Source organism: Providencia sp. wls1914, from assembly GCF_009706645.1.
GTDB lineage: Bacteria > Pseudomonadota > Gammaproteobacteria > Enterobacterales > Enterobacteriaceae > Providencia > Providencia zhijiangensis.
Window position 1 is genome coordinate 1 of the sequence record NZ_WLUN01000003.1, and the last position, 230,686, is coordinate 230,686.

Below are 230,686 nucleotides of genomic sequence, written 5' to 3' on the forward strand. Positions count from 1 at the left end.
CCCGCACGCCGGAAGACCAAGGGTTCCTGTCCAACGTTAATCGGGGCAGGGTGAGTCGACCCCTAAGGCGAGGCAGAAATGCGTAGTCGATGGGAAACGGGTTAATATTCCCGTACTGGTGATAATTGCGATGGGGGGACGGAGAAGGTTAGGCTGGCCGGGCGACGGTTGTCCCGGTTTAAGGATGTAGGCAGGTGAATTAGGCAAATCCGGTTCACTATATGCTGAGGTCTGATGACGAGTCACTACGGTGGCGAAGTAGCTTATACCCCGCTTCCAGGAAAAGCCTCTAAGCTCTAGATTATCATTAATCGTACCCCAAACCGACACAGGTGGTCAGGTAGAGAATACTCAGGCGCTTGAGAGAACTCGGGTGAAGGAACTAGGCAAAATGGTGCCGTAACTTCGGGAGAAGGCACGCTGGCATTAGGTGAAGTGGTTTACCCATGGAGCTGAAGCCAGTCGCAGATACCAGCTGGCTGCAACTGTTTATTAAAAACACAGCACTGTGCAAACACGAAAGTGGACGTATACGGTGTGACGCCTGCCCGGTGCTGGAAGGTTAATTGATGGGGTTATCCGTAAGGAGAAGCTCTTGATCGAAGCCCCAGTAAACGGCGGCCGTAACTATAACGGTCCTAAGGTAGCGAAATTCCTTGTCGGGTAAGTTCCGACCTGCACGAATGGCGTAATGATGGCCAGGCTGTCTCCACCCGAGACTCAGTGAAATTGAACTCGCTGTGAAGATGCAGTGTACCCGCGGCAAGACGGAAAGACCCCGTGAACCTTTACTATAGCTTGACACTGAACATTGAGCCTTGATGTGTAGGATAGGTGGGAGGCTTTGAAGCGTGGACGCCAGTCTGCGTGGAGCCAACCTTGAAATACCACCCTTTAATGTTTGATGTTCTAACGTAGCCCCATTATCTGGGGTGCGGACAGTGTCTGGTGGGTAGTTTGACTGGGGCGGTCTCCTCCCAAAGAGTAACGGAGGAGCACGAAGGTTGGCTAAGCATGGTCGGACATCATGCGGTTAGTGCAAAGGCATAAGCCAGCTTGACTGCGAGAGTGACGGCTCGAGCAGGTACGAAAGTAGGTCTTAGTGATCCGGTGGTTCTGTATGGAAGGGCCATCGCTCAACGGATAAAAGGTACTCCGGGGATAACAGGCTGATACCGCCCAAGAGTTCATATCGACGGCGGTGTTTGGCACCTCGATGTCGGCTCATCACATCCTGGGGCTGAAGTAGGTCCCAAGGGTACGGCTGTTCGCCGTTTAAAGTGGTACGCGAGCTGGGTTTAGAACGTCGTGAGACAGTTCGGTCCCTATCTGCCGTGGGCGTTGGAAGATTGAAAGGGGCTGCTCCTAGTACGAGAGGACCGGAGTGGACGCACCACTGGTGTTCGGGTTGTCATGCCAATGGCATTGCCCGGTAGCTAAGTGCGGAAGAGATAACCGCTGAAAGCATCTAAGCGGGAAACTTGCCTTGAGATGAGTCTTCCCTGACTCTTTAAGGGTCCTAAAGGAACGTTTAAGACTAAGACGTTGATAGGTTGGGTGTGTAAGCGTAGCGATACGTTGAGCTAACCAATACTAATGAACCGTGAGGCTTAACCTGACAACACCGAAGGTGTTTTCGAGATGAGAGATTAAAGTTGATTCAATAACGTGGGAAGCCGAAAGGTGGACACAACAGCTTGTTCAGGATTGATATTCTGGTTTAGTGATTAAAGGCTAAACGGGAATAAACAGAATTTGTCTGGCGGCAATAGCGCGGTGGTCCCACCTGACCCCATGCCGAACTCAGTAGTGAAACGCCGTAGCGCCGATGGTAGTGTGGGGTCTCCCCATGTGAGAGTAGGGAACTGCCAGACATTAAATTAGCCGAGAAGCCACCCATTGGGTGGCTTTTTTGCGTTTGGGGTACTGGAAATTGCAGGAAGTCCCTATACTGGGTTATTCTTACTCAAAGAATACCTCCATCTGATGATCAGCGTTGCAGTGATCCAACGAAAAGTCGTTATCCTAGCTATAAAAAACCAGCCATAAAAACCACCATTCTCATGATTGATTAAAATTAATAATCTCTCATAGAAATTAATTGATTATCATTTAAGCATCTAACACATTATTCCTTCTCTAGTTTTTATTCGATAGCCTCCTATAGTTGGCCTAATGTAAAATATAATAGGTAAATATTGTTAAATTGATGTTTAATTCCATTATTCATATACTATTAAAAATGGTTATTTTTAATCAATTAAGATGTTGAATTGTTAAATTTAGCTGAAAGAAGATGAGCATTCATCAAATAGGTGGGTTATATGAATAAAATGAAAAGTCACAATAGCCAGATTTTTGAGCAGATTATTTCTGTGAATAAACAGCAAGAGAATGAATTTAATAATGGGCAAGATGGCGCCATTATCCTTTCACTGCTAGTCGTGTTTTTTGTACCTTTCTCTTTACTCGTGATGGTGAAAAATCATCTTGGGTTAGAGAATAACGCCATGGCGATTGCCTCAGTGGTTGTTCTTAGTATTGGAATTGCGGCTGGTTTATATAAAAGCTTTAGAATCGGGACGAAGTTTGTTGATAAACGCCCTATGTTGGAACAGCTACTTTCACGTTATACCCCTAAAGATAAAGCGGAGTATCAAAAGTTACTCGCTGAAAAGCAAAGTAACCCTCAAGCTTTTTACACTTCAGTAGAAGATTGGCTAGCAATAGAAAAACGATCTTACGTCAATTAATTCTAAGCATTAAAAAAAGCGACTCATTTGGGTCGCTTTTTTGTTTCTATCGATGAATTTAGTGAGATTTGCCTTGCTCAATCCCTAAGCCAATTTGTGAGCGTACAAACTGCTCTTTAAAGCGAGCTCTTTCCATTTTGCCTCTCTCTGAATTATCGGTTACTGAGAATAGCCATGATGCAGTAAATGCGACAATCAATGAGAAGAATGCAGGGTATTCATAAGGGTAGATTGGTTTTTCATGATGCAGAATAGTCACCCAGATTGTTGGACCTAAGATCATGAGTACGACAGCGGTTATCAAGCCTAACCAACCACCTGCAAGCGCTCCCCGAGTGGTTAACTTGCTCCAATACATTGATAGCAAGATAATTGGGAAGTTACAGCTTGCCGCGATAGAGAAGGCCAAGCCCACCATGAAGGCAATATTTTGTTTCTCGAACAAAATCCCTAACCCAATCGCTACAAAACCGAGGATCACCACGGTAATTTTTGATACGCGCAATTCATCGCGCTCATCGGCTTTACCATTTTTAATCGCCATCGCATACAGGTCGTGGGAAACTGCAGACGCACCCGCCAACGTTAAACCAGCAACAACCGCGAGGATAGTGGCGAAAGCAACCGCAGAGATAAACCCAAGGAAGAAGTTTCCACCGACGGCATCAGCGAGGTGTACCGCTGCCATGTTGGTTCCACCGATTAAAGCGCCAGCGGCATCTTTAAAGTCAGGATTTGAGCTAACCAGAACGATAGCCCCGAAACCGATGATAAATGTCAGAATGTAGAAGTAACCGATGAACCCAGTCGCGTAAAACACGCTCTTACGGGCTTCTTTCGCGTCACTAACGGTGAAGAAGCGCATAATGATGTGAGGTAAACCTGCCGTACCGAACATTAAGGCTAACCCAAGAGACAAGGCGGATATTGGGTCAGAAACCAGTCCTCCTGGGCTCATAATGGCGATACCATTTTTATGTACTTCAACGGCTTCTTTAAATAACGTATTGAAGTTGAAGCCGACATGTTTCATGACCATAACAGCCATGAAGGTTGCCCCTGCGAGTAACAAAATGGCTTTGATGATCTGTACCCATGTCGTTGCTAGCATCCCGCCGAATAGCACATACAGAACCATCAATATCCCAACAATCACGACGGCAATGTGGTAGTTAAGCCCAAATAATAGCTCAATCAGCTTTCCTGCTCCAACCATCTGAGCGATTAGGTACAGTGCCACAACCACCAATGAACCCATTGCAGACAGAATGCGGATAGGTCTTTGTTGTAATCGATATGACGCAACATCCGCGAAAGTATAGCGACCTAAATTTCGTAAGCGCTCGGCAATTAAGAACAGAATAATTGGCCAGCCAATTAAGAAACCGATGGAGTAGATAAGCCCATCGTATCCCGAGGTATAAACCAGTGCGGAGATCCCTAAGAATGAAGCTGCGGACATAAAGTCACCCGCAATCGCCATTCCGTTTTGGAAACCTGTAATTTTTCCGCCGGCAGTATAGTAGTCAGAGCGAGATCGCGTTCTCTTTGAAGCCCAGTAAGTGATATAGAGTGTAAAGCCCACAAACAGCAAGAACATCACTATGGCTTGAACATTGACAGGTTGACGTTCAACATTGCCTGTCAGGGCATCAGCGAGCGCCATTGACGAGGTAAAAAACAGAATAAGTGAGAGCAAGACTTTCATTTTTCTACCTCTTTTAAGATTTCGGCGGTTAAGCGGTCAAATTCGCTGTTAGCTCGGATGACATATAAACCCGTTAAGATAAACGAGATCACAATCAGCCCAACGCCCACAGGAATACCGCGGGTGATGTAGGAACCTTCAGTGATTGGGGTACCTAACCAGCTTGGATCAAACGCGATAAGAAAGATAAAACCAACATACAGAACTAACGTTATTGCAGATAACAACCATGAAAAGCGACTACGTTTTCTCACTAATTCTTGAAAGAGAGGGTTCGCCTCGACCTTTTCGTAAGCAGTAGCATTCATCAGAGTTCTCCTCTGTTATTGTATTATTGGCATACTCTGATAGCTCAAAAGGCGGATTTTAGGGCGACACATGGCTACCCAAGGAATTAACTGGGTATTCGGTCAGACTCTACTTTCTGCTGATTGAGTGATGCTGAGTATTGATTTTAGGTCGCCCGAAGGCGACCTGTAGTGCCATGAGCTATCTACACAACTATTTAAATAGCTACGAGATACTCATTGACTGTTTTTCTTCTAGCAGTTTTTCGACAACACCTGGATCTGCCAGTGTGGAAGTATCTCCAAAATTACTGGTATCACCTGATGCAATTTTTCGTAGGATACGGCGCATGATCTTACCGGAACGCGTTTTCGGTAAAGAATCAGTCCAATGTAAAACGTCTGGCGTGGCAATCGGGCCAATTTCTTTACGAACCCAATTGCGCACTTCAGTGTACAACTCTGGGGATGGCTCCTCGCCAGAAATTAAGGTGACATAGGCGTAGATTGCCTGTCCTTTGATGCTATGAGGAATACCCACGACTGCAGCTTCAGCCACTTTCGGATGTGAAACGAGGGCGGATTCAATTTCTGCTGTCCCTAAACGGTGACCTGAAATATTCAGCACGTCATCAACACGACCGGTGATCCAGTAATAGCCATCTTCATCACGACGCGCCCCATCACCACTAAAGTACATGCCTTTAAAGGTGGAGAAATAGGTTTGTTCGAAGCGTTCATGGTCACCAAACAGGGTACGAGCTTGACCCGGCCAAGAATCCACAATAACTAAGTTACCTTCTGTTGCGCCATCGATAGGCTCGCCAAGGTTATCAACCAATGCAGGGCGAACGCCAAAGAATGGTAGTGTTGCCGAACCTGGTTTTAACATTGTCGCACCCGGTAGTGGCGTGATCATGAAGCCACCAGTTTCCGTTTGCCACCATGTATCAACCACTGGGCAGCGGCTGTTCCCCATTTTCTTGTAGAACCATTCCCACGCTTCTGGGTTGATTGGCTCACCGACCGATCCCAAAATACGTAAAGAATCGCGCTGGGTGCCTTCAATCGCTTTATCACCTTCCGCCATCAGTGCACGAATAGCGGTTGGTGCGGTATACAGGATATTGACTTGGTGCTTATCAACGACTTGAGCCATACGGTTAACCGCTGGGTAGTTTGGCACACCTTCGAACATTAAGGTTTTTGCACCATTAGATAACGGCCCATAAAGCAGGTAGCTATGACCTGTTACCCAGCCCACATCCGCCGTACACCAGTAGACTTCATTTTCATGATAATCAAAGGTGTATTTGAATGTCAGCGTTGCATAGACCAGATAACCGCCTGTGGTGTGGAGAACCCCTTTAGGTTTACCTGTGGAGCCGGAAGTGTAGAGAATAAACAGTGGATCTTCCGCATTAATCTCTTCCGGTGGGCAATCCGCGCTTACGCCTTGGATAACGTCGTGCCACCAAAGGTCACGGCCTTCAATCCAGCTTGGTGCATTACCTGTACGGCGGTAAACAATCACATTTGCGACGGTAGTGACTTGTGGATTTTGCAGTGCATCGTCCACGTTCTTTTTCAGTGGGATAGCGCGACCTGCACGCAAGCCTTCATCAGAGGTGATGATAAGCTTGGCTTTACAGTCAATAACGCGTCCAGAGACTGCCTCAGGGGAGAATCCGGCAAAGATGACAGTATGGATAGCGCCGATACGCGCACATGCCAGCATAGCCACAGCGGCTTCAACCACCATTGGCATATAGATAGCGACGACATCCCCTTTGCGGATGCCTTGTTTTTTCAGGACGTTTGCGAACTGGCACACATCATGGTGCAGCTCACGGTATGTAATATTTTTTGATTGGGTTGGGTCATCACCTTCCCAGATGATAGCGGTTTGGTCGCCACGAGTGGCTAGGTGACGGTCTAAACAGTTAGCGCTCAGGTTTAAAGTGCCATCTTCGTACCAGCGGATATTAACGTGTCCAGGGTCGAATGAGGTGTTCTTAACGCGAGTGTAAGGTTTAATCCAATCAACGATTTTCCCTTTTTCGCCCCAAAATCCTTCGGGGTCTTGAATCGAGCGTTGGTACTCATCGTTATACTGTTGTTCGTTTATCAGGGCATTTTTAGCAATATTAGCAGGAACGGGATGTTTAGTTATTTGTGTCATATTATTATCTCCTTGCAGATGTTAATAGTATGTCAAAAAACAGTTAACTGAAGTATGGATGGTTATTTTGTTTTTCTTTTGAGCGGAAGATCACGTATTAATAGTAATGGGATTTGCAGTATGATCATTTGATGCTAAATCCATGATTGAAATAAAAATTCAAAAATATAACTAACATTAGAATTAAAGAAAAACAAAGGCGAACTATAGTGGTATTAGTTACTGAATAATCTATTGATGATAGTTGTTGGAAAAATCCACAGAATTCACATGGATATGATAATGATTTTCATTAACACTAAAATAACTATAATGGGTGCGTGGTTAAAAACACGCAGTTACTGAAATCCTAATTCAGTCTGTGAGGTAGAAAGATAAGTCACTGGAGACAAACAATATGAGTTACACATTACCTGCTTTACCTTATGCTTACGATGCGCTGGAACCTCATTTTGATAAACAAACCATGGAAATCCATCACACCAAGCACCACCAAACCTACGTGAATAACACCAATACTGCCTTAGAAAAACTGCCTGAACTGGCGGGGTTAGATATTGATGTGTTAATCCAAAAATTAGACCAAATCCCAGCAGATCAACGTACTTTTGTACGTAACAACGCGGGTGGCCACTCAAACCATAGCCTGTTCTGGAAAGGGTTAAAATTAGGTACCGAACTGCAAGGCGAACTGAAAGCGGCCATTGAGCGTGATTTTGGTAGCATTGATGCCTTTAAAGATCTGTTCGAAAAAGCCGCAGCTTCCCGTTTTGGTTCTGGTTGGGCATGGTTGGTATTAAAAGCCGATGGCAAACTGGCAGTGGTCTCTACTGCAAACCAAGACAGCCCATTAATGGGTGAAGCGATTTCTGGCGCTTCAGGTTACCCAATCCTTGGTTTAGATGTTTGGGAGCACGCTTACTACCTGAAATATCAAAACCGTCGCCCTGACTACATCAAAGCCTTCTGGTCAGTTGTGAACTGGGATGAAGCAGCAAAACGCTTCGCAGAAAAAACCAAGTAATTTTTTTGCTAACTGACTTTTTTGATAAGCGCGGTTCTTCGGAGCCGCGTTTTTTGTTTTTACCGTCGGTATAACGTTGTTATCTCTATGGCCATTCTTTATGATGAAAACTCTTTCTGGCGGGGTTATCGGGAGCAAAACGGTGAAAATACATCCTCAAGTTTTTATTGGTACCATTCAAAGCACAGCCCATTGTGGCGTGAGTGCGATTCATAAGCGAGCGGTGGATGGGGTATTAACCTTAAACAGCTTAGGAATTGAAGGGGATGAACAAGCAGAAAAGCGTTTTCACGGTGGGCCAGATAGGGCGCTATGCCATTACCCGCAAGAACATTATGAATTTTGGCGACAACGATACCCGCAATTAGAGGATTTATTCCTTCCCTCCGCTTTTGGTGAAAACCTGTCAACTCAAGGAATGACCGAAGAAAACGTTTTTATCGGTGATATTTATGCTTGGGGTGATGCGCGCATTCAAGTCACCCAACCGCGTTCACCTTGCTATAAACTCAATGGGTTAACGGGCGTAGAAAACTTTGCTCAAATCATGCAGGACGAAGGTCGCTGTGGCTGGTTATATAGAGTCATTAAAGGTGGCACTGTCGGTGCGGATACCTCGCTAAAACTACTGAGCCGTAATAGTGATGTCTCGATGCAAGAAGCGATTATGATAGCCTTCCATGCGCCCTATGATGAGGAGTTGTACCGTCGATTATTGTCTGCGGCAGGGCTATCTGCGAGTTGGAGCCTGACGATGCAAAATCGGTTAGAGCATCATAAAATTGAAGAATTTAGCCACCGCTTATTTGGTCGACGCGGCTGATGGTTTATCACTGTCATTAGGATTGAGGAAAACAACATGCAGTACGATTTAAATGACCTTTATTATTTCGTTAAAGTCGTTGAACATGGTGGTTTTTCTCAAGCTGGTGCGGCGCTTGGGATCCCAAAATCAAAACTCAGTCGTCGTATTGCCGACTTAGAGCAAAAGCTGAATGTTTCATTGATTTATCGCTCTACAAGGCAATTTCATGTTACGGAGATCGGACAGGTTTTTTATCAGCAATGTAAGAATGTCGTGGAAGAAGCGGATATTGCCCATGAACTGATTTGCTCAGTACAAACACACCCCAAAGGTACCATTAAGCTCTCTTGCCCCGTTACTTTATTGCAAGTCTATTTGCAGGATTTACTGATTGATTTTATGGAGAATTACCCTGATATCGATGTGCAAATTCTGGCCGTCAATCGCCCCGTCGATGTGATCAGTGAAGGATTGGATTTGGCATTACGAGTGCGTTCATTACCCCTTGATGATTCAGGGATGATGATGAAAGTGCTAGGGTATTCTCAGCGGATCTTAGTCGCAAATCCAAGTGTATTTCGTGAAAAAGGAGCACCATCAACTCCAGAGCAGCTGGTGGATTACCCTGTTCTTGCCAATACGGAGCATTCACAGCGTTATTCGCTATCTTTAAAAAATAGTGATGATCTCAGTGTGACAGTGCATGTCACGCCCAAGCTAGCCACCACCGATATTTTAACGTTATACCGTGCTGCGGTGAGAGGATTGGGGATCGCTCGTATACCCCGAGGTGTGGTTGAAAATGAGCTAAAAAGTGGCGAATTGGTGGAAGTGTTGCCAGACTGGCAATTTCCAGAAGATATCATTCATGCCGTGTACCCTTCCCGTAAGGGGTTGTTACCCGCAGTTCAGTTATTTCTAACTTATTTGGCAGAGAATATGACGGCTGGGAAAAAATAAAGCCCCCTGAAAAAATTCAGAGGACTTTATAGTTAGCTGGCATTCGGGATCCGACCAAATTTACCGCTATTAAAATCATTCACGGCTTCGTTGATTTCTTGGCTCGTATTCATCACAAATGGGCCATATCCCACAACAGGCTCATCGATAGGATCACCGCTGAGCAGCAGCACTAAAGCCTCATCGGTGATGGCTTCTAACAGCACATTGCTATCAGTAGCATCAAGGATCATCAACTCGCCTTCATTCAATGCGGTATGACCATCCACAAATAGGCTGCCTTTCAACATCACTAGCCCAACATTGCGACCGGCCTTAGTTGGCAATCCCACGACTTTTCCTTTATTCAGACGCAGATCCCAAACATCAAGGGCGGTAAATGTGCGTGCGGCGCCTGTGTTGCCTAGATAGTCCCCCGCAATGACCCGCAGTGTTCCCGCTTCATTCGGCAAGCTAATGGTCGGGATCGTATCGCGAGTTAGCAATTGGTAACCCGGCGCTGCCAGCTTATCTTTAGCGGGCAAGTTGACCCACAACTGCACCATATCCAAAGTACCGCCATTTTTCATAAAGTTATCAGACTGATATTCTTGATGAAGTATTCCTGATGCCGCTGTCATCCATTGCACATCACCGGGTCCGATCACGCCGCCTTCTCCGGTAGAGTCGTGGTGAGCCACTTCGCCGTCATACACGATGGTGACGGTTTCAAAGCCTTTATGTGGATGTTCGCCAACACCACGATTATCCCCTTCAGATGCTGGGAATGGGTGTGGCCCCGCTCTGTCCAACAGTAAGAATGGGTTCAGGTATTTCCCGTGGTTGCTATAACTAAACATGGAGCGAACAGGGAAACCATCACCAACCCAGTGACTGCGTGGGGATTGATAAATACCAATAATCTTTTTCATGGTGTGACTCCAAACTGGTTTTATAAACTGATCAGTTTTATGAACTAATCATTTCGATGAACCAATAATAGAAGAGCCAAAGCTGGGTGAGTAGAGGCAAAAATAGGTTTGATTGTTCTGAAAATAGAACGATGAAATCATTGTGGCGTGAGTTAAATGTCGATCTCTAGTATGCTTCGGATTAACCAAAATCGGAGCGTTCCTCTTCATTTATTCATCTTAAACATGAACGATCAGGAATACTAAATAGGTATGATGCCTTCGAATGAACCCATGATTCCGTTAAAAGGATTGTTATGAAAACTATTAATATTGCTATGGCATTTTCTGTTGCCTTCATGTTGTCTGGGTGCCTTTCTCAACCCGCACCTCAGTATGATAACAATGGTATCCAGTTAGAAGAGTTCAAAGAGCTAGAAAGCTTGAGAATGCCAGAGCTGAACATTCCTGAAGGGGCGCCGGATGGGGAATATATCGAACGTTATGGAAATGGTGCCATTCAGTTTAAATCGTGGGTGAAAAACAACTGCTTAGATAAGAGCATCACGGTTTATTATAAAAATGGTCAGCCAAAAATGTTTATTCCTATAAAAAATTGCAAAGTGGATGGCGTCATTAAGTCTTACCATCCTAATGGGAATTTAGATACTGAGATGGGATACAGTAATGACCGACTCAACGGCGATTATAAATCCTATTACGACACGCCAAAGAATAATCTGCATCTTAAAACGAGTTTTGTGAATGGAGTCGCGGAAGGTGTTCTTGAAGAGCGTGGACAAGATGGCGAGCTATTAAAGCAGGGGCTGATTAAAGACGGTAAGTTGTACACCGCGAAGTAAGTGGGCTACAAATAAAATAAAAGCCAATTAACCGTGAGAGTTAATTGGCTTTTTGCTATTAAATAGCGACTTAAGATTACAGTTGTGGACGTTTTACAAAGCCGATTGCATCGTAAACCTTGTCTAAGGTTTCTTGTGCGCGTGCAGCAGCTTTGGTTGCGCCTTCATCCATAATTTGGTTCAGTAGCGCTTCATTGTTGCGGAACTCATGGTAACGAGCTTGTAAGTTAGTCAGCATGTCAGAAACAGCTTCAGCGACCGCACCTTTCAGATGACCATACATTTGGCCTTCAAACTCCGCTTCCAGCGTTTTCACACTTTTGCCTGTCACGCCAGCAAGGATATCTAACAGGTTAGAAACCCCTGCTTTATTTTCAACATCGTAGCAAATACGTGGTGGCTCTTCAGAGTCGGTCATTGCGCGTTTGATTTTCTTCACAACGGATTTCGGATCTTCCAACAGCGCAATCACGTTATTGCGGTTGTCATCAGACTTAGACATTTTCTTGGTTGGCTCTTGTAATGCCATCACACGTGCGCCGCCATCGGTTGGGATAAATGGCTCTGGTACGGTGAAAATATCCCCGTAAATGGCATTGAAGCGCTGAGCAATATCACGGCTCAGTTCAAGGTGCTGTTTCTGGTCAATTCCAACAGGAACTTGGTTAGTTTGGTAAACTAGAATATCGGCAGCCATCAGAACTGGGTAGTCAAACAGACCGGCGTTGATGTTTTCTGAATGGCGAGCAGATTTATCTTTGAACTGGGTCATGCGGCTCAGTTCGCCAAAATAAGTGTAGCAGTTTAGCGCCCAGCTCAGTTGTGCATGTTGTGGTACATGTGACTGAACAAAAATGGTGCTTTTCTTTGGATCAATACCGCACGCTAAGTAGAGCGCTAATGTATCGAGGGTTCTTTTACGCAGTTCAACAGGGTCTTGGCGAACGGTGATCGCGTGTTGGTCAACGATACAGTAGATGCAATCATAATCATCTTGCATCTTAACCCACTGACGTAACGCACCCATGTAGTTACCGATGGTTAATTCACCGGAAGGCTGTGCGCCGCTGAATACAATAGGTTTCTGGGTTTGTTTAGATTTCTCAGTGGGTGTGCTCATTTCTTTGTATGTCCTTGTAGTATTTTTATACCCTGTTAAGTTTCGAGTCACACCGTTGGCGACTCGAATTATTGGGGATTTTATTTTGATAAATCAATAACGGAGAGTAGCTCAGAAAAGTGGCTTAACACGTAGTCGGGCTCGGTAATTGCGATTGATTCACCATAGTTGTAGCCGTAGGTTAACCCTACACTTGGGCAGCCTGCATTGTGGGCTGCGATAATATCATTACGGGAATCGCCGACAAAAAGCAATTCTTCTTTGCGTAAACCGAACTGGCCCATTGTTAAATAGAGTGGCGCTGGGTGCGGTTTGGTTTTTACCACATCATCGCCACCAAGTACTAATGAAAAGTAGCTATCGATGCCCAGCTTTTCGAGTAATGGCGCCACAAATGGGGTTGGTTTGTTGGTCACAATCGCCATTGGTAAGTTGTGTTTTGCAATCGTTTCGAGGGTCTCTTTGACCTCAGGGAACAGCTGGCTACCGGTATTAACGGTCGTCGCATAATGTTCATCGAAGCGGATACGAGCTTGCTTTTTCAGCTCTGGCGTGACCGTCATGCCCGCCCATTCTAGCGCTCGCTGCACAAGCATATCTGCGCCGTTGCCTACCCAGATGGAGACACGCTCTTTGCCTGCTGGTGGTAAGTTTAGCTCTTCGAGGGTTTTGTCTATGGCGTCGGCTAAACCGCCAGCGCTGTCAACAAGGGTTCCATCTAAATCAAACGCAATCGCTTTAATACTCTCTAAAACCGCATGTGTCATTGAGATACCTTTTTCAATTCTTGGCGCATTTCATCGATGACTTTTTTGTAATCAGGCTGAGCAAAAATCGCGGAGCCAGCAACGAAGGTATCTGCACCTGCTACGGCAATTTCTGCAATGTTATTGACCTTCACGCCACCATCGACTTCTAAACGAATATCATAACCACTTTCGTCAATCAATCTACGAACTTGGCGCAATTTTTTCAGGGTTTCAGGGATAAAAGATTGACCGCCGAATCCTGGGTTAACGGACATCAGTAGGATCATATCAACTTTATCCATCACATAATCGAGATAGCTAAGTGGGGTCGCAGGGTTAAATACCAGACCCGCGGTACAACCATTCTCTTTGATAAGTTGTAAGGTTCTATCGATGTGCTCGCTGGCTTCTGGGTGGAAGCTAATGTGAGTCGCACCCGCTTTAGCGAAATCCGGAATAATGCGATCGACCGGTTTAACCATTAAGTGAACATCAATCGGGGCGGTGATACCGTAATCGCGCAGGGCTTTACAGATTGGTGCACCGAACGTGAGGTTCGGTACATAGTGGTTGTCCATCACATCGAAATGGACAATGTCTGCGCCTGCAGCAAGAACTTTGGCGGTATCTTCGCCTAAACGTGCAAAGTCAGCAGATAAAATAGATGGGGCAATGAGAAAATCTTTCATAATTGTCTCCGATTATTCGTCGTTATCTGACAGCACCTATAGTTTTTTAGATGCTCCCGCTCCCGCATATAAAGCCAAAAGCTCATTGACTTTGGCACGGTTCAAAATATTTCTACTAATGGTGCGACGCACTTTTACGATATGTAACTGTGCCTGATAATACCACTCTCGGGTCACTGGGGTCTCATGATTTGAGATAAGAACTGGGATCTTACGCTCAGATGACAACTTATGTGCCAAAAAAGCCAGATTCTGTTGTTCTTGCGCACTAAAGGCGTTGGTGTGATAGGCCGTAAAGTTAGCGGTCTCAGACAGCGGTGCATAAGGTGGATCGCAGTAGATGACTGAGCCATCCTGCGCATCGAGTAATGTTTTGCTGTAAGACTGCGTCACAAAGGTCGCTTTCTGGGCTTTTTCAGCAAACCACAGTAATTCGTCTTTCGGAAAATAGGGTTTCTTATAGCGTCCGAAAGGCACATTGAATTCACCGCTTAGGTTATAGCGGCATAACCCGTTATAACAGTGGCGGTTAAGATACAAAAAGAGAATGCTACGTTTAGCAGGGTCATCTGATTGGTTAAATGCTTGGCGCATTAAATAATACTGTTCAGAGGTATTAAATTCAGGTGTGAACAGTTGCTGAGCTTCTTCGATAAAAGCATCAGAGCGATATTTAACCGTGTTGTAGAGGTTGATGAGATCGCTGTTAATATCCGCAAGTACGTACGAATCGTAGTTGGTATTTAAAAACACCGATCCTGCACCAACAAAAGGTTCTATTAAGCAATCTCCTTGTGGAAGATGTTTTTTGATCTCGTCCACAAGCGGGTATTTACCCCCAGCCCATTTTAAAAAAGCGCGTTTTTTTTTCATGCCGTCTTATTATTACAATCGTTTAAGAGCCGCCACTTGGCGGCTCTTTCAGGACAACATTATGCGCCCGGGGAAAAACGTTGTTATTTTTGATCCTGTTTAACTTGTTTCATATTACGCACCCACGGTTTTTTCGCTTGCACTGCGGCTGGTAAGGACGCAATTGCACTTTTTGCTTCGCTCACTGAGCTGTAATTTCCGTGGATCAATACATACCAAGTCTGACCATTACGAATGGTTTTATACACTTGATAGTTAGCAAGTTTATTCTCTTTTGCGAAAGCTTCCAGTGTATCTGAACGACTTGCGCTACTTAATTGCAATGTATAGCTTCCAGAGGGTGCTGCAACGGTACTACCACTTTGGCTTGTGCTGGTTGCAGGCTTAGTGGTTGTTTTTGGCTGAGCGGGTTGTTTTTGTTCAACTGGCTTAGTCGCTTTTGGTTGCGTTTTCTCTGGTGTGACTGGTTTTACTGTTGGCTGTTTTTCCACAGGTTTAACTTGCGGAGGCGTCAACGGTGTCACATTTTGTGGTGGCGTCGTGGTACTTTCAGACGGCAGGTTTTGACCTTGGTTGAGAGCATCGGCAACATCACCAGGAATTTCAATGCGTTCACCAAGACCATTTTGTTGTGTCTGAGTGTCTGCTTGAGTTGGCATTGGGTTAATTTGCTGACCATTTAACTCTTGCGCTTGACCTGTTTGAGGTTGCGTTGTGGATTGAGTCTCTGAGTTGGTCAGTGATGAAGAACCTGATAAATCGATATTACGCTGATTAGCGCTATCATTTTGTAATTTCTCATGTTCTGTTGGTGCTTTTAATGCGGAACTGATTGCAATGATCAGCAGCAACAGCACTAAAACGCCGACACCGATCATGATGTGTTGACGTGATAACGCAATTTTTGGCTTAGCTGCCGCAGCAGGACGCGCACGTCCGGTTGGTCTATCTGATGTATCAGGCCTTAAATCATTCTGCACTTGAGGCTGATTGTCTGGTTTAAATTCGTCCATTTTCCTCTCCCGAAATTAGTTCGCCTGTGTAGAGATAAAATGTCTCTTATCATTACGACCTGTTCACGACTAAGCAATTGCTTCTGCTCACTTTTAAAGAATAGATTGTTTAGCAATTTCATTCCAATTTCAATGAGATTGCGACCACCTTACTTCGTTACTCGTTATAGGTGCTAGGCGTGCGTATAATTTAACGGCTTTAGTTGATATCTGCCAGTAACATTTTAAAACCCCTGAAAATATTCAGGGGCCAATTAATGCTTTTTACTTAGTTCGGTAATGATTTATGGCATGCAAGCCGAAATAGCGGCAATGACTGTTGAGGCATCCACATCGGAACGCATTTCTGAATTACCAATAGTGGTTGGAAGGATAAGATGCAATTTGCCTCCCATGACTTTTTTATCTCGCATCATGTGAGGTAAATAGTCATCAGGTTGCATTTTTGCAGGACCAGTAACAGGTAGCTCGGCACGTTTTAAAAGGGCGATGATGCGTTCTGTTTGTTCCGGGGTAAATTGGCCAATCAGCTCAGAGGTTTTTGCAGCCATAACCATACCAGCAGCAACAGCTTCTCCATGGAGCCATACGCCGTAGCCCATTTCGGCTTCGATAGCATGACCAAAGGTATGCCCTAAATTTAATAGTGCACGTAGCCCGCTGGTTTCTTTTTCATCGGCGGCGACCACTTGCGCTTTCAGCTCGCAACAACGGCGAATGCAGTACGCCATGGCTTGGTTATCTAATGCCATTAACGCATCGATATTTTTTTCTAACCAGCTAAAAAATTCACCATCAAGAATGATGCCGTATTTAATGACTTCGGCCAGACCAGAAGAGAGTTCGCGCTTAGGTAAGGTTTTTAAACAATCAAGGTCAATCACGACAGATGCCGGTTGATAAAATGCCCCGATCATATTTTTACCCAAAGGGTGGTTAACAGCGGTTTTTCCACCAACCGAAGAGTCCACTTGGGAGAGTAACGTAGTAGGAACTTGAATGAAGCGTACGCCGCGTTGATAGCTGGCTGCCGCGAATCCAGTTAAGTCACCGATTACTCCCCCACCAAGGGCGATGAGGGTCGTGTCACGGTTATGGTGCTTTTCGAGTAATGCCGTAAAAACATCATTCATGATGAATAAAGATTTGTACTGTTCGCCATCAGGTAAGACGATGGAATCGACTTTGACACCTGAGGCTTCAAGAACGGTTTGGATCTTATGTAGGTAAAGCGGAGCGAGAGTTTCGTTAGTCACTATCATTGCTCGCTGACCCGCAGTTAGTGGCCAAAATGCATCCTTTCCTTGGTACAAACCAGGTGCAATATTGATTGGATAACTGCGTTCATCCAGAGTAACAGTGACTTTTTCCATCTTGCTTTACCTTGAATTCATGACTTCTGATGTATAAAAATTAGTTTTTTTCTAACATTTCAATGATTTGGTTGGCAACAACTTTTGCGCTTTGCTCATCAGTATGAATTGTTATATCCGCTATCTCTTCATACATAGGATTGCGTTCATCGGCTAACTTTTCTAAAACTTCGCGAGCGGGCTCATCCACTTGTAAAAGAGGACGTTTTTTATCGCGTTGTGTGCGGGATAGTTGCTTCTCAATGGTGGTTTCGAGATACACGACAACCCCACGAGCGGACAAGCGGTTACGCGTCTCTTTGGATTTAACAGAGCCACCACCTGTTGCTAAGACAATGCCTTGCTTTTCAGTGAGTTCATTGATGACTTTCTCTTCGCGATCGCGAAAGCCTTCTTCACCTTCTAGGTCGAATACCCAACCTACATCTGCGCCAGTGCGTTTTTCAATCTCGTGATCGGAGTCAAAGAACTCCATATTAAGCTGTTGAGCTAACTGACGACCAATAGTGCTTTTTCCGGCTCCCATTGGTCCAACCAGAAAGATATTGCGTTTCTCTGCCATGTTTTTTGGTATTACTACGATTATTCGTTAATGATCACCCGCCCCGCCAATCGAATTAGCGGCGGGACCTAAACTGAAACCTCATAAGTGATGATGTGAGATCAGATAAGAAAATTATCTCAATACATCAACCTGAATTGCAACTATATAAATATGGCACTTAGAAAACAAAGTGCCATATTCTTCGTTGCGGGTTTCTATATATTTGAGCCGTCTACATTACATAATGCATTGTTTAGCGAGCTTATTAGCAGGTTGTTTATTCCACTAAATGAATGGAACCTGTTAATTATAAAGCAAAATTTCTGTAGCTATTTTATAAGCGGCTGATAGTTTGTTCTTTCATCTACCGATAGTTAGAACACTCAATGGATAACCTTGTATGCTAAAACGACCTCAGCGTCAAATTTATCCGGTATGTTTATGGCACAAAAAGTAATAATTTCACGGTACTTTGAGGAATTAAACATTCAACTAATTGAATGTATAGGCGTTATTTTTTACGCTAAATCTTAATAAGTTTTGGTGTAATAAATACCAGTAAAACACGCTTATCAACGTGTTGTGTCTTATTGATAAATAAACTCCCTAATAGTGGAATTTGAGAGAGAAATGGGATGCCTGAATCCGTTTTTTCTTGCTTCTGTTGAAAAATACCGCCAAGTATTAACGTATTATTATTTTTAATGGTGACAGAGGTTGCTATCTCTTGTTTATTAATGGCCAGATGTTGGCTGGGATTGATAGTGAGAGCGGCATCTGGGGAGTTATGACTGATTTTTAATACCATTTCCACTCTGTCATCTCGGGCAATGGTTGGTGTGACTTCCATACCTAATACCGCATCTTTAAACTGGACATGGCTTTTTTTATCGGAGGTGGTGACATAGGGAATTTCGCTGCCTTGTTGGATACTGGCGGGCTGTTTGTGGGATGCCATCAAGCGTGGGCTCGCAATAATCGACAGTAAATTTTCTTTTTCTAGTGCGTTCAGCTTCATTTCAAGTAAGCCTTCTCCGAGTCGTAATACATTCAACGCCATTTGGCCGGATTGGCTGCTATATCGATTATAGCGGCTGAGATGACCGTCAGTCGCTGATTCACCAGACATTCCCCATTCTAAACCTAGGGCCTGCAAGGCGGTGCGCGAACTGCTGATGATGTGGGCGGTGATTTGCACTTGCTGCTGAGGAATATCTTTTTGAACAAGCCATGTTTCAATTAATGCCAAGCGTTCTTTGGTGTCCGTAATGATCACACTGTTGGTGGTGACATCAAAGTGGGCGATGCCTTTATCGGATAGTAGACGAATGTCAGGCTCCGTGAGCTGTTGATGAACGGTTTGAGCATCGATAGATACTAATGGAAAAATTTTTTCGGTGAGAATTATTTCCGGCGCTTTAGGTGGAATGATGGTGTCTAAGAGTTGGGTATCTTCTTCTGTTGGGGATATGGGTTCAAAAGGGTCTCGGGGTGTTTCGGCATACCCGAAGAAAGAGCTGCATAGCATTAACATTAATATGGGAACGCAAAAATTAGTGTTGCTCATTAGGTTGTTCATCCTTGATAAATGAGAGCGATAAATTGGCAGTTAGTTGCTGATTTTTAGCCGTCAAAATAACGTCAGAAAATTGCCAATGTTGCTGGAGTAGCGTATGGGTGAGTGATTGCATAAATTCGAGGAGATCCTTAAATTTTCCTTGGATCTCAAGTTGGTACTGAGAATTCAACGGATCCGATGACTGAAGCTGATTTAAGACAACATTGTTATTTGCAATGAGCTGCTGTAAGTGCAGAACAAAGAACTGAGGATCTAAGGTAATTTCTTCATTCGAAGGGAATGAAGCGAGTTCCTGTGCTAGCCAAACCCGAGTCGGATTTTGGGCGAAAAACTGGCTACTTACTTGATTTTGTCGGTGCAAGACAGAACCGTTTTGTTGTAAATCTACCCATTGATTTTGCTTGTCTTGCAAAATGAAGGTATAGCCAGCGGCAATGCTTACCACCAAAATCAACGGTATCGTTAAATATTGTTGCCAAAGGGGGCGGTACCAAAAAGCGGCAAAGTGGTTATTCATCAACGACACCTCGATAATCGGCAATAAGGTGCAGTTGGTTAATGGCAGCAACCCGCCGTAACGTACGCAGTTGCACGTTACCAACTTGGGGTGCTTGGCCAAATTGGGTTAACAGTAAGTTCAGGTCTTGAAAGCGATAACTGAGTGCTTTAATTTCTAAACGCCCTTCACGCAGCTGAAAGGTGGATAGCCAACTTTTAGGTGGCGTGAGATTGGATAGCGACTTTAATAGGCTGAGTAAGGCATGGTTATGTTGCGCATAGGATTGACGCTGATTTTGCAGAAGCGTGAATTTGTCTAGCTGTTGTTGCTGCGTTTGTAATTGTGTTTTTAGCTGTTCAATGTGTTGTTGATGTTTCTGTTGAGCTGCAAGGTATAAGTGGGCTTGAGATATATCCTCTAGAAGCAAACTGATTAAATAACCAAAGATAGCGATCACAGAAATACAGCTGATCCCCGTCACCATTAAAAAATAGCGTCGCTGGCGAGTGAGCTTATCGGTTCGCCAAGGTAGGAAGTTAACCTGATACATATTAAAGATCCCCATGACGCAGAGCCAGCCCTGCGGCAATCACAAAATCCCCCAACTGGCGGGGTAATTTGATGGGGTATTGATGAAAAGCTTGCAGTAAATCCCATCGAGATTCTACGCCTTGAATATCGTGGTCACTAATACAGTAAATCGGTAATTTTAAGGCTTCAGGATCGTCAGTTAATAAGGATTGTATTTGGTTAATATGCACTGATTGATTATCTTGAGTCGGGTTATCGTTTTGAATATGACTATAACTTGCAGGTTGGCTGATAGGCCCTGACCAGAACCATTCATTTTGGCGATAATAAACAATCCAACATTCATTAGGTAACTGAGCATGCCGAGCAAGGTAGCGCAGTGCGATGGGGGCAATATCGACAGCTAGCAAGTGGTAGCCGCTCTCCAGTAATAAATCTTGCCAAAAGGTAATATCAGATTGGCGTGCGGCATTGAAGTAAACTTGTTGCCCAATGATCCGATAATCTACAGCAAGCTCTTGAGCTTGCATGGGGAAAAGTTGGTCAACTTGCGCCTGTAAATACCAGCTTAGTTCTGGTTGCTGTAGGCTCATTTGGTTGGGAAGTGAGACCTGTTTTTGGAGCGATCTTAATGAGGGTAACGCAATAGAAACTGAACAGTTTTTAGGTAATTTCTGACGCCATTGTCGCAGAATATTGCGTAAAATTACGCGGTGTTCATCAAGGGCATGTAATGCACTGTCAAAAGGTAGTGCTTGTTGCCAGCATTCACATAACGACCAGAATTTGCGATGTTTTTTTACTGCAACTAACTGAATGTGGTGCTGTGATAGCTCAATTCCGATGTGCCATTTTGGTGAATACATACATAATATCCTTATCATTAACAATTAAATTACGTTTTCTATTGTGCTGTATAAGCTTTATACTATGCAGTAGTGATATCTAAACCCGCCTGTCAGTTGCATATGGGAATTCTTCGGTGAAGTTCGTAAAATATTTTTTAATTCTGGTTTTCTGTTGCATTTTTTTGGGAAGCGCCTCGATTTATGGCATGTACAAATATGTCGAAGGTGAGCTGCCTGATGTCGCAACAATGAAAGACATTCGTCTGCAAACACCAATGCAGGTATTCAGTGCAGACAATGAACTGATCGCCCAATATGGTGAAAAACGCCGTATTCCATTGCCATTAGCTGACATTCCTCCGATGTTAGTGCATGCCTTTATTGCAACAGAAGATAGCCGCTTCTATGAACACCACGGTATTGATCCAATTGGTATTTTCCGTGCGGTGACTGTGATGGCTTCATCGGGTCATGCATCGCAAGGGGCGAGTACCATTACTCAGCAACTGGCGAGAAACTTCTATTTAAGCCCAGAAAAAACCTTGATGCGTAAAGCAAAAGAGGCATTTTTGGCAATTCGTATCGAACAGTTATTTACCAAAGATGAAATTATGGAGCTGTACCTGAATAAAATTTATTTAGGTAACCGTGCTTATGGTGTGGGGGCAGCCGCTTATGTTTATTTTGGTAAAACAGTCAATGAGTTGACGTTGAGTGAAATGGCGATGATTGCTGGTCTACCGAAAGCGCCGTCAACATTCAACCCGCTTTACTCTTATGACCGTGCGGTTAACCGCCGTAACGTAGTACTAATGCGGATGTTAGAAGAAAAATACATCACGCAAGACCAGTACGAGCAAGCGAAAAGCGAAAAAATTGTTGCCTCTTATCACGCACCAAAAGTGGATTTTTCCGCGCCTTATTTAGCGGAAATGGCACGCCAAACGATGTATGAAAAATACGGTGAAGATGCTTATACCGATGGTTATAAGGTGTACACCACGGTTGTGCGCAAAGACCAGTTAGCGGCGACCGAAGCCGTACGTAATAATTTGATAGATTACGATATTCGCCATGGTTATCGCGGTCCTGCGGAAGTGTTATGGAGTGGAAGCCAAGCCGCATGGGATAAAGAGAAAATCCTGGAGAAACTGAAAAAATTACCGAACTACGGCTCATTGGTTCCGGCTGTTGTTCTTTCGGCAAGTAGCAGCGATGCGAAAGTGATGCTGGCGGATGGCTCGGACATCCAAATTACGATGGCGGGTGTGCGCTGGGCGCGTAAGTTTATTTCGGATACTCAGCAAGGTGGCTCGCCATCTGCGGTGAACAAAGTTGTGCAGCCGGGTGAGCAAATTTGGGTTCGTCAGGTTAAAGATAGCTGGTGGTTAGCACAAGTCCCTGATGTGAACGCGGCATTTGTTGCATTGAATCCGAATGATGGTGCAGTGATAGCCCTTGTGGGTGGTTTTGATTTTAATATGAGTGAATTTAACCGCGTGACGCAATCATTGCGCCAAGTGGGCTCAAATATTAAGCCATTCTTGTATACCGCAGCGATGGATAAAGGCTTAACGTTATCGTCATTACTCAATGACGTGCCGATTAGCCGTTGGGATGCGGGTGCCGGTTCAGACTGGCGTCCGAAGAACTCACCACCGCGCTATGCAGGTCCTATTCGTCTACGCCAAGGCTTAGGTGAATCGAAAAACGTGGTGATGGTACGTGCGATGCGCGCCATGGGTGTGGATTATGCCGCGGATTATTTAACGCGTTTTGGTTTCCCGAAAGAGAATATTAACCGCACAGAAGCGTTGGCGCTGGGCGCTCCATCATTTACCCCAATGCAAATGGTGCGTGGTTACGCCGTGATGGTGAACGGGGGATACCTTGTTGATCCTTACTATATTTTGAAGATTGAGAATCACAGCGATGAAGTGATTTTCGAAGCGAAACCAAAAATTGCATGCCCAGAGTGTACAAATATTCCGGTCATTTATGGGGATACGGCACGTACGATTGCGTTGAGTGATTCTGAAGGCGAAGATGCAACAGAGGAAGTAACTCAGTCGAATAATAATGTGGTGGAACAAGAGCCAACCATGGCACTGTCTACGGCTGCAGAACAGCAGAGCCCTGAAGACCAATATGCCCCGCATGTTATTAGTACACCGCTAGCGTTCTTAATTCGCGATGCGATGGTAACAAATATTTATGGCGAGCCAGGTTGGTCAGGTACTGGTTGGCGTGCGGGTCGTGATCTGGGTGGTCGTCGAGACATTGGCGGGAAAACAGGTACCACGAATAGCTCGAAAGATGCGTGGTTCTCCGGCTATGGCCCCGATATTGTCGCTTCTGCATGGATTGGCTTCGATGATAACAAGCGCACATTAGGCCGTACTGGAATAAGCGGCGGTGAAGCGGGTGCGAAGAGTGCTCAGCCGATTTGGGATGACTTCATGAAAGCTGCCCTTGACGGTGTTCCGGTGAAAACCATGCAACCGCCAAAAGGGATTATTTCAGTCACTATTGATACTCGTACAGGTAAACTCTCATCCGGCGGGCCTTCTCGTAGTGAGTACTTTATCGAAGGAACTGAGCCGAAAGAGCGCGCGGTACAAGAGGTTGGAACGACCATTTCAACGGAAAATGGAGCCAGCCAAGAGCTATTCTAATGAGCTGTTTTGAGTGTAAATAAACTGCACCCCATCGCCGTTTGGCATGGGGTGTAATTATTTAGGGTATTGAATAAATTGAATATCGATGTGGCGTTATTTCGCGTTATTTTTTAAGTAACGTTCCACATAAAACAACGCACTAACATTGCGGGCTTCATTGAAGTCTGGGTGGTCGAGGAGTTCCATCATACGTGCAATCGGCCATTTGACTTGTTGCAGTGGTTCTGGCTCATCCCCCTCAAGTTTTTCGCTAAATAGGTCGTTAGCTATAAGTATGTTCATCTTGCTGGAAAAGTAAGATGGGGACATGGTGAGTTTTGCTAAAGGGGTAATTTGGCGAGCCCCATAACCGATTTCTTCTTTGAGTTCACGCTGAGCAGCCTCAAGAGGGGCTTCTCCTGGGTCTACAGCTCCTTTAGGGAAGCCTAGCTCATAGTTTTCGATACCCACGGCGTATTCTCGGATCAGAATCAGGTGATCATCAATGATGGGGACGATAAGAACCGCTTCACGCTTTGCGGGGCGCATTCTTTCATAAACACGTTTTTCACCATTACTAAATTCGAGGTCAACAGATTGGATACTGAATAATTTTGATTGAGCAACATCTTGAATATTCAGGATTTTTGGTTTTTTTAACTCTGTCATAACGATTTCCGAATCAGGTGAATGGGATCCATGAGGGCAAGCATACATTGTCTTTAACTATGACGCATATCAAAAAAAAATGATAGAGATTATAGGGTGGAGAAAATGCTGTTAGTATAATCTACTTATGAAAATCGCACTGATTAATAAGTAAAACATTTTATTTACAACATATTGTAAAATAAAACAAAAACTGGAAGAGAATAGGAATTGGCTTATATAGTGAAAAGCATTACGTTGCTATGCTTTTTAGGTAGACAATTCTGTTGAGAAAAAAATGCTAAACACCGTCATTATACTGGCTCTGATCATAGCTAGCCTAATTATAATGGTTTCCGTTCTGTTTTTCCGGCGGGGACGGCGTTCTAGTGTCTATCAAATACCCTCTCTAGCGACACCCGCGTTTAAAAAAATGATTGAGTCTGATTTCCAGACTATCACCCAGTATCTTAATCACAGTGCATCTAAAAACCTTCATTCGCCTTCCCAAACTGCATGGCAAATACGAAAAAATGCCACTGTTGCCACCATCTGCAATGCCATTACGCGATTTAATTTGCGTCAAGAGCAAGGGCAGGGTTGGCGCTATTTTATTGATACGATTGAAGTTCAGTTGCCTTCTCAACTAGAACCGTTTTTACAACGACAAAATGTCATGGAAATTGTGGAAACGGATCATTTGCCTTTAATTGTTGCTCTCAATAGCCACTCATTGAAAGAATTTAGCTATGAATGGGAAGTTCCTTCAGAGGAGTCTAGGTCTCAACCTGAGGCTGATATCCATGAAGGGGAACCGAACACCATTCAATTGTTGAAGATGCGTAAGGAAAGTAAAGAGGAGCATCGACTCCATAATTCTTCTGGGTGGTTAGGGGCGATCGTGGTAAGCCTCAGTTTTTTTATCGGCTATCTGACGATTGTTTCTATTCCCATTTTTCAAGGATGGGGGCTGACACTAGCGGCAGTGGTGTTTATCCTCGGGATGTTTTTATTATTTCGTTTGCGCCTTTTTCCTAAACCCTATCAGGATGTGCAATGTATTTATGGGCAAGCCAAACGCTGGGAGCTGTACGGAGAGTTAGATAAAAAGTACTCTTCCACCATTTCGATAGGGGGCGTGGACTTACACTATCCTAGCTATTGGCTTCCCTACTTAAAATATGAATTAGGCCACCCTACCAATATTGATCTCTATTCGACGGGAGAGGTATTACGGTACGGTCGTTGTCTCTCTATTCATGAAGAGGAACGCTATTACCCCTATAAACGATTTAAAAAGAATGTGCTGATGTTTTTCAGTGCATTGTTCGTTTTGGCGATGGTGTTTTCTTATCAATCGATTAGCTTGCCAGTGAAATTAGGGTTTGCGTGGATTGAAGGGGCGAAAAAAGTCAGTGTTGTTGACCCTTCAGATTTAACAGCGCGTAAAATTAGAGTTGGAGATACATTATCGGCGAAGGGAATGGGGATGTGTTATCGCCCACCTAATTTGAATGATGCCAACCAAGCGTTGTTTGTGCCTTTTGATTGTTCGGGTGTGTATTGGAATAATATTAACCTGATTACTGAGCCACAATCTGAGATTGTGAATCGAGCCATCGATTTATTGAATAGCGTAAAAAATCAATTACATCCAGATAAAGATGCCCCGGGAATTAACCCAAGATTACAGCGTGAAATTATGAAATCGGGGATGAATATTATTTTCGATTTTTCAGAAATCGTATTAAAAACTAACGCATTGTGTGATCAACAAGATCATTGCATTAAACTCAAAAGCGCATTGTCTAATTTGGGTGGAAGTGTCGATGATTGGCCAGGGTTAGTGAATAAAGCGTCCTCAGGAAAATTAAGTGGTGCGCATGTTTTATTACGTGCAGGAAGTGCTGATGCCTTGGAAAACTTAGTTGAAGACACCACATATGATTTCATCAAGCAAGAACTTGAGAAGGAAGTTCGTAAACTCAATAGTCCACCACCGGGTGGGGTATTGTTGATCAGCGATGAAAACCGCCCGCTGGTAGACATAATGCCAGTCAGTTCACTGAGCGAAATGAACCAAGTTCAGCGATGGTATGAGTTAAAGCGCTTATCCAGCATTCTGATTAATACCCCGTTTGATGTTGAAGGGGTTATCACGAACATTTCGACAGATGCCAATGGCACATTGCAAGTGGTGGTTCATGAGCGCTTGGATGAAGATGTGTTATCAGAATATGTCTGCCGTTCAATGTTGGTTTTCTTCTTGATCATTTGTACCTTGATAAATGGAACATTAATTATTATTCGAGTTTTGAATAACAAACGGCGTTTGCGTAAAATCACTGAATATTACGATAAATGCTATGAGGCAGATAATCCTTCCGAGTCTAGATAGTATTATCCTTCCCTGACCATGGAGCCTCATTTTGGTTTGGCATTCAAACTAAGTGTGAGGAGGCACCATGAAGCCGTTATCGACAAATCAATCTTCAACAAAGCCATCATCCGCTGAGCCAGTTCGCCTTGATAAATGGCTATGGGTTGCACGTTTTTACAAAACACGTTCAATTGCTCGTGAGATGATTGATGGCGGAAAAGTTCATTATAATGGGCAAAGAAGTAAGCCGGGCAAAATTGTTGAATTGGGTGCGATGATAAAAGTGCGTCAAGGAAATGATGAGCGGATTGTCGAAGTACTAGGGATCAGCAATCAACGTAAAGGCGCACCAGAAGCTCAGCTACTCTACCGTGAAACCGTAGAAAGCCTTGAACAACGCGAAAAGATGGCGATGGCACGTAAGATGAATGCACTCACGATGCCACATCCTGACAGACGTCCCGATAAAAAAGAGCGTCGGACTCTGCTAAAATTTAAACACACGAATTCCCATGAATCGTCTTAATAGACTGCCTGAGTAATAGAGAGAAATTATGGCTAAACAAGACCAACTCCACCGTTTCCTGTTTGAACAGCACGCGGTACGTGGAGAAATGATTACTGTCGATGAGACTTTTCATCATATTCTAGAAAATCATGATTACCCAGAAGCCGTCAAAATGCTGCTGGGCGAACTGCTGGTTGCGACCAGCTTACTGACTGCTACTTTAAAATTTGATGGTGATATTACCGTTCAAATCCAAGGTGATGGCCCAGTTAAGTTAGCCGTGATTAACGGTAATAATTTACAACAAATGCGCGGTGTTGCACGTGTTGATGGCCCTGTTGTTGCGGGAAGTACGTTACAGCAAATGATTGGTAACGGGTTTATTGTCATCACGATTACACCAAAACAAGGTGAGCGTTATCAAGGGATTGTGGCGATTGAAGGCAACAGCATTGAAGAGAGTATTGATGCTTATTTCCGCCAATCTGAACAGTTACCAACCCGTCTGTTTATCCGTGTTAGTGAACAAGATGGAAAAGCGATTGCTGGCGGGATGTTGCTGCAAGTTTTACCGGCAGCAGGAGAGACTAGCCACGAGTTTTTTGATCACTTAGTGCAACTGACCGCGACTATCAAAGGCAAAGAGCTCAGCGAATTAGACGTGAAAGAGGTACTTCATCGTCTGTATCATGAAGAAGATGTCACGCTGTATGACCCACAATCTGTTGAGTTCCGTTGCACTTGTTCACGTGAACGTTGTGAAGCGTCTTTAGCGACATTAACCCATGAAGATGTTATGGATATTTTGCACAAAGATGGGAAAATTGATATGGAGTGTGAATATTGTGGCTCGCACTATGTATTTATTGAATCCGATATCATCGGGTTAAATAATGAGCGAAATCAGCAACTTCACTGATACGATTTAGCAACCTAATTATGTGACGAGGGTGCAATTTTGCACCCTTTTTTTATAATTTTAAAGGATTATAACGTGCTCTAAGTCTCATTATGAATTAAAAAAAATTATACATTTTCAATTCTTTGATAACTATCGCTGTTAATTAGTCGTAAAGATTTATGATCGTCGGCAGAATAGCTATGTTTACCAGGAGCAATATAATGAGCGCTAAAAGCATTACCCTGAAGGATCTCGAAAAGTACGGCATTCATGACGTCGCTGAAGTTGTTTATAACCCAAGTTATGAGCTGTTATTTCAGGAAGAAACCAAGCCAGGTCTTGAAGGTTATGAACGCGGTACCGTCACTACATTAGGTGCTGTTGCTGTTGATACCGGTATTTTTACAGGACGTTCCCCAAAAGATAAATATATCGTTCGCGATGATGTCACCCGTGATACCGTTTGGTGGGCTGACCAAGGTAAAGGTAAAAACGATAACAAACCAATGAGCCAAGAGGTTTGGAGCAGCCTGAAACACTTAGTGACCGAGCAGTTATCAGGCAAACGTTTGTTTGTTGTGGATGCATTCTGTGGTGCGAACGCAGATACTCGTCTGAAAGTCCGTTTTATCACTGAGGTTGCATGGCAAGCTCACTTCGTGAAAAACATGTTCATTCGTCCATCCGATGAAGAGTTAGTGGGTTTTGAACCAGACTTTATCGTGATGAACGGTGCAAAATGCACTAATCCGAATTGGAAAGAACAAGGTCTGAACTCAGAAAACTTTGTTGCTTTCAACTTAACTGAGCGTATGCAGTTAATCGGTGGTTCTTGGTACGGCGGCGAAATGAAGAAAGGGATGTTCTCTATGATGAACTACCTGCTGCCATTAAAAGGCATCGCATCAATGCACTGCTCTGCAAACGTCGGTGAAGAAGGCGACGTTGCGATTTTCTTCGGCCTGTCTGGTACTGGTAAAACCACACTGTCTACCGATCCAAAACGTAAGTTAATTGGTGATGATGAGCACGGTTGGGATGATGACGGCGTATTTAACTTCGAAGGCGGTTGCTACGCGAAGACTATCAACCTGTCTAAAGAAGCTGAGCCAGACATCTATGGCGCAATCAAACGTGATGCGTTATTGGAAAACGTCATGGTATTGGCTGATGGCTCAGTTGATTTCAATGACGGTTCTAAAACTGAGAACACCCGTGTTTCTTACCCTATCTACCACATCGAAAATATCGTAAAACCAGTTTCTAAAGCGGGTCATGCGACAAAAGTTATCTTCCTGACGGCAGATGCATTCGGTGTGTTACCTCCAGTTTCTCGCTTAACGCCAGAACAAACTCAGTACCACTTCTTGTCTGGTTTCACAGCGAAGTTAGCAGGTACAGAGCGTGGCGTAACTGAACCAACTCCAACATTCTCTGCATGTTTCGGTGCGGCGTTCTTATCTCTGCACCCAACGCAATACGCGGAAGTGTTAGTGAAGCGTATGGAAGCGGCTGGCGCGAAAGCATACTTAGTCAATACAGGCTGGAACGGTACGGGCAAACGTATCTCTATTAAAGATACTCGCGCAATCATCGATGCTATCTTAAGTGGCGATATCGAAAAAGCCGATACTATCAAGCTGCCAGTATTTGATTTAGAAGTGCCAACAGCATTACCGGGTGTGGATACCAATATCCTTGACCCACGTAATACTTACGCTGATAAATCTCAGTGGGATGAAAAATCTAAAGACTTAGCGGATCGCTTCGTGAAGAACTTCGATAAGTACACGGATACCCCTGCAGGTGCAGCACTGGTTAAAGCTGGTCCTAAACTGTAATTTCGGGTAGCTCATATAAAAAAAGGCTCTACAACCATTGAAGATAACTTCATGGTGTAGAGCCTTTCCCATTGGTGTTAGCGTTTACTTACCTGAAAAATTATTCCGCAGCAGGCAAGTCAAAAACTAAAATTTCACTGTCTTCATCAGCTTTAATGGTTAACTGATTTTCTTGCCAAATGGCTAAGCCATCGCTAGCCGTCGCTTTCTGCCCGTTAACTTCAATATTGCCTTTAACGACTTGGATCCAAACAACGCGTTTCTCTGCGATGTCGTAGGTGCTTTGCTCATTAGCTGGCAATGCCCAGCGCCATAAGGTCATGTCTTGGTTAACTTTCAGCGAGCCATCGCGTGCATCTGGCGATAACACCAATTGCTTACCACTTGTTGAATCAAAGCGTTTTTGCTCGTAACGTGGTTCTATGCCATTTTTATCTGGAATGATCCAAATTTGGTATAAACGCAGCTCTTTTTCATTACTTGGGTTGTATTCAGAGTGACGAACACCTGTTCCCGCGCTCATGATTTGGAATTCACCTGCTGGTATTTGTTCCATATTGCCCATGCTATCTTTGTGCTCAACGGCACCATCCAGTACGTAGGTCAATATTTCCATGTCTTTATGAGGGTGAGTACCGAACCCTTGTCCCGCAGCGATGTAGTCTTCATTGATGACTCTTAACGCTGAGAAACCCATAAATTTCTCATCATAATAGTTAGCGAACGAGAAAGTGTGCCAACTGTCCAGCCAACCGTGGTTTGCGTGTCCGCGTTCATTTGCTTGGCGTAAATAGATCATTGAGTCATCTCCTTAAAAGCGGATATCCAATTTTCATTGGGCTCTTGCTTAACTTGTTGATGACAGTTTAGCCAAATTGCAGAAAGAGAAAAGTAGGCGGTATTAACCATAGGATCCAAAAAATTTGAATAAGATTCCGAGGTATCACCAAGATGATTTGTGGTATGAAATAGCAAGTTTTAGCAGGGGGGAGATACAGTGTATCAATGGCAAGGCACAGATAAAAAAATAGCCAGCATAAGCTGGCTAAAGTAAACACTGGAAGCAATGTGAGCAATGTCGTACCTCCTACAAGAGACTGACTAAGTTAAGTCGCCTGCGGAAGATGTGATAATGATAATAGTTATCACTATCGTTTGTAAAGGGTTATTTTTAACCAATTTTAGATTTATTTAAACCCAGTGCTCAACTGCCTGATTTGGTTGGAATTAAATAATATCCATTATTTTTCAATGGATTAAATAATTTCATAAAAGGGTGAGCGATTAAGCTTGATGGGGTAAGTTTTCCGCACACGCAGAAGCGGAACTCCACGCCCATTGGAAATTGTATCCCCCTAACCAACCTGTCACGTCCATCACTTCTCCAATAAAATAGAGGCCGGAAGACTTGAGCGATTCCATGGTTTTGGATGAAATTTCATGAGTATCGACGCCGCCAAGAGTCACTTCCGCAGTACGATAACCTTCTGTGCCGTTAGGTTGTACTTGCCAGTTATGTAATACGTCATCGAGAGCATCAATCTGTGCGTGGGTGAGTTGCTTGAGTGGGCAATCTGGAATCTGTCCAAGTTGTTGTAAAACCTCAATTAAGCGTTTAGGCAGCAGTGTCGCTAAGGTATTTTTGAGTGATTGATTAGGGCGCTGTTGTTTCTCATTGGTCAGAAATTCCCCCAATGAAAGCTCTGGAAGTAAGTTAATACTCACATACTCGCCGGGTTGCCAGTAATTCGAAATTTGTAAAATTGCAGGGCCTGATAGTCCCCTGTGGGTGAACAGGATATTTTCTTTAAATAGGACGCCGCTTGCGGATGTGACCGTTGCCGCTACGGAAACCCCAGAGAGGGCTTGCAGCGCTTCAAGTAGAGGCTTGTGTAAGGTAAAGGGAACGAGTGCAGCACGGGTAGGGATGATGCTGTGCCCAAATTGTTCGGCAAGGCGATAGCCAAACGGAGTTGCACCTAAACCCGGCATTGAAAGCCCCCCAGTCGCGACCACCAGTAAGCGAGTACTTACTTGATCCCCATTTACCGTGACAACATATCCGTCATCCGTTTTGTCGACTTGGGTGACTTCACTGCGTAGCTTGATAGTGACATTGGGCTGATCGCACTCACTTTTCAGCATATCGACGATATCTTGCGCACTATTGTCGCAAAATAGCTGTCCTAAGGTCTTTTCGTGATAAGGGATCTGATATTTACCAACAAGCTCAATAAAATCCCATTGTGTATAGCGAGCAAGTGCTGACTTACAAAAATGAGGGTTAGTTGAGAGATAGTTATTGTGATCGGCGTACATATTAGTGAAATTACAGCGTCCACCACCGGACATCAAAATTTTACGCCCTAATTTTTTACCGTTATCCAGCACAAGGGTATTTAAACCACGCTTACCCGCGAGTGAAGCGCAAAATAACCCGGCCGCGCCTGCACCTAAAATAATAACGTCAATATTTCTCACAATTAGAGCTCTCTATATGTATATGATTTTTATCGCAATTACGATTATTTGCGCCGCTATTTTACGCGATTTAACGTAGGTTGTAATGCAGCGGATCATCGAAGAATTAATGAAAAGTATGGTAGACGTATTATAATTAGGAAAAATCGCGAAAAAAGACTATTTCCCCCAGATATTCATAAATTATCATAAAAAAAGTTTCAAAAATTCAGAATAACTTTAATTATGGTAACTAGATGATATTAAAAGGATAGTTTGTATTTGATGATTTTTTGATTGGTATTTAAATCAAAAAAAGGTCAGATTTCGCTTCCACCGCTAGCGTTTGTCACTGATAATGCGCCGCGTTCATGTCCAACCAATAATGGCTTAACGTCTATGCTACATCTTTTTACAGGTTTAGAATTTTACACAGGTCTATTGTTAGTTCTAGCACTGTTATTTGTGCTGTTCTATGAGGCGATTAACGGATTCCATGATACTGCTAACGCGGTCGCAACGGTGATTTACACCCGAGCAATGCGCGCTCAGTTCGCGGTTGTCATGGCCGGGGTATTTAACTTTTTCGGTGTCTTGCTGGGAGGGCTGAGCGTGGCGTATGCCATCGTTCATCTTTTACCAACAGACCTTCTCCTTAACGTGAGCTCTGCTCACGGCCTTGCAATGGTCTTTTCATTGCTACTGGCTGCTATCATCTGGAACCTTGGAACCTGGTATTTAGGTATTCCGGCATCAAGTTCTCATACGTTGATCGGTGCAATTATCGGTGTTGGTTTGACCAATGCGATAGTGACTGATACATCGGTGGTTGATGCGCTGAATATTCCTAAAATGATCAGCATTTTCATGTCCTTAATTCTTTCTCCGGCTATCGGCTTTGTGATTGCTGGGCTGATGATTTTCATGTTACGCCGTTATTGGAGTGGAACGAAAAAACGTCGCCGTATTCACTTAACGCCAGCTGAGCGTGAGAAGAAAGATGGTAAACGTAAACCACCATTTTGGACGCGTACTGCATTGATCCTGTCTGCTGTCGGCGTGAGTTTCTCTCACGGCGCGAACGATGGGCAAAAAGGTATCGGTCTGATTATGCTGGTGTTAATCGGTGTTGCGCCAGCAGGTTTCGTCGTTAACATGAATTCAAACGGTTATGATATCGCGAGAACACATGATGCGGTGGTTCATCTGCAACAATACTATGAAACACATAAACCAGCCTTAAACCACGCAATTGAAAATACGCCTATGATGGCGGAGAACAAGCCAGAAGAAGGCGAGTTCCATTGCGACAGTTCACGTACGCCAATTATCTTAAATCAAGCTCAGAAGATGCTCAGCGGCATTCAGAGCTATGATGAGTTAACACCTGACCAGCGCAACCAAACTCGTCGCCTGTTAATGTGTATCTCCGATACTGCGAATGCCGTGGCGAAGTTACCAGAAACTAGCGCGAAAGATGCGAGCTTACTGAAAAAACTGAGTAATGACCTGCTGTATACTGTTGAGTATGCACCGTTATGGATTATCGTTGCTGTTGCGTTAGCACTGGCACTGGGTACCATGTTCGGTTGGCAGCGTGTTGCGGTGACTATCGGTGAGAAAATCGGTAAGAAAGGTATGACTTACGCACAAGGTGTATCGGCTCAGGTCACTGCGGCGGTCTCTATCGGTGTGGCAAGTTATACAGGTATGCCTGTTTCAACAACCCAAGTTCTCTCTTCTGCGGTAGCGGGTACGATGGTCGTTGATGGCGGTGGTGTTCAGAGCAAGACGATTAAGAGCATTGCGCTTGCATGGCTACTGACGCTTCCTGTTTCCATCATTCTGTCTGGTGTACTGTACTGGATTGCGCTGAAGATTATCTAATTAGCGTTAGATAAGACAAAAGCATTCTAAAATAGTGATGATCGGTTTCCGGTCATCACTATTTTTTTGCCTTGAATAAAGGGAATAACAAATGCGAGGTTAATTGGCTATCACCATATAGACCAAACTCACAACGACTAAAATGCTTAACCGGCTGATCAACATAAACTGCTTGCGAATACGTTCACAACGGAATATCACATCAGGATCGTAGTGCTCAAGGTACTGTTTGGTATTGATATAGCGGACAAGGCGTAATTGCTTGTTAAGCTGGCCGTGAGTCGTGAAAAAGCCATTACCATCAACGGATTGATAAAGTAGAGGATCAGAATCCCTCAGAATAGATAATAAAACGCGAATAGAAGAAAAATAGCGCATCATATTTAAGATGCACAAAATGCAGAGTGCCCAAAATAATGCAATTACACTGAACATAATCCCCTCCTTAGAACGAACCTAAATTGCCCCGTTGTCACTAAAGGAAATACCGCCAAAATATTGCACTAACATCATTTATTTTCATTGTAGGGCATGTCGTTACTTAAACACAATTCATTGCTTAAAAAAAGTGCAGATGGTTCAAATTTTGATTTCAAAAAAGCGGCCATCATGAGCTGTTAATTTACAGATTGTTGATTACACTTACTGGCATTGCGGTAATTCGAATTTTGAACCGATATATATTAATATTGAATGAATGATGTTATTGTTTTATCAAATGTTCTGTCTTTTAATCCTTAAAAATTAATCTGCTAGATGTGATCAAAACGACACTTAGTTATCGCGATTAGCAGGTATAGTATATTCATAAGATATTGGTGAACGTCGTTAACCACCAGTTAAATCAGCATTTGGAAGGAGTTTACTTATGGCTTATAAACATATTCTTGTCGCGGTTGATTTATCACCTGAAAGTAAAGTTTTACTGGATAAAGCAGTTTCTATGGCAAAACCGTACGGAGCCAAAGTCTCTATGATCCATGTTGATGTTAATTACTCGGATCTGTACACCGGCCTTATCGATGTGAATTTAGGTGATATGCAACAACGCATCACTGACGAAACTCGTAATTCACTAAGAGACCTTTCCGCGGGTGCGGGTTATGACATCCAAGAAACCCTTAGCGGTAGCGGTGACTTAGGTCAGGTGTTAGTAGATGCTATCAAAAAATACGACATGGACTTAGTTGTTTGCGGACATCACCAAGATTTCTGGAGCAAGCTGATGTCTTCGGCTCGCCAGTTAATCAATACCGTTCATGTGGATATGCTGATTGTTCCACTGAATGACGAAGAAGAATAATTCTTCATAGATAGATTGAAATATTATTCACTGAAAACGCCTGCTTATGCAGGCGTTTTTTTTGCAGCAAAATAATCGTCTGAAGGGAGTGATTGGCAGGTCAAGCAATTTTTTTTTCAAATGAGTAAAAAAAAACCTTGAATTGAGAATATAAACTAATGATATATTCAATAGGCAAACACAAATCGACCTCACATTTCCTAAAAAAAAAGATAAGAAATAGTGAGGCACCTCACAACAATATCCACATTGAAAAAGGAAGACAAAGATGGCGCAAACACTATCTTCATTCTTGGAGTCTGTCCAAAAAAGAGACCCTTCACAGCCTGAATTCCTACAAGCAGTGCGTGAAGTATTCACTTCTCTTTGGCCTTTCATTGAACAAAATTCAAAATATCGCGATCAAGCACTTCTCGAACGCTTCGTTGAGCCAGAAAGAGTGATCCAGTTCCGCGTGTGTTGGATGGACGATCAAGGCAAGGTACAAGTTAACCGCGCATGGCGTGTTCAATTTAGCTCTGCGATTGGTCCATTCAAAGGCGGCATGCGTTTCCACCCATCCGTTAACTTATCCATCCTGAAATTCTTAGGTTTCGAACAAACCCTCAAAAATGCACTCACAACCTTACCAATGGGCGGTGCAAAAGGCGGTTCTGACTTTGATCCTAAAGGAAAAAGCCATGGTGAAGTGATGCGTTTTTGCCAAGCATTAATGACAGAACTTTATCGCCACTTAGGGGCTGATACTGACGTTCCTGCAGGTGACATCGGGGTGGGCGGTCGTGAAGTTGGCTTTATGACTGGGATGATGAAAAAACTGTCTAATGACACCTCTTGCGTTTTCACCGGTAAAGGTCTGTCATTTGGTGGTAGCTTAATTCGTCCAGAAGCAACCGGTTACGGCCTTGTTTACTTCACTGATGCGATGCTCAAACGCCATGGTTTAGGCTTTGAAGGCATGCGAGTGGCGGTTTCAGGTTCGGGTAACGTTGCTCAGTACACCATTGAAAAATGTATGGAATTAGGTGCAAAAGTCATTACTGCATCCGACTCTAGCGGTACTGTCGTGGATGAAGCCGGTTTCACCCCTGAAAAACTTGCACGCTTAGAAGCTATTAAAAACAACTATGGTCGCGTTGAAGAATACGCGAAAGAGTTTGGTTTAACTTACTTAGCGGGTAAACAACCTTGGGGCGTTCCAGTGGATATCGCACTGCCATGTGCAACACAGAACGAACTGGATGTAGACGCGGCTAAAGTGCTGATCCAAAACGGTGTTAAAGCTGTCGCGGAAGGCGCAAACATGCCAACCACTATTCCTGCAACTGAGCTGTTCCTTGAAGCGGGTGTTCTATTTGCTCCAGGTAAAGCAGCTAATGCTGGCGGTGTTGCAACTTCCGGTCTGGAAATGGCGCAGAACGCAGCGCGCTTAAGCTGGAAAGCAGAAAAAGTGGATACGCGTTTACACCACATCATGTTGGATATTCACCACCACTGTGTTGAATTCGGTGGCGAAGCCAAACAAACCAACTACGTCCAAGGCGCGAACATTGCTGGCTTTGTAAAAGTCGCTGACGCTATGTTTGCACAAGGCGTTGTGTAAGGTTTAACTCAAAACGTAAGCGAAAGGGCGGTCGTGCAAGTTTGTCTGTAATAATCCGTACAAACGCCCTTCGCCGTTACGTTTTAATCGCTGTGTTTAATACAGGGATAGATATCGAATCGATGGCTTTTGGTTGTGACTGCAGAAGGTGCTTTTTGCCCCGCAAGCGGTTCGGCGTAATCAGGTCGCTTAACTACAACACGGCGTTTTGCCAGTGCAATGGCTGGTGCCAGTAAAGAATCTGCATCATCATCAGCCCCGACCAATGACTGAAACACCCGCATCTCTTTCTTCACTAATGCACTTTTTTGCCGATGTGGGTACATCGGGTCGAGGTAAATCACGTCCGGCGCTTCAGTAATTTCGGCTAATGCGGTAATACTTGATGCGTGGATCAGTGACATTCGTGATTGTAGCCACTCCCCAATTTCAGGGTCTTGATAACCACGTTGTAAACCATCATCAAGCAGTGCGGCCACCACCGGATGACGCTCTAACATCCGTACTTTACAGCCCAAAGCCGCCAGTACAAAAGCATCTCGCCCTAAGCCTGCAGTCGCATCAATTACATCGGGCAGATACTCTTTTTTGATCCCCACCGCTTTAGCAACCGCCTCACCGCGTCCACCACCAAATTTACGGCGATGCGCCATCGCTCCTGAGACAAAATCCACAAAGATGCCGCCTAATTTTGGCTCATCCATTTTGCGTAATTGCAGGTTTTCGGGGGTTAACACCAACGCCATCAAGGCGTCAGGTGTATGCGTGAGTTGCCATTTTTCAGCAAGTTGATTGAGAGTGCCGATATCGGCACCCTCTTCACAGATCAATTGGATAGCAATCTTCTCAGCCATGAATACCGTAGCTCTTCAACATCGCATCTAATTCTGGTTTACGACCACGGAAACGCTCAAACAGTACCATTGGCGCTTCAGAACCCCCGCGACTTAAAATATTGTCGAGGAAGGATTGGCCAGTTTGGCGATTAAAAATGCCTTCTTCAGAGAAGCGAGAGAATGCATCGGCAGCCAACACATCCGCCCATAAATAGCTGTAATAACCCGCCGCGTAACCGCCAGCAAAAATATGGCTAAACGCGTGTGGGAAACGTCCCCATTTTGGTGATGGCACCACAGCAACTTTTTCTTTGATGGCATACAGCGTTGGCATCACTTGCGCACCTTTCGCTGGGTCATACTCTGCGTGTAAGGTAAAATCAAACAGACCAAACTCAAGCTGGCGCAGTACAAACATCGCAGACTGGTAATTTTTCGCGGCTAACATGCTTTGTAGCATGTCGGCTGGTAGTGGTTCGCCAGTTTCATAGTGACCGGAGATAAACTCAAGGGCTTCAGGTTCCCAGCACCAGTTCTCCATAAATTGGCTTGGTAATTCAACGGCATCCCATGGAACCCCATTGATACCCGCTACATCGGCAACATCAATCTGGGTCAGCATATGATGCAGGCCATGACCAAATTCGTGGAACAGGGTGATGACTTCATCGTGGGTAAATAAAGCAGGTTTATCCCCTAGCGGCTTATTAAAGTTGCAGGTTAAATAGGCTACAGGATTTTGCAGGGCACCATCTTTATGGACCATGCGACCCACGCAATCATCCATCCATGCACCGCCGCGTTTATGTTCGCGAGCATATAAATCGAGATAGAAGCTACCGCGCAGGGTGTTGGTATCATCATACAGTTCGAAGAAACGGACATCATCGTGCCAAGTTTCAACATCATGGCGCTCTTTCGCCGTTAAACCATAAATACGGTGAACCACTTCAAACAGCCCATTTAATACGCGCTGTTCTGGGAAATAAGGGCGTAATTGCTCATCATTAAGTGAGAATTTATGCTGTTTTTGTTTTTCGCTGTAATAGGCTAAATCCCAAGATTCGAGGGTTTCAACACCATAATTTTCTTTTGCGAATGCGGTCAGTTCCGCGAGTTCTTCTTTACCTTGCTGATGAGCGCGGTTAGCCAAATCATTCAGGAAACCTAAAACTTGCTCAGGGGACTCTGCCATTTTGGTGGCGAGAGATTTTTCGGCAAAGTTTTTAAAACCAAGCAGTTGCGCGAGTTCATGGCGCAGCGCCATTAACTCATCGATAAGTTCGCTGTTATCCCATTTACCTGCGTTTGGACCTTGGTCTGAGGCGCGAGTGCTATAGGCATAGCTCATTTCGCGGCGCAGCTCTGCATTATCGGCATAGGTCATGACTGGCAGGTAGCTTGGCATATCTAAAGTCAGTAAATAGCCTTCTTCACCTTTAGATTCCGCCATCGCTTTTGCTGCGGCGATAGCGCTTTCTGGCATGCCTGCCAGTTCGCTTTCATCTTTAATGAGTTTTGACCAACCCATTGTGGAATCTAGGACGTTATTACCAAACTTAGAGGCAATCTCCGATAAACGTGCGACGATTTCACCATAACGTTGCTGTTTTTCAGCAGGTAAACCAATACCGGACAGCTCAAAATCACGCAGGGTATTTTCGATAGATTTACGTTGAGCTTGGCTTAATTGATTAAATCCAGTGTCTTCTTTGAGGGATTTATAAGCTTGATACAGTGGCTCATGTTGTCCCATCCATGTACTGAATTCGGACAGTAATGGCAGGCATTGTTCATAAGCTTCACGCAGTTCAGGGCTATTTTTAACAGAATGTAGATGGCTCACTGGGGACCAAACGCGGGAGAGTTTATCGCTCGCTTCTTCTAATGGTTGGCATAGGTTGTCCCAAGTGTAGTGGCTGTTGGCCGCCAGAATATTTTCAACGGTTTGGCGATATTCGCCTAAAACATGTTCAACTGCTGGAAAAATATGTGCAGGTTCAATATGTTCAAAACGGGGTAATGCGGAATTGGCTAATAATGAGTTTGTCATAAAAAACATCCTTGAATGCAGGCTTGCGCTCGGGAGCCAAGGCTTACTGTGCTGACAATGAAAGTGTTGGCGGGGTGACTATTTGCGAAATCAGCGCGCCGTATGTAGACATGAATAAGTATATGGGGGCAATTGTGCAAACCTCAATATCACATTTGTGCTTTTTGTTATCAGTTTTTGAGAATGGCGCGACATTATTGGCGTGCATCAATAATTTGAATGGTTGTTCTTACAATACCTTGGAAAATAAATAATTCAGTTTATAATCGAACACCTACCAAATAGAGGAAGATCGTCGTCTCCGGTGAGGCGGCTGGATTTCAAATCCAGTTGGGGCTGCCAGCAGTCCCGGGCAGGTTCGACTCCTGTGATCTTCCGCCACTTTTTCTCCCTCTATCTTTGTACCAATACCATTTTTGTAGTTTGTCTTAATCTATAAAGGTTGGTAGGCATTCACTACCCTTTTGGGCTCGGGGTTTAGCGATATAGACATTCAGCTCTAAAATGGTGCTTGCTAACCATCTTATCTTTGTGTGCAACATAGTATATTGTTGGCCTTGGACCTTTCTCAGACGATTCAAACGGAGACAACTTGATGAGTGATAATCTTCCTGACGCGCCACTGGGTGAATTTGTTTTATTCCGAAGTGAAGATGGTCAGACTCATGTCGAATGCCGTTTTGAATCTGATACGCTGTGGTTGTCTCAAGCTTCCATTGCAGAGTTGTACGGTAAAGATGTTCGTACAATCAATGAGCATCTTGTTAATATTTTTTCTGAAGGGGAGCTTGCTCAAAACGCAACCATCCGGAAATTCCGGATAGTTCGATTAGAAGGAAATCGCCGGGTTTCCAGAGAGATCGATCACTATAGTTTACCTGCCATTCTTGCTGTCGGTTACCGCGTCCGTTCTGTCCGCGGCACACAATTTCGTCAGTGGGCAACCCAAACGCTGGAACAGTATTTGATTAAAGGATTTGTGATGAACGATGAGCGGCTGAAGAACCCGCCTATCGGTCAGTCTGTCGTGCCTGATTACTTTGATGAGATGCTCGAACGCATCCGTGATATTCGTGCCAGTGAGCGGCGAGTATATTTGCGAGTCAAAGAGATTTTCACTATGGCAGCTGACTACGAACCGTCCAATAAAGAAACCAATCGTTTCTTCCAAACCATCCAAAACAAACTGCATTTTGCTTGTACTGGCATGACTGCCACTGAACTGATTGCCAGCCGTGCAGATGCCAGTCAGCCAGATATGGGGCTAACCAACTATAAATCAGATGAAGTACGTAAAACGGATGTGACGATTGCGAAGAATTATCTGCATGAAAATGAGCTCAAAGAATTAAACCGTATCGTCAATATGTGGCTCGATTTTGCCGAAGACCAAGCACTGCGTCGTAAGCAAGTTTTTTTACAGGATTGGGACACCAAGCTGGATCAGTTTTTAAGTTTCAATGACCGTGAAGTTTTGCAAGGTGCTGGTGGGATTAGTAAGAAGGTCGCGGATGAAAAAGCCAAAGAAGAATTTGATGTTTTTGCTCAAAAGCGTCGGCAATTAAAAGAAGCAGAAGGAGCAAGGGCGAATATTGCAGCGCTGAAAGAGCTACTGAAAAAAGGAAAGTAGAAAAAGAGCAGAGTCACTATTCTTAATTTTAGCTGGCTTGTTAAAGCCAGCCTTGTATCAGAAGCAAACGAATACTGGCTAACAGCTCATAATAATGAACAGTATATTAGGAGCCTTCCAGTATCGGGGGGTTATTCCAGATTTTAGTTGGGTAGTTTCCAACTAAAAATCAGTCTTAGAAAAACCCGTCATCGCATCCAGCTCCATTTCGCGACCTAATGCTGTCATTGGGTGGACAATAACGAGGCCTCGTACGGATTTCTTCAGTTTGCCCATATCTGCTTGCTCTTTCTTAGTGATAGGGCGCTTGAATGGCATATCCATCAATTTTTGCGCTTCTTTGCTTAGCTTTTTGTTACGCGTTTCTTTCAGACGAGCGATTTCAATTTCCAGTGTCGCTTTTTCTTTCTCAAGTTCGGCGTATTTTTCTGCTTGAGTCGACAGCTGCATACTTGCCATTTGGTGACGAATAAGGTCTAAGCGGTCACTAAGCGTTTTAATTTGTGTTTTTTCAGTTTCTTTCATCATTAATTAACCGTGAATAAATTTCCTGCCGGCAAGTATACATCATTCTAGATTAGAGGGGGAAAAGGGATACTATTTGCTGATTATCTTATCTTTGAGTTCAACATAGTACTTGAGTTCAACATAGTATATGGTGAGTTTTGAACTTTTCTCAGACAGTTCAAACAAAGGCAAGTTGGCGATAGCGAAAATAATCATCATGAATACGAATAGACAGTTTACCGACAAAGACCTCTGTGCCGCTTTATCGGACATATTTGTGGATAACCTGACGGATTATCAACATATTGTCTCTGTCGCAAAACACTTTCCGATTGAACATGTTGAACGGATGTTGATGCGATATGTTGCGCCCGTCTGTTACACGAATATGCTAACGCCAGTGCCGCCCGTTTGGCTCTATTTTGATGAAGATGAACTGTGGAATGATATCTGCGAATTAAAAGCAAAAGAACGCAGTTTTTTTGGCAAATTTAAAAGAGGCCTTTGCACGTTATATTTTAAAAATAATCTTAAACACGAATGGCGGGAGTTAGTACAGCTTTTGCAAAATCAGCCTGTTTAGGGATAACCCAATGAAATATAAAATTATCAACAAAGACCAAATTATTGGGACGAGTGAACTTGAAAGAAGCGACCCGCCAATGGGATTTGTTTTTGGTGAACTAGAACCAACACCATTTTATAAACCCAACATCAGCACTATGGGCTGTAAACTATATTGTTTTGAAACAGATAATTGCTGTGAAACAGATGATCGCAGTGAAACTCATGAAGAGATCCTTTGCGAATCCATCACTATTGACGATCACTCAGATGAATTTGGCGAGCAGTGTATCGAGGTAACGGTTTTAGTTGAGTCAGCAGAAGAGTTTGAGAAATTTTTTAAGCATCATCTAGACGCTTATGAAAAACAATTTATCTCAGAAGAATAGTGGAGAATGGCTGTAACCATCTCTTTAGATACAATTTAAAGAGATGGTTAATTTTTAAAGGGAAGGAAAATAATTTAAATGATGACCAGCCGCTTTAGTTATTATTTAGAATAATCACTGTTTGACCAGAAAACTCACCTGGGTTATTCCCAGTCAATGGTGACGGTGGCGGTGGCAGACGCGGCGCCAGATTTAAAGCCTTCTCCAAGCGCACAGAGGCTAAAACGGTAAGGCACTTGATGTGAGCCTGCAGTGAGCCCGCCTAAATCCACAACATTTGCTGGTTCAGGTTTTGTACTATGACTAAAAGATATTCCTCCATAAGAGGTGCATGCTGAATAAATTGATTTAATCGATGCCCGTACGCTTGCAGGAGCAATCTCACCGGTAGCATCCATCGTCATTTTTAAGTCATTTGAAAAAATATGAGTGTCTCCCTTAAGTGTCAGTTTCGCCGGTGTAGCGGCGTTATTACTACCAGTACAATTTATGGAAAAATTCCCATCCACACTCCTTAAAACATCCTTACGATCTCCCCCTGGTGTACCGGAGGTATTGCCTTCCCAATCCCAAATATTGACCTTACCAAAATCAATCTTAGGTGGAGTGTTAATGGTACACATCATTGGTTTCTCAATAGTAATAGTGCTATTACTAATAGTAAAAATTTTTGAGGCAGTAGAGCCCGACTCTTTACGCCAATAATAGTCTGGGATCACATAAGTACCAGATGATGCTGATGGTGAAATATACAAAGAGTAACGTACATTGACACTGCTTGCCCCTGTATATTGATTATCTGCCGGTGGTGCAACCCCTGAGGAACATAATCCGGTACTCAGGAGATTCAGAGTATTAGTCACATTATATGGAACACCACTACTTCCATTAAGATTAATAGTAAAGTTTTTTGTTGCTGTTGAATCAGTCGTTGCCTTAGTGGTACCTGTAACGGCACCATCAATTATCAATAATATTCCCTCTGCAATTTTTAACCCACTATATCCATCAATCGTAGTAAATGTAGGATAGTTTTCCGGATACGAACAACTACCACTATTACTGATTGTTGATATAGATATTGCGGTAGGGAAAACGTAACTATAAGGCGACCAACTACCACCCCCTACTTCAAGCTTTTCGCTTTGCACTCCGACATCAGGTATCAAAGTACTTTTGCCTGATATGGCGGACCAAGTTTCTGCTGCGATAGCTATATTACAGTGGCTACTGAAAATATAAAAAATAGCTAATATGTAAGACCTTAATATCATTAACTTACTTTTCTCACACAACCATTTCCAAGCCGTGCCCAAATAAGTGTTACTACGAGAATACGATTCATTCTTATGCATAATAGCGCTCTCCCGCTGGTGTCCGTCGCCAGCATTTTTGATGATCTAATTGCATTATTTTTCTCCTACTGGTGACTATAACTAACGCGTTTTTGGTGGTGTTTGAGCTAAGTGTTCGCTATTTTCCATCGGCATGGCCATCTGCTAAGGTATTTCTGGTGTATTCGTTGTTACAGGCTGAGCTTGCGGTTGCCCGCTGACACAGTGATAAGAAACTTGGCGGATTGGCATATCGGCTGAAACGTCCACATGGCGTAAATCGAACTTCACCTGACATTGCTGTGCGGCAGTCTCTCCCCACTTCACCAATAATTCCCCTGTTTCAGGTAAACCTGTGAGGTAGACTTGCCCCCCATCCCCAACAATGCTGCCAATGTTGTCAGCGCTGTTATCGGAAATTAAGGTGGCAATCGCGCCAAATGGCGCATATTTTGTACCTTGCTTTAAGGTCATTAACACCTGATACCCAACACGAGTACGGAAGTTAGCTTTCACGACTGCGCCTTTTGTTGGGTAAACATTGGTATTGGATTGCGGCAAATCGACGTTTTCAGGCAGCGTGCTTGGGTCTAAGCCAATGCTGTTTTTGTTATAGTCGGAGAGATAAGGCGCCACGGCATAGCCTCGCCAATCGGTCACGGCGGTTCCGCCATTAACACTAACGCCCTCGGCACCCGGCGCACTGATCAGCGCGACAGAATCCCCCATGGATCGGCTTAAGGTTAGCCCTTCGGAATGGAGTAATGCGCCCCCGCTGGCGTTCATATTGATTGACTGGGAATTATTGCTATAGCTATAACCGGTGCTGATACTGCCTTTATCGCCTTGATAGCCCGCATTCAGGTTAGTGTTCGCAATTTGCCCTTTATTTCCCCAGCTTTGTGATGCGCCATAAGACAGCTTGCCATCCATAAAACTGCCACTTAGACCGCTACTATTTTGAGTCCGCCCGTTTTGGTCATGACTCATGGTGTAGGTGGCATAAATCGACTGAAAATCACGGTGTTGGGTAAATAGACTAAACGGCACGCTTAAGTTGAAGGAGATCTGGCGGTTTTCCGGCCAGTTATTGCGGCTGTCTTTTACGCGGCTGATGTTATAGTTCACACTGTAGCTGATGCCTTTAAAACTGTTGCTGTAGCCCATGGATAAGCCCGTGAGTGTTCGGTTGCTACCCCAGTAATCATCGCGATTAGCGCGAAAATACAGTGAACCATACTGTTGCATTTGCTGGCTGATCTGGGTTTGGAAGCTGCTACGACGACGCTGTAAAGTCCACGGACTAAGGCCATCCTCAAGGCGATAACCTTGGCTGTTAAATTCACTGAAATTATAGAAATGCTCGGTGGAGTAACGTAATGCGGTTAAATCCACTGAGGTTCCTGTTGCCATTAAGCTTTTTGAATAACGGACCCGGTAAGATTGCCCCGTTTTTCGCTCGCTGGAACTGGCGACTTGGTTAGCGTTCGTAAACTTTGAAGTCGAATGGGTAACGTCTGTGGAAATGGCACCAAAGTCACCTAAAGAGACCCCAGTTCCCGCACTCAGTGATTGATAATCTTTCGCCAGCAAGGCGCCGGCATACACCGTGACATCATTGTATAAACCATAAACAGCGGTACCGAGAATAAAGTCAGAACGGCGTGAAATAGTGGTTAAGCTGCCATTGTAACGCCCTGACGCGATTTCATACTTCCAGCCCCCAGGGCGGAGCATGATCGGTAAGGATGAGTAAGGCACCACAAATTGACGCTCAGCACCATTGGCTTCTGTCACGGTGACGTCATAATCCCCTGATAACCCTGCTTGTTGGATATCTTGGATATAAAAGGGCCCCGGAGCCACATAAGTTTCATATACTATGTTGCCATTTTGGCGAATAGTGACGCGGGCATTACTGTCGGCAACGCCACTGATCGCCGGTGCATAGCCGCGTAATTGGCTTGGCAGCATCTGCTCGTTAGAGGTCAGCTGCACGCCTTTAAAGGGCACTCCATCAAACACATCGCTGCCCGTGCTGCTTTCACCCACTAACAATGTCGAGCGCAATGCACGAATATCCCGTGATAGGGTGGTATTCGAGAAGTAGGTTTGGGTATTGGTCGTCGCTGATTGGTTCTCGCTCCCGCTGTACTCAAAGCGAGAATGGGTGAGGTTACTGCGCAAGCGCCACGGCCCCGCATTAGCGCCCAATCGTGCAGACGCAAATACGTTGGTATTTTGGTTTTTTTTGCCGTGGTCATAGCGGCTGGTGGTGCGACCCGCACTGACGTTATAGTTCGCCATAAGCGCAGGAATGCCATCATCCCATAATGACGGATCTGCATTGCGGCTAACGAGAGATTGCATCGCCACTTGCGGTACGCTGATATTTAATCGTAAGCGTGACAAATCTAATTGGGTTGTCGCTTGTGGGATCAGTGCGCCTAAATCGGAGATAAATTCGCCTTTAGGTAAGTCTTTCAGGACAGGAATTTGCGGCACATTGACCCCAAACGTGTCGAGCTGTGCAGGGGTTAATTCCGGAGCAATGTCACCTTGGGCATTTTTGATAAAATTAAGCGTAAATTGCCCCACATCTTGTTGGTTAACAAATACGGATACGGTGTATTCCCCTTCGGCAACGCCACCGGCTTGTGAGAAGGCGGATAAATCCACGTCTGTGTTTTCACCTGCTACCCCTAAAAAACTGGGGTCAAAGTAATCTTCGGCCTGTGTTGGGGCGACCGCCAATAGCAATACACACGCCAGCGGGTGATAACGGAAAAAAGGAATTTTTGGCTGATTTTCAGCAATTTTATGGTTTTTTTTCATGGTCTTCCTTTATCTTGCGAATGCAAGAATCCCCCCGTTGCCAATGCGCATCGGGTGAATGGGTTTATCTGTCGGGTGTGGTTACATTGCTGAGAGTTGGCGTGTTCTCATTGTGTCGGTTCCGCCATCATCTTCCATGAGCTGCCAATGAATGCCGTTTGCGACATGGCTGGCATCAAGGGGCCACTGCACTTCCCCAAAAGGGGGGATCATTCGTGAGGAACTTAAATTCAGGGCGTTCTTCCCCACGGACAGTGACGCTAACGTGACATAAAAAGGCGTCGGGTTTTTCAGGGTTAGCGTGTTTTTCGTGCGCTGAAATTGCAGTTGTTCGGCGATGTTATCGAGATTATGTTCTGGTAATCCCGCGGGGCGATAAAACAGCTTCAAGTTATTTTGTACCGCCAGGATCATTTGCGCGCCTTCAGCCGCCTCTTTTGATTGCGAGGGGATCGCAGTCAGTGATAACTGTGCAATCGACTCTTTATCTTGCGCGAGTAAATTATGCTTTTGAAGGATGCGCAATGTGAGTGTTTCTCCCGGTTCGAAGCGCTGTAACGGAGGTAAAGCAATAAATGCCGTCAAATTTTCATCGGCTGCTTCGGTATTATCGCTCGCCGTTTTGCTTGATGAATTTCCTTCCCACGGTAATAGGCGCGCCTGCAATAAATACGGCATTGCCGTATTATTGGTGAGGGTGTACGTCACCCCGTTTTTCGCATCATGGGGGTAAATCACACGAGTTGAATGCAGTGTGAGCCCATTGATTGGATCTTGGATGTTATTTGCCCATGCAGGCTGGGTAAAAAGTGCCACCCATAGGGCGACACCGCTAACCAAGCGAGATAACACAGGCTTTTTAATCTTCAATAAATTAATGTTTTTCATCGCGGATAGCTCCTGATTGAATCTTCCCCTGATAAGCGGTACTCATATCCCCATAATCGGTAATGACTCTCCACTCTGCTCGTGTAGCATCGCCTTTGATGGGGTAAATTTGGCTGGAGAAGGGCGCAATCATAGGGCCCAGTTCTCGTACATCAACGGGGTGCTGATCCACACTCAATTGCGCCAATGTGATGTAATACGGCGTTGGGTTATTGACTTCGAGCTGCTGACCTTGCTGGCGAAATGTCAGTTGGTTTGAGGCGGTTTCGACGCTCATGGGTAACCCTTTTGGGCGATAAAACAGCTTGATAACGTTGCGGATCCCCACCGAAATTTGCGCACTGGTCATCTCACCTTCGGGGGCACTAGCTTTTGTGGTGGAAGGGATCGCTAATAAGCTTAAATAAAATACGGATTCTCGGTCCGCAGGCAGCTCCGAAGTACCATTACGCACAATGAGCAGTGTGCTTTGGCTCTCTTTTTCTAAGCGAGACATCGGCGGTGTGGCAATAAACGGGGGCGCGGGTTTGTGTGCATTTCCCTCGGGCGTATTGATGACATCGGCTTTGATTAAGTAAACCTGCGGGCTGCTGTTTTTAATGGCAATTTTGGCATTTGGGTTCGCTGCATCGAACACGACACGAGTCTGGGCCAAGCGTAAACCGCCTTCAGTAGCGGAAGCCAAGGCTGAAAAAACACCCCATATCAATACAATAATAAGCGTGTGAAAGTAAGAAAAACGATTCGAAAACATACTGATTACCCAATTAGTCATATAAGAAGCTAAACGTGACGGTTGCGGTGAGTTCACCGTTTTGCAAATTGTCACTGGCGGTGCAGGTACCACAGGCCAGCTCGGCAGTAAAATCAAGCGAGCTATTTAATCTCGCCACATCGCTGGTTCCACCTGATGGCCATGTCTTGATGGTAATCACCTCATTGCCGGATTTCGCAGTATTGTCATTGGCATTAAAAAGCGTATTCCCCGGGGTGGATAGCCTGACGCCATAGCCTTTTGTGGTGCTGGATGCATCGGCATAAAGCCGCTCATTGTTATCCGCGGTGAATGTGTTCCCTTTGACTGCAATTCTGGGTGTTAAAAAATAGCCCTGACACCCTGAGAGAGTTAACGTGAATTGGCTACGTTGCTGATTGTTTGGAATTTCATCGTAGGGCAGTGGCGCACCATTGTTATATGTGATGGTACTTGGCACTGTCACATCGCAGCTACCGCCATAAAAAAAAGCGGAAAATGAGAGGATGGTTGAGGCACTGCCTGCCTGTAATTCACTGGCTGGTAATAGCAACCCTACAATCACGCTAAAGAAAGAAAGTTTTCGTATCATTGTTATTAACAGCCTTGAAAATCAGTTATAGAAAAAATTAAATGTTAATGAGGCGGTTAACTCGCCACCTTGTAAGTCTTTGGCGGTACAGGTTCCGCAACTGACGGTTGCTTTCAGTGGGATGGTTCCATTCAATGTACTGGCAAAGGTTTTATTCCATTCTTTGGTGGTGAGAGCCGTGATTTTTTTATCCGTTGCTAGGTTGTCACTACCTTCGAAGCTAGTATTGCCAGCCGTCGACAATAAAATGCCATAGCCTGTACTGGTGCTGCCGGTACTCACAAACAGATCTTCACCGGAGGCTCTATCGGTGTCCCCTTCGATGGTTATCGAAGGGGTTAATCCGTAACCTTTACAGCCGAGAATGGTGAGATCAAAGGTTTCGCTGATATCGCTGGTTGTGGTGATATCTTCAGCGGGAATAAGATCCCCGTTACGAATCGCAACGCTCGAGGGCGCGGTGATTTGGCAGCCACCACCGACAATGCTGGCACTGATTTTGGTGGTGGCTGTAGTTGCCGCTATCGCGGATTGCCCTAGACTTGCCGCATACAATGCGGTGGGGATGAGCAGTGAATAGAGTGACTGTTTAGTCAGTGTCATGATGATTTCCTATTTTTAGGTCTTACTGAAAAATAAGGTTAAACGTCAATGAGGCTGAAAATTCACCGGGGATAGCCTCCCCATCCACGGGCCCCACTAAACCCACAAGAAAAGTCTCTTCGGTTTGGTGATAGTTCTCTTTGGTCAGTGGGGTTAAGGCAATTTGCTCACCGCGTTTAAAGGCTTTGCTTGTGTCATAAAAATCACTCAGGGAAAGTGGCGTGCCATCACTGAGGCGTAACATAAACCCTGTGCTGTTTGGGGTTCCATCCAAGAAAATCGTACTTTCGTTATAGGGGGTATTTCCCTGTAACGTAATTTTGGGGGTCAAATTTCCTGTTTTATCCACACAGATAAATTGTGCTTTCAAGGGTTTAATTTGATGCGTGGTTATTGCGCCTTGAAAATCAGATGTACGCATCGGGGTAAATTGCAATGAATTGGGAATACGAATTTCACACCCGACATCATCGGTAATGATGGCTCTAATCTTGGTATTTTCGGCCTGTGCTACATGCCATCCGTTAAGTAACACGGCGGAAAAAACTACGAGACATTTATTGAATTTGCGCATGAAATTCGACCTTTCCGCCATAGTCATTAATGGCTTTCCATTCAACCGCGCCTTGTTGTTGAACATGGGAATAGGTGATGCTACTAAACGGAGCAATCATGTTATTTTCCTTTGTTGCACTCAACGGAACGGGTTTATTGGCAATTTTTACGCTGTCTAAGGTGATGTAGTACGGGGACGGATTGGATACTTGAACCCCATTATTCACGCTCGAAAATTTCAGCGATTTCATCGCTTGTGGCTGGGTCATACCCAAATGATTCGGGCGATAAAACAGCTTGATGACATTTCCCGTCGATACTTGTACTGCACCATCAATATTATGTTGTGGGGTATTCAGCCCTTTTTCGCTGGTTGGCATCGCGACAGTACGAAAATAAAAAATAGATTCTTTATCTTGCGGGAGCGCTATGTTTTTTTTCATGATGCGCACTTGATTCGTGGAACCAGACTCTAATCGGAATAACGAAGGAGTCACTACAAAGGGCGTTTCACCATTGTCGCCATAGGGGGTTCTCAAAATCTGTGCTTTGACTAAATAAGGCGTAAGTGATTGGCTAGAGCTGGATATGCCCACGCTTTTTCCGGTGGTGTTATCACTTTCTGAAAAGATAATTCGAGTGGTGTCGATAGCGATCCCTGCTATCGATGAACCTGATAGCAATAGCAAGCCACCGCAGATCCCTTGCATAAATTGGTTATTTCGCATTTATCTATCCTCATAGTCTTCGTGGTTGAATGGAAGTAAGGCGGTGCCCGCCTTACTTCCATTGACTGAGTTAATTAAATCGAATTAGTCAGCGATATAAGAAACTAAGATTGGTGCACTGTAGGAACCCGCATCAGGTGTATCTGTTGTCGTAGCCATACCGACTTTGAAGGTATATTGAGCATCAGTATTTTCTGGCTCAATGTTAAAGGCGATTTTTTCGCCATTAGTCACAGTTTTGTTATCTTTGTCTTCAATGATGAACCCAACGGTTTGTGAGTCGTCAGAGACAAAGACATTATGTTCATTGTTACCTACTGATGTGATACCTTGAATAATCAGATTTCCAGTTTCACCTTTGGTGCAACCAACTAAAGTAACAGGCATACCAACGGTTTTGGCGGACATTGTATTAACTGCTGAAAAGTCTGAATCTGGTTGGCTAACAGAGGTTTTTAAAACACCGACGTTTAAGACTGATTTACCACCATTAATGGTGACATTACAGGTTGTGTTAGTCAGGGTCCCTTGCAGAGTGACTTCCGCAGAAGGTGCTGCCATTGCATTTAAACTGACACAGGAAACGCCAGCGAATAATGTTGTTAACGCTAATTTTTTAAAAGACATATTGAAATTCCTTTATATATAAAAAATAAAAAACGAAATAAAACGTACTTCAAGAAACCTGTGAAAGTGGTGATACCTTTACCCATATTCACAGCAAAACAGTCGCGCTCATTGTGCTAGGGGCAAGCGTGACTACAATGATTTTTCATTGATTTAATTTCCTTAATTAAAAAAATAGATAGTTTTAAATAAGGCTATGTTTTAATTTTTATTAAAACAAATAGAAAACATCCATGATTAATGGTTTTTTAATTTAATAGTTTTTTATGAATTAATAGTATGAATATTAATTTATAAATCCGTTTGATTTAAATGGAATTAAGTTTAACACTGATTTAATTTTATTAACTCACTGTGATTTATTTTGAAATTAGACCGCCATGCTGTTCAAATAATAAATTAAACTCACTATAAAGCTCAGGTTTCTTAGCCTCTATGCGTTCAGAAACAAAGAAGAAGAACGACTCTAAAGATACATCTAAGTAATGAAGTAAAAGACACAAGGTAGATAACGTTATTTCACAAATACCATTTTCATAGCGTGAGATTTGTTGTTGTGAAACTCCAATGAGTGAACCTAATTGCCTACCTGATAATAATCTTTTCCTTCTTAAGCTTGCAATTTCATCTGCGATAGCTTGAGAAAATGATTCTGTAATTCCCTCTGTTTTTTTTACACTCATCTATAAACCTTAAATAAGAATCAATTTCAAATAATATTAAACAAAATAAATGCATAAGCACGAATCTGTTTTTATTTTTAAACAAATTAGGAGTAAAAAACAATAGGGTGAAATTTGGCAATATTTTCAACCAAAGCATGATTTACACATTACCAAAATAATGATTTTGTTAAACCGAATGAATTACAATAGGTTGCGATATCCCTACTCGTAATACGGCTTAAATTCCCAGTTATAAATTCTGTATTTACTCTTTATTATTGTCAATTTTAGACTTATATGTTGATATAAATATATTCTCATAGTTACATTTTGAAAATATAAAAATATGAATATACAACAATAAAATATATAAAAATAACAATGTAATTCATATAGATAGGTTTAACTCCATTAATACACATCTAGTAACAGTTATGAAATCAATAAATTGAAATATACAAAGTGTGTATAAATATTATTTTAACGGCAATTAATTTGACTTAAGTTGGAATTAATTGTGACTCAGATCAAATTAAGTTGTATTTAAAATGATACATACATTTAAGATGCTGGTTCCATTTATGGAGTTGAAACAAATTCAGATTGTTTTGGAACTCGCCGATTTTTTTAAGGGAAATGGATGACATGATGTTTCTATCGCTATACCAAACAAGAATCGCAAAAGTAACCGAAAAGAAATCTAATTTGCAGGTATAATCCCTCCAATTTCATTCAACAGGCTTAGATACCAACATGGCAAAACTCACCTTACAAGAGCAAATGCTCCAAGCGGGACTCGTCACCAGTAAAAAAATGGCGAAAGTACAGCGCACAGCGAAGAAATCACGAGTACAGGCTAGAGAAGCCAGAGAAGCGGTAGGAGAGAATAAAAAAGCGCAGCTTGAGCGTGATAAACAACTGAGCGATCAACAAAAGCAAGCGGCACTGACGAAAGAGTATAAAGCTCAGGTGAAGCAGCTGATTGAGATGAACAAAATTGATGTAGCGAAAGGCGATATCAGCTTTAACTTCACAGATAATAACCTCATCAAGCAAGTGGTCGTCGATAAAACAACGCAAACCCAACTTATTAGCGGCCGTCTCGCCATCGCGCGTTTAGCGACTGACAATCCTGAAATGAGTACCTACGCGATTATTCCCGCGAGTGTAGCGGATAAAATTGCTCAGCGTGATGAAAGCAGCATCGTATTAAATAACGCCTTGAGTCAGGAAGAGCAGGATGAAGACGATCCGTACGCAGACTTTAAAATTCCAGATGATTTAATGTGGTAGTCATTTAGAACGGGCTTTTGCTGTGAGCGTGAATGGGTTCCCCAGTTATCGGATGAATAAAATCTAATTCACTGGCATGCAGCATCAGCCTCGGCGCAGGTTCTATATCTGCAGGCAGTAAGCCTCCATACAGATCACACCCCAAAATAGGATGACCGAAAAGTTGGCTGTGAATGCGCAGCTGATGGGTTCGTCCTGTTTCTGGGATAAATTTTACCCGCGTCAGTGGCAACCTACGCCCATCTTCTAGCTCACGATAAAACCGCTCAATTACCTGATAATAGGAACGTGCCGGTTTACCATGAGTTGCGCAAATCGACATTCGGGGAAACAGCGCTGGGTCTTTGGCAATCGGTGCGTCTATCACTCCATCATCATTTTTCACATGGCCACATAGTAGTGCGCTGTAGGCTTTCGTCACGGTTCGCTGGCTAAACTGTCGGCATAATTCTGCATTTATGGCTTTATTACGAGCCACGACCATGACACCTGAAGTACCAAAATCAAGGCGATGTACGAGAGTGCATTCAGGGAACAGTTGAACGAGCCGGTAATGTACTGAGTCGAGATTTTGTGGATTCTTCCCAGAGAGGCTCAGTAGCCCCGAAGGTTTATTGATAAGAATAAGGTGCTCATCCTGCTCAATGATTTCAATGTCATCATGGCAAGGAGGCGCAATAAAGGTATCAATAATCGTCGACATCAGGCTATCCAGATAAAAAGTGGTTATGAATAATACCCAATTTTGTGCTTTCTGACGATGATGCTATTGGCTGATGTTATCGATAAATAAGCTAGACTAAAACTAAAGGCGTGGTCTGGGCAGGTATTGTGTTTTATACTGCGCGCTGTGAAATTGAGTCAACAAAGAAGGTGGTATGGCAATGAACGGAACAATCACAACGTGGTTTGAAGATAAAGGTTTTGGGTTTCTCAAAGATGAAAACGGGGATAACCGTTATTTTCATGTGATTAAAGTTGCCAACCCAGAACTGATTAAAAAAGGGGCGGCGGTTACGTTTGAGCCGACCACAAATAATAAAGGTTTATCCGCCTTTGCGGTTAAAGTGATCCCTGAAAGCAAATATATCTATATTGCTGGTGAGCGCATTAAGCTGACGGCTATTAAATCATTTCGTATCTATTATGAAGATGTTCCGGCAGATACACGTATTGATAAAGAAAATACCGTATTATCGATTGGTGCGCTGATGAACAGTATTAAACCTAAAACGAATATTAAGCCGGGAGCTACTCGAGCGCTGAAAAAGCTGATTATCGAAACCCAGCATGGAACAACATTGACGTTCTCTGAAGATGAGATTGACGTGGATGAAACCATGAAACAACTTAAAGGTGTTAAATAGCTTTCGACTGAATTAAAAAATCTCCCCATTCCATTGCCTCTAATATAGAGGCAATGCTTTTCCAGCACTATCTACGATATCCTTTCCTAAATTTGAATAAAAAATCAACAAACGTTTTAAAAAGAGAATATTTTTAATAAGCCATCGCTACATATTAAGCAAGATGTATTAATATATGCGCGAACTGCATTCTGATACGTCCAATTTATAGCGCCTTTATGGCATACAATCTGGATTGTAAATACTATGATGCGGATTAGTTGTTGTTAAGTTGGTAATCTAAATGAAAATTATTGCGGAATAACGAATTAAGCTGTAGAAATATATTTTTATATTGGTATATTACTCATCCAATGAGTTTTTTATTTTGCAAAAAACAATTTAGCTGTTTCAAATTGTAATTTGTTGTAATAAATGATGTATTTTATCTCGTTTTTATAGGCTTTTACTCCTCCCACGTAAATTTTATTTTAAAAAAATAAAAAATATATTAAATAAATTGAACAAAGCTTTATTTAATATATATCAGTTAGTTAATTCTACTTATCATATTAAGTGTACTCGCACTCGTTGTATCTTAATAAAGACCGGCGATCAATAAATTGCTATTTGATAGGTGGTACCTATCAAAATAATCTTGTTCGATCGGTATAAACGTTTTTACTCTTATTTTAATGTATTTATTATTAATGGAAATTAAATAAATTGTTTCTTTATATTGGAGTGTGGTTAATGAAATCTAATATAATTAGTGGTCAGGTGGGAGCTTTTTTAAGAAAATCACGTAAAGAAAAGAACATGACGGGAAAGCAGCTGGCGAAATTAATAGGAATCAGCCAGCAACAGATATCAAGATATGAAATGGGAATCACTGCGATTACTTTAGATCAGCTTGATATTTTTTTAAGTATTCTAGATAAACGATGGGTCGATGTCATTAAATATGTCGAAAAAGATACTGACTCTGAAAAAAGAATGGGTAATAAAGGAAGTGCGAGTAAATATACTTCCTGGGGAAATCACTCAACAAAAACCATCATAAATAACTGCTAAATTTTCCTCTTAAATTAGAAATAAAATAATCAGTTAATTCTGGTTATTTTATTAAGCATATTCTCTGGGAAATTCGATTGTTTTTTATAAAACACACAATGAATGTGTTTTTTATGCTATGCAATTAAATTTTTTCTTCATGGATATTAAATAGAGAGAACAACATGTTAAATAAAAAAATGGCATCTGTTTTGCTATCAACAATTATTGCTGCTTCCTTTGCTACAGTTGCTAATGCTGACACTCGTACTGCTCAAGCGACAGCAACATGGCAAGCGACCGCAATTAAAGATACGACAAGTATGCTGGTTGTTACGCCATTAAAAAGCTTAACATTTAACTATGCAGAAGGTCAGAAAAGCTTTAACCAACAAAATGGCGCATTTGATATCGCTATTCAAGGTCAATCAGGTGCAACAGATTTTAAATTAGCATCAAAAATCATTTCTAACACTTTAGCGAGAACAACAGATGATTCTAAATTAACTGTTGGCGTTAAATGGAATGGTGAAGATCTGAATAAAACGACTGACACTGTGTTAATCGATACTTCAAAAGGCTTAACATCAGGTTTAGATAACTTAGCTGCGGATGGTATCTACAATGGTTCAGAGCGTGCAACTGACCGTGGTGAGTTCACCTTCGTTATCGCTAGCGCGGAAGCGGCTGGCGCAGCGACAGACTTCAAAGCACTGACCGATGGTTCATGGGATGGTGATGTTAAAGTTCAGTTCACTGCTACTTGGGATGGTACTTTCACACCAGCTCCTTAATTGATTATTTACGCTTAGTGAATAACTAATTTTCACGATAAAGATACTATAGGGAAATATTATCTTTATCGTTATCTTTTTTAAAATTAATAATTATGAAAAAAATAACATTAGCATTAGCTTTATTATCTATTCTCCCACTAAAAATGAGCTTTGCGGTTAATGTAGGCAATATCACTGAAATCATATCGCCGGATGAAGACTCATTAGCAAAAGAAATTGAAAATACGGTTAATACGGCAAGGCTCGTTAATTTAACTATCGAGAAAATAGACTCGCCACTTGAGAATGGAAAAGTTATTCCAGTAACGGATCCCAATGAAATATTATCAACCCCTGCTAATTTGATTTTGCCGGGGCAAGCAAAAGATGTTTTTAAAATTATCTATCAAGGTCCTAAAGACGATAAAGAACGTTATTACCGATTAAATTGGAAAGATGACCCTATTGGTGAAAGCGGTGTTACAAAAAGTGCAAAATCTGCCTCAGCAACAACTTCGGCAACCATTAGCACTATCTTGGTTGTTGCACCAAGAATTGAAAAATTTAATTACCAATATGCAAACTCCCAAGTTTCCAATATAGGGAATAGTTCATTTCGTGTGGTGGCATCAGGGCCATGTTTACCTGAAAAACAAAAATACAGTGTGGACGGTATTTGTCGTGAGCGTTATTACCTCATGCCACATTTAGCTGTGAAATTACAATTTGTCGATCTTAATAATAAAAAATCTAGCGTAGGTATTTGGCACAAAGGAGATTTCATTGTCGTCAAATAATTAATAACGGACTTTAATCATGCGTAAGAGTGTTATTGCTTTATCAATATTAAGCATTTTTTTTTCAAACACCATTCATGCCAGTGAGATGAAGAGTATTAAAATTGGTGGCTACATTATTCCTCCGGCATTTGTGAGTGCATTGGAAGAAGGAATGTCTGTGCCTGTTTTTCTACGATTAAGTGATGATGCTAAAAAAAACCAAAGCGAAGATAAAATCGCGGATGCAGTTATTGTCATTGACCAAGGTAAAATTAAGTTATCGAGTATTCACCTCATTGACAGTACGCAAGGTCCTCAACTGAATAGTTTGCTGGTTGATAAAATTGAAAATAAACAAGATGCCATTTTTGATGATAACAACGGTATTGTTATCGACAATAATGCGGCGCTGAAATTAAATATTTCGTCATTTAATTTATCATTAGATGTTGATAAAGCCGCTTTTGCACCGAAAACCCACGCAAGGCATTCTGTATTAGGGGATTCATCCGTTAATTCACTTTCGGCAGTGGCAAACTATGATTTAGGTGTATTCCAAAGTCAGGTAAAAAATGCACAAAATAGCTCCAGTAGTTATTTTAATTTAGACGCGTTATTTGCTGCAGCAGAACACCATTTTAATATTAATGCGTCGGCTTATAGCATCGGTAAATCCAATGCAAGTGTTGAATTATACCGAGCGATGTATGAGCGTGACTTTAATGGGCTGCGTGTCGCATTGGGTTTAATGAGTACGTGGAATTTACAATCCATTGCCAGCTTAACCGCGTTGAGCAGTAGTAAAATTTATGCGGTCACTATCGGAAATAACTCCGAGAGTGTCGTCAACAATAAACAGCAGTCACTGACCCCTATTTATGCCTTCTTAAATAGCCCTGGTGAAGTTCGTATTTATCGCCAAGGTAAGCTTCTTAACATCCAAAACTTCCCAATGGGTAACTTTGAAGTCGATACCAGTATGCTGCCTTTTGGTATCTATGATGTCACTATCGAAACGGTTGTCGATGGGAAAGTGGTCACCACTCAAAACCAGACAATTAATAAATCCTTAGGGGCAATCGGAGGAAACTTCGACAAACTGAATTGGGAAATGTACGGGGGCTATGTTGATTTCGATAAAAGAAATTATGCTCGTGGAGAAGGTCGTCATAGCCAAGCCCCTGAGAAAAGCTATTTAGCAGGAGCTTCATTTGCCTATAACTTCCCAGTGCTGTCAGGTATACGCTTTCAGATGTCAAACTATGGTTTTGATAAATTCCTAGTTCAAGAAACGAGCATCAACGCGTCGATTAATAACTATATCTCGATTTCTTGGCAGGGCATGCTGGAGAATCACGGCAGCCATCGCAACATTGGTACGATTTCTGTCAGTATTCCTGACGGTTATGGCTCTTTTTGGGCATCACGAGAACGAACAGTGATTGAAGGGGATTTACCGCTTTACGATGCGGATAACTATTCCTATGGCGCGACAGTTAACTTCGACAAGATTATTGATAGAACGGGTTCATTCACGATCAGTAATACCAAAGACCGTCGCGTAGGCAGTGATTCAATTAACTACGAATATGCGAATACGCTGTTTTCTGGGCGCTATGGAACGGTTGGGCTCAGAGCCGGTGTACAGCGTTATCACTATGATAATCAAAACAGTACTAACGAAAAATATGTGAATTTAGATTTCTCATTACCGCTGTCTACGTGGTTAAGCACGGGCGTATCTTCCACGAATGGCAATATGAAAGCCAATATTTACGCCAACAAAAGTTTTGAAAACTCGCCGATCACCAATGCGGGAATTTCGGTCTCTAAGTTAGTGCGTGATAAAGATAATGGCGCTTCGGATTTTTCGACGCTGGCCTACGCCTCTTATGACATGAAATATAACTCGGGCACCGTCACGATTAACCGACCGGATAGCGACCGACTGAACGGTAACTTAACTTCTCGCGGATCGGTGGCTTACAGCAATGGCATGATCACACCAAGCGGCAACCAAGGAAAATCAGGGGTAATTATTAATTCTGAGATTCAAGGTGCCGGTAGCATGGTGGCGAAGGTGAATGGGCAAAATTACCCAATCAGCGGAAAAAATACCTTTATTCCATTGTCACCATATTCAGATTACGACATCCAGTTAATGAACGACGGGAAGTCAAAAGACAGTTTTGACATTGTCTCTGGACGCAATAAATCCGTCACGCTGTATCCGGGCAATATCGCGTTTTATCAACCCGAAGTTCGTCAGTTGGTCACGGTGTTTGGACGGCTTAAATCACCAGATGGTGAATACATAAAATATGCCTCGATTCGTAACCATATTGGGCGAACAAAAACCGATAAAAATGGGGAATTCTCCATGGACGTTGATGTGCGGTATCCGGTGATCTCGTTATTGCAAGAAGATGAGAAAACGATCTGCGAAGCCGATTTAAACCTACAAGGAGCACGCGGTGCTTTATGGGTAGGTGAGGTGACTTGTGAGCCGCAATCTAGTTATGCGAAAAGATAATGAGAATTTAACGATGAAGAGAAATAGATTTCTTATATTCATAATTGCCCCTGTTATTTTGAATTTTTTATTCAGCGCAGCAACGCACGCTGTCACTGTAACTAACAGCTATGTTTTTATTGAAAATAACGTTGATGACGAATATTTCATTACACCGAGAACAACCGACCCGCGTTTTTCGGGGGCTAACAAATATACGCGTTACTCAAAATCGCTACAGCTTAGTTTGGGCTATATGGGGTATGTGAATACGTCTATTCAAGCAAACCAATTTGTTGATATTTGGTTAGAAAATTCTCAGATAGATAGACCATTTACTGGGAATCGGTGTATGCGAGGATATTGCAATGACGACAGTGGTTATTGGCCTGCGCAATACATTGGGAAAGATGGCGCTTACAAGATAGTGCAAAGTAATATTAATGGGGAATCTTACTATGCGAGGGGGATCTTCAGCGACTCTGCCTACCAATATTTCCTTAAGTTACCTGTGGGAACCGTCGAAAGTTATAGCTATAGATCTTGTATGACAAAAACGGACTATAACCCAAGCAAAGGTGAGTCTTGCCAAAGTGTCGGTGGGCAGATTATCGCATCCCATGAATTTAATATTACTAAATCTGGGCATATAAAGCTGACTTCAACGGGAGCGTTGCAAGAGATATTTATAGATAGTAATGGAAATCCAACCTTGGGATTAGGCTCTCAATTTTGCAGAATCGGTATCGTATTAAGTCAAAATGGGATTATCTGCCAAGTTGTTGACCATGAGACAAAGGGGGAGATTTTCGCCAATATTATGTTGAGTTTAAAAGTTAATAATACATTGATTCCGTTTGTACCCGCGGCTAACACGATATTGATTGGCCCTGATGACGGGAGTAATAGCTGGTATTATTACAATACAACGTATCCAGCGAGCTATTATTTTAAAGGCAACAATAAGAATGTATCGATATTTCTATCCAATACGTTTTTGAAGCGGTTGGTGTCGTCGAATGTTGATTTTAAAAATAGCCAAGAGTTTTTTACATTCTCATTTACCAACTCAGCGGTACCTCAATCGGGTTATTACGAATTTACACCGTCCAATACTATTATTCTTAAACCGCGGGATTATGGGATCAGTATTATCCCTGCCGACTTTAACCCGAACCAATCTAAAACCGGGAAAGTGGGAAATGAAGAGCCGCCAATTGAATTTAATTATATTGTGACGACCAGTGGACCAAGGCAGGCAGACTCTATCACCGCCAAAGTAGAAGGCCCAAGTACCACGCTAAAAGGGCAATCGTACTGCTTGTTTAGTTCCAATGATGACAAATTCAAAGTGCCGTTTTCAGCGTATTTATCATTTAAAAATTACACGGGAAGCTTAGAGTCTTACCGAGCTAGCTGCGATAGCAATGAAATCTCCCTCAAAAATGCGTTATGGGAAGAGACGCCGTGGGCAAAACCGAATGAAGATTTAGGTTCGTTTTATCGCACAAATTTAGACTTATCATTTCCAATGAATGAAGCGAATTCATTCTTTACGCTAGATGGAATTGACTGGCTAGGGACAGTTTCGGCAAGTGGTACCGTGACGGTAAAAGCCATCTGGACAGGCCCCGATATTCATTAAATATGACCCATTTTTTGAGGCGATTTATTTAATCTTAAGTCGCCTTTTTCTTCAGCATTAACAGGTTAAACATGAAATTAAATTCTTTGCTGAAATTCTTACTTTTTTTTGTGATGATTTCCTTCAATCATAGTGCTAACGCGCTATACATTAGCTCGGATATTTCTTCGATGGATTCCGAGAAAGAATTTTTTTCTAAGCCCTATATTAACGATACGAAAAAGACCAATTTATACAGCTTTAGTGCGTATCAAATTGATAAACCAGGCAGCCATGAACAAGGGCGAGCTATTCATAATGGGGAAATTATCTTTACCCCACTGAAGAAAATTTTATTACCAGGAGAGCAGGAATTCTTTAAAATTTTTTATCGCGGAACCGTGGATAACCAAGAGCGCTATTACAAAATCATCATTAGTGAAACGCCACTTGAAATGCAAAATGATCATGAGCAACGCAAACAGCCGCTATTTTACCCAACGGTCAGTTTAGAAACGTACTTCGTCGTGAGACCCAAACAGCCTGATTTTAAATATACGCTCGACCAAAATGCAGGTGTGTTAAAAAATACAGGGAATACCTATTTTAGAGTGCTGCTGCATAACAATTGCAATGCAGAGGATGATACCGAGCCTTACGTCCTTTACTTGCTACCTAATCAAACGTATCAAGATGCGCGTTTAACCAAGAAAAGCCGCAAGTACATTGTGATTTTTGATAAATATTATGCCGTGGGTAACTGTGAGTAATCGTTATTACTTGTAGAGCGCACTAATAATAACACTGCTTTTCATAATACCTTTTTCGACACTTGGTGATTGAGCATATGGCTTGGCAAAAAAGCTAATATCAAATTGGTTATTACCATTAGCACTGAATCGTTTGTTTTTTCCAGATAAATCAATAGGACTCTTGTCCATCCAGGATAAATAAATTCCAACACCAGATAAATTGGTTTTCAACTCACCACCAACACCATTATTCAGAGCCCCTTGAGCCCCGGGATGAACCTTAATATCTATATTATTAGGCTTAAAGCCACTTTTATTGCAATCCACAATAAATTGCGTTTTTACAGCGGGTTGCTTTCCTGCAAGTAAATCGGTTTCATTGATCACATCGAAATCGACAATTTTATTGAAGCCTTTCCCATCATTAATATCGCAAGTGATGTTGACGATATCTAGCGAGATGGTCAGAACCGTGTCGGGTAAAATTTCATCGGCAACGGTATGTAAAGGGTAGCTACTCATCAGCATGAAAAGAAAGCAGAAGGGAAGTGTTTTATTCATCAATTCGCTCACATTAAAGGTATTTTATTTTGATTGTAATGTGGGTGCTCCCACTGCCTAGAGTCACACTATTGCTACCAATGGGTAATGCAATAGGTTTTACTTTCAGTTTCACTTTCATTAATGAGGCTGTGGGCTTTTTAAGTAAAAGCTCTTTTCCCATCGGCACACCTGCGTCAATGTCTCCAACTTGGCTATCTTCCCATGCGACTACATAACCAAGCGTGTTGTTAACGGAACCAATATAGCCAGATGCCCCCATGGTTAAATGAGGGGTAGCGGGTTCAAATAATAGTGAAACACGTTGTGGAACTATGGTTCCTGAGCAATCTAATGATAGCGTGGTATGTCCCTCTATTTCGCCAGATAAAACAGTTGCGCTATCCAATGCACCAAAAGCAATATTATCGATCGTTGCTGGCAGGCAAGTGGCAATTTTCACACTCATCCTAATTTGCGATGCCAGTTCTTGACCAACCATGGATGATTGTTTGGTGAGTGCTCCATAGCTATTGATATGCGTAAAAATCAATACGCTGATGAGCAAAATAGATTTGCGCATAGTCACCTCAACTAGTTGAATGTTAAATTAATATTTAATGCTGTACTGGCGGCTCCTGGTGAACCCGTCGTACCAAGTAAAACGGGTTTTACGTTAATAGGAATGGATACGTTAGGTGTTGTGGGTTTCGTGACAGGGGCTTTGGCAACGCCATCAACCAAAACAGGAGTATTGATCGGAGCCATTTCAGCGGTCTTCCATGTCAACTGATAACCTACAGTGGTATTTTGTTTGGTCTTCAAAATACTTTTTGTGGCATCAACGCCATCAGCCGAGGTTAATGCCATCGTATAAGATGCTAAAGTTGCATCACAAGTGATTGCAATAGTCATCGGTTTTTCAACCACTTTGCCATTTTTAATGTCACTGACAGATTGCTCGCCAAAGTCGATATCTGCTACTGAAGCGGCACAAGAAGCCTTGACCGTCATATTAATATTCGAGGTTACTGTCCCACCCGTTACGTTGGTCGCAAAGCTTGTTGCATTAGCATAAATAGAAAATAACGATGCAGCACAAAGGAATAGAGATCTCTTGATCATAAAAATCCTGTTAGTTTAGTTTTACATTAATGGTCAAGGCGGTATTAGCTGCCCCCACTGCCGTTTGAGTCGTTAACGGAACGGGTTTGACGGTAATTGGAATGGTGAAGTTTGCTGTTGTTGGCTTAGTGTTTGGCGCAATAGCGGCGCCATTGATAACGACGGCACTATTTACAGGTTTAAATGCACTATTGCCCCATGTGAATTGATAACCAACGGATGGATTACTTTTCACATTGATAATTCCATTTGCAGCATTGTTGACGCCATCCTTCCCTGAAAAACTTAAGGTATAGGCGGGTAGCACCGCATTACAGGTAAATGCGACGTTGATAGTTTTACCGGCAACAGATTTTGCGTTAACTGAACTTGCCGTTTGGTTACCAAAATCCACATCGTTGACTGAAACAGCACAGGATGCGTTATTGACGAGGGTCATCGATGTTGGCGCACTGAAAGCGACACTCTCTGACATCAACGTACGGCTGTTATTACCAATTCGTGAATAGAATTTTTTGGTTAACATGTAAGTAGGGTTAACAACCGTTTTCCCGACAGGGGGGATTTTCTGTAAGTAAACGGTGCCGGAGTCTGTTCCTCCGCCAGCATTGGCTAAATTGGTATAGCCCGTTCCACTAGTTTTGTAGTCTAAAACCAGTATCCAAGCACTATTACTACAGCTTCCTGTTGATCGAAATCTTAAAATTCCATCAGATGAGTTTTTATCGACGGTTCCACCATTTGGGCAATCATTTGGTGATGCGCCATATTTATCAACAATATAAATAAAGTTTCCGGTTGTATTTCCCGCGCCACTTGAAGCTCGTAAGCATTGCCCTGCTAAAGTTAATGGGACACCAGGGGCGCCAAAAGTATAGAGTTGATCACCAACTTTTTTGTTCGTCACGTCGATTTGTGCTGGAAATGAATATTTAATAGAGATGTTTTGGCATCTAGCGGCACTAGCATCTAGCGCGAAGAAGAACATCAATATTCCAAGGTAAACCCCTTTTTTTGCCATGATGATGTCCTTATTGAAGTTCGATCACACGTCGAGCACCGTAGTCATCAATGGCTTCAACGGTGACTTTACCGGATAACGGGCGCTGTAAATCCATCTCGCTGAAAGGCGGGAATAAGCTAATTGAGCGTTCAACATCCGCGGATAAAGACAGCGGTTTGTTGTTGATGGAAACTTGTGTGAGTGCAAAGTAATAAGGTGTTGGGTTCTTCAGAGTTGAGCCGCTATACGTGATATTTTTTTCTGCATCTTCACGGTTTTCTGCAAGGATTTTAGGGCGATAAATTAGCTTAACTTGCGTATTTAATGCCACAGCAAGGACATTGCCCTCTTCCGCAGATGCAACCGGCGGGATTTCTTGAACATTAAGCCAAAACAGTGACTCTCTATCCTTTGGCAGTATGTCATTAATATAAATTAAGCGAACAAGCTGTTTTTCATTGGCTGCGACTTTAAATAAGTTAGGCGCGGGAACAAAGAAAACATCATCCCCTTTGAGGTTATCGATCCAGACCTGCCCACCATAGGCTTTTTCGCTATTATTCTTAATTTCAACCGCAATATTTTTACGACCTTCATCATAGATAAATCGAGTGCCATTCAGTGTGAATGCGGAATAGGCATTAAAACAGGTTAACAAAAATGGCAAGATAGCGAGTTTGGATATGAGCTTAATCATTGCATTCGATCTCCATGATTTGGTTTTCATTGGGTTTTACCCCATTCATATTTAAGGTGCATACCTCATCATTTGAGGAGGTAATGAAAATGGCATTAGGCTGACTTAATAAATTCAACAGCAAAACACCGCCATTGGAGACAAATCCCACATAGTCGTTATTTTCTGTTCGAGCAGTGCTACCCGCAGACACAAACTCACCGTTTTTCTTTTTCAGTCTCAAAATGTATCGATGTATGGTTGAGTATTTGAACTCGCGATAAACAATGGCTTTATCTGTTGGAACAACACGTTGTACCGAATCGAGTAACTCAACGTTGTTCGGAACTTCCTCAGTATTGATTTTTAAATTATTTTCAATATAAGGAGATACACCAATGACGGTATTTCCATGTCTATCCGTAGGCGGTGAATCATTAAAAACAATATTTCCGATATTCTTAATGTTGGCGATGGCGACAGTATCTTGTCGCACATTGGTTAAAAATAAGCCGGTTTGTTGCGTGGCAAGCAAGCTACCGGAGGCATTGATAGAGCCTGTGGTTTGATGCTGGTTTTGGGCAATCGCCACACCTGTATTAATCCAATCTTGGTTAAATCCAAAGTAAGCAGAGTTTGACCAACTATCACGATCTTTGCTGGTATTCACGCTGTAGTTCACTTTTTCATTAATGTTTCCTGCGATACCGGAGTTAAAATTAGCTTTATTATCACGGTCATAACTCACTGAGTTCGTCCAAAAATGGTTTTTATCAAACACACTAAACGGAATATTCACACCGACGGAGATGGCATAATTATCTCGGTCATGGTCATTTAATTTCTGATAATCAGCGGATACCGAAAAGTCGATACCTTTGAAGGCAGTGTTATAAGTCACGTTAGCGCCGACTTCATTGCAGATACGATTACGGTAGGTTTGTACCCATCCCGACAGGCTGATAAAGCTGTTATCAAAATTTTGAGAAATAATGGTTTCATAGCGCTCTTTACGATTACTTCTTTGGTACAGCGCATTTTGGTTAAACTCATTAAAATCAACGTACTCTTTGCCTGTATAACGGTAAGTTAAAAGCTGTAAGTTAGTCGTATTCGACAGTGAATTAGCATACTTCAGCATATAACTTATCCCTGATTGCTTGGCATCAGGTGATGTGGGAGTCTGTTTTTGAAAATTGCTGTTGGCAGCATTCACGTTAAAAGAGACGGCACCAAATTGACCAAACTCTTTACTCAGACCAATTCCAGCACTTTGATAATCACTGTGTAAAATTCCCGCTGTTTGCAACGTAAAATACGTAAACCCATAATCAAGAGCACCCAAAAGGAATGGATGGCTTTCACGCTTTCCAGTTAGCTCCCGCTCACCAATGACGAGGTTGTAATCCATCTCATTGGCTCGTAATAATGATGGGAGCGTGGCAACTGGCACATATCTTACGGTTTTGGTTCCGTTATCTTCTTCAACAGTAATGGTCAAATCACCATTACTGACGGGTGAAATATCATTTAATTGATATGCACCTGCAGGAACGACTTGAGAGCTAAGAACGTATCCATTTTGTGAAATGGTAATTTTTGCATTCGAACTGACCACACCTGAAATGACGGGGGCATAACCTCGCATTTCCCATGGGCGCATATTTTTTTCTGAACGTAACGCCATTCCGTAAAACACAAAGTTAGGCAACATCGTCATTGATGTTATTGTTTTACCAGCGATAAAACTTCCCTGTATAGACTTCATGGCAGTTGAAATGGTTGCTTCCGAAGTCTCGGTTCCTGAATTTTTAAGATAACTACTGCGGACGTAACCTACCCATCGACCAAAATTAGAATATAAGTCGAAATCCCCATAAATTTGGGTATTAGCGGATGTTGTTTTAGAGACATACCCGGAATAGTTAACTTTGATCCCTGGTATTCCATAATCCCATTCTTGTTGGTTTTTTGAATTATCTAAGGCGACTTGTGGAATATTAAAAGTCAAAACTTGTTTTGCATTATCAAAGTCAATTTGAACACCAGGATAATGACCTAAGTTGTAGCAGTTTCTTTCTGCATCGAAGTCATTTTCAAATAAAGCTAAATTAATAGGTAATGAAAGTTCATTTATCCATGAGGTATTTAAACAAAGGTTTTCTCTATCTTTGGTTAATATAATTAATTCTTTTCTTCCCATTGGATGGCGATTAAAAATCACCTCTACAATATAGTGACCTTCTGGGTATTTAACACTATCATCAAAAATACTTGCTGCCTGAGATTGAACTCCTCCATGCAAGAAATCCATATTCAAGTTTGCATATACAAAAAATGGACTTACCAACAGGGATAATATAAAAGCATTGACCGATTTTAAACGCATATATCCATCACTATTTGTAAGCGGTAATAAGGGTCAAAGACCCTTAATTTAAAAATATAAAACTAATTATTTATATGCCACTGCATAAGTCGCAGTAGAAATGATGGTACCTTCGGTAACTGTTTGACCTGTTGTTGCCAGCATTCTTGCTTTGAAATTCATATTTCCAATAGCATCTGTTCCATTACCAAAATCAACTGTTTGGCTGTTATAAGTTACATCTTGATTTGGTGTGGTTGAGTTCATTGCGGTTAATTGAATAGAAACACCATTTGCTGTTCCTTTCATATTTGCAAGACCTGAATTAGTAAATCCAGCGCTTTGCCAACCTACTTGACCATTAGTTTTTTTCAAACATTCGTCAGTACGTGGAACTAAACTAAATTCAACGTAGTCACCATTGGTATCTGCTGTTGTCATTTTGCCTAAATCAATTGTAGATTTAACTAATCCACCGACTTCGGTATCAATATCACAAGTTGCAGAAGTTACCGCTCCAATAAATTGTACTTCCCCTGTATTTGCAAATGCAGCACCACTAAGTAATACGCTGCTACAAATTAAAGGTAATAACATCTTTTTCATTTAATCATCCTCATAAGAGTATTTATATTTAATAATGTGCATTAAAAATCTCTGGATATGTATATCCAAAAATTCAAATTTAAATTTCTCCATTTTTAATGCAAGGAACTGTTGTGCTGGCGAAATGATAGATAATAGAAATCATTTTCATCATTAAGAGATGAATGTTTTGGAGCCTTCTCGTTCTGGGATGCAGAATACCCTCACTCTTCAGCTGGATAAACTAAATAAACTACTTAAGTATTTTTATTTATATGGAATTCTAAAAATATTCATTATTAACAATGTGTTGTGATTTATCGATGCTGAAAAACTCAATAAAACCTTCAAATTTATTTTAGATTTTTATGATTTATTTCAATTTTCGGTTCACTCGTATGGGTAGTATAGTGTGGCGATGTTTTACTATATTAATAAAGAATGAAATTATGAAATCGAGTATAAAATATATAATTAATGACAAGTTTGAGTTTGACTACACCAATAAGAAAATCACATACATACTTAATGGAGATAAACGTAAAGTCCTAACGCCAGCTGCGAATATTCTTTTATTTTTAATAAAAAATAAGGTAGATGGAGATAATGAAGTTATTTCACAAGATGAGCTATTTAGTGCGGGTTGGGGTGAAAAAAAGAAGTTTGTGACAATCAATACGTTTTATCAAAACATTTTGTTGTTACGAAAAGCATTTAGTGAACTGGAAAATAATTTTGAGATAATAAAGAATATTCCTAAAAGAGGGTATAGGCTTGTTGATGATATACATATTCTTAACTCGTCGATAAATAATGTAAATAGTAGTAGGTTTAGAAATAAGCACAAAATTGATAGAAAATATGATGGGAAAATAGAAAAAATCCATATTCCTAAAGTGGAAAAAGTAGAGAACCATAAAAAAATTAGCATAAATACTCCTCCGAAATATCCCTCTGGGTATATTAAAAAAAAGAATGTGTGGCTCAGTTTCTCAAGTCGTGAAGTGAAAAGAACAATCATTATGCTAGTTCTAATTGTATTGATGACAACAATTTTTTTTAGCTATATCGATTTTCAAAAAAAAAGTAGTAGCTTATCAAACTATACTCATTGTGGAGAAATTAAAAGTAAAATAATACTCTGTAATAAGCAGATGGATTTAAATCCGAACTTATCTAAATTTCTCTCAGATGAAATTATTTCAAAGTCATTTGATGATTATCAATATATGTATGTGATAAGACGAAATTTCACTAATAAATTGTCAATCATTTATTGCATCAGAGAGTTAGATTCATTTTCGTTAAAAGATAATGAATGTGTTTCGTATTACATCATGGATTGGGCTGGATAATAAAAATGAAAAAAAGTATTTTGAAAGCTGTTGTTTATACATTAGCAATTATTTTTTCTTCTATTGCGGTATACCAGGTTAATAAGTCAGATGACATTATTTGTCGTTCATCATTTAGGACTATTTCTATTGAAGACAATATGAAACTTTCTTTGAGCATTTCTTATACCTTAGGCGATCATGAAGGGTGGGTGAATTTAAAGGGTAAGTTTAGCCAAAATGGTATTGAGAGTGAGGTAGCAAGAAAGGTTTATATCGATATTATAAAGATCGGCGATAGCCTTAAAATCAAATCCAAGAAAAATATTCTATTGAATTCGGATAATACAGATTCTTCGGAGTTAGAAAAATATTTATCTCAGTCTTATTTGGACCCTAACCTAGATATGGATATCTTTCTCTATCCTCAGAAGAGTGGTGGGTATATCTTTTTCACCAATGATATGTATGCTTTTTATTGCAAATGATTAAATATGAGCGTGATAGATAATCTGTCCAATAAAGAGATTATCTATCACTACCTCTTTAATCCTGTGTATGTAGTCGTTTAACGATCATGACAAGGTCGTTGAGGAATGTCTCAATATCCATGTCAAGTTTGCTAATAATTAAAAATAATCTCGGTAATGTGATATTGCTGATCCCTACCTCATACCGTGAAAACTGTTGCTGACTGACACCAACACGGCTAGCGATTTGGCTTCCAGTCAAACCCAGTTCTTTTCTTTTTTTTCTTATATAGTGCCCGATTAAATTGTTTATTTGAGCTTCATTCTCTCCGGCAAAGTAAAAGCTAATATCTTGAATGGGTAATTTATAGGCTTGCGTGCTTTCAAAGGAAAGGTGTTCACTCATCATATGTCCTCTTACGTGATGGAATTATAATTGTTGTATTTCCATCGAGGGGTGTAAACCAAATTAAAAATCAAATAGTTTTTAGTCTTTTAATCTAGGTTTTTTATGTGGTTAGGGGGTTTCTTTATTAAAAAATTAAGTTTTTATATTTCCTTAATTAAAAGCAAAATGAGTATTTTGAATGAGAAATAGCCTTAGATAATAACGAAAACCAATCTCATTTGCATTATTGTCTGTCGTTAGCGATATCACAATAATTTGTACAATATGATGTTTTTTAAACCGTGGATCTCCTCGCTAGAATATCGATAAAAAATAATCAGAAAATAATAAAGCTTTGAGAGTGTTATTTTTGGATAATCATTTGAATATAGACAGTTATATATTATAAATCTCTTTTTTATGTATTTAATTATATAACGAATAGGTGAAATAAACCGCGAATGAAGCGGCATAAACACATTGATGATGTTGATTATCAATGTGTTTATTGATGTAAGACAATCTCTCAAATTCCCCGATTGATATTATTAACTCAATCAAAAATTCTAATTACCTCTAATTATGTGGCTGGTGGTTTTATCGCTAATGGCACACAAACTACGTTTTTTAATTCCATTGTTTTAACGAAAAAAATTTTAGCGAAAAAACTTCTTATTATTTTAAGCAATTGCAATTTAAGTGAGCGAGTTATATATGGCCAATATAAAAGAGAAAGCTGCTGTTTTTGCTCCTCTTAGCCGTCGCGGCTTTGTGAAAGCGGGCGCCGTGACAGGTTTAGCCGCCGCAGCGGGAGGATTTTCTCTTCCGTTTAGCGCTTCAGCGGAAACAGAGCAAAAAACATCGACACCATCAGGGAATGAAAAAGTTGTTTGGAGTGCGTGTACAGTTAACTGTGGAAGCCGTTGCCCACTGCGTATGCATGTTGTAGATGGCGAAATCAAATACGTCGAAACCGATAATACGGGTAATGACGTGTATGAAGAACTGCATCAAGTCCGTGCATGTTTACGTGGCCGCTCTATGCGCCGCCGCGTCTATAACCCAGACCGTCTGCGCTACCCAATGATGCGTGTAGGCAAACGCGGTGAAGGTAAATTTAAGCGCATTAGTTGGGAAGAAGCTTTCGACGCTATTGCCGACAACATGAAGCGCTTAATTAAAGATTATGGTAATGAGTCCATCTACCTGAACTATGGTACAGGTACCCTTGGCGGCACTATGACAAAATCATGGCCACCGGGTGCGACTTTAATTGCGCGTCTCATGAACTGCTGTGGTGGTTATTTAAATCATTATGGCGACTACAGTACCGCACAAATTGCGGCAGGCCTGAATTACACCTTTGGTGGCTGGGCAGACGGTAATAGCCCATCAGATATCGAAAACGCTAAATTAGTCGTGATGTTTGGTAACAACCCTGGCGAAACGCGTATGAGCGGCGGTGGGGTCACTTACTATGTTGAACAAGCTCGCGAAAAATCTAACGCAAAAATGATCATCATCGATCCACGCTACACCGATACAGGTGCAGGACGTGAAGATGAATGGATCCCAATTCGTCCGGGTACTGATGCGGCGCTGGTTAACGCCATTGCGTATGTGATGATCAAAGAAGACTTAGTGGATAAGCCATTCTTAGATAAATATTGCGTGGGTTATGATGAAACCACCATGCCAGCTGGCGCGCCCAAAAATGCGCACTACAAAGCTTATATTCTGGGTGATGGTCCTGACGGTCAAGCGAAAACGCCAGAATGGGCGGCATCCATCACCGGTATTCCGGCAGATCGCATTGTGAAATTAGCCCGTGAAATCGGTACCGCAAAACCGGCGTATATTGTGCAAGGTTGGGGCCCTCAGCGTCGTTCGAATGGTGAGTTGACCTCTCGCGCTATCTCAATGCTGGCGATTTTAACCGGTAACATCGGTATTCATGGCGGTAACACGGGGGCTCGTGAAGGTTCTTACAGCATTCCATTCGTGCGTATGCCGACTTTGACTAACCCAGTGCAAACCAGCATTTCCATGTTTATGTGGACTGACGCCATTTTACGTGGCCCTGAAATGACCGCTACTCGTGATGGTGTTCGTGGTAAAGACAAATTGGATGTGCCAATTAAAATGGTATGGAACTACGCAGGTAACTGTTTAGTTAACCAACATTCAGAAATCAACCGTACCCACGATATCCTGCAAGACGAATCGAAGTGCGAAATGATTGTGGTGATTGATAACCACATGACCGCCTCGGCAAAATATGCCGATATCTTACTGCCAGACTGCACTGCATCTGAGCAAATGGATTTCTGTATGGATGCTTCTGCGGGGAATATGTCCTACGTTATTTTTGCTGACCAAGCTATCAAACCGCGTTTTGAAAGCCGCAATATCTATGAAATGACCAGCGAAATTGCCAAACGCATGGGTGTCGGTGAGCAGTTCACTGAAAATCGTACCCAAGAAGAGTGGCTGCGCCATTTATACGAACAATCTCGCGCTGCATTACCTGAGCTGCCAACGTTCGAAGAATTCCGTGAGCAAGGTATCTTCAAAAAACGTGATCCTAAAGGTCACCATGTGGCTTATCAAAGTTTCCGTGAAGACCCAATTGCGAACCCATTGACCACGCCATCAGGAAAAATCGAGATCTATTCTGCGCAATTAGCGGAGCTGCAAAATTCATGGGAGCTGGAAGAAGGTGATGTTATCCATCCATTGCCAGTCTATTCCGTTGGGTTTGAGCAGTATGGCGATCCATTAATGGAGAAATTCCCATTACAGTTGACGGGCTTCCACTATAAATCACGTACCCACTCAACCTATGGCAACGTGGATGTATTGAAAGCGGCTTGTCCTCAAGAGTTATGGATCAACCCACAAGATGCGGCGAAACGCTCCCTGAAACATGGGGATTTAGTCCGCGTATACAATGACCGAGGCGAAGTGCGTGTCAAAGTCAAAGTCACCCCACGAATTTTACCGGGTGTGGTTGGTTTGGGTGAGGGTGCATGGTATGACCCTGATGGTAACCGTATTGACCATGCGGGCAGCATTAACGTGTTGACCACGCAGCGTCCATCGCCATTGGCGAAAGGGAACCCATCACACTCTAATCTTGTTGAAGTTGTGAAAGCTTAAGGATGCCAGATATGTCAACGCAATATGGTTTTTATATCGATTCAAGTCGTTGCACTGGCTGCAAAACCTGTGAGTTAGCCTGCAAAGACTTTAAAAATTTATCTCCAGAAGTGAATTTCCGCCGTATTTATGAATACGCGGGGGGTGATTGGACTGAGCAAGATGGCGTTTATGGGCAGAATGTTTTCGCCTATTACCTGTCTATTTCGTGTAACCACTGTGATGACCCAGCATGTGCCAAAGTGTGTCCAAGTGGTGCGATGCACAAACGCGAAGATGGGTTTGTGGTGGTGGATGAAGAAGTCTGTATTGGTTGCCGCTATTGCAGCATGGCATGCCCTTACGGTGCGCCTCAGTTTGACCAAGTCAAAGGTCATATGACCAAGTGCGATGGTTGCTATGAGCGTGTTGCAGGAGGCAAAAAACCAATCTGTGTGGAATCTTGCCCATTACGCGCATTGGATATGGCGCCGATAGAAGAGCTACGCGCCAAATATGGTGATTTAGCGGAAATCGCACCATTACCATCGGCTGAATATACTCATCCAAATATCGTTTTAAAATTGAATGCCAATAGCAAACCTGTCGGTGATACCACGGGTCATCTGGCTAACCCGGAGGAAGTTTAATATGGGCGCGGGAATTCATGAATGGCCATTGATGTTTTTCACGGTTATTGGTCAAAGTGTTGCGGGTGCATTTATTGTGATGGCAGCGGTTTTGTTAAGTGGGAAACTATCCCCTGAACTTAACCGCAAAGTGCATTACAGCATGTTCGGTCTGTGGGGGTTAATGGGAATTGGTTTCTTATTATCCACGATGCACATGGGTACCCCATTGCGTGCATTTAATGCCTTCAACCGCTTAGGGGCTTCTTCACTGAGTAATGAAATTGCCAGTGGTGCAATCTTCTTTGCCTTTGGTGGCTTATATTGGTTGTTGGCAGTGTTAAATAAAATGCCGGCTGCGCTAGGTAAATTATGGTTAGTGGTGGTGGCTGTTCTGGCGGCTATCTTTGTGGTGGCAACTTCCCGTGTGTACCAAATCCCAACGGTACCAACATGGAATAACAGCTACACCATGATCAACTTCGTGCTAACGGCATTCTTGGGTGGGCCTATCTTAGCCGCGCTGTTATTGCGTGTGGCTGGGTTTGACCTGCAATGTATCCGTCGTCTCCCGGCATTGAGTGCGATAGCATTATTAGTGAGTGCAGCTGCGGCAATTTCCCAAGGGTTTGACTTGGCGAGCATTGAAACCGCAGTACAAAAAGCAACGGATTTAGTGCCTGATTACGGCTTCTTAATGGATATTAAGATTGTTGCCGTAGCGATGGGGCTGGGTTGCTGGGTCATGCCGTTAATCGCGAAACGTAATCCATCCGTTATTAACTTGGGCATCGGTACCCTGTTAGTGTTGGCGGGCGAGATTGTTGGACGAGGTGTGTTCTATGGTCTGCATATGACCGTGGGCATGGCCGTTAACTAATCATCACTACAAAGGCTTAGCAACCTTCTGCTAAGCCTTTCGTTCCCAAGAATTTTTATCAATAATAAGCAAAACAACAAATAACACATGAACAGTGGATTACACACCATGAACGAACTCGCTTTAAATGATGTTTCTGTGACAGCTCGGATCCTTGGTGCGGCATTCTATTATTCCCCTGACCAAGTGCCCGACATTATCGAATTATTGGTATCCGGTGAGTGGGTAGCAGACTGGCATTATGGCTCTGAAGAGCAAAAACAAGGGATCGCCGCAGAGATGGCGACAATGCAACGTGATGATGAAACCCTTGATGAAGCCTACCAACGCCTCTTTATTGGCCCTTATGCGCTTCCTTCTCCACCGTGGGGTTCAGTCTGGCTTGATAAAGAAAATGTGCTGTTTGGCGAGTCTACTTTGCAACTTCGTGAGTGGATGCAAGTCAACCAAATTGATATTCACTTAACGCAAAATGAACCCGAAGACCATTTTGGTTTATTGATGATGATGGTGGCTTGGGTAGCGGAACATCAACCTGAAAATCTTTCTGAATTATTAGGGAAACATATTTTGCCATGGGGCTTGCTGTATTTAGACAAAATGCAGGAAAAAGGCGATTCTCCATTTTATGTGGGGCTGAGTAAGCTGGCGCATTTAACGCTGGTGGCTTGGCAGGATTCGATGAATATTGAAGCGGATAAAAAACTGATTTTTTATCGCTGATTAATAAATTGGCGATCTTGGGGATCGCCAATTTATTCTAAAGTTTGATCGGCTGTTTTTGTTGGCTCCAAACACGATAAGCAAAAGCAGCGCCCACTAACACTAAGTAAATAATTGGCTCAGGCGTTAGAGTTTTTAATGACAAAGCATAGTGGCAAAGCGCGAGTAATAGCGTTGGGTAAAGCAGCATGTGAATTCTTTTCCACCATACGCCTAGGCTGATTCGTATGCGGTTGAATGAACTCACCGCCATCAAAAATAAGCATAGCCAAGCCGTGGCGCCAATCACTAAGTAGACCCGCGAAAAAACCTCCTCGAAAAAGAGTGATAAATTATTGACGCCAATCTCCAGTAATAAATAGCTACTCAAGTGCAGTACAGCCCAGAAAAAACACCATAATCCCAGTAATTTTCGTGTCTGAAACAACGTGGTAAATCGCAATAATTTAGCAATAACGGGGATCAATGCGATAACGACGAGCAAGCGCAAAGTGGCTATTCCCGTAAAATGTTGGATGTCTTTAGCGGGATCAGCGCCAAGTCGCTGAGTATCAATTAAAAAAACCAGCCATACCAAAGGAAGCAGAGCAATAAGATGAAAGCCTCCTTTGGTTAATCTCACTAATAGCCTGTTTTCTTGGGGCATTAAAAGTATCTCCGTAAGTCCATCCCCTGATACAAGTTTGCGACTTGGTCACCATATCCATTAAACAGCAAAGTAGGCTGTCGGGTCACTTGACCTAAACCCCCTGCGCCAATAAAACGCTCGGTCGCTTGTGACCAACGAGGATGATCAACTTGCGGGTTCACATTGGCAAAAAAACCATATTCACTGGGCGCGGATAGGTTCCATGTGGTGTCTGGCATCTGCTCAGTTAGGCGAATTTTGACGATAGACTTAATTCCTTTAAAGCCATATTTCCAAGGAACAACCAAGCGGATCGGGGCGCCATTTTGATTGGGTAATGTTTTTCCATATACGCCAGTGGCAAGTAAGGTTAGCGGATTCATGGCCTCATCCAAACGCAGTCCTTCAACATAGGGATAGGGCAAGCCACCACCGATATAACGGCTTTTTTGTCCCGGCATTTGTTCGGGAGCATAACGAGTTTCAAAGGCGACATATTTGGCTTTGCTGGTGGGTTCCACCAATGCCAATAATTTGGCTAGCGGAAAACCGACCCAAGGAATAACCATCGACCAAGCTTCGACGCAGCGCATACGATAAATACGCTCCTCTAGGGGAAACTTGGCGTTGATATCATCTAAATTCAGGGTCAAAGGACGATTCACTTCCCCATCGATGGTGACCGTCCATTCGTCGGTAATGAGGGTATGCGCGTTTTCAGCTGGGTCTGATTTTCCTAGCCCAAACTCATAAAAGTTATTATAGCCAGTCACTTTATCTTCGGGCGTCAGGGTTAACGATGGCTGAAATTCTTCAGGTTGAATAAATGTGAGGGCTTTTCTTGGCGTCACGGGCGTCTCTGGTGCATCGTCACTTAGCCAAGAAAATAAGCCCGCATTTGCTGTCGCTGCAACGGTTAAACCTGCCGCTCCCACACCTAAGGCTTTGAGTAGCTGCCGGCGCTTCATAAAGAAAATGGATTCATCCGTGATTTGAGAATCGGGGATTTTAGGTAACTTTTTCATTGTGCGCTCCATAGCAAAAAGAAGAATGAAATCAGTTATACCGAATGCGTGATAAAAGTGGCTGACAGTAAGATGACAAATTTGTCATCTTACTTAATTGTAGAAAATTTTAGATTGTAGGAAACGTTAGCGTAATGGTGCTGGTACCTGCTTCGTGTTCAAAACTAACCGAACCGCCATGCAGTTCAACAATCGCTTTGACAATTGCCAGCCCCAACCCAGTTCCCTCCGAGGTTCTGGCATTATCTCCGCGCCAAAAACGAGTGAAAATTTCCTCGCTATTTTGTAGGGGGTTCCCTTGGTTAGTGATGCGGATTTCTCGTTGCTGGGGAAGCTCAATGATTTGGGTGACCACGCGAGTATTTGGGTGAGAGTATTTAATCGCATTAGCGATAACATTCATGAATACACGGCTGAGTAATACCGGATCAGCATCAAGTGTGAGGGTTGAAGGCTCACAATAAAGCGTAATCTGCTTCTCTTCTGCATAAGCCGAAAATAGTTCATAAATCTCATTCACTAATCCCGAGATTGAGAGATTTTCTCGATTTAACGTAATGTTTTTATTTTCAGCGCGAGCAATAAATAATGTGCTTTGGATCATCTGTGCCAGCTTATCGAGCTCTTCAATATTGCTAATGATGACCTCTTCATATTCGCTCACATTGCGGGAACGCTGGAGCGTAATTTCATTTTGCACTCGAATGGCATTAATGGGCGTTCTTAGCTCATGCGCTAAGTCATCGGCGAACTGGGTTAGTTTAACAAAGTCATGTTTTAGCCGTTGGCGCATGGTATTCATTGATTCGCCCAGCTCTTTTAACTCTTGTGGAAGCTGATCAATATCGATCGGATCATTCAGTGCATGAACGTCTGTTTTGATCGTGATCTGGCTCAGTGATTGAATATCGGAGAGCCCTTTTTTCAGTAACCATAAACTCAGTAATCCCATCAACAATATTGAGAGAGCAGACACCAGCATGCTTTGGGTTAAATATCGGGTTAATACCCCGCTGCGGTCGACGGAAACTTTACCGAGTACCACATGGAGCTGCCCTAATGGTGAGTTCATGGCGAAATAGACCGCGGAGATAGGAATGCTTTGTGCGGTTTGCCAATGGTTGATTGCATGGATATTGAGCTGCTCAAGGTTCACTAACCGCAGCGGTTGGGTATCCAGAAGTTCGCTGTTAGTCGCGACGAGTATGTGCCCACTCGCATCAGAAATTTGGATCAAATCTTGGCGCATGTCCATCATACTTTGGAAATACATCGGCAGCGTTTTGATATCAATGCCACCCGAAATTAACTTAGCGAGTTGCTCTGCGCGATTTACTAGCAAATTATTGTCTTGTTCTGACAGCTCATTTTTTAGCGAGTGATACAAAACCCATGTCACGATGCCAGCATTAGCGACCATCAGAATGATAAACAGGGAAATAAGTTTAAAGCGTAGCGACTTTTTTTTCATTCTATTGGCCTATTTAAGCGGTATCCCATCCCTCGAATGGTTTCGATAAGCTTAACTTCAAACTCATCATCAATTTTCTTTCTCAATCGACGGATGGCGACATCGATGATATTGGTATCACTGTCAAAATCGATGCCCCAAACTTCGCTGGCAATTAAGGTTCTAGGTAAAATTTCATCGCTATGCAGCACGAAAAACAGCAACAGAGAAAATTCTTGGCGGGTTAAGATGATTTTCTTTCCTCCGCGCTCAACATCATGACGGGTTAGATCTATCTTTAAATCCGCAATTGTCATGGTTGTCGAGGTTGGCTGATTCACTTTGAGTTGGTTTTTAACGCGTGCTAATAATTCAGAAAATGAAAATGGCTTCACAAGGTAGTCATTGGCACCGAGCTCTAAGCCTTTAATACGATCATCTACGGCATCCCGTGCGGTGAGGCAAATAACGGGAATGCTTTTGGCGGTGCGTAAGATTTTTAAAATATCCCAGCCACTCATACCCGGCAGCATGATATCGAGAATTACCAATTGATAATTGTTTTCTAAAGCAAAGTAGAGACCATCACGACCATCATTCGCCACATCCACTAGAAAACCCGCTTCTTCTAAGCCATTTTTAACCCAGCCTTGGGTTTTAAGGTGATCTTCAATTAATAGTATTCTCATGGAAACCCAGCAATCGTTTTATTTGACTTAATTCATCTTAAAGAAACTTTTACTGTAAAGAAACAGTCTGGGGTTTAGCAATAAAAATGAGGCAAATGAAGATATTTCAGAGGAGAGAAACACGGGGTACTCATTGATTGCAGGCTCAACAAGCCCCATGCTGGGGTAAAACTTAGTTCTCGCTATGTGGCTGATAACCGTAACGAATCGTCTCGACATCGTCGAGTTGAATTTGAGTCACAGTTGGTTGCGTAGTGGCAATCACGCGACCATCACGGATGGAATAGCGTACTGGCACTTGGCGGCGTACTGCATCAAAACCGTTTTCAGCAGGCAGGATCAGCAGGCTTGCGCGTTTCCCTTCATTGATACCGTAGTTTTGCAAATTCAACGTTTTCGCGCTGTGCTCAGTGATAAGCTTAAGGCCATCATTAATCTGACCATAGCCCATCAGTTGGCAAACATGCAGACCCATATGCAGCACTTGCAGCATATTGGCGGTGCCCAGTGGATACCACGGGTCGAACACATCGTCGTGACCGAAGCAGACATTGATGTTTGCTGCGAGCATCTCTTTCACGCGGGTTATTCCGCGGCGCTTTGGATAGGTATCGAAACGACCTTGTAAGTGAATGTTCACTAACGGGTTGGCGACGAAGTTAATCCCTGACATTTTCAGCAGACGGAATAAACGTGAAGCATAAGCACCGTTGTAAGAATGCATCGCCGTGGTATGGCTGGCGGTAACGCGTGCGCCCATACTTTCACGATGAGCAAGGGCGGCAACGGTTTCGACAAAGCGTGACTGTTCATCATCAATTTCATCACAGTGAACATCGATTAAACGGTCATATTTTTGTGCCAATGCAAAAGTTTTGTGCAGTGATTCCACACCATATTCACGGGTAAATTCAAAGTGCGGGATGGCCCCGACCACATCCGCCCCTATACGTAGCGCTTCTTCTAATAGCTCTTCGCCGTTTGGATAGGACATGATCCCCTCTTGTGGGAAAGCAACGATCTGCATATCCACCCAAGGTGCCACTTCTTTTTTCACTTCCAGCATCGCTTTCAGTGCCGTTAAAGTGGCATCGGAAACGTCAACGTGGGTACGAACATGTTGGATACCGTTAGCAATCTGCCATTTTAGAGTTTGCCATGCGCGCTGTTTCACATCGTCATGGGTTAGCATTGCTTTGCGTTCGGCCCAGCGTTCAATCCCTTCAAACAGGGTGCCAGACTGGTTCCAATTTGGCTGCCCAGCGGTTTGGGTTGTATCCAAATGGATATGTGGCTCAACAAACGGTGGAATGGCTAAACCACCTTCACCATCAAGGCTGTTAGGGAGTACTTCACCTGCGGGCTGCGGAACGATAGCTTTAATTTGTTGATTTTCAATATCGATTCGCCACAGGCCTTCACGCTCAGGCAAACGGACATTGTGGATATGTTGAATATGTTGATTAAGCACGGGTCATCTCCGAATTAGTGGCGCGTACGCGATTCAATAGTGGATTCAGGATGGCGTAGCAGATAGCGCCGCCAAGCACTGCGTTAACTGGGACAATTCCCGGTAGCCAATGTCCTGCGGCAACACCCGCAGCCACGGCTATCAACGCACTGATATTCACATCGCGCATTTTGCTCATGTCAAAAGTGGCATAGCGATGACGATACATTAAGTAATCCGCGATGATAATGCCACCAATCGGTGGAATGGCTGCGGATAAGAAGGTCAGCCAGCTAACAAAGTTGTTGTACAGCCACAGTGCGCAGAGTGTACCCACTAAGCCGTTGATAATGGATAACGTCTTGCTGGATAAGCCCGTAATGTTGGCGAACCCTAAGCCGGAAGCGTACAGCGCGTTGTCGTTGGTTGTCCAAATGTTCAAACCAAGCACGATAATTGCGGGTAAGAGTAATCCTTGCGCGATCATCACGTCGGAGATATCCGCCATGCCTAAGGAAGCTGCGCCCGCCGCACCGAAGATAAACATCAGTGAGTTGCCCAAGAAGAACGCCACAATCGCCACCAGTACCGCGATTTTCGGCTTACGCCCGAAGCGTACGAAGTCAGCGGTTAACGTTCCCGCACTGACAAATGAGCCGACCACCATCGCCAGTGCGAGGTTGAAATCGATAGGTTGTGCAGGTTTCACCATTTGCAATGCGCTTAAACCACCGGCATCAGTGACAGCAAGATACACGGAGTAGCTTCCTAAGATGGCGATGGCAGGAACAGCAACAATAGATAGCACGGTTAACGCGGAGATACCAAAGAACACAGTAACGGTCATCAATATACCGGAGATACCAATCAGTAAGTTGATATCCCAGCCTGTCGCTTTACCGACGGGAATGGCGAACATGGCAACGCCGACACCGAACCAGCCGACCTGTGTACCGCCAAGTAAGAAAGAAGGGAGCCAAGAGCCGCGAATACCGAAAGAATAACGAGCAAGAAGGTGGGTTGTTAAGCCTGTTTTAGAACCGATAAAACCAAGGAAGGCGGTGTAGACACCAAGAATAAGATTACCAATGAGAACTGCGAGGAAGAAATCGTTGAAACTAAGACCGGTACCGAGAGCGCCTCCGGTCCACATGCTGGCGGAAAAGAACGTTAAACCCAGCATTACAAAGGTTAATGCGAGTCCGCCTTTTCTTGCGGATATGGGTACTGGCTCATGACTATAATTTTTATCACCGGACACAATTGCCTCCTGTAGCTTTCCTCTGGCCAAAAAAATCTGACGAATTCTATAGCCGTAAAAATAAAAAGCAAACGGTTTCGCACATGCTTAAAAAGAATTAATGAATTGTGTTTTTGCTCATTTTTTATTCTAGTCTGTCGCGTCACTGGAAAGGGCGTGAGACGGTAAAAGGTCTGATGGGGTGAGATAAAATCACGATGAAAACCAGCGGTCAAAACAGCTAATGATACAAACGAAAAACGTGAAATAAAGATAAAAGACTTCCGAATGTGTGGGTATCGATGGTTCGTTTTTTTTATTTATATTTATTCAATAAAATATAATGTTAAAACAATTTTTAATATTTTATTTATTATTACGCATTTAAATTGTTGGTTGGGATTTATTACTCATTTTTTTGAGTAAAACATGATTTCAATCTAAATGATAATCTATATTTATAAATCTAATTATTTATTGAATTTAATATTTAATCATTTAATAAGTAAAGAGTAAAAAAAGAGTTTCAATATTACCAAAATGATAACAACGTTAATTTTATAGTCATTTCGACGGGATTTAATGTTTCTTGATGGTTGATCATGATTATGTTTTTAAAGGATATTTTTTAATTTTGAATGATTTTTTTATAGTAAACATCGCGCTGATCACAAAATGGCGGTTAATTTCCAGATAGGGAATTAAAATTGATATCCCTCAATTAAATAAAACAATTAAAGTTCACAATGAATTACCAATTAAAAAATTCATTCTTTTCTTTATTTGTTCTATCTATTTCTCCAGGGAATAAAAGAGGTCAGTCATGATAATACAAATTATCGCGGCATTAGTTATCGTTGCTACAATTTATCTTTTAATTAAAAAATATGAAACTCGGATGGTATTAATTGCTGCGGGGCTAGTACTTTGTATTATTAGCCTTGTGCCAATGGATGCCTTAAATGCATTTAGCGAGCGCATGGTTTCGGCTCCGCTGATCCAAGCTATTTGTTCCAGTATGGGTTTTGCCTATGTGATGAAATACACCAAGTGCGATAAACACTTAGTACTGGTGTTATCTCGTGTTCTGACTCGACTGGGTTTTTTCCTGATCCCCGCGGCAGTCGTATTGACTTTCTTTATTAATATCGCGATCCCTTCCGCGGCTGGGTGTGCTGCTGCGGTGGGTGCGACATTGATTCCGTTACTGATTGCTGCGCGTATTCACCCAGCTATTGCTGGTGGTGCCGTGCTGTGCGGTACGATAGGTTCTATGCTGAGTCCTGGGTTGTCACATAACCCATTTGTGGCGCAGATGTCGAACATGAGCATTGTTGACTTAATTGCTCGCCACGGGCCATACAGCTTAGCCGTTGGGGGCATTGCCGCCGTTTCCTTAGCGGTAGTGGCTTTAGTGAAAAAAGAGTACAACATGAAAGCGGTTGTTGAAGTGAATGGCACCGCAGGTACAGAACAAAACGCAGCGGCAGAGCAACCAAATTATCTTTACGCGACAGCGCCATTTATTCCATTGATTCTATTAATTTTGCCATTTATGGATGCACTGAAAGCGTATCAAATCAGTGTGCCAGCAGCGATGGTCATCGGGGCAATTTATGCGTTAGTTATCACGCGTACTAACCCTTCAACCATCACTAAAGAGTTTTTTAAAGGAATGGGGAATGCTTATGGGGATGTTCTTGGGATCATCATCGCTGCCGCCGTTTTCTCTGCGGGTCTCAAAGCATCTGGCTTAATTGATTCCTTTATTGGTTTTCTGATCCACTCTCCTGAATTTGCACGTTGGGGAGGGACATTGGGCCCATTCTTAATGGGAATTATCACGGGTTCAGGTGATGCAGCCGCGTTTGCTTTCAACGAAACGGTAACACCATTTGCCCAGCAATTTGGTTATGAAATTCCTGATTTGGGGATGGCTTCTGCAATTTCAGGCGCATTGGGTAGAACCATGTCACCGTTAGCAGGTGCAGCTATCGTCTGTGCAGGTTTAGCCAATGTGAACCCGATGGAAATTGTGAAGCGTACTGCGCCCGGCATGATTGTTGGGGTGATCTTCATTGCGCTCATCATGCTTTAATTTTAAGGAGATAACATGTCAAACATTACATTAGAACAACTGACTCAATGGCGTCGTGAATTTCATCAATACCCGGAAATTGGTTGGTCTGAGTTTTTAACCACAGCAAAAATCGTTGAAGAACTGCGTCGTTTAAATTTGGACGTCAAAGTGGGCCCGCAAGTGATCAACCCTGAATATGCCTTTGGACGCCAACAAAAAGTGGTTGATAAAGGTTTAGCGGTGGCGAGAAAGCACCAAGTTGATGAAAATCTGCTGGCTGAAATGCAGGAGCTGACAGGGTGTGTTGCCATTTTCGATAGCGGCAAAGCAGGGCCGACAGTCGCACTACGTTTTGACATTGACTGTGTCGGCGTGACAGAAAGTACCGATGAGACCCATCGGCCAAAAAATGATAATTTTAGTTCTTGTCATCCTGGCGAAATGCACGCGTGTGGTCATGATGGACATATCGCGATTGGTTTAGCGGTTGCGCATTGGTTAGTGGCAAATAAAGAGAGCTTATCTGGCAAAGTAAAACTGTTATTCCAACCTGCGGAAGAAGGCGTTCGCGGTGCGAGAGCGATGGCAGAAAGTGGCATTGTGGATGATGTGGATTATTTTTTAGGGGCGCACTTAGGATTCATTGCCAATAGCGGTGAAATTGTGATTAACCCAACTCATTTCCTCTGCACAACAAAACTGGATTTTCGCTTCAAAGGTGCACCATCCCACGCGGGAGCGGAGCCTGAATTGGGACGCAATGCGCTAGCCGGCGCTTGTCATGCCACAACGCAAATGTTGGGAATTTCAAGACACGGTAAAGGAATGTCGCGCATTAACGTTGGGGTACTGAATGCCGGTGAAGGGCGAAACGTAACGCCATCCTATGCGCAAATGCAGATAGAAGTCCGTGGCGAGAATGAAGAGATTAACCGCTTTATGAGCGAAAATGCGATTCGCATGGCAGAAGGTTCCGCGCACAGCTTCCAGTTAGAAATGGAAAGTGAAGTGATGGGAGAAGCGGTTGATTTAACCAATGACCAAGAGCTGATTGATACCTTAGCAAGAGTGGTAGGGCAACATGAGGAATTAACGGCAGTGGCGACTCGCCCGTTTGGCGGCAGCGAAGATGCCACTATTTTGGCAAAACGCGTCCAGCGTCATGGGGGGAAATCTCTGTATTTTGTTGTCGGTGCCGACAGAACCGCAGGGCATCACCAAGCTAATTTTGATTTCGATGAAAAACAGATGTTAACAGCCTATCAGCTGTATACCGGATGTTTGGTGTCATTAATGTAATTTTTGGGTAATAGGAAAAAGCCGCTGCGAGAGCATTCTCCCAGCGGCTTTTTATTTCACTAAAGCTTTATTTTGCTAATGAATGCAGGGTATCTTTCAATAGATTGGCGGCAATAATGATGTCGTCGAAATCAGTGAATTCATCAGGGTGATGGCTAATCCCATTTTTTGATGGTGTGAAAATCATGGCGGTTGGGAATTTTTGGGCGAGATTCATAGAGTCATGACCCGCACCGCTCAACATGGTCATATAACCGATGTTTTGCTCAAGGCAATGTTGTTCAATACACTGACAAATCTCGTTATTTAATTTCACCGGAGCTTCAGCTGAAATTTCACGAAGTTGAATCGAAACATCGTTGTCTTGTTCAGATTTTCTAATGGAATTTTTCAAGTGAGTGGCAACGCGGGCAATACTTTCTGGCTCAATACCGCGAATATCGACCAAGAAATTCACTTCACCGGGAATCACGTTCATGGAATTTGGATATACATTGAGTTTCCCAATGGTACCGACGGTTCCCCATACCGCTTCACGGCAAGCCGCTCGATTCACATCGCTGATAATGGCGGCGCTGGCCACTAATGCATCGTGACGTTGGTACATTGGGGTTGCGCCAGAGTGATCTGCATGCCCTGTGACCTGAACTTGGAAGCGGGTTGGCGCGGCAATGCCGTTCACAATTCCCACTGATTTTTCTTCAAGTTCAAGGCGCCGACCTTGTTCGATATGCATTTCGATAAAAGCTGAATAATGGTTATCCGCCAATTGGCACTGTTCAATTTCGTGGCTTGGGTAACCAAGACTGTCGAGGACATCGAAAAAACTGCGTCCATCATCATCTCGGTTGAGTGCCCACTTTTCACGATCAACTTTTCCAAGTAACACTTTGCTGCCAATACAGGAAAAACCAAATCGGCTGGATTCTTCCGCCCTGAAAATGACGAGCTCAAGGGAACGGGACAATTGCTGTGGTTCAAATTGCATCAGAGCATAAAACCCTGCCACGACACCAAGCGTACCATCATAAGCACCGCCATTAGGAACCGTGTCCAAATGAGAGCCAGTGCCAACAGCAGGTAAATCAGGATTTTTTCCCGGTAATCGGCAGAAAATATTCCCTATTGCATCTTGGCGAACAGTAAACCCAGCTTTTTGCATGGTTTCTATCATGTATTGGTGTGCCAATTGGTCTGTGGGTGTATAAGCCAAACGTGTTACACCTTTATTTTCAGGATAAACAGTAAAGGATGCTAATTTTTCAAATAATAATTTCATTTCATTAGTAGAAAATAATTCCCTAGTCATGAAAACCTCTTTCATAAGTTGTAATCAGATATATTTAAGTTTATTGGAATAAGAAGGATTGAAAATAAAAAGCAGAAAAGTATAAAAATTATTATGGGTACCATAATGCAAATAGAAATTGGGTAAGTCAAACAGAAGGATGAAAAAAAGAAGGTTGCATGATATTTATCAAATTACTGATATTAAACGAAAATATAACAAATTTTACGTTTGAGATAGATTCCATTTGTCGAGGGCTAATTTAAAAAATTTTTAAATAAACCCTCGATTTTTTCATTATTTATTGATGATGCTTTGGGGTTCTAGAATTTAAATAAGAGATTTATTTTTTATAATCAATTTAGATCGGTAATTTATTTTATTTTTTTCAATCTCTCGTTAATTGTTATTTTTTATATTCAATTGTTAGTGTCTAAATAATGCAAGTAGAGGTGAACATCATTATACAATTGACGTAATTCAGCACTATTTTTCTGCCTACGTAATAGTGCCTGTAGCAGGCGGTGAATTTTTTCAACATCAGTTTGTGGGTGCTGCAAACGTAAAACGAGTCCTTTTAGGGCGCGATTGTGTGATTCAGAGGCAGAAAATTGTTTATAAATTTGCATCAGATTGAGCCAAATAGCGTGGCGGACAGCAAAAAATTGTATTGTTCTATCAAATGGATAATCACTCTTACGCGCCAATATTAACCCGCTAAATAGGCGATGGCTCATCTGTGATGTTGATGGTTTTTGTCCTGAAATAATCTTATGAAGACCCAGCTTAAATTGTTGTTCGCTGAGTAAAATAAGGTTTTGGTAACGTTTCTTCGGATTTGTTGGGTAAATCCAATAAAAAGCTCCCATCGCGACCAACGGTCCACAAATAATGGCGATGGCATTACCGAGGCTTTCTGGAAAGCTTAATGTAAAAGGGTAGTTTGGTTGCAGTAAGATCAAAGAGACCATAATGTAATCAAAGGCGATTAAAATTAGTTTCTTGTGGGCGAAAACTAAAATTCCACTGATGATAACGGGCACAATAAATAAGGTCATTTGCCATGATGATGATGCGAATGGCCATAGACACCAAGTACAAATCAACGCGGAAAGTGCCCCGAAAGATTGTCCCGTGAAGATATTTTTCATAAACCTAGCAGGGTAATCAAGGGATGCGAATAATGCGATCATCACGGATAAACCTAGCGTTAAATAGGCGAGAGCTTGCCATTGAGTCGCTAACCAGAGTAAGCCAACGGTGGCAATGGCAACAAACGAGCGAGCAAAAGTTTGCCAAGCGGCAATGCGGTCATGGTGGAGTTTTAGCTTATCTACACGGTGTTGTGCCTTGATGGATAACCCTTTTGACACATAAAACAGCGGGATTAAGAGATTTTTCAATATGCCATTCGGGCACAGAGACAGGATATGTTTCCATTGTGATTCAGTCGGTTGTGTTGCTGGAAATGGAAATGCCGCTACCTCTTTAAATTTATCAAGTTGTAGCAAAATTTGGCTTTGAGCGAGTAGTTGTTGGCGAGCTTTTACGACTTGTTTACGGTGATAACGCCACCCAATACGGTTGGCCTCTAACTGTTCATCATAGGTGGCCATTTGCTGCCATAAAGTGTCAATGTCCTGTTGTTTAATCGACTCTTTTCTATATAAAGAACGATGCAAAATAGTGTAAAACTGCTGATCAATTTGTTGCTTTAACGCGATGATGGATGCTTGTTCACGCTTGGGAGTAAATAAGAAATTAAACAAAACCGCACATAATACACCCACTAAAATAGTCCAAAATCGATCCCATGCTACGGCAAAAATATTGTCGGTGGCATGAACGCTAAGCATGCTTACCATTACCGCTGAGTAACCTGCCAAAAAAGTACCGTAGGCTACAAAGCCTTTTTGTAGCTGTCCAATACCGCTACATGCACCTAACCATCCGGCTAAACCGATCACAAATAATAATGGACTGATTAGGTGAATTTGAATGAGTACAATGCCAGCAACGACACCAATAACTGTACCTGCAAACCGCCACCAACTTTTTTCTAACAAGTTTTCACGCCAAGGTTGCGCGGAAGCCCATACAGTCATTGCCGCCCATTGGGGGTGAGTGAGTCCTGCATATTCAGCAATAAATAGCGCAAGAATGGATGCGCAGGCGGTGATCATTGCAAAGCGCAAACGGTCAGAATCAAATCCGAATCGCTGTATTGATGTGATGAGTCGTGGCATGGTTTTTCGCAGATGGGTGAATAAAACAGCATATAGGGTAGTGCTTGTGAGGGAAAAGAGCAAACAGAGGTGGAAAACTTCTATATTGGTAAAATAGAGATCGAAGTAAAATAAAAAGTAAAAGCCTTACAATGAAATAGGCTTTTACTTTTTATACAGGAGCATCATATATAGACTGTTTTAAATCAAAAAATAGTTGAAGTTAAGACTGAATACAAATTACGCACTTCATGCGTAAGATTCAACTGATTCTTGGGATTTATTCTCGTACTTAATATCTTGATTGTCTTGAAATACATCACAAAATATATCACTGATATTAACATCTAATATTTTTGTTACTCTAGCTAAGCAATCAATATCAATACGATTAACACCTCGTTCATAACGGAATAGTTGTTGTTCACTGATATTACATTCTCGTGCTAATTGAAACACAGTATAACCTTGAGATTTTCTTAATGACTTGATTTTTTGTCCGACGGCATAAGCGACAGGAAATTTTCTATTCATAAATATTCTCTATTAAATTATATTGTTGAGATAACAATCAATGTGAATTTTTCAGATTTTATACAAGTGATTTAATATAATCTGTGTATTTTAATTTTTGGTTAAATATATAGTGACCCTCAAGTGCCACTCACTGAATGATATACTATCCTTATAATTATTTTCAATTAGTCCCAAAATGACGCATTAAATATCAGTATGTTCACGATTATTGATTCTAAATATTTAATGTGAAAATTATTTTTTCATTTTAAATAGGTTAAATTTGAATTCATGCAATGTCATAACAAATGTAAATTTTAGTGTATTGTTTTTGATCAATATAATTGGCTATTAATTTTGTTTAATTGAATATATAAAACCAAAAAAACAGAAAATAAAACATTAACAATATTAAGTTTTTATATTTAAACTCTGTGATTTGGCTTAATGGTTTTTGGTTTTTGGTTTATTTCATAAAGACATCAATCTAGGAAGATCGTTATTTGATCAATTTTTTTATGATTTAGTGAAATATGTAGATTTAAGGCATCTTAATAGAAATCAAAATATTCTTATTTTTGATTTTCTTTTTTTTGTTTCTAAAGTGATAGTTATTTTAGTATCAAAGATTTGGTGGCTTAGTGGGTGTTTTGTATGATGATTAAAGTTAAAACTTAGTATCAATTATTTTAAGTCAAATTGTACTAAATGGTCTGCTACTTTAGTAGTAAAGGATTTCCTATTTTAAACTTTGTAGTTTAAATATTCATTATATGGCTATCAATAAAGTAATAAAATTCATATTGTGACTTATGCATATTTTCAAAAATCTCTAAAATCCCATGATAATTTACTTAGGTATTATTATTTGTTGATTGAATGGTAGGGTCATATGTTGATAAGTCGTAGTCGTTATCATATTCACCTCGAAGAATGCTATGTTTTACAGAAATAGGGTTAATAAATTATTACTTTGCAGGTCGATTTGATTCGATGGCTTAATCTCAAAGTCGACGGTATGATCTGTCCGATAGTAAGCATCGGTGGTTTGTTTTCTCTAAAATATTTGGAAGTGAGCTGCTTTTTTCGTCAGTCACGGTAATGGAAATAGTATTTTCCAAGTTATTGTTCGCGGGGATACTTGGCTGGATACTTCAATATTATTAGAGTGCACCATAGCCGTTGTGGTATCAGGTAAGAAATCTACTTTCACTTCTTGTGGTTGAGCATTCGGCGTCGTAGCTGTAATGATGATATCCCCTGCCGTACTGGTAATCGTGGGGGGTTGCTAGACCATTCGCATCTTTCAGTTGTGTCTTGACTTCAATAGGTGACTTTCTGTTAGCTAATTAAGGCGTTTGTGTATTGGGCATGGGCTTTGTAGCTTGGACCGCTGTCGTATCCGCAACGACAGTGACTTTGATTTCAGGGAAGACTGCATTATGGGCTTTGGGAACCAATATAAATCTTTCAGGTTTAGTGCCTGCCGTTAATGTCGCTTCATATTGCCCGGCCGCTAAGCGGGTAAATGGGCTGATTCTGGTGTATGTTGCGGTAGGAGTGGCTTGTGACCCCTTCGCGAGCATCGCATTCTTTACTTTTTGTGTCGTGACTCGCTCTAGAGTGATCTCTTTGGCTGAGAGGTCAATGACATAACCCGCTTTATCCTTAATGGATAACGACAGTTTTTTGCTATTTTTGCCGTCCGCGATTAAATCAATGTTACTGGATAAAATTGTGCTTTTTAGGGTGTGAATAGCAGGTTGAGTAACCGAAACACGAATAATGGCTTTGGAAGATGTATTCCCTTTTTTGTCGATAGCAATGGCGGTGATGGCGTAATTATTCGCATTTTTGGTATTTTTATATGAAGGCAACACAAGGCTATATTGGCCATTTTCATTGAGAATATGTCCCCCAGCTGCAACCAGCGCTTCAGCATCCCATTTTATGTAACTTAAGCCATATTTACTGGTTACTGTGAAATTTAAAGGGATTTTTTCCCCTGTGTAGCCTGTGACAGAGTCAGTTATGTTTAAATGGATTACATCATTCTTTTTATAATCCAGAATGATATGGTTGTTACGACTGACAAAATCGTAACGATTACCCATGAGTGAGCGAAATGCATTGACGGATTCTGGATCCAAATGTTGCTTCAAGCTTTTGCCAAATTGGTAGTTCAGTTGCAAACCAATCCGCGAATCTTTTTTGCTGGCTTTCCCTTGGCGATGTTCCGCATTGAATGTGATTAATGGAATCGGCGTATAGTTGAGACCGACATTGATGGAGTATGGGTCGCGTTGTAAATTTTTGGTGCCGAATAGAGCGACATCATCACCATAATATTGTTCGTAAGTGAGTTTTCCTCCTATATGCGGATAGATAGGTAGCCAACCCTCTGCACGGAGATCCCATCCACTAGATGGTCTAGCTGAATGGTCGACTAATTCTCGCGCATTGCGCCAGCTGCTAAGACGATGGTAGCTGTTGCCTGACAGTTTTAAGAAGTCACGGCGATATTCGACACCTAATCCTAAACGAGAATGGCCACGGGATATATCGTAGTCAAAGAAGGTATTCCCACCGAACATTTGATTGTCACCATACCAGCGCGCACCAAAGCCGAGGTTGGTTTCTATGCGCTGCTCTTGACGATGAAAACTACCTTGAGTAAAAAATAAACTCTCTTCGTTTTCATAAATAGGTAGCAGTAAATCAATTTGTGAATTTTTTAACGAAAATTTATTGTCTGCAACCAGCTTTATTTGTGAGCTACCGAAATGATTAAACCAATCTTGTAGATAACTGCTTGCTGCTGTTGTGACGAGTTCTTTGGCAAATGCTTTGGTTTTTTCATGATTAGGCTGTGTTGTAAAAAATTGGCCTGCTTTAGTAGCAAATTGTGCCAGCTTGATTTCCTCTTCACTCGGCGCTGTGGGAGGAATATAAACCGGTTTTTCGTTTTCCCACTCTAAAGTTGGTAACGGAGCCATAGGAATTTCCAGTTCATCACCTGCTTTAAGGGCCTCAAAACCGTGTGAAAATGTTCTAAATTGATTAAGCTTACGTAATTGCTCCAAACTTATATTATATTTTTTGGCAATACTCTGAGTTGTTTCACCGGCTTGTAGTGTATATGGTTTAGTTTCTCTTAGAATAAGCGTATTTTTTTTCGGTAATAAAAATGTACGTTGTTGTTGATTTTGTTCTGTAAATGCATTGGCTGCGACAGGTGAAAAAATTGATGCCAAAGGAAAACTAATCTGTATTGCAATATTTATCCACGCGATAGATGCAACATAATAAGGATGAAAATCCTTAGACTTGCGATTCATTAAGGAACTCCGAAAATATAGGGTTAATTAAAATTTTATGATGAGTATTTTAAAAATCCCTGCCTTACTAACTATCCTTAAGATTCGCGCAATCATTAAAATTAGCAGCCAATACTCAACGTATATTTGAATGAAGTATATTTACTTTTATGATATTTATTTTTGAATAATTTGGAATTTTAATTAATAAAAAAGAAATTCCTATAAATTCTGGTTATTACTGATTTTCTTTTGCATCGATTTATGCATTTAATAATTTGTCATTAAGTACTAAACTATTTAAATGTTGTGAATGATAAGGTTTTTAAGTCTAATAAATTAAATAGAGTTTACTTTTAAAGATAATCTTGTCGGTGTAGATTGACTTAACGGCGTAACTTGATTACTCATCATCAGTAATTCACCTTTTTTTTCAACTCTCACGCTCAATCCAAAATAGTGACCTTGGGTTAACAGCGATTCCGGTAAATTAATGGAAAAATTAACCGTTCTCGCTGATTTTCTGGTTGTTAGGGTATAGTCATAATGGCTTTTTTCTGAGTAACTGTTTTCGTTTATCGGTGTGAGAGATAAAGTAATTAATGCATCTGCAGGAATGTCATGAGATGAGTTATAGATATCACCTTTAATATTAAATGTATTATTTGTCTTATTAATTGGGTTTTTACACGCAAATAAAAATAAACAGCAAGCTAATATAAAAATAGAGTGTAAAATATTTTTTGATATAGCAAATTTAGGCATAGTTTTTCTTCTATTATATAAATAAGTTATTGAAATGAACGATTAAATACTTTCTGAAAAAAACAGCGAACATATGCATACATGTTTTTTTGTTCGTTAAACCTTGATAAAATTGGCATTTCTGACTTTTCACCAGTGTACAAGATTCCAATTCTAGGCAGTGTCATGATGAGATTTTCATCTAACTCTACTTTCTTAAATGATTGTCGTAATTGCCTGACTAACTTGTAGTAACTGCTTTCAGTTACGATAGTTCCGCGCTTTTCCCAAATTTCATGCATCACTTCTCTCTTGCTATTTGTTTTTAATAACAACAGCTTTAAGAGACAGGATTCATTTTCAGATAAATTCACGGTTCTTTTTCCGCGAGATAGCGTTCTCTTCAGTGGGTCATAAACGACTTGACCACATAAAAGCACCATTGGCTCTATTTGATTGTATTCCATGTTATTCATAATATTTCCCACAGATATAGTTCAACATAAAATTAATTATCAACATCGTGATCATCAGTAAAATCGTGTTCAATATAAAAAAAGTAGGGTAATGAATGGATGAAAAACCAAGACGTTTTTTAAATTTGAACAATGTGTTTTAGTGATGTAAATTTAAACTACTATCTGTGAGTGTATATATCAATTTCAAATTTATTTTTTTTATATTTTTTAAAAAGGAGAGAGTTAAATAGCTTAGATTATAAAAAATGCACTCTAAGCTTATAAATATTCGTCGGTGATAAGTTAAGCAATGAATTAATTTAATAGTACAAAGTTATTCAATCGTTGGAGTTATATAACAAATGGATCTTCATCATCATCGCCATCAAGATTGAAGCTAGTCATATTTTTATTCAATTGTTCAGAAAATGGTGTATTCATTAAACTTATCGACATATAACGTTGAATAGCTTTAGTGAAATCTTTATATAAAGCAGGGTCAGATTCAGATGAGGACTTTAATGTTTGAACGATTTGAGTAATGAATGACTCTTTATCATTGCGGTTCAAATTTACTATGGTTTTAAACACCAGTGCGAATCGTGTTTTATCGCTATCCTGATGTTTAAATTCAGTAATAAAGCTTTGTATTTTAGCGTTTTTATCCTCTGAAATATGGGGGATATTTTTTGCTTGATAGTTTTGTATATCTTTCATGTTATTACGGGATTTCCAAAGGGCACTCATTTTAGTGTGTAGATCGGATGTACTCGATGGTGTATTGCCATGAGTACGTGTAGCTGAAAAAGTATTCAGCAAATTAGGGTCAACTTTCATGTTTTTCTCTCCTTGTTTCTTCTTGTTGAAAAGCGGTTTCCTGCTGGAGAGCGTGCTTTTGTTGAATTAATCGTGCATAAGCTTGTTTATGTTGTTGCAAGGTTAAACAACGGGTCGAAATTGGAAAAATATGCGGTAATATTTTCTCTGCTGCCAGTTTTGGCGTGAATTGTGTAATTTCATTATTCACTTCTAATGTGATCGAATTATCGGGGCTAGTACATATTTTGACGCCGTTAGCTCGAGAGCTTATCTTGGCTTGCAATGAGGCTGGTATGTGTAATTGAACATGGCGAGTTTCAGATTGTAATTGAGCGAAATGTTCTACCACAATTTCCTGTAGGCGTAAGTCAGTAAATAAACCGATGAGTAATTGAGTTAATTGGTTCTCTGTTTGGCTCACCTTAATTTGGTATTGGGCTTCGCTGTCATTGAGAACACCAATAAAATCATTCAAAAGCTGTGTTAATCCATCTTGGTAGCCTTGTTGATAGGCGATAGCATGAATGCTTTTCTCAGACTGTTGAGCTTGTTGGACATGGGCTTTGGCTTTTTGATGAGCCTGTTTAACAATCGACTGAGCATATCTATTGGTGTCTAAAACTGGATGTTTAATCAGCACATTTTCAATTAAGGTCTGCTGGATATTAGGTTGTGTGTTCTCTGACATAGCGGCAAGTTTCTTCAATAATATTCCAAGGTAGCAAAGTGGAAACCGTGTGAGGGATCATCTGCTGTGTGCTGCGGCTAAACATATACTTTGCGCGGGTAGCATAGCCGTGACTAAAGGTGTTTAAACACATCAAAAGCTGCTCAGCACCCAGGGCAAGTAAATGCTGAGGTGTGTTGATGGAATGTGTTGGGCTTTGCCATAAAGGATGGCTAAATTTCTGATGCAATTGTCGATATTGAGATAGCTCTCCCCACCAAGGCAGAGGGGAAGGGTGCTGAATAACCCCTAAACCCCATGCTACAGAAGGTAATAATGACCAATTTTCGGCAAGCATTTCGGGTAATATCAACGTTTTCTCATCGGGTAAATCTAATTGATATTGTTCAATAAGCTGCAAATTTTGCAGCTGTTGTAGCGGAACGGGTAGCTGATGATAATGTTCATCAACAAACTCCGAGTGAAAATAATCCCCCGGTGCTAAGAAAATGTTTTTTTGGTCAATCAGCAGCTTACTCAATTGGGGCATGGCTTGATTTCTCCACCTCTTCTTCATCGCTTTGTTTATTGTTGCGATGGTATAAATACAATCCAAGTGCAATTAACATACCGATTAATGCAGTGATTAAGGCCGAGGCAATCACGGGATTAAATGTGGGTGTTGGGCCCTTTTTTGTCTGATAGAGCAAAGGAGGACGGCTAACTATTACCACAGAAACATTGTCATAAGTCGTTTCAGCAAAGCTATTATTCAGAAATAACTTGATCTTATTCATCATGACTTTTGGGTCTTCATTGCCAGCATAAGTGACGAGACTTGAGACTTTTTGAGCCTGTTTCACGGGACCATTACCAGAAATCGGGTAACTCACATGGACACGTGCATTCACCACGTTTGGAATGGTCAGTAAAGACTGCTCAAGACGTTGTTCAATCAGTGATAGTAATCGAGTTCGCTCCGCTTGCGGTGAGGCAACCAGTGAATCTCCAGGGAAAGCATCAATAATTTCCACCGGATCTTTTGATGGCAAATTATATTGGCGTAGCAAGTCGACAGCGATGACAAAATCTTGAGGATCAACGCGAATTGAGTCTCCGTTTTTGGCATCTTGCTTACGCTTGGCTTCCACTCCATGCTCTTGCAAAACGGCAAGAACCTCATTACTTTGGCGTTGACTTAACTTGCTTAGTAACAGTTGATTGTCACAGCCTAGTAGTAAGCCAATAAACCCGATTAATAGGAATTTCTTTAATATATTCATGGTTTATTGTGCTTTTAATACTGTGTCGATGGCAGAAACACTTTTATGCGTGAGTGTGCTGACCATATTCAAGATGAGGCTGTAATTACCCACTTGGTTTTGTAATTCCAATAATTTAGCGGGATCGCTTGGATCAACGGTATTCATTTTCTCCAGAATATCCGCTTTTTCTTGGTTTACAGAGGTCGTGTACTCAGCAAATAACTGCTTCACTTTATCTTCCAGTGGGATAGCCGCGGGTATAGCCGGAGCCATGTCCGCGATATCTGATAGTGTGGAGATTGGATTAATTGGTAACATAAATATTCTCTATAAAGAGAGCATCAGATGAGTGATGCTCTGATTTAAATAACACGTTACAAGCTTACACGTTACGAATAATGGCTTGTGCTGCATCTTTAATGGCCTTCATTACGTTACTTTGTAATTGGCGCGCCATATTATAGTTACCGCTTAAAGCGGTGATTTTACCCAGAACCAGCGGGTTATCGACTTCCAGACTTGGGTTGTCAATCATAGACTTTAATTCATCTGCGATAGTTTTAGTTCTTTCACTAATACCCGCAGAGCTGCGATACATCATTCCCCATTTGTTATCTGTTGCTGTGGTGGATTCTTTTTCTAATGCAGATGCATCCCAATTACCATTTGTATTATTAATACCTGGGGTTGCCATATTTATTACCTCATTAATTAGGTCTAATTGAGTTAAACAACCAATGATTATTACCTAATAACGTAATACCATTGGAATTGGTGATAAACGATTTTCCAGCCAGTTCATTATTGGAAAGGGAGACGGAAAATTGAATTTGCTTGGTTCCCCATTTTTGACTAAATGAATTGGTGAAACTAATTAAAGAGAGAGTCTGTTTATCATTTAAGCTGTCTCTTATAACAAAGATAACGTAGTTACCTTTGGTTATTCTTTGCCATTTCACATTACTTTCAGTTAACCCTAACTCGGCTTTCTTGATGAGCTCCTCAAGTGGAACTTGTACAAGCTGGCTTTGTTTATAACAACTGAAGTAATTAGATAAAATGCGATAAATGTTTTTATCATCATTATTCGGTAGTGGGCTTTTCACGACTCGAATAATGGGCTGGCAGGGATTACTAATATCAATCTTTAATAAGTTAGGTATGGTATCTATTAACTTGTCTTCAATTTCTTGTTCAAGCGAATTTATGTTTTTGATAGTGTATTTTGCTTGGTAATCTGACTTTAATAATACTTGGCGGCTCCAATCTTCATCTCTTTGAGACTTAACTAGAATAAGCACTTCACCTTTTTTATTTTGTGTATATGTAATAGGGTAATAGCTTCCTTTTAATATATTATCTATATTTTTAATTTGTTTTTCAGCGTTATTTTTTGGATTATTTTGGAATTCAACGAATAATATAAAAATAACGGCAAATAGTAATAAAAAGACAAAGAAATATTTCTTATTAAATGTTAGCTTCTGTTTTATGGCAATGGGACTTTTTTTTGCAAATGGTAGTGACTGAGATGGTAATGGTCTTTGGTCTTTCTTGGAGTAATTCCATTCAGTATTCAATGGTTTAATTGCAATTGGAAAGGTGTCAATGAGCAATATTTCTTGTAGTGTGGCAGTGAGGTGACGATTTTTCCCATCTTGTTTAAGATTAATTGCAAGGTTATTATTAGATTCGTCATTAGAAACAATAGAAAACTCACACTGGGTATGTTCACTAGGAATATAATAGGTTGTAAAACCGTTTTCATCTATTTCCGTTTTGTATTTAGTATGTTGCCCAACGATAATAATATTTTTATCGATGTTAATCACTAGCTCTTGACTATTCATCGAACCACTAATAATTTTCATTATACAGGTGTGGTGTTTTGTTTCTATCATAAGATAATCTCAATTAATAAAAAATAGCGAATCATATTGACTTCAATGTTCAGTATTTAAATATAAGAACATAATGTAGTCAGCTGAATTTATCTTATTCATTCACACCCTGTATTTTTATGGTTAATTCCAAAATATTCCAGAGTATTCATTTGTTTTTTTCTACTTAATCACTGACTCTACATCAAGTAAAAATCAATGGATAAGGTCTATTTATAATGTCGAATAAAGATATTGCTAAATTATTGGAGAGTAGAAATAGTTGCTTTTCTTTACAAGACGTATTGGTCTTGTCAATACCCAAAGAAACTGTAACCTCAATAAAAACTGCAACCTCAATAGAAAATATAACCACAGAAAAAGCGAAAGCAACGCTTTGTTATAAATCTCGATATACAAATTTAAATATTAAAGTACAAGAACCCGCTATCTTTGTTTGCGATCTGAATGAATTAACGATTGAAGATGAAACTTTATGGGATATCTACACCATGGAATTGTCAGAACTCGTTGAAACGCTTGCTATTATTGATATTGCAATGGGCCAAGCTTTTCTTGCAAAAAAAGCGACCAGAGAGAGTGATGAAAACCAATTAGGTGAATTCATTCTATTTGACGATGAAATATCAGCACCTGTTTTAATTAAAAATATCGTGATTGATTTGATCATTAAAAAGCAGCCGTTATTTGATGATTGGTGTGAAGTATTAAGACGCTATGAAGCGTATGGAATGATGCGCTTTTTAATTTCAGCCGCTCAACAAGACAAAAATGCCAATATTAATCAACTGTGTGCCCGTTATGGCATTTCAGCTTCTTATTTTAGACAACTTTACCGAGAAAACTTTAATAAAACCGCTAAACGCAAAATTATGGGCGTACGTATGGGGGCGGCCATTTTGCAATTAATTGAAAGTGAAAGTTCTATTTTAGATGTTGGGTTAGAAGCTGGTTACTGCTCTGCCTCTCACTTCACGAATGATTTAAAAAAAGAATTGGGATTAACCCCATCAGAAATAAGGCACCTTGGAGCAACGTTATATGAGCAGTAAAAAATTAATGGTGGTTTTTATTTCGCTGTTTCTACTGAGTGTAAATATCAATACCGCTCAATCAGAAATGATGATTGCAGAGCCGGTGACACAAGAAAGAAGTGCAGACACGTTTGTGGCGAATAATATCGCGGTAGGTAAAGTGTTTGATGCGGTAGCTGAACAAATTAACAAGCCGATTATTTTAAGTAAATTGGCATCCCAGAAAAAAGTGACGGGAAATTTTAACCTCGCGAATGCCGATGAAATGTTTAAAGCCTTAACGCGTCGTATCGCGTTAGTCTGGTATGACGATGGCGCAAGCATTTATGTCTATGATAATAGTGAAATGCGCAGTTTGATTATCCCGACCCACAAAGTCAGTAGCCAACAGGTTATCAGCTATATCCAACGTAATGGCATCTATGATGCGCGCTTTCCGGTGCGTTCCCAAGGTGGCGACACCATGTTATTTGTGTCGGGGCCACCGCTCTATGTTGAGTTGATTAAAGGCGCTGCGCTGTATCTTGGCGAGCAACTTAAACAAGAAGAAAAAACCAGTGGTAATGTTGCTGTGATCCCGCTGAAACATGCCTCTGTAAGCGATCGAAGCTATTCATTGCGAGGTCAATCGATCACAGTGCCTGGCATGTTATCGGTGATCAGCTCCCTGTTTAAAAGTGGGGGCAGCAGCGTTGAAGAAACCCTCGAAATTTTACCTGCAAAGCTCAATACCGATGGGGATGAAATTGATGCCTTGATGGATGCGCCAATTGGTGGCGCTCGTCCTGAAAATCGCCAAGTTACCGTCAGACGTGGTGGCGCATCAAATAGCACATTTTCTCTGGTTGCTCATCCTGATAGCAACAGCCTGATTGTGAAAGGCAGCCCCGAGCAGATCCGCTATGTTCGTGATTTGATTAAAACATTAGATAACCGCCGCCGCCAAGTGGAACTCTCCTTGTGGATCATCGATATCACACGCTCTGAATTGGACAATTTAGGGGTGAACTGGGAAGTTGGCTCATTTAAGGTGGGTGGTGGCTCTGTTTCTTTCAACCGAAGCACCTTACCCGATAGCAGCAAGTTTTTAGTGCAAATTGATGCCCTAAGCAAGAATGGTAATAGCCAAATTGTCTCGCGCCCAGTGTTGTTGACCCAAGAAAACGTTCCTGCGTTGTTTGATAACAACACCAGCTTCTATGCCAAGTTACAAGGTGAACGTACTGCAACCCTAGAATCTGTCACTTACGGCACGATGATCAGCGTCATGCCACGCATTTCAGCCGGTCAAAGTGTCGAAATGGAAGTGAATATCGAAGACGGTGCAGAGAACCGCGATAGCAGTGGCAAAACGTCCAGCGTTGAAGGGCTTCCAACGGTTAACCGCACCAGTATTAATACAGTGGCACGTATCACCAAAGATAGCAGCCTGTTAATCGGTGGCTATACCCGCGACCAATATATTGAAAATGAAAGCAAAATTCCTCTTCTTGGCGATATTCCTTGGGTTGGCGGCTTATTCCGTCATAGCTCAACCAATCAACAAAAAATGGTGCGAATCTTTTTAATTCAGCCGCGTTTATTGGATGAAAACGAAGTGTGGGATGGACGACAATTTTCCGAGAAAACCCGTATTACACAAAAAGATAGCCAACTGCATGGAACCGTACAGTTCCTCCAGCAATACATGAGGGATTCATGGCAATAACCCCGCTGAGCTACAGCAACCGTATGCTACTGAATGCGCAAGACAAGAGTCGTACAGCCACGAAAATCAGTGATGACTCTGATGAAGCTGCACGCGGTGCGGGGGTAATTGATAGTTCCAGCGAATACGCTTCGATGGCGATGCTGGCCGCGAGCCATATTCGTCGAGGCGGCTCGAAAAAGGAACAAGAAGAGGAGTGGATGCGCTTTGCTGAGCGCATCTTAGAAAATAATGCGGACGAAAAAGTGTTGAGGATTGAAGGCGTACTTAATCGTCAGTTGATGACACCTCAGCAGTTACGAGCCTTTTTATTGCAGTTTTTCTCTGATCCTAGCGATTTACTCATGGTGCTTGCCGCGCTGAACAACCGTAAAAAACTCAAGCAGGAGCAGATTGACCATTTGCAAGAGCTAGAGCGATTACTGCTAACGGAAGATACCAACCGTACGGCGCAGGCAGGCGCAAATATCGCGCTAATCGCAAAAGCGTTTGCCCAAACTTTGCATGAAAGTGCGGGGAACTTACGCACCTTATACCGCGAATTTATCGGCTATGACGGCCCAGTGGTCTACTTATATGAACAATGGGTGGAAGAGATGGAACTGGCTCAGCGGGAAAACATGATGCGTTATCTCGCAAGAGCCTTGGCATGTGATTTACAAGCACTGCCGTTGGGAGACCTCAATATCAGTGAGTTTGGCAGCTTCTTCACGCGAATTGGTCGTCTGCGTGAGTTGCAGTCACTAGACCGGGCATTTAGTCAGCAATTTCTCCAATCGAGTCTGTTTCGCCAGCAAGTGCAGTTGTCGCAAAACCACTTGCAGCAGAACCAGTTGGAGAAGGTGCTAAGCCAGCTATTTACCAGTGGGATCCGTAACCAAGAAAGCTTTAATGACAAGCTTTTGAACTTCATTCAGGCGCAATTAAGTGCCATGACCACAGATCTACGCGCCCGCTTTGTTCAGCTTTTGATTATTGCGTTTTCAATTATCCCCGTTGCCATTTTTCACTCATTGGAAGCGCGTGATGAATTACTCGACCAATTAAAAATACAGATGGATCAACTGTTGGCGCAAGAACAACGCTTACGTCGACAACCCTAATTTGATAGGAAATACACGATTTCATGAAAAACTTAACCGGATTTTTACTGCAGATCCGTAATCGCCCTGAGCTGATGGTGCTAGTCATCATGGTGATGGTTATTGCAATGCTGATTATTCCGTTACCTACCGTCTTGGTCGATTTATTGATTGCACTGAACATTATGATTTCGGTGCTGATATTTATGAGCTCGTTTTATATTACGCGCGTCCTTAACTTCCAATCCTTCCCGTCTATTTTGCTGATTAGCACGTTATTTAGATTGGCACTATCTATCAGTACCAGCCGACTTATCCTGCTTGAAGCGGATGCTGGCGATATTATCGATACCTTCGGTCAGTTCGTTATTCAGGACAATTTAGTGGTGGGAATGGTGGTCTTCGCTATCGTAACTATCGTGCAATTTATTGTTATCACCAAAGGTTCAGAACGTATTGCTGAAGTAGCCGCTCGCTTCTCCTTGGATGCGATGCCCGGAAAACAGATGAGTATCGATGCGGATTTACGCGCTGGGGTTATTGATGAAGCGACGGTAAAAATTAAACGTGGCGAGCTGGAAAAAGAGAGTCAGTTATTCGGTTCTTTTGACGGTGCGATGAAGTTTATCAAAGGGGATGCCATTGCCGGTATTGTGATTATTTTCGTCAACTTAATCGGCGGAATATCCGTGGGTACGGCTCAGCAAGGCATGGATCTTTCCACGGCATTAAACACCTTCACGTTATTAACCATCGGTGATGGGTTGGTCGCGCAAATACCCGCGCTGCTTATTTCTATCAGCGCAGGTTTTATTGTGACTCGCGTGGGCGGCAATGATAAAAACTTAGGCGAAAACATTGTTTCTGAACTTTTTGACAATGATTTCACCATCCTGATCACAGCATGCATCGTGCTATTTATGGGTTTTTTACCCGGATTCCCAACCGCTATTTTCTTGTTCCTTGCCGCATTATTGATGGGATTATTTGCGACCCGCTATTTTAAAAAACGCCAAGCACAGCGAAAAGAGCTGCAATTAGGTGAAGAAAATCTGCAAACCGAAGCCACTGAAGGGGAAACTCAACGCGCGAATGATGACTTCGACGATGAATATATTCCAGAAACCTTACCGGTCATTATCTCGGTTAATCAACAATATAAGCAGCACCTAGAAGATAATAATTTTCTATCTCGCATGAAAAAAGATGTGTTTATTCGCTATGGATACCGCATCCCAGATATTGCCATTAACTATTCACCTATCGTGCCAGAAAACAAAATTGTAGTGCTAATAAACGAAGTAAAAGCGGGTGAATACAATGTCTATTTTCATGGTCAGCGCTTACTGACGGCAAATGATGAGCTGGAATACCTTGGTATGGAACTCATCAAATATACCGATGAATATGGTTCAGTCAGCACCTGGTTTGATAACCAATACAGCGAAAATGTAGAGCAGCTCGGTTTATTCGTGCGCGATGACGTGACAGAAATGATTGATTGCGTCAGTACGTTGTTATTACGCCACATCAATGAATTCTTCGGGATCCAAGAAACTAAAAATTTACTGGATGATCTTGAAAGAAAATATCCCGAATTACTGAAAGAATGTTATCGACACGCCACCGTACAAAAAGTCACGGAAGTTTTCCAACGTCTATTAATGGAAAAAATTTCGGTGCGCAATATGAAATTAATTATTGAAACTTTAGTGCAATGGGTGCCCAAAGAGAAAGACAGCATGATGCTGGTAGAACATATTCGCAGCTCCATGGCGCGTTATATCTCATCCCGTTTCTCGGTGGAAGGGCGTTTGAATGTCTTAATGGTGAATGCCGAACTTGAAGACACCATTCGCCAAGGTATCCGCCAATCATCCGGTGGCGTTTATCTACATTTAGAACCTGAAAAAAGCAACGAACTTATTCAAGCTGCTGAAGTGGCATTAGAAAACAGTTACTTATCTGTTAGGGATATCAATGTATTGGTACCTGTGGATATCCGCAGGTTTGTGAAAAAAATCTTAGAAGGTCGTTTCCCTGAACTTGAGGTGCTCTCATTTAATGAGGTTTCCGAAATGGTGAAGGTCAACGTTATTAAAACGATATAAGGAATATGTAAATGAAATACCGTTTTGTCGAGAAATTGAATGAATTTTTAAATTCTATGGGGCGTAGTGATTTAATTAATCCGCAGCTTGATTGCCATTCCAATATTCAACTCGAAATGGATGATGCACCTGCGATTAATATCGATTTGTCATCCGATGATTTAATTATTTGGTGCAACTTAATGGAATGCAATTACAGCCGACTCGATGCATCCAGCGCTTCATTATTAAAAGACATTTTAGAGTATGTGCCGCGTAATTTTCACGCGGGACAACCTGCACTGAATCTCATAGAAAACAACTTGGTGCTATCGGCAGTATTAAAGGCGACTTCATTGGATAACATGCAATTATTTGCAGACTCTTTTGACGAATTTTTTGAGCGCGCCACCGAATTGCGTCTGCAATTATCGTAATTGATGATGAAACTTTTTGACGTTTGCGCACATCCTGTGCGCATTCATGGATGCTTGATTGAAGCCCCATTGAGTGGCGTATTTATTGGCGAGATTTGCTTTATTGAGCAGTCATTGGCACAGCCAAAAATTATCGCCAAAGCGCAAGTGATAGGCTTCAAAGAGGGGCTAACGGTACTGAGCCTAATTGGTCGTGCTCAGGGCCTCACTCGTGAAGTGGTTATTCGCCCAAGTGGTTATCCGTTTGTATTCCAAATGGGGGAGCACCTTGTCGGGAATATTTTTAATGCAGCAGGGGAATTCGAAGGCGCATTAAGTCAGAAAAACAGCGAAATCACCCAGTTAAAAACCAAACTGCAACGCATTGATAATCCTCCGGTAAGTGTAAATAAACGCCGTCCAATCAATGAACCGATGGTCACGGGAATTCGTGCTATTGATGGATTGTTGACGTGCGGGGTAGGCCAGCGCATCGGTATTTTTGCAGCCGCGGGCAGCGGCAAAACCTCATTAATGAACATGCTGATCAATCATGCTCACGGGGATATTCATATCGTGGCATTGATTGGCGAGCGTGGGCGAGAAGTAATTGAGTTTATTGAAGAACTGAAACTGTCCCCTCATGCGGATAAAACCATTTTAGTGTATGCCACCTCCGACAGTCCGCCAATTGAGCGCTGTAATGCCGCCTTGCTGGCGACGGCGATGGCGGAATATTTCCGTGATTTAGGTAAGCAAGTTTTATTGTATGTCGATTCGATGACCCGTTATGCAAGGGCATTGCGCGATGTGGCTCTTGCAGCAGGGGAACTCCCCGCACGTCGTGGTTATCCCGCCTCTGTTTTCGAACAACTCCCGTTATTACTCGAACGCCCAGGGCGCGTAAAACAGGGTTCAATTACTGCGTTTTACACCGTGCTATTAGAGAGCGAGGAAGAAGCCGACCCTATCGGAGATGAGATTCGCTCTATTTTGGATGGGCACATTTACCTCAGTCACAAACTTGCAGGGCGAGGACATTATCCTGCGATTGATATTTTGCACAGTATTAGCCGTGTTTTTCAGAAGGTAACAACGCCGGAACATCGCCGATTTGCTGTCGATATTCGTGAAAATTTATCTCGCTTAGAGCAGATCAAGTTGTACCTCGAATTGGGGGAATACCAGCGAGGTGAAAGCCAAGAAAATGACCATGCGTTAGATAAACAGCAGGATATCAATCATTTCTTACAACAAAACATGGATGAATCAGAGGGCTTTGAGGAGATATTAGCCCAATTACACCATTTGGCATCCTGATGATTAATCAATTATTAGTGTTGACTGAAAAGCGTCTCGAAAGAGTGCAATTAGAGCAAAACAAGCTGAAAAACGCCATTTTGCAGTTGCAGCAACAGCGTCAAGATATCCACCAACGGATAGCCATATTCGCTCTGCAAGTGGGGATGTATGAAAAATCTGAAGAATTAACGCAAATGGATTTTTGGGAACGGCAACGGCAAAAAGCCGTGGTTTTATCAGAAATCGCCCAATGTGAATTTCAGATAGAAAACATCGACGCTGAATTATCTAAGTATCATTTATTGAAGCAGCAAATGGCTGAACAAACGTTCATTTTGCGTAATAAGTGCGAGAAATTCCGAAAATATCTCAAGCAACAACGTAGGGTGCAGTGGTTAAAATTAGAGCGCCAGCAACAAAATGAAATTGAGGAGCTGTTTGTTCATGTCGACAATAAAATCACTGCCTAATGAAAGTAAATTTAATTCCATGATGGAAGGTAAAAGTGCGTCGCTAGGTTTTCATCATCAACAATATGATCAGCAAAAACCGGGTTTTCAAAAGGAAGGCGGGCAGCAGCATTCAGTAAAAAAAGCCGCTCAGGATATTGCTCAGAAAAAACTGACTCAAGTGGCTGGCAATAAAACAAAGCCCAAAAAACCAGTAGAAGAGTTGGCAATACTCGTTCTGTTGAACTTGCCGACTCCAATCCAGCACATTTACTCTGGTGGGAAAGTGGCATTTCTCTCTGCAGAATATGGCTCAGATAAAAAAAATAGTGAGGCGAATCATTCGTTAACGGCACAATCCGATAGCTCATTAAGTCAAACGGTGAGTGAAGGCGATATTCCACCGAGCACTTTTAACGCCAATGTTGGAGCGGTATCGATCGGTCAATTGGTTGACACGAAAACCGTTAAAACAAAAACCATGGAACAAAAAGCGGCTCGATTTTTGTCAGATAACCCGGCAAGTGCAAAGCAAACTCAATGGATGGATATTCCATTAGTGCAGCAGACTGAAACTGTGGAAACGGCGACATTGAAATCGCCTCTGCTTGATGGCCAATCAAACATAGTGGATAAAACTCCACCTTCGTCTGAACCTGTTATGCAAAATCGGCCGGCGCCAAATGAGCATTTGGCAGCTCAACATTTTCCCGACATGGAAAACCTCAATATTGAAAAATCATTTGTGATTCAATCGGATGAAATGGATATAGCCAAGAGCATCTTAACGCAAGTGCGCGCAGAAATGGGTGAGAAATCACTGGCTGTGATACCCCAAATCTCGACTTCTCAAACTCCAGCTTCCCAAACATCAGCGTCTCAAACCTCAGCGTCTCAAACCTCAGCACATATACAACAAGCCTCTTCAATGGTCAGTAAGGTCGCTGAACTGATGGCAGCTTCCGAGGTTGAAAGTTCTAAAACAGTGCCTTCACGTACTCTGAGCTACACCTTTAGCCAATGGCAAAATGCACCAACGGTCTCTTTTGCTTTAGCGAGCGCCAGTAAAGATCCGGTGGTGGCATCAACGCTAAGCCATGAAGTTCAGCAGGTTTTACAAGACAACCAGCATTCATGGACAGGCGAACAAAAAATGGTGATCCGACGTGAAGAGCAGGAAGGTCAACAGCGTCAACGGCAGCAACAGCATCAGCAAGACGAGGAATCCTAATGCTAAATATTTGTCGAATTAGCCACCGAGAAAAGCAGGTGAGAGAGTGGCAGCAGCGTTTTCAATGGGACTTAGACATACATACTCCCAAGGTGGGAGAACGCTATTTTCAAGTCACCCTACACAGTAAAACGCAGAAAATCCAAGTGCTAGTGAATGCTGAAGAATGGTGCCGTTACCGCTGGCCTAAATTGGCTCACTATGCATGGAATCTCTTAGATACCAAAAGCTTATGTAAAGTTTTTACTTATGAAAATACCGGAAAGACGTTTTTCTCCGAGCAATTCCGTTGTCATTGTGTCGAGATTATTGATGATGAACAGCTTCAGCAACCTTGGTTAACTGTGAAAGAAAAAAAACTTGGCATTGTATTGCTAGCTGAGCCTATTGAAGGGCTAACCGAGCGTAAGGCGCAAAACGGGATAGCCGAGCAGCTTAAGCTGCAAGCCGACTGGATTTTAGGTTATAGCCATATCAGTCGTAAAACTTTGCAGTCTATCGCGCTTGGCGATGTGCTGCGTATTCAGCAATTGCAATTAGACATGACCGTTGCAGGGCGTGTATTGGCCCATTTTCAAAAACAACAAGAAGGCATTTTTATGATTGAACAGTTAATGACAGCAGATGACGAACAAATAGCTTCCGTGGTGGAAGAGGAGTTTGTCGATGAAACTGTTCGTCCTTTTAATTTGCAGGACATTACAGTCAAATTGACCTTTGTATTGGGTCATTCAGACATCAGTGTAGAGGAATTGAATTCGCTCCAGCCGGGGGCAATCTACTCAATTGGTGAAAACAAAGAGCGTGAAGTGAAGGTGTATGCGAACAAACAACTGATTGCGGAAGGTGAGTTGACCTATATTGGTGATAGTGACGAATTAGGCTTAGAAATTAAGCGATTGGTAAGCTTAGGCGATAAAAGGTTATAAGCATGCCAACAGTACCGAATGAAATTCCTTTATTAGTTCTGATCGCGTTTTCCACGCTACTCCCTTTTATCATTGCGGCAGGCACGTGCTATCTGAAAATTTCGATTGTACTAATCATGGTGCGAAATGCGATGGGGGTGCAGCAAGTGCCTTCAACAATGGCATTAAATGGTATTGCTTTGCTGCTGTCCATTTTTGTCATGATGCCGGTACTGCAAGATGTGAATAATTATATGCGCCACGAAAGCGTGGACTTTAGTAATGTGGAGTCCATCGACAACTTCGTTGATAACGGGCTAGGGCGTTATAAAGATTACTTAGTTAAATATTCCGATCCTCAATTAGTGAATTTTTTCGAGTCTATTCAGCAAGGTAAAACGGAAGCCGAGGTGCAAGAAGAGCAAGCGGCGCCAACCCTGTTTTCATTACTGCCAGCCTACGCATTGAGTGAAATTAAATCCGCGTTTGAAATTGGCTTTTAAATCTATTTACCGTTTGTGGTTATCGACTTGGTGATCTCAAGCATTCTGTTGGCGCTCGGTATGATGATGATGAGTCCCGTGACTATCTCAGTACCAGTGAAATTGATTCTGTTTGTGGCAATAGATGGATGGTCACTGATTTCGAAAGGGCTGGTGATGCAATATTTCGAACTCGCACAGCATTGACGTAAGGGAATAGAAAATGGATTCAATCATTTATGTCAGTAATAAAGCGATGTTGTTGATCGTCATACTGTCGGCTATTCCTGTGATTGTGGCGACGGTAGTGGGGCTGTTAGTGGGGCTTTTGCAAACCGTGACTCAGCTTCAGGAACAGACATTACCTTTTGGTATCAAGTTATTAGCGGTGTTTGGTTCCTTATTTATGATTTCAGGCTGGCTGGCGGATAAAGTGATGAATTATGCCATTGAAGTGATGACTGCGGCGTTGCCAGCCATAGGATTATTGGGATGAATCAGGAGATGCTTGGGCTAGCGGCATCCTTGTATTTTAATTTCCAGCAAGGGTTAGTGAAAATCGCGTTTGCGTGGTTGCGTATTGCCCCTGTCATGTTTTTTTTGCCTTTTTTGAGTAACAAATTGCTCAATGGTGGGATCATTAAAAACTGTGTTGTCGCGTATTTAGCATTAGGCATGTGGCCTTATCTTACCGCTCGCGAAATAAATTGGGATGAAATCAGTCTCAGTGAGATTTTTATTTACGAGGTCAGTATTGGCATGGTATTGGCGCTAATTTTAGGGCTGCCATTTATGATTGCCAATGTTATCGGTGAGTTGATAGATACCCAGCGGGGAGAAACCATCAGCAGTATTGTAGACCCTGCAAGTGGTACGGAAGCCTCTGAATTGGCTGTATTTATCAGCTATATCGTGTGTATGGTGTTTTTGGCGCAGGGAGGTATGTACCAACTTGCCAATGTATTTGCACAAAGCTACCAATTATTACCCTTTGCCCATGGGTTTACTTCATTCAATAGTTTACCGTTAGGGGAATGGATAAATAAGGCAGTAGTGAATGGAGTGATATTAACGGCGCCGATTATTGTGACATTATTTATTTCGGAAGTCGCATTAGGGTTATATTCCCGTTTTTGTCCACAATTAAACGCATTTTCATTGTCTCTGGCAATTAAGTCGATTATTGCTTTTATTGTGTTTTTACTTTATTTCCAAAATGAAGTTCCAGATATTTTGGTCAATATGATTTCGATATCGCCATTGAATGCGATTTTTCTTTCTCCTTAATTAGCGCAAGGTTATGTGATGAGAGCGAGTTATGGCTGAAAAAACAGAAAAGCCAACCGAAAAAAAAATAAAAGATTCTGCTAAAAAAGGACAAAGTTATAAAAGTAAGGACACCATAGCGGCAATTGTTTTAGTCACCGGCGCATTTGTCATTGGGGGAATGTCCAGCTTGTATGAGTTGGCTGGATTAATGAAAAAACTCTTGTTAAACCCACGTGATATTTATATCGATAATTTAATTTTGCAATTTTCAAAAGTATTTTTGAGTATAGTAGTCCCTATTTTGATTGCTTGTTTTTTATCAGGAACCATTATTTCACTGTTACAGAGTCGATTTCGATTAGCAACCGAGGCAATCAAACTCGATTTTACAAAATTAAACCCAATTGCCGGATTTAAAAAAATATTCTCTTTAAATTCGCTTAAAGAATTAATTAAAGCCATTCTATATTTGTTGGTCTTTAGTGTTTCCGCTGCCACCTTTTTTGTGGTGTGGCGGCACGAAATTTTCATGCTATACCGTACCACGATCAATGGCATGATGACGCAATGGGTAAGTCTTTGTATTGTTTTTGTTTTTGTTTTTCTGGCCGTAGCAGTAATTATTGTTTTAGTGGATGCAATTGCCGAGTTTTTCTTATTTATTAAAAACTTAAAAATGGAAAAGCAGGAAGTTAAAAAAGAACAAAAAGATAATGAAGGTGATCCTCACATTAAAAGTAAACGTAAAGGATTACATCAGGAAATATTATCAGAGGAAATGAAATCGAATATTAAAAACTCGACATTCGTTATGGCTAACCCAACGCATATTGCGATGTTAATTTATTACGATTCAAACATCGCGCCATTACCATTCTTAATGTTAAAAATGCGCGGAGTACAAGCGAAAGCTGTTGTTAAATATGCAGAGCAACAGAATGTACCCGTGGTAAGAGATATTATTTTGGCTCGCCAAATATGGCGAAATTATAAAAAAGATAGTTTTATTGATGAGAATGGATTACAGGATGTAATGCAGATTATTACTTGGCTGATTCGTGTGGAATTAGAAAAATTAGGAATAGATGTTGATGAAGCATTGGAGCAATTAATTTCATCATGAATCGATGGCGCTATAAATCAATTATTCACGCATTGAATCGTTTTTTATAAGAAATGAAAAGTTTGATTAATTATGATGCAACAAAGCCGTTTGCATCATATATCACATATTAATAACGAGGTGACTATATGAAACACATTGAAACAGGCAGTTCTCAAACTGACAACACTCAAATCGAAATGGAAGCATTACTCGACGGCATTACCACAGCACTCATGGATGGGGCAACGTATAAAGATATTCATGGTATTCCGCAAACAACGATGGATGGAATTTATGCCTACGCTTATGAATTTTATCAGCAAGGCAAATTAGAGGAAGCGGAAACCTTTTTCCGATTTTTAAGTATTTACGATTTTTATAACACGGACTATGTCATGGGATTAGCCGCTGTTTATCAATTAACGAAACGTTATGAGAAAGCAACGGAATTATACGCACTCGCCTTTGTTTTGGCGAAAAATGATTACCGACCATTATTCCATGCAGGGCAGTGTAATTTGATGCTGAAAAAAAGCAGTGCGGCAATTCACTGTTTTGAAAGCGTCGTTGAAAACAGTCTTGATGCTGATTTACAGAAAAAATCAGAGGCTTATTTGAGTGCTTTAAAAGCAAACCTCGGAAAAGCAGAGTCATCACAATTATCGGACTCTAACACCTAGAGAAGGAAATACCATGAGTCAAGTCACTATGCCCAGCGTTAGTAGCGCTTCAGGTAACGATAGAATTAATAATATTCATACTTTCTTGAAAGGGAATAACCCTCTGGGGTTAGGTGAGGCGAGTGCAAAAGCGGTATTAGCCTTAGAAGAGGCATGTGGCGAATTAATGTCTTCAGAACAAATGAAGCGTCAGCGTTCAGAGCATCTTCCAAAGCTAGTAGAGCCCAAAATGTCGGCAATGAAAATGTCACCAGAAGCTCAACAGGCTAAAGGGTTTAATGCAAGCGCAGTACTGATTGAAACATTTTCAACCATTCGCCAGTTATTACATGAAGGTAATATCGGTGAGTTAAATAACCGCCTGCAGTTATTAAATATTGAATCGGAAGCATTGCGTCAAAAAGGTGCTGAGTTATTGGATTCCTTTGCTGGTTCTACGGATCAGCTTAAAGATATCCATGACAAAGTTACTGAAAAACAAGCTCAGTTAAAGCCGCTGAATCTTAAATCTCACTCACTGACTAACCGACGCTCGAGAAATGAGGCTTTACTTGCAGGTAATGAACAAAAGCTGACTGAGCTAAACACCAAGTTAGCCGCAAGCCAAACTGCATTAACCCAATTAGATTCGCTCCCGAAACCTTATACCGAAGAGGTGTATAAGCAAGAGGTGATATTGGAAGCGAACATTGCGCAACTTTCGAGTGAAATTGAGCAAATTACCCAACAGCAAAAAACGTTAGATTCAAGCATTACAGCCTTCGATAGCGAGCTTAGTGTACTTAAAAATGAGATTAGCCAGTTAAATTCATCATTAGATTCATTGCTAGATGATTCCACAAAGGTAGCGGCAATTGCCGATGAAGACCGTCAGAAATTAAATCAATTTATAGAGACGGCACCGCTTCAAACGAATGTTGATGGTGAAAAGTGGGAAAACACGCTGGCACTGTTAACCATGCTTACTGCTCAGCTCAAAAAAGCGATGAGTGAAGATTCAATCCGCAATATGAAAGAGCAAGAAGAGGTGATGATGAAAATCAATGAAGCCTCTCGTAAAGACTCTGATAAAAAAGCCAAAGAAGCCGCCGAAGCAGAACGTAAAGCGGCAGATGCCAATAAAGCGGCATCCTGTGCCAGTAAAGTATTTAGCTACATAATGTTAGCTGTTTCCGTCATCGCCACGGTGGCGACATTCGGTGCAGCCGCTCCACTGACACTTGCCATTGCTGCGATTGGTATTGCCATGTCGATAGCCGATATTGTCTTGGAAGAGACTGGGCAAGGCAGTTTGATGCAGATGCTGGCCACCGAGATTTCCAGTGCTGTGACCGACATGCTGATCACGTTCGGTGTTCCAGAAGAGGAAGCCAAAAAGATTGGCAGCATTGTGGGGATGGTTCTTGCGGCTATCGCATTCTTAGCTATTTCGCTACTTTCCATGTCATCATTTGCCAAGAATATCGCCAATACAGTCACTAACGTCACAAAAATGCTGGCGAAAAACGTCGGAACATTACTGAAAAGTACCATTAAATCCATGCCAAAAAGCCTTACCAATGCATTGGGGAATATCGCCACTAAAGGGACAAAAGCTGGGCAGTCAGTTGCGGATAGTGCAGATGACATGGTTAATCTGACCAAATTTACCAAGCTGGCCGATAAATTTGATGATGTAAAAGATATCGCCAAATTAACTAAGGCGGCAGACAAACTTGATGACGTGAAAGATATCGCAAAAATCGCAGACAAAGCGACTTCTGGCGTGAAAAATCAAGGTGTGGCGATGGCTCGTGTTGAAGTTGGGATGCGAGGAACTGGCGCGGCTTTATCTGTGGTAAATGCTGCAACGTCTGGTGGTTTACGTTTAGAGGCTGCTGCGCAAATGCGAGATATGAAGGAGATGCTGGCAGGCATGATGCTAAACAATGAAACCATTAATGCCCTTACTGAGTTGATCAATGCACTCATTAAATCGATGTCAAAAAATCATGAGCAATTTGATGACATGTTTACTGGAATGATGACATCCCTCAAGCAGTCTAATAACAGTAAAGTTGATGCGCTGCACATGGCTCGCTTTGCCTAATTTTTGGAGAAAATACCGAATGACAACGATTAATCAACCCCATTATTCACCCGTATTGACTCAGACTAATCACAGCCCAATGGTCAATAATCAAGAAGCAAACTCAAACGCCGCTTCAGGTATCCGTAAAAATATTGAATTACCGAATATTCAAAATGTTTTTGTTGAGCCGCATTCAGATAAGCCGACATTAAATGGTGCTATGGTTGATATGACGGTTGAAAATCTATCTGAGGCATTGTCTCAGTTGATGACACCCGAAAAAGCCGCACTTTTGAATGATATTCGCCATTTCTTAGTGATTACACCTGAGAAAATGCAAGCCACAGTCGCCAAAGTACTGGCTGAAGAAAACAAGACTATCAAACACGTTGTTGATAAAAACCATCAGCTCGATGAGACAGACATTAAGCTGATTTCGCAGGCAATCCAAGTGGTTATCGCGAGTTCATTCTCAAGGGATGCACTGAATAACCAAGCCGTATCAGATAAAGATATAAAGACAGTCGAATCCATCAATGACGCCCGAAAAAGTGAATTTGTTGGCATTATCAGCAGCGATATTATGTTAGAGCTGATAAAAATCATTCGTAAAGTCGTTGCGGAATTGAATATTTCGGATCGCCGTATTAGCGCAGACTTTTTAGTGTTGAATGCCAAAATGGTGGAAGCCGCGGCAGAATCGACCATCAAAGAAGGTAAAGAGATGTTTTCAGGTGCCTTAGCGGGCTTCTTTACTTCTTTGGCTATTAGCACCGCGGGCGCTGCTTTCCAAGGTCGTGCTTTGCATAAGCAAAATCAGTCAATTAAAACGAATCTGGTGAAAGCCAACCAAAATGGTGCGGCGGCTGATCGCTTAACGGAACTGAATGCCAACTCACTGTCATCAGCAAAAGGCAGCGCTTTAACGCTGAAGACAAAAGAGGGTACGGATGTGAAACTTGCCGACCAGGCAACACCGGCTCAACAAGCATTATCGAATCAACGTGGTAATGAAGCCGCTCAGCGTACCAACAAATTAGGTCTGGCAGAACGTGATGAACATGAACGCATCATGAATAAAACCCGGGTTAAGATGGGAATTGCGGAGCAAGGTGGTCGCTTATCGGAAAACGCAGGTCAAATGGTAACGTCTGGCAACCAAGTGAATGTGAAAGGTGAAGAAGCCAACAAAATGACTCAACAGTCAGTGGCCGATGTTGCACGCACAGTTTCTGCGGATAAAGATAAGCAAGTGGATAAGAGCCAAGATTTGGTTAAGCAAATGAATGAACATTTGCGTGAAATCCGTGAAGGTCAATTACGTACGTTCCAAAGTGTGGTACGAGGTTAATAATTATGGAAATTTCATCCACCATTAATCCGACTCGCCACCTAGGCCATCAATCCGCAGTGCAGGCTGCGGATAATCAAACCCGTACCGCTTCCCTTGCAGGGGAAACGACATTATTGGATCCACAAGCGGATGTTTTTCAACAGGCAAACCAGGCTTTTCATCAATTAGGCTATGATGTTGCAGAAACCCCGTTTCGTGAAGAGGCCGTTAGCAGTGATTTGGCGAAAATCAAAGCGCAGTATCGCTCAATGATGATGGCATCAAAGCACTCAGCAGACATGTATCAAAAAATTCCTGATGGTCGAAGCCATATTGCGGGTGTAAGCCAAACAATCGAAAAGATCCATACAGGTTACCAAAAAAAGTATGGGGAAATCGTTAAAGCCTCTACGCAATATATGCAAGATATGAATACGGCATTAGGTAAATTGAGCAACAGTATTAAAGCCGGTAGTGATGGGAAGATAAATTTCAAACCCAAAGAATTCCTGATGGAAATTGATACGGTCGTATCAAAATATTCAGGCATTTCATATTCGGATTATGAAGCCTTTTACACTTCATCTTCATATACTGAAAGTGAATTATTAACTGAATATTGTGAGATGTGGGGGCAAGATCTTGGTAAGGCCAATACGACAGAAAAAAATACCCACGATAAGAATAAGATGAGGGAGTATCTTAAAACTCTAGATTCCAGCGAGTACGGTATAAAAACTCCGCCTTTATATGCAATTAAAGCGAGCTCGGATATCAATACAGAATTCAGTTTTTGGGAAAAAAAATTATCTGGACAAGGGTTTATAGTTAAAAAAAAGGGAAGTGAAATACTGATTTATCCAGATTTTAAACCAATCAGAGAAATGTTATTAACTATCAAAAGTTCACCGGTTGATTGGGGGGGCGGAGATATGATGTCTCAATCGTTCCAAAGTATACAAACAGCCATAGATGCGCAAAAAAACGCCGTCAATAGTAGTGTTTCGCGACTATTAGAAGCATTCCGTCAGGATAATAGCCATTTTGATACTTTGGTTCAGTTACTCATTCAGTTAATAAAAGATTTAAATCAAAATAATAATAGCCTGATCAATATGTAATTTATTTATCTTATTTAATTTTAATCATAAGCAATTATGAGGAGTTTTTATGCCTATTATTGGAAGCGCTAATTCCGAGATTAGACGTTCGTCAGATATATCATTAAATACCGCATCGCTGGCAGGTAATAACCCTATTAGCTCACAAATTTCGACGGTTAATTCGGTAGGGGATCAAAGCCATTTTCCTGAACGTTCTATAACAAATGACAAAGTTTCGATTGCTGGAAATCGCAATGAATTGCATCAACGCAATCATATTGAACAATCTGCCAATATTCATCAGTTACTGAACCAAACGCACCCTGAAATTACAATGGGAATGATACTCTCTGTATTATGCGCGGGCGCAAGTGGGAATTTAGCCCAGCAAGAAATTAATTACCGCCCAGAGAATAATTTAATTCTATTAACGTTATTAAAACCGGAAGAATTAAAAACGGAAAAAGGCCTTATAGAGAGCGCTGCAAGTCTAATTAAAAAACTGCATGTGATGGGTGAAAAAAACTCGCAGGCAAAGCATATACTGGGGAATGAAGAGAAAATATTCGATAAAAAAATCGAATCGGCAATTTCTACATTAGGCCAAGATAAACTGCAAATATTAGCCCAGCGTTATCAACAGCAGTATGTTGACCCTGCAATTAAAGAAACTCTCAGTGCTTATTTCAATCAAGACGAAATTGATAGCCGCCCGCTCAACGATTTCTTAGTGAGTTCTCTGAATCATGGTTGTGAACAACGAGCGGCGGGTGCGATTCATGAGTATCAGCAACATAAAAGCCAAGCATTTGTGGATAAAGCTTGCCAAATTCATAATCTGTTTTTGGCATTGGAAGAAAAAATTGAAACCATCCGTTCCTTAAAAGTGATTATGGATTTAGGTCAGTCTCCAGCTCAAACCCAATTTCCAACCGAAGCATCACCTTTAAGGGGAAATCTCACTGTGGGAGATGAAATTGATGCTGGAAGACCACATCCCGGTGGCTCTCCATCAACACTTTTAACACCGTCAACACCGTTATTGCCTCGCAGCACTAGCCATAATGAAAATATGTATAATACTTATATTACAAATAATTATTATACCTCTCCTCATGAAACGACGAGCATCAATTCTGTTCAGTCCAATGATGAAGAAAATGAAAAGCCATTATTACCGACGTCATTTAAATCTGTATTGAATATGGAACCAGCTTCACCTGTCGTTCAAACATCGGGAAGTGTTAAAACCATACTTGAAACCCCAGATATTAACCAATATCAACCGCAAGTTGCCGAAAAGTCATTTTTAGAAAGTAAGCTGCCAGTGGGAGATAAAACGGTTAAGGAAGAAACTAAGCCAGTCATTGAGCTAGAAGCCATCGAGCGAGTTGAACAACCTCAAAAATATGTTGCGGATATTCAATGGCTATTACCGAAAAATTCAGGTGTTCAGAATCGCTATATTCGAACGGAATCAGGCTGGAAATCAGAGAGTGCAGTAAGACCCGTCGTTACGACAGTCGGCGGGTTAAACCGTAGCCAAGCAGATAAAGAAATTTATCAAGGGCTGCGTACAGCACCACAAACAGTACCTGCGGATGAAGTATTTGCTGATTCTATCGCAAAAGCCGATGAGCTTTTCACGGGTACGGAACATGGCGCTTTAAGAGCAGACCAAGCGGAGGTCGAGCGGTATAACGATAACGTCAAACGTTTCTCATAAGGTGATGAGATGACCACACAACAAGATATTGCGCAGCAATGGCTAGAACGCCATCTTCAGCAAATTCGTGAGTATTCTGGGATTAACAAAACTTACGCGATGGATGCAGAGCTGATTGCCGATGTGCATATCGATTCTTTAGAGCTGTTGGAATTGATTGCGGCGATTGAGGAATATACCGAACAGCCATTAAAGGACGAAGTGTGGATGAAGTGGCGACGCTTACAGGATATTGTGAATTACCTGGTTAGCGCCACCACAGACAATTAAGTTGTCTGGTCAGTTTTCATCGATAGTAACTCGGTTTCGTGCTTTTGGGCAGGAAACCGAGTTTTTTATGGCTCAGATGTCGTGATTTCCAACGCTTTCTTGATGGCATCAGGGATCACGCTACCGTGGGTTTTGCCTGCAAATAAGGTGAAATCACAAATTCGTTGAGGGCTATTTATGGCTTCACACACTTCACGAGGGGAGATCCAACTTTTTCGTGTTTGATAATTTTGCTTCTGCTCATCGGTTAAACGACTTAAATCTGGCGTCTCTTCTAACTCACCGAGGGTGATATCTAACGGCGATGCCTTCGACGGGCGCGTTAACTTATCTAAATTCACCATTTTCCCTTCTCCCCACCATAATGACGGGCTTGCCGCGACAAAATGCTGGAAATCCGCAGGGTGGTCTTGGTACGCCATCAGGGTAAATAAACCGCCAAATGAGTGCCCAAATAAGGTTTCACGTTGAGTATCAATCGGGAATTGTTGTTCAGCCCATGGGCGAATAGTGAAGGTGAGAAACTGGTACAGAGATTCTGCACCGCCACCGTGCTGGAATGCATCACCTGCAACTTTCGGCGTGTAGTCGTATGTGCGCTCTTTTTTCGGAAACGCTTCAGGGCTGGGATAGCCGATGCCAATAATAATCGGCAGTTTATCGGGGGAAAATTGCTGAGCCGCTTGGTTGACTGCTAGCGGATACAGCCCGTTACCGTCTAACATAAACAGCACGGGACGTTTTCCTGAAATATGTTGTGGAACGGCACTGTAGATGCGCAGTTCGCGCTGGCCATTGCGCATATCATGGTGCTGCACGGTGTATACGTCCGCCACACGAGCATCGAATTCGGGAATATTCGGATTGGGACGGGCCCACGTATTACTTGTGATACAGATGCTTGCAATACACATCAATAGGCTCGCCATAAACAGTTTTTTTATCATTGGGATGGTCATCGAACTAAAAAGAATCAGCGGGTAATCAGCGATAAGCGTCATACCCGCAATCAGGGATTAGAATGTTACGTTGACATTCGCCCAGTAACGGCGACCGTCTTCAACATCCCAGTTACCGCCATTCTCAGCGTCAATCTTAGAGCCTTTCTCGTTGGCAATATTTAACACCGCAAAATTCAACTTGGTATTTTTCAGCAGCTGATAAGTCGCGCCCACATCCATGGTGGTATAGCCTTTACGGTAACGTGGAACGGAAGAACCGTTACGTTGTGCAGCCCATACTTGCTCACCTTCATAATGCGCACGGGTGTATAAGTTAAGGTCTGGGCTGTATTGCCAATCTAGCTTCGCATTCGCTAAGTGTTTCGGCGTTTTATCCAATGGGTAGCCTTTGAGGGATTCGCCACTGGTAAGTTTTTCATCATTACTTTTACGTTCTGAATCGGTGTAAGTGTAGTTCAGGCTAAGGTTCCAATCTTCGGCAAATGGAATACCCGCCGCGATTTCTACCCCTTTGATGTTAGCTTCACCGACGTTGTCGTAGGTGTACAGGTTTAAGCCTGTCACTGGGTCTTTATCACCGGTGTAGTAGCTGGTGAGTTTATTTTTAAAGTCAGTATTGAAGAACATCAGGCTCGCGTTGAAGCCAGACTCATGGTCATAGGCGATACCAATTTCTTGGTTAAAGCTTTTTTCAGGTTTCAGGTTGTCATTACCGTAGATGATCCCTTTACCTTTTTCTGTCGAGGTTTTGTAGTTCGGGCTAATTTCACGCAGAGTTGGTGCGCGGAATGCTTGTGATACCCCACCTTTGATGGTGATTTCATCGGTTAAATGGTAAATCGCGTAGCCGCGTGGGTTCCAGTGGTCGCCATAGAATTCGTGGTGATCTAAACGAATACCGCCAGTTAAAATCAGGTTTTCAGTGGCCGTAAATTCATCTTCTAAGAACAGCGCGTATTGGTCTGCGGTTAACGAGACATTTTCTGTGGTTTTAGCGCCAGTTGCAGAAGTATCTTTCAGTTTGGCATGTTGATACTGAGTCCCCGCCGTTAAGATATTATCCGGCAAGAAGGCGGTGACTTTACCATCCACTACGGTGTTAGTAATTTCCGGTACGCGCGCTTCATAAGCGTAATTATACAGCCCCGTTTTTGCGTCTTTGGTTTCGGCTTTGGTTTTACGTTTGGTTTGCTCTTGATAAACACTCACTTCCGTTTGAATCACATCCCAGTCGCCTTTGTAGGTCAGCGCCATATGGTTACGGTTATTGTGAGTTTCAGACTTAGTATTATCGCGTTTTACACCATTGAACATGGAGTATTCCGCCAGTGATTTACCCGGTTCAGCATAGCGTTCTTGGGTAGTTCTGCCCGCTTCAAATAAGAAGGTTTGATTTTCCATCGGCGTGAAGGTTAATTTCGCGGTCAGGCTTTTATTGTCCCTTTTATCATGGCCATCTGGAATTTTGTCTTCTTTACGGTAATCCCCGCTACCGTACAGTTGTAAACCAAGTTTATCTTTGATCAGCGGACCAGACAGGTAGAAATTACCGTCCATGGAATCGCCGCTTTCGCTATTTTCTTGAATAATTGCGCCCGTAGTGACGCTACCGTGCCACTCATTGGTCACTTTCTTGGTGATGATGTTGATGACGCCGCCCATGGCATCAGAGCCATACAGTGAGGACATTGGGCCACGGATCACTTCGATACGCTCGATAGCTTCAACAGGTGGCATAAAGCCTGCTTCAAAGCCGCCGCTACCATTTGGACGAGATTCACGGCTATTTTGACGACGACCATCCACCAAAATTAAGGTGTATTCGCCGGATAACCCTCGAATATTAATATCTTGTTTATTGGCGCTGCCGACGACGCTAACGCCTTCAACATCTTTGACCGCATCGGCTAAGTCGCGAACAGGTTTGTTTTGTAGCTGCTCGGCAGTAATGACGGTAACACTGGCAGGAGCATCGCGTAATTGTTGGGAATAACCCGATGCCGTAACGATCATTTTGTCTGAATTTTCTTCTGCTGTGGTGCTAAATGAAGCCAACGCTGCGCAAACACCTGCAGCGATTAAAGAGTAGTGATAGTGCGTTTTCATGTTTTTCCCTAGCAAAACTAAATGATAATGATAATCATAATGTTTGCGAATACTAACACCGATACAGATAGAAAATAAATAATTAGCGAGCTATTTTTTGGGCAAAGTTTGATCACGGTTAACATTTTGTGCGAGGGAACGAGAGAGCGTAAAAAACCGTACAAAAAGTAGGAAATAGACTGAAAAACGAGGGAATAGCTATTTGGGAATGAAAGAGATAAATGCCGATTATTATTTAACGATTCACAATTATCTTATTTAGAATGTTTTTATTATCTTTAAATAACCTCATCTTTTTTTGATTATATTTAAATTTTCTAATTTAAAAACAAGGTTGAATATTGATTTAAAACAGAAAATAAAAATTAAAAATGGATATTTAGTTAATGTAAAACAGTTGCCTATTGCATTATCACGATGAGTTCGTAAAGATAGGTTATATTGCTAAAATAAAGTTTATTTCCCTTGAGAGTTATTATGGAACAACCGACAAATTCAATTGAAGAACATCAAAAAACGAAACAAGAAAATAAAAGAACACTGTGGATGATCATCGCTACGGTTATTATTGTTTTGTTGTTTGTTGCCTATGGCGCGTATTGGTTTTTGGTTCTGCGTTTTCAAGAATATACCGATGATGCCTATGTGTCGGGTTTGCAAATTCCTATCGTTGCGCAAACCACCGGAAATGTCACTCAAGTGAACTTTGAGAATACTGACTTGGTGAAAGCGGGTGATGTGCTGGTGGTGCTGGATAAAACTAATGCGCAACTGGCTTATGAACAGGCCAAACATGATTTAGCGTCCACTGTGCGCAAAACCAAAGAGTTGTATATCAATGGGGACCAGTACCAAGCCCAAATCCAACAAAATCGAGTTTCGCTTGCGCAAGCGCAAAAAGATTATCAGCGCCGTGCAGCATTAGGTCGCAGTGGGACGATTTCAAAAGAGGATTTGCAGCACTCTCAAGAAGCGGTGCAACTGGCGCAAGCAGCGCTGGATATTTCGATTCAACAATACAATGCCAACCGTGCGTTGTTGCGTAATACGGCACTGAAAAACCAGCCAGCGGTGCAACAAGCGGCGGATAGCGTGCGCAGTGCGTGGATCAATCTACAGCGGACAGAAATCAAAAGCCCGATGACGGGATATGTCTCTCGCCGTAATGTGCAAGTGGGTTCCCAAGTCAGCCCGCAAAGCTCGTTAATGGCGATTGTGCCGGTTCAACCAGTTTGGGTCGACGCTAACTTTAAAGAGACGCAACTTGAAAATGTGCGTATCGGTCAGCCGGTCACGATTAACAGTGATTTTTATGGTAGCAATGTGAGTTACAAAGGTACGGTAGTGGGACTGGATATGGGGACGGGCAGTGCGTTCTCATTGCTGCCTGCGCAAAATGCCACGGGGAACTGGATCAAAGTGGTGCAGCGTCTACCCGTTCGCGTGGAGTTAGACCCTGAGCAAGTGGCGAAATACCCGCTACGTATCGGTTTATCCATGAATGTAACCATCGATATTAAAGACCAAAATGGTCCTGTATTGTCGGAAGTTCAACGTACAATTCCCGCGTTTGAAAGTGATGTTTTGGTGCTGAAGTTAAACGATGTGGATCAGGTGATCGACACCATTATCAGCGATAACGCGGACTAGTCCCATGGCTGATATTCAACCGCTAAAAGGGGCTAAACTCGTCTGGGCGACTATCGCCCTGTCTCTGGCGACATTTATGCAGGTGTTGGACTCCACGATTGCCAACGTGGCTATCCCGACGATTGCGGGGAACCTTGGGGTGTCGGTCTCGCAAGGGACGTGGGTGATCACCTCATTTGGGGTGTCCAACGCCATCTCTATCGCAATTTCGGGTTTTCTGGCTAAACGCTTCGGGGAGATAAGAGTCTTCCTGTGGGCAACGGCACTGTTTACGCTGTTTTCATTACTGTGTGGTTTTTCCGACAGCCTTGGTATGTTGATTTTGTTCCGCGTGCTACAAGGGGCGGTTGCTGGGCCAGTTATCCCGTTGTCACAAAGTCTCATCATGCGGTGTTATCCACCGAAAATGCAGAATATGGCGTTGGCATTTTGGTCGATGACCATTATTTTAGCCCCTGTTTTTGGGCCTATTTTCGGCGGCTATATCAGCGATAACTTCCATTGGAGCTGGATCTTCTTTATGAATATCCCGCTGGGGATCTTCGTGATCATTGTTGGCTCGATCATTCTGAAAGGGATGGAATCGACAGTGGTGAAAGTGCCATTCAATGTGATCGGCTTAGCGCTGTTATCCGTCGGTGTGGGCTGCTTGCAGGTATTGTTGGATAAAGGAAAAGAGCTCGGTTGGTTAGCGTCCAATGAGATTGTGATCCTTGCAGTGATCTCCGCAATTGCGCTGGTGTTTATGGTTATCTGGGAACTGACCTCCAAAAACCCGATCGTCGAATTATCGCTGTTTAAATCCCGCAATTTTACCATTGGTACCATTTCGGTGAGTTTGGCGTATATGGCGTATTTTGGGGCGATCGTACTTTTGCCGCAGCTACTGCAAGAAGTATACGGCTATACCGCAACATGGGCAGGGTTAGCGCTCGCACCAATAGGTCTTTTACCCGTATTGTTCTCAGCACCTGTCGCGAAACTCTCGGATTTCTTAGACATTCGCTGGATAGTCACCTTTAGCTTCGTGTTTTATGCCATTTGTTTCTTCTGGCGAGCCTATACGTTTGAGCCATCTATGGGGTTCGATGCCGTTGTCTGGCCGCAGTTGGTGCAGGGGATGGCGGTAGCCTGTTTCTTTATGCCGTTGACCACTTTGACACTGTCGGGGCTACCCCCTGAAAAATTAGCCTCGGCTTCCAGCTTGGCGAACTTTTTCCGTACGCTGGCGGGCTCCATCGGAACATCGATCACCACCACGCTGTGGAGCGATAGGGAGGCAGTGCATCATAGCCAGCTCACTGAATTTATTACGGATTACAACCCAGAATCCCTCGATATGTACCAAGGGATGGCGGCGCATGGCATGACCACTGAGCAAACCTCCGGCTTTATTGCTCAGCAGATCACCAGCCAAGGGTTGATTATCGCGGCGAATGAAATTTTCTGGTTATGTGGCTGGGTGTTTATTGCGTTGATTGTGACGGTATGGTTTGCGAAGCCGCCGTTTGGCAGCAAAGCCAATAAACATTAAAAAGAAACACTAAAAGATAGGGCGCGTGGGTTGTCGACATGCGCTCACTTTTACAGTCTGGACTTGGGAACAACATCATCAAAGACCAGTTTTGGACGGTTAGGCTCTTCCTCCGTCAGCGGCGTCACTTCTTGGAATGTATTGAGGCAGCGGGTCACTAAGGTTTGGTAATCCAGTGTGCCCTTGCTTTTCCATTCAATTTCTTGCTCTGACAGGCTACGCAGCACTTTGGCGGGTGTTCCGATAATCAAGCTGTTATCGGGAAATTGCGCATCCGCTTTGATAAACGCACAAGCGCCGACAATGGAATTTTCGCCCACTACCGCACCATCCATCACCACACTATTCATGCCTACTAATGCATTACGTTTGATATGACAGCCATGCAAAATAGCACCGTGACCAATGTGCCCATCTTCCTCAATGATGGTATCGAATTGCGGAAAACCGTGCATCACGCAGTTATCCTGCACATTCGCCCCATCTTTAATAATCAGTCGCCCAAAATCTCCGCGTAAACTGGCGTTAGGGCCAATATAAACGCGCTTACCAATGACCACATCGCCAATGATCACGGCAGTAGGGTGAACAAAACTTTCTGGGCTAACGACAGGGGTGATACCGTCAATTTGATAAAATGGCATAAAGGTTCCTTTAGCAAAGTGATTATGCGGCTGCTAGCTCTCGAAGAATACCGCCAAAACGTCGATAATAGGCGCTGGAGGGGTGTGGTAGTTCGCCAACGGTGGTTTCACACAAGTCGGTGACATACTGGGTGGCACCTTGGTCGATACGCTGATAAATATTGGTGCACAAGTGGCGCGCAATATGTCCTTCCCACTGTGCAGGCAGTAATTCATCAGGGAGCAACGGGTCTTTTAAGATCACGCGGCGATAAAAATGGATCAGTAATAGGCGCAGCTGGAAACATAATTCAGGGGAAATTGTCTGTTCCCCATGCTCTTTTAGCAATAATGCTACAGGGCGGAATAAGTTGATAAATTGATGATAATGCTCTGAAATTTCAGGTAGCGACCAGGCATCGAACACCAATTCCTTTAATTTTTTCTCAGAGCGATTAAAGGGATAGTTGGCACGGAAGTAAATTACTTGGTCAGCTGCGTTTAACTCCCCCAGTAAGGCGGGAATATCGCTTTGTGTCCGGCTTGGCGCAGCCATCAAGCCGCTATTAAATTGCCCAAACCCGAGCCAACCAAACTCTTTTTTAAGGCGAATTTTTTCGTCTTTATCCGCGCTTTCCAGCAGTAGTAAATCCCATGTGCCATCCCATTCAGGCTGTTCGCTGAGGTAAATTTTGCTTTCCGCTCGGCGAAAGCGGTTTTGTCCGCGTTCTGAAATACGGTAGTAGCTACGGCGTCCTATTTTTTCGACATCCAGCCAGTTTTCTTTTTGTAGACGAAACACGGAGGTGCGCACAAAGCGGTCGGAAAAACCCATTGGCTCAAGCAATTTGGTCAGGCTACCTAGCCAAACTTCGCCACCACGGTGGTGCAAAGCATCTCCATATAGGGAGCTGATAAGCGACGTTCCGCTGATAGGCTGGCTCTCAATGGCGTAGTGTATAAATTGGCTGAGTTTGGTTTCCATATGATTTTATCCCTAAAATTTATGTATCAGGTACTTGGCAAATCTTAGACAAAAACTAGTCGATTGTCTTGTTTTCGTGCCGAAGAGTGTGAGCATTGTGAGGAAACCGCCGAGAGGCGTATTCATCATGAATACACCTCATTCTCGGAAACTAAACGGCAATTCGTGTATCAATTACGCGCTGGGCTTTGCCTTGTGAGCGGGGGATATCCCCACAGTTGACGATGCTCACTCGGGTGCTGATCCCCACCATGGATTTAATACGGTGTTTGAGGTTGTGGCAGATATTACAGCGCTCATCAAAAGTCAGTTGTTCTGGGTGTTTGAGCTCAACGCGCACAGAGAGGTTATCCATATTGCCTTTGCGCCCAATTTCTAGTTGGTAGTGTGGCGATAACTCTTTGAATTGCATTATTTGCTCTTCAATTTGAGACGGGAAAACGTTCACACCACGGATAATCATCATGTCATCGGAGCGACCCGTGATTTTTCCGATACTGCGCATTTGGCGGTTTCCACCAGATTTTAGGTGAGTAAGGTCGCGGGTTCGGTAGCGGATCACTGGCATGGCTTCTTTTGTGAGGGTAGTGAACACTAACTCACCATGCTCCCCATGACCGAGGGTTTTTAGGCTATTTGGGCAGATAATTTCAGGGTAAAAATGGTCTTCCCAGATAGTTGGGCCGCTTTCGTCGGAGTCCGCACACTCCATAGCAACGCCAGGTCCCATCACTTCAGATAAGCCATAAATATCTAAGGCTCTGATTCCTAAGCGAGTTTCAATTTCGGTTCTGAGGGATTCTGTCCACGGTTCTGCACCAAAGACACCAATTCTTAGTGAGCACTTACTAGCGTCTCCGCCCATGATTTTCTCAAGTTCGTCGATAATACTAAGGCAGTAAGATGGCGTCACCATGATGATATCGGGCTTAAAATCGACAATTAGCTGTGCTTGTTTCTCGGTTTGACCGCCGGACATGGGAATAACCGCCGCACCAAGGCGCTCTGCCCCATAGTGCGCTCCGAGCCCGCCAGTAAATAGCCCGTAACCGTAGGCAACGTGGACTTTATCACCGCGAGTCGCGCCAGCAGAGCGTAAGCTGCGAGCGATTAAATCTGCCCAGTTATCAATATCTTGTTGGGTATAACCGACAACCGTTGGGCGACCGGTGGTACCCGACGAGGCGTGAATGCGGGTAATTTGTTCCATTGGCACAGCAAAGGTGTCGAATGGGTAGTTTTCACGTAAATCTTGCTTAGTGGTATAGGGAAATTTTTCGATGTCGCTAAGCTGTTTAAAATCGTCAGGGTGTACGCCCGCGGCATCGAATTTTTTGCGGTACATTGGCACATTTTCGTATGCGTGAGTGAGTGTCCACTTCATTCGTGAGAACTGCAACGCCTCGATCTCATCGCGAGAAGCAAACTCGATCGGGTCGATATTATCGTGTTGTGTCATGCTCATAATTGCCAATCCTTATTATTATTGATACTTGCCTGAGCAGGTGTAGGGGGAGTCAGGCAGTTTTGTTATTCAGACTCGTTCAATAATCATTGCAATACCTTGACCCACACCGATGCACATGGTGCATAACCCGTAGCGACCTTGCTTACGGTGCAGTTCATTCATGGCGGAAATCACCAAGCGCGACCCGCTCATACCCAGCGGGTGCCCTAAGGAGATAGCTCCACCATTGGGGTTAACCTGCGGGGCGTCATCTGGCAGACCTAAGCCTCGCAATACCGCCAGTGCTTGAGCGGCAAAGGCTTCATTCAGCTCAATCACATCCATTTGTTCGATAGTCAGCCCTGCCATTTTCAGTACTTTTTGAGTGGCAGGCAGAGGGCCGATACCCATTAAACGCGGCTCGACACCACAGGTGGCTGTCGCAATCACTCGCGCTCGTGGGGTTAACCCTTGCTGCTTGGCAACCGCTTCGGAGGCGATAATCAAGGCGGCGGCACCATCATTAACGCCCGAAGCATTGCCCGCAGTGACGCTGCCATTTTCACGAAACGGCGTTTTCAGTTTTTGCAGTTGTTCGTGAGTGGTTTCAGGACGCGGGTGTTCATCTTCCGTCACTTGCTGCTCTGATTTACGCAATTTCACGGTGACGGGAACAATCTCTTCGGCAAAGATGCCTTTAAGGCGAGCCGCTTCGGTACGCTGTTGGCTGCGCAGGGCAAAAGCATCTTGGTCTTCGCGGCTGATATTGTAAGTGTGCGCCACGTTTTCGGCGGTTTCTGGCATGGAATCAGTGGAGAATTGCTGCTCCATTAATGGGTTGATAAATCGCCAGCCAATCGTGGTATCAAACATTTGCGCTTGGCGAGAAAAGGCAGCATCTTGTTTGCCCATCACAAACGGTGCACGGCTCATGGATTCCACACCGCCGGCAATCATCAATCCCGATTCCCCAGCTTTGATGCTGCGAGCAGCAAGGGCGATGGCATCTAAGCCAGAGCCACATAGGCGGTTGATGGTGGTGCCAGATACTGAAATCGGTAAGCCAGACAGTAGCCCCGCCATTCGTGCGACGTTGCGGTTATCTTCCCCCGCTTGGTTGGCGCAACCGAGGATAATATCGTCGGTTAACGTCCAGTCTAATTGTGGGTTACGCACCATCAAGGCTTTTAGAGTGATAGCCGACAGATCATCGGGACGCAGTGAGGATAATGCGCCGCCATAGCGACCAATCGGGGTGCGAATACCATCGCAAATATAGGCGTCATTCATGAGGCTTCTCCAACTAAACGGTGACCTAAACGGTGGGAACGACCTTGAAACAGCGCCAGTGGTTTGCCATCTTGGTTGGTAATTTCGACTTCATATAACCCACTGCGTTTACCTTGGTGCTGCATTTTGGCGGTGGCAGTGAGCACATCCCCTTCAAAACCGGGGCGCAAAAAATCGATGGAACACATGGAGGCGACGGCAGCATAACCTTGGCTGTTGCAGGCATACGCAAACGCAGTATCTGCCAGACTAAACAACTGCCCGCCGTGGCAGGTTTTGTGCCCGTTCAACATGTTGGGCGTAACCACCATGGTGAGTTGCGCATAGCCTTCGGCCACATCTTCAATCACCATTCCCATGGCTTTGGCGCAAGTGTCATCGCGGTACATAGCATGTGCCGCTTGCTGAGCGAGGGTGACGTTGGGCAGTGAATTCATGGCAATGCCTCCAATGAGAGTGACTGAAAACCGGCGGCAAGCTGGCGTAGTAATGGGTTGGGGCGATAACGCGTGTCCCTATAGAAATCAGTTAAATGTTCAAGGGTATGCAAAATATGTGACCAACCGATTTGAGCGCCCCATGCTAGTGGCCCTTTCGGGTAATTCACGCCGAAACGCATCGCCAAATCAGTATCTTGGGCGCTTGCGACGCCTTTATTCACCACATCCAAAGCCTCATTGCACAACATGGCAACGGTGCGCAGGGTTAATAGCGCAGGGTAGTCCGGCAGCACAATCACTTGCTTGCCGAGGGACTGAAAAAAGGCAATCGCATCTTGGTTTTGCTGGTGGCTATTTTGTACTGCGCAACTGATAGCGATAGTGGTTGCCGCAACGTAGTTGGCGGATAAATCAAATTGCACCACGGGCTTATCAAGCTTTTGCGCAAGAGTGGATGTCATTTCACCATTTGTTAACATAATAATAACCCCGTTAACAACCAGTGAGGGTGACTGGTGCATTTTTTGTTCAGCTTCTTCGAGGCAGATCCCGTTTTGCTGTAAGAGTTGCTTAAGTGCAGGAAATATTTGCCAATTTCCATGGGCTTTGATGTCGAGCTGGCGAGACTGCACTATGGAAGGCGCGACGTCGACCCGAGATGCGAATTTATTATGATCATCATGATTATCAACGGCGTAATCATAAAATCCACGACCGGATTTGCGCCCTAAATGCCCCGCTTGCACCAACGCCAATTGCGCAAATGCGGTTTGGAAACGCGGGTCATAGCCAAATGCTTGAAACATGGACTCCGTCACGGCGTAATTCACGTCATGGCCGATTAAATCCGTCAGTTGTAAAGGCCCCATGGAAAAGCCTCCGGCATCGCGCATCACACTGTCTAACGTAGCGGGGTTGCCCACTTGTTCTTCCAGTGCTCGTAAGGTTTCTGCATAAAAAGGCCTTGCTACGCGATTAACAATAAAGCCCGGTGTGGAGCGGCAAATCACCGGAATTTTATTGAATGCCAGTGTCAGGGTTTTTAGGGTTTCAATCACGTGCTCTGCGGTTTCAAGTCCACGGATCACTTCTACCAGCTTCATCACAGGAGCAGGGTTAAAAAAGTGTAAGCCAGCCATGCGTTTAGGGTGTTTGAGTACGCTGGCAATCGCCGTGATAGATAATGACGAGGTGTTACTGGCAAAAATCGTGCTTTCGCGGCAAATGCCTTCAAGTTCACGGAAAATCGCCTGCTTAATGGCGAGTTTTTCTGCCACTGCTTCAATCACTAAATCGGCGTCAGCAAGGGTAGAAAGGCTGTCGGCAACATGGAGGCGAGCAAGGGTTTCTTCTGTGCTTTTGGCGTCGGCTCTGCCTTGTTCAACGCGTTTGCGTAAACGGGTGGAGAGTGCCGCTAAAGATTGCTGCAACACTTGGGCGTTCACATCAAAAAGTTGTACTTGTAGACCCGCACTGGCAGCGACTTGCGCAATTCCAATGCCCATAGTACCTGCGCCAATGACTGCGACATTTTGTATCGATGGGCTCAGTGAAGTCTTCATGGTTATTTTCCTTGGAACGTCGGTTCGCGTTTATTTAAAAACGCATCGACGCCTTCTCGGTAATCATGGCTGCGCCCGCCTAAGCGCTGTAAATCTCGCTCTAAATTGAGCTGCTCATCAAGGGTATTGGTGGCGGCACTGTGAATCGCTTTTTTGATCAGCCCCAACCCATAGGTCGGTTGAGTCGCAAGGTGCTTCGCGAGGTTGTTAACGGTGGTGGCGAGTTGGTCATTTTCCGTGACTTGCCAAATCATGCCCCACTGCAATGCTTGCTCTGCGCTAATTTTATCCCCTAACATCACCATGCCCATAGCACGGGCACGACCGACTAATTGCGGTAAAAACCAGCTTCCACCGGAATCAGGCACCAGCCCGAGGCGGCAAAATGATTGAATAAAACTGGCACTTTTCGCGGCGATGACAATATCTCCCGCAAGGGCAATCGCCGCTCCCGCGCCTGCGGCAACGCCGTTCACGGCACAAATAATCGGTTTGGGCAATGCGACTAAACGGCGGATCAGCGGGTTGTAGTAAGTTTCGACGGAAAAGCCCAGATCAGGGGCTTCGGATCCGACAGCGACATTACGATCGTTCAGATCTTGCCCCGCACAGAATCCACGACCCGCGCCGGTGATCACTAAGCAACGGACGGTTTCGTCTCGTTCGGCGATTTTAATGGCCGCGCTTAGCTGGCGATGCATCTCATCGTTAAAGCTATTTAGACGGTCAGGGCGGTTTAAGGTAATCGTGAGCACCCCATCTTCCAGCGTTGTAAGGATCATCTCTTCGGTGATCACGGTGTCATTTATCATGATTAGCGTCCTGTAAATTGGGGGGATCGTTTTTCGAAAAAGGCGGCGATCCCCTCTTGGCGATCGTCCGTACCCGCAAGGCTGGCAAAATACTGGCGCTCCAGTTTTAAGCCTTCGGTCAGGTGAGTTTCTTGGGCGCTTACTAGCGCAGCTTTGGCGGCATTCACGGCTAAAGGCGCATGTCCTGCAATGCGTTTGGCGATGGCTTGAGCGCGTTCAAGGGTGAGTGCGTCCACGCACACTTCACTGACTAATCCGGCTTGTTTGGCTTGCTCAGCACTGAGGGTTTCTCCGGTGAGTACCATCTGCATGGCAAGGGATTTGCCCACTGCGCGAATTAGGCGCTGAGTACCGCCCGCACCGGGGATCATTCCAAGGGTAATTTCCGGTAGACCAAAGCGGGCGGATTCCCCCGCAATAATGATGTCGCTGGCGAGCAGTAACTCGAACCCAGCCCCTAACGCGTAGCCATTGGCGGCACAAATAATCGGTTTGCTGATTTGCGCAAAACGGCGCCAAACTTGTGGACGTTTATCCGTGATGGCGCTGGCAACGGTTTGCTGCTGAAGCTCTTTAAGATCAGCCCCTGCGGCAAAGAAACGCGGGTTGCCCGTAATGACGATAGCGCCGATATTGTCGTTGGTTTGCGCATGTTCGAGATGCTTAACCAGTAATTCAAGGCACGGTGTGCTCAGCGCGTTGCGCACATCGGGGCGATTAAGCGTCAGCGTCAGAACGCGATGATGTTGTTGAGATAAAATCCAATTATTTTCCATTGCTCATCCCTACACATCAAAGTCCAATACCACGCCATCCCCTTTTGGCCATGCTTGGCAGCTGAGGATATAGCCGGCGGCGATTTGGTCAGGTTCGAGGCTGTAGTTCACCCCCATTTCCACTTCCCCTGAGCGCAGTTTGCATTTGCAGGTGGCGCATACGCCGCCTTTGCAGGCGTAAGGCAGGTCAGCACCTTGGCGCAGTGCGGCATCAAGGATGCTGTCATCTTGCCCATCCATATTGATATTTAAGGTGCGCCCATCTAATTGAAGGGTAACTTGGCGGCTTTCGCTGGTGGTAATCGTCGGTTTGAATTTCGCACCCGAGGTATTAAAGCGCTCGGTATGTACGCGCTCTTGCGCCATGCCGTGATGAATTAAGGTTTCTTGGACTTCATCCATCATGGATTCTGGACCGCAAATGAAAGCGCGGTCGAATTGGCTAAAATTGAGCAGGGATTTCCCTAAAGCGCTGAGTTGTTGCGCATCAATGCGCCCGCTGAGTAACGCGCTCTCTTGCGGCTCTTGGCTAAACAGATACAGCACTTGAAAACGGGTGGCAAAGCGGTTTTTTAAGTCAGCAATGGCTTCTTTGAACATCACTGAACGGCTATTGCGATTACCGTAAATCAGTACAAAGCGGCTATTTGGCTCGGTTTGCAATGTGGCTTTGATGATGGATAACAGCGGGGTAATGCCGGAGCCTGCGGCCACGGCTAAATAGTGCCCTTGTTGCTGGCTATCGGGTTGGTAGCCAAATTGCCCTTGGGGGATCATCACTTCTAAGCTATCCCCAACATTCAGTTGTTGGTTGATAAAGTTAGAAAATCGCCCTTCGTAGATAGCTTTAACGCCAATTTTTAGCCCGTTTTCATTGGGGGCGCTACAGATGGAGTAGCAGCGACGAAGATTTTCGCCATTAATCGCGGCTTTTAGCGTTAAATGTTGACCTGGGCGGTAACGATACTGCGCTTGCAGAGATTCAGGAATATGAAAGGTGACCGCCACGGCATCGGGCGTGTCACGGTCAATAGCGGCAATACTTAAACGGTGAAAGACAGTCATGAGTGTGCCCTTAAATACATTTAAAGTAATCAAACGGTTCTAAGCATTCATTGCAGCGATACAGCGCTTTGCAGGCGGTAGAGCCAAACTCGCTAATTTTTTCCGTCTGTTCGCTATCGCAACGCGGGCAGCAGATGGCTCCCGTATGCTCAGGATGTTCACAGGCCGTGCCTTGTGGGGGGGCAATGCCAAATTCACGTAAGCGCCGTTTGGCATCTTGGTTCATCCAGTCCGTGGTCCATGCGGGGGTTAATACCACTTCCACATCCACAGATGAGAAACCCGCGCTATCGAGAACCATTTTGATTTCATTGATTAAAAATTCGGTGGCAGGGCAGCCTGAATAGGTTGGGGTAAACCCAATTTGCCAGCCTTGTTCGGTCGGCTTCACATGGCGCACCATGCCGAGATCAGTAATAGACAGAGCCGGCAATTCAGGGTCAGGGATCTGCTGAAGCTGCTGCCAGATCTGATGAATATCGGGGGATTGAAGTTGCATTCTCTGTTCCATCACTATCACCACTGGCTGTTGGGGTAAGCGCGTTGCACAAATTGCAGCTGCGTGAGAATTAAACCGAGGTGCTCAGTGTGGCTTCCTTGTTTGCCACCTAATCGATAAGCAGCTTGCTCAGGTAGGCTGAGAGTGGCTTCTTCAAAGGTTTCGTTCACGGTTTGCAGCCAAGTATCGCGCAGTGTGCGCGGGTCAACGGCAATGCCTGCCTCACTTAACGTAATTTCAATTTCATCGGCATGGAACAATTCGCCAGTAAAGCGCCATAAGCGGTTGATAGATTGCTGCAGTTTCTGCTGGCTCAGTGCGGTGCCATCCCCTAATCGGATCATCCAACCGCGGCTAAAACGCAGGTGGTACAGGGCTTCTTTAAGGGATTTTGCGGCAATGGCGGCGAGCTGTGGGTCACGGCTTTGAGTCAGTGCGCTGTACAGGGGCACATGGTAGGCATCGATAAAAAACTGGCGTACGAGGGTATCGTTGAAGCCATCATTCGGTTGTTCGACAAGCAGTAAATTGCTGAATTCACGCTCATCACGCAGGTAAGCCAGCTTGTCTTCGTTGTAACCTGCGCCTTTGAGTTCTGCGGCATAGCTGAGGAAATTGCGCGCTTGTCCCAGTAAATCTAAGCCGATGTTGGACAGCGCAAGGTCAATTTCGATTTCAGGGGCGTGACCACACCACTCACACAGGCGCTGTGCCAGAATCAGTGGAGTGTCTCCGAGGCGTAAAACATAATGGTGGAGCTGCTGTTTTTCGGTCATTTCAAGCTCCTCACATGTTTTTGATGCCATCAGGGATGGTGTAAAAGGTTGGATGGCGGTAAACCTTGCTGTCCGCGGGGTCAAAAAATTGATCTTTTTCATCAGGTTGAGACGCGACCAAATGGGCGGCTTTGACGACCCAAATGGAGCAACCCTCGCTACGGCGAGTGTAAGCATCGCGAGCATTTTCCAGCGCCATTTGGTCATCGGCGGCGTGCAAACTTCCCACATGGCGGTGGGCTAAACCTTGTTTACTGCGAACAAACACTTCATACAGTGGCCAATCTTGATTGTTCATCGTCTTTTCCTTCTTGGTGGCTAAGCCGCAGATTTAATGGCTTTTTGTTTTTGACTGTGAGCCATTGCGCCTTCGCGCACCCAAGCTCCGTCTTCCCAACCTTTGCGCTTCGCATCAAGGCGTTCTTGGTTGCAGATCCCTTGCCCTTTAATCACTTGGTAGAACTCTTCCCAATCAATCTCACCAAAACGGTAGTGACCCAACGCATCATCCCAGTACAGGTCAGGGTCGGGGATAGTCATACCGAGGGCTTCCACCTGCGGCACGGTGTTATCCACAAATTTCTGGCGCAGCTCGTCATTACTGAAGCGCTTGATTTTCCACGCCATACTTTGGGCGCTATGAGGGGAGTCAGAATCATTCGGACCAAACATCATTAATACTGGCCACCAAAAGCGGTTGATGGAGTCTTGCAGCATGGCTTTTTGCTCGTCGGTGCCTTCAGCCAATGCCATGACAGCTTCATAACCTTGGCGTTGGTGAAAACTCTCCTCTTTGCAAATTTTTACCATCGCACGGGCATAAGGCCCATAAGAGGCACGGCACAGTGCCACTTGGTTGACAATTGCTGCGCCATCAACCAGCCAGCCAATCACACCCACATCCGCCCAATTGAGCGTCGGATAGTTGAAAATGGAGGAGTATTTCATCTTTTCGTCGAGCATCTTTTGGTAGATGTCTTGGCGAGTGCACCCCAAGGTTTCTGCGGCGCTATAGAGGTATAAACCGTGCCCCGCTTCATCTTGAATTTTTGCTAGCAGAACGGCCTTACGGCGTAGGGTTGGAGCGCGAGTGAGCCAATTGGCTTCCGGCAGCATGCCAATCACTTCTGAATGGGCGTGCTGCCCAATCTGGCGAATGAGGTTTTGTCGGTAAGCATCGGGCATCCAATCTTTGGGCTCGATGGCGATGTCAGCTTCGATTTTGGCATCGAAGTGGATTTTATTTTGCTCGTTCATTGTTATCTTCCGTTAAAGTGATTCATAAAAATTAAGTTAATATAAAAATATGAAACACATTTATTTAACATTAATGCTAGGAATAGTTAACAATAAGATCAATGCTGTTTGTAGGGTTTTTGCGATTCACCTCACAAGTAATTAAACTATATTCATATAAATCAACATGATGAAATCATCGTTTTTTGTGTGATTCTTTCCCTAAATACTCAAATTAACTCTACTTGTATTTTATTTGTTAAATTTAGATTGGCATCTATGATTGTTTATGTGATACATATTTAACATCTAAAAATTGTTTATTGTCGTTTTTCTGGAGATGGAACATGCAACATTTAACAAGTTACATTATGGGGAAGTGGGCAACGGGAGCAGGGGAAGGTCGTCCGATTTTTCATGCACTAACCAATGAAGCACTCTATGCAGTGACCTCTGAAGGGCTGCCATTAGCGCAAAGCCTACAATACGGGCGTGATGTCGGTGGCGAGGCGCTAGGGAAATTAACGTTTCAACAGCGTGGAGAGATGCTCAAAGCGGTTGCGAGACATTTACTTGCCCATAAAGAGGCGTTATATGCCATTTCTGCCCAGACAGGCGCCACTAAATCAGACAGTTGGGTAGATATTGAAGGGGGAATCGGCACCCTATTTTCCTACGCGGGTCTGGCAAGCCGTGAGCTGCCGGATGATACTGTGTGGTCAGAAGACGAGATGATCCCGCTATCAAAACAGGGGCAGTTTGTTGCCCGCCATATTTTGACGTCGCGCCGTGGCGTGGCTTTGCACATCAATGCGTTCAACTTTCCGTGCTGGGGTATGCTAGAAAAACTGGCGCCAACGTGGCTAGCGGGAATGCCTGCCATTATCAAACCCGCCACTGCATCCGCGCAACTGACTCACGCGATGGTGAAGTTGATGATGGAGAGCGGGTTAGTTCCCGAAGGGGCGATTCAATTAATTTGTGGCGGCGTTGGGGATATGTTCGACCACTTGGATTTCGAAGATGTGGTGACCTTTACCGGCTCAGCAGGAACTGGACAAAAACTCAAATCTCACCCACGTATTAATCAAAAATCCGTGCCTTTTACCATGGAAGCGGACTCATTAAACTGCGCCATTTTAGGTTTGGATGTTCAGCCGGAACAACCAGAATTTGCGCTGTTTATCAAAGAAGTGGTCAATGAAATGACCATGAAAGCAGGGCAAAAATGTACTTCTATCCGCCGGATTATCGTCCCGAAAACTCAGTTGGAAAATGTGAAAAATGCCCTACTAAAACGCATCTCGAACGTCACGGTGGGCGATCCTGCCGTGGAAGGGGTTCGAATGGGGGCATTGATTAACCTTGAACAACGCCAAGATGTGCAGGATAAAGTGAATTATCTGCTCGCCAATGGCTGTGAACGCCTGTGCGGTGGTAGTTTTACCAATATGCAGGTGGTAGGTGGCGATAGCGAAAAAGGGGCATTTTTCCCACCGACATTGCTGTACTGTGCTGCGCCATTTGTGCATCAAGCGGTACACGAAACTGAAGCGTTTGGTCCCGTGGCAACATTAATGAGTTATGACGGGTTAGAGCAAGCGGTGCAGTTGGCGGCGCTAGGAGGCGGAAGCTTAGTCGGTTCGCTGGTGACTGCCGATAGCCAAGTGGCGCAGACGGTGATCCGCGCAGCGGCACGGGCGCACGGGCGGATGTTTATTTTGGATGAAGCGGCATCGAAAGAGTCCACGGGGCACGGCTCACCTTTGCCAATGTTGGTACATGGTGGACCGGGGCGTGCCGGAGGCGGTGAAGAGCTGGGTGGCTTACGAGCGGTAAAACATTATATGCAGCGCACGGCATTGCAAGGCAGCCCATCCATGTTGACTGCGATTAGTAAGCAGTGGATGCGCGGCGCTGAGGCTATTGCCGATGTGGTGCATCCGTTCCGTAAATATTTCGAAGAGTTAGTGATTGGCGACACGTTATTGACCGCAAGACGCACGGTGACTGAGGCGGATATTGTGAATTTTGCCTGCCTTAGCGGGGATAATTTCTATGTGCATGTGGATAAACTCGGCGCCGAGCAATCGATGTTTGGCGAGCGCATCGCCCACGGCTATTTTGTGGTATCGGCAGCAGCGGGGCTGTTTGTGGATGCGGGAGTCGGGCCTGTTATCGCGAACTATGGGATGGAAAACTTGCGTTTTATCGAGCCAGTCAAAATTGGCGATACCATCCAAGTGCGCTTAACGTGCAAGAAAAAGATCAAAAAAGCCCAGAAAAAAGCCGAAGATAAGCCAAATGGGGTTATCGAGTGGGATGTCCAAGTGTTTAATCAGCACAACGATATCGTGGCGCTGTACAGTATTTTAACGCTGGTGGAGCGTCGCCACGGGGATTTTTGATGCTGTGGTAGAGGGCGAAGTTATCAGAGAGGGCAAAATGCCCTTTCTGTTTTCGTTGGCTGGAAGCAACAGAAATTCATTGCTATAGTTGTATGACTGAGTAATACAATGCGATGGAAGGTGAGTTTATGGCGAGAGTAACAAGTGTGACATTGGGGGAGCACTTCAACCGTTTTATTGGCGATATGATCCAGTCTGGTCGCTATGGCAATACATCAGAAGTGATAAGGGACGCATTGCGTATGATGGAAGAGAGAGAGCAACGGCTTGAATATGTGAGAAAAATGGTATTGGATGGACTGAATTCACCGGAAAGTGAAAGCAGCATGGATGACATTTTTGCCAGAGCGGAAAAGGATTTAAATGTATAAAATTTCTCAAATTGCGGAAGAAGATATTTATCAAATTGCTCGTTACACAATACGGCAGTTCGGTGTTAATCAGGCGAAAAAATATCACAATGAATTAAAAAAAACGTTTGAGTTACTGGTTAGTTCGCCATGGATAGGTAAAGAGTGTCATTGGGTATGTAAAGGGATGAGGCGATTTGAGTTTAAAAAACATTCCATATATTATGCCCCAGACCCCATTTATTTTTATCTCCCGCGTTATTCATCAATCTGTGGATGTCGATGAATTGGATTTTGCTGAGTAAATTTTAACGGGATAAGAGAAGGCAAAAATGCCCTCTCCATTGAAACTATTTTTGAATAAATTGCGCTTGGTTCAGCTGGCTGAGTGCGGTATTCACACTAAAAATTTGCCCGCTCACTTCTGGTACGCCAAAGGATTTGAGTCGCGCACTGTGCATTTCGAGATACGCTTGCGCATCGGCTTGGTTAGCAAATAAGTAAATGCCACCCGCCCGTTGGGTCTGTTGGTTTTCAGTCCAAATCTTCCAAATAAACCCCGGCTCTTGGTTAATGGATTGTGCTAATCCTTCCATTGCCGCCGCCATCTCTTCACCCCATGGGCCTTGGTATGGGAAATCAACCTGTAAAATTACCTGCATTATTGCCTCCTATTGTTGTTGTTTGATTATCATAACCAGTAATTTTTATTTAGGATTGATCAAATTGGGGATTGGGGGAAATGAACTTTGTTTCATTACGTTAATCGAGGCATTTGTCCCATTTTCCTAATGTTGTTCTTTATTATTTGAGTTATGCTGCGTTACATAACCTAAATTTTAAGGATGTCTTATGAGTCAGGATGAACAAACTGAAAATATTCAGCATTGTTTCGCTGAATTTAATGACAACAAATGTGCTGTTTGGAAAGACTTACAGCTGAAACATCAATCTGAAAATGCCAAAGCGCATTGTTATCTCCCTGCAACCAAAGTGGTTCCGGTGATTTTTTTACCTGGCATTATGGGGTCAAACTTACGAAGTAAAACAGATAAAAAATCAATCTGGCGTATTCGCACGAGTAAGCTTGGAATGGCTGCGGATGCACTCGGTTGGCTTTTTACTTCAGGCAATAAACGAAAAAAATTACTCGACCCTGAAACGACAGAAACAGATCCCACTCAAGATGTCGATAAAAATGACAACGAGTCTACTTACTTTGCCAATTCAAGACAGAAAAGAGGATGGGGAAGTGTATTGCAATTTTCGTATGCAGACCCACTCGACAAGTTACAGAAAGAATTGCTAGTTTGGGAACAGTATTACAACAAAGCGAAAGGACAGGGATGCGCGACGGCAGACGAAGCCGAGGCGTATTTTTCTCAAGAATCAACGTTCAAGTTCATTTTAGATAAAACCCTCACGCCAGAGGATACCAACCCCCTTTCATTTCGAGAAGCGGGAAAATACCGTAATTTGCTGCTTCCACTTCATGCTTTTGGTTATAACTGGTTACAAGACAATGCCCAATCCGCGCAAGATCTCGGCAAGTACATTGATGAGGTCTTAAAATTATATAGCCCCAAACGCAATGGCGGGATTGGACATGGGCTCGCTTTTGAAGAAGGGCATGAGAAAGTCATTCTTGTGACCCATTCTATGGGGGGCTTGGTATCCCGTTATGCATCCGAATTATTAGATACGCCCTACAAAGATAAAATTCTGGGCATTGTACATGGGGTGATGCCCGACTTAGGGTCGCCAACCGCCTACAAAATGATGAAAATCGGGGAACATTCGTTTCCGATGGGGTTAGTGCTGGGCATGAGTGCGACTCGTCTTATGTCTGTCTTGGCGCAATCTCCTGCACCGTTACAACTTTTACCCTCTCCGAAATATAACCATGGTCAGCCCTGGATGCGGATTGAAAAAGGCAGTGCGGATGGTGTGACGGATTTACTGTTGCCTCAAAATGGTGACCCATTTGAGGAAATTTACCTTCAGGATGACGTATGGTGGAAAATGTATGAGGCTGATATTTTAGATAAAAAACTGGAAATAATTAATTCTAATTTGAAAAAGTATAAAAAAATAATAAGAGATACGGTTAAATCATTTATTCAAGATATGGACGGTCAATATCATGCGAATACTTACCAATTTTATGGGGCATATTTTGATGAAAATGATCCGAAAGATTCTCGCCGTTCAGATGAAACCGTGACATGGAAATTACGGGATAAAACCTCGTGGTTATGGGTGTTTGACGATAGCCGAGCGACAAACGATTATGGCGAAAAGCGCGAGTATACCTTACTCAAGTCCAGTGATAAGTGGAAGAATACGCCCTCAATGGATTATGAGGGGGGGCGCGGTGACGGTACAGTGCCTAAATATTCTATCAATTTAGATAGAAAAGACCTGTTTAAAGAAATTTTAGAAATGAATGTTGACCATCAGAACGCCTATCAGTTTGCACCCCTAAAAGGGGATGCGGAGTTTGATACGTATGAAAAAACAGGGGATGTCTCACCGGCTATTAAATTTACGTTACGTTCCTTATGCCGGATATTGCAAACGGATGAGGTGAAACCCTAATGAAAAAAGGATTGGTGAGTTTTTTCGGTTTGGTCTTGGTTGTAGCTTTAGCTGCGTGCTCAGTGCCTAATAAAACGTATTCACGTTCGCTTAATGAAAAGGATTCTGCTGTGATTAATACTCTTTTTGATGATGCGCCGACCTACTGTTTAGGTCGCTACACCTTCAATTATCCTAAATCTTTAACACAAAATCTTTCTTCCATTATTAAAATTGATGGTATGACGATTGAAAGTCAATTTATTTACCCCCCTTCGTTTAAGCAGCGCATTGAGCTGCGTGAAGATGCGTTGAAAAAATCTACTGTAAGGCGTGATTCTAATGCGCCATTTTTGAAAGAGACTATTCGATTAGATAATGGGGTTATTTTTGACCATAATATCAATAATGTTAAACCAGATTCATCAAGAGAATTAGAAGCGCATGTTTATATTGATAATGTGGCTTTTATAATTAAAACAGAGGTGGATGATATTTCTAGCTCTAAGTATGAAAAAGAACAATTGGATTATCAAAAGCATAACTGGCCTATCAACGATAAGCCCCAAAAGCTAGCAGCGATGCAATCCTTGATTTCTCGGTTACAGGGGCGACCAAAGAATGAAATTCCGACGGATAAAGGGGTCTGCATTCCTTATGGGTTTATTCGCGATGATGGAAAATCGCACCAAGAAGAAATTTCGATGGTTTTTGAAAACCCTCAATTCTATTGGGCTGTTGATATGGATAATACGATAGAAAGTGAAAAAGAAAGTATGTTGGATAGGGCTGATGAAATTAAATCTGTTCTTTCTCAATATGGGGGTAAAACGTTACGGAAAGGAAACGTTCAATTTAATAACGTGGCAGGTGAAGAGTGGTTAACGTTGGGGCGGGATCCCCGCTATGACAATCAATCCGATAAATTTTATTATTTTCAATATTATGCGAATGAGAAAAATATTGGTTATCTGCATCCATCCGTTAGTATATTGATGCATTCGACCAGTAAGGTTGTCCATTATACGGATGAGCAAATGGTTGAAATTTGGGATCGGGTTTTACAGTCATTTAAACTGCGTCCTAACGCGTATTAAGGTTTTTAATTAACCTCATTAAGATGTAGGAGTGAATGGCATTTTAGTAAATGATGAACTCATTTCCTTATGCTGTTCCGCTTCCCCGCCTCAAATGCTTCCAGCGTCATCAGCCGTGCCTGCTTATGGTCAACAATCGGGGTTGGATAGTTCAGAGAGACTTGGTGAGATTCAGCCCATGTATGGGGTTCGTGAATAAATTTTTCGGGAACATCGCGAAGTTCGGGAAGCCACTCGCGGATAAACGTCCCCTGTGGGTCGAATTTTTTCCCCTGAGTGGTTGGGTTAAAAATACGGAACCAAGGCGAGGCATCAACCCCCGTTGACGCTGACCACTGCCAGCCGCCATTATTTGCCGCCAAAGTGCCATCGATTAACTGGCTCATAAAGTAGTGCTCCCCTTTGCGCCAATCGACCAGCAAATCCTTGACTAAAAAACTTGCCACAATCATCCGTAGCCGGTTATGCATCCAGCCCGTTTGGTTGAGCTGGCGCATGGCGGCATCCACTATCGGGTAGCCTGTTTGTCCATTTTTCCATGCGGTAAATCCGGTGTCATCGGGGTTCCATTGAATGTGTTGCGTCCATTCAATAAATGGCTGGTGGCGACAAAGGCGCGGAAAAGCGACCAATAGATGGCTGTAAAATTCTCGCCAAATTAATTCATTCAGCCAGCTAAAACCGCCACTTTCTTGGGAGTCAAAAACCTGCGGGTTCTCTGCCAATAAGCGATTCACACATTGGCGAGGCGAAAGCACTCCAAGGGTTAAATAGGGGGATAATTGGCTAGTACCATCAATGGCGGGAATATCTCGGTCGCGTTGGTAATCTTGTACGCGCTCGCTGCAAAATTGGCGTAACTTCGCTAATGCAGCTTGCTCTCCGGCAATAAATTGCGGTGAAATTTCAACAGGCTGGTGAGCAAAAAGTGGAGGTGTATTTTCAACGGTTAATGCGGCTCCCCGTGGTTTGGGAGCAGGAAACGAGCGAAAATCACTCATCAGCAATTGACTCAAAAAGGCGCGGCGAAACGGGGTATAGACTTGGTACATATCCCCTTTTTGCGTCGTCACTGAACCCGGCGGAAGTAATAGCGCATCATCATAGGTGAAAACATTCAGATGTTGCGCCTGCTGGCGTAACTGTTCATCCCGCAAGCGCTCATTTAACTCGTACTGGTGATTGAAATATAACCCTGTGGCATTTTGCTGTTGGGCAAAATCTAGCAACCATTTAACGGAATCCGCAAAGGTCGCTGTGGTATGGCAAATCAGGGGAATACCTCGTTTCGCTAAAGCGTGTTGTAGCTCCACTAGGTTTTGATGCAGGAAGGCAATTTGCCTTGGTGAGGTATGGTGAGCTGCCCACTGTTCCGGCGTCGCAATATAGACGCCAATCACAGTGGCAGTAGGATCCTCACACGCGAAGGTAAGCGCTTTATTATCGGTGACTCGTAGATCGTTGCGAAACCAAACTAAGTGACAAGCCGACATCGCTTTCCTCGCTGTTTTTTAAGGATTAATCTAATTTTGGATGCTGATTTATCAGCGATTGACGCTGTTTTTCCAGCTCGGCAATTTGTTGTTCGATATCTTCAACTTTCTGTTCGATATTGTCAAAATGCTCACTCAAAATTTCTTTTGCTTCTGCTTTATCTGAGGCCGCCGGTGTTGCACCACGTAGTGGTTTATTGGCCGTTTCTGGCATTCTAATACCGGTATACAGACCAATTAATGCAATGACTATCAGATAATATGCAGGCATATACAAGTCATTAGTCGCTTCAACTAACCATGCTGCCGCCGTTGGTGTTGCACCCGCAATTAATACCGAAATATTAAAGGCGATGGCTAATGCACTATAACGAATATGGGTAGGGAAAATAGCCGGTAAAATCGATGCCATCACCCCTGTAAAGCAGTTGAGTAATACTGCAAGAATCAACAATCCGACAAAAATTAAGCCAACAGAGCCGCTATTAATCATCATAAATGCGGGGTAAGCCAATACAATTAACCCCACACTGCCCATGATAACGAAAGGTCGGCGACCAATTTTGTCACTGGCTAAACCAATGATCGGCTGAACAAATAGCATACCAATCATAATGGCGATAATAATTAACACACCGTGGTCGGTCGAGTAGTTCAAATTATGGGACAAATAGCTCGGCATATAGGTCAGCAGCATATAGTACGTCACGTTAGTGGCGATAACTAAGCCGACACAAATCATCAAGCTTTTCCAATATTTAGATGCAACTTCTCGGAAAGAGACTTTCGGTGGATTTTGGATATTGGCTTTGTCTTGCTGCTCTAAGCTTTCAATATGTTGCTGGAATGCAGGGGTTTCTTCCAATGAATGACGTAAATAGAGACCGATAATACCCAGCGGTAAGGCTAAGAAGAACGGGATTCTCCATCCCCAATCGTGGAAGTTAGCTTCACCCACAAGGCTTGAAATCAGCACGACGACACCCGCACCCATCACAAAACCTGCGATAGAACCGAAGTCTAACCAACTGCCCATAAAGCCACGCTTACGGTCAGGGGAATATTCAGCAACAAAGATGGCTGCACCGGAATATTCACCACCCACGGAGAAACCTTGAGCCAGTTTAGCGAGCAGTAATAAGATAGGCGCCCAAATACCAATTCTCTCGTATGATGGGATCAGGCCAATACAGAAGGTACTGATTGCCATAATAATAATGGTCATGGACAACACTTTTTGTCGGCCGTATTTATCCCCGAGAATACCGAAGACAACACCCCCAAGGGGTCTAACCAAGAAAGGCACGGAGAAGGTGGCCAACGCCGCAATCATCTGAACGCTCGGTGATGCGCCCGGAAAGAATACTTGACCCAGTACATAGGCTAAGAAGCCGTAAACACCGAAGTCGAACCATTCCATCGCATTACCCAGCGAAGCCGCTGTGATTGCTTTTTTCAATTTTCCATCATCAATAATTGTAATGTCGTTGATATTTAATGGTTTTTCTTTTTTCTTTCTGATCTTCATGGAACCATCCTCTTATTTGAATTTTAAGATGTGGGTTTCCCGATCCGATTTGCTCGGACAATCTGCAAATAATGAAAATTAGTATGGATAATTAAATGCAGTATCTAAACTAATTGAATGGAAATTTATTGATTAATAAGCTTGTTGAATAAGCTATATCAAGTTTTTATAACGAAGTGTATTGATAGGGAAATACTGATTTATTGTGTTTTTAAAATAAAGCAAAAATATCACCTTTAGATAGTCAAATATGATTCAATAATACAATAATATCGACAAAATGTAAAATGTGGTGGTTTGTGTTGATTGTTTTTTATTAATTGGTGGGTTATACCATGGGGGTAAACTAATACAGATAAGGGAAATGCAATGAATGAGGCAATAAAAATTTCATCTATTCATATCTACCATCCTGAAAATATTAGGAATAACCAATATTATTTTGATAAGTATCCAAATGTCAAAAATTTACCGGAATTATTGAATGATTTTGGGCAGAGGCAGCGATATATCACGAGCCAGCCTGATGAAAATGCGTTGACGATGTCGATTAATGCATTAGCCCCAATGAGTGATAAGGATATCGATGTTTTGATATTTGCCTCAACGACGATGGAATATTTGTCACCACTTAATGCCCTATATTTACATCATCATTTAGCCTTAAAAAATGAGTGTGTATGTATTGATATTAACGGTAATTGCCTCGGAATGTTAATGGCGTTAGAGCAGGCTGCAATCATACTGCAGATGAAAAAAACAGCTAAAAAAGCCCTTGTTGTTGCCTCGGATCATCTTTCAAATCTATGTAATCAAAATGAGCTATTCCCATCGGTTCTCTTTGGGGATGCAGCAGTTGCTATGACATTAGAAAAAGTACAAAACGGGACAAGCTCTGGTTTGATGGATAGCTTTTATTATACGGATTCGAATTTTTGCCGGGAGACCCGTTTTCCTAAGCATGGTTTTTCACAGAGCCAAAATATGCAAGATGAGAAAATTTACTGGGGTAAATTTACAACAAAAGAGTGTTTACCTCATGCTATTTATCACATTGACAAATTATTAAAAAATAATGGGTTAACTATTGATGATATAAGTTGTTTTTTCTTTTCTCAGGTAATGAAAAGCAATATTTCAGAATTGGCAGAAGCATTAAATATTCCTAATAAAAAAATAGAATATATTGCGGATGAATATGGTTATACAGGGGCAACCAGCCCATTTATTGCTTATTATTGCCGCCAGAAAAAGAATTTACTCCGTGATGAAGATATTGTCTTATTTTGGACGTTAGGTGCAGGTTATCAATTCGGAATCGTTCTTTGGAAAATATAAAGAGATTTATGATTTTCAATGCGCGTAAAATAAACGGGATTTTGCTGGGTTGTTCATAACTGAAACTAACCCTCTTTTTACGACCTTAAATTTGTCCTGATATTGCTGTCTTCTTTCGATATTCGCGGATGAATATCTTGTTCTGTTTTTGAATGTACTGCATTGGTAGGAATAGGGAATCGATTTAGTTAGAATCGAATACATATTATTAAGCGTATTTGAAAATCAGCACTGCTTGTTAAATATGTCATTGTTAACAAGAATACATTGAATTTAATCCGACTTAAAAAGAGTGCCATTATGAAAAAACAGAGTATTGCATCCTATATTGCGAAAGTACTGGATAACGCAGGTGTTAAGCGCATCTGGGGAGTCACTGGGGACTCATTAAACGGTTTAACGGATAGTTTACGTAAACAAGGGGCTATTGAGTGGTTAGGTACCCGTCATGAAGAAGTGGCTGCATTTGCCGCGGGCGCAGAAGCGCAACTAACGGGTGAGTTAGCGGTGTGCGCGGGTTCTTGTGGACCTGGCAACATGCACTTAATCAACGGGTTGTATGATTGCCATCGTAACCGTGTACCTGTATTAGCCATTGCTGCGCATATCCCATCGAGTGAAATCGGTAGTAATTACTTCCAAGAAACCCACCCAACGGAACTGTTCCGCGAATGTAGCCACTATTGTGAAATGGTGACTAACCCTGAACAAATTCAACAAGTTTTGGGTATTGCGATGCGTAAAGCGATCCTGAATAAAGGCGTTTCTGTTGTCGTTATTCCGGGTGATATCGCCCTGAAAGATGCACCAGAATCGGCGAAAGAAGAGTGGTATCAGCCACAAGCACCTTTGATCATGCCTCAGCGTCCTGAAATTGAAAAATTAGCAGAAGCACTGAATCAGTCAGAAAACATCACGTTGTTCTGCGGTAATGGCTGTGCTGGCGCTCATGATGAAGTGGTGAAACTGGCAGAAACCTTGAATGCGCCAGTGGTACATGCGTTGCGTGGTAAAGAGCATATTGAGTGGGATAACCCAAATAGCGTGGGTATGACAGGGTTAATCGGTTTCTCATCTGGCTACCACGCGATGATGAATGCGGACACCGTTGTGCTGCTAGGTACGCAATTCCCGTATCGTCCGTTCTACCCAACAGACGCGAAAATTATTCAGATTGACCTGAATGCTGGAAGCTTAGGCTCCCATTGCCATATTGATATGGGGTTAATCGGGGATATTAAGGCGACCTTGACTGCCTTACAGCCACATTTAACGGCGAAGCAGAATCGCAAACATTTGGATGGCGCACTGAAGCACTATGCCGAGGCGCGTAAAGGGCTGGATGATTTAGCTAAGCCGGGTCATGAAGGGCTGATCCATCCACAATATTTAGCCACCAAGCTGAGCGAGCTGGCGAACGACGACACTATCTTTACCTGCGATGTGGGCACACCAACGGTGTGGGCTGCGCGTTACTTGAAAATGAACGGTAAACGCCGCCTGATCGGTTCGTTTAACCACGGTTCGATGGCAAACGCAATGCCACAAGCGATTGGTGCGCAAGCGGTTGATAAAAATCGCCAAGTGGTTGCAATGTGTGGCGATGGCGGTTTCAGTATGTTGATGGGTGACTTTATTTCACTGTCACAGATGAAATTACCAGTGAAAATTATCATTCATAACAACGGCGTGCTGGGCTTTGTGGCGATGGAAATGAAGGTTGCAGGCTTTATGACTGCGGGCACCGATTTACAGAATCCAAACTTTGCGGCAATTGCCAATGCGGCAGGTATCAAAGGTATTCGCGTTGAGAAAAGTGAAGATCTGGACGGTGCGCTGAAAGAAGCTTTTGCCCATGATGGCCCAGTTGTTGTGGATGTATTGACGGCGAAGCAAGAGCTTTCAATGCCTCCAGAGATTGAAGCGCAAGAAGCCAAAGGTTTTAGCTTGTATATGCTGAAGGCGATTATGAGCGGTCGCGGTGATGAAGTGGTGCAATTGGTGAAAACCAACTGGTTGCGTTAATCACTATCTAATCGAGTAGCATCATAAATAAATCCCTAATTCAGCGTACTGGATTAGGGATTTTTGTTTAATATCCTGCAGCGGATTGGCTGCGCCAAAGATGAGCGGCAATCAGTGCTCGCCACGGTGCAAATTGGGCTAGCCATTGTTGGGTTTCTTTCGCAGATGGTTGCGCATCTTGAGCTAATAAAGTTTGTAAATTGCGCCGTACGGCAACATCCCCATGTAGGGAACCATCTAGGTAATTAAATCCGCGCAGCAATCCATAACTTACTGTCCAAGGTCCAATGCCTTTGATGGCTAGCAATTTTTCGGTGACATCATGAACATTTTCAGGGGTAACGGCGTTGTCTAGGTCTAATTCACCCGCCTGAATAGCGGCACACAGCCCGCGTAAGGCGATGATTTTTCCAAGAGAAAAACCCGCTTGCCGTAAAATTTCATCGTCCACATTGATGACTGAGGCGACGGTGGGAAAGCACCAAATGCCTGATGAATGCTGCTGCCCGACCGCTTGAATAAAACGTCGGCGGATGGCGATGGCAGCAAGAACACTAATCTGCTGGCCGATAATGGCCCAGACGAGCGCTTCAAACGTGGTGGCGGATTGATACACTCGCACACCTCGCTGTGGCGCAATCAGTTTACCCAGTATTGGGTGGGTAAGGTATTTTTCTTCAAATTGCTCAACGGGTTGATTCAATCCGAGTAAATGAATCGCAAGCGTGTGTAGCTCATTTAAGGAAGGCGAAGTTTCTGCATTATCAACATCAAGCTGCAATATTGCTTGTTTATTGTCAGTGGCTTGGCCGTTAATGGATAGGCGAATTTGCGCAGCGTGTTCCTGCCAGATGATCCCTTTGCGCAAGGTGTTTTTTTCAACAATCTCGGCGATATTTTGCGGATCCCGCAAGTGAAAGGCAAAAAAATCATCAATACGGTAATGAAGTGGCAGTGATATAGAAACGGATTGCGTTGATGCCATAGTTCGTCTTCTTCTGATTTATGCTCATTTTTGGTTAATTTTTGACAAAAAACGTCAAACGCTACATTTTTAGCCGCTAGAGTATGTTAGCTTAGCAAAAAGGTGATTCAGATAATCATGTGCTAATTTAGCTTGCCCATACCTATTCAGCAAATTCTTGCGCAAGTCGGTGAGCAGATTAACTGCATAAATTAAATCAAGGATGTGAAGATGAACGCAGAAAATAATGAAATGCTCCCTGCGCCAAAACCTAAGCCTGAATTAAATGGCATCGGTGGATGGTTAATTCTCCCCTTGCTTGGGGTGATTTTTTCGGCGCTATTTATGCCGTTTAGACTTTGGCATCATAATCAAGAAGTGATTGAATATTGGAGTGAATTGACGTCCTCAGGTTCAGATTATTTCATTCCGCTATTCAAAGAAGTGATATATTTTGAAACGGTTGGTAACGCGATTATTTACGGTACAGTTCTGTATCTTTGTTATCTCTTTTTCACTAAGAAAAAATTAATTATTAAGGTGTATGCCTTTTTCCAAATTTTTTCATTGGCTGTGATGGTTTTTGATTTGGTGCTTGCCAATCAATTGTTAGATCTCGAAATAGATTCCAATGATATTCGTGAATTGATACGAGGGTTATTTGGTTGTTTTGTCTGGGTGCCTTACTTTTTTGTCTCTGTGCGTGTGCGCAATACATTTATTAATTAGTAAACCCCAATGACCGTGGAGCCTGCTGATGATTTACTGTAAACGAGTCTATGACCCTTGTAGCCCTCAAGATGGTTATCGCATTTTGGTGGATAGACTGTGGCCTCGCGGGATCAAAAAGGTAGATTTGCAGTGTGATGAATGGAACAAAGCGGTTGCGCCCTCCAATGAATTGCGCAAATGGTTTCATCAACATACTGACCAGTTTGAGCAGTTTGTGACGCAATATCAGCAAGAACTACAGCAAAATGATGCATGGCACGCCGTATCTGCGAAAGCGCAGCAAGGGGACATCACATTGTTATATAGCGCCAAAGATACGCAACATAATCAGGCATTGGTACTGAAAGCTTTTATCGAAGAAAAACTCAAAGAACGTAAAGAATAAAAAAGGTTATTACTATGGATGTGAATTTATCATCTAATCCCGAATCATTGCCCGCGGCTCAAATACCGGTGCAGAGTCATACTAAACCTCAAAAATCCCTCCAAGGGATTGGTGGCTGGCTGATTTTACCTCTGTTAGGTCAGCTGTATATGCTGGCTAATTTGGTCAAAATGATGGTGAATGATATTGCTGAGGTTCAAGGTGCTTGGTCGCTGGCAACAAACCCAGCATCGGACTTTTATATGTCTGGTTTTGCCTCTGGGTTTTATGCTGTTCAGCTCAGCCTTGGGGTGATTATCGCATTAATGGTAGGGTCGTTAATTGCTGTGTTTAAAAAGAAGTCTATGGTTAAGTGGCTGTTTATCATTACGATGATGCTCTATGTTGCTGTAATTGGCGCCTCTCGTATCGCTTTTCCCGTCGCGTTTCACCTCGAAATCGACTATAGCTACATTACTAGCTTTTTTAATGGCAGTTTTTATTGCTTGATTTGGGTTCCTTATTTTCTGGTTTCTGCCCGCGTTAAAAATACCTTTGTGAATTAAATAAAGGGCTGCGAAGCACAGCCCGTACAGTTAACTATTTAATCTTTATTAACCGCCTAGTTGTAAATCATGGGTAATATTGCACTGTTCCACGAATGCTTCATCGTGAGAAACCAGTAACAGTGTCCCTTGGTAATCCCGTAATAGCCCTTCCAATAGCTGTTTTGAATCTAAATCTAAGTGATTGTCTGGCTCATCGAGCAGTAAAACAGCGGGAGGATGAGGGCTATGCGTCAGAGCTAGGAGCGTCGCTTTGAGCTGCTCGCCACCACTGAGCTGGCACAACGGCAGTAACGATTTATCCCCTCGAATACGTAACATACCCAATTGAGTGCGCCACTGCTCTACGGAAATCGCTGGCTGATATTGATAGAGTGCCTCGGCAACTGGTAACGATTTATCCAAAAGATTCAGATGTTGGTCTAAATAGCAAAAAGTACCGCTGATGCGATATTCTCCAGACAGCGCCTGCAACTGATTTGACAGCACTTTCAATAGGGTGGATTTCCCCGAGCCATTGTGCCCTTGGATGTGCCAGTGTTCACCGCTATAGGCGGTAAATGAAAGTGGCTCCGTTTGCCCATAAGGTAGTATCAATTGGGAGACAAAAATGCGCACTTTCCCGCCTTCGCTTTGGTAATTGAGTACCATTTTTTGCGGCTGAATATGGCAGACTTTGTCTTGATTCTGCTGATGTTGATGCTGTAATTCGCCTAATACACGCTGGTGACGTTCCGCCACATTAGATTGCCTTTTTTCGGCTCGGTTTTTCTGCATATCGAGTAACAGTAAGGATTGAGAACCACCATAGCGAATATTTTCACCTTGTTTACGCCGTTGGGCGGCTTTTTGTAGGGTGGCTTGCTGCTGTTTTTTCTCTTGGCGGATCTGTTTTTCAAGCTGTTCGCCCTCTGCTTCAATGGCATTGATAGCAAAGGTTTTTTGCTCATCATACAGGGTGTAATTTCCGCCGTATTCCACTAAGCCTTTGTCGGTTAATTCAAAAATAGCATCCATCTTTTCAAGAAGATGCCGGTTATGGCTGATGACTAAACAGCCGGCTTTGTGCTGACTGAGTTTTTCACTTAGCCATTGGCGTCCTTGTTGGTCAAGGTGGTTGTCGGGTTCGTCGAGTAAAAGAAAATGGTCAGGATGTAAAAATGCACGACATAACGCTAAGCGAGTGCGTTCACCACCGCTCAGTTGTTCAATAGGGGCATCCATTGATGCTGTTAGCTGCGCAGACGCTAACAGCATTTCCCATGTTGCAGGCAGATGCCAATTATCTTCCGTTAGCTCGAAATCGGTCATGGTGCCGAGACCTTGTTCAATGCGTGAAAAGGCTTGCCAAAGTGCATCAATACCTAGTGCTTGAGCAAGGGTATCACCCGTTAAGCGGTTGAGTTGATCCACATGAATTATCGGTAAATGCCAATCAACTTTGCCGTGAGTGGGGGGGAGTTGCCCGGCAAGTAATCGCATTAATACGGATTTTCCACGACCATTGTGACCAATTAGCGCATTTTTTTGGCGAAATAAGCTACCACTCAATGGTGGAAAGAGTGCGAATTGGTCGAACTCGATGGTTAATTGTGAAAAATGGCACGCGAGAGCAGAGTTAGCTATTGTCATAGAGACCTCCAAATAGAGGGGGCAGACAACGTTACGCTATCTTTCGCACGATCATTTTTCGAAGCATTTTCTTTTAAAAAGCATATTTCGAAAAAGAAGCGATGAAAACTGTGTCTGCCAAGAACAGAAAAATAATGACCTTAAACAAGGCATTGTGGATATTTTCTGGCAGTACTTAGTTCATCGTCGGAAAGGCTCACTTTAGAAGGGGCAAAATTGCGAGTGAATTATAAACAGGAGTAGGAGGAAGAAGCAAGGTAAAAGCGCCAGTCTGTGGGCACAGATAGGCGCTTTTGGTACAACAACGAGTTTTTTACGATTCTATCTTACTGCGTATCTCTTACGAGATTATGCTGTCACAGCCACTTTCGTGTGCTCTGCAAGCCATTGTGCAATGTGCTGTTTCTCAGCGTCGTTCAGCCACATGCCCAATTTGGTACGACGCCAAATTGCATCGTCTAATTCTACAACCCACTCATTTTCGACTAAGTAGCGTAATTCGGCTTCATAGACGTTTGCGCCGAATGCTTCACCTAAATCAGACAGTGAGTTTGCACCCGCTAAAATCAGCTTACTGTTGCTACCGTAAGTTCTTGCGTAACGCAGTGCTAAGCCTTCTGGGAGCCATGGGTAATGCTGGGTTAATACGCGTGCGTAACCATCGCGGTCACAACCTTCGATGTCGCCACCAGGTAACTGACCGTTTTTAGTCCAAGGGCCGCTAGCGTTAGGGTAGTACGCCGCTAATTTGCCCACAGCTGCTTCAGCCAGTTTACGATAAGTGGTTAATTTACCACCGAAGACTGACAATAATGGTGCTTTACCCTCTTCATCGTGAATATCTAAAGTGTAGTCACGAGTGATAGCTTGTGGAGAGTCTGATTCGTCATCACACAGAGGGCGAACACCAGAGTAATCCCACACAATATCTTGTTTGGTCAGCTGTTTTTTGAAGTGGTCGTTATACACTTTCAGCAGATAATTGACTTCGTTTTCGTCAATTTTCACATCTTTAGGATCCCCTTTGTACTCAACATCGGTGGTACCGATAATTGAGAATTCATCCATCCAAGGGATCACAAAGACGATTCGGTTATCTTCGTTTTGCAGGATATACGCTTGTGGTTCATCGTGAGCGCGTGGAACCACGATATGGCTGCCTTTGATCAGACGAATACCATAAGGGGATTTCAGTTTTAAGCCATCATCGAAGAACTCTTTAACCCAAGGTCCTGTTGCGTTAACTAGACCTTTAGCTTTCCAAGTATGAGTTTCGCCAGTACGTAAGTCTTGAGCTTCAACCACCCAAAGACCATCTTCACGGTATGCGCGAGTCACTTTTGTGCGAGTGCGAACTTCACCGTTTTTACGAACCACTTCTTGAGCGTTCAATACCACTAAACGCGCATCATCAACCCAGCAATCTGAGTATTCGAAACCTTTGGTTAGTTCAGGTTTTAAGACGGAATTTTGGTTGAACTTTAAGCTCTTGCTGCTTGGCAGACTAACGCGTTTACCTAAATGATCGTACAGGAACAGGCCGATACGAATCATCCAAGCTGGGCGTAAGTGAGGCTGATGAGGTAGACGGAAGCGCATTGGGAATGCGATGTGCGGAGCCAGTCGTAATAGGACTTCACGCTCTGCAAGTGCTTCACTCACCAGTCTAAATTCATAATGTTCGAGGTAGCGTAAACCACCGTGGATCAGTTTCGAACTTGCAGATGAAGTTGCACTCGCTAAGTCTTGAGATTCAAGCAGCAGTACAGATAATCCACGCCCAGCAGCATCAGCCGCAATACCAGCGCCGTTGATTCCGCCGCCAATTACAATCAAGTCTTTCGTTTCCATGCATCCCCCTGAGATGTTCGAACCATTTTCTATAATGTTCGTTTTCGCTCATTTGATTGTAATCAAATTTTGTACGTCTGCCAACCTGTAATCCATAAAAATAACAAGCGCGTGATGCTAATAACATTTTGTGTATAAATTTAATCTGTTTAATAAATTGGCAATATGACAAAAGGATGACAACAGAATGAAAAGAAAGGAAAAAATAAGAATTGATGGTAGACAAGCTACCATCATTGAGAAGTTAAAGCTGGGGGGCTAGCAGAGCTCTAATTGAACGTTATGCTGTTCGATAACCTTTAGGATACTGGCTGGAGGTGCTTGGGTGGTAAACAAGGTATTGATTAAATTCATATTACCTAAATTCACCATCGCATTTCGGCCAAATTTGGAGTGGTCGGTAACCAACATGACATGGCGAGAGTTTTCAATAATCGCGCGCTTGGTGCGAACTTCATGGTAATCAAATTCAAGCAATGAACCGTCCATATCAATCCCACTGATCCCCAGAATGCCATAATCCAGCCTAAACTGAGAGATAAAGTCGAGGGTGGCTTCACCGACAATCCCACCATCACGCGAGCGAACTTCACCGCCTGCGAGGATCAAACGAAAATCCTCTTTTGCCATGAGTAATGTTGCAACGTTCAGGTTGTTGGTCACGACGCGCAGGTTTTTATGATTAACCAATGCGTGGGCGACAGCCTCTGGGGTTGTACCAATATCAATAAATAGGGTTGCGCCGTCAGGGATTTGGCTTGCCACACGTTGAGCAATACGCGCTTTTTCCTCAGACCACATGGTTTTGCGGTCATTGTAGGCGGTATTGACGGAACTCGAAGGCAAGGCTGCGCCACCATGGTGTCGTAGGATTTTATTTTGTTCAGCAAGATCATTGAGGTCTCGGCGAATGGTCTGAGGGCTAACCTCAAACTGCTCGACAAGTTCTTCAGTACTGACATATCCCTGAAGACGCACAAGTTCAACAATTGCATCATGTCTCTGGGTTTGTTTCACAGCATTAGCCTCTAATTATAAAATGTTCTATTTGGAACCTTGGTGTTTAAAACTGAGCCTATTATCCCATATTCCCATCAATAATCCGATAATTAACCCTGAAGTATGTGCGGCATTAGCAATGTCCATACCGAGCAGGTCAAAGTAACCGAAGAATAACCAGATAATTGAGAATACCATGAGCCCGCGAGGGATACCGATACCGATTTCTGGACGACGTTCGCCAGTGATCCAAACATAGCTAACCAGTGCATAAACGACACCGGATAAACCGCCAAAGTTGTTCTCACTGAATAGGGATTGACCCCAGTTACTGAATAATGCGGAGACTAATAAAATGGTGAACAGTTTTCCTGTGCCCATTTTTTTCTCAACTTGCCCGGCCAAAAACCACCAGAGCGCAAGGTTGAAACCGATGTGCGAAATAGAAAAGTGAACGAACGCTGGGCTTATCCAACGCCACAATTCGCTTTGCTGATCACCAATAGGCCAACCTAGATAGTATAGAACGACACGAGGATCTGTCAGGGTGACCCAAAGATAGACTGCGATAGACAGCAAAATAACGGCGATAGTCAATGGGCCGGATTGCTGTTTTAAATAACTGAATGTCAGATAGTTACGATATTGAAATTGGGCGTCCGTACGACCCGTTTGCCAACTGGCTTCGAGATAGCGAGGATCATTAGGATTGCGCAAAAAGGCTTCTAGCTCTTGGCGAACTTGCTCCGCATGCTGCTCATCATCGAGCCAAAGTTCATAATGTTGTTGGTCGTTGGATGGATGGAATTGTAGTTGGATATTTTTTCCTGCCATATAATCGACAAACGCTTGAGCCATCCGTGGGTTTTCAAAAGAGATAATGTGGATCATAAATACGCAGTCTCGTTTAGAGCGCCGTAATGGCTTGTGGGTATTCTCGTGACCATGCCTCAAATCCGCCATTAATGCTATATACAGATTCAAAACCAATATTAATTAAGTATTGCGCCGCGCCTTGGCTGCTGTGACCGTGGTAGCACATCACCATAATCGTTTGTTCGTAATCTGTTTTTTCGACAAACGGGTGAAGTGACTCATTGGTTAAGTGATAAGCGCCTGTCGCGTGACCAGCACGAAAACTTTGGGGATCGCGAACATCGACAAGGATAGCAGTGCCATCTAACCAGTGCTGATAAGCTTGTTCGGGTGTTAGTGTCTCAAAATGGTCCATAAAATACCGGAAAGTTAGGGGATATGTCATGAAAGAGCATCCACAGGCGTGCTGAGGATGCTCCGATACTCAGTAGAAAATGCGTGTGAGCAGAATCTATTAGTAGAAAGAGTGCTCGCCGCGTTGGTGCTCAGTCAGGTCTTTAACGCCTTTTAATTCACCTTCGAACATTTTCAGTAATTCTTTTTCGATACCTTCTTTCAGCGTCACATCGACCATGGAACAACCGTTACAGCCGCCGCCGAATTGCAGGATAGCAAAACCATCTTCGGTGATTTCCATTAATGAAACACGACCACCGTGGCTCGCTAATTGTGGGTTAATTTGTGATTGTAAAACGTATTCAACACGCTCAATTAATGGCGCATCTTCAGACACTTTACGCATTTTCGCGTTCGGTGCTTTTAAGGTTAACTGAGAGCCTAATTGGTCAGTGACGAAATCAATCTCAGCATCTTCTAAGAATGGTGCGCTAATTTCATCAACGTAAGCAGAGAGTTTTTCAAACTTCAGCTCTTTATCGGTGGCTTCTACGGCACCAGGAGGGCAATAAGAAACACCACACTCCGCGGTTGGTGTGCCTGGGTTAATGACAAATACTCGAATTTGGGTTCCTGACTCTTGGCTTTCCAATAACTTGGAGAAGTGAGTCTGTGCTGCTTCTGTAATATTAATCATAATCTCTTGCTCAATAATAGTTGACTGCTTTAGTTGGTTATAATACGCCCATTTACACCCATCCTACAAGGTGCGACAGAGTGACCACGCGTCAACAGTATGCGCTCCCGCACAAATCAACAATTGAGCGGCTGCATGCATGGTTGAGCCAGTTGTAATCACATCATCAATAATAGCTATGTGTAGACCTGAAACCGAAGTTTCAAGGGTAAATGCCTCTTTTAGGTTATTGCGGCGCTGCTTACGAGTTAATGAAACTTGCGCCAGTGTATCACGAGAGCGCAATAATGAATTTTGCGAATAGGCAATATTTAACCATGTGGTTAAATTACCACCAATTAATGCCATGTGATCAAATCCTCGGCGCCAACATCGTCGAGGATGGGGAGGTATGGTTATCAATAAGTCGGGTTTTTTCCATTGTTGTTGGCGATATCCATTCAGCCAATAAAGTAAAAACATCCGCGTCAGGGGGATAGCTAACTGGGGTTGATAGCGAAATTTATATTGATGGATAAGCTGGCGTAATGGCGCTTGATACGGCGTTACGGTAATTAGCCTCTGCCAAGGTGGTGGCTGAACAAGGCAGCGTCCGCAAGGAAATTGGTGATATTCACACGGAAGAGCGCATTGTGGACAAACCTTCGGCATTGACGGTAACTTTTTGATACAAAAGCTGCATATCCCTTGCTGGGGAATTTTTAATAACTGCCGGCATAGCCAACAGACCCCTTCCATTGCTAGCATAGGCGAGTCCTAGATTGAAAAATCAGAATGAAAATAACAGTGAAGAGAGTGTAATCATGGCGACGCTATATTGGCAGACAGTGGGTGAAGGAAAACAAGATATTGTGTTACTGCACGGATGGGGATTGAATGCCGAAGTCTGGCAGACAATTATTCCTCGAGTGGCTTCGCAATTTCGCATCCATTTAGTTGATTTACCCGGTTATGGGCGTAGCCATGATTTTACGCCAATGAGCATTCAATCCATGGCTGATGTTATCTGGGAACAAGCGCCTAAAAATGCGATTTGGCTGGGATGGTCACTCGGCGGGTTAGTGGCAAGTCGTATCGCGCTCGATCACCCAAATGAGGTAAAAGCCTTAATCACCGTGGCATCTTCCCCTTGCTTTGGCGCTCATGATGAGTGGCAAGGTATCAAACCTGAAGTCTTACTTAATTTTGAGCAGATGCTGGCTGAAAATTTCCAGCGTACTGTCGAGCGTTTTCTGGCACTACAAACATTGGGAACAGAAAGCGCCCGTGAGGATGCGCGTACATTGAAATCTGTGGTATTGGCGTTGCCAATGCCATCGGTTGAAGCCTTGAATATGGGGCTGGAATCTTTACGTATTGAAGATTTACGTGAGGAACTCACCCATTTACAGGTTCCTTTCTTACGCATTTATGGTTATTTAGATGGCTTGGTTCCACGTAAAATCGCAGGGAAATTAGACGAGTTGTATCCCAATTCATTATCCGTTGTGATGCGCAATAGCGCTCATGCACCGTTTATTTCTCATCCCGATGAGTTTTGTGAAACATTGATTCAGTTTGCGAAATCATTGAACTAAATCAGTGTATTAGAAGTTAATTCGCTGAAATGGAAATAACTATTTAATCTTATAGACAAAATGTGAGCAATCGTGACTCTCGGGGCATCCTTTACAACTGGTACCCGTAAGGCACGCGCTCACATCGACTTTTTCAATTTTCCCCATACTGACCAGCTTTTCAGCCATGGCATTCACCAGTGCAGCAGGGGCGTTTAGTTGAGAACTCAGAAGCGCAATGTCAGCTTGCCCATATAATGCAATTAAATCTCGGACTTGTAGCAAGCTGGCCATCGTATTTTCCTTAGTGGCAACTGTTGTTAGAACAACCTGAACACTGTTGCGCTGTTTTGGATTTAATATTGAACGTCACGCGGCTGCGCATGCGGCGTAGAGCGGTGATGAGTACAATATTAAACAGCAGCACAGCGCCAATTATGACCAAGCTGCTTTGTGGATGTTCGCTAAATGTGGCGGTTTGATAGAACAGCGCTGCGAGGCTATAAGCCACGTTTAATCCCCACAGAATAGAGAAAGTCATCCAGCTTTTGTTGGTTTCACGGGCGATTGCTCCCATTACTGACACACAAGGCACATACAGCAGCACAAAGATTAAGTAACTATACGCTGCAATATCGGAACCAAATTTCGCCGCCATGGTACCCATGGAACCTGTTGCCATCTCAGCATCACCCATACTCGCTTCGATTGGGTTAGATAATGCGCTGATGGAAAATGTCTCTTTTAAGCTATCCCATGTATCCGTGACTGCTGCGCCTAACTCATCGAGCAGGTCAAAAGATTCGGCATCGAAAGGTTCGCTGGTGATCGCCTCGGCGGTGTACAGGGTATTTAAGGTTCCAACAACCACTTCTTTAGCCATTGCACCGGTGATCAAACCGACAGTTGCTTGCCAGTTATCATTGTGCACACCAATAGGCTGTAATACTGGAGTGATCACTTTACTGACGGAAGCCAGCGCGGAATCATTGATGTTGTCCACAGGCTTGCCGGATAACGAAAAGCTGTTTAGCGCGCCAATGAAAATGCTCGCCACCACAATGACTTTACCCGCACGGATCACGAAGCCTTTTAAACGCTGCCAAGTTTGGATGAGCAATGTTTTTGCATGAGGTACATGGTAGACCGGCAGTTCCATCACAAACGGGGATGCTTCACCGCGCATCAAGGTATGTTTCAGTAGCAGGCCTGTTAGGATTGCCACGACAATACCGAGAATGTAGAGGGAGAACACGACGCTTGCGCCATTTTTACCAAAGAACGCCGCTGCAAATACTGCGAAAATAGCTAAGCGAGCGCCGCAGGACATAAACGGCGCCATAAGCACAGTGATCAAGCGTTCACGAGGTGCATCTAAGGTGCGTGCACCCATGATGGAAGGCACGTTACAACCGAAGCCAACAATCAAAGGAACAAAGGATTTACCCGGTAAACCAAGAGATTGCATCAGTCTATCCATCACGAAAGCCGCTCGAGCCATATAGCCGGAGTCTTCCAAAATAGATAAAAACAGGTACATCATACCGATTTGTGGTACTAGTGGCAGAACCGTATTGATACCACCGCCAACACCTTGAGCAAGGAAAACGGTCAACCAATCAGGGAAGTTTGCGGTTGCACCAATCCATTGAATGCCATGAATAAAGATAGCCTCAGACGCCCCTTCAAAGAACGGCTGTAAAGCGCCACCAATATTGATCGCAAGGACGAACATCAGGTACATCACGAACAAGAAAATTGGCACGCCAAGCCAGCGGTTCAAGATAAATTTATCCAGCGCTTGAGTGAGTTTATTCGGCTCAGCGGCACTGTTATTAATCGCGGCGTCACAAATTGAGGCAATGGATTGATAGCGAGCATCTGCAATGAGTAACTCAGGTTCTTCTTGCAAGGTCTCTTTGAGTTTAAGGCGAGTTTCAGCAAATACTTGTTCGGAGATATCAGCCCGCTGGCGGCTATAAATATCGCCTTCTAAAATTTGGAGAGCTAACCAACGGCGCTGCTGCTGACTAAATTGCTGAGCAGAAATTTGCTCTGAAAGCATATCCACGGTTTGTAACAGTTGTGGTGGATATTGCACTAAGGCTTGTTGGCTATTTTGAGGATGGCTATCAATCGCTTGTTTGAGCTGTTCAAGCCCTGTTGCACGGGTAGAGACCATTGGAATTACAGGGCAACCTAGCTGCTTTTCGAGCTGTTTTACATCGATATCGATATGTTGGCTTTTGGCTATATCCAACATGTTCAGTGCGACGATGCAGGGAACACCTAGCTCAACAAGTTGTAATGTCAGATATAAATTGCGCTCGAGGTTTGAGGCATCCACCACGTTGATCAACATGTCGGCTTCGCCACTTAAAATAAAGTAGCAGGCGATTTGCTCATCGAGGGAGGTTTGCTCTGAAATAGTCGTAAGGGAATAAGTACCTGGTAAATCAACAAGTTCAATCTTGTGTTCAGGGGTGTGGAAGCGTCCAACTTTACGTTCGACGGTCACTCCTGCCCAGTTACCGACGCGCTGACGTGACCCTGTTAACTGGTTAAACAAGGTTGTTTTACCAGCGTTAGGGTTGCCAATAAGGCCGATAGTTAATGGTTTCATAGTGTGTATGCCAGTCGTGAAAATGAAAATCTTTATTGGAATTAATCCAAAAATAATTAGTTCGCTTGAGCTTCATCTAAGTTGATCAGAGCTAAATCTTTTTTGCGTAATACTAAGCTGACGCGATGAGTTTCAATTTGCACGGGATCACCAAATGGCGCTACGCGCACAACTTTGAACACTGAGCCTGGAAGCAGACCAAGGGAAAGTAATTTTTGGCGATAGGCCGGACTTATCTCTGGTGAAAAGCCAAGTATTTTATAACTGCATTGAGGAAGTATGGACATAGTACCTTCCAATTACGGTTTATTCTGTTGATTTAACATGAAAATTACGATGTTAAATTACAGAGAGTGTTATTAAGAATAATATTGATAATTATTATTATAAAAGTGGTTATCGTTAAAAGAAATAGAGTGGAAGATAAAATTAAATCTAATTAACAATGAGAATCATAATCATCTACCATGGTTATATTTAGCCTCTTTTTCGGACAATATTAAATGATGTGGATCAAAAAGGGATTTAGTTGGTGGAGTTTTTTAAAACTAAAATGCAGATGTTAGTATTGTTAATTAATATAATTAAATAAGACAAAGTGCAGATAATAAATTGAATTAGTTATTTAATTTATTTTTATAAGAAAAATGGAATATGTTTAAATTAAGTACTGAGAGATGATTAAATGCATTTTAATAAATGCCCTTGCCGATGAAACAGCAAGGGTATCTTGTCTTAGTACTTTTTTACTAAGGGCTTAGCGCTTTTTACCGAAAGCGGCAGCAAGTGCATCGCTCATCGCACTGTTGCTAGACGCCGCGGAGTTAGATGATGAATTTCCTCGCGCATTTCCTCGAGGGGCAGGCGCTTTGCGGGTATTTCTATCTTGTGCTGGAGCCGCACTGCGAGGTGCGCTGCTACCTTCACCCGCTTGCTCATCTAAGCGCATAGTGAGCGCAATACGCTTACGGGCAATATCCACATCCAGTACTTTGACTTTCACAATGTCACCCGTTTTGACGACTTTGTGAGGATCTTCAACGTAGCTGTTTGAAAGGGAAGAAATATGCACCAGGCCATCTTGATGAACACCAATATCCACAAATGCCCCGAAGTTAGTGACGTTAGTTACCGCGCCTTCTAAGATCATTCCCGGAGTTAAGTCATTCATCGTTTCGACACCATCAGCAAAAGTTGCTGTTTTAAACTCAGGACGTGGGTCACGACCCGGTTTTTCCAGCTCTTTGATGATGTCAGTAACGGTAGGAACCCCAAACTGTTCGGTGGTAAATTCACGTGGACTTAAGCCATTTAATACCTGTGAATTGCCCATAATCTCTTTCAGCGGCTGGCGCACAGCTTCAAGAATTTTTTCAACAATTGGGTAGGCTTCTGGGTGAACCGTTGAGGCGTCCAGTGGGTTATCCCCATTGGTGATACGCAAGAATCCAGCACACTGTTCAAAGGCTTTTGGCCCTAAACGAGCAACTTTAAGTAACTGTTTTCTATCATTGAATTGACCGTTAGCATCACGCCAATCGACAACATTTTGCGCGATCATTTTGCTCAACCCTGCAACACGGGTGAGTAGCGCAACAGAGGCGGTATTCAAATCGACGCCGACGGAGTTTACGCAGTCTTCAACGACCGCATCTAACTTACGGGCTAGCTGAGTTTGGCTAACATCATGTTGGTACTGGCCGACCCCGATAGATTTCGGGTCGATTTTCACCAGCTCAGCTAGCGGGTCTTGTAAGCGGCGAGCGATAGAAACTGCGCCACGCAAAGAAACGTCTAAATCAGGAAACTCTAATGCTGCCAGCTCAGAAGCAGAATAAACAGAGGCGCCAGCTTCACTGACAATCACTTTTTGTGCCGTGACGTCAGGGAACTGTTTTTGTACTTCAGCAAAGAAGCGTTCGGTTTCTCGTGAGGCGGTTCCGTTACCAATCGCGACCAGCTCGACGTGATATTTTTGACATAATGCTGCCACGATAGCAGCCGCTTTGGCAGCTTGGCCAGTGTGCGGGTAAATGGTATCCGTCGCCATTACTTTACCCGTCGCATCAACGACCGCCACTTTTACACCGGTACGTAAGCCCGGATCGAGCCCCATCGTGGCACGCATACCCGCAGGCGCTGCCATCAATAAGTCACTGAGATTACGGGCGAATACGTTAATTGCTTCTTCTTCCGCTTTCTCGCGCAGGGCGCTCATGATTTCAGTTTCTAAGTGCAGCAACACTTTGACCCGCCAAGTCCAGCTGATGACAGCTTTACGCCATTGATCAGCAGGGGCATTGTTTAAGCGCACATCTAAATGGCGCGTAATAATTTCTTCGCAATAGCTCTCTTTTGGCGGCTCTTCAAATTGAGGATCACAGTTGAGGGATAACTGCAAAACACCTTCATTGCGACCACGGAACATGGCCAAAGCGCGGTGTGAAGGAACGTGAGCAACCGGTTCATGGTGATCAAAATAGTCACTAAATTTCACGCCTTCAGTCTGTTTGCCATCAGCAACAACAGAAACAATGTGCGCATTTTTCCAAATATAGTCGCGAACTTTTGCTAATAAGGAAGCATCTTCGGCGAAACGCTCCATTAGAATGTAGCGAGCACCATCTAAAGCGGCTTTGGTATCCGTGATGCCTTTATCTGCGTCAACATAGCTTTGTGCAAGTGTATCCGGTGATTGGCTCGGATCGTTCCACAACGTATCCGCTAAGGGTTCTAAGCCCGCTTCGATAGCAATTTGTCCACGAGTACGGCGCTTTGGTTTGTAAGGAAGGTAAAGGTCTTCGAGTTCGGTTTTATTCAGCGTTGTGTTGATGGCAGAAGCGAGTTCTGGAGTAAGCTTACCTTGTTCATCAATGGATTTTAAAATGGTTTGCTTACGGTCGTTTAACTCTCTCAAATACCCTAAACGGCTCTCTAGCTGGCGTAGCTGAGTGTCATCCAATCCCCCCGTAACCTCTTTACGGTAGCGGGCGATAAATGGGACGGTATTGCCTTCATCCAATAATGTAATGGCTGAAAACACCTGTTTTGGTTGGGCTTGTAGTTCGGCCGCAATAATTTGGCTTAGAGTTTCATTCATGTCGTGTTTAAATACCTACTCAAAGAACAGTGAAAATAGACTGCACAGTTATACTTGCTGGTAGACAGAATTGCCAGACAGAATTTTTGCCTAGTGGTAGGCAAGTCGCAGATTATATTTTATAAAATATTATAATTATCCGATTTATATACCTTTAATGAAATGAATAAGAGCCTTTTAATTACCCGTGAAGGATGGGACGCTTTAGACAAAGAACTTAAATATCTTTGGAAAGAAGAGCGCCCTCGAGTAACACAATCCGTCTCTGAAGCCGCAGCTCAGGGGGACCGTTCCGAAAACGCAGAATATATCTACGGTAAAAAACGGCTGCGGGAAATAGACCGCCGTATTCGTTTTTTATCCAAAAGATTGGATCAGCTTAGAATTGTTGAACCCGATCCTCGACAAGAGGGGCGTGTGTTTTTTGGCGCATGGGTTAAGCTTGAAGATGATAATGAAAATATCAGAATTTTCCGGTTAGTGGGGGCTGATGAATTTGATCCTGCTAAGCAGTGGATTTCTATCGATTCACCAGTTGCTCGCGCATTAATTGGCAAGCAGGTTGATGATGAAGTGGTCGTTACCACGCCGGGCGGAAAAGTCACGTATTTTGTGCTAGAGATTAGCTATAAACCATTAATCAGTTAAAGAGTAAAATGATTCATTAAAGTTAGTGTTAATGGTAAATTAATGGCATGAATATTATTTTTGTTACTTTCATCAGCAGAATAATTCTAAAATTCCACACTTTGGGGGCTATAAATGCAGGAAAGTTATAAAGTTCTCGTCGTCGATGATGATATGCGTTTACGTGCTCTGCTTGAACGTTACCTCACCGAGCAGGGTTTTCAGGTAAGAAGTGCAGCGAATGCTGAACAGATGGACAGGATCCTAACGCGGGAATCTATTCATTTAATCGTATTGGACTTAATGCTTCCTGGGGAAGATGGCTTATCCATTTGCCGTCGTTTACGTAGTCAAAACAACCCAATTCCAATCATTATGGTTACCGCGAAAGGCGAAGAAGTTGACCGTATTGTGGGCTTAGAAATTGGTGCGGATGACTATATCCCTAAACCGTTTAACCCTCGTGAACTGTTAGCGCGTATTCGTGCGGTGCTGCGTCGCCAAGCGAACGAGTTACCGGGTGCGCCATCGCAAGATGATGCCGTCATCACTTTTGGTAAATTCAAACTGAACCTCGGAACCCGTGAAATGTTCCAAGGCGAAGAAAATATGCCATTAACCAGTGGTGAGTTTGCGGTGTTGAAAGTATTAGTTTCTTATCCACGCGAACCATTATCTCGTGACAAACTGATGAGTTTGGCTCGAGGTCGTGAATACAGTGCGATGGAACGTTCTATCGACGTTCAAATTTCACGTTTACGCCGTATGATTGAAGAAGATCCTGCGCACCCACGTTACATTCAAACCGTTTGGGGCTTAGGATACGTATTTGTTCCAGATGGAAGTAAAGCATGAAGCGACTGAGGTTCTCACGACGTAGTACATTTTCTCGCTCGTTATTTTTGTTCGTTGCGCTCCTGTTCGCAAGCCTTGTGACCAGCTACATGGTTGTATTGAATTTTGTTGTGATGCCAAGCTTACAGCAGTTCAATAAAGTGCTTGCTTATGAAGTGCGAACATTAATGACAGAGAAAATGGTTCTACAAGATGGAACCTCAGTGCGAGTTTCACCCGCATTACGTAAAAAAATCTACAATGAGCTCGGGATTACCTTTTACGCCCATTCAGCGGCGATGGAAGAGGGATTAAACTGGGCAAAAGAGTATGATTTTCTAAGTGAAAACATGTCGGAATACTTAGGTGGCAAGGCCAGCGTGCATCTGGAACTTGGGCGTGAGTATCCGATATTGTGGTTAACATCCTACCTAGCACCGGATATTTGGGTGCGCGTTCCACTCACCGAAATCGGTCAAAATCAGTTTTCTCAAGTTTTCCGCTATACACTCACGGTCTTCCTCACTATCTTTGCAGGGGTTTGGCTCTATATTCGCTATCAAAATAAGCCATTATTGGAGCTGGAATATCACGCGGGTGAGGTCGGAAAGGGGCATGTTATGCCGCCGATGCAAGAGAAAGGTGCCACTGAGGTGCGTGCGGCTATTCGCTCGTTCAACCATATGGCGGCAGGGATAAAATCCCTCGAAAATGATCGTACAGTATTAATGGCAGGGGTCAGTCATGACCTTAGAACGCCACTAACCCGCATTCGTCTCGCAACGGAAATGATGGGGCCTGAAGATGGTTATCTTGCTGAATCTATCAATAAAGATATTGAAGAGTGTGACGCAATCATCGGTCAATTCATGTCTTACCTGAAAACAGGGCAAGAGATGGATATGGAATTCTGCGATCTTAACGCTATCCTCAATGAGGCTGTTGTTGCTGAAACCAACGTCGTGGGGGAAATTGAAACCAATTTAGTCCCAGGGCCAGTGATGTTTAACGGTAACCATCTTGCTATCAAACGCGCGATTACCAACATGATAGTCAACGCTTATCGCTACGGAAATGGCTGGATCAAAGTCAGCAGTGGTAAAAACGAAGATTATGTTTGGTTCCAAGTTGAAGATGATGGCGCAGGGATCAAAGAAGAAGACATTCAACGACTATTCCAGCCGTTCGTACAGGGTGAAAAAGCCCGCAGTAACAAAGGTACAGGGCTGGGGCTCGCGATAATTCGCAGAATTATAGATGCTCACGAAGGGAATATTGAGATCCATAAAAGTGAGCGCGGCGGGTTTGCGATTAGGGCACTTCTCCCCCTAAAAGAACGTGAAGACTGATATCTCGTCGTATTTCGCGTTGTAGCATTGTTGGCTGCGCTCGTTAACCCTAGTCACATACTTGTGTATGCTCCCAGGGATAACTTCACTTGCCGTATCTCGTCGTATTTCAACTTGTAGGGGTGTTGACTACGCTCAGCTACTCAGGTCACATACTTGTGTATGCTCCCTGAGATATCTTCTCTTGTCGCCTACCTACAAGCTGAAATACTTAGAGATATGTTGTGTAGAAAGATAGAAAGAAATTTTTTCATTTATGACAATATGTCATATTCCAAACGCTAAGCTGTCATATTCGTTAGTGTCATCTATTTGATTGAAAAATAAGAAAATAATCATTTTTGTCCCATTCTGCTACACTTAATCATGTCGATAAAATCCGCAAATGTCATAAAACTGTCATAAAGATGACATATTGCCGTAACTCAATTGTCCTATTTTCCCTACCGTGACATACACCCAATAATTTAATACTTGATTATTTCTTACATCCCCGGAGGGATTATGAAAATGATGCGTACCACACTAGCAAGCGTAATGGCAGCAACCTTATCTCTGACTGCAATGTCTTCTTTTGCTGCTACCAGCCTGACCGGAGCTGGCGCGACATTCCCTGCTCCTGTTTATGCGAAGTGGGCAGATACTTATCAGAAAGAAACAGGTAATAAAATTAACTATCAGGGGATCGGTTCTTCTGGTGGTGTAAAACAAATTAATGCAAAAACAGTTGATTTCGGTGCGTCTGATGCGCCATTGACTGATGAAAAACTCAAAGAAGACGGCTTGTTCCAATTCCCAACCGTGATTGGTGGCGTGGTTTTAGCAGTAAACGTTAAAGGCATCCAATCTAATCAGCTGGTTCTTGATGGTAAAACGCTGGGCGACATCTACTTAGGCAAAATTGCTAAATGGAATGACCCTGCCATCGCAAAACTGAATCCAAACGTAAAATTACCTGACCAAAACATCGCAGTGGTTCGCCGCTCTGATGGTTCTGGTACCACATTCGTCTTCACAAGCTACTTAGCAAAAGTTAGCTCAAATTGGAAAGATGAAGTCGGTGCAGGTTCAACGGTTAACTGGCCGAAAAACAGCGTAGGCGGTAAAGGTAACGACGGCGTTGCAGCCTTTGTTCAACGTCTGCCAGGCTCTATCGGTTATGTAGAATATGCTTACGCAAAACAGAATAATCTTGCGTATACTAAGCTGGTTTCTGCAGATGGTCAGCCAGTTTCACCAACAGGTGAAAGCTTCAGCGCAGCAGCGAAAAAAGTGGACTGGTCTAAATCATTTGCACAAGACCTGACTAACCGTGAAGGCGCTAACGCATGGCCAATTACCTCAACCACATTCATCTTAGTTCACAAGCAACAAGCGGATGCTGAGAAAGGTAAAGCGGTTCTTGATTTCTTCAACTGGGCTTACGACAAAGGTGGTAAACAAGCAGAAGCATTAGATTACGCTGTGTTACCTCAAGAAGTTGTGACCGCAGTACGTGCAGCATGGAAAACAGAAGTAAAAGATAGCCAAGGTAAAGCACTGTTCTAAGTGCCCCTCGGGTTGGAAAAGGGTAAGCGGGTGCTGAGGAATAGCTCCCGCTTATTCACCGTAGTAACGTAAGTCCTACTGCAAAGTAGGCATGGAATGAGAACAAAGCGCATGGCCGAAAAAATAACGGCATTCAAAGCCCCTAGTAAATCGGGCGACGTGATTTTTAGTGCATTAGTCAAAATAGCTGCGCTAATCACTCTCCTCATGCTTGGTGGCATTATTATTTCCCTGATTTTCGCATCTTGGCCAAGTATGCAGAAATTCGGGTTTTCGTTTTTGTGGAATAAAGAGTGGGATGCGCCAGCAGAACAGTTTGGTGCATTAGTGCCTATCTACGGCACCATCGTTACATCATTAATCGCTCTGATTATCGCCGTACCAGTGAGTTTTGGTATCGCATTATTCTTAACAGAGCTCGCGCCTAACTGGTTAAAACGCCCATTAGGTATTGCGATTGAGCTTCTCGCTGCAATCCCAAGTATTGTTTATGGTATGTGGGGACTGTTTGTCTTCGCTCCGTTATTTGCAGAATACTTCCAAGAACCCGTTGGTAATGTCATGTCGAGCATTCCAATTGTTGGCGAACTGTTCACCGGCCCTGCGTTTGGTATCGGTATTCTTGCTGCGGGTATTATCCTCGCCATTATGATCATTCCTTACATCGCCTCGGTAATGCGCGATGTATTTGAACAAACTCCTGTGATGATGAAAGAGTCAGCCTATGGAATTGGCTGTACTACATGGGAAGTGATTTGGAACATCGTTCTGCCTTATACCCGTAATGGGGTAATTGGCGGGGTGATGCTGGGGTTAGGTCGTGCTCTGGGAGAAACAATGGCGGTGACATTCGTCATTGGTAACACTTACCAGCTCGATAGCCCTTCACTGTTTATGCCGGGTAACAGTATTACCTCTGCGCTGGCGAACGAATTTGCTGAAGCGGAAAGTGGTTTACATACAGCGGCACTGATGGAACTTGGTTTAATTCTGTTTGTGATTACCTTCATCGTTCTGGCGATTTCCAAGCTGATGGTAATGCGCCTTGCTAAGAATGAGGGACGCTAATATGTCGATTTCTGAACCTGTTGTAGTGAATCAAAAAGAACGTGCACGCCGCCAAGCATGGCGCCGTCAAGTCAACAGAATGGCATTATTAGTCTCCATGCTGACGATGGCATTTGGTCTGTTCTGGTTAGTGTGGATTTTATTCTCCACGGTAACCAAAGGGATTGATGGCATGTCCCTCAATCTGTTTACTGAAATGACACCGCCGCCAAATACAGAAGGCGGTGGTTTGGCGAACGCTATTGTGGGAAGTGGATTGCTAATCTTATGGGCGACCGTTATCGGAACACCATTAGGGATTTTAGCGGGCATCTACTTAGCGGAATATGGTCGCAAGTCGTGGTTAGCTTCGGTGACGCGTTTTATTAACGACATTCTGTTATCTGCGCCTTCAATTGTGGTTGGTCTGTTTGTTTACACCATTGTGGTGGCTCAAATGCAGCATTTCTCGGGTTGGGCAGGGGTGATTGCACTTGCATTACTGCAAATCCCAATTGTTATCCGTACCACTGAGAATATGTTGAAACTTGTGCCAGATAGCCTGCGTGAAGCGGCATATGCATTGGGCACACCAAAATGGAAAATGATTTTATCCATTACATTAAAAGCATCTGTATCTGGGATTATTACCGGTATTTTGCTGGCTATTGCGCGTATTGCGGGGGAAACCGCACCGTTGCTGTTCACGTCACTGTCGAACCAATTCTGGAGTACCGACATGAATGAGCCAATTGCTAACTTACCAGTGACTATCTTCAAATTTGCAATGAGTCCGTTCTCTGAATGGCAGGAATTAGCATGGGCAGGGGTTCTCCTTATCACCCTATGTGTTCTGTTAATTAATATCATTGCCCGTGTTGTGTTTGCACAGAAAAAACACTAATCCCAGACGAATAAAAGAATTGATAGAGAGAAGTAGCCATGATTAATGCAAACGATATTGCAAACAGTAAAATTAAAGTTCGTGACCTTAACTTCTACTATGGAAAGTTTCACGCGCTGAAGAATATCTCTTTAGACATTGAAAAGAACAAAGTGACCGCGTTTATCGGCCCATCAGGTTGTGGTAAATCCACGCTGCTGCGCACCTTCAACAAAATGTACGAACTGTATGGCGAGCAACGTGCTGAAGGCGAAATTTTACTGGATGGTCAAAACATCCTGACTGACAAACAAGACATCGCGTTATTACGTGCGAAAGTCGGTATGGTGTTCCAAAAACCAACGCCATTCCCAATGTCTATCTACGACAATATCGCGTTCGGTGTGCGTCTGTTTGAAAAGCTGTCCCGCGTCGAAATGGACGAGCGTGTGCAGTGGGCACTGACAAAAGCGGCACTGTGGAATGAAACCAAAGACAAACTTCACCAAAGCGGCTACAGCCTCTCTGGTGGTCAGCAACAGCGTCTGTGTATTGCGCGTGGTATCGCTATTCGCCCAGAAGTTCTGTTACTCGATGAGCCATGTTCTGCTCTGGACCCAATCTCAACGGGGCGTATTGAAGAGCTGATCACGGAATTGAAGTCAGAATACACGGTGGTGATAGTGACCCACAACATGCAACAAGCAGCACGCTGTTCGGATTACACGGCATTTATGTACTTGGGTGAGTTAGTGGAATTTAACAACACTGACAAGATGTTCACCACCCCTGAAATGAAACAAACTGAAGATTATATTACTGGCCGCTACGGTTGATATGGAGCCGACGATGGATACGCTGAACCACAACAAACATATATCAGGGCAGTTCAACGCTGAACTGGAACATATCCATACTGAGTTGATGACCATGGGAGGGCTAGTTGAAGAGCAACTCACCAAGGCCATCACTGCGATGCATAATCAGGATGAAGCCCTAGCGCGAGAAGTGATTGCCAATGACCACAAAGTTAACATGATGGAAGTGGCAATCGATGAAGAGTGCGTCAAAATCATCGCCAAGCGCCAGCCAACAGCGAGCGACTTGCGTTTGATTATGGCAATCTCAAAAACCATCGCTGAACTGGAAAGAATCGGTGACGTTGCGGATAAAATCTGCCAAACCGCACTGGAAAAATTCTCTCAACAGCACCAGCCATTATTGGTGAGCTTGGAGTCATTAGGTCGCCATACCGTGCAAATGCTGCATGACGTGCTAGATGCTTTTGCGCGCATGGACTTGGAAGAGGCTATCCGTATTTATCGTGAAGATGAAAAGGTAGACCAAGAGTACGAAGGGATTGTTCGTCAGTTAATGACGTACATGATGGAAGATCCGCGTACCATTCCAAGCGTCTTAACTGCGCTGTTCTGTGCTCGCTCCATTGAGCGTATCGGTGACCGTTGCCAGAACATTTGTGAATTTATTTTCTACTATGTTAAAGGGCAAGACTTCCGCCATGTGGGTGGGGACAGCCTTGAAAAAATGCTGACTAGCTCGAAAGACAGCAACAAAGAGTAACTGTTAAACCACTGGGGTGTCCGCACCTCAGTGTTCATCTTCTTCATTTTCTTCTTGCTCGATAAGAGTCTTAATCTGCAACATTTTAGGGGTCGCTCCGATGGATTTTCGCCCCTTTTTTTATGCCCATTCATATTCCAAATTGATATAAATATATTATTTAATATTATTTCAAGTGCTAAGAAATAGTTGATAGCTTGTGATGGTCAATTTACGCAAATTTACCGTTAGGGGCATTCAATGAAAGCACGTTTTCTTACTTCCGCACTTTTAGTTGCAGGTCTGGCGCTGACAGCGAATGTCGCTAGCGCAGATAAATTAGATGATATTAAACAAGCGGGAGTGATCCGTATTTCTGTTTTTGACAGTAATCCCCCATTCGGATTTATTGATCCTAAAACCAAAAAACTCGCTGGCTATGATATCGATATCGCCCAAGCGATTGCGGATGATCTTGGCGTGAAATTAGAGCTGCGTCCAACCAACCCAGCTAACCGCATTCCGCTGCTAACATCCGGCAAAGTTGACCTGATTGGTGCCAACTTCACAATCACAGACGAACGTGCAAAACAGGTGGATTTCTCCATTCCTGACTTTGCAACAGGGCAAAAATTTATCGCTCGTAAAGGCGTACTGAAAACCCCTGAAGATATCGCCCCACTGCGTATTGGTGCAGATAAAGGCACCGTGCAGGAAGTGACTCTACGTGAACGTTTCCCAAATACCAAAGTGATTTCTTATGATGACACTCCCCAAGCCTTTGCTGCGCTGCGTAATGGCAACGTTCAAGCGATTACCCAAGATGATGCGAAGCTGGTGGGCTTGCTAGGTAATTTGCCAGAAAAAGTGAAAGCAGACTTTGAAATTTCACCGTTTAGCTTAACCAAAGAGTACCAAGCGTTAGGCGCGAGCAAAGGGGAAACACGTTTAATTGAGAACGTAAACGCCACCTTGCTGAAACTGGAGAAAGAAGGCAAAGCGAACGAGATTTACAACCGTTGGTTTGGTCCAGACACCAAGGCGGCACAACCACGTGGTGAATTCAAATTTGCCCCATTGAGCGAACAGCCTAAATCTTAAGTTAGTGATGAAGTTTAGTGAGAGTAAACGCCCCTGCCATGTTGCAGGGGTTGTCAGTTATAGCGAGGCGAAATATGTTCGACAAATTTTTCAGCGGTGACTTCTGGTCTGCGCATCTACTAGCACCACAATACCTTGAGTGGTTTGGCTATGGCTTTTTGCTCACAGTCTGGATCTCGGTTTGTACAATCATCGCTGCCACGCTATTAGGTTTTATTGCTGCTTCAGCAAGAGACAGTCAAATTGCACCACTACGCTGGTTTGTGACCGTTTATATTTCGATTTTCCGTAATACGCCACTACTGGTGCAACTGTTTTTCTGGTACTTCGCCTCGGGAGAGATCCTCCCTGAATCAGCGATGGAATGGCTGAATACGCCTCATGAAATTGAATTTTTAGGGATAACATTAAGCTGGCCATCCTTTGAATTTTTAGCCGGATTTGTCGGCTTAACGCTATACACCGTACCTTTCATTGCGGAAGAAGTGCGCTCAGGTATCCGAGGGGTGCGCCAAGGGCAGAAACAAGCGGCTCTCGCTTTAGGCCTGACCTCATGGCAGTCCATGCGCTTAGTGATTTTACCGCAAGCCGTAAAAATCGCGTTACCGCCGCTGTTGGGGCAATACATGAACGTCGTCAAAAACTCGTCATTAACCATGGCGATCGGGGTAGCGGAGCTCTCTTATGTATCACGCCAAGTAGATAGTCAATCATTACAAACATTTGCTGCATTTGGTTTGGCAACGGTGCTGTACATCGCAATCATCGCCTTTATGGAAGGCTGGGGTCAGTGGCGACAACAGCGTCAGTTGGCTCAGGGGGTATAAGATGGATTTTTCAGTCATTACGGATAACTGGCAATATTTGCTATTTGGGGCTTACCCTGATGGACCACTGGAAGGAGCCGCTCTAACGCTAATTATGAGCATATTGGCTGGCGCGGCTTCTATTGTCCTCGGCACATTGGGTGGTATTGCGCTGGCGATGCTACGTGGTTTCTGGATGAACCTTTTTGCCGCTGTTTTAGGGTTTTTCCGTGCCATTCCCGTCATTATGTTGATTTTTTGGACTTACTTTCTATTGCCGATTGTCTTCGGAACCGAAATTCCAGGCGTTGCGGCGGTAGTATGTGCACTGGCGTTGATCACTTCAGCCTATTTAGCACATGGCGTGAAAGCGGGAATTTTAGCTATCGGTCAAGGGCAATGGAATGCGGGATTATCTTTAGGGTTTAACCGCTGGCAAGTGTTATGGAATGTGGTGTTACCTCAAGCCTTACGCATGATGGTGCCTTCCTTTATTAACCAATGGGTTGCGTTAATTAAAGATACCTCTCTGGCGTATATTGTGGGGGTGGCAGAGCTGTCATTCCTAGCAACACAGGTGAATAACCGTGAAATGATCTATCCGCTGGAAGTGTTCCTGTTTGTGGCATTTATCTACTTTGTGATGTGCCTGTCAGTAGAAATTATTGCCAATCAAGTGGCGAAAAGACTCAGTGATAAAAGTGCAGTGCGCAGCCGTTCAGCAAAACGCGGTTGGCTGTTTTGGCGCCGTCAAAAGCTGATTGCGCTTTCTTAATTGCATAAAGGCGGCGAAATTCCGCAATGGCGGTATGACAACCGCCATGTCTCTCTCGATATTCATTTACAGTATCAGTCAGTTAGGATATGTGACTTATTTAAAATGACGCAATCGTTTTCTTTTGGATCGTTTAGTTGTACCATGAGCCGAAAAAAACTTTTTTTCGTGCCCACCACGCATCTATTGGCAATCTAGGGCATGACATTTCGACAAGGCGCATTTTAATGACTAATCAATCATCTGGCTCTTCGCAATCGCAGGGTCTGTTTCAGCGTGTGTTTAAATTACAAGAACACGGTACCACCGCAAGAACAGAGCTTGTTGCAGGGTTCACCACCTTCCTGACGATGGTATATATCGTTTTCGTTAACCCACAAATTTTGTCCGTCGCTGGCATGGATATCAAAGCGGTATTCGTAACTACCTGTTTAATCGCAGCCATCGGCAGTATTTTAATGGGCTTACTGGCTAACTTACCTATCGCCGTTGCACCTGCGATGGGGCTAAACGCTTTCTTTGCCTTTGTGGTCGTTGGGGCGATGGGTTATTCATGGCAAGTCGCTATGGGTGCGGTATTCTGGGGCGCAGTGGGCTTATTTATTCTGACGTTATTCCGTATTCGTTACTGGATCATCGCCAATATTCCTCTGAGTTTACGTGTGGGGATCACCAGCGGTATCGGTCTATTTATCGCCATGATGGGACTGAAAAACTCCGGTATTATCGTCGCAAATCCAGATACCTTAGTCTCGATTGGTAACCTAACTCACCATAATGTGTGGTTAGGGGCATTAGGCTTTTTCATTATTGCCATTTTAGCGGCGCGTAATATTCATGCGGCAGTATTGGTGTCTATCGTCGTGACGACGCTGATTGGCTTAGCGCTGGGTGATGTGAAATATACGGGCATTTTCTCAATGCCACCAAGCATTACCAGTGTTGTTGGCCAAGTGGATTTTGCAGGCTCGCTGGATCTGGCACTTTCTGGGGTTATCTTTGCCTTTATGTTGGTAAACTTGTTTGACTCCTCGGGCACCATGATTGGGGTAACCGACAAAGCTGGCATTACCAATGAGCGCGGGACTTTTCCTCGCATGAAACAAGCACTGTATGTGGATAGCTTAAGCTCGGTAGCCGGTTCCGCAATGGGGACTTCGTCCGTAACGGCGTATATCGAAAGTTCTTCAGGGGTATCGGTGGGCGGTCGTACAGGTTTAACCGCGATTGTCGTCGGTGTGTTATTCCTGTTGACGATGTTTATCTCTCCGCTGGCAGGCATGGTTCCTGCTTATGCAACCGCAGGCGCGCTGATTTATGTTGGCGTTCTGATGACTTCAAGCTTAACGCGCGTGAAATGGGATGACTTAACGGAATCCGTTCCCGCGTTTATTACTGCGGTCATGATGCCATTTAGCTTCTCGATTACAGAAGGTATTGCGCTAGGGTTTATTGCGTACTGTGCGATGAAGATTGGTACAGGACGCTGGCGTGACCTGGGTCTGTGTGTGATCCTTGTCGCGGCGATGTTCTTATTTAAGATGATCTGGATCGACGCCTAATATTAATGCTCGTCATATTTTGCACTGTAGCAGCGTTGGCTTCAGTTGCTAACCCTAGTCACATACTCGTGTATGCTCCTAGGGATTAGCAACTCTTGCCGCCTTGCTACAGCACAAACTATTTAGAGCATTGGACAACATAGGCAACTTGAATTATTTAAATATCGCTCAAAACATAAATCTCTATTCTGAGTGCAAGACCCTTCAACGAGCTTCCCTTTTTGTTGCTTGCATGCAACTCAAATTATTTAAGGTATAATCATTAAAGTACTGTTGCGAATGCAAAGTGAGATAAAATTCACCTAAATTGCAAAGTAGTGCTTTCGCTGCTTAAGGGATCCTGCTAGATTCCGCCGCAGAAACTGATTTTATCAAGGTAGCAAACCATGAATTCACCGAAAAAACCGACCGCAAAAACGAAGAAAAAATACCGTAAGACAAAAGAAGAGCTCAACGCAGAAGGCCGTGAGCGTAAACGCGAGAAAAAACATCGCGGGCATAAGTCTGGTAGCCGTAACCAAGACGGTGCTTCGAATGGTCAAAAAAATGGGCAAAATGTTCAGGCTGACCCACGTATTGGTAGTAAAAAACCAATTCCACTGGTGGTTGAAAGTAACCAGCCAGTTGCGCGTCCTGTCGTGAAAGAAAAGCCTGTTGCTAAAGAAAAACTGACACCAGAAAAAGAACTGGAAATGCTGGAAAGTAACGATCGCTTAGATGCGATTCTGGCACGTCTGGAAGATGGCGAAACCATCACTGCGCAAGAGCAACAATATGTTGATACCTGCTTAGATCGCATCGATGAACTGATGAATATCCTCGGTATCGAATATGCGGACGAAGACGGTGATGAAGAGGAAGAAGAGAAATTTGATGACATTATGCGCATCTTAAAAAGTAAATAATTTCCTCTCTATTCGTTCCTCCCGTGCTAAGCGGGAGGAATTCTGCTTAATTTCTCGCCTATCTTCCTTTTCTTTGATGTTGCATCGGATCTGTATTTTCTAACATCGCTATAATCTTTGCGGTATAGACTCTTTACATAAATCGCTAAAAAATAATCTAAAGAGATATAATTAACAGTGATGCTTTCGAGCTTGTGGTCAATTAAGGAATATCAATGTCAGAGCAAAATATTGTTTGGGATCTCTCTCTCATCCAGAAATATAACTATTCAGGCCCGCGCTATACCTCTTATCCAACAGCCTTAGAGTTTAATCAAGACTACAACGAACAGGCTTTTATTGAGGCAACCCAGCGTTATCCTGACCGTCCTTTGTCTCTGTATGTGCATATCCCGTTTTGCCACAAACTGTGCTATTTCTGCGGCTGTAATAAGCTAGTCACTCGCCAAAAGCATAAAGCGGATGAGTATCTACAAGTCATTGAAAAAGAAATTATCCAGCGTGCTGCATTACTCAAAAACCGCACTGTCACCCAAATGCATTGGGGCGGCGGTACACCAACGTATCTAGACAAGGCGCAAGTGAGTCATTTAGTTGGCTTGCTGAAAAAACATTTTCATTTTGCGCCGGATGCGGAGATGTCCATTGAAGTCGATCCCCGTGAAATCGAACTCGACATGATTGACCACCTGCGCAGCGAAGGCTTTAACCGCCTAAGCATGGGCGTTCAAGATTTTAATAAAGAAGTGCAAGTTCTAGTTAACCGCGAGCAAGATGAAGAGTTTATTTTTGCGCTCATTAAACGTGCCAAAGAGACTGGCTTCACTTCAACCAGTATCGACCTAATTTATGGTTTACCAAAACAAACCCCTGAAAGCTTCGCGTTTACATTGAAAAAAGTGGCGGAACTCGCTCCCGATCGTTTAAGCGTTTTCAACTATGCACATTTACCGAATTTATTTGCAGCACAGCGTAAAATCAAAGATGAAGACCTGCCAACAGCAGAGCAAAAACTGGATATTTTGCAAGATACTATCGCAACGCTGACATCCGGCGGTTATCAATTTATCGGGATGGATCACTTTGCTCGCCCGGAAGATGAACTGGCAGTGGCACAGCGAGAAGGGATTTTACATCGTAATTTCCAAGGTTATACCACCCAAGGGGATTGCGATTTATTAGGGTTAGGGGTATCGGCAATAAGTATGCTCGGCGATAACTACGCTCAAAATCAGAAAGATTTAAAAACTTACTACGCGCAAGTGGAAGAAAAGGGGCATGCCCTATGGCGTGGCTTGGTGTTAACCGACGACGACTGCCTGCGCCGCGATGTGATCAAAACATTGATCTGCAACTTCCAATTGAACTTTGCGCAAATTGAAGCGCTCTACCCAATTGACTTCAAAACCTATTTTAAAGAAGACCTAGAACTGCTCAAACCAATGGCAGAAGATGGGCTGGTGGAAGTCAGTGAGAAAGGGATAAAAGTCACGCCACGCGGGCGTTTGTTGATTCGTAATGTGTGTATGTGTTTTGATGTTTACCTACGAAGTCAAATGAGATTACACCAATTTTCTCGCGTCATCTAAATGTTCGTCATACTTCACGCCGTGGCTTTGTTGTCTGCTCTCGGTCACTCGGGTCACATACTTTTGTATGCTCCCCGAGATAACCTCGTTTGACGCCTAGCCACAACGTGAATTATTTAGAACATTGGATGCTTGGCATATGACTATTTTGAGTATTAACTTTTCGCCATATAGTTATTTAGAACATTCCACATTCTGCATATTTCACTGGGTTAGTGTTTCACTTTTTCGATCAGCTGGTAGGCGGTGTTGATGCGCTCAGGGATTGGGTACCACTGGTTGGAGAGCAGCACCACGGCGATTTTTTCCTCGGGGATAAATACCGCGTAGGTGGCGAATCCGCCGGTGGAGCCAGTTTTGTTATACAGCGCGCGGGATTCTGGTGGCATTGGTGGCTGAATGGCGTCCACTTTTTGCGGTTTCAGTGCCATATCATCACGGTTACCCTGTTGTAACTGGGCGAGTGAAACTGGCCACGGGTAACTTTCCCACATCAAATCTTGCACAAACGAATCCGTCATATACACGCCAGCATGTGTATCTTCCACCGCTTCTTGCCACGGTTTCGCTACGTTGGCCACTTGCATATTAATATCTAAAAAGTGGATCAAATCCTTCGCATTAGACTTCAAACCATATGCTTCATTATCTAAAATTTGCGGCGTCACACGCACCGGCTGATGCTGCTTGTTATACCCTTGAGCATAATTTTTTTGCTGATTTTGCGGTACCTGTAAATAAGTATGCTTCATGCCCAAAGCCGGTAACATCATCTTTTCCATCGCATTTGGGAATGACTGATTAAGTTGTTTAGCGGTAACCATGCCTAATAAACCCACACCAAGATTGGAGTAAGAACGGTATTCACCGATAGGTTTTACAGGGGACCACTGCTGATAATAATGGATTAGCTCTGCGCGGTTAGTTACTGCATCCGGTACAAATAGCGATAAGCCCGAAGTGTGAGTCGCCAGATTCATCACAGTCACTTTATCAAATGCACTATTTTTTAATTCAGGCAAATAATGGCTGACGGTTTGTGCAAAATCTAACTTACCTTGCCCTTGAGCATAGGCGGCAAGCGTAGCGGTAAAGGTCTTTGATAATGAACCGATTTCGTACAACGTATTGTTGCTTACAGGCACCTTGGTTTGTTTAGACTGTACGCCATAGTGATAAATAAAATGTTCACCATCTACTGAAATGGCAACGGACATCCCCGGAATCTGCTGTTGTTTCATCAACGGTTTAATAATGCTGTCCACATCTGATTGCGTTAATGCCGCGCTAGATAGTGAGGTAAATGCCAAACTCAGGGCGATAAGCAGCCGTCCGCGACGAAAAAGATTTTTCATACAGATATCCATTTAAATAAAAGTTTTAGTTATGATGAGTGACAAGCAAAAAGTGGTCACATATCAAAGGGAGTGTGATTCTGGTGTCGGAGTATGCGGCTTTTTTTGCATGAGTTGAAACGATATAAAATTCGATGAGGTAAAAGAAAATCTTATGGCTGAAAATGCTCGCTACCGTTTACCCCTCAATGCACTTAGAGCTTTTGAGGCATCAGCGCGCCATCTAAGCTTTACTCGAGCAGGTATGGAGTTAAACGTCACTCAGGCAGCGGTAAGCCAGCAAGTTCGTGCGCTGGAAGAACAATTAGGCTTAGAGCTATTTATTCGCTTGCCAAGAGGGCTGGCGCTAACTGATGAAGGTTTGGCATTATTGCCTGTCGTTAGCCGATCTTTCGACCAAATCGAATCATTATTGCAGCAATTCGAAGATGGCCATTATCATGAAGTTCTGAATGTTTCTGTGGTGGGTACCTTTGCAGTGGGTTGGTTATTACCGCGTTTATCGCGTTTTTCCGACCTCTATCCTTATATTGATCTGCGTATTATGACCCACAATAACGTGGTGAATTTAGCCGGTGAGGGCGTGGATTTCGCGATTCGGTTTGGGGAAGGGCTTTGGCCGTTAGTGGAAAATACGCCGTTATTTTCTGCACCGCATACGGTGCTTTGTGCTGAAAAGGTCGCGCATAAACTTAAGCATCCTATTGATTTACAAAATTTTCCGTTGATGCGCTCTTATCGTAAAGATGAATGGGAAAAATGGTTTTTAGCGGCAAATGTGGAACCGTGGCGCGTGAAAGGGCCTGTTTTTGATTCTTCCCGTTTAATGGTCGAAGCGGCTTTACTGATGGACGGTATTGCCATAGCCCCAAGTTGCATGTTTGAGCGGGAACTCAGAGCTGGGGATTTGGTGCAGCCATTTGATATTTCCGTGACCCTCGGGGGTTATTGGCTGAGTCGATTAAAATCCAAACCGATGACGCCAGCTATGACTATTTTCCAGCAATGGTTACTTGAGGAATCAAAAAATGGGAACACCTTATAGAGCGATAAATCGGTGCTTAAAGTCTAAAGCACCGACCGTGAAATTAGGTAGATTGTAGGGAGTATGAACTCAGAAAACCACAGATTCGGCCGCGTAGTAACTTTTTTTATGGTCTTGCTCCTCGCGGCTGCCAGTTATTTCATTAAACTCCGCAAAGAAATAGGCAGGATCGACCGAGAAAATAAGTGAAAAATGGTAGAGCGTGTCCACATGAATATTCACATCGCCATTTTCGTAGCGAGATAAATGTTGCTGGCTGATCCCCATTTGTTCGCTCAGTTGTTTTCCACTGATTCCGTGGCTATCTCTTAGCGCTCTTATTTTTAAACCGACAGATTTTGATACAATTTTCTCCATATCGTTAACTCCTAGGTATATTTATTATGAGAGTTAATTAGATTTTTATAGAAATAGAATATATCGAAATACTTATTTTTCATTGATATCTAAAAGGTCTTTTATACCAATTTCAAAATAATCCGCATATTGCCATAATCTATCTAAATTAATTCTATTAACCCCTCTTTCATAACGTGACTGCTGCTGCTCGCTAACACCAATGGTATTTGCAAGCTCCCGTAATGTGATTCCATTCATTTTGCGATAATAAATAATTTTACTACCGACCATTTTAGATATGAGATAATTTTTAGACATATTGAGCCTCTCTGTGAATAAGTGAATACATAGAAATAAATCAATCTTAATTAGATGATTTATTAAGCCTAATAAGCTCAATATGATTATTAACCTAGCATTAATTCTCAGGTGAAACTATAGATCTAGGTCAATAAATGAAAATTTCTCTTGTTGTCTTTTATTTGATAACTATCGATATTAGATTATCTATTAAAATGTATTTTTATATTTTTAGTTTCATGTTCACTCAAGTTAAAAAAATCTAATAAATCAATATTGAATATTTCCGCATACTGATTAAGTCTATCCAAATTAATACGATTAATACCTCGTTCATAACGAGATTGTTGCTGCTCGCTAACATTAATCATTTTGGCAATATCGTAAAGGGATAATCCATTCATTTTTCGATAATAAGTTATTTTATTGCCAATAATTCGGGAAACAGGATAATATTTAGGCATCATTGACTCCTTTTCAAATTACCTAAATTGATATTTTCATTACTGATATGTTAATGAAAATTCTAAATGGCTTTTAAAATCCCCTGGTGCAAACATGGGTTGAAGGCTAATCATTCTTGCGGATAGCGGAATTTCGGCACTTTTGGTGGTGTTATTGATAGCTATATCTACTGCACTGCCATTTTTAATGGTGGCTTTATTACTTTTTTGTGCCAGATGCAGCAAGCTGTTTGTAGAGCTGCCTGTATTTACGAAATAGTTATTATCGGTAGCATCAGCAGTGCCATTGACACTGAATTTGGCGCTTTTTGTTGAAACAGGGCAATCAACCAGTTTAATAGAAAAATCTACCCATGGGCTCTGCGCAGGGTTTCGGTAATTCCAGCGATTTATTTTACCTAATTCTATGTTATAGCTGGTATTTTCAACTATGCAGGGCATAACCACGACATTACCATGCACATAGATATTGACGTTTTCTGCCATCACTGGCAGCGCGAAGAAACCAAGTAAACTGAATAATATTCTTTTCATTATCAGCCTCTTATAAATAGGTAATAGTGGCGGTAATATTGGCGGATAAAGTGCCAGCGGTACCATTACCGAGGGAAGAAAATGCCCGTGTGCGTAAGGGAACACTCACTAAAGGTTGCCCGTTGGTGGGAACCGTTAATATTTTGGTATTGCCTAGCGGTGTTGCGCCATCGCCACTTTGTAGCTGAATAGCAATATTGGTGGCGGTACCACTATTTTTATATAGGCTGTTTACATCCGCATTATCTACTGTACCTGTGAAGGTTAACTTCACATTATTGATATAGGTGGAACAATCTTTTAATTCAATCGTAAAAAATTTCCAATCCGAAGCTTTCGTTCCAGTATAAAAAGTATCTAAAGAAATGGTGGTCAAGTCCACATCCAGATTATTACCCGTAGATAAATTACACGTTGCGGCTTTTATATTTCCGGTAAATTTTAAATAGACAGTATCTGCGGCATAAGCCGTTATCGAAATATTTAAGAATAGTAGGGTGGTCAGTAATTTTCTCATTTTAAACCTCTATTCATAGCGAATATTGACAGTGGCATTGGCATTTGCCGTACCCGGTGTGACTGTTGCGGCCGTTTTAATATAACGGGCTTTCCAGCCGAATATATAATCGCCTTGGGCAATATTATCTTGTTGAGTCAATTTTTGATTTAATGCAATAGGCGTTCCTGCATTATTTAATAATTGAATTGCAATACCTGTCGCTTTATCTGCACCGGTTAAACCTAGTCGACCATTTGCAGCATTATCGATATTATCTGAATTAACAGTGACTTTAATATTGGTGCCAGCAAGGCAACTTAGTGCAATTGGAATAGCAACTGTACCTTGCGTATCATTAATATTTTTAAATTGAGTGTCATACCAGTCGCCCATATTAATATCGTAAGTGTTTTGATTGTTTTTTAATGAACAGCTAAGAACATTAATTTTTATTGCGTTAGCAGGTATAGATAGCAATGAGACATTCCAAGTTGAAGCTGGAGATGAATTTGTTATTATCAAGCTGGCAACATCACCCGATTTAATATAGTCCGACTTTATCACTTGTTTTGTTTTTACAAATCGAACACCCCATTGGTTATGAAGTATTTTCCAACCTGTCGTGGATGGTCCATAAGAAGTATCAAAAGTGCCAATGCCAGCGGCAGAAACTATTATACCAATACCATCTATATTTGTGGGAGCAATTTTAGTTGTATTATTTACATTCCAGCCTGAAAGGTATCTTCCATAGAAATACGAATTGCCACAATCTCTACCATTAGGTAAATGAGTTTCTGCACCGCTAACACCAAAAGGGATAGAAGAGATATATAAATCTTCATTATTACTCATATTGTCATATTGGATATTAATTGTTTTTGCTGGAATACTCACTCTGAGTCCTTGAAGTTGCGGATTCTGTGTACAAGCACCTCGAGCTATTTCAGAATAACCAATTACACCGAATATTAATAATATGATATTAATCTGTAATTTCTTCATGTTTATTTTCCCTTATTGGCAAACCGCTGTGGTTTTATATAAGCCAATATAATTTGGTAAGCCCGCCAAGTTATACGTGACTTGGCACTGCTGTTTATCGTTGTATTGAATGGTAAATGAACCGCTTTCTGGCATTCCCGACAAATAAATTTCCCCGTCATTACCTACCATCGCATTGAGTTGATTATTATCTGGGAAAATCGCCTGCGCCCCGAATGGCACCGGTTTACCATCTTTAAAATTCAAAATCATGATAGCGCGATAGCCCACATTGGCATTAAAGCTGGCTTTGGCAATCGCCCCACGGCTTGGTGCTACGTTTTGGGTGGTTAACTCCATTTCGGTATCATCCGGCAATTTACTGGTATCAATTTGGATGCCATTACTGCGATACGCGGTGACATACGGCACTAACGCATAGCCTTGCCCGTTAGTTTGAATACCGGTTTGGTTCAGAATCGGGACATTAGCCGCATCGGGAATTTCCACCAATGCCGCAGTTTCACCCAGTTGCTGACCGAGCACCACGCCACCAGAATGGGCGACCACACTACCGCTAGCACCGTAGTACAGGTTGTAATTATTGGTGCTGTAACCCGTACCCCCAATGACTTCTCCATATTGTCCACGGTAGCTGGCATTCAAGTTGCCGGAAGCCCCAGAATCGCGGGTTGGGAAGTTTTGCTGAGCACTCCAGTTTAAGCTGTTATTCAGCTGCGTTGCTGAAATACCCATACTGCCTGACGAACCATTGGCGCTGCTACTGGTCGTGTTGAAGTTGTAATAGAAGGTATCTTCAAACACGCTAAACGGCACACTCACTGTAAACGCAAATTGGTGGTCATCGTCTTTGGTGCGTCCGTTACTATTCAGGTTCGGGTTGGTATTTTTGTTGTAACTGTAATTCAGCCCGTAACTGATATTGTTCCAGCTATTGTTATAGCCAATGGTGGTGGATTGAGTTTTACGATCGCTGTTCCAGTAATCTTCGCTCACAAAGCCTACTGACAAGGAACCCCAGTTATCCCCTAAACTTTGGCTAAGGGTGATTTCTCCACGGTTACGGCGGCGTTCATACAGTGGACTAAATCCACTTTTTCGATAGCCATCAAACACTTCTGCCAAGCTATAGAAGCCTTGTGTGGAATAACGATATCCCGCGAGGGCGATGTTGGTACCAATATCATTCAGGTTTTTGTTATAGCGAAAACGGTAAGATTGCCCACTTTCGGTGGTGCCATTATTTAAGGTGGAGTTGGCGTGGGTCACGTCCACAGACAATGCCCCAAAGCGTCCTAAGTTTTGCCCCGCACCCACAGAGTAGGCTTGGTATTTATCACTCAGTTGGCTCCCCCCAAAGGCAGTTAGCCCCCACGGCAAACCGTAGATTAGGGTAAATTGAGCGAACGGTTTTTTATCTACGCTACTGTCATAGCTGCGATATTGCCCACCCGTTACGCTATAGGAAACATACCCTTCACGTTGTAAAACCGGCAAAGAGGCATACGGAATAATTTGATATTGCTCGCTACCGTTAGCCTCTTTGATGGTGACGTACAGATCCCCGCTACCGCCAGTGGGGTAGAGGTCGTTAATTTCAAACGGGCCTGCAGCTACATCGGTTTGGTAAATGGTGTAACCGTTTTGGCGAATAGTGATCTGCGCATTACTGCGCGCAATCCCGCGTACCACTGGCGCGTACCCACGTAAGCTTTCTGGGTTCATATCATCATCGGTGGCCAGCTGCGCACCACGAAACGGTACACTGTCAAAAATATCCGATGGCGATGTGCTATCCCCAAGAATCAGCTGGCTTTTTATCGCATTGATATTACGGCTTAAATAGGTATACATCGTATCCCATTTATTACGTTGCCCATCACTGCTTTGCCACGTGGTGTAGTTACGCAGACGCCACGGGCCGATATTTAGCCCCGGACGCAAGTTTACGTAATTGGAATTGCTGCTGTTTTTATCGTTCTTGCGATCGGTAGTCCGTGAACCGTTATAACTGTAATTGAGTAACAGAGCATTGATCCCATCATCAATCGCTGCCAGATCCACATAGCCACGCGGGTTCATGTTCAACGCAATTTGCGGAATACTTAAATAGAGGCGTTGAGAGCCAAATTCAAACTCACTTTTGGCATCGGGGATCGCGGATAGATTCACGCACGAATTCCCTGCGGCTTGCAGATTAGGATAATCTGCAACTTTCACGCCCACCTCTTTTAAATCGCTGAGCGTCAGGCATGGCTCCAGCTCTTTCTTGGCATTATTGGAAAAACTGACACTCTTTGAACCTATCAGGCTCTTATTAATATAGATATCCACATAATATTGACCCGGCAATTGTTCATTACGTTCGAACTGCCCTAAATCCACCGATTCTTTATTGGGTAGCTCAAGAAATTCAGGGTCAAAATAAGCATCTGGCTCTGCTGAGGACGTCGCAATATAGCCTAAAGCGATAAATAGGCTAAGGCATATTTTATTTATTTTCATAGATAAACCTAATTGCCATTAAGGCTATATTTTTATTTCCGCCGGATTATTGGCTGAGCCATAATCATTAATCACTTCCCATTTAATGGTGCCGTGCTGTTCAGGGTTATTTAAGGGAAAAGACTTGCTGGAGAATGGTGCGACGTAAGAGACATCATTCACTTTCTTTCCATTAAAACTGATACTTTGGAAATTCATGTAATAAGGGGTTGGATTTTTGACGGTGATTGATTGACCGTCTTTCGACCAGGTTAATTTCTTCTGCTCTTCCACAAAATCGACTTTACTGATAGCACTCGGGCGATAAATTAATTTCATCTGCGTTTTAAAGGCGATTTTTAATGAATTTTCGGTTTTCTTTTCAGTGGCTGGGATTGTTTTAATATTTAGCCAAAATAATGATTCTCTATCATTGGGTAGTGTATTTTGGGTTAAAAAAATACGTAGTGCGTTGGTTTTTTCTTGGTTTAAACGAAAAAGTGGTGGCGTAATGGTAAAGTCCGTTTGCTTGCCTTCATTGGCATTTTCAATCCATGACTGAATTAAATAGGGCACTTTATCCGGATTTTCGACACTAATACTGACGTCCTTATTCCCTTCTGGATAAATCACGCGGGTTCCCCCAATAATCACACCGGCATAGGCCGACTGACTGAGCGCAAATAACATAATACAGACAGAGATAATTGTTTTCATATTGCCACCACTGGGTAGTAATAATTAAGGCTTATGTCCGTATAAACCTTAATTAATCATTAGTTATAGTTAATTGTGAAGGTTGCTGTTGAGTTAGCTAAACCGACGGTCACGGTGTCAGACATGGCGATATAACGCGCTGTAAAATCTAAGTTATTTACAACGGTTTCTTTCAATGTATATGGGCTAGAAGCGGTATACAGTGGAACGGTTAAGCCTTTAACGTCTTGGATTTGGATACCAACACCCGTTGCGACACCGGAAGTATTTGGGTTCGTTAACTGAAGAACGTTATTGTTACCTTCATAGGAAACGCCATCAAATTTTACCGTTGCCGTGGTCACAGCCGCAGGGCAGTTTTCCAGTTGGATCGTAAATTTAGTGGCAGCGGCGGTGCTACCCGTGTTTGGTAATGCCGTTCTAGAAACTTTTCCTAAATTCACTTGGATAGCATCTGATCCGGCTGCAAGTTGACATGCGTTATCCGTAATTTCGCCAGTGAAATTAATATCACCGTCTTTGGCAAAGCTATTGGCTGAAATTAATAAGGTGCTCGTTGCAATTAAAGATGCAATGACGTGTTTTTTCATTTTTTACTCTCCGAAACTTAATTCGATATTCAATTTAATTTGGGGAATATATAAATTTGCTTATCTACACAAAGCACGAGTATTTTGTGACTATTTTTATAAATAAACAAGACAGGGGTATTTTGAATTTTAATAACAATATTTTTAATTTGTTATTATTAATTCTTATATAAACACACTATGCGCTAGCGTTTGGTATCATTATTTAAATAAGGCATTTTTATTGAATTTCATTTATTTAAACCAAAGTAAAATAACAATATAAAACTAAAAATACTTATTTGATGATTTTAAACTATAAACTATCTCGCATATGGAGATTATTTAAACGTAAAGTTTGAGGGGAAAGTGTGGTTTTATTACTAGTGACAAATATGTATTATCTAAAAATGAAAAATAAAACTTAATATTCTAAATAAGAATATCGAAATTAGTATTAGAATGAGTATCTATACCGAAATAGCCTAAATGATTATAAATTTTAGTCTGTCATTAATGGGAGTTGTTTTTGTTAATGTTGGCCAGAAACACTTTAAAATTGTACCTACCAGTATCAGTGATAAAAAAGATGCCGGTAGGTAAATTAAGCATTATTTAAACAGTGAAAAATCTTGCTCTGGTGAAATCAACGATTCGGCCTGATAGCGAAGGCTGCGATCAGCCTTACAGACATAATTAAAATCATCTTCTTGTTCAGTACCGTCACAGACTAATTCTTTAATATCAACGTCTAAAATTTCAGCGATGGAATATAAGGTATCAACATGAATACGCATATCACCCAGCTCATGGCGGGAATGGTGCTGTTGGCTAATGCCCAGTAATTTGCTTAATTGTTGAATGCTCATATTTCGTTCTTTTCTGAATGAACGAATGCGAGCTCCAACAATTTTGGAGGTTTTCTTTTTCATTATATTGACCAATATTGATTAAGTGAAAATACTATATATTTGGTGCTCTTTTAATCTTTTTCTTTATTTTTTCTTTGTCCTGTTCACTAAATAAAAAGAAGTTATCAATATTAATATTGAAATAAATAGCATATTGTTTGAGCCGATCAATCGATATTCGATTATTCCCACGTTCATAACGAAGCTGTTGCTGTTCACTAATTCCAACCGATTGAGCTACAGCGAGTAGGGATAGCCCTTTTTCTTTACGTAATTTTCGTATTTTATATCCAATTACCTCTGAAACCGGATAGCTATTTTCCATTATTTAATCTCCTTTTAGTATTTGCGATTGTTAATTTAGTCAACAAAATGCAAATGAGAATTACTACCTCAAAGATATATCTATCAGGCATCAACTTTATTATTTTGATTTAAATCATATCAATCAAAGTTATCTATTTCATATTGAGGTTTACTATGAAAATTTCAATTAACATGAGATTTTTAGGTGTAAGAATATGTGTCATCTAAATTAGATAATTTAACTGAAAGTACCTTGTAATGACTGCATCAATGGTAAGTCAATGTAAAATCAATATGGCTTTTAAAGGAGCCTGAAGTCATTCCTGAGCCATATCCTGCCATTCTAGCGGATAGTGGTATTTCAGTAGTGCGTGTCTGTATATTAACAGGTGTAATAATTTGCTCTCCATTCTTAACTGTATTTTTATTCGCACTATAAGCTAAATTTAATGCGACATTTTTTGCTGTACCACTATTAATAAAGTAATTAGTATTTATTGCATCAGGCGTACCGTTGACTACCATAGTTACTTCTTTGGTATCTACGGGGCAATTTTTTAATTTAATTGTAAAATCCACCCAAGGAGATGTTTGAGTGTCTCGAATATTCCAGACATTCACTTTTTTTAGGTCAATGACATAGTTGGCTTTTTCTAATTCACATGGCAATGCAGTAACATAACCATGAATATTAATATTGGCGACCTGTGCCAATACAGTGAGAGGGAAAACGAAAGTCAATAATGAGAGCGCAATTTTTTTCATTATTCTCATCCTTATAAATACGTAATGGTGGCCGTAATATTGGCAGACACGGTACCTGCGCTGGCATTACCGATTGCACTATATGCGCGGGTTCTTAAAGGAATGATGAGACTGTTTTGTCCAGCCAATGGTACCCGTAAGACTTTTTGATTTCCTAATGGTATCGCACCATCACCACTTTCAAGCTGCACTGCAATATTTTGGGCTGTACCCATATTTTTATATAGACTATCAATATTATTGGTATCTGCAGTTCCATTAAATGTAAGGACAATCTGATTCACATAGGAGGAGCAGTTATTCATATTAATATTAAACGCTTTCCAATCAGATCCGCTCTGTGGCTGATTAAAAAAATCCACAGGCATTTTTTTTAAATCAATATCAATATTGCTTCCTCCAGAAATATTGCAAGTTGCAGCTTTAATATTACCGTGAAAATTTAGTGTAATATTGTCATCAGCATAAAAATAAGAAGGAGTAATTAAAGTTATTGGAATTAGAATTGATCGTGTTATTTTTTTCATAAATACCTCTATTCATAACGAACATTAACAGTTGCTGTCGCATTCGCTGTCCCTGGTGTAATATTAGTATCCGTTTTAATGTAGCGAGCCTTCCAGCCAAAAATATAATCACCTTCAGAAGCATTATCTTGTAGTGTTTTTTGTATATTCAATGATATAGGCTGGCTGTTTCTGTCCAGTAATTGAATTGCAATACCTGTTGCTTTGTTATCACCAACTAATCCTATTTTTCCAGTTGCAGTATCAACGATATTACTAGAAGAAACCGTTGCTTTAATATTACTTCCTTGCATACAACTTAGTTTTATAGGGATGTCAACTTGACTACTTGAGTCACCAATATTATTAAATTGTCTATCATACCAATCTCCCATATTGATATCATATGAAGATTGTTTTATTGAGCAATTGATGATTTTTATTTTTATACTATTTTCTTTTATATTCACAGTTGATAGTAATGATGAAAGAGGAGGCGTTGTGCTTCTTTGAATGTATTGAACCAACGGTCCACTGTTTAGCGAGCCTGCCTGGTGAACTTCCGCACTTTTTATAATTTCCACTTTCCAGTTAGATCCTGTTATAGTGTCAGCCCAACGCTGTAAATTATTTTTTGATGGAACCATACTAATGAGAGTCCCATGAATATTAATATGCGATATTCTCATGGAAATACCGGGAATATTAGTCGTAATAATATTGTTAGTAACAGGTCTAGATGACCAGTAACCAAGATACTCTGTTGAATATTGAGATAAACAGTCGTTACCAATAATTCCTGCTTTTTTGCCGTTTGGTACACTAAGTATTGAGAGCGTATCTAATATTCTTGTTGAAGAATCATCGTATTGCAATACATATGTTCTCTCAGGTAATGCTAATGTTGTACTGCCCGAGTAATATTCATAATGAGTACAGATTGCATTAGCATATGCCGAATACAACAATGAAAATTTTATGATAAAAATGAAATTAAAAATGGATTTCTTCATTTTTTAGTACCTTATTATTTATGGCAAATTACAGCTGTTTTATATAATCCCAAATAATTCGACACACCAGCCAAGTTATAATTAACCTGGCATTGCTGCTTATCGTTATATTGGATAATAAAACTGCCACTTTCAGCTAAACCAGATAAATAAATTTCACCGTCATTACCAACCATGCCATTTAATTGATTGTTATCTTTAAAGATGGCTTGAGCACCAAATGGCACGAATTTTCCATCGGCAAATTTCAGTTTCATCATGGCGCGATAACCCACATTGGCGGCAAAGCTGGCCTTAACGAGAGCACCGCGGCTTGGTGCGACCGTTTGGCTGGTTAACTCCATTTCGGTATTATCGGGGAGTGCCGAAGTATCAATATCAATCACATTTTTACGATATGCCGTGACATAAGGTACTAAGGCATAACCTTGATTGTTGGTCAAAACCCCCGCTTGGTTAAGAATCGGTACATCTCCCGCTTCTGGAATATTCACTATGGCAGCGGTTTCCCCCAACTGTTGCCCCAGTACAATTCCCCCTGAATGGGCGACAAGACTACCATTCGCGCCATAGTAAAGGTTGTAATTATCTTTGCTGTAGCTACTTCCCCCAGAGACTTCACCGTATTGACCTTTGTAGGAAGCGTTCATATTCCCAGATGAACCCTGTCCTTGGGTGGTATAGCCTTGTTGAATACTCCAGTTAAGGCGATTATCCAATTGGCTCGCAGATAGCCCCATATTTCCAGAATTTGGGCCGCTATTGCTGCTATTGGTATTGAGGTTATAGTAAATGGTGCTATCAAAAACGTTAATTGGAATACTGACGTTTAATGCCAACTGGTGGTCATTTTTACTTTGACCTTGGCTATTACCATCATAAGCATATGTGTTGGTATCACGGTTATAAGTGTAATTAATTCCATAACTAATACTTCTCCAACTATTGCTGTATCCTAGCGTTGCGGATTGGGTTTTTTTATCACTATTCCAATAGTCTTCATTCACATATCCTATCGATATTGAACCATTATTTTCCCCTAAGTTTTGGCTGAGTGTAATTTCTCCGCGATTACGGCGTCGTTCAATTTCTGGGGTATAGTGAGTATCTCGGAAGGTATCAAAAACTTCCGACAAACTATAAAAGCCCTTGGTGGAATAACGATAGCCAGCAAGTGCAATATTGGTTCCGATATCATTCAAGTTTTTGTTATATCGGAATCGATAAGATTGCCCTTGTTCCTTGGAATCATCGACAAACGTGGAGCTTGCATGGGTAATGTCAACGGATAGCGCGCCAAATTGCCCAAGGTTTTGCCCTGCACCTAGAGAATATGACTGATATTTTTCACTGATCTGGCTTCCCCCATAAGCGGTGATCCCATAGGGAAGTCCATAGATTAATGTGAATTGGCCAAAGTGAGTTTTATCGACGTGGCTATCATAAGAGCGATATTGCCCACCCGTCACACTGTAAGAAAGATAACCCTCGCGTTGCAGCACGGGCAGGGAAGCAAATGGCACAATTTGATATTGTTCGCTACCATTCGATTCTTTGATCGTAACGTGAAGATCGCCACTGCCACCAGTAGGGTACAGGTCACTGATTTCAAAAGGGCCAGCAGCCACTTCGGTCTGGTAAATGGTATAGCCATTCTGGCGGATCGTAATTTGGGCGTTACTGCGGGCAATGCCTCGAACCACTGGCGCATAGCCGCGTAGACTTTCAGGGTACATATCATCATCCGTGGCTAACTGCGCACCACGAAATGGTACACTGTCGAAAACCATCGATGGTGATACACTGTCCCCAAGTGTCAGCTGGCTTTTAATGCTATTAATGCCGCGAGAAGCGTAGGTGTATACCGTATCCCATTTATTGGGTTGGCCATCATTACTTGACCAAGTGGTATAGTTGCGCAGGCGCCAAGCTCCGATATTTAAGCCGGGTCTTAAATTCACATAGTTTGAAGTGGTATCGGAGCCACCTTTTTTGCGATCATAATTTTTGGTGCCGCTATAACTGTAATTTAAAATTAACGCATTAATCCCATTATCAATATTTTCTAAGTTGACATAGCCACGAGGGTTTTTATCTAAAGCGATTTGCGGGATGCTCAAATACAGCCGTTGTGAGTCAAATTCAAAATCACTTTTGGCATCCGGTATCGCGGCTAAATTCACACAGCCAGTGCCTGCACTTTGTAGTTCAGGGTATTCAGCTGTTTTTACGCCGAAATCTATTAAATCAGCTAGAGATAAACAGGGTATTAATTTGCTATCACTGTTCTTATCAAAGCTGAGTTTTTTAGCACCAATAAAGTTAGTGTTAACATAGATATCAACGTAATAACTTCCCGCTAATTGTTCGTTATTCTCGAATTGCTTTAAATCAACAGCATCTTTATTAGGTAGCTCTAAAAAATCAGGGTCGAAATACACGTTATTATCGATATTATCTTCCGCATACAGTGAAAACGTATAGCCTAAATATAAAAATAGGCCAAAGCATATCTTATTTATCTTCATTATTTATGACCTAGTGATTATATTTTCTATATTTTTATTTCTGATGGTTTTTCGGCAGAGCCATAATCATTAATCACTTCCCATTTCACAGTACCACTTGTTGCCATATCATCAATTGCAAATGTTGTGGTTGTGAGCGGAGCAGCATAGGAAACATCATTAACTTTTTTTCCATTAAAATTAATGCTTTGAAAATTCATATAATAGGGAGTCGGATTATTAACAGACAGTATTTTCCCCGACTTAGACCAAGTTAATTTTTTTTGCTCTTCCTCAAAGTTAATATTTTTAAAAATTGAAGGGCGATAAATTAATTTCATCTGAGTTTTAAATGCAATTTGTAATGAGTTTTCTGTACGTTCAGTTGCTGGAATTGTCTTTACATTTAGCCAAAATAAAGATTCTCTATCTTGAGGAAGTTTATTTTCAGTTAAAAAAATTCGCAGTGCATTAGTTTTCTCTGGATTTAATCTAAATAATGGTGGTGTGATAGTGAAATCAGATTGTTTTTTTTCATCAATACCATCGATCCAAGATTGTATTAAATAAGGAATTTTATCAGGGTTTTCAACTGAGATACTCACATCTTTACTTCCTTCAGGGTAAATGACGCGAGTTCCTCCAATAATAACACCCGCATAAGCGGAGTTAATAATTGTAAGTAAAGAGATAAGGGAATAAACAATAAATTTCATATTACCACCATTGAATAGAATATTAAGGCTTAATTCCATTTAAACCTTAATCACTAATTAGTTATAATTAATTGTAAATGTTGCATTACCGTTTGCTAAACCCACACCAACGTTGTCAGTTTGAGCTATATAGCGCGCTTTAAAATCTAAGTTATTTTCAACGCCATCTTTTAATGGGTAAGCTTTAGATGCAGTGAATAAAGGAACAACAGTATTGACATCATCAGTGATTTGGATGCCTACACCAGTTGCAACCCCAGATTGTCCTGCATCTTTCAATTCAATAACGCTATCATCACCAGGGTAAGAGGTTGCATCAAATTTTACGGATGCCGATGTTACTGTTGTTGGGCAGTTAATTAGTTTAATAGTAAACTTTGTAGCAGCTGCAGTGCTTCCTGCACTTGGTAATGCTTTTTTAGACACTTTGCCTAAATTAACTTTTAGAGCGTCAGAGCCAGCTGCTAATTCGCAAGCTTGGTCAGTGATCTCACCTGTGAAATCAATCGTTCCATCTTCTGCTAATGCACTATTTACAGCAAAAATAGAAGATGCAGCAATTAGTGATGCAAGTAGATTCTTTTTCATTCATTTTCTCCAAGAGATATTTTATTTGAGAAATTGAGGAATCATTAAGTTAATGAGTTACCCAATTGGCGGGTATTTTGTATTTTATTTTAATTTTAAACAAGTTTGTCTATTTTTAGGTTTTAAATTTAATTTTCAATTCTTATTATTTATTTTTTATTTAAATTCACTATAGAGGTTGGATTTTCATTCTGCTTTGATTGAGAAATCAAAATATTAATAATTTTTATTTTAATTTGAATTGAAAATAAAGATTAAATGTCAGGATTTATTTTAGAGTGTGAGATTGTACAAAAACACGCGTTATGGGTTGGAGTGGTGAAATTTTATCGTAAATGTAAAATATTGATGGCAGGTTTTGACGTAAAATAATGTTCGTATTTATACATTGATTTATTTTTTATGAGGCTAAATCATCCTATTTCAATCATGAAATAAGATTAGTCTATTTGCGTACATCTTGTAGCGACTATTTTTTATTAAGGTAATGCAAAATAAATTTTTTCTCCGCTTCACTAAAGATAAAAAAACTTAATAAACTAATCTCAAAATAATCGGCGTATTGTTTTAGTTTATCGACGGGAATTCGATCTTTTCCTTTTTCATATTTCAATTGTTGAAGTTCGCAAACACCAATTTCATCAGCTAATTCTTTTAATGATAAATGATGATGTTCGCGAATCAGTTTTATTTTATGTCCAATAATTTCGGATATTGTATGATTTTCGCTCATAGGAAATCCTCAATGACAGTATATTGACAGATGATGGTTATCGAGCATCGATATTCAATTAGTGCGGATTTTTGATGATATTTTATTGATAATCAATATTAACCAATGAAAAGTTAACACGTTTTTTCGCGTGTTAACTTAATTAAATCATAGCTGCTAGATGGTAAGCTTTCTAGAAATTAATCTTCGATACCCAGCTCTTTTAATTTTCGCGTTAGGGTATTTCGCCCCCAGCCTAATAAACGAGCTGCCTCTTGTTTATGCCCGTGAGTATGTTTAAGCGCGCAATTGAGCATGGTTTTTTCAAGTAATGGCATGGCATCATTAAATAAGTCTTGCTTGCCTTCGCTTAAGGCGGACTCAGTCCATTTTTCTAATAGATCAAACCAAGTAAGGTTAGGATCTTGAGGGGAGATAGAGGATAACGCGGGATCTTTCGCTGACTTGTTGGATTCTTGCTTAGCAAACAGATCGCTCGGTAAATCTTGCGGAAGCACCTCTTGGCTAGCTGCCATCACGGTTAACCAGCGGCAGACGTTCTCCAATTGGCGCACATTCCCCGACCAAGAATAACGTTGAAGAATTTTAATGCTGTCAGGATGCAGAACTTTGCTTTCTACCCCTAACTCCTTGGCAGTATTTTGCAAAAAGTAATGGGCGAGGCGAGGAATATCTTCAACGCGCTCACGTAATGGCGGAAGTTGCACGCGGATAACATTCAGTCGATGGAATAAGTCTTCGCGGAATAACCCTTCTTCCACACGCTTTTCTAAATTTTGGTGCGTTGCGGCGATAATCCGCACATCGACCTTAACAGGGGTATAGCCACCAATTCGGTAAAATTGCCCTTCAGCCAGTACTCGCAATAAGCGCGTTTGCACATCCAGCGGCATATCGCCGATTTCATCGAGGAATAGTGAACCTCGATTGGCTTGTTCAAAACGTCCTTGGCGAACTTGGGATGCGCCTGTGAAAGCTCCTTTTTCATGACCAAATAGCTCGGATTCAATTAAATCTTTTGGAATAGCCGCCATATTTAAGGCGATAAAAGGTTCTCTGGCTCGCGGGCTGTGTTGATGCAAAGCGTGGGCAACTAGCTCTTTACCTGTACCTGATTCCCCATTGATAAGCACACTAATCGAGGAGCGGGAAAGACGCCCAATGATCCGATACACCTCCTGCATGGCAGGGGCTTCGCCGATCATCGTTGACGAAATCACCGCGGCTTGCGGTTTATCGCTAGCAGCATTGTTTTGTTCACGGATATAGTTTTGTTCACGGCTGTGGTTTAGTGCGCGTTCCACTAAGGCGACGGTTTCATCAATATCAAAGGGTTTAGGAAGATAGTCAAAAGCGCCAGATTGATAAGCGTTAACGGCGGCATCTAAATCGGAATGCGCGGTCATGATAATAATCGGCAGTAATGGGTGGGACTGTTTTAGCTGGGAGAGTAAAGCAAGTCCGTCCATGCCCGGCATGCGAATATCAGAGAGTAATACGTCAGGGCGGTCATTGTCGAGGGCGGCAAGCACTGCATCGGCGCTGTCAAAACAGGTGCAATTAAGTTCGGCACTGTTGAGCGCGCGCTCCAGTACCCAGCGGATTGAACTGTCGTCATCAACAACCCAGATTTTTCCCTTCTGCATGGCTATCTCCTATTTTTTGATGGGTAGATAAATAGAAAACGCGGTGTGACCCGGCCAACTGGTAAACTCAATTTTCCCCGCATGTTGATCCACTAAGCTGCGTGCAATAGATAAGCCTAAGCCGGTGCCATCAGGGCGACCACTAACCATCGGGTAAAATAGCGTATCTTGGATAGCAAGTGGAATACCGGGGCCGTTATCTTCAATATCAATCCGTGCAGCCAGCCTATAGCGCTCCCCTTGCAGCATCACTTGGAATGCAGTGCGAGTACGTAAAGTGATGGTGCCACCCGTATCGCCAAGAGCTTGCAAGGCATTACGCGTGATGTTGAGCAGCACTTGCTCCACTTGATCTGGATAATATTCAAGGTCGGGGAGGCTTGGATCGTAATCGCGAACCAGCGTGACATTGTCCGGTTTTTCTAACCCGACTAAGCGCATCACATTTTCCACACTATGATGGATACTTTGCTCGGTTTTTGGTCCCGGATATTGAGGACCTAGTAGCCTATCAACCAAGGCGCGTAGGCGGTCGGCTTGCTCAATAATCACTTGGGTATATTCGTTTAGCTGCGGGTCGGGCAGCGCCTTAGACAATAATTGCGCCGCGCCACGTAATCCCCCTAATGGGTTTTTGATTTCATGAGCAAGTCCACGGATCAATTCACGGGCAGCAAGCTGCTGGGCATTTTGCGCTAACTCTTGGCTAAGGCGTCGCTGGCTATCTAATTGGGACAGTTCGACAAGAATAAATTGGTCGGATAGGGGCTGGGCGCTCAAAGACATCATGTGGGAATGGTTATTGAGGACTAGCGTGACTTCATTTTCGGTAAAACTATGGCCTGTTTTGAGGCTGTTGAGCATTTGCTCATCATTTAATGAACAATAGTTGAATAGCAAAGGGAGCGGAGTGCCGTAAAGCTTACGGGGACTTTGTGCCAAAATTTGTAAGGCGGCATGGTTGGCATAATGGATGATTAAATCGTAATCCAGCACTAATACGCTGTTAATTAAGGAATCGAGGAGATGTTCGGGGACAGGTAAATGCTCGGCTTTCATGTAATATTGCTCCTGCACTATTTTGGTGCATTATACGTTATTTACTGATTAACCGATACGTCGAAGCCAATATTTGCTGTTTATCACTCGGTGCAGAGAAAAGGCCCCATCCAAAGATGGGGCAAGTGCTTCACGGCAACAAAGACTATCAGTGGAACGGCGTGTTACGCACTGTAGTACATTTCAAATTCGAGTGGGTGTGGTGCCATACGAACGCGTTGGATATCAGCACGTAGTAATTCGATGTAAGCGTCGATAGCATCGTCAGTAAATACACCACCACGAGTTAAGAACTCACGGTTTTTATCCAGTTCAGCCAGTGCTTCTTCTAAAGAACCCGCAACTGTTGGGATCTCTTTGGCTTCTTCTGGCGGTAAGTCATACAGGTTTTTGTCCATCGCATCGCCCGGGTGGATCTTGTTGATGATGCCATCAAGACCCGCCATTAACTGAGCAGCAAACGCTAAGTATGGGTTAGCTGCTGGGTCTGGGAAACGAACTTCGATACGACGTGCTTTTGTGCTTGCAACCACTGGGATACGGATAGAGGCAGAGCGGTTACGTGCAGAGTAAGCCAGCATGACTGGTGCTTCAAAACCTGGGACTAAACGCTTGTAGGAGTTAGTCGTTGGGTTAGTGAATGCGTTCAGTGCGCGAGCGTGTTTGATGATACCGCCGATATAGTACAGCGCCATCTCAGATAACCCGCCGTATTTGTCGCCTGCAAACAGGTTCACGCCACCTTTAGATAAAGACATGTGGCAGTGCATACCGGAACCGTTATCACCAACTAATGGTTTTGGCATAAAGGTTGCGGTCTTGCCGTATGCGTGTGCAACGTTATGGACAACGTATTTGTAAATTTGAGTCTCATCCGCTTTTTTGGTCATGGTGTTAAAGCGAGTTGCGATTTCGTTTTGGCCTGCAGTTGCTACTTCATGGTGGTGAGCTTCAACCACTAAGCCCATCTCTTCCATTGTGGTACACATAGCTGAACGTAAATCTTGTGATGAGTCTACTGGTGGTACTGGGAAGTAACCGCCTTTCACAGCTGGACGGTGACCTTTGTTTCCGCCTTCGTATTTAGTGCCAGTGTTCCATGCGGCTTCGATATCATCGATGTGATAGTAGCTGCTGTGCATGCTGTTACCGAAGCGGATGTCATCGAACACGAAAAATTCTGGTTCAGGCCCAAATAACACCATATCCGCAATGCCGCTAGAGCGCAGGAAATCTTCAGCGCGTTTAGAGATAGAGCGAGGGTCGCGATCGTAACCTTGCATAGTGCCCGGTTCTAAAATGTCGCAACGAATGATTAAGGTATTATCGGCGTAGAATGGGTCTAACATTGCGGTAGATGCATCTGGCATCAATACCATGTCAGACTCGTTGATGCCTTTCCAGCCACCGATGGATGAGCCATCAAACATTTGACCTTCTTCAAAGAAGTCTTCGTCAACTTGATGAGCAGGGATAGTGATGTGTTGCTCTTTACCTTTAGTATCAGTAAAACGCAGATCAATAAATCTTACATTGTGCTCTTCGATTAACGATAAAACATGTTTAGCGGACATTCTCGGCTCTCCTGGTCGGGTCTAATCAACTTACGCAGCAATTAAGGTGTGCATGAGTTGGTTTATCTGGCTTCGCAAGATTAATGATTATTTCATTAATCTTATTGCAAGCTCTCTAGGGTTATATAAGCGAAAAGCGTGCCAACTTTTAAAATCATCGTAAATGGGGATGATGACAAGAAGATGGCAATGATTAGGCTAAAAAACAGTCTATCACTGCGCTGTATTGGTGCAAGGAAAAGATTTATTGCACCAATATGGTGCGGCAAATGGAGGGCGGAAACAAAAACGGCGTAGTGCTATTGATTGGCACCACACCGTGAGTATTTTTAGAGATATAAAAAGGTTTATTCGTCATTACTGTCAGTTAATAACGCATTCACCTCTTCAATCTGTTTGACGGCATCATTGATGATCGCCGCAATTTGATGAGTTTGTTCTTCATTTAATTGCTTGAGCACCATTTTATGGCGGAGCAAGGCTTTAAAACGGCTCACTGCCATCTCGATATCTTCCGATAAGTTGCTGCCTTGCTGTAGCTCACGGGCTTTCGCTAATTTACGGCTGATAACGGCTTCAGTTTCTTTATTCTGCTCGAGGTGTTCAGCCCCTTCTGGAGTAATAGAGAAACTTTTGCGGTTACGCTCGACAATGTTCGATTCCAAAAAGCCTTGTTCTTCTAATAGCGTTAAGGTTGGGTAGATGACCCCTGGGCTTGGTACATATAAGCCATTAGATGCTTCTTGGATGTCTTTGATGATTTCATAGCCATAGCTTGGTTTTCTTGCCACTAAAGAGAGCACCATAATGTGCAGATCTCCATGGTCAAATAGGCGACGTAAGCCTTTGCCGCGCCCACGACGGCCTTCGCCGTGGCAACCTTCACCGTGTCCACGACCCTGACGGCCTTCGCCGTGTCCATGACGACCCTCGCCGTGACAACATTCCCCGTGGTCATGACCATGGCGATGTTCTTGGTGCTCGCCATTATGGCAGCAGCCACCGTGTCCTCGTTGATGTTCGTCATGATGTGAGGCATAAACATGACGGCATTGATGTATTCTCATAGGAACCTCTGTTATTATTTCGATATATCTAAATTGCGTTATAGGTTCACTTTATTCCGATATATCTAAACTGTCAAATTAGATATATCTAAATAATGAAAAATGCATTGAAATGAGTGATAGACGAAGAAAGTTTATTTTTTATTCTTTTTTTCGGCTGCTAATATTTCCTTTTTAGCGTATTATCCTGCCACTTTGTGATTTCCTAGTGCTGATAATTGCTATTTTTTTGAGCATCTTTGCACGACGACGCAACTGAATGTTTTTTAGCTAAAAACTTTTTTAATAGTGATGGCTTTCACATTTATTCCACTTGTGTGGAAAAACGTGTAAAATAACAGCAAATTAACGTAGAAAGTATGCTTTGGGCATTACAACAACTCATAAAGCATATTCCTTTCCTGTCAATTAAACGGTAAAAATCCTTGTCAATTCAAAACTTAAGAAACATCGCCATCATCGCTCACGTTGACCATGGCAAGACAACACTGGTTGGTAAATTACTGCAACAGTCCGGCACTTTCGGTGAACGTGAAACTGTTGATGAGCGTGTTATGGACTCCAATGACTTGGAGAAAGAGCGTGGTATTACAATCCTTGCTAAAAACACCGCTATCCAATGGAATGGTTATCACATCAATATCGTAGACACCCCAGGTCACGCCGACTTTGGTGGTGAAGTTGAACGTGTTATGTCCATGGTTGACTGCGTTCTGCTGGTTGTTGATGCGATGGACGGCCCAATGCCACAAACACGCTTCGTAACGCAAAAAGCGTTCGACCACGGTTTACGTCCAATTGTTGTTATCAACAAAGTTGACCGCCCAGGCGCACGTCCTGATTGGGTTGTTGACCAAGTATTCGACTTATTCGTGAACTTAGGTGCTACGGATGAGCAATTAGATTTCCCTATCGTTTATGCATCTGCATTAAACGGTATCGCGGGTCTTGACCATACTGATATGGCTGAAGACATGACTCCACTGTACGAAGCTATCGTGGAACACGTTGAGCCACCAAAAGTTGATCTGGAAGGTCCATTCCAGATGCAAGTTTCTCAGTTAGATTACAACAGCTACTTAGGTGTTATCGGTATCGGCCGCATCAAGCGTGGTACTGTTAAACCTAACCAACAAGTGACTGTTATCGATAGCGAAGGTAAAACTCGCAACGGTAAAATCGGTAAAGTTCTGACTCACTTAGGTTTAGAGCGTATTGATTCACAACAAGCTGAAGCGGGCGACATTGTTGCACTGACTGGTTTAGGTGAACTGAACATTTCTGACACTATTTGCCAAGTGGGTAACGTTGAAGCACTGCCTGCGCTGGCGGTTGATGAGCCTACAGTTAGCATGTTCTACTGTGTTAACACCTCGCCATTCTGTGGTAAAGAAGGTAAGTTCGTTACTTCACGTCAAATCCTTGACCGTCTGAATAAAGAACTGGTTCACAACGTTGCACTGCGTGTTGAAGAAACTCAAGATCCAGATGCATTCCGCGTTTCTGGTCGTGGTGAGCTGCACTTATCTGTTCTGATCGAAAACATGCGTCGTGAAGGTTTCGAATTAGCTGTTTCTCGTCCAAAAGTTATCGTTCGTGAAATCGATGGCCGTAAACAAGAGCCATTTGAACAAGTGACTTTGGATGTTGAAGAACAAAACCAAGGCGACGTGATGAAAGCGTTAGGTGAGCGTAAAGGTGACCTGCGTGACATGATGCCAGACGGTAAAGGTCGTGTACGTTTAGACTACATCATTCCTAGCCGTGGTCTGATTGGCTTCCGTACTGAGTTCATGACTATGACTTCAGGTACTGGCTTACTGTACTCTACATTCAGCCATTACGACGATGTTCGCCCAGGCGAAATCGGCGGCCGTCAAAACGGTGTTCTGATCTCTAACGGTCAAGGTAAAGCAGTTGCATACGCACTGTACAGCCTGCAAGATCGCGGTAAGTTATTCTTAGGTCACGGTGCTGAAGTGTATGAAGGCCAAATCATCGGTATTCACTCACGTTCTAACGACCTGACTGTTAACTGCTTAACCGGTAAAAAACTGACTAACATGCGTGCGTCAGGTACTGATGAAGCGACAACTCTGTCACCACCTATCAAAATGACTCTGGAGCAAGCTCTTGAGTTTATCGATGATGATGAATTAGTTGAAGTAACTCCGCTGTCAATTCGTCTGCGTAAGCGTCACTTGACAGAGAACGATCGCCGTCGTGCTGGCCGTTCTAAAGAAGATTAATCGTTAGTCTTTGAATTAAAATAGAAGGTGCCAAATATGGCACCTTTTTTTATGCACAAAAATCGAGCGATAGACAAATTTAGTTATATCAGCAGATAAAATTTGTTTATCCAGACACAAACACAGTTCCTCTAGCCAATTTGCTTAATCGATAAATTGAAAAAATAACCTTAATAATCCTCAATTAGGGCTGTTCAGTTGCCTCAATAATGATTAAAGTAAATTTAATGAATAACTAAGAGGACAATTTATGCTGTATATCTTCGATATGGGTAATGTGATTATTGATATCGACTTCAATCGTGTGTTTGATAAGTGGTCTGAACTGAGTGGTACCCCAAGTTCAGAAATCAAAAAACGATTCACTTTTGGCAATATCTTCCAACTCCACGAGTGTGGCAAAATTTCAGATATCGAATTTGCTGAACTGCTTTGTGAAGAATTGGGTATTACCCTAAGCTTTGAAGATTTTGCGGAAGGCTGGCACTCAATTTTCATCTCACTAAGACCAGAAGTCATTGATATTATGGAACGTCTGCGTGAGCAAGGTCATCGCGTTGTCGTGTTATCTAACACTAACCGCCTGCATCTTGATTATTGGCCAGAACACTACCCTGAAATTGCAGCGTCCTCTGACTTCCTGTATCTATCCCAAGATTTAGGAATGCGTAAGCCAGATCCAGAAATTTTCAAATATGTTCTGGAATCTGAAGAATTTGAAGCAGCTGATGCGGTGTTCTTTGATGATGTAGAAGAAAACGTAAAAGCAGCTGAAGCACTTGGTATCAAAGGTGTTCATGTCTTGAATAAAGACACCGTTCCTGAATATTTTCGCACTTACGACTTTAGTGCCGAAGTCGAATAATCCAGTTCTTAATAAGGAGTAACGGCGACGTTACTCCTTTTTTTATCGAGTACCCATGATTGCATTAATCCAAAGAGTCACTCACGCGAGTGTGGTTGTTGATGAAAAAACAGTAGGGCAAATTGGCCCTGGCCTTTTAGTTCTGCTCGGTGTTGAAAAAGACGATGATGAGCAGAAAGCAAAACGCCTTTGTGAGAAAGTCCTTGGCTATCGTATTTTTAGCGACGAACAAGGCAAAATGAACCTTAACGTACAACAAGCTGGCGGAAGCTTATTAGTGGTTTCGCAGTTTACGTTAGCCGCAGATACCAAGAAAGGGATGCGCCCAAGTTTCTCCGGTGGCGCGGAACCGACGAAAGCGGATCAGCTGTATCAATATTTTGTTGAGCAAAGCCGTGCACAAGGCATTGTGACAGAAACGGGTGAATTTGCGGCAGACATGCAAGTTAGCCTGACCAATGATGGACCCGTCACTTTTTGGCTGCAAGTGTAGAAAATCGTTTAAAGGAGGGGGGAGAGATGTACCATCTACGGACACCAAAAGATGAACTTGAATTCGCCGCATACTACCAATTTCGCTGGTCAATGCTGCGAGAACCGTTCAAACAACCCCTTGGCTCTGAAAAAGACGGTTATGATTTAACTGCTCACCACCAAATGGTGGTTGATGAAAAAAATCGTATTTTGGCCATTGGGCGCCTATATATTAATGCCGATAACGAAGGCGCTATTCGCTTTCTCGCCGTTAACCCTGTTATGCAAGGCAAGGGCTTAGGCAAACTGATTATTATGGCGCTTGAAACCATTGCAAGGCGTGAAGGCGTTAAACGCATCGTTTCCAGTGTGCGGGAAGAGGCAGTACCTTTCTTTGCCAAAATGGGCTTTGAACGTCGTGGTGAAGTCACTGGGGAGCTGAAAACCCCTGTTCGGCACTATTTGATGATCAAACCGATTGAAACCCTTGACCAAATTCTTCATCGCCCTGATTGGTGCGGTGAGCTTCAGCAAGCTTGGCACAAGCATATTCCATTGAGCGAAAAGATGGGTGTACGTATCGAACAGTACACTGGAAAGCGCTTTGTCACGACGATGCCAGAAGCAGGGAATCAAAATCCTCATAATACGATTTTCGCTGGAAGCCAGTTTTCCCTCGCCACCTTAACTGGCTGGGGAATGATTTGGTTGCTGCTGCAAGAGCATCAATTAGGCGGAGAAATTGTTCTGGTAGATGCCAATATTCGCTATGCAAAACCCGTTAGTGGACGTCCAACCGCAGTGGCCGATCTCTCACATCTTAGTGGGGATTTAGACCGTCTCGCCCGAGGAAGTAAAGCGCGGGTAAAATTGGAAGTGCATGTGAGTAATGCAGAAAACCAAGTAGGAGCGGTATTTAGCGGTGTATATATGGTGCTGCCAGAAACGAAGAAAGTGAAAAGCGAATAATGTCTTTAGGTGACTGACTGTTTTTAGGTTATTCACTGAAAAAGCAGGCAATCCGAAGGGATGAGCCTGCTTTTTATTGCTTATTGATTCACTGCTTTATTGAGTAACCATATCAGGAACATGCCTATCAACAGGGTAGGTATTTTCTGCTGGTACAGTTTGTGATTCTGGCTCGGCTTGGGGTGGCTCTACGGTAGCAATGCCAGGCGCCACATGACCATCAACTACAGTACGCAGTTGATCGCTTCCTTGAAGTGGCTTAGCGGTTAATTTTCCATTAAGGCTAGATGCCGGAGGCGATGCCAGTAAATTCCCTTGTAATGACGCCTCAAAATCCCCCCACATCTGCGGTGAAAAGCCTGACCAGCCCCACTGGTTTAAATTACCTAAATCAATGTTGGTGCCTGATGCGCGTAATTCAAAAGGTACTTTATTTGGCTCTTGCTGTGCCAGTAAACCGATTTTTGCGATACCACGGTCAACGCTGCCGCTGAGGCTGGCTGCGGTACGCCCATTATTTCCTGCTATTTCTAAAAGAGGACGGCGGATCATCACTTGATTGATTGTACCTGCATCAGCATTGAAGGTAGCTTGTCCCTTCCAAATTCCCCATTGTTTTTGCTTGATGAGGTCAACATAGTGAATGTTGCCGCTTAACGCGGTAAATTCGAAGGGAAACTCAGGTTGAATATTCATCAGCAAAGATTGCGTGACGGTGAAATTATCAATGGCAAATATGGATAACCACGCAGGTGCGGGTTGAGCAAAGAACGACAGCCAATTATCAGGCAAGGTATACAGAACCCCAGCGAGCGTCCCTTCAGTGATAGTCAGTGATTTATCATTACGTTGCCAAATCGCACTCAGGTTAAAAATCCCTTTATTGTAGTAGCCGGAGAGCTTATCAATATTGAGGTTATCACCATCAATGTTCAGCTCACCGATGAGCGTATCAATTTGTTGGTCTTGGATAACCAATTGATCGACATTGAAATTAATATGGCTTTTCGGGCTGCTCCAACTCCCTCTCACCAAGGCAATTTGATCGACTTCGCTACTCAGACCTGACAACGCCCAATCACGTCCTTGAATATCTACATTGGTCAGCTGTAATTGGTTGATTTGCAAAGTTCGGTCACTATTTATCGCATCAAACAGCCCATCAAAGGTTAAGTCATTCTGCCAGCCCACTTTATTCATCGATAGGTTATCAATGGTGATAGAGCCGTCAGCAAACCACTTTCCTTTACCCGTGATCGCACCATTATTCAGGTAGCCGCTGATTTGGCTAAAGTCCGTCACTTTTTCTTGTAATTTTCCCGTGATCGCAACATTTCTAAAAGGGAGGGAATTCAAGGTTAACTGGCTGGTGGTAAAGCGAAAATCACCGTAACCAAATGGATCTTCAGTTGTCGGTTTCCATGGGGTTATACCCCCTGTAAACCCTGCGACTTGAACAGTGTTTTTGCCTTGAGTTAATTGAATCTGGCTATTTTCAAATTGCAGGACTTTTGCTGAAAGCGGTAGTAGCGCTGTAGCATCGGTAAAGTTCGCAGATAAGTTGCCTTGGGTGATGGTTAAGCGTTGAATGGCTTCACCACTGAAAATATGTCGCCAATTGATATCCACCACAATTTGCGGAGCGTCTAATTCTAGCTGCTTGTTGCTTGATTCAATCTTAATGTCTTGGAAAATAAATTTACCCGGCTCTGAGAACTGATGTCCCATAATGCCGACGTTAATATCGTAAGGCGTAAATTTACTCAGAAGTTGGCTGGCGTAACCAGCGCCCCATCGGGTTTGCAAGGCAATATAACTGGCAAGAAAGATAATCAAAAGAAGCAGAAAAATATAGCCGAAAAAACTCAGTAACCTTTTCATGTTTGTCTGCTCCCTTATCAATCAGATAAAAATAGAAATTGCCGATATGTTTAATATATCGGCAACTCAAGGATAGCATACAGAAGAACCGCCGGCGTGTTCAACTCTTGCGGCGGTGTAGGGAATTATTTTTCGTGAGGGAAAATCAAGTTCAGCACAATCGCCGTTAAACCACCGGCGGCAATACCGGATGAAAACAGGGTTTTCAGCCAGTCAGGAGCAAATTGCAGGATCAGTGGTTGTTGAGAAACTCCCATTCCTACTGCTAGAGACAATGCAATGATCATAATGGCACGGCGGTTAAGTGGTTCACGAGAAACGATACGCACGCCTGATGCGGCAATCGTTCCGAACATCACAATGGTTGCACCACCTAGTACGGGTTCAGGAATTTGTTGCACAAAGCCCGCCACCGCAGGGAACAGACCCAGTAGCACTAACATCAACGCCACTAAGTAACCCACATAGCGGCTAGCTACACCTGTTAATTGAATGACGCCATTGTTCTGACCAAAACAGGAGTTAGGGAAAGTATTAAACACGGCTGATACCATGGAATTTAGCCCATTTGCTAATACACCACCTTTAATACGTTTCATATACAGAGGGCCGCGCACTGGTTGCTCTGAGACATCCGACGTTGCGGTGATATCACCAATGGTCTCTAACGAGGTCACCATAAAAATCAGGATCAATGGAATGAGTAAATTCCAGTCAAAAGAGAGGCCATAATAAAAAGGTTCAGGAACTGTAATCAGAGATTGATTGACATCACCAACTTGCGCAGTTGGCAGCATATTCATCCACCAAGCAGCAAGGTAGCCTACCGCCATTGCAATCACTAATGATGCGACGCGCAAATACGGATTTTTCTGGCGCGTTAACAGGATAATGACGGCTAACACAATGCCGGCAAGAATGAGGTTATCAGGGGAACCAAATGTGTTATCGGCAAGCGCACTGTAACCCCCACCGATTGAAGTTAAACCGACTTGAATCAGTGATAAACCAATGATCATGACCACTACACCAGAAACCAGCGGCGTGATAACTCGACGAGCTAAATGTAAGAAGCGAGACAGGATAACTTCGGTTAGCGCAGCGACCATTAATGTGCCGAATAGCGCCGCCATCATGGATGGAATATCGGCTCCACCTTGTTTAAGTGCAACACCCCCCATAATCAGCGGTGCAACAAAGTTGAAACTGGTGCCTTGAATGGAAAGTAATCCGGAACCAACAGGCCCCCATGCACGGATCTGGATCAGGGAAGCAATTCCCGAAGCAAACAATGACATGCTGATAATGCGCTGGGTATCGTGAGCCGGTAGCCCAAGTGCTTGGCAAATAAGCATTGCGGGTGTAATAACCGCGACAAACATTGCCAATAGATGCTGTCCAGCAGCAAACAACGCCTGAGGTAAAGGCGGTCTATCTTCAAGGCGATATATCAGTTCGCTTTGATTTTGTACTGTTTTTTCAACATTTTGTTCTTCAGATGCCGTTGCGTTCATTATTCCTGTTCCACTAGCAAAAAGCGCATTTTAAAGAGAATTATACAAAAAGCAATCGTTTGCGCAAAATAAAAGAAAGTATCAATTAAAATTATGAGTGTCACATTTTTATATGTTTTAACTTGTATTTATCGCGATTTTTTTTTCTAATCCCTGCACCTGCTTTTGGCGTTTTAAGGAAAAAAATAACGTCTAATTAGTTTTAAATAATATTAACAACAGACGAGGTACGTAAATGTATCATCTCGATGTCTACGGCACTCTGGTGGCAGCCACGCTCGTGCTATTACTCGGACGTAAACTGGTAAAGTCAGTTTCATTTCTTGAAAAATACACTATCCCCGAACCCGTTGCGGGGGGATTATTAGTTGCTTTTACCCTGTTAGTGGTTAAGCAAGTATTTGATTGGAGCCTCTCCTTCGACTTATCACTGCAAGAACCGATGATGCTCGCATTCTTTGCGACCATTGGTTTGAATGCTAACTTAGCGAGCTTAAAAGCTGGCGGTAAAGCATTGTTAATCTTCATTTTTGTCGTTGTCGGTTTATTGCTGGTTCAAAATACAGTCGGTATCGCACTTGCGAAATTATTAGGTTTAGACCCTCTGATGGGGCTATTGGCCGGTTCAATCACTTTATCTGGTGGACATGGTACAGGTGCCGCTTGGGGTAAAATCTTTACTGAAGACTATGGCTTCAAGAGTGCAACTGAAGTTGCAATGGCTTGTGCAACCTTTGGTTTAGTACTTGGGGGACTGATTGGTGGCCCTGTTGCACGTTTCTTAATTCGCAATATTCCAACACCTGGTACCGCGGATGAGGACAAAGATGTTCCGACCGCATTTGAGAAGCCACAATCCAATCGCATGATCAACTCGATGGTGTTGATTGAAACTATTGCGTTGATTGCTATCTGTTTGCTAGCAGGAAGCTGGATTGCTGGGCTACTATCAGGCACCGCATTTGCACTGCCTAAGTTTGTTTGCGTATTGTTCGTCGGTGTTATCTTAAGTAACAGCCTATCTTTACTTGGTTTTTACCGAGTATTCGACCGCGCGGTTTCTGTCATGGGTAACGTCAGCCTATCCTTATTCTTAGCCATGGCATTAATGAGCTTAAAACTGTGGGAATTGGCGTCTTTGGCAATCCCAATGTTAGTGATTCTCGGTGTTCAAGCTTGCGTTATGGCGGGGTATGCGATTTTTGTTACCTTCCGTGTGATGGGCAAAAACTATGATGCTGCCATTTTAGCGGCGGGTCACTGTGGTTTCGGTTTAGGGGCAACACCAACCGCTATCGCTAACATGCAAGCGGTAACTGATAAATTTGGTCCATCCCACCTCGCATTCTTAGTCGTGCCAATGGTAGGGGCATTCTTTATCGATATTGTGAATGCGTTAGTGATTAAGTTCTACTTATGGTTGCCGGTTTTCCCAACGATTGGTGGCTAGTGCAAAACAAGTATTGAAGTAAATACAAACATATATAACTAAATGTATAAATAAAGCAGGTATTGCCGTGGACATGGATGTGTTCACGGCAATTTTCATTTTAAGGTAGGAAAAAATTTAAGCGTGGCTATATTGTTCGCGCTCAGGGAGCCAGCGTTCAATAATCTTCTGGGCGTGCTCAGGGTAGTTTTGCTGGATATGGCGTGCTAACCGTTGCACTTCTGGCAACATATATTGATCTCGTAGCAAATCCGCCACTTTAAAATCCGCATTTCCTGTCTGCCTTGTACCTAGCAGCTCTCCGGGGCCTCGAATTTCTAAATCTTTTTGAGCAATGACAAAGCCATCGTTGCTATCTCGTAAAACTTGTAAGCGCTGTTTAGCGGTGTGAGTGAGCGGTGTTTTATAAAGTAGCACACAGTGAGACGCGACAGAGCCACGACCAACTCGCCCTCGTAGTTGGTGTAATTGTGCTAGTCCAAGCCGCTCGGGGTTATCAATTATCATCAGACTTGCGTTCGGAACATCCACCCCCACTTCGATAACGGTGGTAGCAACAAGTAACTGGATCTCGTTATTCTTAAATGCTGCCATGATGCTCTGTTTTTCGGCGGGTTTCATGCGACCGTGTATCAACCCCACTTTGAGTTCAGGTAGTGCCAGCGCCAGCTCTTCGCTGGTAACTTGGGCAGCTTGAGCTTCGAGCACCTCTGAGTCATCAATCAATGTACACACCCAATAAGCTTGTCGTCCTTCCTCTAAACAGGCTTGTCGAACGCGCTCGACAATATCACTACGTCGGGTATCTGGAATCGCTACTGTAGTGACTGGGGTTCTTCCTGGTGGAAGCTCGTCAATCACGGAGGTATCGAGATCGGCATAGGCAGTCATCGCCAGCGTGCGTGGGATTGGCGTAGCGGTCATGATTAATTGATGTGGATGAAATCCTTGTTGTTCACCTTTCTCACGCAGAGCGAGCCGCTGGTGAACACCAAAGCGGTGTTGTTCATCAATGATGACTAACCCTAAAGAGTGAAAGCTCACTTGCTCTTGGAAGATTGCATGGGTACCGACGACCATCGAGACTTCACCACTCGCGATGGCATCTTGTTGTTGCTGGCGCGCTTTACCTTTTTGCTTACCCGCTAACCAGCCTACTTTGATACCTAGAGGTTCAAACCACTGGTTAAAGGTGTTCGCGTGCTGTTCTGCAAGAATTTCAGTCGGTGCCATTAAGGCAACTTGTTTACCATTTTCAATGGCGCACAGTGCGGCTAATGCAGCCACAAGAGTTTTACCGGAACCGACATCCCCTTGAATCAAACGCATCATGGGGGCATTTTTTTGTAAATCAGTTTCGATTTCAGCCACGACGCGTTTTTGCGCGTTAGTTGGTGAGAACGGTAAATTTGCCAGTAAAGGCGTTTTAAATTTCCCTGAAGATACCAGTGGCTCGGCATAGAGCCGCTCATTACCCGCCCGAATGGCGAGCATACTTAAATGGTGAGCCAGTAACTCTTCAAGGATCAAACGCTTTTGAGCTGGGTGATGCCCCTTTTCCAACTCATCTAACGAAACATCCGGTGGCGGAGTGTGTAACAGTCGGATGGCATCAGGGAGGCTAATTAGACTACGGCTGAACTCTTCAGGCAGTAATTCTTGAATATTACCACTTTCTAGCATGGCTAGCGCTTGTTCCATCACTTTACGCAATGTGGCTTGGCGGACGCCTTCGGTTGTCGGATAAACTGGCGTTAGGTTCTCTTGAAGGGCGATATTATCTGTTTCTTGAGAGACTTTGTATTCAGGGTGAATGATTTCAGGCCCGGTATTACCACGACGCACTTCCCCGTAGGCAGTCACTTGGCGGCCTTCGGCTAAACTGTTTTTCATCGCGGCAGAGAAATTGAAAAAACGCAGTGTGAGGTTGCCAGTGCCATCACTGATCAGGCAGGTCATCATTCTTTTGCGCCCAAAGACGACTTTGGTTTGTAGAACGTGACCGGTGATAGTGGCTGTTGTGCCGGGCATCAAATCTTTAATCTGATAAAGACGCGTATGATCTTCATAACGCAGTGGAAAATGCAGAAGCAAGTCCTGAACTGTGTTCAACCCGATTTTACTCATTTTTTCTGACTGGCTGGCACCAATGCCATGAAGTGAAGTCAGTGAAATGGTATTAAGCAGACCACGGTTCATGTCGATTCCTTAACTGAGTTGTTTTCTCTTCATTTTTTCAGAAAGCTGCATTTGTGCCCACCAAGCATCATCGGCTTCTATCTGACCTTGCTGATTGATAAATGGGCGAGGAAGCCCTTTGCGTTTAGCCACTTCAGCCAGTACAGGATAGCCACCTTCAAATAGCCATTCTTGTTGTTCTTGCTCAGATAATAGACTATTTTCTCGCTCATACATGCCTGCGAGTTGGCGCTGACGCTGGGCTTCATACAAAATAAGCGCAGAGGCGACAGAGACATTGAGTGACTGCACCATACCAACCATTGGGATGATAATATGTTGATCTGCAAGGGCTAATGCCTTGTCTGATATACCCGTTTTCTCTTGCCCCACCATAATACAGGTTGGGCGGGTATAATCAATTTCTCGAAAATCGACAGCCGTATCTGACAGATTCGTCACTAAAACCTGCATACCTTGGGATTTTATCTGAGTAATGGCACTTTCTGTGGACTGGTGCGAAATGACTTTTACCCAACTATTACTTCCCGCCGCAGAAGAGACAGAGAGTTTAACCTGTTGGTCTGGCCAAATGGCATGAATTTTGTGGATCCCGACAGCATCAGCACTGCGCACAATTGCAGAAACATTATGAGGCTTATGAATTTCTTCAAGACAGAGTGTTAGGTCGGGCTGCCGCATCGCCATCATTTGGCAAATGCGGCGATAGCGGCGTTCATTCATAGTGAGAGTTCGTGTTTTTAATGGTATCGACTAATTACGGTTACGGCTGACGCGTAGAACGTCTGGCATGATACGAATTTTACGCATCACGTTAGCCAACTGAATACGGTTTTTAATCGACAAGCGAATAAAGGCACAGTAAACACGACCATCTTTCTCTTCAGTGTTCATGCTTTGAATACTTGAATTCGCATCATTAATAGCGGCGGTCAAGTTAGCAAGGGCACCTTGATGGTTTATCATATCGACTTTAATTTCAGCGATAAAATCCGTGTCTGTTTCGGTATCCCACTCGACAGCCATAAATTTATCCGGTTCTTTCTGATAACCACGGATATTGCGGCAAGATTCATGGTGAATAACCAATCCTTTACCTGGGCTAATATGCGCAATAATTGGGTCGCCCGGGATAGGTCGGCAGCATTTTGCAAAGGTGATTAAGACACCATCAGCCCCTTTGATGGACAGTTTATTACGGTTTTCCGTAATCACAGGTTCTTCAACGGCACTTGGCTGAGCACTTTGAGGGTTACTTTGCAAGTTGCGAGCCACCACAACACTCATAGCATTACCTAAACCAATTTCGGCAAGTAAATCATCAATCGAGTGGAGCTTCATGCGAGCTAACTCGGCATCGATGCTTTCACGAGGTATATCCGTGATTTTGGTGCCTGCACCTAGCGCATGATTGAGTAGGCGACGCCCTAAATTAACGGAGTCTTCGCGTTTTAAATTCTTCAGTAACTGGCGGATTTTTGCACGTGCTTTTGAGCTAACGACAAAGTTCAACCATGCTGCATTTGGTCGAGCGCCTGGAGCCGTAATAATTTCTACCGTTTGACCGCTAGAAAGTGACTGGGAGAGTGGGTAAGGTTGGCGATCAACTCGCGCACCCACACAGGCATGACCGATGTCAGTATGCACGGCATATGCAAAGTCCACTGGGGTCGCGCCTGTCGGCAATTCGACAATACGACCTTCGGGGGTGAAAACGTAAATTTCATCAGGAAAGAGGTCTGATTTTACGCTTTCAATAAATTCAAATGAGCTTCCCGCACTCTGTTGGAGTTCGAGCAAGCTTTGCATCCAACGCTGGGCTTTCACCTGCGCAGTGGTTCCCAATTCGCCTTGTTCTTTATATGCCCAGTGAGCAGCAACACCCATTTCAGCCATTTGGTCCATATCTTCAGTACGAATTTGTACTTCGACTGGTACCCCATGAGGCCCAATTAATGAGGTGTGGAGAGATTGGTAGCCGTTCGCCTTAGGAATAGCAATATAGTCTTTGATTCGCCCCGGACGAGGTTTATAAAGACTGTGCATTTGCCCTAAAACACGGTAGCAGGTATCAACGTCTTCGACGATGACCCTAAAAGCATAGATATCCATAATGGAATGGAATCGCTGCTCTTTTTGATGCATTTTTCGATAGATAGAATACAGATGTTTTTCGCGACCACTGACTGTACAGGGGACACCTGCTTCCGTTAATCGACCGTCAATTTCAGAAAGGATTTTTTGGATCATTTCTTTACGGTTACCACGAGCGGATTTCACCACTTCTTTGATAACACGATAACGGTTTGGATACAGCGCTTCGAAACCTAACTCTTCGAGTTCGGTTTTAATATGGTGGATACCTAAACGGTGCGCGAGGGGGCTGTAGATTTCCAGTGTTTCACGCGCTATGCGGCGACGCTTATCGGGTCTTAATGACCCAAGCGTGCGCATATTGTGAGTGCGGTCTGCCAGTTTGATCAAAATGACACGGATATCTTTCACCATTGCCATGATCATTTTACGGAAATTTTCTGCTTGAGCTTCTTTCTTGTCGCGGAAATTCAGCTTATCCAGTTTGGAAACCCCTTCGACTAAGCCGGCGACAGTGGTTCCAAACAGTTGCTCTATGTCTTGAAATGTCGCTGGAGTATCTTCAATCACATCATGAAGTAGCGCGGCCATCAGTGTTTCATGATCCAAACGCATTTCAGCCAGAATACAAGCAACAGCAACAGGGTGAGTAATATAAGGCTCACCACTGGAACGGGTCTGCCCTTCATGAGCATCCCGTGCGACAACATAGGCTTTTTTCAGTAATTCAACTTGCTCTTTTGGGAGATATTGTTGAATTATGAGATTTAGGCTTTCAAACAGATACAAGGCAGACCCACCTTAGTAATTAGCGACGACCTTCAGCGATCGCAGAAACTGCCTGCATTTCAGCGGCTTCTTGCTCTTGCTGTTCTTGGCGTTCACGCACATCCAAAATGTGACCGTTAATTAAACCTTCTTCTACTTCACGTAGCGCGATAACAGTGTGCTTATCGTTTTCTTCTGGAACTAAAGGATCTTTACCACCAGTTTGTAACTGACGAGCTCTACGTGCTGCGACCAGTACGAGGTCAAAACGGTTACCAATTTTTTCTACTGCGTCTTGAACAGTTACGCGTGCCATAAGTGTGCTACTCCAAAGAAATAAAAAAATGACCTGATATGATACTGAAACTATTCTCAGTCTGCTAGTAATTTGCTGATTAAAGCATCATGTCGCTGGACTTGGCGACCTAATCTCAAGCGCTCAGCACGCATGATAGATTGTAAATCGCTCAGTGCGGTGTTGAAATCGTCGTTTACAATGACGTAATCGTATTCATTGTAATGCTCAATTTCGCCAACGGCTTGTGACATGCGCTTTTCAATGACTTCATCACTATCTTGACCACGACCACGCAGACGGCGATATAGCTCATCTTTTGATGGTGGTAGGATAAAAATACTACGTGCTTCTGGCATTTTAGCGCGAATTTGCTGAGCACCTTGCCAGTCAATATCAAGAAACACATCCACGCCACTATTTAAGACTTCCTCAATAATGGGTTTTGAGGTGCCATAGTAGTTACCGAAAACACAGGCATGCTCTAAAAAGTCATTGTTCTCAACCATCTGAAGAAATTCAGCTTCAGAAACAAAGAAGTAATGCTCGCCATGAATTTCGCCTGGGCGTGCAGCTCGAGTTGTATGAGAAACAGAAACTTGAGTGTCATACAACGGTTGTGTCTTCAATAATGCTTGGATAAGACTGGACTTACCTGCGCCACTAGGAGCAGAGAGAATATATAGCGTGCCTTGTATCATGATGATTTCTTGAATATTTGTGGGTTAGACATAAAAGATAGTGATAAACCCTACATAGTATACACGTACTTAAGGCAACATGCAGCGATATCAATTAACCATGAAATAAGAGTAAAAAATTTTGGTTATTAGAAAATTGCGAACGCCTTCCAGAAAATAAATGTAACGCGATGAAAATAGTATTTGTTTTACGAGTCGCTATGCAATTGGCAAAAGTACCTACTGTATCTCTTTATTGATTGACCCAGAATGCAATGGCAACGCAGCGCTTTATCATTCAATTCATTAACGTCAATATAATAGGGACATTATGCATTACTTTTCAGTCAGGAAACTCTGGAAATTTGGTTGGTTCTGCCTATTACTTCAATCTGTTATTTCAATAGGCTACGGTGCGGAAATGGTAGATTCTCAAAAAGCATGCCGCTCACTAGACAATGAATTAATAAGAATGGAACAGCGGCGGCTGGGGGAGCAGCTACAAGAGTGGGATAGGCAATATCAAATCGACGGCGTGAGCGGCGTAAGTGATGAAGTTTATGATCAACTTTTGGCGAAGTGGCAGCAGGGACAGCGTTGTCAAAATTTGCCTGACACACTAACACAACCATTACAGCCTAAAACTGAACGATTAACAAAGCATCCCATACCCCATACGGGGTTGAAAAAATTGAAATCAGAAGAAATAGCCGCATGGATAGCGCCTCGTCATGAAGTTTGGTTGCAACCTAAAGTCGATGGTGTTGCGGTGACGCTGCACTATGAAAATGGACGTTTAGTGTCAATGATTAGTCGGGGGAATGGGAGTGAAGGGCTTAATTGGCGAGATAAAGCCGATTTTATTCAAGCTATCCCCAAAACTATTTCAACGAAGCAATCTCTGGTTTTACAGGGGGAACTGTTCTGGAGGCTCAATGAACATGTACAAAATGCGGATGGTGGAAGAAATGCACGGAGTAAAATTGCGGGTTGGTTGATGCGCAAGGAGTTACCTACACAGGTCACAGATGATATCGGCATTTTTATTTGGGCATGGCCTGATAACTCTGTTGCTATGAATCGTCAATTGAGTGAATTAAAGAGGCTAGGATTTGAGTTGGCACAACGATATAGCCATCCAATAGCAAACTATCAATCAGCAGCCAAGTGGCGTGACTACTATTATTCAGCACCGATGCCATTTGCAACTGACGGTATTGTATTGAAAAGCTTTCCATCGCCACCAGCATCAGCTTGGCAGGCAAACCAAAACAGTTGGAGCGTGGCATGGAAATACCCATTAAAAAGCGTGGTTTCAGAGGTTATGGATTTAACTTTTCGGGTAGGAAAATCCGGGGCTGTAAATGTTATTGCTAACATTGAACCCGTCACGATCGATGATAAAAAGGTGAGTAAAATCCGCATTGGTTCGCTTAATTCCTGGAAGCAAAAAGATGTGCTAGTTGGGGATAAAATCCAGCTAACGTTATCTGGGCATGGTACTCCATTTATGGAGCAAGTCATTTGGCGGCGAGAGCTGCGTCAGTATCCAGATACATCATCTCTCGAAAACTTTCATTCATTGAGCTGTTTATCATATACACCGGATTGTGCACCCCAATTTGTTGCCCGACTTGCTTGGCTAGGCAAACAGTTAAAGATTCGCGGGGTGGGCGAAAAAACATGGAAGGCATGGGCGGAACAATATGGGCTCTCAACGTTACTTGGCTGGCTTTCTCCACAATGGCAAGATTCATTACCTAAGAATAAGAAAACGACAAATGCGCTTAGCCAGCTACAAAAAGCATCTATGCAGCCAATAGTAAATTGGTTGAAAGGGCTTGGAATTCCATTAGAAATAGGGCATCTAAACAAGATATCTACAATAGAAAAATTGAATCAACGAGAGAGTGTGGAAGCTCTGGGCTTATCTGAAAAACGGAAACAAGTATTAAAGTACTGGCTGGCAGAGCCTGAAATTCAGAAGGCACTAGACACTTTGCAGGAACTGTATACTTTGCAGAAACTAGATATCAGCCATTAGGGGTTAAGCAAATGGCTGATAGGAAAATCAGTTTTGGTTAATCTTGGCTTTCGTAATTAAAGATAGGTAATCCCAAACGGTAGCGAATGGCAAGTAACCTAGCACTTAAACCTGCTACTAACGTGATAATGACCACGATATCTTTCGGAAGCGGTGTATATAGCAAACCGATATATAACCATGCGGCAGCAAAAGAGACGCCAGCGTAGACTTCTTTTTGGAAAACCAGAGGGATGGTGTTACACAACATGTCACGAAGGACACCGCCAAATACACCTGTAACCACAGCCGCGATGGCGGCAATGATAGGGCTATAATTCATATCGAGGGCGATTTGAGCACCAAGAATAGAGAAGACGATTAAACCAATCGCATCAAGTATTAAGAAGAGCCGGCGAAGGTGTTTCATCATCGGGGCTATCCATATGGTGACAATGGCAGCACCTGCCACGGTCATGATGTATTCGGGGTGGGCAACCCAACCTAGAGGATAGTGGCCGAGTAGAATATCACGGACAGAGCCACCGCCGATGGCTGTTGCAGAGGCAATAATGATCACGCCAAAGACATCCATTTTACGGCGTCCAGCAGCTAAAGCGCCTGTCATGGCTTCGGCAGTAATACCAATAATATAGAGAACACTTAATAACATGATGGTTTTATTCAATACTATAGTGATTGTCTAAGGGTAATATTACTTGTGAAACTTCTCGACTGAGATTTTTTATTCTCTTAAAGAATTGATTAGTTAAAGTAATCCGATAGCCTGTGTTAAATGATGTCAAAGGATAACAGATTGAACAATAAAATGCCTTATAAAGAAATATGTATTACTGAGGATTCGCGGAGTCATCAGCTTACAAATATTAATGTTTGGACACCAGATAGTCAGTGGTTAGCTTATGATGTTCGACCAAGTGGCAGTTCATTTACCGGGAAAACCATAGAAAAAATTCATGTTACAACCCATCAAAAAGTGGAAATCTATCGAGGATTGCATGGTGCCCATGTTGGCGTAGTCACTGTAAGCGCTGAAAATCCGCCTCGTTATGCTTTTATTCAGGGACCAGAATATCCCGATGAGTCTTGGCAGTATGATTTCCATCATCGCCGGGGTATTTACGTTGATGACAACCAACTTGGTATTGCTCATCCGATTGATGCAATGTGTATTACGCCACCTTATATGGCGGGTGCGCTCAGAGGCGGAACGCATGTTCATGTTTTCAGCCCTGACGGGAAGTGGCTGAGCTTTACCTATAATGACCATGTTTTGCATGAACTCGATATCCAATTAGACCAACGCAATGTGGCTGTTGCCGTACCTGCAGGCGCTGTGACCGTTGAACCTATTGGTCATGAAAGAGAATATAGCGGCAATTTTTTCTGTAGTGTTGTGACGAAGACGACTTTGGCGCCAACTCCGAATAGTGACGAGATAAGCCGAGCTTATGAAGAGGGATGGATTGGTCAACGTGGTTATATGGATCAACAAGGTCAGTGGCAAGCACGCGCATTAGCGTTTATCGGAGATACACATCATCAAAATGGTGACGTGATCCCTGAAGTTTATTTAGTTGATTTACCCGAAGATCCCAATGAATTCAAAATTCAAGGCGATAAACCTCTGCAAGGTACCGAAAAAACTATGCCAGCGCCGCCTAAGAATGTGAAACAAAGGCGCTTAACGTATACGCATCATCGGAAATTTCCAGGGTTAGCGAAACAGCCAAGACACTGGCTGCGTTCTTCTCCAAATGGCGAATCAATTGCTTGTTTGATGCATGATGATCATGGCATTGTGCAATTATGGTTGGTGGCAACGGCAACAGGGACGCTCACCCAAGTGACATTTGGCGAGTCTTCAATTCAGTCTGCATTTAGTTGGAATAAGACCGGTGAGTATCTCTGCTTTGTGTATGACAATAGCGTTGTGCGTTGCCATGTAGCGACCGGAAATTTAGAACGGTTAACCCGGAGAACAGAAATAGCCCCTGTTGCAGATGCCGTTGTCTTTTCTCCAAATGATAAATTTGTAGCATTTATGCGAGATATTGATGGGTTTAGACAGATTTATATTGTCGAAACAGGATTATCTAATTAAATTTTATCTGGGATAACACCTATGAAGAATAAAAAGATGAAAATTCATCTCTTTATTCTTCAGAAAAAGAGAGTTCAGGTCATCATTAAATTAAATGCTCAACATTCAATTAAAGTATATTGACTTGAAATTAATAAGTGTTGGGTTAATAGAATAGATTAAAAAAGATGGAAATTTGGTCAGTAAGATAAAGGTATTATTAACCTAAATTAAGTTAATAATATTAATTGTATTTTAAGTATTATATTCCTGATTAGAGCATCAATAAGTTACTTTAATATAGGGAAATCATTGAGGGTTCTTTGGCTGTTGTTTATCAGATTGCAGCGTATCAGGTGACTGTTTATCAAGTCGCTGTTTATCAAGTTGTTCTAAACGTTTTTTCGGTGAGTCGGCCTCTTGTGAGCCGTTTGAATGCATATAATCCATGGGGATTAATAATGTATCCATAAGTGCAGTAAATGGTAAATCGATAACCAGTAATGGCTTAACTACCCAGCCCGTATCTTCATGTTGCAGCATATCAACACTATTTTTTGTTCCAGGATAATAGCTATCAGTAGGACCAGCATGAGTCATAATACTGGAGCAGCCACTTAATGTAAGAGTCAATAATGTGGAAAATGCGAACGACCTAAAAAAAATCAAGCTTGGCATATATATGTTGACCTGCATTGAAATGGATTTTGTTTAATCAGAGATCATAATAACTAAAAACTAAAAATTCACAATCGAACGACCCTATTATTATTTAAGATACCCTCGGAATAATAGCTCTTTTTTGTATTATTTTATGTCGGTGATGTTAATAATTAGCAATTAAATTGTTTTTAACTAAAGTATAAAATTGCTCAATTGAATTGCTGTGAACTGTGCTCTATCACACAACTTCCTCTGTGTTTATTTGGCACAATCGATTCAGTTGCAAATGTAATAACTCCGTATGTCCCGTATTTTGGTTCATTGTTGTCAAAAGGATAGCGGTCTATGAGTGAATTAGCGCTTACAGTCAGTTTATTAGCATTAGCTGCCGCACTAGGCTTATGGATAGGTAATTGGAAAATCCGCAATGTAGGCTTAGGGATTGGCGGGGTTCTTTTTGGTGGCATTATTGTTGGGCATTTTGCGCGAAGTTATGGCTTGTCTCTCAATAATGACATGCTGCATTTTATTCAAGAATTTGGTTTGATCCTCTTCGTGTATACCATCGGGATACAAGTTGGACCCGGTTTTTTCTCTTCTTTACGTGTTTCTGGTTTAAAACTTAATGGCTTTGCCTTGATGGTGGTTATTTTAGGGGCAGTCGTTACTGCTATTATCTATAAAATCGCAGATATCCCTCTACCGATTATTTTGGGCATTTTCTCGGGCGCAGTCACGAATACTCCATCGTTAGGGGCTGGGCAGCAAATTCTATCTGATTTAGGGTCAGACCCGAGTTTGGTGGGACAAATGGGAATGGGGTATGCGATGGCTTACCCGATGGGAATCTGCGGTATTTTGCTGGTGATGTGGCTAGTTCGTATTATCTTCCGTATCTCAGTAGATAAAGAAGCCGCGGAGTTCAATAGTGCGAATGTTCAGCATCGTGACTCACTGCAAACGATGAACATTGCGGTACGCAATACCAATCTTGATGGCTTGATGATGCAAGATATACCCATGCTTGGCAGCGAAGACATTGTTTGCTCGCGGCTAAAACGCGGGGAAATGATGGTGGTACCTCAGCCGACGACAGAAATACATCTTGGGGATTTACTGCATGTTGTTGGGCAAAAAGAGGATTTAAATAAAGTTCGCCTCATTCTTGGTGAAGAGGTTGAAGCATCATTATCAACTTCCAGTTCTGTATTGCATTCTGTTCGAGTGGTCGTGACTAATGACGCTGTATTAAGTAAACGCTTAAAAGAGCTGAATCTCAAGCAGAAATATGATGTGGTGGTAACGCGTTTGAACCGGACAGGGATTGACCTGATGGCAAACAACAATTCCGTGCTGCAATTTGGTGATATTCTCAATATTGTTGGTCGTCCTGAATCAATTGAAGCGGTTACTGCAATACTTGGAAACGCGAAACAGAAATTACAGCAAGTCCAGATGCTGCCGGTATTTATTGGGATAGGTTTGGGAGTTGTTTTAGGCTCGTTACCGATATTTGTACCGGGCTTTCCTGCTGCATTGAAGTTGGGTTTAGCGGGTGGGCCGTTAGTTGTTGCTTTGATCCTTGGACGAATAGGTACCATTGGCCGGCTGTATTGGTTTATGCCACCAAGTGCAAACTTAGCGTTGAGAGAGCTTGGTATTGTGATGTTCTTAGCGGTTGTAGGACTGAATTCGGGAGGGAGTTTTATTGAGACTCTTATTCAAGGGGATGGGCTTACATGGATTGGCTATGGGCTATTAATTACCTTTATTCCTCTGTTTATCACCGGTTTAGTCGCTCGCATTTTCGGCAAAATGAATTATTTAAGCCTATGCGGTGTGTTGGCTGGGTCTATGACAGATCCGCCAGCATTAGCTTTTGCAAATAATATCCATCCAACCAGCGGAGCACCGGCACTTTCTTATGCCACGGTATACCCTTTAGCAATGTTTTTACGCATTATTTCGCCGCAGTTGTTAGCCATCTTATTTTGGGCATTATGATTGTGAGTCATGGAAGGAATAGGGTGTGGAGAAAAAGTATCCGTCTATATAAGGGCGTAATTGGTCTTTGTTCTCGCCATAACTGATATCAAAAAAGTGGTTTAATAACCGCGAATAAGATTTGTCGTGAACAAATATATTCGATTTCAATTATGGAGTTCTCGCTAATTTTGGCCCTTTCCTCAATGGAAAGGGCTTTTTTTAACTCAATTTCTAGATTCAGCGTTCAGATTCTTGATAGGCTTTTTCTAATTCTTGAGCAAGGATTTGAATCCCTTGCTCAATCTTTTCTGGCTCAGGCACATAGTTCATTCGCATACATTCATGAGCATGTTGCCAATCTTCTTCAAGTCCTGGGAAAAAGTAATGTCCAGGAACCATCAATACACCACGTGCTTTTAAGCGGCGATAAAGTTCTAAACAACTAATTGGTAGATCTTTAAACCACAACCACAAGAAAATAGCGCCTTCAGGTTTATGAATTAGGCATTTATCTTCAGGGATATAGCGGCGAATAATCTTAATCACTTCTTCAACGCGCTGTTTATAGAATGGCCCTATAACATTTTGAGATAATTCAAATAAATCGTCACGCTGCAGCATTTCAAGTGCGATACTTGGACCTATACCACCCGGAGCAAGACTAATAATGCCATTCATATTACTGATGGCATCAATTAACTCTTCGCTACCAATAATAATACCGCAGCGAGTTCCCGGTAAGCCGAGTTTTGACAAGCTCATGCAGAGAATGACATTTTCATTCCAAAATGGTGTGGCTTCGCTAAAGATAATGCCGGGGAAGGGAACGCCATACGCATTATCAATCAATAATGGAATATTGTGTTGCTTAGCTAATTGGTCAAGATGCAGAACTTCCTCATCGGTGATCACGTTCCCTGTTGGATTGGTTGGGCGTGACACGCAAATCACACCAATATCTTCAGTGATTTCAAGGGTGTTGAAATCAACGTGATATTTAAACTGACCATCAGGTAAAAATTCAATTTGTGGCTTATTTGCCACAAAAAGGTCGTCATCAAGTCCAGAATCCGCATAACCCACATATTCAGGGGCAATTGGGAAAAGCACTTTACGAGAGATACCATCTTCAAAGCGACCAGCAAGTAGGTTAAATAGATAGAAAAACGCACTTTGGCTGCCGTTTGTTAGCGCAATATTTTTCGCGCTGATATCCCAGCCTAGTTTCGCTTTTAGAGTTGCTGCTAGCGCTTTCAACATGGCATCTTTGCCTTGAGGACCATCATAGTTACACAAGGTATCGGTCAATTGCCCATTGGCACACATTTCAGCGAGGAGGTCTTGGAAATATTTATCCATCTCAGGAATATGAGCAGGGTTCCCACCACCGAGCATAATAGCGCCGGGGGTTCTGAGGCCTTCATTCAAGTCTTTCATTAATTCTGAAATGCCTGAATTCTTAGCAAATTTATTACCAAATTTAGAGAAATTCATTGTATTTATTCACATTTGTTTATTAGGTTGTTAATGGAATTTCCAACATACCGCGCTCCTATCTAGAGTTCAATAGCTTAATTGCAGTTCTTTTTCATATAAAATATCAAGTATGGATAACAAATTAGTTTTTTAGATTAACTTATTGACTAAGCTTGGTTTATTTATGTTGTTATATATTCAGTTGCCATCGATAAATTTTGATTTATCGATACTGGCAACAATTTACAAGGTGGTCATTAACCATGCCAGTGGCTTGCATAAAGGCGTAGCAGGTAACCGAACCTACAAATTTGAAGCCATGTTTTTTCAGTGTTTTAGACAACGTCTTAGAAAGCTCTGTTTCTGCAGGAAGTTGTGCGGATTCAGTCCATTTATTGACGATGGGTTGGTGGTTTACAAAGCCCCAAATGAAAGTAGAAAAATCTATTCCTTCGTTTTTCATGGCTAAATAGGCCTTAGCATTAGCAATAATCGCGTTAATTTTTAATCGATTACGAATGATCCTTGAGTCTTGCATAAGCCGCTCTACGTCTTTTTCATCCATCATGGCAATCTTTTCGGGATCAAACTGATGGAACAGCTCTCGATACCCTTGGCGCTTTTTCAAAATGGTGTACCAAGAAAGCCCTGCTTGCTGACCTTCTAGGCAGATCATTTCGAATAATTCTTGATTATCTTTGGTGGGTTTTCCCCATTCATTATCGTGATAGGCAATATATTCGGGATCTTGATTGACCCAATGACAGCGAGTAACTGAAGTTTCCATTTTTCATCCTTTTTCTAATAATGTTCAGCTTGTGGGCAAGAATAGAATCTTTATACTGTATAAAAATACAGTTTTAAAGAGATGAAATTAATTTTTTTTCTTTTTAGAATGGTTACAGGCGTATTCATTGCTGTATATCTGGCGGTCAAAGGGTATACTGGTCACTTTCTTAAATTTCACGTATCGCGTGCGGATCTAACATGCAAAAGTTTGATACCAAAACCTTTCAAGGTCTTATCCTGACATTACAGGATTACTGGGCGCGCCAAGGCTGTACCATTGTTCAACCACTGGACATGGAAGTCGGCGCAGGTACTTCACACCCAATGACGTGTTTGCGCGCTTTAGGTCCAGAACCTATCGCGGCAGCTTATGTTCAGCCATCTCGTCGACCAACTGATGGTCGCTATGGTGAAAACCCGAACCGTCTACAGCACTATTACCAATTTCAGGTGATCATTAAGCCTTCGCCTGACAATATCCAAGAGTTGTACTTAGGTTCATTAAAAGAACTCGGTATTGACCCAACTGTCCATGATATCCGCTTCGTGGAAGATAACTGGGAAAACCCAACACTGGGTGCTTGGGGTCTGGGCTGGGAAGTTTGGTTAAATGGTATGGAAGTGACTCAGTTCACTTACTTCCAGCAAGTGGGTGGTTTGGAGTGTAAGCCTGTTACCGGTGAAATCACTTATGGTCTTGAGCGTCTTGCTATGTATATTCAAGGCGTTGATAGCGTGTACGATCTGGTTTGGTGTGATGGCCCGCTGGGTAAAACCACGTATGGCGATATTTATCACCAAAACGAAGTTGAGCAATCCACGTATAACTTTGAACATGCCAATGTTGAGTTCTTATTCAAATGCTTCGAAGAGTATGAGAAAGAAGCTCAATATCTGCTTGCTTTAGAAACGCCTCTGCCACTTCCGGCTTATGAGCGTATTTTAAAAGCGGCTCATACCTTTAACTTACTGGATGCCCGTAAGGCAATTTCAGTCACAGAACGCCAGCGCTATATTTTACGCATCCGTACCCTGACGAAAGGGGTGGCAGAAGCTTATTATGCTTCTCGTGAAGCGCTGGGTTTCCCTATGTGTCATAAGAACTAAGAGGCTGTCATGACTCAACAGACTTTCCTAGTGGAAATCGGTACAGAAGAGTTACCGCCGAAGGCTCTTCGTTCTCTTGCAGAATCATTCGCAGCTAACTTTACTGCGGAATTAGAGGGTGCAGATATCGCTCATGGTGCAGTGAACTGGTTTGCTGCACCTCGTCGTTTAGCGCTGAAAGTGGAAAACTTATCCGCGGCTCAGCCAGATCGCGAAGTTGAAAAACGTGGCCCTGCAATTTCCCAAGCATTTGATGCTGAAGGTAAACCAACAAAAGCAGCTGAAGGTTGGGCGCGTGGCTGTGGGATCACCGTTGACCAAGCAGAACGCTTAACTACCGATAAAGGCGAATGGTTACTGTATCGCGCACAAATGAAAGGGCAGCCAGTCAGTGAATTATTGATTGATATGGTTAGCCGTTCACTGGCGAAATTACCTATTCCTAAATTAATGCGCTGGGCAGATAAAGAGACTCAGTTTGTACGTCCTGTACATACTGTGACATTACTGCTGGGTAGCGATGTTGTGAAGGGTGAAATTCTTGGTATTAAGAGCGATCGTATTATTCGCGGTCACCGTTTTATG

Annotated in this window: 183 protein-coding genes, 1 tRNA gene, 2 rRNA genes and 30 pseudogenes (1 of these 216 cut by a window edge); 92 read left to right on the forward strand and 124 right to left on the reverse strand. The window is 42.9% G+C overall.

Going from position 1 to position 230,686, the window contains the following annotated elements; translation table 11 throughout:
• The 3 genes from GKR74_RS00840 to GKR74_RS00850 all read left to right on the forward strand — a co-directional run.
• Nucleotides 1–1,618 (forward strand): 23S ribosomal RNA (locus GKR74_RS00840); the annotation flags it as partial.
• A 140-nt stretch (nucleotides 1,619–1,758) separates the two neighbouring features.
• A 5S ribosomal RNA gene (gene rrf / locus GKR74_RS00845) occupies nucleotides 1,759–1,874 on the forward strand.
• A gap of 450 nt (nucleotides 1,875–2,324) precedes the next feature.
• A complete protein-coding gene (locus GKR74_RS00850) occupies nucleotides 2,325–2,753 on the forward strand; it encodes a hypothetical protein (RefSeq protein ID WP_154602124.1) in 429 nt (142 codons plus the stop codon).
• Between the two features lie 58 nt (nucleotides 2,754–2,811).
• Here GKR74_RS00850 and actP read toward each other — a convergent pair whose 3' ends face one another.
• From actP to acs, 3 genes and pseudogenes are all read right to left on the reverse strand, one after another.
• Nucleotides 2,812–4,461, reverse strand: coding sequence for a cation/acetate symporter ActP (gene actP, locus GKR74_RS00855; RefSeq protein ID WP_154602125.1), 1,650 nt, complete (start codon nucleotides 4,459–4,461; stop codon nucleotides 2,812–2,814).
• Nucleotides 4,461–4,769, reverse strand: a pseudogene (locus GKR74_RS00860) (DUF485 domain-containing protein); the annotation flags it as partial. The pseudogene GKR74_RS00860 and the gene actP, both read right to left, overlap by 1 nt.
• 205 nt (nucleotides 4,770–4,974) lie before the next feature.
• Nucleotides 4,975–6,930, reverse strand: coding sequence for an acetate--CoA ligase (gene acs, locus GKR74_RS00865; protein WP_154602126.1), 1,956 nt, complete (start codon nucleotides 6,928–6,930; stop codon nucleotides 4,975–4,977).
• Nucleotides 6,931–7,327: 397 nt separating this feature from the next.
• Here acs and sodA point away from each other — a divergent pair, with 397 nt between their 5' ends.
• The 3 genes and pseudogenes from sodA to GKR74_RS00880 all read left to right on the forward strand — a co-directional run bounded on the left by sodA (nucleotide 7,328) and on the right by GKR74_RS00880 (nucleotide 9,719).
• Nucleotides 7,328–7,954, forward strand: coding sequence for a superoxide dismutase [Mn] (sodA, locus tag GKR74_RS00870; protein WP_154602127.1), 627 nt, complete (start codon nucleotides 7,328–7,330; stop codon nucleotides 7,952–7,954).
• 142 nt (nucleotides 7,955–8,096) lie between these two features.
• Nucleotides 8,097–8,771 (forward strand): annotated as a pseudogene (gene yiiM / locus GKR74_RS00875) (6-hydroxyaminopurine reductase); the annotation flags it as partial.
• Nucleotides 8,772–8,813: 42 nt separating this feature from the next.
• The gene (locus GKR74_RS00880) at nucleotides 8,814–9,719 is read left to right on the forward strand and encodes a LysR substrate-binding domain-containing protein (RefSeq protein ID WP_154602128.1); all 906 of its coding nucleotides are present in this window, start codon (nucleotides 8,814–8,816) and stop codon (nucleotides 9,717–9,719) included.
• Nucleotides 9,720–9,751: 32 nt separating this feature from the next.
• On the opposite strand, the gene GKR74_RS00885 is transcribed toward GKR74_RS00880, so the two are convergent.
• Nucleotides 9,752–10,630, reverse strand: a complete 879-nt coding sequence (locus tag GKR74_RS00885; protein WP_154602129.1) for a pirin family protein — start codon at nucleotides 10,628–10,630, stop codon at nucleotides 9,752–9,754.
• A gap of 296 nt (nucleotides 10,631–10,926) precedes the next feature.
• Here GKR74_RS00885 and GKR74_RS00890 point away from each other — a divergent pair, with 296 nt between their 5' ends.
• Nucleotides 10,927–11,472: a toxin-antitoxin system YwqK family antitoxin gene (locus GKR74_RS00890; RefSeq protein WP_154602130.1), complete on the forward strand. Its 546-nt coding sequence runs from the start codon at nucleotides 10,927–10,929 to the stop codon at nucleotides 11,470–11,472.
• Between the two features lie 76 nt (nucleotides 11,473–11,548).
• On the opposite strand, the gene trpS is transcribed toward GKR74_RS00890, so the two are convergent.
• From trpS to pilM, 11 genes and pseudogenes are all read right to left on the reverse strand, one after another.
• Complete coding sequence (trpS, locus tag GKR74_RS00895) at nucleotides 11,549–12,592, reverse strand: tryptophan--tRNA ligase (protein WP_154602131.1); 1,044 nt, start codon at nucleotides 12,590–12,592, stop codon at nucleotides 11,549–11,551.
• Nucleotides 12,593–12,672: 80 nt separating this feature from the next.
• Nucleotides 12,673–13,359, reverse strand: coding sequence for a phosphoglycolate phosphatase (locus GKR74_RS00900; protein WP_154602132.1), 687 nt, complete (start codon nucleotides 13,357–13,359; stop codon nucleotides 12,673–12,675).
• A pseudogene (gene rpe, locus GKR74_RS00905) lies at nucleotides 13,341–14,030 on the reverse strand (ribulose-phosphate 3-epimerase). The gene GKR74_RS00900 and the pseudogene rpe overlap by 19 nt, the downstream one beginning before the upstream one ends.
• 36 nt (nucleotides 14,031–14,066) lie before the next feature.
• Nucleotides 14,067–14,903: an adenine-specific DNA-methyltransferase gene (gene dam / locus GKR74_RS00910; protein ID WP_154602134.1), complete on the reverse strand. Its 837-nt coding sequence runs from the start codon at nucleotides 14,901–14,903 to the stop codon at nucleotides 14,067–14,069.
• Nucleotides 14,904–14,986: 83 nt separating this feature from the next.
• The gene (locus GKR74_RS00915) at nucleotides 14,987–15,916 is read right to left on the reverse strand and encodes an SPOR domain-containing protein (protein WP_154602135.1); all 930 of its coding nucleotides are present in this window, start codon (nucleotides 15,914–15,916) and stop codon (nucleotides 14,987–14,989) included.
• A gap of 284 nt (nucleotides 15,917–16,200) precedes the next feature.
• The gene (aroB, locus tag GKR74_RS00920; protein ID WP_154602136.1) at nucleotides 16,201–17,289 is read right to left on the reverse strand and encodes a 3-dehydroquinate synthase; all 1,089 of its coding nucleotides are present in this window, start codon (nucleotides 17,287–17,289) and stop codon (nucleotides 16,201–16,203) included.
• Between the two features lie 40 nt (nucleotides 17,290–17,329).
• Nucleotides 17,330–17,851 (reverse strand): shikimate kinase AroK, encoded by a 522-nt coding sequence (gene aroK, locus GKR74_RS00925; RefSeq protein ID WP_036950109.1) that lies wholly within the window; start codon nucleotides 17,849–17,851, stop codon nucleotides 17,330–17,332.
• A 505-nt stretch (nucleotides 17,852–18,356) separates the two neighbouring features.
• Nucleotides 18,357–19,400, reverse strand: a complete 1,044-nt coding sequence (locus GKR74_RS00930) for a transporter (RefSeq protein WP_154602137.1) — start codon at nucleotides 19,398–19,400, stop codon at nucleotides 18,357–18,359.
• Nucleotides 19,387–19,929 (reverse strand): hypothetical protein, encoded by a 543-nt coding sequence (locus GKR74_RS00935; RefSeq protein ID WP_154602138.1) that lies wholly within the window; start codon nucleotides 19,927–19,929, stop codon nucleotides 19,387–19,389. The genes GKR74_RS00930 and GKR74_RS00935 overlap by 14 nt, the downstream gene beginning before the upstream one ends.
• Nucleotides 19,922–20,461 carry a PilN domain-containing protein gene (locus tag GKR74_RS00940; RefSeq protein ID WP_154602139.1) on the reverse strand — a complete coding sequence of 180 codons (540 nt, stop codon included), beginning with the start codon at nucleotides 20,459–20,461 and terminating at the stop codon, nucleotides 19,922–19,924. The genes GKR74_RS00935 and GKR74_RS00940 overlap by 8 nt, the downstream gene beginning before the upstream one ends.
• A 1-nt stretch (nucleotide 20,462) precedes the next feature.
• On the reverse strand, nucleotides 20,463–21,308 hold the full coding sequence (gene pilM / locus GKR74_RS00945; RefSeq protein ID WP_154602140.1) for a pilus assembly protein PilM: 846 nt from the start codon (nucleotides 21,306–21,308) through the stop codon (nucleotides 20,463–20,465).
• A gap of 116 nt (nucleotides 21,309–21,424) precedes the next feature.
• On the opposite strand from pilM, the gene mrcA reads away from it, so the two are divergent.
• Nucleotides 21,425–23,965, forward strand: a complete 2,541-nt coding sequence (gene mrcA / locus GKR74_RS00950; protein WP_181477783.1) for a peptidoglycan glycosyltransferase/peptidoglycan DD-transpeptidase MrcA — start codon at nucleotides 21,425–21,427, stop codon at nucleotides 23,963–23,965.
• A 96-nt stretch (nucleotides 23,966–24,061) separates the two neighbouring features.
• Here the strand turns inward: mrcA and nudE are convergent, their stop codons facing one another.
• Nucleotides 24,062–24,616 (reverse strand): ADP compounds hydrolase NudE, encoded by a 555-nt coding sequence (nudE, locus tag GKR74_RS00955; protein WP_154602142.1) that lies wholly within the window; start codon nucleotides 24,614–24,616, stop codon nucleotides 24,062–24,064.
• 277 nt (nucleotides 24,617–24,893) lie between these two features.
• On the opposite strand from nudE, the gene GKR74_RS00960 reads away from it, so the two are divergent.
• The 4 genes and pseudogenes from GKR74_RS00960 to pckA all read left to right on the forward strand — a co-directional run bounded on the left by GKR74_RS00960 (nucleotide 24,894) and on the right by pckA (nucleotide 30,225).
• Nucleotides 24,894–26,993, forward strand: a complete 2,100-nt coding sequence (locus GKR74_RS00960) for an IgaA/UmoB family intracellular growth attenuator (protein ID WP_154602143.1) — start codon at nucleotides 24,894–24,896, stop codon at nucleotides 26,991–26,993.
• A 67-nt stretch (nucleotides 26,994–27,060) separates the two neighbouring features.
• A complete protein-coding gene (gene hslR, locus GKR74_RS00965; protein ID WP_154602144.1) occupies nucleotides 27,061–27,501 on the forward strand; it encodes a ribosome-associated heat shock protein Hsp15 in 441 nt (146 codons plus the stop codon).
• Between the two features lie 28 nt (nucleotides 27,502–27,529).
• Nucleotides 27,530–28,420: pseudogene (hslO, locus tag GKR74_RS00970) on the forward strand (Hsp33 family molecular chaperone HslO).
• A gap of 185 nt (nucleotides 28,421–28,605) precedes the next feature.
• Complete coding sequence (gene pckA, locus GKR74_RS00975; protein WP_154602146.1) at nucleotides 28,606–30,225, forward strand: phosphoenolpyruvate carboxykinase (ATP); 1,620 nt, start codon at nucleotides 28,606–28,608, stop codon at nucleotides 30,223–30,225.
• Between the two features lie 100 nt (nucleotides 30,226–30,325).
• Here the strand turns inward: pckA and GKR74_RS00980 are convergent, their stop codons facing one another.
• Complete coding sequence (locus GKR74_RS00980) at nucleotides 30,326–31,024, reverse strand: pirin family protein (RefSeq protein WP_154602147.1); 699 nt, start codon at nucleotides 31,022–31,024, stop codon at nucleotides 30,326–30,328.
• 485 nt (nucleotides 31,025–31,509) lie between these two features.
• Nucleotides 31,510–32,706: an NAD(P)/FAD-dependent oxidoreductase gene (locus GKR74_RS00985; RefSeq protein ID WP_181477786.1), complete on the reverse strand. Its 1,197-nt coding sequence runs from the start codon at nucleotides 32,704–32,706 to the stop codon at nucleotides 31,510–31,512.
• 378 nt (nucleotides 32,707–33,084) lie between these two features.
• Between GKR74_RS00985 and pitA the strand changes: the two genes are divergently transcribed.
• Nucleotides 33,085–34,572 (forward strand): inorganic phosphate transporter PitA, encoded by a 1,488-nt coding sequence (pitA, locus tag GKR74_RS00990; RefSeq protein ID WP_036950148.1) that lies wholly within the window; start codon nucleotides 33,085–33,087, stop codon nucleotides 34,570–34,572.
• Between the two features lie 99 nt (nucleotides 34,573–34,671).
• Here the strand turns inward: pitA and uspB are convergent, their stop codons facing one another.
• A complete protein-coding gene (gene uspB, locus GKR74_RS00995; RefSeq protein WP_036950083.1) occupies nucleotides 34,672–35,007 on the reverse strand; it encodes a universal stress protein UspB in 336 nt (111 codons plus the stop codon).
• 433 nt (nucleotides 35,008–35,440) lie between these two features.
• Here uspB and uspA point away from each other — a divergent pair, with 433 nt between their 5' ends.
• Together uspA and gdhA are read left to right on the forward strand one after the other, a co-directional pair.
• Nucleotides 35,441–35,875 carry a universal stress protein UspA gene (gene uspA, locus GKR74_RS01000; protein WP_036950081.1) on the forward strand — a complete coding sequence of 145 codons (435 nt, stop codon included), beginning with the start codon at nucleotides 35,441–35,443 and terminating at the stop codon, nucleotides 35,873–35,875.
• Between the two features lie 268 nt (nucleotides 35,876–36,143).
• The gene (gene gdhA, locus GKR74_RS01005) at nucleotides 36,144–37,478 is read left to right on the forward strand and encodes an NADP-specific glutamate dehydrogenase (RefSeq protein WP_132497181.1); all 1,335 of its coding nucleotides are present in this window, start codon (nucleotides 36,144–36,146) and stop codon (nucleotides 37,476–37,478) included.
• Nucleotides 37,479–37,561: 83 nt separating this feature from the next.
• Here the strand turns inward: gdhA and rsmJ are convergent, their stop codons facing one another.
• Together rsmJ and prlC are read right to left on the reverse strand one after the other, a co-directional pair.
• Nucleotides 37,562–38,332: a 16S rRNA (guanine(1516)-N(2))-methyltransferase RsmJ gene (gene rsmJ, locus GKR74_RS01010; RefSeq protein ID WP_154602148.1), complete on the reverse strand. Its 771-nt coding sequence runs from the start codon at nucleotides 38,330–38,332 to the stop codon at nucleotides 37,562–37,564.
• Nucleotides 38,328–40,367, reverse strand: a pseudogene (prlC, locus tag GKR74_RS01015) (oligopeptidase A); the annotation flags it as partial. The gene rsmJ and the pseudogene prlC, both read right to left, overlap by 5 nt.
• A 286-nt stretch (nucleotides 40,368–40,653) precedes the next feature.
• Between prlC and GKR74_RS01020 the strand changes: the two are divergent.
• Nucleotides 40,654–40,748: transfer RNA gene (locus GKR74_RS01020), tRNA-Sec, on the forward strand.
• 214 nt (nucleotides 40,749–40,962) lie between these two features.
• Nucleotides 40,963–41,997, forward strand: a complete 1,035-nt coding sequence (locus GKR74_RS01025; protein ID WP_154602150.1) for a virulence RhuM family protein — start codon at nucleotides 40,963–40,965, stop codon at nucleotides 41,995–41,997.
• A 162-nt stretch (nucleotides 41,998–42,159) separates the two neighbouring features.
• On the opposite strand, the gene GKR74_RS01030 is transcribed toward GKR74_RS01025, so the two are convergent.
• Nucleotides 42,160–42,522, reverse strand: a complete 363-nt coding sequence (locus GKR74_RS01030; protein ID WP_154602341.1) for a YibL family ribosome-associated protein — start codon at nucleotides 42,520–42,522, stop codon at nucleotides 42,160–42,162.
• A gap of 199 nt (nucleotides 42,523–42,721) precedes the next feature.
• On the opposite strand from GKR74_RS01030, the gene GKR74_RS01035 reads away from it, so the two are divergent.
• Nucleotides 42,722–43,087 (forward strand): DUF7079 family protein, encoded by a 366-nt coding sequence (locus GKR74_RS01035; protein ID WP_154602151.1) that lies wholly within the window; start codon nucleotides 42,722–42,724, stop codon nucleotides 43,085–43,087.
• Between the two features lie 10 nt (nucleotides 43,088–43,097).
• On the forward strand, nucleotides 43,098–43,457 hold the full coding sequence (locus GKR74_RS01040; protein WP_154602152.1) for a hypothetical protein: 360 nt from the start codon (nucleotides 43,098–43,100) through the stop codon (nucleotides 43,455–43,457).
• A gap of 143 nt (nucleotides 43,458–43,600) precedes the next feature.
• Here GKR74_RS01040 and GKR74_RS01045 read toward each other — a convergent pair whose 3' ends face one another.
• From GKR74_RS01045 to GKR74_RS01090, 10 genes are all read right to left on the reverse strand, one after another.
• Nucleotides 43,601–44,812, reverse strand: a complete 1,212-nt coding sequence (locus GKR74_RS01045; RefSeq protein ID WP_154602153.1) for a hypothetical protein — start codon at nucleotides 44,810–44,812, stop codon at nucleotides 43,601–43,603.
• Between the two features lie 144 nt (nucleotides 44,813–44,956).
• On the reverse strand, nucleotides 44,957–47,626 hold the full coding sequence (locus GKR74_RS01050) for a fimbria/pilus outer membrane usher protein (RefSeq protein ID WP_154602154.1): 2,670 nt from the start codon (nucleotides 47,624–47,626) through the stop codon (nucleotides 44,957–44,959).
• Nucleotides 47,627–47,707: 81 nt separating this feature from the next.
• On the reverse strand, nucleotides 47,708–48,514 hold the full coding sequence (locus tag GKR74_RS01055) for a fimbrial biogenesis chaperone (RefSeq protein WP_154602155.1): 807 nt from the start codon (nucleotides 48,512–48,514) through the stop codon (nucleotides 47,708–47,710).
• Nucleotides 48,501–49,169, reverse strand: a complete 669-nt coding sequence (locus GKR74_RS01060) for a fimbrial biogenesis chaperone (RefSeq protein ID WP_230089108.1) — start codon at nucleotides 49,167–49,169, stop codon at nucleotides 48,501–48,503. Before GKR74_RS01060 ends, GKR74_RS01055 begins: the two co-directional genes overlap by 14 nt.
• 112 nt (nucleotides 49,170–49,281) lie before the next feature.
• Nucleotides 49,282–49,860 carry a fimbrial protein gene (locus tag GKR74_RS18135; protein WP_154602157.1) on the reverse strand — a complete coding sequence of 193 codons (579 nt, stop codon included), beginning with the start codon at nucleotides 49,858–49,860 and terminating at the stop codon, nucleotides 49,282–49,284.
• A 21-nt stretch (nucleotides 49,861–49,881) separates the two neighbouring features.
• The gene (locus GKR74_RS18140) at nucleotides 49,882–50,463 is read right to left on the reverse strand and encodes a fimbrial protein (RefSeq protein ID WP_154602158.1); all 582 of its coding nucleotides are present in this window, start codon (nucleotides 50,461–50,463) and stop codon (nucleotides 49,882–49,884) included.
• 22 nt (nucleotides 50,464–50,485) lie between these two features.
• Nucleotides 50,486–51,037, reverse strand: coding sequence for a fimbrial protein (locus GKR74_RS01075; protein ID WP_154602159.1), 552 nt, complete (start codon nucleotides 51,035–51,037; stop codon nucleotides 50,486–50,488).
• The gene (locus tag GKR74_RS01080; RefSeq protein ID WP_154602160.1) at nucleotides 51,021–51,746 is read right to left on the reverse strand and encodes a fimbrial biogenesis chaperone; all 726 of its coding nucleotides are present in this window, start codon (nucleotides 51,744–51,746) and stop codon (nucleotides 51,021–51,023) included. The genes GKR74_RS01075 and GKR74_RS01080 overlap by 17 nt, the downstream gene beginning before the upstream one ends.
• A gap of 84 nt (nucleotides 51,747–51,830) precedes the next feature.
• The gene (locus GKR74_RS01085) at nucleotides 51,831–52,373 is read right to left on the reverse strand and encodes a fimbrial protein (protein ID WP_154602161.1); all 543 of its coding nucleotides are present in this window, start codon (nucleotides 52,371–52,373) and stop codon (nucleotides 51,831–51,833) included.
• A gap of 359 nt (nucleotides 52,374–52,732) precedes the next feature.
• Complete coding sequence (locus GKR74_RS01090) at nucleotides 52,733–53,056, reverse strand: helix-turn-helix domain-containing protein (protein WP_154602162.1); 324 nt, start codon at nucleotides 53,054–53,056, stop codon at nucleotides 52,733–52,735.
• A 735-nt stretch (nucleotides 53,057–53,791) separates the two neighbouring features.
• On the opposite strand from GKR74_RS01090, the gene GKR74_RS01095 reads away from it, so the two are divergent.
• Nucleotides 53,792–54,331, forward strand: coding sequence for a DUF2058 domain-containing protein (locus tag GKR74_RS01095; RefSeq protein ID WP_154602163.1), 540 nt, complete (start codon nucleotides 53,792–53,794; stop codon nucleotides 54,329–54,331).
• 4 nt (nucleotides 54,332–54,335) lie between these two features.
• Here GKR74_RS01095 and GKR74_RS01100 read toward each other — a convergent pair whose 3' ends face one another.
• Nucleotides 54,336–55,034, reverse strand: coding sequence for an RluA family pseudouridine synthase (locus tag GKR74_RS01100; RefSeq protein WP_154602164.1), 699 nt, complete (start codon nucleotides 55,032–55,034; stop codon nucleotides 54,336–54,338).
• A gap of 181 nt (nucleotides 55,035–55,215) precedes the next feature.
• Between GKR74_RS01100 and GKR74_RS01105 the strand changes: the two genes are divergently transcribed.
• From GKR74_RS01105 to GKR74_RS01135, 7 genes are all read left to right on the forward strand, one after another.
• Complete coding sequence (locus tag GKR74_RS01105; RefSeq protein ID WP_181477794.1) at nucleotides 55,216–55,698, forward strand: cold-shock protein; 483 nt, start codon at nucleotides 55,216–55,218, stop codon at nucleotides 55,696–55,698.
• Nucleotides 55,699–56,430: 732 nt separating this feature from the next.
• Nucleotides 56,431–56,751, forward strand: a complete 321-nt coding sequence (locus tag GKR74_RS01110) for a helix-turn-helix domain-containing protein (protein WP_154602165.1) — start codon at nucleotides 56,431–56,433, stop codon at nucleotides 56,749–56,751.
• 164 nt (nucleotides 56,752–56,915) lie between these two features.
• Nucleotides 56,916–57,524 (forward strand): common pilus major fimbrillin subunit EcpA, encoded by a 609-nt coding sequence (gene ecpA / locus GKR74_RS01115; protein WP_108478643.1) that lies wholly within the window; start codon nucleotides 56,916–56,918, stop codon nucleotides 57,522–57,524.
• Nucleotides 57,525–57,619: 95 nt separating this feature from the next.
• Nucleotides 57,620–58,303, forward strand: a complete 684-nt coding sequence (locus tag GKR74_RS01120; protein WP_154602166.1) for a hypothetical protein — start codon at nucleotides 57,620–57,622, stop codon at nucleotides 58,301–58,303.
• A gap of 19 nt (nucleotides 58,304–58,322) precedes the next feature.
• On the forward strand, nucleotides 58,323–60,818 hold the full coding sequence (locus tag GKR74_RS01125; protein ID WP_154602167.1) for a TcfC E-set like domain-containing protein: 2,496 nt from the start codon (nucleotides 58,323–58,325) through the stop codon (nucleotides 60,816–60,818).
• Between the two features lie 13 nt (nucleotides 60,819–60,831).
• Nucleotides 60,832–62,442, forward strand: coding sequence for a fimbrial protein (locus GKR74_RS01130; protein WP_154602168.1), 1,611 nt, complete (start codon nucleotides 60,832–60,834; stop codon nucleotides 62,440–62,442).
• 71 nt (nucleotides 62,443–62,513) lie between these two features.
• Nucleotides 62,514–63,191 (forward strand): fimbrial protein, encoded by a 678-nt coding sequence (locus GKR74_RS01135; RefSeq protein WP_154602169.1) that lies wholly within the window; start codon nucleotides 62,514–62,516, stop codon nucleotides 63,189–63,191.
• 6 nt (nucleotides 63,192–63,197) lie between these two features.
• Here GKR74_RS01135 and GKR74_RS01140 read toward each other — a convergent pair whose 3' ends face one another.
• The 7 genes from GKR74_RS01140 to GKR74_RS01170 all read right to left on the reverse strand — a co-directional run bounded on the left by GKR74_RS01140 (nucleotide 63,198) and on the right by GKR74_RS01170 (nucleotide 69,491).
• Nucleotides 63,198–63,734 (reverse strand): fimbrial protein, encoded by a 537-nt coding sequence (locus GKR74_RS01140; RefSeq protein ID WP_154602170.1) that lies wholly within the window; start codon nucleotides 63,732–63,734, stop codon nucleotides 63,198–63,200.
• Nucleotides 63,735–63,747: 13 nt separating this feature from the next.
• A complete protein-coding gene (locus tag GKR74_RS01145; RefSeq protein WP_154602171.1) occupies nucleotides 63,748–64,296 on the reverse strand; it encodes a fimbrial protein in 549 nt (182 codons plus the stop codon).
• Nucleotides 64,297–64,307: 11 nt separating this feature from the next.
• A complete protein-coding gene (locus GKR74_RS01150; RefSeq protein ID WP_154602172.1) occupies nucleotides 64,308–64,838 on the reverse strand; it encodes a spore coat protein U domain-containing protein in 531 nt (176 codons plus the stop codon).
• Between the two features lie 10 nt (nucleotides 64,839–64,848).
• Nucleotides 64,849–65,859 carry a fimbrial protein gene (locus GKR74_RS01155; protein ID WP_154602173.1) on the reverse strand — a complete coding sequence of 337 codons (1,011 nt, stop codon included), beginning with the start codon at nucleotides 65,857–65,859 and terminating at the stop codon, nucleotides 64,849–64,851.
• Nucleotides 65,860–65,869: 10 nt separating this feature from the next.
• Nucleotides 65,870–66,538 (reverse strand): fimbrial chaperone, encoded by a 669-nt coding sequence (locus tag GKR74_RS01160; protein WP_154602174.1) that lies wholly within the window; start codon nucleotides 66,536–66,538, stop codon nucleotides 65,870–65,872.
• Nucleotides 66,531–68,906, reverse strand: coding sequence for a PefC/AfrB family outer membrane usher protein (pefC, locus tag GKR74_RS01165; RefSeq protein WP_154602175.1), 2,376 nt, complete (start codon nucleotides 68,904–68,906; stop codon nucleotides 66,531–66,533). The genes GKR74_RS01160 and pefC overlap by 8 nt, the downstream gene beginning before the upstream one ends.
• Nucleotides 68,907–68,972: 66 nt before the next feature.
• Complete coding sequence (locus tag GKR74_RS01170; RefSeq protein ID WP_036950387.1) at nucleotides 68,973–69,491, reverse strand: fimbrial protein; 519 nt, start codon at nucleotides 69,489–69,491, stop codon at nucleotides 68,973–68,975.
• A 428-nt stretch (nucleotides 69,492–69,919) separates the two neighbouring features.
• On the opposite strand from GKR74_RS01170, the gene GKR74_RS01175 reads away from it, so the two are divergent.
• Both GKR74_RS01175 and GKR74_RS01180 read left to right on the forward strand, forming a co-directional pair.
• Complete coding sequence (locus tag GKR74_RS01175; RefSeq protein ID WP_195848745.1) at nucleotides 69,920–70,825, forward strand: winged helix-turn-helix domain-containing protein; 906 nt, start codon at nucleotides 69,920–69,922, stop codon at nucleotides 70,823–70,825.
• A 5-nt stretch (nucleotides 70,826–70,830) separates the two neighbouring features.
• Nucleotides 70,831–71,292, forward strand: coding sequence for a hypothetical protein (locus tag GKR74_RS01180; protein ID WP_154602177.1), 462 nt, complete (start codon nucleotides 70,831–70,833; stop codon nucleotides 71,290–71,292).
• Nucleotides 71,293–71,350: 58 nt separating this feature from the next.
• Here GKR74_RS01180 and GKR74_RS01185 read toward each other — a convergent pair whose 3' ends face one another.
• Nucleotides 71,351–71,683, reverse strand: a complete 333-nt coding sequence (locus GKR74_RS01185) for a helix-turn-helix domain-containing protein (RefSeq protein ID WP_051422597.1) — start codon at nucleotides 71,681–71,683, stop codon at nucleotides 71,351–71,353.
• Nucleotides 71,684–72,376: 693 nt separating this feature from the next.
• Here GKR74_RS01185 and dmsA point away from each other — a divergent pair.
• The 4 genes and pseudogenes from dmsA to dmsD all read left to right on the forward strand — a co-directional run.
• Nucleotides 72,377–74,821, forward strand: a complete 2,445-nt coding sequence (gene dmsA / locus GKR74_RS01190; RefSeq protein ID WP_154602178.1) for a dimethylsulfoxide reductase subunit A — start codon at nucleotides 72,377–72,379, stop codon at nucleotides 74,819–74,821.
• Between the two features lie 11 nt (nucleotides 74,822–74,832).
• Nucleotides 74,833–75,450: a DMSO/selenate family reductase complex B subunit gene (locus tag GKR74_RS01195; protein ID WP_154602179.1), complete on the forward strand. Its 618-nt coding sequence runs from the start codon at nucleotides 74,833–74,835 to the stop codon at nucleotides 75,448–75,450.
• A 1-nt stretch (nucleotide 75,451) separates the two neighbouring features.
• Nucleotides 75,452–76,309, forward strand: a complete 858-nt coding sequence (locus GKR74_RS01200) for a DmsC/YnfH family molybdoenzyme membrane anchor subunit (protein ID WP_154602180.1) — start codon at nucleotides 75,452–75,454, stop codon at nucleotides 76,307–76,309.
• A gap of 108 nt (nucleotides 76,310–76,417) precedes the next feature.
• Nucleotides 76,418–77,029, forward strand: a pseudogene (gene dmsD / locus GKR74_RS01205) (Tat proofreading chaperone DmsD); the annotation flags it as partial.
• Nucleotides 77,030–77,069: 40 nt separating this feature from the next.
• On the opposite strand, the gene GKR74_RS01210 reads toward dmsD, so the two are convergent.
• The 6 genes and pseudogenes from GKR74_RS01210 to codB form a co-directional block, all read right to left on the reverse strand.
• Nucleotides 77,070–77,678, reverse strand: a complete 609-nt coding sequence (locus GKR74_RS01210; protein WP_154602182.1) for a protein-methionine-sulfoxide reductase heme-binding subunit MsrQ — start codon at nucleotides 77,676–77,678, stop codon at nucleotides 77,070–77,072.
• Complete coding sequence (msrP, locus tag GKR74_RS01215; RefSeq protein ID WP_154602183.1) at nucleotides 77,678–78,685, reverse strand: protein-methionine-sulfoxide reductase catalytic subunit MsrP; 1,008 nt, start codon at nucleotides 78,683–78,685, stop codon at nucleotides 77,678–77,680. Before msrP ends, GKR74_RS01210 begins: the two co-directional genes overlap by 1 nt.
• A gap of 109 nt (nucleotides 78,686–78,794) precedes the next feature.
• On the reverse strand, nucleotides 78,795–80,156 hold the full coding sequence (locus GKR74_RS01220) for a heavy metal sensor histidine kinase (RefSeq protein ID WP_154602184.1): 1,362 nt from the start codon (nucleotides 80,154–80,156) through the stop codon (nucleotides 78,795–78,797).
• Between the two features lie 14 nt (nucleotides 80,157–80,170).
• Nucleotides 80,171–80,824, reverse strand: a pseudogene (locus GKR74_RS01225) (heavy metal response regulator transcription factor); the annotation flags it as partial.
• Nucleotides 80,825–80,996: 172 nt separating this feature from the next.
• Entirely contained in the window at nucleotides 80,997–82,295 is a 1,299-nt protein-coding gene (locus GKR74_RS01230) for a cytosine deaminase (RefSeq protein ID WP_336431285.1), read from the reverse strand.
• Entirely contained in the window at nucleotides 82,288–83,535 is a 1,248-nt protein-coding gene (codB, locus tag GKR74_RS01235; RefSeq protein ID WP_181477805.1) for a cytosine permease, read from the reverse strand. The genes GKR74_RS01230 and codB overlap by 8 nt, the downstream gene beginning before the upstream one ends.
• An 802-nt stretch (nucleotides 83,536–84,337) precedes the next feature.
• Here codB and dcuC point away from each other — a divergent pair.
• Together dcuC and GKR74_RS01245 are read left to right on the forward strand one after the other, a co-directional pair.
• Nucleotides 84,338–85,612: a C4-dicarboxylate transporter DcuC gene (gene dcuC, locus GKR74_RS01240; RefSeq protein WP_154602186.1), complete on the forward strand. Its 1,275-nt coding sequence runs from the start codon at nucleotides 84,338–84,340 to the stop codon at nucleotides 85,610–85,612.
• A gap of 15 nt (nucleotides 85,613–85,627) precedes the next feature.
• The gene (locus GKR74_RS01245; protein WP_154602187.1) at nucleotides 85,628–86,893 is read left to right on the forward strand and encodes an amidohydrolase; all 1,266 of its coding nucleotides are present in this window, start codon (nucleotides 85,628–85,630) and stop codon (nucleotides 86,891–86,893) included.
• A 67-nt stretch (nucleotides 86,894–86,960) separates the two neighbouring features.
• Here GKR74_RS01245 and GKR74_RS01250 read toward each other — a convergent pair whose 3' ends face one another.
• The 13 genes and pseudogenes from GKR74_RS01250 to GKR74_RS01310 form a co-directional block, all read right to left on the reverse strand.
• Nucleotides 86,961–88,202: a Zn-dependent hydrolase gene (locus GKR74_RS01250; RefSeq protein ID WP_154602188.1), complete on the reverse strand. Its 1,242-nt coding sequence runs from the start codon at nucleotides 88,200–88,202 to the stop codon at nucleotides 86,961–86,963.
• 392 nt (nucleotides 88,203–88,594) lie between these two features.
• Nucleotides 88,595–90,427, reverse strand: a pseudogene (locus tag GKR74_RS01255) (FUSC family protein).
• A 219-nt stretch (nucleotides 90,428–90,646) separates the two neighbouring features.
• Nucleotides 90,647–90,940 (reverse strand): annotated as a pseudogene (locus tag GKR74_RS01260) (helix-turn-helix domain-containing protein).
• A 1,331-nt stretch (nucleotides 90,941–92,271) separates the two neighbouring features.
• Entirely contained in the window at nucleotides 92,272–94,260 is a 1,989-nt protein-coding gene (locus GKR74_RS01265) for an inverse autotransporter beta domain-containing protein (RefSeq protein WP_154602191.1), read from the reverse strand.
• Between the two features lie 318 nt (nucleotides 94,261–94,578).
• Complete coding sequence (locus tag GKR74_RS01270) at nucleotides 94,579–95,004, reverse strand: YbaY family lipoprotein (RefSeq protein ID WP_154602192.1); 426 nt, start codon at nucleotides 95,002–95,004, stop codon at nucleotides 94,579–94,581.
• 26 nt (nucleotides 95,005–95,030) lie between these two features.
• Nucleotides 95,031–95,459: a winged helix-turn-helix domain-containing protein gene (locus GKR74_RS01275; RefSeq protein WP_154602193.1), complete on the reverse strand. Its 429-nt coding sequence runs from the start codon at nucleotides 95,457–95,459 to the stop codon at nucleotides 95,031–95,033.
• Nucleotides 95,460–95,792: 333 nt separating this feature from the next.
• On the reverse strand, nucleotides 95,793–96,278 hold the full coding sequence (locus GKR74_RS01280) for a hypothetical protein (protein WP_230089109.1): 486 nt from the start codon (nucleotides 96,276–96,278) through the stop codon (nucleotides 95,793–95,795).
• Entirely contained in the window at nucleotides 96,268–96,948 is a 681-nt protein-coding gene (locus tag GKR74_RS01285) for a hypothetical protein (RefSeq protein ID WP_195848746.1), read from the reverse strand. The genes GKR74_RS01280 and GKR74_RS01285 overlap by 11 nt, the downstream gene beginning before the upstream one ends.
• Nucleotides 96,926–97,477 carry a hypothetical protein gene (locus GKR74_RS01290; RefSeq protein WP_154602194.1) on the reverse strand — a complete coding sequence of 184 codons (552 nt, stop codon included), beginning with the start codon at nucleotides 97,475–97,477 and terminating at the stop codon, nucleotides 96,926–96,928. Before GKR74_RS01290 ends, GKR74_RS01285 begins: the two co-directional genes overlap by 23 nt.
• A complete protein-coding gene (gene sctJ / locus GKR74_RS01295; RefSeq protein ID WP_154602195.1) occupies nucleotides 97,461–98,210 on the reverse strand; it encodes a type III secretion system inner membrane ring lipoprotein SctJ in 750 nt (249 codons plus the stop codon). The genes GKR74_RS01290 and sctJ overlap by 17 nt, the downstream gene beginning before the upstream one ends.
• Nucleotides 98,211–98,213: 3 nt before the next feature.
• On the reverse strand, nucleotides 98,214–98,510 hold the full coding sequence (sctI, locus tag GKR74_RS01300) for a type III secretion system inner rod subunit SctI (RefSeq protein WP_154602196.1): 297 nt from the start codon (nucleotides 98,508–98,510) through the stop codon (nucleotides 98,214–98,216).
• A gap of 64 nt (nucleotides 98,511–98,574) precedes the next feature.
• Nucleotides 98,575–98,886, reverse strand: a complete 312-nt coding sequence (locus GKR74_RS01305) for an EscF/YscF/HrpA family type III secretion system needle major subunit (protein ID WP_154602197.1) — start codon at nucleotides 98,884–98,886, stop codon at nucleotides 98,575–98,577.
• Between the two features lie 13 nt (nucleotides 98,887–98,899).
• Nucleotides 98,900–100,042 carry a PrgH/EprH family type III secretion apparatus protein gene (locus GKR74_RS01310; protein WP_230089110.1) on the reverse strand — a complete coding sequence of 381 codons (1,143 nt, stop codon included), beginning with the start codon at nucleotides 100,040–100,042 and terminating at the stop codon, nucleotides 98,900–98,902.
• A 269-nt stretch (nucleotides 100,043–100,311) separates the two neighbouring features.
• On the opposite strand from GKR74_RS01310, the gene GKR74_RS01315 reads away from it, so the two are divergent.
• The 19 genes and pseudogenes from GKR74_RS01315 (at nucleotide 100,312) to GKR74_RS01405 (ending at nucleotide 120,352) form a co-directional block, all read left to right on the forward strand.
• A complete protein-coding gene (locus GKR74_RS01315) occupies nucleotides 100,312–101,145 on the forward strand; it encodes an AraC family transcriptional regulator (protein ID WP_154602199.1) in 834 nt (277 codons plus the stop codon).
• Nucleotides 101,135–102,835 carry a type III secretion system outer membrane ring subunit SctC gene (gene sctC, locus GKR74_RS01320; protein ID WP_154602200.1) on the forward strand — a complete coding sequence of 567 codons (1,701 nt, stop codon included), beginning with the start codon at nucleotides 101,135–101,137 and terminating at the stop codon, nucleotides 102,833–102,835. The genes GKR74_RS01315 and sctC overlap by 11 nt, the downstream gene beginning before the upstream one ends.
• Nucleotides 102,826–103,938, forward strand: a complete 1,113-nt coding sequence (gene sctW / locus GKR74_RS01325; RefSeq protein WP_154602201.1) for a type III secretion system gatekeeper subunit SctW — start codon at nucleotides 102,826–102,828, stop codon at nucleotides 103,936–103,938. Before sctC ends, sctW begins: the two co-directional genes overlap by 10 nt.
• A gap of 23 nt (nucleotides 103,939–103,961) precedes the next feature.
• Nucleotides 103,962–106,028 carry an EscV/YscV/HrcV family type III secretion system export apparatus protein gene (locus GKR74_RS01330; RefSeq protein ID WP_154602202.1) on the forward strand — a complete coding sequence of 689 codons (2,067 nt, stop codon included), beginning with the start codon at nucleotides 103,962–103,964 and terminating at the stop codon, nucleotides 106,026–106,028.
• Between the two features lie 11 nt (nucleotides 106,029–106,039).
• On the forward strand, nucleotides 106,040–106,444 hold the full coding sequence (locus GKR74_RS01335) for a CesT family type III secretion system chaperone (protein ID WP_154602203.1): 405 nt from the start codon (nucleotides 106,040–106,042) through the stop codon (nucleotides 106,442–106,444).
• A gap of 6 nt (nucleotides 106,445–106,450) precedes the next feature.
• Nucleotides 106,451–107,761, forward strand: a pseudogene (gene sctN, locus GKR74_RS01340) (type III secretion system ATPase SctN).
• On the forward strand, nucleotides 107,743–108,195 hold the full coding sequence (locus GKR74_RS01345) for a hypothetical protein (RefSeq protein WP_154602204.1): 453 nt from the start codon (nucleotides 107,743–107,745) through the stop codon (nucleotides 108,193–108,195). The pseudogene sctN and the gene GKR74_RS01345 overlap by 19 nt, the downstream one beginning before the upstream one ends.
• Nucleotides 108,170–109,405 (forward strand): SpaN/EivJ family type III secretion system needle length determinant, encoded by a 1,236-nt coding sequence (locus GKR74_RS01350; RefSeq protein WP_154602205.1) that lies wholly within the window; start codon nucleotides 108,170–108,172, stop codon nucleotides 109,403–109,405. The genes GKR74_RS01345 and GKR74_RS01350 overlap by 26 nt, the downstream gene beginning before the upstream one ends.
• Entirely contained in the window at nucleotides 109,405–110,334 is a 930-nt protein-coding gene (locus tag GKR74_RS01355) for a FliM/FliN family flagellar motor switch protein (RefSeq protein WP_154602206.1), read from the forward strand. Before GKR74_RS01350 ends, GKR74_RS01355 begins: the two co-directional genes overlap by 1 nt.
• Before the next feature lie 2 nt (nucleotides 110,335–110,336).
• A pseudogene (locus GKR74_RS01360) lies at nucleotides 110,337–111,044 on the forward strand (EscR/YscR/HrcR family type III secretion system export apparatus protein).
• Nucleotides 111,019–111,312, forward strand: a pseudogene (sctS, locus tag GKR74_RS01365) (type III secretion system export apparatus subunit SctS). The pseudogenes GKR74_RS01360 and sctS overlap by 26 nt, the downstream one beginning before the upstream one ends.
• Nucleotides 111,288–112,082, forward strand: a complete 795-nt coding sequence (gene sctT / locus GKR74_RS01370) for a type III secretion system export apparatus subunit SctT (protein WP_154602208.1) — start codon at nucleotides 111,288–111,290, stop codon at nucleotides 112,080–112,082. The pseudogene sctS and the gene sctT overlap by 25 nt, the downstream one beginning before the upstream one ends.
• 31 nt (nucleotides 112,083–112,113) lie before the next feature.
• Nucleotides 112,114–113,184, forward strand: a pseudogene (locus GKR74_RS01375) (EscU/YscU/HrcU family type III secretion system export apparatus switch protein); the annotation flags it as partial.
• A 131-nt stretch (nucleotides 113,185–113,315) separates the two neighbouring features.
• The gene (sicA, locus tag GKR74_RS01380; protein ID WP_442959336.1) at nucleotides 113,316–113,849 is read left to right on the forward strand and encodes a type III secretion system translocator chaperone SicA; all 534 of its coding nucleotides are present in this window, start codon (nucleotides 113,316–113,318) and stop codon (nucleotides 113,847–113,849) included.
• Nucleotides 113,850–113,862: 13 nt separating this feature from the next.
• The gene (sctE, locus tag GKR74_RS01385; RefSeq protein ID WP_154602210.1) at nucleotides 113,863–115,938 is read left to right on the forward strand and encodes a type III secretion system translocon subunit SctE; all 2,076 of its coding nucleotides are present in this window, start codon (nucleotides 113,863–113,865) and stop codon (nucleotides 115,936–115,938) included.
• 19 nt (nucleotides 115,939–115,957) lie between these two features.
• A complete protein-coding gene (locus GKR74_RS01390) occupies nucleotides 115,958–117,271 on the forward strand; it encodes a type III secretion target, IpaC/SipC family protein (RefSeq protein ID WP_154602211.1) in 1,314 nt (437 codons plus the stop codon).
• 5 nt (nucleotides 117,272–117,276) lie between these two features.
• A complete protein-coding gene (locus tag GKR74_RS01395) occupies nucleotides 117,277–118,374 on the forward strand; it encodes a hypothetical protein (protein ID WP_154602212.1) in 1,098 nt (365 codons plus the stop codon).
• 49 nt (nucleotides 118,375–118,423) lie between these two features.
• Nucleotides 118,424–120,082 (forward strand): hypothetical protein, encoded by a 1,659-nt coding sequence (locus GKR74_RS01400; protein ID WP_154602213.1) that lies wholly within the window; start codon nucleotides 118,424–118,426, stop codon nucleotides 120,080–120,082.
• A gap of 9 nt (nucleotides 120,083–120,091) precedes the next feature.
• A complete protein-coding gene (locus tag GKR74_RS01405) occupies nucleotides 120,092–120,352 on the forward strand; it encodes an acyl carrier protein (RefSeq protein WP_154602214.1) in 261 nt (86 codons plus the stop codon).
• Nucleotides 120,353–120,417: 65 nt separating this feature from the next.
• Here GKR74_RS01405 and GKR74_RS01410 read toward each other — a convergent pair whose 3' ends face one another.
• Together GKR74_RS01410 and GKR74_RS01415 are read right to left on the reverse strand one after the other, a co-directional pair.
• Complete coding sequence (locus GKR74_RS01410) at nucleotides 120,418–121,353, reverse strand: alpha/beta hydrolase (RefSeq protein WP_154602215.1); 936 nt, start codon at nucleotides 121,351–121,353, stop codon at nucleotides 120,418–120,420.
• Between the two features lie 15 nt (nucleotides 121,354–121,368).
• Entirely contained in the window at nucleotides 121,369–123,420 is a 2,052-nt protein-coding gene (locus GKR74_RS01415; protein WP_154602216.1) for a TonB-dependent receptor domain-containing protein, read from the reverse strand.
• A 477-nt stretch (nucleotides 123,421–123,897) separates the two neighbouring features.
• On the opposite strand from GKR74_RS01415, the gene emrA reads away from it, so the two are divergent.
• Entirely contained in the window at nucleotides 123,898–125,070 is a 1,173-nt protein-coding gene (emrA, locus tag GKR74_RS01420; protein WP_154602217.1) for a multidrug efflux MFS transporter periplasmic adaptor subunit EmrA, read from the forward strand.
• A 4-nt stretch (nucleotides 125,071–125,074) separates the two neighbouring features.
• Nucleotides 125,075–126,604 carry a DHA2 family efflux MFS transporter permease subunit gene (locus GKR74_RS01425; RefSeq protein WP_154602218.1) on the forward strand — a complete coding sequence of 510 codons (1,530 nt, stop codon included), beginning with the start codon at nucleotides 125,075–125,077 and terminating at the stop codon, nucleotides 126,602–126,604.
• 50 nt (nucleotides 126,605–126,654) lie between these two features.
• Here the strand turns inward: GKR74_RS01425 and paaY are convergent, their stop codons facing one another.
• From paaY to paaA, 13 genes and pseudogenes are all read right to left on the reverse strand, one after another.
• On the reverse strand, nucleotides 126,655–127,248 hold the full coding sequence (gene paaY, locus GKR74_RS01430; RefSeq protein ID WP_154602219.1) for a phenylacetic acid degradation protein PaaY: 594 nt from the start codon (nucleotides 127,246–127,248) through the stop codon (nucleotides 126,655–126,657).
• A gap of 22 nt (nucleotides 127,249–127,270) precedes the next feature.
• Complete coding sequence (gene paaX, locus GKR74_RS01435) at nucleotides 127,271–128,212, reverse strand: phenylacetic acid degradation operon negative regulatory protein PaaX (RefSeq protein ID WP_154602220.1); 942 nt, start codon at nucleotides 128,210–128,212, stop codon at nucleotides 127,271–127,273.
• 151 nt (nucleotides 128,213–128,363) lie between these two features.
• Entirely contained in the window at nucleotides 128,364–129,677 is a 1,314-nt protein-coding gene (gene paaK / locus GKR74_RS01440) for a phenylacetate--CoA ligase PaaK (protein ID WP_154602221.1), read from the reverse strand.
• 18 nt (nucleotides 129,678–129,695) lie between these two features.
• Nucleotides 129,696–130,949: pseudogene (gene pcaF, locus GKR74_RS01445) on the reverse strand (3-oxoadipyl-CoA thiolase).
• Nucleotides 130,949–131,386: pseudogene (gene paaI, locus GKR74_RS01450) on the reverse strand (hydroxyphenylacetyl-CoA thioesterase PaaI); the annotation flags it as partial. The pseudogenes paaI and pcaF, both read right to left, overlap by 1 nt.
• Nucleotides 131,386–132,951, reverse strand: a pseudogene (locus GKR74_RS01455) (3-hydroxyacyl-CoA dehydrogenase); the annotation flags it as partial. The pseudogenes paaI and GKR74_RS01455, both read right to left, overlap by 1 nt.
• 2 nt (nucleotides 132,952–132,953) lie before the next feature.
• The gene (gene paaG / locus GKR74_RS01460) at nucleotides 132,954–133,763 is read right to left on the reverse strand and encodes a 2-(1,2-epoxy-1,2-dihydrophenyl)acetyl-CoA isomerase PaaG (protein WP_154602225.1); all 810 of its coding nucleotides are present in this window, start codon (nucleotides 133,761–133,763) and stop codon (nucleotides 132,954–132,956) included.
• A 2-nt stretch (nucleotides 133,764–133,765) separates the two neighbouring features.
• Nucleotides 133,766–134,539: a 2,3-dehydroadipyl-CoA hydratase PaaF gene (gene paaF / locus GKR74_RS01465; RefSeq protein WP_154602226.1), complete on the reverse strand. Its 774-nt coding sequence runs from the start codon at nucleotides 134,537–134,539 to the stop codon at nucleotides 133,766–133,768.
• Between the two features lie 9 nt (nucleotides 134,540–134,548).
• Entirely contained in the window at nucleotides 134,549–135,604 is a 1,056-nt protein-coding gene (gene paaE, locus GKR74_RS01470; protein WP_154602227.1) for a 1,2-phenylacetyl-CoA epoxidase subunit PaaE, read from the reverse strand.
• Nucleotides 135,605–135,614: 10 nt separating this feature from the next.
• Nucleotides 135,615–136,115, reverse strand: coding sequence for a 1,2-phenylacetyl-CoA epoxidase subunit PaaD (gene paaD / locus GKR74_RS01475; RefSeq protein ID WP_154602228.1), 501 nt, complete (start codon nucleotides 136,113–136,115; stop codon nucleotides 135,615–135,617).
• A 2-nt stretch (nucleotides 136,116–136,117) separates the two neighbouring features.
• Nucleotides 136,118–136,879 (reverse strand): annotated as a pseudogene (paaC, locus tag GKR74_RS01480) (1,2-phenylacetyl-CoA epoxidase subunit PaaC).
• 13 nt (nucleotides 136,880–136,892) lie between these two features.
• A pseudogene (paaB, locus tag GKR74_RS01485) lies at nucleotides 136,893–137,177 on the reverse strand (1,2-phenylacetyl-CoA epoxidase subunit PaaB); the annotation flags it as partial.
• Nucleotides 137,178–137,197: 20 nt separating this feature from the next.
• A complete protein-coding gene (gene paaA / locus GKR74_RS01490) occupies nucleotides 137,198–138,136 on the reverse strand; it encodes a 1,2-phenylacetyl-CoA epoxidase subunit PaaA (RefSeq protein WP_154602230.1) in 939 nt (312 codons plus the stop codon).
• A gap of 326 nt (nucleotides 138,137–138,462) precedes the next feature.
• On the opposite strand from paaA, the pseudogene paaZ reads away from it, so the two are divergent.
• The 3 genes and pseudogenes from paaZ to GKR74_RS01505 all read left to right on the forward strand — a co-directional run.
• A pseudogene (gene paaZ, locus GKR74_RS01495) lies at nucleotides 138,463–140,520 on the forward strand (phenylacetic acid degradation bifunctional protein PaaZ); the annotation flags it as partial.
• Between the two features lie 131 nt (nucleotides 140,521–140,651).
• Nucleotides 140,652–140,894: a type II toxin-antitoxin system ParD family antitoxin gene (locus GKR74_RS01500; RefSeq protein WP_006663118.1), complete on the forward strand. Its 243-nt coding sequence runs from the start codon at nucleotides 140,652–140,654 to the stop codon at nucleotides 140,892–140,894.
• Nucleotides 140,887–141,178, forward strand: a pseudogene (locus GKR74_RS01505) (type II toxin-antitoxin system RelE/ParE family toxin). Before GKR74_RS01500 ends, GKR74_RS01505 begins: the two are co-directional and overlap by 8 nt.
• Nucleotides 141,179–141,223: 45 nt before the next feature.
• Here GKR74_RS01505 and GKR74_RS01510 read toward each other — a convergent pair.
• Nucleotides 141,224–141,535: a monooxygenase gene (locus GKR74_RS01510; protein WP_154602233.1), complete on the reverse strand. Its 312-nt coding sequence runs from the start codon at nucleotides 141,533–141,535 to the stop codon at nucleotides 141,224–141,226.
• Between the two features lie 190 nt (nucleotides 141,536–141,725).
• On the opposite strand from GKR74_RS01510, the gene GKR74_RS01515 reads away from it, so the two are divergent.
• Nucleotides 141,726–143,471, forward strand: a complete 1,746-nt coding sequence (locus GKR74_RS01515; RefSeq protein ID WP_154602234.1) for a lipase family alpha/beta hydrolase — start codon at nucleotides 141,726–141,728, stop codon at nucleotides 143,469–143,471.
• Entirely contained in the window at nucleotides 143,471–144,547 is a 1,077-nt protein-coding gene (locus GKR74_RS01520) for a T6SS immunity protein Tli4 family protein (protein ID WP_154602235.1), read from the forward strand. Before GKR74_RS01515 ends, GKR74_RS01520 begins: the two co-directional genes overlap by 1 nt.
• A 5-nt stretch (nucleotides 144,548–144,552) precedes the next feature.
• On the opposite strand, the pseudogene phrB reads toward GKR74_RS01520, so the two are convergent.
• Together phrB and proP are read right to left on the reverse strand one after the other, a co-directional pair.
• Nucleotides 144,553–146,040: pseudogene (phrB, locus tag GKR74_RS01525) on the reverse strand (deoxyribodipyrimidine photo-lyase).
• A gap of 25 nt (nucleotides 146,041–146,065) precedes the next feature.
• Entirely contained in the window at nucleotides 146,066–147,568 is a 1,503-nt protein-coding gene (proP, locus tag GKR74_RS01530; protein ID WP_154602237.1) for a glycine betaine/L-proline transporter ProP, read from the reverse strand.
• Between the two features lie 369 nt (nucleotides 147,569–147,937).
• Between proP and GKR74_RS01535 the strand changes: the two genes are divergently transcribed.
• Nucleotides 147,938–148,906: a 3-oxoacyl-ACP synthase III family protein gene (locus tag GKR74_RS01535; protein ID WP_154602238.1), complete on the forward strand. Its 969-nt coding sequence runs from the start codon at nucleotides 147,938–147,940 to the stop codon at nucleotides 148,904–148,906.
• Nucleotides 148,907–149,206: 300 nt separating this feature from the next.
• Entirely contained in the window at nucleotides 149,207–150,931 is a 1,725-nt protein-coding gene (poxB, locus tag GKR74_RS01540; RefSeq protein WP_036948406.1) for a ubiquinone-dependent pyruvate dehydrogenase, read from the forward strand.
• A 67-nt stretch (nucleotides 150,932–150,998) separates the two neighbouring features.
• Here poxB and GKR74_RS01545 read toward each other — a convergent pair whose 3' ends face one another.
• Nucleotides 150,999–151,916, reverse strand: coding sequence for a DNA-3-methyladenine glycosylase family protein (locus tag GKR74_RS01545; protein WP_154602239.1), 918 nt, complete (start codon nucleotides 151,914–151,916; stop codon nucleotides 150,999–151,001).
• A 210-nt stretch (nucleotides 151,917–152,126) separates the two neighbouring features.
• Between GKR74_RS01545 and GKR74_RS01550 the strand changes: the two genes are divergently transcribed.
• From GKR74_RS01550 to GKR74_RS01560, 3 genes are read left to right on the forward strand one after another with little or no spacing between them, the layout of a single operon-like run.
• Nucleotides 152,127–152,624, forward strand: coding sequence for a DUF2569 domain-containing protein (locus GKR74_RS01550; protein WP_154602240.1), 498 nt, complete (start codon nucleotides 152,127–152,129; stop codon nucleotides 152,622–152,624).
• Nucleotides 152,625–152,652: 28 nt separating this feature from the next.
• Nucleotides 152,653–153,012, forward strand: coding sequence for a DUF488 domain-containing protein (locus tag GKR74_RS01555; protein WP_154602241.1), 360 nt, complete (start codon nucleotides 152,653–152,655; stop codon nucleotides 153,010–153,012).
• A 14-nt stretch (nucleotides 153,013–153,026) separates the two neighbouring features.
• On the forward strand, nucleotides 153,027–153,557 hold the full coding sequence (locus GKR74_RS01560) for a DUF2569 family protein (RefSeq protein WP_154602242.1): 531 nt from the start codon (nucleotides 153,027–153,029) through the stop codon (nucleotides 153,555–153,557).
• 48 nt (nucleotides 153,558–153,605) lie between these two features.
• Here GKR74_RS01560 and GKR74_RS01565 read toward each other — a convergent pair whose 3' ends face one another.
• The 7 genes from GKR74_RS01565 to GKR74_RS01595 all read right to left on the reverse strand — a co-directional run bounded on the left by GKR74_RS01565 (nucleotide 153,606) and on the right by GKR74_RS01595 (nucleotide 160,695).
• Nucleotides 153,606–155,189, reverse strand: coding sequence for an ATP-binding cassette domain-containing protein (locus GKR74_RS01565; protein WP_154602243.1), 1,584 nt, complete (start codon nucleotides 155,187–155,189; stop codon nucleotides 153,606–153,608).
• 348 nt (nucleotides 155,190–155,537) lie between these two features.
• Nucleotides 155,538–157,040, reverse strand: coding sequence for a glycerol-3-phosphate dehydrogenase (gene glpD / locus GKR74_RS01570; protein WP_154602244.1), 1,503 nt, complete (start codon nucleotides 157,038–157,040; stop codon nucleotides 155,538–155,540).
• Between the two features lie 258 nt (nucleotides 157,041–157,298).
• Nucleotides 157,299–158,057 (reverse strand): DeoR/GlpR family transcriptional regulator, encoded by a 759-nt coding sequence (locus tag GKR74_RS01575; protein ID WP_036948423.1) that lies wholly within the window; start codon nucleotides 158,055–158,057, stop codon nucleotides 157,299–157,301.
• Nucleotides 158,058–158,084: 27 nt separating this feature from the next.
• Nucleotides 158,085–158,930 carry a rhomboid family intramembrane serine protease GlpG gene (gene glpG / locus GKR74_RS01580; RefSeq protein ID WP_154602245.1) on the reverse strand — a complete coding sequence of 282 codons (846 nt, stop codon included), beginning with the start codon at nucleotides 158,928–158,930 and terminating at the stop codon, nucleotides 158,085–158,087.
• Nucleotides 158,931–158,946: 16 nt separating this feature from the next.
• Entirely contained in the window at nucleotides 158,947–159,270 is a 324-nt protein-coding gene (gene glpE / locus GKR74_RS01585; protein ID WP_036948430.1) for a thiosulfate sulfurtransferase GlpE, read from the reverse strand.
• A gap of 99 nt (nucleotides 159,271–159,369) precedes the next feature.
• Nucleotides 159,370–159,948, reverse strand: coding sequence for a Fe-S biogenesis protein NfuA (nfuA, locus tag GKR74_RS01590; RefSeq protein WP_036948432.1), 579 nt, complete (start codon nucleotides 159,946–159,948; stop codon nucleotides 159,370–159,372).
• Nucleotides 159,949–160,011: 63 nt separating this feature from the next.
• Entirely contained in the window at nucleotides 160,012–160,695 is a 684-nt protein-coding gene (locus tag GKR74_RS01595) for a phosphoribosyltransferase family protein (protein ID WP_154602246.1), read from the reverse strand.
• 56 nt (nucleotides 160,696–160,751) lie between these two features.
• On the opposite strand from GKR74_RS01595, the gene bioH reads away from it, so the two are divergent.
• The gene (gene bioH, locus GKR74_RS01600; RefSeq protein ID WP_154602346.1) at nucleotides 160,752–161,525 is read left to right on the forward strand and encodes a pimeloyl-ACP methyl ester esterase BioH; all 774 of its coding nucleotides are present in this window, start codon (nucleotides 160,752–160,754) and stop codon (nucleotides 161,523–161,525) included.
• 39 nt (nucleotides 161,526–161,564) lie between these two features.
• Here the strand turns inward: bioH and GKR74_RS01605 are convergent, their stop codons facing one another.
• The 4 genes from GKR74_RS01605 to GKR74_RS01620 all read right to left on the reverse strand — a co-directional run bounded on the left by GKR74_RS01605 (nucleotide 161,565) and on the right by GKR74_RS01620 (nucleotide 167,227).
• The gene (locus GKR74_RS01605) at nucleotides 161,565–161,798 is read right to left on the reverse strand and encodes a FeoC-like transcriptional regulator (protein WP_154602247.1); all 234 of its coding nucleotides are present in this window, start codon (nucleotides 161,796–161,798) and stop codon (nucleotides 161,565–161,567) included.
• Nucleotides 161,799–161,808: 10 nt separating this feature from the next.
• Nucleotides 161,809–164,127, reverse strand: coding sequence for a Fe(2+) transporter permease subunit FeoB (feoB, locus tag GKR74_RS01610; RefSeq protein WP_154602248.1), 2,319 nt, complete (start codon nucleotides 164,125–164,127; stop codon nucleotides 161,809–161,811).
• Between the two features lie 56 nt (nucleotides 164,128–164,183).
• On the reverse strand, nucleotides 164,184–164,414 hold the full coding sequence (gene feoA / locus GKR74_RS01615) for a ferrous iron transporter A (protein WP_036948447.1): 231 nt from the start codon (nucleotides 164,412–164,414) through the stop codon (nucleotides 164,184–164,186).
• Nucleotides 164,415–164,884: 470 nt separating this feature from the next.
• On the reverse strand, nucleotides 164,885–167,227 hold the full coding sequence (locus GKR74_RS01620; protein WP_154602249.1) for a Tex family protein: 2,343 nt from the start codon (nucleotides 167,225–167,227) through the stop codon (nucleotides 164,885–164,887).
• Between the two features lie 162 nt (nucleotides 167,228–167,389).
• Between GKR74_RS01620 and greB the strand changes: the two genes are divergently transcribed.
• The 14 genes and pseudogenes from greB to hemN all read left to right on the forward strand — a co-directional run bounded on the left by greB (nucleotide 167,390) and on the right by hemN (nucleotide 181,813).
• The gene (gene greB, locus GKR74_RS01625; RefSeq protein ID WP_036948453.1) at nucleotides 167,390–167,875 is read left to right on the forward strand and encodes a transcription elongation factor GreB; all 486 of its coding nucleotides are present in this window, start codon (nucleotides 167,390–167,392) and stop codon (nucleotides 167,873–167,875) included.
• Between the two features lie 114 nt (nucleotides 167,876–167,989).
• Nucleotides 167,990–168,688: pseudogene (ompR, locus tag GKR74_RS01630) on the forward strand (osmolarity response regulator transcription factor OmpR); the annotation flags it as partial.
• 17 nt (nucleotides 168,689–168,705) lie between these two features.
• Nucleotides 168,706–170,019: pseudogene (envZ, locus tag GKR74_RS01635) on the forward strand (two-component system sensor histidine kinase EnvZ); the annotation flags it as partial.
• A 522-nt stretch (nucleotides 170,020–170,541) separates the two neighbouring features.
• Nucleotides 170,542–171,585, forward strand: coding sequence for a phosphate ABC transporter substrate-binding protein PstS (gene pstS, locus GKR74_RS01640; RefSeq protein WP_154602250.1), 1,044 nt, complete (start codon nucleotides 170,542–170,544; stop codon nucleotides 171,583–171,585).
• Nucleotides 171,586–171,696: 111 nt separating this feature from the next.
• Nucleotides 171,697–172,653: a phosphate ABC transporter permease PstC gene (gene pstC / locus GKR74_RS01645; RefSeq protein WP_036948465.1), complete on the forward strand. Its 957-nt coding sequence runs from the start codon at nucleotides 171,697–171,699 to the stop codon at nucleotides 172,651–172,653.
• A gap of 1 nt (nucleotide 172,654) precedes the next feature.
• On the forward strand, nucleotides 172,655–173,536 hold the full coding sequence (gene pstA / locus GKR74_RS01650; RefSeq protein ID WP_154602251.1) for a phosphate ABC transporter permease PstA: 882 nt from the start codon (nucleotides 172,655–172,657) through the stop codon (nucleotides 173,534–173,536).
• Between the two features lie 38 nt (nucleotides 173,537–173,574).
• Nucleotides 173,575–174,348, forward strand: a pseudogene (pstB, locus tag GKR74_RS01655) (phosphate ABC transporter ATP-binding protein PstB); the annotation flags it as partial.
• Between the two features lie 16 nt (nucleotides 174,349–174,364).
• The gene (phoU, locus tag GKR74_RS01660; protein ID WP_006663093.1) at nucleotides 174,365–175,096 is read left to right on the forward strand and encodes a phosphate signaling complex protein PhoU; all 732 of its coding nucleotides are present in this window, start codon (nucleotides 174,365–174,367) and stop codon (nucleotides 175,094–175,096) included.
• Nucleotides 175,097–175,336: 240 nt separating this feature from the next.
• The gene (locus GKR74_RS01665; RefSeq protein ID WP_036948477.1) at nucleotides 175,337–176,176 is read left to right on the forward strand and encodes an ABC transporter substrate-binding protein; all 840 of its coding nucleotides are present in this window, start codon (nucleotides 175,337–175,339) and stop codon (nucleotides 176,174–176,176) included.
• A 74-nt stretch (nucleotides 176,177–176,250) separates the two neighbouring features.
• Complete coding sequence (locus GKR74_RS01670; RefSeq protein ID WP_154602253.1) at nucleotides 176,251–177,003, forward strand: amino acid ABC transporter permease; 753 nt, start codon at nucleotides 176,251–176,253, stop codon at nucleotides 177,001–177,003.
• A 1-nt stretch (nucleotide 177,004) separates the two neighbouring features.
• The gene (locus GKR74_RS01675; RefSeq protein ID WP_154602254.1) at nucleotides 177,005–177,757 is read left to right on the forward strand and encodes an amino acid ABC transporter permease; all 753 of its coding nucleotides are present in this window, start codon (nucleotides 177,005–177,007) and stop codon (nucleotides 177,755–177,757) included.
• A gap of 227 nt (nucleotides 177,758–177,984) precedes the next feature.
• The gene (locus GKR74_RS01680) at nucleotides 177,985–179,319 is read left to right on the forward strand and encodes an NCS2 family permease (protein WP_154602255.1); all 1,335 of its coding nucleotides are present in this window, start codon (nucleotides 177,985–177,987) and stop codon (nucleotides 179,317–179,319) included.
• A 386-nt stretch (nucleotides 179,320–179,705) separates the two neighbouring features.
• Nucleotides 179,706–180,224, forward strand: coding sequence for a Der GTPase-activating protein YihI (gene yihI / locus GKR74_RS01685; protein ID WP_154602256.1), 519 nt, complete (start codon nucleotides 179,706–179,708; stop codon nucleotides 180,222–180,224).
• Between the two features lie 215 nt (nucleotides 180,225–180,439).
• Nucleotides 180,440–181,813: an oxygen-independent coproporphyrinogen III oxidase gene (gene hemN / locus GKR74_RS01690; RefSeq protein WP_154602257.1), complete on the forward strand. Its 1,374-nt coding sequence runs from the start codon at nucleotides 180,440–180,442 to the stop codon at nucleotides 181,811–181,813.
• Nucleotides 181,814–182,025: 212 nt separating this feature from the next.
• Here the strand turns inward: hemN and ampC are convergent, their stop codons facing one another.
• A complete protein-coding gene (gene ampC / locus GKR74_RS01695) occupies nucleotides 182,026–183,168 on the reverse strand; it encodes a class C beta-lactamase (protein WP_154602258.1) in 1,143 nt (380 codons plus the stop codon).
• Between the two features lie 154 nt (nucleotides 183,169–183,322).
• Here ampC and GKR74_RS01700 point away from each other — a divergent pair, with 154 nt between their 5' ends.
• The gene (locus GKR74_RS01700) at nucleotides 183,323–184,213 is read left to right on the forward strand and encodes a LysR substrate-binding domain-containing protein (protein ID WP_154602259.1); all 891 of its coding nucleotides are present in this window, start codon (nucleotides 183,323–183,325) and stop codon (nucleotides 184,211–184,213) included.
• On the opposite strand, the pseudogene GKR74_RS01705 reads toward GKR74_RS01700, so the two are convergent.
• The 22 genes and pseudogenes from GKR74_RS01705 to GKR74_RS17940 all read right to left on the reverse strand — a co-directional run bounded on the left by GKR74_RS01705 (nucleotide 184,208) and on the right by GKR74_RS17940 (nucleotide 204,515).
• Nucleotides 184,208–184,570: pseudogene (locus tag GKR74_RS01705) on the reverse strand (helix-turn-helix domain-containing protein). The gene GKR74_RS01700 and the pseudogene GKR74_RS01705 overlap by 6 nt on opposite strands.
• 72 nt (nucleotides 184,571–184,642) lie before the next feature.
• Nucleotides 184,643–184,870, reverse strand: a complete 228-nt coding sequence (locus GKR74_RS01710) for a helix-turn-helix domain-containing protein (protein WP_154602260.1) — start codon at nucleotides 184,868–184,870, stop codon at nucleotides 184,643–184,645.
• 185 nt (nucleotides 184,871–185,055) lie between these two features.
• On the reverse strand, nucleotides 185,056–185,316 hold the full coding sequence (locus GKR74_RS01715) for a helix-turn-helix domain-containing protein (RefSeq protein WP_154602261.1): 261 nt from the start codon (nucleotides 185,314–185,316) through the stop codon (nucleotides 185,056–185,058).
• Nucleotides 185,317–185,355: 39 nt separating this feature from the next.
• Nucleotides 185,356–185,850: a fimbrial protein gene (locus tag GKR74_RS01720; RefSeq protein WP_154602262.1), complete on the reverse strand. Its 495-nt coding sequence runs from the start codon at nucleotides 185,848–185,850 to the stop codon at nucleotides 185,356–185,358.
• Nucleotides 185,851–185,860: 10 nt separating this feature from the next.
• Nucleotides 185,861–186,367, reverse strand: a complete 507-nt coding sequence (locus GKR74_RS01725; protein ID WP_154602263.1) for a fimbrial protein — start codon at nucleotides 186,365–186,367, stop codon at nucleotides 185,861–185,863.
• A gap of 9 nt (nucleotides 186,368–186,376) precedes the next feature.
• Nucleotides 186,377–187,354 (reverse strand): fimbrial protein, encoded by a 978-nt coding sequence (locus tag GKR74_RS01730; RefSeq protein ID WP_154602264.1) that lies wholly within the window; start codon nucleotides 187,352–187,354, stop codon nucleotides 186,377–186,379.
• Nucleotides 187,355–187,366: 12 nt separating this feature from the next.
• Nucleotides 187,367–189,859 (reverse strand): fimbria/pilus outer membrane usher protein, encoded by a 2,493-nt coding sequence (locus GKR74_RS01735; protein ID WP_154602265.1) that lies wholly within the window; start codon nucleotides 189,857–189,859, stop codon nucleotides 187,367–187,369.
• Nucleotides 189,860–189,883: 24 nt separating this feature from the next.
• The gene (locus GKR74_RS01740) at nucleotides 189,884–190,555 is read right to left on the reverse strand and encodes a fimbrial biogenesis chaperone (RefSeq protein ID WP_154602266.1); all 672 of its coding nucleotides are present in this window, start codon (nucleotides 190,553–190,555) and stop codon (nucleotides 189,884–189,886) included.
• Between the two features lie 59 nt (nucleotides 190,556–190,614).
• Nucleotides 190,615–191,145, reverse strand: a complete 531-nt coding sequence (locus GKR74_RS01745) for a fimbrial protein (RefSeq protein ID WP_154602267.1) — start codon at nucleotides 191,143–191,145, stop codon at nucleotides 190,615–190,617.
• Nucleotides 191,146–191,735: 590 nt separating this feature from the next.
• A complete protein-coding gene (locus GKR74_RS01750; protein ID WP_230089111.1) occupies nucleotides 191,736–191,993 on the reverse strand; it encodes a helix-turn-helix domain-containing protein in 258 nt (85 codons plus the stop codon).
• A gap of 94 nt (nucleotides 191,994–192,087) precedes the next feature.
• Nucleotides 192,088–192,360, reverse strand: a complete 273-nt coding sequence (locus GKR74_RS01755; RefSeq protein ID WP_154602269.1) for a helix-turn-helix domain-containing protein — start codon at nucleotides 192,358–192,360, stop codon at nucleotides 192,088–192,090.
• Nucleotides 192,361–192,611: 251 nt separating this feature from the next.
• Nucleotides 192,612–193,106, reverse strand: a pseudogene (locus tag GKR74_RS01760) (fimbrial protein); the annotation flags it as partial.
• Between the two features lie 11 nt (nucleotides 193,107–193,117).
• Nucleotides 193,118–193,633, reverse strand: a complete 516-nt coding sequence (locus GKR74_RS01765; RefSeq protein WP_154602271.1) for a fimbrial protein — start codon at nucleotides 193,631–193,633, stop codon at nucleotides 193,118–193,120.
• Nucleotides 193,634–193,641: 8 nt separating this feature from the next.
• Nucleotides 193,642–194,625, reverse strand: a complete 984-nt coding sequence (locus GKR74_RS01770) for a fimbrial protein (protein WP_154602272.1) — start codon at nucleotides 194,623–194,625, stop codon at nucleotides 193,642–193,644.
• A gap of 14 nt (nucleotides 194,626–194,639) precedes the next feature.
• The gene (locus GKR74_RS01775) at nucleotides 194,640–197,153 is read right to left on the reverse strand and encodes a fimbria/pilus outer membrane usher protein (RefSeq protein ID WP_154602273.1); all 2,514 of its coding nucleotides are present in this window, start codon (nucleotides 197,151–197,153) and stop codon (nucleotides 194,640–194,642) included.
• A gap of 26 nt (nucleotides 197,154–197,179) precedes the next feature.
• A complete protein-coding gene (locus tag GKR74_RS01780; RefSeq protein WP_195848747.1) occupies nucleotides 197,180–197,848 on the reverse strand; it encodes a fimbrial biogenesis chaperone in 669 nt (222 codons plus the stop codon).
• A 57-nt stretch (nucleotides 197,849–197,905) separates the two neighbouring features.
• Nucleotides 197,906–198,436: a fimbrial protein gene (locus tag GKR74_RS01785; protein ID WP_154602275.1), complete on the reverse strand. Its 531-nt coding sequence runs from the start codon at nucleotides 198,434–198,436 to the stop codon at nucleotides 197,906–197,908.
• Between the two features lie 469 nt (nucleotides 198,437–198,905).
• The gene (locus GKR74_RS01790) at nucleotides 198,906–199,169 is read right to left on the reverse strand and encodes a helix-turn-helix domain-containing protein (RefSeq protein ID WP_154602276.1); all 264 of its coding nucleotides are present in this window, start codon (nucleotides 199,167–199,169) and stop codon (nucleotides 198,906–198,908) included.
• A 179-nt stretch (nucleotides 199,170–199,348) separates the two neighbouring features.
• Nucleotides 199,349–200,815 (reverse strand): nitrogen regulation protein NR(I), encoded by a 1,467-nt coding sequence (gene glnG / locus GKR74_RS01795; RefSeq protein WP_154602277.1) that lies wholly within the window; start codon nucleotides 200,813–200,815, stop codon nucleotides 199,349–199,351.
• A gap of 9 nt (nucleotides 200,816–200,824) precedes the next feature.
• Complete coding sequence (glnL, locus tag GKR74_RS01800) at nucleotides 200,825–201,874, reverse strand: nitrogen regulation protein NR(II) (protein ID WP_154602278.1); 1,050 nt, start codon at nucleotides 201,872–201,874, stop codon at nucleotides 200,825–200,827.
• A gap of 164 nt (nucleotides 201,875–202,038) precedes the next feature.
• On the reverse strand, nucleotides 202,039–203,448 hold the full coding sequence (glnA, locus tag GKR74_RS01805) for a glutamate--ammonia ligase (RefSeq protein WP_108478721.1): 1,410 nt from the start codon (nucleotides 203,446–203,448) through the stop codon (nucleotides 202,039–202,041).
• Nucleotides 203,449–203,795: 347 nt separating this feature from the next.
• Nucleotides 203,796–204,515, reverse strand: coding sequence for a PadR family transcriptional regulator (locus GKR74_RS17940; RefSeq protein ID WP_230089112.1), 720 nt, complete (start codon nucleotides 204,513–204,515; stop codon nucleotides 203,796–203,798).
• Nucleotides 204,516–204,940: 425 nt separating this feature from the next.
• On the opposite strand from GKR74_RS17940, the gene typA reads away from it, so the two are divergent.
• From typA to fabY, 4 genes are all read left to right on the forward strand, one after another.
• Entirely contained in the window at nucleotides 204,941–206,764 is a 1,824-nt protein-coding gene (gene typA, locus GKR74_RS01815; RefSeq protein ID WP_154602279.1) for a ribosome-dependent GTPase TypA, read from the forward strand.
• 250 nt (nucleotides 206,765–207,014) lie between these two features.
• The gene (gene yihX, locus GKR74_RS01820; RefSeq protein ID WP_036948558.1) at nucleotides 207,015–207,629 is read left to right on the forward strand and encodes a glucose-1-phosphatase; all 615 of its coding nucleotides are present in this window, start codon (nucleotides 207,015–207,017) and stop codon (nucleotides 207,627–207,629) included.
• Nucleotides 207,630–207,684: 55 nt separating this feature from the next.
• The gene (gene dtd / locus GKR74_RS01825; RefSeq protein ID WP_154602280.1) at nucleotides 207,685–208,122 is read left to right on the forward strand and encodes a D-aminoacyl-tRNA deacylase; all 438 of its coding nucleotides are present in this window, start codon (nucleotides 207,685–207,687) and stop codon (nucleotides 208,120–208,122) included.
• Nucleotides 208,123–208,148: 26 nt separating this feature from the next.
• Nucleotides 208,149–209,072: a fatty acid biosynthesis protein FabY gene (gene fabY, locus GKR74_RS01830; RefSeq protein WP_154602281.1), complete on the forward strand. Its 924-nt coding sequence runs from the start codon at nucleotides 208,149–208,151 to the stop codon at nucleotides 209,070–209,072.
• A gap of 96 nt (nucleotides 209,073–209,168) precedes the next feature.
• On the opposite strand, the gene GKR74_RS01835 is transcribed toward fabY, so the two are convergent.
• Together GKR74_RS01835 and GKR74_RS01840 are read right to left on the reverse strand one after the other, a co-directional pair.
• Nucleotides 209,169–210,953: an AsmA family protein gene (locus GKR74_RS01835; protein ID WP_154602282.1), complete on the reverse strand. Its 1,785-nt coding sequence runs from the start codon at nucleotides 210,951–210,953 to the stop codon at nucleotides 209,169–209,171.
• Between the two features lie 125 nt (nucleotides 210,954–211,078).
• Nucleotides 211,079–212,467 carry a uracil-xanthine permease family protein gene (locus GKR74_RS01840; protein WP_154602283.1) on the reverse strand — a complete coding sequence of 463 codons (1,389 nt, stop codon included), beginning with the start codon at nucleotides 212,465–212,467 and terminating at the stop codon, nucleotides 211,079–211,081.
• Nucleotides 212,468–212,702: 235 nt separating this feature from the next.
• Here GKR74_RS01840 and gltS point away from each other — a divergent pair, with 235 nt between their 5' ends.
• Nucleotides 212,703–213,917, forward strand: coding sequence for a sodium/glutamate symporter (gltS, locus tag GKR74_RS01845; protein ID WP_036948572.1), 1,215 nt, complete (start codon nucleotides 212,703–212,705; stop codon nucleotides 213,915–213,917).
• A 117-nt stretch (nucleotides 213,918–214,034) separates the two neighbouring features.
• Here the strand turns inward: gltS and recG are convergent, their stop codons facing one another.
• From recG to gmk, 5 genes and pseudogenes are all read right to left on the reverse strand, one after another.
• Entirely contained in the window at nucleotides 214,035–216,116 is a 2,082-nt protein-coding gene (gene recG / locus GKR74_RS01850; RefSeq protein WP_154602284.1) for an ATP-dependent DNA helicase RecG, read from the reverse strand.
• 9 nt (nucleotides 216,117–216,125) lie between these two features.
• Entirely contained in the window at nucleotides 216,126–216,839 is a 714-nt protein-coding gene (gene trmH, locus GKR74_RS01855; RefSeq protein WP_154602285.1) for a tRNA (guanosine(18)-2'-O)-methyltransferase TrmH, read from the reverse strand.
• Between the two features lie 30 nt (nucleotides 216,840–216,869).
• Nucleotides 216,870–218,999 carry a bifunctional GTP diphosphokinase/guanosine-3',5'-bis pyrophosphate 3'-pyrophosphohydrolase gene (gene spoT / locus GKR74_RS01860; RefSeq protein WP_154602286.1) on the reverse strand — a complete coding sequence of 710 codons (2,130 nt, stop codon included), beginning with the start codon at nucleotides 218,997–218,999 and terminating at the stop codon, nucleotides 216,870–216,872.
• A gap of 19 nt (nucleotides 219,000–219,018) precedes the next feature.
• The gene (gene rpoZ / locus GKR74_RS01865; RefSeq protein WP_006659598.1) at nucleotides 219,019–219,294 is read right to left on the reverse strand and encodes a DNA-directed RNA polymerase subunit omega; all 276 of its coding nucleotides are present in this window, start codon (nucleotides 219,292–219,294) and stop codon (nucleotides 219,019–219,021) included.
• Between the two features lie 50 nt (nucleotides 219,295–219,344).
• Nucleotides 219,345–219,974: pseudogene (gene gmk, locus GKR74_RS01870) on the reverse strand (guanylate kinase).
• A gap of 310 nt (nucleotides 219,975–220,284) precedes the next feature.
• Here gmk and ligB point away from each other — a divergent pair.
• Nucleotides 220,285–221,997 (forward strand): NAD-dependent DNA ligase LigB, encoded by a 1,713-nt coding sequence (ligB, locus tag GKR74_RS01875; RefSeq protein WP_154602287.1) that lies wholly within the window; start codon nucleotides 220,285–220,287, stop codon nucleotides 221,995–221,997.
• A 37-nt stretch (nucleotides 221,998–222,034) separates the two neighbouring features.
• Here the strand turns inward: ligB and GKR74_RS01880 are convergent, their stop codons facing one another.
• Complete coding sequence (locus GKR74_RS01880) at nucleotides 222,035–222,649, reverse strand: trimeric intracellular cation channel family protein (protein ID WP_036948588.1); 615 nt, start codon at nucleotides 222,647–222,649, stop codon at nucleotides 222,035–222,037.
• Nucleotides 222,650–222,772: 123 nt separating this feature from the next.
• On the opposite strand from GKR74_RS01880, the gene GKR74_RS01885 reads away from it, so the two are divergent.
• Nucleotides 222,773–224,101, forward strand: coding sequence for a DUF3748 domain-containing protein (locus tag GKR74_RS01885; RefSeq protein ID WP_154602288.1), 1,329 nt, complete (start codon nucleotides 222,773–222,775; stop codon nucleotides 224,099–224,101).
• A 354-nt stretch (nucleotides 224,102–224,455) separates the two neighbouring features.
• Here the strand turns inward: GKR74_RS01885 and GKR74_RS18290 are convergent.
• Nucleotides 224,456–224,680 (reverse strand): annotated as a pseudogene (locus GKR74_RS18290) (YceK/YidQ family lipoprotein); the annotation flags it as partial.
• Nucleotides 224,681–225,088: 408 nt separating this feature from the next.
• Here GKR74_RS18290 and GKR74_RS01895 point away from each other — a divergent pair.
• A pseudogene (locus GKR74_RS01895) lies at nucleotides 225,089–226,744 on the forward strand (putative transporter); the annotation flags it as partial.
• Nucleotides 226,745–226,960: 216 nt separating this feature from the next.
• Here the strand turns inward: GKR74_RS01895 and GKR74_RS01900 are convergent.
• Both GKR74_RS01900 and GKR74_RS01905 read right to left on the reverse strand, forming a co-directional pair.
• Nucleotides 226,961–228,223: pseudogene (locus GKR74_RS01900) on the reverse strand (valine--pyruvate transaminase).
• Between the two features lie 205 nt (nucleotides 228,224–228,428).
• Complete coding sequence (locus GKR74_RS01905; RefSeq protein WP_154602292.1) at nucleotides 228,429–228,992, reverse strand: DNA-3-methyladenine glycosylase I; 564 nt, start codon at nucleotides 228,990–228,992, stop codon at nucleotides 228,429–228,431.
• Nucleotides 228,993–229,192: 200 nt separating this feature from the next.
• Between GKR74_RS01905 and glyQ the strand changes: the two genes are divergently transcribed.
• Nucleotides 229,193–230,101, forward strand: coding sequence for a glycine--tRNA ligase subunit alpha (gene glyQ / locus GKR74_RS01910; RefSeq protein WP_006659589.1), 909 nt, complete (start codon nucleotides 229,193–229,195; stop codon nucleotides 230,099–230,101).
• 9 nt (nucleotides 230,102–230,110) lie between these two features.
• Nucleotides 230,111–230,686: the 5' end (the start) of a glycine--tRNA ligase subunit beta gene (gene glyS, locus GKR74_RS01915; RefSeq protein WP_154602293.1), read on the forward strand. It continues 1,494 nt past the right edge of the window; 576 of the gene's 2,070 nt are visible here — the first part of the coding sequence; the start codon lies at nucleotides 230,111–230,113; its stop codon lies off the right edge, out of view.

Coding starts and splice junctions, on each gene's coding strand:
- GKR74_RS00850 (WP_154602124.1), top strand. CDS start 2,325: ATGAATAAAATGAAAAGTCACAATAGCCAGATTTTTGAGCAGATTATT.
- actP (WP_154602125.1), bottom strand. CDS start 4,461: ATGAAAGTCTTGCTCTCACTTATTCTGTTTTTTACCTCGTCAATGGCG.
- acs (WP_154602126.1), bottom strand. CDS start 6,930: ATGACACAAATAACTAAACATCCCGTTCCTGCTAATATTGCTAAAAAT.
- sodA (WP_154602127.1), top strand. CDS start 7,328: ATGAGTTACACATTACCTGCTTTACCTTATGCTTACGATGCGCTGGAA.
- GKR74_RS00880 (WP_154602128.1), top strand. CDS start 8,814: ATGCAGTACGATTTAAATGACCTTTATTATTTCGTTAAAGTCGTTGAA.
- GKR74_RS00885 (WP_154602129.1), bottom strand. CDS start 10,630: ATGAAAAAGATTATTGGTATTTATCAATCCCCACGCAGTCACTGGGTT.
- GKR74_RS00890 (WP_154602130.1), top strand. CDS start 10,927: ATGAAAACTATTAATATTGCTATGGCATTTTCTGTTGCCTTCATGTTG.
- trpS (WP_154602131.1), bottom strand. CDS start 12,592: ATGAGCACACCCACTGAGAAATCTAAACAAACCCAGAAACCTATTGTA.
- GKR74_RS00900 (WP_154602132.1), bottom strand. CDS start 13,359: ATGACACATGCGGTTTTAGAGAGTATTAAAGCGATTGCGTTTGATTTA.
- dam (WP_154602134.1), bottom strand. CDS start 14,903: ATGAAAAAAAAACGCGCTTTTTTAAAATGGGCTGGGGGTAAATACCCG.
- GKR74_RS00915 (WP_154602135.1), bottom strand. CDS start 15,916: ATGGACGAATTTAAACCAGACAATCAGCCTCAAGTGCAGAATGATTTA.
- aroB (WP_154602136.1), bottom strand. CDS start 17,289: ATGGAAAAAGTCACTGTTACTCTGGATGAACGCAGTTATCCAATCAAT.
- aroK (WP_036950109.1), bottom strand. CDS start 17,851: ATGGCAGAGAAACGCAATATCTTTCTGGTTGGACCAATGGGAGCCGGA.
- GKR74_RS00930 (WP_154602137.1), bottom strand. CDS start 19,400: ATGAGCAACACTAATTTTTGCGTTCCCATATTAATGTTAATGCTATGC.
- GKR74_RS00935 (WP_154602138.1), bottom strand. CDS start 19,929: ATGAATAACCACTTTGCCGCTTTTTGGTACCGCCCCCTTTGGCAACAA.
- GKR74_RS00940 (WP_154602139.1), bottom strand. CDS start 20,461: ATGTATCAGGTTAACTTCCTACCTTGGCGAACCGATAAGCTCACTCGC.
- pilM (WP_154602140.1), bottom strand. CDS start 21,308: ATGTATTCACCAAAATGGCACATCGGAATTGAGCTATCACAGCACCAC.
- nudE (WP_154602142.1), bottom strand. CDS start 24,616: ATGACAGAGTTAAAAAAACCAAAAATCCTGAATATTCAAGATGTTGCT.
- GKR74_RS00960 (WP_154602143.1), top strand. CDS start 24,894: ATGCTAAACACCGTCATTATACTGGCTCTGATCATAGCTAGCCTAATT.
- hslR (WP_154602144.1), top strand. CDS start 27,061: ATGAAGCCGTTATCGACAAATCAATCTTCAACAAAGCCATCATCCGCT.
- pckA (WP_154602146.1), top strand. CDS start 28,606: ATGAGCGCTAAAAGCATTACCCTGAAGGATCTCGAAAAGTACGGCATT.
- GKR74_RS00980 (WP_154602147.1), bottom strand. CDS start 31,024: ATGATCTATTTACGCCAAGCAAATGAACGCGGACACGCAAACCACGGT.
- pitA (WP_036950148.1), top strand. CDS start 33,085: ATGCTACATCTTTTTACAGGTTTAGAATTTTACACAGGTCTATTGTTA.
- uspB (WP_036950083.1), bottom strand. CDS start 35,007: ATGTTCAGTGTAATTGCATTATTTTGGGCACTCTGCATTTTGTGCATC.
- uspA (WP_036950081.1), top strand. CDS start 35,441: ATGGCTTATAAACATATTCTTGTCGCGGTTGATTTATCACCTGAAAGT.
- gdhA (WP_132497181.1), top strand. CDS start 36,144: ATGGCGCAAACACTATCTTCATTCTTGGAGTCTGTCCAAAAAAGAGAC.
- rsmJ (WP_154602148.1), bottom strand. CDS start 38,332: ATGGCTGAGAAGATTGCTATCCAATTGATCTGTGAAGAGGGTGCCGAT.
- GKR74_RS01025 (WP_154602150.1), top strand. CDS start 40,963: ATGAGTGATAATCTTCCTGACGCGCCACTGGGTGAATTTGTTTTATTC.
- GKR74_RS01030 (WP_154602341.1), bottom strand. CDS start 42,522: ATGAAAGAAACTGAAAAAACACAAATTAAAACGCTTAGTGACCGCTTA.
- GKR74_RS01035 (WP_154602151.1), top strand. CDS start 42,722: ATGAATACGAATAGACAGTTTACCGACAAAGACCTCTGTGCCGCTTTA.
- GKR74_RS01040 (WP_154602152.1), top strand. CDS start 43,098: ATGAAATATAAAATTATCAACAAAGACCAAATTATTGGGACGAGTGAA.
- GKR74_RS01045 (WP_154602153.1), bottom strand. CDS start 44,812: ATGCATAAGAATGAATCGTATTCTCGTAGTAACACTTATTTGGGCACG.
- GKR74_RS01050 (WP_154602154.1), bottom strand. CDS start 47,626: ATGAAAAAAAACCATAAAATTGCTGAAAATCAGCCAAAAATTCCTTTT.
- GKR74_RS01055 (WP_154602155.1), bottom strand. CDS start 48,514: ATGAAAAACATTAATTTATTGAAGATTAAAAAGCCTGTGTTATCTCGC.
- GKR74_RS18135 (WP_154602157.1), bottom strand. CDS start 49,860: ATGATACGAAAACTTTCTTTCTTTAGCGTGATTGTAGGGTTGCTATTA.
- GKR74_RS18140 (WP_154602158.1), bottom strand. CDS start 50,463: ATGACACTGACTAAACAGTCACTCTATTCACTGCTCATCCCCACCGCA.
- GKR74_RS01075 (WP_154602159.1), bottom strand. CDS start 51,037: ATGCGCAAATTCAATAAATGTCTCGTAGTTTTTTCCGCCGTGTTACTT.
- GKR74_RS01080 (WP_154602160.1), bottom strand. CDS start 51,746: ATGCGAAATAACCAATTTATGCAAGGGATCTGCGGTGGCTTGCTATTG.
- GKR74_RS01085 (WP_154602161.1), bottom strand. CDS start 52,373: ATGTCTTTTAAAAAATTAGCGTTAACAACATTATTCGCTGGCGTTTCC.
- GKR74_RS01090 (WP_154602162.1), bottom strand. CDS start 53,056: ATGAGTGTAAAAAAAACAGAGGGAATTACAGAATCATTTTCTCAAGCT.
- GKR74_RS01095 (WP_154602163.1), top strand. CDS start 53,792: ATGGCAAAACTCACCTTACAAGAGCAAATGCTCCAAGCGGGACTCGTC.
- GKR74_RS01100 (WP_154602164.1), bottom strand. CDS start 55,034: ATGTCGACGATTATTGATACCTTTATTGCGCCTCCTTGCCATGATGAC.
- GKR74_RS01105 (WP_181477794.1), top strand. CDS start 55,216: ATGAACGGAACAATCACAACGTGGTTTGAAGATAAAGGTTTTGGGTTT.
- GKR74_RS01110 (WP_154602165.1), top strand. CDS start 56,431: ATGAAATCTAATATAATTAGTGGTCAGGTGGGAGCTTTTTTAAGAAAA.
- ecpA (WP_108478643.1), top strand. CDS start 56,916: ATGTTAAATAAAAAAATGGCATCTGTTTTGCTATCAACAATTATTGCT.
- GKR74_RS01120 (WP_154602166.1), top strand. CDS start 57,620: ATGAAAAAAATAACATTAGCATTAGCTTTATTATCTATTCTCCCACTA.
- GKR74_RS01125 (WP_154602167.1), top strand. CDS start 58,323: ATGCGTAAGAGTGTTATTGCTTTATCAATATTAAGCATTTTTTTTTCA.
- GKR74_RS01130 (WP_154602168.1), top strand. CDS start 60,832: ATGAAGAGAAATAGATTTCTTATATTCATAATTGCCCCTGTTATTTTG.
- GKR74_RS01135 (WP_154602169.1), top strand. CDS start 62,514: ATGAAATTAAATTCTTTGCTGAAATTCTTACTTTTTTTTGTGATGATT.
- GKR74_RS01140 (WP_154602170.1), bottom strand. CDS start 63,734: ATGAATAAAACACTTCCCTTCTGCTTTCTTTTCATGCTGATGAGTAGC.
- GKR74_RS01145 (WP_154602171.1), bottom strand. CDS start 64,296: ATGCGCAAATCTATTTTGCTCATCAGCGTATTGATTTTTACGCATATC.
- GKR74_RS01150 (WP_154602172.1), bottom strand. CDS start 64,838: ATGATCAAGAGATCTCTATTCCTTTGTGCTGCATCGTTATTTTCTATT.
- GKR74_RS01155 (WP_154602173.1), bottom strand. CDS start 65,859: ATGGCAAAAAAAGGGGTTTACCTTGGAATATTGATGTTCTTCTTCGCG.
- GKR74_RS01160 (WP_154602174.1), bottom strand. CDS start 66,538: ATGATTAAGCTCATATCCAAACTCGCTATCTTGCCATTTTTGTTAACC.
- pefC (WP_154602175.1), bottom strand. CDS start 68,906: ATGCGTTTAAAATCGGTCAATGCTTTTATATTATCCCTGTTGGTAAGT.
- GKR74_RS01170 (WP_036950387.1), bottom strand. CDS start 69,491: ATGAAAAAGATGTTATTACCTTTAATTTGTAGCAGCGTATTACTTAGT.
- GKR74_RS01175 (WP_195848745.1), top strand. CDS start 69,920: ATGAAATCGAGTATAAAATATATAATTAATGACAAGTTTGAGTTTGAC.
- GKR74_RS01180 (WP_154602177.1), top strand. CDS start 70,831: ATGAAAAAAAGTATTTTGAAAGCTGTTGTTTATACATTAGCAATTATT.
- GKR74_RS01185 (WP_051422597.1), bottom strand. CDS start 71,683: ATGATGAGTGAACACCTTTCCTTTGAAAGCACGCAAGCCTATAAATTA.
- dmsA (WP_154602178.1), top strand. CDS start 72,377: ATGGCCAATATAAAAGAGAAAGCTGCTGTTTTTGCTCCTCTTAGCCGT.
- GKR74_RS01195 (WP_154602179.1), top strand. CDS start 74,833: ATGTCAACGCAATATGGTTTTTATATCGATTCAAGTCGTTGCACTGGC.
- GKR74_RS01200 (WP_154602180.1), top strand. CDS start 75,452: ATGGGCGCGGGAATTCATGAATGGCCATTGATGTTTTTCACGGTTATT.
- GKR74_RS01210 (WP_154602182.1), bottom strand. CDS start 77,678: ATGCCCCAAGAAAACAGGCTATTAGTGAGATTAACCAAAGGAGGCTTT.
- msrP (WP_154602183.1), bottom strand. CDS start 78,685: ATGAAAAAGTTACCTAAAATCCCCGATTCTCAAATCACGGATGAATCC.
- GKR74_RS01220 (WP_154602184.1), bottom strand. CDS start 80,156: ATGAAAAAAAAGTCGCTACGCTTTAAACTTATTTCCCTGTTTATCATT.
- dcuC (WP_154602186.1), top strand. CDS start 84,338: ATGATAATACAAATTATCGCGGCATTAGTTATCGTTGCTACAATTTAT.
- GKR74_RS01245 (WP_154602187.1), top strand. CDS start 85,628: ATGTCAAACATTACATTAGAACAACTGACTCAATGGCGTCGTGAATTT.
- GKR74_RS01250 (WP_154602188.1), bottom strand. CDS start 88,202: ATGACTAGGGAATTATTTTCTACTAATGAAATGAAATTATTATTTGAA.
- GKR74_RS01265 (WP_154602191.1), bottom strand. CDS start 94,260: ATGAATCGCAAGTCTAAGGATTTTCATCCTTATTATGTTGCATCTATC.
- GKR74_RS01270 (WP_154602192.1), bottom strand. CDS start 95,004: ATGCCTAAATTTGCTATATCAAAAAATATTTTACACTCTATTTTTATA.
- GKR74_RS01275 (WP_154602193.1), bottom strand. CDS start 95,459: ATGAATAACATGGAATACAATCAAATAGAGCCAATGGTGCTTTTATGT.
- GKR74_RS01280 (WP_230089109.1), bottom strand. CDS start 96,278: ATGAAAGTTGACCCTAATTTGCTGAATACTTTTTCAGCTACACGTACT.
- GKR74_RS01285 (WP_195848746.1), bottom strand. CDS start 96,948: ATGTCAGAGAACACACAACCTAATATCCAGCAGACCTTAATTGAAAAT.
- GKR74_RS01290 (WP_154602194.1), bottom strand. CDS start 97,477: ATGCCCCAATTGAGTAAGCTGCTGATTGACCAAAAAAACATTTTCTTA.
- sctJ (WP_154602195.1), bottom strand. CDS start 98,210: ATGAATATATTAAAGAAATTCCTATTAATCGGGTTTATTGGCTTACTA.
- sctI (WP_154602196.1), bottom strand. CDS start 98,510: ATGTTACCAATTAATCCAATCTCCACACTATCAGATATCGCGGACATG.
- GKR74_RS01305 (WP_154602197.1), bottom strand. CDS start 98,886: ATGGCAACCCCAGGTATTAATAATACAAATGGTAATTGGGATGCATCT.
- GKR74_RS01310 (WP_230089110.1), bottom strand. CDS start 100,042: ATGAATAGTCAAGAGCTAGTGATTAACATCGATAAAAATATTATTATC.
- GKR74_RS01315 (WP_154602199.1), top strand. CDS start 100,312: ATGTCGAATAAAGATATTGCTAAATTATTGGAGAGTAGAAATAGTTGC.
- sctC (WP_154602200.1), top strand. CDS start 101,135: ATGAGCAGTAAAAAATTAATGGTGGTTTTTATTTCGCTGTTTCTACTG.
- sctW (WP_154602201.1), top strand. CDS start 102,826: ATGGCAATAACCCCGCTGAGCTACAGCAACCGTATGCTACTGAATGCG.
- GKR74_RS01330 (WP_154602202.1), top strand. CDS start 103,962: ATGAAAAACTTAACCGGATTTTTACTGCAGATCCGTAATCGCCCTGAG.
- GKR74_RS01335 (WP_154602203.1), top strand. CDS start 106,040: ATGAAATACCGTTTTGTCGAGAAATTGAATGAATTTTTAAATTCTATG.
- GKR74_RS01345 (WP_154602204.1), top strand. CDS start 107,743: ATGATTAATCAATTATTAGTGTTGACTGAAAAGCGTCTCGAAAGAGTG.
- GKR74_RS01350 (WP_154602205.1), top strand. CDS start 108,170: ATGTCGACAATAAAATCACTGCCTAATGAAAGTAAATTTAATTCCATG.
- GKR74_RS01355 (WP_154602206.1), top strand. CDS start 109,405: ATGCTAAATATTTGTCGAATTAGCCACCGAGAAAAGCAGGTGAGAGAG.
- sctT (WP_154602208.1), top strand. CDS start 111,288: ATGAATCAGGAGATGCTTGGGCTAGCGGCATCCTTGTATTTTAATTTC.
- sicA (WP_442959336.1), top strand. CDS start 113,316: ATGAAACACATTGAAACAGGCAGTTCTCAAACTGACAACACTCAAATC.
- sctE (WP_154602210.1), top strand. CDS start 113,863: ATGAGTCAAGTCACTATGCCCAGCGTTAGTAGCGCTTCAGGTAACGAT.
- GKR74_RS01390 (WP_154602211.1), top strand. CDS start 115,958: ATGACAACGATTAATCAACCCCATTATTCACCCGTATTGACTCAGACT.
- GKR74_RS01395 (WP_154602212.1), top strand. CDS start 117,277: ATGGAAATTTCATCCACCATTAATCCGACTCGCCACCTAGGCCATCAA.
- GKR74_RS01400 (WP_154602213.1), top strand. CDS start 118,424: ATGCCTATTATTGGAAGCGCTAATTCCGAGATTAGACGTTCGTCAGAT.
- GKR74_RS01405 (WP_154602214.1), top strand. CDS start 120,092: ATGACCACACAACAAGATATTGCGCAGCAATGGCTAGAACGCCATCTT.
- GKR74_RS01410 (WP_154602215.1), bottom strand. CDS start 121,353: ATGACGCTTATCGCTGATTACCCGCTGATTCTTTTTAGTTCGATGACC.
- GKR74_RS01415 (WP_154602216.1), bottom strand. CDS start 123,420: ATGAAAACGCACTATCACTACTCTTTAATCGCTGCAGGTGTTTGCGCA.
- emrA (WP_154602217.1), top strand. CDS start 123,898: ATGGAACAACCGACAAATTCAATTGAAGAACATCAAAAAACGAAACAA.
- GKR74_RS01425 (WP_154602218.1), top strand. CDS start 125,075: ATGGCTGATATTCAACCGCTAAAAGGGGCTAAACTCGTCTGGGCGACT.
- paaY (WP_154602219.1), bottom strand. CDS start 127,248: ATGCCATTTTATCAAATTGACGGTATCACCCCTGTCGTTAGCCCAGAA.
- paaX (WP_154602220.1), bottom strand. CDS start 128,212: ATGGAAACCAAACTCAGCCAATTTATACACTACGCCATTGAGAGCCAG.
- paaK (WP_154602221.1), bottom strand. CDS start 129,677: ATGAGCATGACACAACACGATAATATCGACCCGATCGAGTTTGCTTCT.
- paaG (WP_154602225.1), bottom strand. CDS start 133,763: ATGATAAATGACACCGTGATCACCGAAGAGATGATCCTTACAACGCTG.
- paaF (WP_154602226.1), bottom strand. CDS start 134,539: ATGGAAAATAATTGGATTTTATCTCAACAACATCATCGCGTTCTGACG.
- paaE (WP_154602227.1), bottom strand. CDS start 135,604: ATGACTGTCTTTCACCGTTTAAGTATTGCCGCTATTGACCGTGACACG.
- paaD (WP_154602228.1), bottom strand. CDS start 136,115: ATGGAACAGAGAATGCAACTTCAATCCCCCGATATTCATCAGATCTGG.
- paaA (WP_154602230.1), bottom strand. CDS start 138,136: ATGAACGAGCAAAATAAAATCCACTTCGATGCCAAAATCGAAGCTGAC.
- GKR74_RS01500 (WP_006663118.1), top strand. CDS start 140,652: ATGGCGAGAGTAACAAGTGTGACATTGGGGGAGCACTTCAACCGTTTT.
- GKR74_RS01510 (WP_154602233.1), bottom strand. CDS start 141,535: ATGCAGGTAATTTTACAGGTTGATTTCCCATACCAAGGCCCATGGGGT.
- GKR74_RS01515 (WP_154602234.1), top strand. CDS start 141,726: ATGAGTCAGGATGAACAAACTGAAAATATTCAGCATTGTTTCGCTGAA.
- GKR74_RS01520 (WP_154602235.1), top strand. CDS start 143,471: ATGAAAAAAGGATTGGTGAGTTTTTTCGGTTTGGTCTTGGTTGTAGCT.
- proP (WP_154602237.1), bottom strand. CDS start 147,568: ATGAAGATCAGAAAGAAAAAAGAAAAACCATTAAATATCAACGACATT.
- GKR74_RS01535 (WP_154602238.1), top strand. CDS start 147,938: ATGAATGAGGCAATAAAAATTTCATCTATTCATATCTACCATCCTGAA.
- poxB (WP_036948406.1), top strand. CDS start 149,207: ATGAAAAAACAGAGTATTGCATCCTATATTGCGAAAGTACTGGATAAC.
- GKR74_RS01545 (WP_154602239.1), bottom strand. CDS start 151,916: ATGGCATCAACGCAATCCGTTTCTATATCACTGCCACTTCATTACCGT.
- GKR74_RS01550 (WP_154602240.1), top strand. CDS start 152,127: ATGAACGCAGAAAATAATGAAATGCTCCCTGCGCCAAAACCTAAGCCT.
- GKR74_RS01555 (WP_154602241.1), top strand. CDS start 152,653: ATGATTTACTGTAAACGAGTCTATGACCCTTGTAGCCCTCAAGATGGT.
- GKR74_RS01560 (WP_154602242.1), top strand. CDS start 153,027: ATGGATGTGAATTTATCATCTAATCCCGAATCATTGCCCGCGGCTCAA.
- GKR74_RS01565 (WP_154602243.1), bottom strand. CDS start 155,189: ATGACAATAGCTAACTCTGCTCTCGCGTGCCATTTTTCACAATTAACC.
- glpD (WP_154602244.1), bottom strand. CDS start 157,040: ATGGAAACGAAAGACTTGATTGTAATTGGCGGCGGAATCAACGGCGCT.
- glpG (WP_154602245.1), bottom strand. CDS start 158,930: ATGATCCACATTATCTCTTTTGAAAACCCACGGATGGCTCAAGCGTTT.
- glpE (WP_036948430.1), bottom strand. CDS start 159,270: ATGGACCATTTTGAGACACTAACACCCGAACAAGCTTATCAGCACTGG.
- nfuA (WP_036948432.1), bottom strand. CDS start 159,948: ATGATTAATATTACAGAAGCAGCACAGACTCACTTCTCCAAGTTATTG.
- GKR74_RS01595 (WP_154602246.1), bottom strand. CDS start 160,695: ATGCTAGCAATGGAAGGGGTCTGTTGGCTATGCCGGCAGTTATTAAAA.
- bioH (WP_154602346.1), top strand. CDS start 160,752: ATGGCGACGCTATATTGGCAGACAGTGGGTGAAGGAAAACAAGATATT.
- GKR74_RS01605 (WP_154602247.1), bottom strand. CDS start 161,798: ATGGCCAGCTTGCTACAAGTCCGAGATTTAATTGCATTATATGGGCAA.
- feoB (WP_154602248.1), bottom strand. CDS start 164,127: ATGAAACCATTAACTATCGGCCTTATTGGCAACCCTAACGCTGGTAAA.
- feoA (WP_036948447.1), bottom strand. CDS start 164,414: ATGTCCATACTTCCTCAATGCAGTTATAAAATACTTGGCTTTTCACCA.
- GKR74_RS01620 (WP_154602249.1), bottom strand. CDS start 167,227: ATGAATGAAACTCTAAGCCAAATTATTGCGGCCGAACTACAAGCCCAA.
- greB (WP_036948453.1), top strand. CDS start 167,390: ATGAATAAGAGCCTTTTAATTACCCGTGAAGGATGGGACGCTTTAGAC.
- pstS (WP_154602250.1), top strand. CDS start 170,542: ATGAAAATGATGCGTACCACACTAGCAAGCGTAATGGCAGCAACCTTA.
- pstC (WP_036948465.1), top strand. CDS start 171,697: ATGGCCGAAAAAATAACGGCATTCAAAGCCCCTAGTAAATCGGGCGAC.
- pstA (WP_154602251.1), top strand. CDS start 172,655: ATGTCGATTTCTGAACCTGTTGTAGTGAATCAAAAAGAACGTGCACGC.
- phoU (WP_006663093.1), top strand. CDS start 174,365: ATGGATACGCTGAACCACAACAAACATATATCAGGGCAGTTCAACGCT.
- GKR74_RS01665 (WP_036948477.1), top strand. CDS start 175,337: ATGAAAGCACGTTTTCTTACTTCCGCACTTTTAGTTGCAGGTCTGGCG.
- GKR74_RS01670 (WP_154602253.1), top strand. CDS start 176,251: ATGTTCGACAAATTTTTCAGCGGTGACTTCTGGTCTGCGCATCTACTA.
- GKR74_RS01675 (WP_154602254.1), top strand. CDS start 177,005: ATGGATTTTTCAGTCATTACGGATAACTGGCAATATTTGCTATTTGGG.
- GKR74_RS01680 (WP_154602255.1), top strand. CDS start 177,985: ATGACTAATCAATCATCTGGCTCTTCGCAATCGCAGGGTCTGTTTCAG.
- yihI (WP_154602256.1), top strand. CDS start 179,706: ATGAATTCACCGAAAAAACCGACCGCAAAAACGAAGAAAAAATACCGT.
- hemN (WP_154602257.1), top strand. CDS start 180,440: ATGTCAGAGCAAAATATTGTTTGGGATCTCTCTCTCATCCAGAAATAT.
- ampC (WP_154602258.1), bottom strand. CDS start 183,168: ATGAAAAATCTTTTTCGTCGCGGACGGCTGCTTATCGCCCTGAGTTTG.
- GKR74_RS01700 (WP_154602259.1), top strand. CDS start 183,323: ATGGCTGAAAATGCTCGCTACCGTTTACCCCTCAATGCACTTAGAGCT.
- GKR74_RS01710 (WP_154602260.1), bottom strand. CDS start 184,870: ATGTCTAAAAATTATCTCATATCTAAAATGGTCGGTAGTAAAATTATT.
- GKR74_RS01715 (WP_154602261.1), bottom strand. CDS start 185,316: ATGCCTAAATATTATCCTGTTTCCCGAATTATTGGCAATAAAATAACT.
- GKR74_RS01720 (WP_154602262.1), bottom strand. CDS start 185,850: ATGAAAAGAATATTATTCAGTTTACTTGGTTTCTTCGCGCTGCCAGTG.
- GKR74_RS01725 (WP_154602263.1), bottom strand. CDS start 186,367: ATGAGAAAATTACTGACCACCCTACTATTCTTAAATATTTCGATAACG.
- GKR74_RS01730 (WP_154602264.1), bottom strand. CDS start 187,354: ATGAAGAAATTACAGATTAATATCATATTATTAATATTCGGTGTAATT.
- GKR74_RS01735 (WP_154602265.1), bottom strand. CDS start 189,859: ATGAAAATAAATAAAATATGCCTTAGCCTATTTATCGCTTTAGGCTAT.
- GKR74_RS01740 (WP_154602266.1), bottom strand. CDS start 190,555: ATGAAAACAATTATCTCTGTCTGTATTATGTTATTTGCGCTCAGTCAG.
- GKR74_RS01745 (WP_154602267.1), bottom strand. CDS start 191,145: ATGAAAAAACACGTCATTGCATCTTTAATTGCAACGAGCACCTTATTA.
- GKR74_RS01750 (WP_230089111.1), bottom strand. CDS start 191,993: ATGAGCATTCAACAATTAAGCAAATTACTGGGCATTAGCCAACAGCAC.
- GKR74_RS01755 (WP_154602269.1), bottom strand. CDS start 192,360: ATGGAAAATAGCTATCCGGTTTCAGAGGTAATTGGATATAAAATACGA.
- GKR74_RS01765 (WP_154602271.1), bottom strand. CDS start 193,633: ATGAAAAAAATAACACGATCAATTCTAATTCCAATAACTTTAATTACT.
- GKR74_RS01770 (WP_154602272.1), bottom strand. CDS start 194,625: ATGAAGAAATCCATTTTTAATTTCATTTTTATCATAAAATTTTCATTG.
- GKR74_RS01775 (WP_154602273.1), bottom strand. CDS start 197,153: ATGAAGATAAATAAGATATGCTTTGGCCTATTTTTATATTTAGGCTAT.
- GKR74_RS01780 (WP_195848747.1), bottom strand. CDS start 197,848: ATGAAATTTATTGTTTATTCCCTTATCTCTTTACTTACAATTATTAAC.
- GKR74_RS01785 (WP_154602275.1), bottom strand. CDS start 198,436: ATGAAAAAGAATCTACTTGCATCACTAATTGCTGCATCTTCTATTTTT.
- GKR74_RS01790 (WP_154602276.1), bottom strand. CDS start 199,169: ATGAGCGAAAATCATACAATATCCGAAATTATTGGACATAAAATAAAA.
- glnG (WP_154602277.1), bottom strand. CDS start 200,815: ATGCAGAAGGGAAAAATCTGGGTTGTTGATGACGACAGTTCAATCCGC.
- glnL (WP_154602278.1), bottom strand. CDS start 201,874: ATGAAAGCCGAGCATTTACCTGTCCCCGAACATCTCCTCGATTCCTTA.
- glnA (WP_108478721.1), bottom strand. CDS start 203,448: ATGTCCGCTAAACATGTTTTATCGTTAATCGAAGAGCACAATGTAAGA.
- GKR74_RS17940 (WP_230089112.1), bottom strand. CDS start 204,515: ATGAGAATACATCAATGCCGTCATGTTTATGCCTCACATCATGACGAA.
- yihX (WP_036948558.1), top strand. CDS start 207,015: ATGCTGTATATCTTCGATATGGGTAATGTGATTATTGATATCGACTTC.
- dtd (WP_154602280.1), top strand. CDS start 207,685: ATGATTGCATTAATCCAAAGAGTCACTCACGCGAGTGTGGTTGTTGAT.
- fabY (WP_154602281.1), top strand. CDS start 208,149: ATGTACCATCTACGGACACCAAAAGATGAACTTGAATTCGCCGCATAC.
- GKR74_RS01835 (WP_154602282.1), bottom strand. CDS start 210,953: ATGAAAAGGTTACTGAGTTTTTTCGGCTATATTTTTCTGCTTCTTTTG.
- GKR74_RS01840 (WP_154602283.1), bottom strand. CDS start 212,467: ATGAACGCAACGGCATCTGAAGAACAAAATGTTGAAAAAACAGTACAA.
- gltS (WP_036948572.1), top strand. CDS start 212,703: ATGTATCATCTCGATGTCTACGGCACTCTGGTGGCAGCCACGCTCGTG.
- recG (WP_154602284.1), bottom strand. CDS start 216,116: ATGAACCGTGGTCTGCTTAATACCATTTCACTGACTTCACTTCATGGC.
- trmH (WP_154602285.1), bottom strand. CDS start 216,839: ATGAATGAACGCCGCTATCGCCGCATTTGCCAAATGATGGCGATGCGG.
- rpoZ (WP_006659598.1), bottom strand. CDS start 219,294: ATGGCACGCGTAACTGTTCAAGACGCAGTAGAAAAAATTGGTAACCGT.
- ligB (WP_154602287.1), top strand. CDS start 220,285: ATGCATTACTTTTCAGTCAGGAAACTCTGGAAATTTGGTTGGTTCTGC.
- GKR74_RS01880 (WP_036948588.1), bottom strand. CDS start 222,649: ATGTTATTAAGTGTTCTCTATATTATTGGTATTACTGCCGAAGCCATG.
- GKR74_RS01885 (WP_154602288.1), top strand. CDS start 222,773: ATGATGTCAAAGGATAACAGATTGAACAATAAAATGCCTTATAAAGAA.
- GKR74_RS01905 (WP_154602292.1), bottom strand. CDS start 228,992: ATGGAAACTTCAGTTACTCGCTGTCATTGGGTCAATCAAGATCCCGAA.
- glyQ (WP_006659589.1), top strand. CDS start 229,193: ATGCAAAAGTTTGATACCAAAACCTTTCAAGGTCTTATCCTGACATTA.